Here is a 222,779-nt window from a genome sequence, read left to right as displayed (position 1 = left end):
GTGGTACCTCCAGGAATCGAACCAGGGACACATGGATTTTCAGTCCATTGCTCTACCAACTGAGCTAAGGTACCATTGCTTAAACTTCACTAATTACTTATGTTTATAAGGCGTTATGTGAACTTGTTTGCGGGTGCAAATATAGAACCATTTTTAAATTATCCAAAACAAAAGATAAAAAAAATCAATCACTATCTTTACGGCATAAACAAAAGGTAAATGCTTTTAGCGATAGATATAGGAAATACAAAAATTAAAGCTGCTGTTTTTGAGGGTACTGTACTCATTCATAAATATGTTTTTGATAAAGAACAAGTGTCAATAGAACTAGAAAATATTTTTAAAAAACATATAGGAATCAAAAAAAGCGTTGTTTCGTCGGTAGGGAATACCATTCCGGACCTGTTATCACAACTGGATAAAGGAAGTGATTTGTCTATCATCAACCATGATTCTTTTTTCCCTTTTATTAACGACTACGCAACGCCTGCAACTTTAGGTATAGACAGGATGGTGCTTTCCGCTGGGGCAGTATTACAATATCCGGGGCAGAACTGCCTTGTGATAGATGCCGGCACCTGCATTACTTATGATTTTGTAGATATCCAAAAACACTATAAAGGCGGTGCAATATCGCCGGGTTTACAGTTAAGGTATAATGCTATGCATAATTTTACGGCAAAACTTCCGTTGTTATATCCTGAAATGCCAAATGAATACATAGGTAATACAACTAAGGGTGCTATGCATTCGGGGGTAGTAAATGGCGTTCTGCATGAGATGAACGGGTTTGTGGAGCAGTATGTTGAACAATATCAGGAGTTAACAATAATATTAACGGGTGGAGATGCCGATTTTTTGGCTAAAAGATTAAAAAACACCATATTTGCCAATTCAAATTTCCTGCTGGAGAGTTTGAATCTTTTATATCTATATAACGATCAAAAATGATTAAAAAAATTATTGCAGGCTTGTGCCTGATTCTTTCAACCACTGCGTTTTCACAGGATAATAATGCGTCGCCTTATTCTTATTATGGTATTGGCGATGTTAAGTTTAAAGGAACTGTAGAAAACAGGTCTATGGGTGGTTTAAGTATTTTGCCCGACAGTATACACGTAAATCTGCAAAATCCTGCAATGTATAATTCTCTACTGCTTACAACTTACACTGTAGGCGTAAGTAATAAAAGCGTTAACTTTAAATCAGATTCAGGGAACGACAGCGCCGGCAGGGTAACATTCGATTACCTGGCTGTTGCGCTTCCATTTAAAAAAATAGGTGTGTCTTTCGGTTTGATGCCTTACACATCTGTAGGATACAGGATCCAGAATGATGTTACGCGCGATAATGTTGAATATCACAGGGAGTTTGAAGGCAGCGGTGGTATAAACCGTGCTTTTGCAGGTGTAGCCTATAAAATTACTCCAAAACTTAGTTTAGGTGCTAATCTTAATTATAATTTTGGAAATATACAGACAAAATCTATAGTTGGCGCTACCGGTGGAATTATACAGTATCCTACACGTGAGCTTAATGACGCTCATTACGGAGGGTTGTCATTTAATTTTGGAGCAAACTACCAAACAAAGATTTCAGAAAAGCTTGACTGGGTTACAAGTGCGACCTTTACGCCTGAGTCTACATTGAACAGTACAACTGAAAGAAATTTTGCAACTGTGCTTGTTTCCTCTTCAGGAGGTGAAACGATTGTAGACCAAATTGATTCGGGTAAGGTAGATAACGATACAAAAATGCCGTCTATGTTCACTTTTGGAACAGGTGTGGGCCAAATAAGAAAATGGTTTGCAGGTATAGAATACACTACACAAAGCAGTAACGCTTTTGGCAGCCGATTTAATTCGGTAACTGCAGCGAGTTTCAAATCTTCCCAAAAAATAAATTTAGGAGGATATTACATTCCTAATTATAACTCTTTTAATAGCTATTTAAGCAGGGTTACTTACAGAGGAGGTCTTAGGTATGAAAAAACAGGCCTTGAAGTAAATAACCAGTATATTGACGATATGGCCCTAACACTTGGTATGGGGCTTCCTTTAGGAGGATATATGGGTTCTAACATAAACATTGGCCTTGAGCTGGGTAGAAGAGGTACAACTAAAGCTAACCTTGTTCAGGAAAATTATGTAAACGTAATGATAAGCCTTTCACTTAATGACAGGTGGTTTATTAAAAGAAAATACGATTAATTTAAACTTTACGGGTTATGAAAACATTTCTGACACTTATTTTTTGCGCAGTTGGCCTAACGGTTTTTGCGCAGAAAGCTCCTAAATGCGAGGATAGCTATAAGGCATTTGAAGGTAAGTTTCTTGCCAAGGACTACAACGATGCTTATACTGTACTTAGCGACCTTAGGGTGAGGTGTCCTAAAGTGAATGAAAACCTTTTTGTTTATGGAGAAGCTATACTGAAATATAGGGTTGAAGTATCGCAGACTCCCGAAGATGCAAAAGCAAACGTAGCTGATCTTATAGCTCTTTATGGGGAGCAGTTGTCAAATTATCCAATGAGTGGTGCCGATGTAAAAAAAACTCAGCTTCAGATGGAGCACGGGCTTATTACTAAGCCGGACGCTTATAAAGCTTTTACTGCTTCTTTTAATACTAACAGAAACGCTTTTACTGATTATAAATCGTTACTGGCATATTACGACCTTGTTCTTGAGGATTTTAAATCAGGCAAAGGAATTAATGACGACCAGTATTTTCAAAAATATGCCGATATAAGCGCCCAGGTTGCTTATGCAGAAGATAATATAACCGCAAGGCAAAAGGATATCCTGAAAAAGAAAGAGACATCTACGCTGACTGACGAAGAAACACAATTTATTACCGATGCTCCGCTGACAATTGAAGCCTTAGGTAATGTGGCTGACGTGATCAGGAAACAAAGCAGGGACTACGTAACCTGCGAGAAGATGGAAGCATATTATGAAAAGAACTACGAAGCCCACAAAACAGATGTTGCATGGCTGTCTTCGTTAGCAGATGCAATGTTTGGCAAAAAATGCTATTCTTCCACCTTGTTAAAGAAAGCGGTTTTAGCAATTCATACTGTAAAACCTACCAAGGAAACGTCATTCCGTCTAGGTATACTTACCTTTAAAAATGGTGATAACAAAGAAGCTGTGAAATATTTTGAGCAGGCAATAATGTTGGAAACCAGTCAGGTAAAGAAATCTGACATATGCATGCAGATGGCTTCTCTAAGCCAGTCTGACAGGGCAGCTCAAAAACAATATCTTTTAAGAGCGGTTGAACTTGATCCTAAAGCAGGCCAGGCTTTCCTGAAACTTGCGCAAATGTATGCAACCGTTCAGCCTAATGATGAATGTAAGCTAACCGATTTTGATCGTAAAACGCTTAATTTCTTAGCTATAGATATGGCTAAGAAAGCGCAGGCCGCCGAACCAAGATATAAAATGGCTGCGGAGACCGCAATTGCCGGATATACTAAAAACCTCCCTACAAAACAAGAAGCAAAAGTTTTGAAAAAGAAAAAAGGTGATACCGTAACATTTGGCTGCTGGATAAATGAAACCGTTACGTTACCAAACCTGTAAGTCATGAGATTTTATAAAAGTATAGGAATAATATCTTTTGTAATAGTGCTGCTTTGTTCCTGCGAAAGTAATTTTAAGGATGTGCAGCGGATAAATACGGTTGTCTTTAGTCCCTCGGGCGAGACAGAGAATATAAACCTTAAATATACTGATTCGGGTAAAGTAAAGGCTATACTTGTTAGCCCGCTTATGCTTGATTTCTCTAATCTGGAATACGGTTTTAATGAATTCCCAAAAGGCGTGCATGTTACACTTTTTGACCAATCCAATAAAAAGACCTTTATAGTTGCTGATTATGCCATTACTTATGCAAAGACGGATATGATAGATTTGCAGGGCAACGTAAAGATAACAAGCGACGATGGTAAGAAGCTGGAAAGCGATCAGTTGTTTTATGACCAGAAGAACGAATGGTTTTATACCGAAAAAAGATTTAAATTTACCGACGAAAACGGAAGCTATTTTGAAGGCCCCGGTGTAGACTTTAGTAAAGACTTTAAAGTGTTTAATGCTCAGGGCAACACCGGTCTTATCAATAATGTTGACGAAAAATAAAACAGAATGAATTATTTAAAGATTGTATCGTATTTATATCTTGTTGTTGCAGCTTTTTTTGCTGTTGACGGTATTTTAAAGATACAAAAAGGCGAAGACTGTGTAATTAGCTTTTTATTTGCAGGGCTTGCGGTATTTATGTTTTTCTTCAGGATGAGGTTTGCTAAAAAATATCCTAATAACAGGAAAGATACATAATCCATCATGGAAACGGCGACGATAATAGTATGCTTACTTCTTTCGGCCTTTTTCTCAGGAATGGAAATTGCTTACATATCTTCTAATAAGGTATATCTCGAGGTAGAGAAAAAGCAGTCTACGCTAATTTCTAAAATACTCTCCCGCTTAACCGAAAAACCGGTTCAGTTCATAACATCAATGCTTGTAGGGAATACTATTGTGATGGTAGTATATTCTTATTTTATGAGTAATGCCATTATGAGATGGTTTTCTTCTCCGGGTTATGAAATCTACTTTTTATACAGAACTTTGCTGCAGATTGTAGTTGCGGCATTTGTACTTCTTGTAACCGCCGAATTTATTCCCAAAATATTTTTTCAGGTTTACGCTAATACGCTAATAAAGGTTTTTGCGCTGCCTGCTTATGTTTTCTATTACCTGTTCTACTGGATTTCAAAATTTGTTGTTTCTATATCAGATTTTATTCTTGTAAATGTCTTCAGGACTGAGGGCGACAGGCAGAAAGCTTTTTTCAGTAAAGGCGAGTTGGGTAACTACATAGCTGAACAGCTAAATGGCGCGGATATTCAGGAAGAGGTGGATTCTGAAATTCAGATATTCCAGAATGCGCTTGAATTTTCTGATGTTAAAGCGCGCGATATCATGACGCCCCGCACTGAGATTGCTGCAGTTGAAATTAATGAATCTGTTGAAGAGCTGAGGCAGCTGTTTATAGAAACAGATTATTCTAAAATTGTTATTTACCGGGATACACTGGATAATATAATAGGGTACGTCAATTCATTTGAGCTGTTTAAAAAACCTGCTGCAATACAATCGGTAATGATAAGTATTGAGCATGCGCCCGGCACTATATATGTGAAAGAGCTGCTTAATATACTTACCCGCAAGCGTAAGAGCATGGCTGTTGTTCTTGATGAGTATGGAGGTACATCTGGCATTGTGACCGTTGAAGATATTATCGAAGAACTTTTTGGAGAGATCGAGGATGAACATGATGATGAAGAGGAGCTTATTGAGGAGAGGCTCGAGGACGGGGCTTATCTTTTTTCGGCCCGTCTTGATGTAGAATACGTTAATGAAGAATATGGGCTGGCTATTCCGGAAAGTGATTCTTATGTAACGCTGGGTGGCTTTATAGTGCATAATGCTAGCCAAATACCAAAAACGGGAGAAAAACTGGTCTTTGAGAACTTCGAAATTTACATCGAGCAGGCTTCGAATAAAAAGATAGAGCTTGTAAAAATTCAGGCTTTAGGGAATAAATAAAAAAAAATGCAACTTCGTGCGAAAATATATCGTCACTGCTTTTATTATTAAACAGATAATTGTATTTTCGCCCACTGATATAAAATTTTAACAAACATAAAAATGGCGGTTTTATCAAAAATTAGGCAGCGTTCGTTGATTCTGATACTAGTTATAGGCTTTTGCTTACTGGCTTTTATAATAGGTGATATTGTAAACAGCGGTGGCTTTGGCGTTACACGAAACATTGGTAGCGTGAATGGTAAAGATATCCCAGTACAGGATTTTTTACAAAAAGTTAATGACGTTCAGGCAAGGCAGCAGGGTATTAGCCCTACACAGGCTGCAAATGCAGTTTGGAACCAGGAGGTTGACAACATTCTTTTTGAGGAAAGATTTGAGAAGGCCGGTATAAGGGTAGGTAAAGATCATATCTTTAATGTATATGCCCAGGATCCTCAGGTTGCTCAAAACCCTCAGTTCTTAAATGCACTTGGAAAATTTGATAAAGCTAAATTTACTGAGTTTTTAGTAGGTCTTAAGACATCTAACCCTGCGCAATGGCAAATGATCGAGAAGAATCAGGGCCTTGTTGAGAATTCAGCTAAAAAACAACTTTACCTTACAATGGTAAAAGCTGCTTTCTTTGCAACTGATGCAGATGGTAAAGCTAAATATGAAGCTGAAGCAAGCAAAGCGTCGTTTGATTATGTGTTTGTTCCTTACAGCACTATCAACGATGACCAGGTAAAAGTTTCTGATGAGGAACTTATTGCCTTCATGAAGAAAAATGAGAAAAAATACAAAGCAGAGGCTTCTCGTGACCTTGAATATGTATTAATTGAGAATAAGCCTTCTAAAGAAGACGAAGCTGAGATGAAGAAAAACATCAACGCTTTACTCGCTCCAAGTGTTAGTTACAACAAAACTACCGGGGTTAACGATACTATTTCTGGTTTTGCAAACGTTCCTGCAGCAACTATAGCAGAATTTGTAAATCAAAACTCAGACATTAAGTATGATACTACTTATGTTACTAAACAACAACTTCCTGTAGAGTTTGCAGAGCAGATATATAACCTTGGAAAAGGTCAGGTATTTGGTCCTTATATTGATAACGGATACTACAAGCTTACAAGAATGATGGATAAAAAAGGAAATGCTTCTGCAAAAGCAAGCCATATCCTTATTGCTTACAAAGGAGGTAAGGCTCCGGATCCATCTATTACAAGAACTAAAGAAGAGGCAAAAGCTAAAGCTGACGACCTTTTAAAACAAGTTAATGCTAATCCGGGTAATTTTGCAATGCTTGCAATGACTAATACTGATGACCCGGGATCGAAACAGACTGGTGGAGAATACGACAATATAGCACCTAACCAAATGGTTAAGCCATTCAACGATTTTGTATTCAACAATCCGATAGGAACTACAGGAGTAGTTGAAACAGAATTTGGTTACCACGTAATTAAAGTTACAGGTAAAAACGAAGCTGTTCAGCTTGCTACGGTAGCTCAAAAAATTGAGCCATCTGAAACGACTACAGATGAGATCTTTACTAAAGCTACTAAAATGGAAATGGATGCTGAAGAGAAACCATTTGCAGATCTTGCAAAAGGTCTAGGTCTTACAGTAACTCCTGCTAATAAAATCTTAGTTAACGATGAGGCTGTTGCAAGTTTAGGAAGCCAAAGAGCTATCGTTAAATGGGCTTACGCTAAAGATACTAACGTTGGTGATGTGAAGAAGTTTGACATCCCTCAGGGGCACGCAATCGTTACGCTTAAAAACATCAACGAGAAAGGCCTTCTTTCTATAGAAGAGGCAAAAGTTTCAGTTCTTCCTATCGTTCGTAACGAGAAAAAAGCAGAACTGGTAAGAAAGAAAATGGAAGGTGCAACCCTTGAGGCTGTGGCACAGAAAAGCGGTTCTTCTGTAGCGCTTGCAAGTGATACTACAATTGCGAACCCAATGATCGCTAATGTAGGTTCTGAGCCTAAAGTTATAGGTAAGGCATTTGGTCTTGCTGCAGGTAAAACTTCTGACCTTATTGATGGCCAAGCAGGTGTTTTCAAGATTAGGACTAAAACAATAGCTAAAGCGGCTGCATTACCTAACTATACTGCTTTCACTACCAGACTTAATGGTGAGGGAAGACAGCAAGTACAGGGAAGGCTCTCAATGGCTCTTAAGGACGCTGCAAAAATTGATGATAACAGATCTGAATTTAACTAATAGTTAAGTTCATTTAAGATAGATGAAACCGGCTTTGTGCCGGTTTTTTTATGAATTGTTGTTAGCTTAATGTAATGTCATGGTAAAAAATAAGCGTTTTATTGTTTCAATACGAAACAATAAGGTTAAATTTTTGTTATTTATTATGATATAGTATAGCTTTGCTGAAATAGCAATACTATTTTTGCGTTTAGTGCATTAATAGTGTGTAGCCAGGGTTTAAAATTGATACTATGCTTAAGGAGATAAACAAGTTTAGAAAAAGAATTATGATTGGGCTTACAAAAAATGTAGGCGCAACACGTATTGATACTACAGCTGGAACATCCATGAGTATGAAACGTATTCTTATTTCCAGGCCAAATCACAGGTTGGGCAACTTGCTGCTTATAACACCATTATTGCAAGAGATCAATTCGGTTTTTCCTGATTGTAAAATTGACCTGTTTGTAAAGGGGGGACTCGCGCCCATCCTGTTTGAAAATTATGATCAGGTAGACAGGACTATCATCCTTCCTAAGAAGCCTTTTAAAGAATTGTTCAAATATATAAACGTTTGGGTTTCGCTTAAAAGACACCGTTACGACCTGGTGATTAATCTTGACAGGGCCTCATCATCAGGAAGGCTGTCTACAAGCTTTGTTACGGCCAAGAATAAGTTTTTTGGGGAGTATATTGAAGAGCTGGCAGAAAAACATAGTGATTACAGGCATATGGCAAAAAACCCTGTATATAACTTTAGGTATTTTTTATCAAAGATGGGGGTTAAAAGTAATGCTGCAATTGTGCCAACGCTAAACCTTAAACTTACTGACGCCGAAATTAAAGACGGACAGATGTTACTGAATGAACTGGTGCCGGATTCTAAAAAGACAATCGCCCTTTTTACGTATGCTACCGGCAGTAAATGCTATACAGAAGACTGGTGGGGTAAATTTTACAAGAAGCTCGTAAATGCTTTCCCTGATTACGATTTTATCGAGATTTTACCTGTTGAGAATATCTCTAAGATAAATTTTAAAGCTCCTTCTTTTTATAGTAAAGATGTTAGGGAGATAGCTGCCGTGATTGCCAACACATCTGTTTTTGTTGGCGCTGACAGTGGTATTATGCATCTTGCAGTGTCTTCACAAACGCCAACTGTTGGCTTATTTTCGGTTACGGATCCTTCTAAATACGAGCCTTACGGTAATGGTAGCATTGCGATAGATACAAACAAACTAAATTACGACCAAAGCATTGCTGAGATAAGGAAGATCCTTGAAACAGGAGAGCTTGGTTTGGTGCAATATGCGTAATGTTTTATTCTAAAATCATTTCCCTGTAAGGTATTATCACTTCAAATCCCTTTGATGTAAAGTAGCTGCCCGGGTCTTCATTTGAAATAGCCATTATAAAGTCGCCACCCCATGCGCCAAGGCTTTTAATACATCCGTTAAAATCGGGAAAAACAAGATTTTTAACAGGCGGCAAGCCTAATATTTCGCTCATAATTGCCTCGTGTTCTGTAATGGATTGGGAAAAATCGGTAAATGTATTACTGCTGATTGCTCTTTCAGTAAGCTGATTGATTTTTGTTATTATGGGTGCAATGCTGTTTCTTCGTTCCCTATATGCCGCTATAGCCTGCCTGCTGTTTTGTTTTCTGTTGAGATATACAAAGTATAAATTGGAGATAAATCCGGGATCGAAAGTTATAGGTTGTGTTATTGGCTGGCCTTTATCTAGATGATAAAGGATGGGAGTGTTGTGCTGTGCACAGGCAATGTCGTAACCGCTGCTTCCAAAGGTCTTTGCCTGCAAAACAAACGCATCTATAGCAAACCATTGTGCAATATTGTTTATTAGTGTTGACGAAGTTCCTAAGCCCCAATGTTTTGGGAATGTAAGCCTTGTTTCAATTTTAAAACCGTTATAACTATCTAATACTTCAGGTTTTTCCAGCCATGCCCAATGCAGTATTTCAATCAGCTTATTGGTGATTTCGTCTCTGCTTTGGATGTTTTGTATAATATCATCAATTAGAAATGACGCTTCATACCATAAGCTTCCATCAGCATCAAAACTTTTCCAGTGAATATCGCCTTCAGTTCCATTTTCAATATCCAGGAACTGCCCGCCTTTTGTTGGTAGTGCAAAAGCTACAGCACCATCAAGCACAGTATATTCGCCGGTAATAAGTAGTTTTCCGTTACTGTAAAAAGTCTTCTTCAATTTTACTTGGATCAGTTGTTTGTAAATGTTTCAGATAGTCGGCAACCGCAGAATGGCTTACCGCATTTTTCTCAAAATGTTTTACCGCCATTTTTTTATGCACGTCATTTGCGCCAAGCTGGTTCAGGATATTCATAAGGTGCATTTTCATATGTCCTTGTTGAATTCCTGTAGTAGTTAACGAACGGAGCGCGGCAAAATTTTGCGCCAGCCCTGCTACGGCAACAATCTGCATCAGTTCTTTGGCTGAAGGTTTACCAAGCATTTCATGGCAGAATTTAACGAGAGGATGCAGTGTTGTAAGTCCGCCTACAGTTCCCAAAGCTAAAGGAACCTCCATCCAGAAAGTGAAAATACCGTCTTCAACTTTAGCGTGTGAAAGGCTGCTGTACTGGCTATTTCTTGAAGCATAGGCATGAACACCTGCTTCAACTGCCCTAAAATCGTTTCCTGTAGCAACAATTACGGCATCTATTCCGTTCATGATACCTTTATTGTGGGTAACTGCGCGAAACGGTTCTATCTCAGCAATCCTGACTGCTGTAATAAATTTATCTGTAAATTCCTTAGGACTTATGCTTGCATCTTCAATAAGATCTTCAACAGGGCAGGAAACTTCAGCTCTCACAACACAGTTAGGAACGTAGTTAGAGAGGATGCTCATTATTACCTGTATGTTCTTTTCATTTTCGGCGAATGCCTCATGGTTTAGTGCTTCTTCCTTCAAGATCTTAGAAAAGCGCTCAAGGCAGGAATTTATAAAGTTAGCCCCCATGCTGTCTTTAGTTTCAAAGGTAGCATGGAGCTGATAATAGTTTTCGATCTGGGTAGTTTTGTTTCTTAATTCAATATCAAGTATCCCGCCGCCACGTGCCTGCATATTTTTTGTAAGGTCCTGAGAGCCTTCGAAGAATTTTAGCTTTACACTATTGAAAAAAGTAGTAAGGTTATCAGGGTTTCCATTAAATAGAAAATGAACCTGGCCTATTTTTTCGGTGTCTATTACCGTTGCTTTAAACCCGCCGCGTTTTGCCCAGAATTTTGCAGCTTTTGCAGCAGCGGCTACCACAGAACTTTCTTCAACAGCCATAGGGATAGTGTATTTTTTGTCGTTAATGACAAAATTTGGCGCTACACCAAGGGGTAAATAAAAATTAGTTATGGTGTTTTCTATAAATTCATCATGCAGTTTTTGCAATGATTCATTTGTATTCCAGTAATTTTTTAGCAGGGTAACAGCTTCGTCTGGCGCCGCGAAGTATTCGTTGGCAATCCATTCTATCTTTTGTTCCTTTGTTAATTTAGAGAATCCAGCTATTGCTTTGCTCATTTTCAGTTGCTTAAAATAATAATGTGATGCAAAGATAAGCTTTAGGAAATGCATTTGCTAAAATTTATATACCACCCAATTAACCTCAAATTGCATTTAACAAAAAAAAGAACTCATTATTCATAAAAATTTACTAAAATTGGAGGTTTTTTATCATCTGCAAAATGAAATACATTAAAAGGTCACTTTTCTTATTAATACTGACGGTAATGCCGGCAGTAGCACAGCAAAAAATCACACTCGAACAGATATGGGGAGGCGCCTTCAGGACTCAGGCCATGGACGATCTTCAGGCTATGAAGAACACCAATCAATATACTGTTCTCAATGTTAACAGGGGCAACGGTGCCGGTACGGTAGATCTTTATGATTTTGCGACGCTTAATAAGGTGAATACGCTGATAAGCTCTAGAGATTTTAATGAGCTTGAAAATGGCATAGATAATTATGTGTTTAGCCCTGATGAAAAAAAGATACTTCTAGCCACAAATTCTGAACAGATTTTCAGGCATTCGTTTACGGCTGACTATTATATTTATGACATAGCTTCTAAATCGCTTACAAAACTTGCCGAAGGCAAAATACAGGAGCCTTCGTTTTCTGCAGATAACTCTAAAGTGGCATATTCTTTTGAAAATAATCTTTATGTATTTGATACTGCTTCTAAAAAAGCGGTTCAGGTTACAAAAGACGGTAAAAAAAATGCCGTAATAAACGGTATTACAGACTGGGTATATGAAGAAGAATTTTCGTTTGTAAAGGCTTATGAATGGAACAGTGCAGGGGATAAGATCGCTTTCATACGATTTGACGAAACTGATGTTCCTGAGTTCTCAATGGATTTATACAATCAGGGCTTATATCCTGCATCGTACACTTTTAAATATCCTAAAGCAGGCGAGAAAAATGCTATAGTATCGTTACATATATATGACGCAAAAGCGGGAACTACAAAAAAGATAAACCTTGGCAATTACTCTGATTTTTATATTCCGAGGATAAAATGGACAAACGAGGCACAAACCCTAAGCGCGCAGGTTTTAAACAGGCACCAGAATAATCTTGACCTTGTTTTTGTAGATGCTAACAGTGGTACCGCTAAAGTGGTGCTTAACGAAAAAGACAAGGCGTATGTTGATATTACCGACAATCTTACTTTTTTAAACGACAACAGCTTTATATGGACAAGCGAAAAAGATGGCTACAACCATATTTACCATTATGCTAAAAACGGAAAGCTTGTCAGCCAGGTTACAAAAGGGCCTTGGGAAATGACTTCTTACTATGGTTTTGATAGCAAGACGGGTAATATCTTTTACCAGTCTACAGAGAATGGTTCTATAAACCGCGACGTGTACAGGATAAGCCTTAATGGTAAGAACAAAGTGAGACTTACGCCAAATGAAGGGACTAACGTTGCTACCTTCAGTCCTAACTATGAATATTTCATTAATACCTATTCAAGTTCGATGAACCCCACGTCGTACACACTTCACAATGCTAAAGACGGAAAAAAGGTTAAGGATATAAAAAATAATGATGACCTTAAGAACAGGCTAACTGCTTTTGACCTTCCTGTTAAGGAGTTTATGGTAGTAAAGACCGAAAAAGGACAGGAACTCAATGCATGGATGATTAAACCGAAAGATTTTGACCCGAATAAAAAATATCCTGTATTCATGTATCAGTACAGTGGGCCGGGTTCTCAGCAGGTAAACAATGACTGGAATAACTCTGATGATTATTGGTTTATGATGCTTGCACAGCAGGGCTATATTGTGGCTTGCGTTGATGGCCGCGGAACCGGGTATAAAGGCGCTGATTTTAAAAAGGTGACTTATAAAGAATTGGGTAAATTTGAAGTAGAAGACCAGATTGATGCTGCAAAAACCATCGGCAAATATAGTTATGTGGATGCGTCGAGGATAGGTATCTTTGGCTGGAGCTATGGCGGCTTTATGTCGTCTAACTGTATCCTAAAAGGTAACGATGTGTTTAAGATGGCTATTGCGGTTGCACCTGTTACCAACTGGCGTTTTTATGATTCGGTATATACCGAAAGATATATGCAGACTCCGCAGGAGAATGCATCGGGATATGATGATAATTCACCGATAAACCATGTAAGCAAGCTAAAGGGCTCTTATTTGTTGATACACGGCACTGCCGATGATAATGTACATGTACAAAACACTATGAGGATGGTGGAGGCGCTTGTTCAGGCAAATAAGCAGTTTGACTGGGCTATTTATCCTGACAGGAACCACGGCATCTACGGTGGCAAGACAAGGCTTCAGCTGTACACAAAAATGACCAATTTTATTAAAGAGAAACTATAAAAAACAAATACGGATATTATGAGTGAAATTACTGCAAAAAAGGGACATCCTAAAGGCCTTTGGGTACTGTTTGGTACTGAAATGTGGGAGCGTTTCAATTTCTACGGAATGCGCGCGCTGCTTACGCTTTTCATTGTTAATTCATTATTGCTAAAAGAAGAGGATGCTTCTATAATTTATGGTGGTTTTTTGGGGTTATGTTATCTAACTCCAATGCTTGGTGGTTTTATAGCCGACAGGTTTTTGGGTAACCGTAATTGTATTATACTTGGAGGTACATTAATGGCAATTGGTCAGCTATTGTTGTTTTCAAGTGCCAGCATATTTTCAGATAACCTTGAGCTTGCCAAGATATTAATGTGGTCTGCATTGGGTATTATTATATTTGGTAACGGTTTCTTTAAACCGAATATCTCAAGTATGGTAGGAAGCCTTTATCCTAAAGAAGAAAAAAGCAAGCTTGATACTGCCTTCACTATTTTTTATATGGGTATAAACCTTGGTGCTTTCCTTGGCCAGCTGCTTTGCCCATTACTAGGCGATGTTAAAGATGCCGGTGGAATAAGGGACATTCACGCATTTAAATGGGGTTTCCTTGCAGCTTCAATCGCGATGCTTTTAGGTACGTTAGTTTTCTTCTTCCTTAAAGATAAATATGTTGTTAATCCGGCAGGAAGGCCAATCGGTGGGCTTCCGTCTAAAAATGACAGTTCAGATTTTGAAGAGGGAGAAGCACAGACTGCAAACTTTTCTACCAAATCATTACTGATTGCACTTGTTGCATTTTTTGCTCTGGGTTCTTTCTTTTACTATGTAGTAGGTCAAAATATCATTTATTCACTTATCTACGGGAGCGGCCTTACACTGGCAGGTTTAATCCTTTCGGATACTTCGCTGACTAAAATTGAAAGAGACAGGATATTAGTTATTTATATTGTTTCATTCTTCGTAATATTCTTTTGGGCTGCATTTGAGCAGGCAGGATCTTCGCTTACTTTTATAGCAGACAATCAGACCGACAGGAACTTTTTTGGCTGGAATATGCCTCCATCTATGGTGCAAATCTTTAACGGCCTTTTTGTTGTTGCATTTGCAGTTCCTTTCAGTATCCTTTGGGATAAATTAAGGGCTAAAGGCAAAGAGCCTATCTCTCCTGTAAAACAGTCTATAGGTCTTCTTCTAATAGCTGTAAGTTATTTTATAATTGCTTATAATGTGAAAGACCTTGGTAACAACGGACTTCTTGCAATCAAATGGCTTATATTATTATACCTTATCCAGACTTGTGCTGAGCTTTGCCTGTCGCCAATCGGGTTGTCATTGGTAGGTAAATTATCGCCAAAAAGATTTGCATCTCTACTGTATGGAGTATTCTTCCTTTCTAATGCATCTGGTTATGCATTGGCAGGTACGCTTGGATCTATACTTCCCGCAACAGGAGATAAATATGAGAAAGCTAAAAATCTTGGTATAGACCTACAGGGCGTACTTGATAAAACTCTGACGCCTACGGCGGAGCAATTAAAAGTATTAGCAGATAACCAGATCCCTGTAAGCTATCCATCATTTGCAGGATTTGAGATCCATAACCTTTTTGAATTTTTCATGGTATTTGTAGTATTGTGTGGTATCGCATCTGTAATACTGTTTTTACTTACACCTGTTCTTAAAAAAATGATGCATGGCGTTAAATAATACTGCAGCACAGTTGGAGCTGGAACAGATACAAAATTTTAAAGGCAAGTACCCAAAGCAATTGTGGTACTTGTTCTTTTCTGAGATGTGGGAGCGTTTTTGCTTTTATGGAATGCGTGGAGTACTTACCTATTTCATGATTACCCATCTTATATTAAAAGACGGAAGCCATATGGGCGAGGTTCAGGCAAATCTTCAGTATGGGGCAACCCAGGCTTTTGTATATGCCTTTACCTTTATAGGAGGACTTTTTGCAGATAAGATTCTTGGCTTCAGAAAATCGCTCTTCTGGGGTGGCATGCTTATGATAGTAGGCAGCGCAATCCTTGCCTTCGACCCTTTTCCTGAAAGCAATTTTTTCCTGGGAATAAGTTTTACGGTAATAGGGACAGGTTTCTTTAAACCAAATATCTCTACGATGGTAGGTTCGCTGTATAAAAATGGAGACAGCAGGAGGGATGCCGGATTTTCACTATTTTATTCGGGCATAAACATCGGTGCTTTGCTTGGCGGGTATGCATGTATCGCTATTGGTAAAGGGCAATTGTTTACAAGTTTTATTCCTGCAGAATATACATGGAATGTGGCTTTTGGACTTGCAGGTATCGTTATGGCTATTAGCCTTGTTACATTTATATTTACACAAAAGACACTGGGACCTATCGGCTTGCCGCCAATGCGTACGGGTACGGCTAAAATTCCACACGCTGAAGGTTTCGAAACCCTTACTCCGGACGCTGCCCATGTCGCTGTAGAAGTAAAAACAGGTAAGTCTAGGTATGAATATGCTGTTTATGCACTTACGTTGTTACTTATCCCTGTTATAATGACAATGGTGGCTAAAACAGAATATACAGACTATTTTATGTATATAATAGGCCCTGCTACGCTTGTGTACCTAGGCTACGAAATGACAAAACACACATGGGCAGAGAGTAAAAAGCTTATCGCCGCGTTAGTATTCATATTATTCTCTATAATATTCTGGGCGTTTTTTGAACAGAGTGGAGGATCATTGAGCATATTTGCTGCGAAGAATCTTAATAGCGAATTCCTGGGATTATGGACGCTTGATCCTAATGGCGTGAATAACGCAGCGAACTCTGTCTTCGTAATTATATTTGCGCCTATAGCCGGGTTGATCTGGGTACTTATGGCTGCCAAAAAGATAGAACCTAATACTGTGGTAAAGTTTGGGCTTGGATTTCTTTTTCTTGCCGCCGGATTTTATGGTCTTTACGCAACACGTTTCTTTGAGGTTGTGGCAGGATCAGGTATCGTTGGGCTTGACGTATTTGTGTTAGCCTATTTTGTAATTACTTTAGGCGAGCTATGCCTGTCGCCGATAGGACTTTCTATCATGACAAAATTGTCGCCTCAAAAACTGCAGGGAGTTATGATGGGTATGTGGTTCCTTGCCAGTGCTTATGGCCAGTATGCTGCGGGTATACTGGGAGCCGGCCTCTCTGAAGGAGGAGAAAATGACAGCCTCCCTCAAAAACTGGCTACTTTTACAGACGGTTACTACCAGCTGGCTATATATGCTTTGATAGCAGGTATAGTTTTAATTGTGATATCACCTCTTGTGCGTAAACTGATGCAGGAAGTAAAATAATGTTTAAAAAATAATTGATGCCTACACAAACTGCAAACCAGGATTTCTTTAAATCTAATGTTTTAGGGCACCCTGCCGGGCTGTTCGTTTTATTCTTTACCGAAATGTGGGAACGCTTTTCGTACTACGGTATGAGATCGCTACTAGTAATGTTTTTAACCGCTGCTATGATGGGAGACCATCCTGGCTGGGGCTGGTCAAGGGAAAATGCTATGGCGCTTTTTGGTTCTTATACGGCTTTAGTATACCTTTCTACAATGCTTGGCGGTTACTTTGCCGATAAGCTTATCGGTTACAGATGGGCGGTTATTGTAGGTGCTTTTTTAATGACACTTGGTCACGCCAGTATGGCTGTGGAAACGCCTTTCTTCATTTATCTTGGGTTAGGATTGCTTATTTTTGGTACCGGTTTCTTTAAACCAAACATGACATCCATAATCTCTGAAATGTATAAAGATACACCCGAGAAGAAAGATGGTGCATATACGATCTTCTATATGGGGGTTAATGCCGGTGCATTCTTTGGTATACTGCTTTGCGGATACCTTGGTGAAAAAGTAGGGTGGAGTATAGGTTTTGGGCTTGCCGGTATCTTCATGCTTTTTGGCCTTCTTCAATTCTACTTTTCACAAAATATCTTCGGGACTATTGGCTTAAAGCCAAAAATGGCTGATAATCTTGCATTGGCAAATTCTGATGCAATGGAAATTAATACAAATATTGCTGCTCAGGAGGATCTTCAAAAACCTGTAGATGACGATAAAAGAGTTCCGTTTACAGGATGGCAGCTGGGAGTAATTGCTGTAAGTATACTTCTTGGCCTGGTATGGGTAATCAATGATCCTGTATCTAAGATATCCGGTGGATCAATAAACTTTTTTCAGTTTGGAGAATACAACCTTTCTAATATTGCGATTCTTGTAGCTCTGATACTGTTTTTCTTTTTGTTGGTTTTCAGACTTACGCAATACTCGACAGTGACACGTCAAAAACTTATTGCAGTGACTTTCTTTGCAAGCTGCACATTTACCTTCTTTGCGATTTTTGAGCAGGCTCCGGGATCGCTTACCATTTTTGCACGCGATTACACAAACCGTGTCCTGACTGGCGGTGCAAGCTTAACATTTCTTATAATTAATACCCTAATTTCAGTAGGCCCTCTTGCAATTATCACGTGGGTACTGTTTCTATTGTTTAAACAAACATTTAAAAAGTATGCACTCGCTAATATATTGCTTAGTATAAGCTTTGTAATTATCTGGGCTATTACGGTATGGATGCTTATTAAAGATTTTTATTCTGCCGGTTACCTTAGCCTGTCAGATGGTTTTAGGGAGTCATTGATGATAGATGAAGTTACAACACCGCTTACCGAAATTCCTGCTTCTTGGTTTAACGTACTTAACTCTTTGTTCATCATCACGCTTGCCCCTTTATTCTCTAAGTGGTGGGAAAGTAAATATAATCCGCCGGCCACCGCAAAATTTGGTATTGGACTAATATTGTTAGGACTTGGCATGGGCTTTCTTGCTTACGGAGGTATGGACATTGCTCCAGGAGCTAAAACAGCTTCAGTAAGTATGTTTTGGCTTGTGTTTGTATATTTATTTCATACTATGGGCGAATTGTGTATTTCTCCGGTAGGGCTGTCTTATGTGAGTAAGCTTGTTCCCGGCAGGATGATCGCATTTATGTTTGGTGTTTGGTACCTGGCAATTGCTATCGGTAACAAGGTGGCAGGTATAATAGGAGAAAATTCTGCATCCATTGCCGAAGAGAAAGGTATTGGAGTGTTCTTTTTTATAATTACAATTGTTGCAATTGTTGTAGGGATTGTAGCTATACTCTCCGATAGATTCATAAAAAAACTAATGCACGGTGTACGGTAATTTCGGCACTGTTTTTGAAAGATCAACTGTAAATTTTAAATAGATATGAAAAAAATACTTTTAGCATTGTTTCTTACGTTAGGAGCAGTCACGGTGCAGGCTCAGGAAATAAAATGGATGACTATGGATGAAGCCCTTGTTGCCCAAAAGAAAAAAGCCAAGCCTATCTTTATGGATGTGTATACAGACTGGTGCGGTCCTTGTAAAATTCTTGACAAGGTTACCTTCCATGATGCTGAAGTTGTAAAATATATCAGCGATAATTATTATGCGGTTAAATTTAATGCCGAAGGAAATTCTGAAGTAAATTACCTTGGTAAAAAATACGCTAATCCGCAATATGATGCTAGTCGTAAAGGAAGAAATGCCATGCACCAGTTTGCAGCAAGTCTTAATTTAGAAGGTTATCCTTCAATGGTGATATTTGATGCTAAAACCAGTAAGGTTAAAGGTACTATAGTGGGGAATCATACTCCTCCACAGCTTTTAGAAGCTCTTAAAACAAAATAATCTTTTAGATTACATCCTATAGTCCCTTTTTGTCTTTTTGACGGAAAGGGATTTTTTTGATATGATGATATTGTTTCTTTTCATAAATTAGTCGTGTTATAATATTTAAAAATGAAAAAGATTTTTATAGTACTGCTTCTTGCCTTTAGCGGGTGGGGAATGCAGGCTCAGGATACCGCCGAATGGCATACGGACCTTAACAAAGCTATTACGGTCTCTAACAAAACGCACAAGCCATTGTTCCTGTTTTTTACAGGTAGTGACTGGTGTGGCTGGTGTATAAAGCTTCAAAAGGAAGTTTTTAAGACCCCTGAATTTACAAAATGGGCAAAAGATAATGTAGTGCTTGTGGAACTGGATTTTCCGAGGAGGACACAGCAATCTGAAGAACTAAAAGTACAGAATGCACAATTAAATAACTTCTTTAAAGTAAGGGGCTATCCTACGGTATGGATTACCGATGTTGTTAAAACAAATGATGGTAAAACTCAGTTTTCCCCAAGGGGAAGCACCGGTTATGTTGCTGGTGGTCCATCTGCATGGTTAGATGGAGCTAATAAGATTATGGTAAATAAAACCTAGATATATTTTATTGAATAGCATAGAATCCCTTTTCGGCTGTAGCATGAAAAGGGATTTTTAATTTTTGGCAGGTCGCGTTCCAACTTTGCAGGCTGCCTTTGTAATTGGTGCCGTCCGCTACGATTTGTTTTGGCTGTACATCGCTTATAAGGCGCTCTAAGTTTATTTTGGCTGATTGGGTAAGGATTATTATGTCAGGTCTGCTTTTATCTGAGTAAACGCAGTCTTTGTCGATAACTATAATTTTTTTGCCACTATGTAAGAGTACATTCTTAAGCGGAACTGTTTTGATGATTTCTGTAAAGCCTGCCTTTGCGTATGACATTATAAGTAGGCTTTTGTCAGCCAGGCTATCAGTGCTCATTACAGTAATTGACTTCTTGTCTTTTGAAGTGAGAATGGTACTCCTGTAATTATTGAATACGATCATTTCCTCACTTTTTCCTTCGTGCCAGGATGTGACAGCATATATGCCCTGAAAAACGATTATTGATGTCAGTAGGACTAAAGTTCTTTTAAAGTTCTTGTTATAAAGCCAAAACGCAAAAGATGTAACTACGATATATAAAACAATTGTAAGGAGCAGGGTAAACGAAATGTCTTTAATTACAAGGCTTTCGAAGGATGCAACCCATTTTATGAAGCCGTTCATTGTGTTTACCAAAAAGCCTAATGCCTTGCCAAAAAATAACGCAGCATCGATCCAGATAAAGTTAAGCATCAAAACAAATAACCCTAATAAAAGTATCACGTTTGATAGCGGTATGACGATAAGATTGGCTGCAAGAAACAGCAGTGGAAAACGGTTAAAATAATATAGGCTTAAAGGTAATACGCCCAACTGGGCTGCGAGTGAAACCAGCATAGTGTCGCTAAAATAATTTATAGCCGCGTATTTTGATGCCTTGAGGTTTTTGTAAAATGGTTGCAGCCATACGATAAAAAATACAGCAAGGTAGCTTAGCTGAAACCCTGCATCAAAAAGGAAATTGGGTTCTGCTATTAAAAGTACAAGCATGGATACTGCAAGTGAATTATAAACCGATGTATTGCGGTTAAGTTGCTGGCCAATGCTTATAAAACTAAACATTACTACCGATCGTACAACTGAGGCTGATAATCCGGTAATGAAAGCAAATCCCCAAAGCATAGATAATATGAGTAGTAAGCGAGTTAACTTACCTTTTTTCTTAAAACGGTTTAACGGCTTAAAAAGATACGTCAGCACATAAAAAAGCACAGCAAAATGCAGTCCGGAAATGGCAAGTATGTGCAATACTCCTGCATCGCGGTATGCATTATTGGTTTCGGTATCCATATCCTGGCGCTGGCCTAAAAGAAGTGCGTTGATTGTGTTTTGTACAGGAAGACTAAAATGATGCAGGGCAAAACTGTTTATTAGCTTTTCCCTTAATCTTCCAATATAGTAATCAAAACTATGGTCTGTCCCTACTCTGATAAAGTTGTTCCTAAGCTTTAACTGATGAAAAACATCCTGTTTTTGCATATAGGCAGCATAGTCAAACTGCGATGGATTGAGTGGTTTAGCTATAGGTAGGGGAGTAGCAGCAATTACAAAACGCTCGCCCGCGTAATGTATAATAGACAGAGAGTCTTTAGGCTGAATTAATAAAACCCGTCCGTTTACAGATTGTTGATTGATAGCTGTTACTTCAAAATAATATCGCTCGTTATAATCATTTGGTTTGAGCCTTTCCGTAATTACTCCTGTGAGTACGGAATTATCATTTATGAAATTAGAATAATGTAGCCTGCTGTTATCTGCCTTGTGCAACGACTGCGTAAGCATGCCGATACATATAGCGGTAACTATAATACAAATATCAGTATAAGGCTTGGGAAGTAATACCTTTTTAGATTGCCAGTAGTTTATAGCTAAAGAAGCTAAAGCAATAGTTGTCGTTATTCCCGAAATAAAAGGAGAAATGCCAGCGTAATATCCTATGAGTATCCCGATGGCAAAAAATAATGTAATTATAGCTATTGGGTATTTCAATACCTTCATACAGGCTACGATATTGAAATGTGCCTCATAAAATGTCTTATTCTGCTATGTACCTTCCTGCCTGGAAAAATGTCCTTGCATGGTAAGCTTCGTTCATAGAAGAGATAATAACACCAGAGCTTGTAGACGAGTGAATGAATAGAACTTCTCCTTCTTCTGTAACGTCTGTTACAAGGCCTACGTGGTTTATAGAACTCTTGTGGCGGTTGTTTTTAAAGAATAAAAGGTCGCCTTTTTTAACCTCTGTAAGTTTAACTTCTTTAGTCGCCTTTACCATTTCGTGAGAACTCCTTGGTAAAGTGATGTCAAATAATTTAAAGGTAGCATATACCATTCCTGAGCAGTCCATTCCGGCTTTGGTAGTTCCGCCACCGCGGTAACGCACACCTTTAAATTCGGAGATAGCATTATTTGCAGCCTGTTGTGCTATATAGCTTGCATCAGAATCAGAAGAGATTGAATATTCAGGATCTGTACTGTCGTTAAGTACAACAGTTTTAGATTTTTTTACAGGATTAGCTTTTACAGCAGGAGCGTCAGATTTGTTAGGTCCGCCCTTCATCACTTCTTTTTTAACCGGTTCGTAAGCAACGATATCTTTGTCTAATGAAGCAACTTCCTTCGTCACAGCTTTTTTATCAATTGCAGGAGCTTTTTGTTTCTCTGAGTATGAGTAAACTCCTTTTTTTTGGGCTTCTTTTTTAGTGGTGATTATTTGCGCTGATGCGTTTCCAGAAACGATCAAAAGCAAAAACAGGGTTATGGACAGTAGGTTTTTCAAATCTTATCTTTTATCAAATTCAACTATGTGTTTTTACAAATATAGACAATTTATTTTAATAGAATTTTGTGAAGTTATGTTAAATGTTTGATAATGAGCTCTGCTGTTTTTCTGCTGGCACCATCGCCGCCAAGTTTTTCTTCCAGTAAATCGTACTGTTTCAGGAGGTTTTCGCGATGTGATGGTGTTAAAATTTTTTGTAATTCAGCCCTTATGTTTTTTGTGTTAAAATCACTTTGAATTAATTCCTTAACAATTTCTTTATCTAAAATAAGGTTTACAAGCGAGATATATTTAAGTGTAATAATACGTTTTGCTATCTGGTACGATATCCAGTTTCCTTTATAGCAAACTACTTCAGGAACCTTAAATAATGCTGTTTCGAGCGTTGCTGTACCCGATGTTACCAATGCCGCATGTGCGATGCTCAAAAGATCATATGTTCTGTTTGAGATAAATTTCACATTGCTGCTTCCTAAAAACTGCTGGTAAAAAGAATATTCCTGCGACGGAGCTCCTGCAATTACAAATTGATAATGTGGGAAATCATTGACTACAGATAGCATTCCGCTCAACATTTTAGATATCTCCTGTTTACGGCTTCCCGGCAAAAGCGCTATGACAGGCCTGTGGTCAAGGTTGTGTTCGTTTCTGAATTCATCTTCGCTTGTTTGTTTGCGGTTATGTATGGCATCAATAAGCGGGTGGCCTACAAATTCAACGGCAAAGCCGTGCTTCTTTTCGTAGAACTCCTTTTCAAAAGGAAGGATTATGTACATATGGTCTACATCGCGCTTGATGGCTTTGATACGGCTTTCTTTCCATGCCCATATTTGCGGCGAAATATAGTAATGGGTCTTATAGTTTTCTTTTTTTGCCCATTCTGCAATTCGCATGTTAAAGCCGGGGTAATCTATAAATATCAGTACATCAGGCTGAAATGCAGCGATATCCTGCTTACAAAATTTTATATTATTAAGTATGGTTTTCAGGTTTTGTACTACTTCGGCAAAGCCCATAAAAGCCAGGTCACGGTAATGCTTAACCAGCGTACCGCCGGTTTGCTGCATAAGGTCACCACCCCAAAAACGGATATCTGCCTGAGGGTCCTGCTTAAAAAGTTCTTTCATCAGGTTTGCGCCATGCAGGTCGCCCGAAGCTTCTCCTGCAATAATGTAGTATTTCATGTGCCTGTTTATTTGTATGCCAAAAGTACTATTATTTATAAAGACAAAAAAACGCTCCTATAGGAGCGTTAGAGTTATGATTTTAATTTATTGTTACGTTCCCAATTCTCTTTAATTATCTCATAAACAAAATTCAGTTTCGTTTCTTCTCCGAAATAGGCTACTTCTTCTTCTGCAATTTTCTGTGCACCAATACGGCCGATGGCAATCTGAGAACGGGTATTATTGGAACCTATGTGAAAGTTTACTTTTGAAACAAACTGAAAGATATAATCGAGCATCAATGCTTTAACCGATTTATTTATGCCGTTGCCCCAACAGGATGTACCATAAAAGGTGTAGCCAATAAATATGCTGTTATCCGTTTCGTTGTAATCGTAGTAGCGTGTGCTTCCAATAGGGTTGCCGGTTATATTCTCTGCAATTTTAAAAGCACTTTTACTTTGTAATGCCCCATCAAAAAAAGTTTGAAAAACCTCTTTCTTCCAGCGATCCTTGTTAGGGTGCTGTTCCCATATTTTAGGATCTGAAGCGACATCATATAACGCTTCAAAGTCGTTTTCTTCCAGAGGATAAAGGATTACGCCTTCATTCTTAAGCGTTGGCTGAATATTGATCTCCATTTGCTAATCGTTAAGTTTCCAGCTGTTGAGTGTCTGCATTGCATGATGTGCTGTAAGGTCAAACTGTACTGGTACGACAGAAATGTATCCATTTTCCAGAGCCCATTCATCCGTATCTTCGCCTTTGTCAAGGTTAACAAATTTGCCGGTAAGCCAGTAGTAATCTTTGCCCATAGGGGTTTGGCGTTTATCAAAACGTTCCTGCCACATGGCTTTAGCCTGCCTGCATATTTTGATCCCCCTAATTTCTTTTTCCTTTAGTTTTGGAAAATTTACATTTAATATTACGCCTTCCGGAAGTCCGTTTTCTAAAACCTCTTCGGTTATTTTTTTAACCGAAGATTTTACCTGCTCGAAGTCGGCGTCCCAGTTGTAATCAAGCAATGAGAAACCAATGGCGGGTATGCCTTCTATGCCTGCTTCTACAGCGGCACTCATGGTTCCTGAATATATTACGTTGATTGATGAGTTGGAGCCGTGATTGATGCCCGATACACAAAGGTCAGGCTTGCGCTTTAATATTTCGCTTACGGCAAATTTAACACAGTCTACGGGAGTGCCGCTGCAGCTGTATTCCATTTCTACATCAGGGTCGATGTCAATTTTGTTTATAGATAATGTATTGTTTATGGTAATGGCATGTCCTGTGGCGGATTGCGGACTGTCGGGAGCAACAACGACAACGTCGCCCAGCTGTTTCATTACGCTTATCAATGCCCTTATGCCGGGTGCGGTAATACCGTCGTCGTTAGTGACCAGAATTAGAGGTTTTTTCTTCATTTGAGTAGAAAAATCAAAATAAGTATTGTACTTTTACGTTTGCTAAAATACGCAATTTTTAAGGTGATGCCGTTATTATGGGACTGCGCGAAGGAAATTTTTTAAGATGATGTACTTTGGCACACTTTTTAATATAAAAAGCTATACGACTATTTAAATGAATGCCATTTTAAACTATATGAAAAGAAATTATAAGATATTAGGGATCGTTGCCTTGCTGGCAATATTCCTGGCCAGCTTTAAGACTGTCTCATCTGAATTAGGTTTAAACAACTCGATCAATTCTATTCTTGGTATTGATAAGGTTGATGCAGATCCTGATAAGGATAAGCTGCTGCTGGAACTGATCACGTTTGTTATAGAAAAAGGGCATTATGATCCGGCTAAGATAGATGACGCTTTCTCTAAAGGAGTTTACAAAAGCTATCTTGAATCTATAGATCCGTCAAAACGATTTTTTGTACAATCAGACATTGACGAGTTTTCTAAATACGAAGACAAAATTGATGACATGATCCTTAATAAAGACCTTAGCTTCTTTGATCTTACCTATAACAGGCTTAAGCAGAGGATAAAAGAGTCTGAAGGCTTCTATAAAGATATTTTATCTAAACCGTTTGACTTTTCTAAAAATGAAGAGTTCAATACAGATTATGAAAAAATGCCTTATCCTAAAAATGATGATGAGCTGAGAGCCCGTTGGGAAAAACAGCTTAAGCTTTCTGTGCTTTCTACAGTTACAGACAAGCAAAAACTACAGGATACTCCGGCAGATAAAAAAGATAGCACAAAAGATGCAGCAAAGGTTTCTGATAAAAAAGCAGACGACGGCAAAAAGAAAACGTTTGCTGAGCTGGAAAAAGAAGCGCGCGAATCTACCTTAAAATCACTCGATGATTACTTTGGTGTGATTGATGACCTGAAACGTGAAGAATGGTTTAGTGTTTACTTAAATTCTATCGCAGAGCGTTTTGATCCGCACACTTTCTATTTTGCGCCTGATGATAAAGAGAAATTTGATACAAGCATGAGAGGTTCTCTTGAAGGTATCGGAGCAAGGCTTCAGAAAAAGGGTGATTATGTTGAGATATCTGAACTTATACCTGGCGGACCTGCATGGAGAGGTAAAGAACTTGAGCAGGGTGACCTTATCATGAAAGTAGCACAGGGTAAAGGAGATCCTGTAGATATTGCAGGCCTTCGCCTTGACGACACCGTGAAGAAAATCAAAGGCCCTAAAGGTACAGAGGTTAGGCTTACCGTTAAAAAAGTTGACGGTTCGCTTAAAGTTATCTCTATAGTTAGGGAAGTTGTAGAGATAGAAGAGACATATGCTAAATCAAGCATCGTTAAGAAAGATGGTAAGATCTATGGTGTTATCAACCTGCCTAAATTCTATATTGACTTTGAAAATAAAGATAATCGTGACGCTGCAAAAGACGTTGCTATCGAGGTTAAACGACTTAAAGAGCAGCATGTAGATGGTATCATCATGGACCTTAGGGACAATGGTGGAGGTTCTCTTAAAACTGTTGTAGACATGACTGGATTGTTTGTACAGCAGGGGCCTGTTGTTCAGGTAAAATCTGCGGGTAAACAAAAAGAAGTGCTGTCTGATACTGATTCTTCTGTATTGTATGATGGCCCGCTTGTGGTGCTTATCAATAATTTCTCTGCTTCGGCTTCAGAAATATTTGCAGCGGCAATCCAGGATTACAACAGGGGTATCATTATGGGTAGTAAACAAAGCTATGGTAAAGGTACTGTTCAAAACCTAATTGACCTTAATCAGTTTGTAAGAAACAATGCTCTTGGTGATCTTGGTGCGCTTAAAACAACTACACAGAAGTTTTACAGGATAAACGGAGGCTCTACACAAAGAGAAGGTGTATCGAGTGATATCGTGATGCCGGACAGGTATTCATACATAGAAATGGGCGAGCGCGATTCTGATAACGCAATGCCTTGGGATAAAATTGACCCGGCGCAATACAAGCCGATCAAAAATAACTTTAGCGATGCAATTGCAGCCAGCAAAAAAAGAATGGCAGGCAACGAGCAATTTAAGCTGATGGATGAAAATGCTAAATGGGTTTTTGCTAAGAAAGATGAGAATACCTACAGCCTGAACATTGACAAGTTTAAAGCTAAAGTTGTCGAGAGCGAAGTTGAAGCTAAAAAATTCAAAGCGCTTAACGATTATAAAAACAGCCTTGTTTTTGAAGGGCTTCCATATGAAAAAGCACTTCTTGCAAAAGATCCTGCCCTTGCAGAAAAGAAAGAGAGATGGTTTGAAAGCCTTTCTAAAGATATATATGTAGAGGAGGCAATCAATGTGCTTGGTGATATGCAAAATAAGACGGCAAAAGGAAATGCTGTTACAGTTAAAAAAGATAAAATGGTTAAAACGAGATAAGCCCTGATGGATAAAACCAATCATTCGCTTACAGGCTTAGCGCTCCAAAAATTCAGAAAGAATTTTTGGGGCGTTTTAAGTTTAGTATTCATTGTATTTTTAGTATTAGTGGCTGTGTTTGCCTATTTGCTCGCACCAGATAAGACCCAGAGTGCTAACTGGGGCGATCTCGCCATACATTCTAAACCGCCAGGATTTACAGTGAACATGCTTACTTTTCCGTCAGTGGAAGAATGCAAACTTTCAGATTATTTTGTTGGTAAAGCTTCAGGCCCTGAAAAAATACCCGTACTTAAATATAGCGTTGGCAAAGACAGTCTTACATATTACGAATACACCGATGAGCCTTCTCTTGCCATGGCCAGGACAATTCCTCTCTCTGTGTTTGGGAAAGGTGCAACGGCGCAATCGGTAAAAGAAAACAACATCTCACAGCAGCAATTTATTTTAGGAACCGACAGCCAGGGGCGTGACCTTTTAAGCCGACTGATAGTAGGCTCAAGGGTTTCGATTGCCATAGGTTTTGTCGCCGTCTTTATATCATTAGTTGTGGGGATATTCTTTGGTGCCATTGCAGGTTACTATGGTGGTAAGGTAGATGCTTTTGTAATGTGGCTGGTAAATATTATCTGGTCGATACCCACGCTGCTGTTGGTCATAGCCATAACACTTGCGCTAGGTAAAGGCTTTTGGCAGGTTTTTGTCGCAGTGGGCCTGACTATGTGGGTTGAGGTGGCAAGAGTCGTTAGGGGGCAGGTAATGAGTATTAAACAGATGCAGTTCGTAACTGCTGCCCGTGCATTAGGATACAGGAATTCCAGAATCATCTTCAACCATATACTGCCTAACAGTATGGCCCCGGTTATTGTTATATCGGCAGCCAACTTTGCTTCGGCTATACTTGTAGAAAGCGGACTTAGTTTTCTTGGCCTCGGGGCACAACCGCCTATCCCAAGCTGGGGTGGAATGATCAAAGACCATTATAATTATATAATCCTTGGTAAACCATATCTTGCAATGGCACCCGGTATTGCGATGTTATTATTGGTACTTGCCTTTATGATAGTGGGTAATGCGTTAAGGGATGCATTGGATGTGAAGAGTGAATAGATATGACAATTAATGATGAAATATTATTTAATCAATATGGGCAAAATCTTGTCGACGTTAGGTCATTTCAGCTAAAGTTTAATTATTTCAACCTTGATGAAAAGCGTAATTATTTGAAATATCTGTTGTTTTTAATTGGTCAGTCAAAATCTTTAGAATCAGATATTCCTACCGTAATTTTGAACAGTAAATTAAGGCCTACTTTTACTCCCTGTGTATTATTGAAGAAGGGAGTAAAATATCATAACCTGATGAATATTGTTGAACTTCCCGAAAATGAATTAGATAAGTCTTTAATATTATTTTTAAACTTATTTAGGATTGCTTATCAAAGAAGATTGGAAATTGAAAAGGCTGATGGAGATAAATGGTGGTATTCCGATTTGTCGGATGATGAAAATGTCCGGGTAATTATAAACCAACACTCATAATACTACCACTCATTAACCTTATTTGCATCCATTTTAATAAAAATGAACAGCAATATGGTAAAAGCCCATAAACTTGATCCTCCGTACGAGAAAAACGGAAGCGGTACACCAATGGTAGGGAATAGCTTTATAAGCATCGTGATATTTACAAAGAAGTGCATAAACAAAATGGATGCTACGCAGTAGCCATACGTCCGGCTGAATTTTGATTTTTGGCGCTCTGCCAGATATATAATCCGTAGCAATAAGGTTACAAATAAGCCTATAACGACTAAGCCGCCTATAAAGCCCCATTCTTCGCCTACTGTAGTAAAGATATAATCCGTGTGCTGCTCAGGTACAAATCCTCCTTTAGTCTGCGTGCCTTCAAGATATCCTTTTCCAAGCCATCCTCCCGAACCGATAGCAATCATACTTTGGTTTAGGTTATAGCCTTCTGCCTGTTGGTTTACGTCTTTGTCAAATAGGACATTGATACGGTCTTTCTGGTGATCCTCCAGTACGTTTTCGTACACAAAATCTACAGAATACACAAAACCTGCCACTGCAATAAATATAAGTGAAGACAGTATAGGGTTTCTGTGTGCTCTTCGGGTTACAAAAAATTGTGCCAGTATAAAAATCAAGGCGAGTATTACGATAAATAAAGGTTTCACGAGTAATGCCAAAAGGAAAAGTACAATTGCGATTGCACCGGTAGCTAAGTACCATCCTGGTAAGCCTTCACGGTAAAGAACCAGAAATAATGATGCAAATATCATGGCACTTCCAGCATCAGGCTGCATCATGATAAGAAATACTGGGAAACATATTATGCCGAAAGCTATAAGTTGATGATTTACGTTTTTTAAGTTTATCTGCACGTCGCTCAAAAACTTAGAGAGTACAAGTGCTGTGCCTATCTTGGCAAACTCAGAGGGCTGTAAACTGAAGCCCCCGAAAGAATACCAGTTGGTTTGTCCCTTAATGGTTTTACCGGCAACAAAAAGCCCTGCGAGCAGCACTATCCCCAGGCCATAAAAGATAAAGGCATACTTATCGTAAATCTTTGCATCTAAAGTTAGCAGCACAATGATAAGCGGAACGCTCAACACGATAAACATGATCTGTTTACCATAAATCTGGCCAATATCAAATATGGATGTCGTTTCCTTCGGCAGCGAAGCCGAATAGATTGTCATCCATCCTGCGATTACCAATAAAGTATATATCAGTATGGTAATCCAGTCAATATTGTTTGTTACGCTCTGGTTTTTCATTGGGATTGCCCGTTATGGCATATAGTTCTGGTTAATCTTAAACGGCTGGCCGCTTGTAACTTTTTCATATTCTGCTTTAAGTCCGTGGGTCATTATCCATTCTTCACGTGCTTTCTGCGATTGCGAAATTTCGCCTTTAAGATATTTTTCTATCATAAGGCTGGTAATAGGGCCTGCCCATCGTGCGCCCCAATAGCCGTTTTCCACGAATACTGCAATTGCGATTTTAGGATTTTCCCTAGGTGCAAATGCGACAAATATAGAGTGGTCGGTAAGTTGTGTCCTTACGCCATTTATTTTTGCAAAGTTTTCGGCAGTACCGGTCTTACCACATATCTCTATGCCTTCAACTTTAAGACGGCTTGCCGTACCATAATTATATACATCAAATAATCCGTCGATTACGGGTTTAAAATGCTGCTTGTCTATCGTTGTATAATGTTTGGTCGTAAATTTTTTGTCAATGGTATGTCCCTCGATTTTTTTGATTACATGGGGTGTATAATACCATCCCTGATTAGCAACAGCAGCCATCATATTAGCTAACTGTATCGGCGTCATATTAACCTCTCCCTGGCCGATAGAATTGGAGATGATAGTCGAGCTTCGCCATCCTCCGTTAGGATAATATCGTTTGTAATATTTTGCGTTAGGTACCCTTCCCGGTCTTCCCTGTGGCAGGTCGTAACCCATAAAATCGCCAAGGCCAAAACTCTTTATATGCGAACTCCAGGCATCTAAGCCATACTGCGGTTTAGGATATTTGTCAATCGTCAGTTTATAAACGTTAGCAAAATATGTATTGCAGGAATTATAGATGCCATTATTAAGCTGGTGCGGCCCAAAGCCATGGCATTTCATAAACGCGCCACGTCCATAAGAAAATCCGTGGTGGCACATGAAAGTAGTGTTCACGTCTATTACCTCTTCCTGAAGGCCAACAAGTCCTGTAAGTATCTTAAATGGCGATCCCGGAGGGTATTCTGCAAGAAGCCCGCGGTCAAACAGGGGCATAGCTATAGTGTCCCTGGCCATCAGGGTGTAATTTTTGCTGCGTTCGCGGCCTACTAACATTGCCGGGTTATAGTTTGGAGCAGTTACCAACGCAAGTATTTCGCCTGTAGAAGGTTCGATAGCGACAATACCGCCGCGTTTTTCAAACATAAGCTTTTCGCCATATTCCTGCAGCGCCATATCTATAGAAAGCGTAATGTCTTCTCCCTGTACCGCTATGGTATCATATATTCCGTCCTTAAATGAACCTATTTCCCTATTGAAGCGGTCTTTCTGGATATACTTAACACCTTTTGTGCCGCGTAGTATTTCTTCATATACCTCTTCAACACCTTGTTTCCCTATAAGGTCGCCACTTTTATAATAAGGATTCTTTTTTATAATAGGGTCATTTACCTGCTGTATGTAACCAAAAACGTTAGCCCCGGCAACCGTCTGATAGTCGCGAAGCGAACGCTTAACGATATCAAAGCCTTTAAATCGGCGTATCTTTTCCTGGAAAGCAGCAAATTCTCTTTTGTTTAACTGAGGTAAAAAAACTGAAGGAAGCCTTGGACTGTAAACGCGCGCTTTTTTAAGCCTTTCTATGAAGTATTCTTTACTGATGCCTAAAAGGGAGCAGACTTCCAGAGTGTCTACGCCTCCCGTCTCTTCCGGAGTAACCATAATGTCGTAAGAGGGCTGGTTAGCGACCATAAGTTTTCCGTTACGGTCATATATATAACCCCTTTCAGGATAATCGTATTTTATCTTGATGGCATTGTTGTCAGATTTTTTGATGTAAGAATCATCAAGTATCTGTAGGTAAAAAAGCCTTGCCACAATAATAAGGGTTGCGGCAATGATAATAATTGGCAGTAAGATCTTTCTCATTGTTTGCCAGGCTTAATTAAGTAGATTATTATTATACAGATTATAAGTGTAAATAGCGTTGTTAGCAATGTCCTCAATAAAACGTCGAGGATAAGGCTGAACCTGAATACCTCCAAAAGGTATAAAATTAAATGGTGGGTTACAACTGAAATCAGTATAAATGAAAATCTTTCGGGCGACAGCCTGTCGTTTATTTTTACAGTCTGGTATTCGTAACTGATACCAAATGAGAATTTAAAGAAAGTAGGGCGGAGGTAGGCAAGCACCACGCAGGCGACTGCGTGCGACCCTCCGGAATTAAGAAACATATCAAGTGTAATCCCTAATAAAAAAGATGAAAGCAGTAATCCAGCCTTATTTCCGTTTACCGGATACAACAGTATAAATAATATGTAGGGATATGGATTAAGGAACCCGAAAAGATCCAGCCTGCTGAAAACAACGACCTGAAGTAACAGCAGGATTATAAACCTGAATATGTTTAAGATAACACTACTGCTCATTAGTCTTTGTTGTTTCGTCTTCCAGTTTTATTATTTCGTCGCGGTCTTTATTTTCAATTATGTATACATGGCCCAGGCTAGTCATGTCGTTAAACAGCCTTATGTCAAGTGTGTAATAATTTGTTTTTTTATCAACGTATACTTTTTCGATGGTGCCGATAGGGATATTCTCAGGGAAGATTCTTGACTCTGCACCTGTAACTATAGTATCGCCTTTATTTACCGTGGCAAGCCTTGGTACATCGATTAGCTGGGCAAAACCTGTGTTCTTGCCATTCCACGTAAGTGTGCCAAAGTGGTTGTTCTTCTTAATTTTGGCATCCAGCCTGAATTTAAGGTTCAGGATACTGATTACGGTTGCATAGTTGCCCGATGTGTTTTCTATGATACCCGCAACGCCAAGACTGGTTACAACGCCCATATCAGGCTTAAGCCCCTGGTTGCGTCCGCTGTTTATAGTAAAATAGTTTTCGTGAACACCGTAAGAGTTACGAATGACCTTAGATTGTATAACGGCAAAATTACCTATTGCATCAGGTAAATCTACAGGAGGCCTATTTGCAGTGTCCTGAGTGTTGAAAAGCAGTTTTTTTAGGCGTGCGTTTTCGCCGGCCAGTGCCTCATTCTGTTCCTTAAGGCTCAGGTATTCATTTACATTGTTCACCTGCTGATATACATAGCCGGATATGGCGTTCGCCGACGTTACAGCTTGGCTCCTGTGATAGGAATGCGACTGTATGGTAAGCGTTAATGAAATGCCCAAAAGCAGCAAAAACAGTATTAAAATACTGTTTTTAAATATAAAATTAAATATTTGCTGCATCGATTAGCTGTCTTTATTTGATAAGTATGCTTCTGAATTTTTGTATGTTTTTTAGCGCCATGCCTGTTCCTCTTACAACGGCTCTAAGCGGATCTTCTGCAATATATACTGGAAGATCTGTTTTTTGTGAGATACGTTTGTCAAGGCCTCTTAACATAGATCCACCGCCTGCAAGGTATATACCCGTGTTGTAGATATCGGCTGCAAGCTCAGGAGGTGTCTGTGATAAGGTTTCCATAACAGCATCTTCAATACGCTGTATCGATTTGTCAAGCGCTTTAGCGATCTCGCGGTATGAAACGTCTACCTGCTTAGGTTTGCCTGTTAAAAGGTCACGTCCCTGTACCGACATATCTTCAGGAGGAGTTTCAAGGTCTTCTATGGCTGCCCCAATTGTAATCTTAATTTTTTCGGCAGTGCTTTCACCCACAAAAAGGTTGTGCTGGGTACGCATGTAGTATACGATGTCGTTTGTAAAAACGTCTCCTGCAATTTTAACCGATTTGTCGCATACGATACCGCCTAGGGCAATAACTGCAATCTCGGTAGTACCACCGCCTATATCTACGATCATGTTACCTTTAGGCTGCATGATGTCTACACCAATACCTATTGCCGCTGCCATTGGCTCATGAATAAGGTATACCTCTTTACCATTTACCCTTTCAGCAGATTCTTTTACCGCACGCATCTCAACCTCTGTAATACCTGATGGGATACAGATAACAAGACGAAGGGCAGGAGTAAAAAGTTTCTTTTTAAGGGCAGGGATGCTTTTGATGAACATGGTAAGCATCTTTTCAGACGCGTCAAAGTCAGCAATAACACCATCTTTAAGCGGACGTATGGTCTTTATGTTTTCATGTGTCTTACCCTGCATCATGTTTGCTTCCTTACCTACGGCGATTATCTTGCCGGAAATGCGGTCGCGCGCCACTATGGACGGGCTGTCTATAACGACTTTGTCGTTGTGTATGATTAGGGTATTTGCGGTACCAAGGTCGATGGCAATGTCCTCGGTCATGAAATCAAAAAATCCCATACTGGTTTAGTGTATTAAGGTTTTGGTAAAAAAAATATTTAAAGCTTACAAAAGTAATGAAATTAATGTTTGAAATGACGGGTTCCCGTAAATACCATTGCAACGTTGTTTTCGTTGCAGTAGTTGATACTAAGTTCGTCTTTTATTGAACCTCCGGGTTGTATAACCGCAGTGATTCCGGCGTTTTTAGCAAGTTCTACGCAATCCGGGAAAGGGAAAAATGCGTCGCTGGCCATAACCGCGCCGTTTAGGTCGAAGCTAAATGATACTGCTTTTTCTATAGCCTGCCTTAGGGCATCAACGCGGGAAGTCTGTCCTGTTCCTGATGCGTACAGCTGTTTGTTTTTTGCAAATACAATTGTGTTTGATTTTGTATGCTTGCAAATTTTAGAAGCAAAAAGCAAATCTTCAACTTCCTGAGTAGTAGGTGATGTTACAGTAACGGTAGTTAAGTGCTCTTTATTGTCGGTTATATTGTCTTTATCCTGAACAAGAAGTCCGTTAAGGCATGTACGAACCTGTTTAGCAGGAAGTTCAACGTCGTTCTGGATCAATAAAATTCTGTTTTTCTTTTCCTGAAGCACAGCAGCAGCGTCATCATCAAATCCCGGAGCAATAACTACTTCACAGAAAAGGCTGTTGATTTCATCGGCAGCAGCTTTGTCAATTTTTGCGTTAGAGATAAGTACACCTCCAAAAGCAGACGTTGGGTCTGCGGCAAGTGCATCAAGGTAAGCTTCTTTTACAGTGCTTCTTGTGGCAAGTCCGCAGGCGTTGTTATGCTTAAGGATTGCAAACGTAGGTCCGTCGTTTTTAAATTCGTTGATAAGGTTTACAGCAGCATCTACATCAAGAAGGTTGTTGTACGATAGCTCTTTACCGTGAAGTTTAGTAAACATCTTGTCAAAGTCGCCAAAGAAATAACCTTTTTGGTGCGGGTTTTCTCCGTAGCGAAGCACCTGTCCATTGCTAACACTCTCTTTGTAGAACGTTTCATCTTCATTAAAATAGTTGAAGATAGCCGTGTCATAGTGCGACGAAGTATGGAAAGCTTTAGTTGCAAAAAACTTACGCTCTGCAAGTGTAGTGCCACCATTGTTGTTAGTAATAACGTCAAGGAATGCTGCATATTCGTTTACCGAAGCAACGATTACCGTATCTTTAAAGTTTTTTGCGGCAGCACGGATAAGTGAAATACCGCCTATATCAATTTTTTCTATGATGTCAGCTTCAGAAGCACCCGAAGCTACAGTTTTTTCAAATGGGTAAAGGTCTACGATGACAACATCAATTTGCGGAATGTTGAACTCCTGCATCTGCTGCACATCGCTTTCGTTATCCTGACGGTTAAGAATTCCTCCAAAAACTTTTGGGTGAAGTGTCTTAACCCTTCCGCCAAGGATAGATGGGTATGAGGTTACATCTTCAACAGGTACTACCGGTATGCCCAGGTCTTTAATGAACGCTTCTGTACCGCCTGTAGAATAGAACGTTACGCCCTGCTCGTGCAGTTTTTTTACTATAGGTTCAAGACCTTCTTTGTCAAATACCGAAATTAGTGCCGATGAAATTTTTTTGATGCTCATTTTTGTGTGTATAAATAAAGTTGCAAAAGTAGTTATTGTACAGTTAACATTCAAAAGCTGTGAACACTAAATTTTGCAGAAAATGAAAATTTATTTCGATCAGGCTGTTATCATTTAAAAAAAATGTGGAATTTTACAGAAGTCAATCAAAATCAATCATGCTTTTATACCTGCGTTTACTTAGAGAAAGTCTTTCTTTTGCCCTGAATGCCCTAACTAACAACAAACTGCGTACGTTTTTGTCGCTGCTAGGTGTTACTATTGGTATTTTTTCCATAATAGCTGTACTGGCTGCCGTAGATTCCCTGGACAGAAAAATAAAGAAAGACATGAGCAGCGTGGATAAGAACACGATGTATCTTAAACGATTCTCTTTTGGGCCAAGCGATATACCACGATGGAAAAGAGAGCAATTTCCCGACGTGGCATATGATGAGTACCAATACCTTAAGGATAATACGCCTACAGTACAAGCGATGGCTTTCCAGATATTTACTAAAAGTGAAACTGCAAGGTATGAAGACAAATCGGCCAGCAATGTAAATGTTGTTCCCGTTTCCTATGAATTTACAGATATCCAAAGCCTTAAAATTGAGCACGGACGTTTTTATAACGAGTCAGAATCTAATTCGGGCACGGCGGTTGCAGTGATTGGCTATGAAATTGCACAGACACTTTTTGGTAACGATAATCCGCTTGAAAAGAAGGTCAGGATGTATGGCCAGAAATTTACTGTTATAGGGGTACTTGAAAAGCAGGGGCAGGGCATGTTTGGCGAAAATAATGATACAGCTATTATTATACCGGTAAACTTTATACGACATATGTATGGAGATAATAATTCTTTTATGACACCCATCATCATCATAAAGCCCAATCCCGGTGAAGACGGTGAAGCGGTAAAGGCAGAAATCACTCAAAAACTACGCAATTACAGGGGCATAAAAGCAGGGCAGATTGATAACTTCATTATTGATATACTTTCGGGCTTTACAGATCTTATTGATAATATAATAGGACAAATGAATGTTATCGGCTGGATTATCAGCTGTTTCTCACTTCTTGTTGGAGGTTTTGGTATTGCTAATATCATGTTTGTTTCTGTTAAAGAGCGTACAAACCTTATCGGTATACAAAAAGCTCTTGGTGCAAAAAACAGATTTATACTGTTCCAGTTTTTGTTTGAAGCTGTGATACTATCTTTAATAGGTGGTATTGTGGGAATGCTTATGGTTTGGGGTATTGCAACCGTATTAACTAATGCAATTGAGTTCGAATTTATCCTGGGCTTTTCTAACATTGTTATAGGAACCGGGCTTGCGGCATTCATTGGTTTGCTTTCTGGTATACTTCCGGCAATATCTGCATCTAAGTTAGATCCGGTTGAGGCAATACGAAGCGGGATGTAAAGCAAAAATGCGATACGTCTAAGCCCCCACTGTCAACGTACCGCATTTTAAATAATAAAAACATCCAAATACTGCGTTAATGTCTTTCATGGTTCAGCATGATTGTAAAAAGCAGTACACCAAAATAAAAACACTACGTGTTGAATTTCGAATACAAATCTAACCGCTTTTTCTCCTAAACAATAAATTTCACTATAGACAAAATACGGACAACTCTTGTTTTTAACGGGTTTTTAGACGGTTATGCGTCCATTTCAAAATGTGTCAAAAAATTGGGAAACCTATTTTGAAGTATTTAAAAGTATAGATTCAAGCTCCTGTTCGGTATCAATTTTCATTTTCTTTTTAACCCTATACTTTTTCTTCACAATACTTTCAGGTGAGACCTGCATTAGCATTGCCATGTCCTTATAAGGGAGATTTAATTTAAGCAGTGCACAAAAATAAAGATCATTTTTGGTAAGTACCGGAAACTGTTTTTTAAGATCTGTCTGAAAGTTAGAGTATGCTTCGTTAAAACGTTTCCTGAATAATTTCCAGTAATCATCGTCGCTTGTTAAAGATTGTAGCTGTGCCTTTATTTCGTTGATACACATTTTATCGGGGCTTTCGCCGCATTGTGCTACAAGCTTATTGATGTTTCCTTCAAGTGTAGCGAGAGATATCATTCCGGTAACAAGTTCCCTGCTTTTATATTCTAAATTTTTAATGTTCTCTTTATTTATGTTCCTGGTATTTTCATACTCTTTTATAAGCATGTCTTTACCGGTTTTTGCTTTTTCTAACTTCTGTTTGTTCTTCCAGCAGATTAGGACAAATGCCATAAAGGTTAGTATGAAAGTTACTGTTATACCTATTACAGGAATTAGCTTTATCATGTGCCTTTTTTCTAATTCGCCGGTAAGATTGGCGTTTTTGTTTTCAAGGCTTTTTCCTTTCTTAGACTGATATGTATTCTGATATTGTTGTTGCAGTTGTTGGGTAATAGTGTCGTTTGAGGATCTTTTTAGTGTGGCGTTTATTGCAAGTAAATTTTTGGCAGATGCCAATGCCTTGTCTTTCTTGTTACTGACTTTGTAAGTTACTGTCTTTTGTGTTTCAAAATGCATTCTTTCTGTCAGGTTGGTTTTTTGAAAGAATTCATCTTTGTCTACGAGCGCTATAATTTGAAGCGACTCTTCATATTTTTTTTGCCTGTTCAGCATGAAGATGTATTCTGAAGCTATAGAGATAGTTTTGAATGATTTTAGTTCTAAAGCCTTAGATAATGCATCCTCGTAATATACTTCTGAGGCAGAAAAATCCCCTTCTTCCATTTTTATCTTACCAAGTTTAGAATATGAAATGGCTAGAATCTCTCCGTCCTTAAAATTTTTAAGAATAGGTATTGCCTTGCTTATAGCGTTATATGCGTCTATATATTTGTGAAGCCGAATCATGCAGTCTCCGTAATTCAACAGGGCAGTGGAATAGCCTTTTAGATGTCCTTTTTCTTTAAACTGTTTAATGACATCTTTATAAAGGTCTGCTGCAAAAACAAGGTTTCCGGAATTTAAGTAGGTGTTTGCCAGTGAAAATTTTACAGTAATAATATCAAAGGTTTCGTTTGATTGCTCAAGCAGTGCGATTGCCTTTAAGAGATAGCTGATGGCTTTGTCACTTTTAACCATGAGGTTGTAGTTAGATGCCATTTCACCGTAAATTAAACCTACACCTTTAAGGTCATTGGCTGTCTCATATATTTTCTCGGCTTCATTTAATAATTTGAGGGCTTCGGCGTGATCTGCTTTTTTCTTGAAGGCCACAGCTTTGTTTCGCAGCATGCGTGCGTAGAGCATTGGTTTCTTTGCAAGATCAATAAAACCTTCAGCTTTTTCAAAATAATATAAGGCAGAATCAGGTTTACTCTTAAGGTTGTAATACGTCCCGTAGTATAGGTAAGTTCCGGCATACACAGTATCGTGAAGCTTGCCTTTGTAGTTAAGCAACTGTTTTATATAAATCCTGGCACTATCAGGCTTAGAATTTAATGTGTTCTTTATAAGGCGTTCTTTTTCCAGTACATCCATGCCGGGGGATTGTGCATAGGTAAACTGCAAAAACAAAAATATTACGCATAGTAATTTTTGTTTCATCGTTTAAAAAAGCATCTTTTTGTATCTGGGGCATGATGGAATGCTGTAGCAAAATAAGTTATAATATTTTCAAAATGCAATAGTTTGATGTGACAAATAAAGTCAGTGTTTGCAGGGTATTTCAGATCTCAGTTAAATGTTTCAGATTTTTTTTACAACATTTTTTTACTTTAAGATAGGGGATAAGCAAAAAAAATCCCCCTCATTTGAGGGGGATGATTTTTATCTTACGGGCTGGTTTAGTACAAGGTCCAGATATAAGTTTATTTTGTCTTTAAGTTCTTTACGCGGCGTAATGAAATCAAGGAAACCGTGCTCAAGTACAAATTCCGCAGTCTGAAAACCTTCAGGCAGATCTTTACCGGTAGTGTCTTTTACAACACGCGGGCCTGCAAAACCGATCAGAGCACCAGGCTCAGAAATGTTTACATCACCAAGCATTGCATAAGAAGCGGTTGTTCCACCTGTTGTAGGGTCTGTACATAGTGAGATGTACGGAATTTTAGCGTCAGCAAGCTGAGCTAGTTTTGCGGAAGTTTTAGCAAGCTGCATCAACGAGTAGGCAGCTTCCATCATCCTTGCGCCACCAGACTTGGAAATCATTACAAAAGGAATGTTGTTTTTAATAGAATAGTCAATAGCACGTGCTATTTTTTCTCCTACAACAGCTCCCATAGAACCTCCAATGAAAGCAAAATCCATACATGCTACTACAAGGTCGTTACCTTTAGATTTACCTACAGCTGTCCTTACGGCATCTTTAAGTTTAGTCTTTTCGGTAGCTTCCTTAATACGGTCACCGTATTTTTTAGTATCCACAAACTTAAGGGTATCCTTAGAAGTCATGTTTTTGTCAAACTCTGTAAACTCATTGTCATCAAAAAGGATATTGAAGTACTCTTTGCTGCCTATCCTTACGTGGTAGCCGTCTTCCGGGCTCACGTAAAAATTTTTGGCAAGTTCGTCAGCATCAACAATTTTACCGGTAGGAGATTTGTACCAAAGTCCTTTAGGTACGTCCTTCTTATCCTCGGTTGGTGTTGTTATCCCTTTTTCTGTTCTTTTAAACCAAGCCATCTTATTCAGTTAAAGTTATTACTGCAAGCAGTTATTATAGTGTGTTAACGTTGTTAAGGTCTTTAAAGGCCTGCTCAAGCCTTGCGTTGAAAGTAAGTTCACCTTCACGCATCCATTTTCTTGGATCGTAGTGTTTTTTGTTTGGAGACTCAGGTCCGTCCGGGCTTCCTATTTGTGTTTTTAGGTAGTCTACGTTTTTAACAACGTAATCACGGATACCTTCAGTAAATGCAAACTGAAGATCTGTATCTAAATTCATTTTTACAACACCGTAACCAATAGCTTCCCTGATCTCTTCAAGTGTAGATCCAGAACCTCCGTGGAATACAAAGTCAACAGGGTTGTGGCCTAAGTTGAATTTTTCCTGCACATACTCCTGAGAGTTTCTTAGGATTTTCGGAGTAAGTTTTACGTTACCCGGTTTGTAAACACCGTGTACGTTACCAAAAGCAGCTGCTACAGTAAAACGTGGCGATACTTTGCTAAGCTCTTCATAAGCATAAGCAACTTCTTCCGGCTGAGTATATAATTTTGAGCTGTCTACATCTGAGTTGTCAACACCATCTTCTTCACCGCCTGTAATACCAAGCTCGATTTCAAGTGTCATGCCCATTTTGCTCATTCTCTCTAAATATTTTTTAGAAATTTCCATATTCTCTTCAAGAGACTCTTCCGAAAGATCTATCATGTGTGAGCTGAATAATGGTTTTCCTGTTTCAGCAAAATGTTTTTCGCTTGCATCAAGAAGTCCGTCAATCCAGGGTAAAAGTTTTTTAGCACAGTGGTCAGTGTGAAGAATTACAGTAGCACCGTAAGCTTCTGCTAAAGTGTGTATGTGTTTTGCTCCCGCAATAGCACCAAGAATAGCTGCCCGCTCGTCTGCATTAGAAAGGCCTTTACCGGCATTGTAAATAGAACCACCGTTAGAGAACTGAATGATAACAGGTGCGTTAAGTTTTGCAGCAGTTTCCATTACACCGTTAATTGTGCTTGATCCTGTTACGTTAATTGCAGGAAGGGCAAAACCTTTCTCTTTAGCATATCTAAAGATTTCCTGTACCTGGTCTCCGGTAGCAACACCGGGCTTAATATTATGAGCCATTTTGTATTGAATTTTAGAATTGAATTGACAAAAATAATATTTTAAATTTAGAACGGATAATTAATTCCGACATTTAGAACTGATTTAGAAAGATTATACTCTTTAAACCAGCGATCATTCTCTTCACGCCCCGGATTATAGGTCTTAAATCCAAGGTCAAAGCGAACCACAAAGAAGTTAAAATCGTACCTGAATCCAATTCCCGTGCCTAAAGCAAGATCTTTAAAGGATTCCAGGCCGTTAAAAGTTTTTGATTTGTCTTTTTCTTCGTCAAAAACATTCCAGATATTACCCACATCGCCAAAAATGGCTCCGTTAAGCTTTCCGAATATGTTGAAACGAAGTTCGGCACTGTAGGCCAGCTTAAGATTCGCTTCGTTAAAGTCGTTTACACCTCCGCTGCTTCCGGGTCCAAGGCTGTAGGGCTGCCACCCTCGGTTGTCATTAGATCCCCCTGCAAAATAACTTCTTGTAAAAGGTATTGAGGTAGAGTTGCCGTATGGTATTGCAAGGCCAAAAAAGGCGCGCATGGCAAGTACTTTACCACGCCGAAGGTCCCAGTGTTTTATAAAGTCAAGTTCTCCTTTTAGATATTGAGAGTAAGCTACGTTAAATAGAGTGCGTCCTGTGTTGCTGCCGTTTGGATCAACAACTGTTCCTCCAATCAGTGAAAGCAATGCCCCTGCAGATTCTACCTTAGTCTTGAAGATAAAGAATGTATTATCATTTATATTTTCTCTGCTGGTAGTAGTATAGGTGTAGTTTGTGGCAAATATCAGGTTGTTTTCCGTAAGCCTCACACGTCGTTCTTCTATGCTTTCAATATTGTCTTTGTCGGTTTGAGAAACCTGTATAACGTCATTATTTACGTCATTTATAAAGAGCTCTGTTTTACCATTATCCCTGTCAAGATCTCCGTTAGTATTAAGGTACGATTCAGGAATCTGCGAACGGTAGGTGTCTGCTATTTCGTTTACCCTGTCGTAAGATGAGTCGTAAACACTAAAGTACTTAGAGGGGTTTATGTTTCTTATGTATTGTACGTTGAATAAATCCAGCCTTGCCGTGCGGTTTCTCTTTGGTGTCCAGTTGTAGCTCAGCACGCCTGTAAAATTCTCCTTATCAAGGCCAATGTTTTTCTGCCTGCTTGTACCAAGGCTCATTACGGTAGACGGCAGCATCTCCTTTGGGATCACCTTGTCTGTATTGAGCGGAAAGAATATTCGTGGCAGTGTAAGCTTCATGTCTGCTCCATATTCTAGGATATTAAAGAATGCCCTGTCTTTAATTGCGCCATCGCGTGACGAACCTATATTTCCGCGTGTGGAGATCTCAAGAGTTTCTGCTCCGCGGAATAAGTTACGGATGGTTACCCCTAAACTTCCTGAAATACCAAAATCCTGAATGTTAGAATGCGTAAAGTCGGCCGTAACATTAAAACGGAATTTTTTTCTTGGCGTAAGCGTAATATTGGTAATAAGCGACTGTCCTGTTGGGTCGTTAGGATCTTCTATATAACTTATGGAAGGCGAGTTGAATACCCTCAGGTTGCTTAAATAGCGCGAACTGCGCACCCTTCCTATGTCAGAATAGGTACTCCCCTGAGTTATAAAAATAGCGTCGGTTATGGCTTTTGGCCTGTAGTTTAGCTTTCCTGTACTATAAATATTAAAGTCTTTATATTTTGTACTATCAATTGATTGATCTGCACTTGTAGGATTTGTAGTGTAGATGTTTACCTTACTTATTTTGTATAACTTGAAAGGTCTTACCACGGTAGAGTCGCCGCGTCGCAATGATTCGTTGTCTACGACAAGTTCTACGTTAGCCTTGTAGTCATTATTTACAGTATCAACTACATAATTTACATTGTTCTGCTGAAAATAGTAGGCACCGTGATTCCTGAAGTAATTGGTAATCCTTTCCCTTTCGGCAGTAAAATTAGCTTCGTTGTACTGCTGGCCTTTTTTTATAACTGAATTTTTTTTTGTGGCGTTGTAAAGGCTGTCAAGTGCCGGGCTTTCTATAAAAGCGGCAATGCTGTCAAGCATGTATGGCTTTCCGGTAATAACGTCATAGTTAATAGCTGCTCTTTTGTCGCCAAGGGTGTCAATCTTAAATCCGGCACTTGCCCTGAAGAACCCCTGTTTGTAGTAGTAGGCAAAAAGTCTGTTCCTAGATTTCTTTGTCCTGTTTACATCAACGATTACAGGAGGTTCTCCAACTTTTTTAAGAAAATTGCTATACCCTGTAACTACAAATGAGTTGCCAAGGCGCTGTACCTGCTTTTCAGATAGCAGCGCTTTCATTCGTTCGTGCCTGCCAGGCTTTCTGTCAAGCCATGCATGGTACGAAGAATCAGCATTAGGTTTTGCAAGATTAAAAAGGTGAAGCCTTAGGTGATACCCTAAAATGTCGGTATTTGGTTCCTGATAAAGCAAATTTTTAACTTCATCATCGGTCTTTTTCTCTCCATTAACGGTTATATCGGCTTTTTCAAGCAGGTGCTTGCCATCAGGAACTCTTTTTACAAGAGAACATGAATATAAAATCAGGCCCGATAATATAATTAGTGCTATTTTTGTGGTTTTATTTCTCAAGACGGTATAGCCAAATAGTAATTCAAAAATACATTTTTTATGGTTAGTAAAAACCAAATTAAAACAATAACGGGCTTACAGCAAAAAAAATACAGGAAACAGCATAAATTGTTCTTTGCCGAAGGTATAAAGGTAGTGCAGGAATTGCTGAATTCCAATTTTGAATTACACCAGCTTTTTACAACTCAGGATATATTTAAGGCTGTTCCTGACAGCAAAACCGAATTTATTACCGAAGCTGAGCTTAAAAAGATAAGTGCCCTTGCTACACCTAATGCCTGCGTGGCAATATTTGTTATGCCGGAAGAAAAAACCGTGCCTGACAGCGGACTTATCGTAGCGCTTGACGATGTGCGCGATCCCGGCAACCTGGGGACAATAATTCGCTTATGTGACTGGTTCGGCATCAGCCATCTTGTGTGTTCAGAGCAATGTGTAGATGTTTATAATCCTAAAGTCGTGCAGGCTACAATGGGATCGTTAACCCGCGTAAATGTTGTGTATACTGGTCTTGATGAATACCTGCAAAAAACTGCGCTTCCTGTTTTTGGGACTTTTATGGATGGCGAAAACATTTACAGCGAATCGCTTCCTGAAAACGGGATAATTGTAATGGGTAATGAAGCTAACGGAATATCTCAGGCTGTTGAAAACAGGGTAGGTCATAAGATTGCCATTCCACGTTTTGGTGATCTTCAGCAAACAGAAAGCCTTAATGTAGCTACGGCTGCCGCCATCATCTTAAGCGAATTCCGTCGTGATTTTAGTGGAAAGTAAAGTTGATGAAAACGCCACGTGTTTTCATGGATTCTACGTTGCTTGTGTAAGGACTGTTAGGATCATTATCACGTATAAGCTCATCATTTAAGCTGAATATACCACGTATAGACGGTGAAAATTTAAAGTATTCAAAGTAAATATCTATACCTGCGCCGATTTCATAAAAATTTGTCCATTTTTTCATCCTGAACCTTTGGCCGGTAATGTTATCATCTTTTACGTTAAAGCCACTGGAAAGGTTAAGGGAACGTGACACCCCTCCAAGGATATAAGGCCTGATGTTACCTGTTCTCTTAGAAGAAAATTTAAGTAAAAGCGGAAAATGGATGTATGTAGATTTTACTTCTCTTTGCTGGTCGGCAAGGGTTCCCTCCACATTGTGAAACGTCAGGTCACGCTGCGTGTAATAAAGTCCCGGTTCAAATCTAAGGTCCAGGTATTCAAATAGACGAAGATTGCCCACAAGGCCCACATTAAAACCTGTAGTGCGTTTTACCTCAATATCAACCTTTGGGTCGTCAATATAATCCCATTTAAAATCATAGCTGTTAAAGCCCAAAAAATATCCCCAGTGAATTCTTTGCTTGTCAAAGTTTTCAAGGTTGATGATAGGCTTTTTGCTAAATATTTGCGTGCCAAACTGGGCATGGGAGCACAGTCCGGTAAAAAGCAGTAGGTATAAAAACAGTTTCTTCATCTTATTGTTTTGAAGCAGAGTAAATTGTTGCCACTCCAAAAGTCTGCGGCATATTCTTAACCTCTATAAACCCAATTTTTCGTAAAATATTGTTCAGCGCTTCACCATGTGGAAAAACGGATGCCGATTCGCTAAGGTAGGCATAAGCTGAACGGTCTTTAGAAAACATCCTGCCTATAAGCGGCAGCAGGTATTTGCTGTAAAAATTATATCCCTGTTTGTATGGGAATTTTGTAGGCACCGAAGTTTCAAGTATCACAAAAATACCGTTTGGCTTAAGCACGCGCAAAATTTCTGCAAGCCCTTTTTCAAGCGTTTCAAAGTTGCGTACACCAAAAGCTACTGTTATGGCATCAAAATAATTGTCTTCAAACGGAAGGTTCTCGCTATCGCCATATACCAGTTTTATTCTACTGTCAAGGCCTTTTTCGGCTACTTTTTTTCGGCCCACTTCCATCATGCCTTCAGAAATATCTGCGCCAATGATTTCCGTTGCACGTGTTTGCGCCAGCAATATAGCCAGGTCGCCGGTTCCTGTTGCGATATCAAGTATCGCCTGCGGGTTCTTCTCAGCAACAAGTTTTAGCACTTTTTTTCGCCATTTGATATCTATTCCAAAGGAAATTACACGGTTAAGGCCGTCATAATTACCAGAAATAGTATCAAACATTTGGGCAACCTGTTCTTTTTTGCCCAGGCCGGAATCTTTATAGGGAGTTACGTTTTGCGACATTACTTATATTTACGCAGCAAAGATAGAAATAGTTTTGTTAATAGGGGATTAGAAATGCTAATAGGCATAAACTTCTAAAGTATATGAGTTGTTACACTTTCCATATCACATAATTCGTAGACTCTTCCACACCGCTCCATTGCAGGATAAGGTTATTCTCTGTAAGCGAAATTATTTTTGCCTCTCTGGTTTCTGTTTCATAATAAACGGTAAGACTGTCTCCGTTTATAACATAGGGCATATCTCCATTTCCATCATAGTCTACAACATAAAATGATTTTTTTGAAAGCACAAAATCGGCATGAGGCCCTGATGGGTCGCTTACACATGTGTTGAAAAGTAATTCTGTATTTAGTGCTGTTTTGATGACCGGTTTTTCCGGGCGTTCAATTTTCGGTTTGGCCGCGTCGGTCACAGTATCAACGGTTGCTATTGTTTGGCTTTCTGTAGTAACAGGTTCGTCAATTTGTTTTTCTTCTTTTTTACATGAGATAAAAATTAAAGTAGTCAACAGAACAGTAGCCAAATATCTTTTCATTGTTTCATTGTATTAATTTTTGTCAAATTTGATGGCATAGTCCCTATAATTCACGCTGTGGTATATAGGCTTTTTATTTTTTACGGTAAGTTCGACAGATTCTTTTCTGATGTAGGCTTTATCAAATGCAATCGGTTGAACAATCTCATTCTTTGAGTTAATGATGCCAAATTTAGTGTTTCGTTTTGCGATAAATTCTCCTGAAACATAAATGTTGTCCAGGGCATCATATTCCGCAGGAACCAATATCTGGTTATCTATCGAAACAACTCCATATTTACCGTCTTTTAAAAATACCTGTTTATCCCATTTTTCGTAAATTGCGTCTGAGGCTTTAATGAAGCTGTCTGCATTTACGTTTTCTGTCTTACCTGTTTCTATATCCAGTAGTATTGGCTTGTTGTCTTTTGTGGCAAATACTTTTTGTTTCCATACCCTGTAAAAAGCATAGTCAAACGGAATGGTGTTTTTACCTGATAAGTTAAATATGCCATACTTCCCGTCGTTGTTTTCAGTTATAAAGTATTTCTTTTCATGAAGTTCTATATGCTTATAAATAGCTGGTATAATTTCATTACCTGATGCATCAATAATGCCCCAGTTTTTATCTTTAACTACATAAAGGTTGTGCTCTGTCGGAAATATGTATTCATATCTTAATGCTGTAATGGCTTTATGGCCGCGGGTATAAAGTCCCCATTTGCTACCCTTTTTCAGTGTTACAAGTTCCTCTCCGTATTCTGCATCTTTATAATCGCATGGAATAATAAAATTACCCGATTTATCGATAAAGCCATAAAGGCCCGTTTTTGTGTTGCGTATTTTAGCAATACCGCTTTTATAGATATCAAGGTTGTATCCTTTTAGTGCAGTAAAGAGTTGTTTTCCGTCGAGGCCTATCATCGTTACAGATTTGTCGGGCAGCACTACATACGCTGCCCCGTCGTAATAACGTTCCATATCAGTAAAATCAAAACCAGTAATCGCTTTTCCTTCTACGTCAAATACTGCGTAGCGCTTATTTTTTTCTACGATATACATGTCTTTGTTGGCATCGGTAATGTAGTTGTATTCTATTGGGATCTTCACATTGTTTGAAAAATCTACAGCACCCTTTTTGTTGTTTATACCAACAACTACTAATTTGCTGTCACATGCATTATAAACGTCGTCGTAGATAAAAGGAATGAGTATTTTTCCGCTCTTGTCTATGTAGCCGCGCTTCATTATACCCTTAACTTTCATCCCGGCTTCAATCGCGCCATTGCAGTTAATTTCGGTATAGTCAAATGTGGCGGGGGCGGTGATGCTGCAAAGAGAATCCATAACGCCCATTTTGCCATTTTGTTCCCTAAAGGTTACAATACCGTTTTTCGGATGGGAAATGTACTGGTATTTGCCTTTAAGATTTTCTTTGGCTGATTCAAAAGTCTGGGCTTTAGCTGAAAAGCTGATAATTATAAAAAGAAGAATAAGCTTAAAATTCATTTTGGTAACAGATGATGGTTTTACCAAATATAAGAAATTTAGCTCAGTTTTCTAAATAGGATTGCCGGCAATATGGGTGTTATAATATAATTCAACGTTTGAACCGAATCCCATTACAGCTATGCCTTTAAATATACCTGAAAAGTCATTTCATATGCGTGCTTTTCATCTTTTGGGTGAAATATAGCTTCACTCAGTTTCCATTTTGATTCGTCTATTTGTGGAAAATAAGCGTCCGCATCAGGAAATTCGGCGTGTACTCGGGTTATGTCAAGCTTATCGGCACGGCTAATGCTTTGGTTATAAATTTCGCCTCCGCCAATAACAAAAACCTCTTCGTCCTGCGGGCAGGCATTAAGAGCCTCATCAAGGCTTCCGGCAATAATGCAGCCATCAGCCTTATAGTCTGCCTGGCGTGTAATAATTACAGATGTACGGTTTGGCAGGGGAGAAGGAAAGCTCTCAAATGTCTTTCTTCCCATTATGATGTGATGCCCTGATGTTCGGGTTTTAAAATGTTTAAAATCATCAGGCAGGTGCCATATCATTTTGTTGTCTTTGCCCAGGGCATTGTTTTCGGCTACTGCCGCGATAAGTGTAATAGTCATTAGTCTAATGTGGTAGTGGTAGTATTGGATGTGTCGTTTTCCAGTTTTTTTTCCAGCTGGCCGATGCGGCGTTCCTGTCGGGCAACGAGTTTAGCGATCTGATCCTGTTCCCATTTTTTATTGATAAAGCTTTCGGTAACAAATACTTTTATAAAGTGCATTATAAAAATAAATGCCCATGCCGTTATTGCCCAAAGGTACCAGTCGTCTTCAGGATCTACATCGAGCATTTTATTGATAATGTAAAAGAAAAAACTGCTGACAAAGAATAATATAAAGTGAAAGTAAACGCGCTTTTTTTGTTTTACCCGTTTACGGGCATATTCAAATAATTCTTGTTGATTTGGTTCCATTTCTCAGTTTTTGGTAACTAAAGGTAGGGAAAAATATAAAAAAAGGATACAATTTATTAAAAGTTTAAGGTTGCCGGCAGGTTAAAGCTTGCCCTTACAGGAATTCCCCTGAAACTTCCCGGATTAAATTCGGGCAATTTTTTCAGTGCCCTCCTGTATTCTTCGGAAGCAGAAATATTGTAAGGGATAGACACTACATCTGAGATGGTTATATCGCCGTTTTTCTCTACTATAAATGTTGCCACAAGGCGTTGTTGTTTGGCTACCGGCTTTACTTCTTGTGTTCTGAATTTTCTCAACATAACCTTTGTTATTTTTTCTGAAGAGCATTTGTAGGCAAGTTCCTGATTGTCGTTTTCACACCCCTTGCATGCAGGCTGTATACCCAGTCGAATATATTTCGGCCGTATGCCTTTTTCTCTTAAGATATCATAGGTCGTAATTTCAAATTTATCAGTCTGCCCATTATATAGGTACGTATACGTTGATATATGGGCGCTTCTGTTTTCGTCCATGCCGTCATTTTTGGGCAGAAAAGGCGCAAGGTTGTCTATGTAGTTTTTAGGGCATTACGAAGCAGGCTGTCTTCGCACGCGACTTCAACGGTTTCTGCCATTACTTTGCCCTCTGCGTCAGAAAGGAATGCAAAAGATATTGGCATGTGATCGTAGGTGCTCGTTTTTTTTATATGCTGTGCAATTTCATCAGACATCAGGTTGTTGAGGTCAGCGCGTAATTTTTCTGAATAACAATCAGATTCAGGCCCTGCATTTTCACACTCTTTAAATGTTGCATAAGTTCTTTTGCCTGACTGTGCTGTGCCGGTAAAATTAACTATGATAATTATCGCGATGGCTAATAAAAAATTTCTATACATTTCCTATCTTATTTGATATGGGAAAAATAGTAAAAATTAGTCTATATTTATTGTAAATGGAATGACAAAAGATTGTACCGTAGGTATTCCTTTAATTAAAGCAGGTTCAATCTTAGGCAGCATTTTAAATTGTCTTGCCATCTCTCCCCTTAATTCCTCTGTCCCTTCCATTATCCTGGTCAGTACGATTTCCCCCGAAGCATTTACAGTAAAATATACGATTAGTTTATTTCTTGACGGGGATTCAGATCCCGGAATCTTAAAGTTTTTCAGTACTATGTTAGAGAGCGGGTTGTATAAACACGGAAATTTATTGTACACATCCTTTTTATATTTTTCTTTACAGTCCTTAAATTTTGCATCCTCATTATACTTAAGTAATTGAGGGGGTAATTTGTCGGTAAAAAAAGTTATGCCCGGCTGATATGTCTGCGTAGGCAGGTCGGGTACAAAATTTATATTATAAAGATGGGCGCTTTTCCTTATGGCCATTTTATCGCTCTTAGGGAAAAATGCCGGTAAACGGGATATGATATTGCGTATGGAAACATGCAGGGCATTGTTTGCGCAGATTATTTCTGTTTCAGAATTTATGACTTTTCCATTTTCATCAGTTATAAAAAGGATTGATACATAAAAACCGTCTTTTTCGGGTGAGTTTGCTATCTCCTGAGTGATTTCTGGAGTAATCAGGTTAGTGATTAGGTTCTTGAAAGTTTCCTCGGTGCATAATATTGGGTCTGCTTCTGTCATGCAATGCTTAAAAACAGCCTGTTCGCCTAATTTTACAGGAGGAAAGTTTTGGGCGTTAGAAATCATGCAAAAGGCAAAAGCAATTGCGGCTATGGTAAATTTCATAAGGTTTGTTTGTTAAACAGCTACAGCACCTTTAATGTGCGGATGCGGATCGTAGTTCTCTAAAGTGAAATCTTCAAATTTAAAGGCAAAGATGTTTTTTACTTCAGGATTAAGCTTTATTAGAGGAAGCGGCTTAGGATCGCGGCTTAACTGAAGTTCCAGCTGTTCCATGTGGTTGTTGTAAATATGTGCATCGCCAAAGGTGTGGATGAAATCGCCTGGCTGTAGTCCGCACACCTGGGCGATCATCATGGTCAATAAAGCATATGACGCGATATTAAAAGGTACACCTAAAAATATATCGGCACTGCGTTGGTATAGCTGGCACGATAATTTTCCTTCGGCAACATAAAACTGAAAGAATGCATGGCATGGAGGTAGTGCAACTTTACCGTTGGCCACATTCTCAGAAAATGATTTAGAAGTGTCAGGCAGTACGCTTGGATTCCATGCAGAAATAAGCATCCTGCGGCTGTTAGGGTTTGTTTTCAGTGTTTCGATAAGTTCGGTGATCTGATCTATTTCCTTATCGTCCCAGTTGCGCCACTGATGGCCATATACAGGGCCAAGGTTGCCATCTTCATCTGCCCATTCGTCCCATATTTTTACACCGTTATCATTAAGATAGCCGATGTTTGTATTCCCCTCAAGAAACCAAAGCAGTTCATATATGATTGATTTAAGGTGCAGTTTTTTTGTAGTGACTAAAGGAAATCCTTCGCTAAGGTCAAAACGCATCTGGTAGCCAAAAACGCTTTTTGTACCTGTACCGGTACGGTCGCCTTTTTGTACTCCGTTCTCTAAAACATGTTTTACTAAATCGTGATACTGCTTCATCTTTTCCTGTTTACTTGTGGACTTGTGGATTTGGTTATGTGTGACTTGTAGTGTCTAATAACCGAATTAAACAAATAGCCAAACTAACTCTCCCTCTTTGATATTTCGTCGCGTATTTTAGCGGCTTTTTCGTAGTCTTCGTTCTGAACGGCGCCGTCAAGCATCTCGTTAAGTTCCTGCAGGTTGTACGCAGAATAGCCTTCGCCTGATACAGTTTCCTGCCCGAAGGTCTGCGGTTCCGAAAGTACATCTTCAGGCTGCGTTGGGTTGCCTTCTGCGTCTGCTTCCGGATTCAACTTCAGGAAAATACCTGCTTTGTCAAGGATGTTCTTGTAGGTAAATATAGGAGCATTAAAACGAAGCGCCAATGCAATAGCATCAGACGTTCTTGCATCTATAATCTCTTCAATACGGTCTCTTTCGCATATAATGCTGGAAAAGAAAACCCCATCTACAAGTTTGTGTATGATTACCTGCTTTACTACGACATCAAACCTGTCAGCAAAGTTTTTAAACAGGTCGTGCGTAAGCGGCCTTGGCGGTTTAATTTCCTTTTCAAGGGCAATAGCTATGGACTGGGCTTCAAAAGCGCCAATAACTATGGGCAATTTGCGGTCACCATCCACTTCATTAAGGATAAGTGCATACGCCCCGTTTTGAGTCTGGCTGTATGAAATTCCTTTTATAGTAAGTTTTACTAAGCTCATAATTAGTCTTTCCTGTATAGAAAAAGGGCTATCCGAAAAAGATTAACTACCATTTTCGGATAGCCCTTTTAGAGGGCACAATTTAAAATAAAATTATGAGTTTTGCGCTTTAAAGGCTTTAATTTTTTCAGTCAACTTAGGAACAATATCAAAAGCATCGCCTACAACGCCGTAGTCTGCAACTTTAAAGAAAGGTGCATCAGCATCTGCATTGATGACTACTTTTACTTTAGATGAGTTGATACCGGCAATGTGCTGGATAGCTCCCGAAATACCTATAGCTATATAAAGGTTAGAAGCAACCGGTTTACCTGTTTGGCCAACGTGTTCGCTGTGAGGTCTCCATCCAAGATCTGAAACCGGTTTAGAACAAGCTGTAGCAGCACCAAGTGCACTCGCAAGGTCTTCAAGGATGTGCCAGTTTTCGGGACCTTTAAGTCCGCGTCCGCCAGATACAACGATCTCAGCATCGGCGATAGTTACTTTTCCTGTCACTTTTTCTGATGATTCTACTTTTACAGAGAAGTCAGCGTCGTTAAGCGACGGGGAGAATTCTTCTTCTGTTGCGCTTACAGCATTTTCAAATACACCGTAAGAGTTTTTGCCTATTGCAAGAACCTTTACATCAGTAGTTATTTCTGTTATGTTGAATGCTTTGTTAGAAAATGCATTTCTTTTAACCTGGAATGGAGAAAGGCTTAGTGGCTGTGCAACTACGTTAGAAGCGTAACCTGCTTCAAGTGCTACAGCTACAAGTGGGGCAATGTAAAGGCTGTCAGTTGTAGAGTTGAAAAGAACGATCTTTGAACTTTCTTTCTCTGCTGCCTGCTTAATTGCATCGGCGTATGCCTTTGCATTGAAAGCGGTAAGCTTGTCAGATTTTACATTAAGCACTTTATCAACGCCATATTTTCCAAGCTGTGCAGCAGCGTCAGATGCGTTAATTGTTAGTGCGGTAACTGTTGTTCCTGTTTCGCCTGCAATCTTTTTAGCGTAAGAAGCAAGCTCGAAAGTTGTTTTTTTGAATTTACCCTCGGCAAACTCAGCATATATTAATATTGACATATTTTCTAATTTTTAATTTACTAATGTATCAATGTGACAATTGCAATTAGATTAAGTGAATTGATGCATTGAATAATTAATTCATTCATTGTTACATTAAATTACTTTAGCTTCATTATGTAAAAGGCTTACAAGCTCGTCAAGATTGTCAGGGCTTATTAGTTTTACAGCCGATTTTGGAGCAGGTTTTTCAAACTTAACTGCTTTTGTAGTATTGTTAGCTGCCACAGGCTCAAGTATGGTAAGTACTTTTTGCCTTGCCATCATGATCCCCCTCATTACAGGTATCTTAAGGTCTTTTTCTTCTACAAGGCCTTTTTGTCCGCCTATAACTAACGGAAGTTTTGCGCTAAGTGTTTCTTTACCACCGTCAATTTCCCTTATTGCTTTAGCGTCGTTTCCGTTTACTTCAAGGTTAATGCATGAGTTTACAAAGTCAAAACCTAAAAGCCCTGCAAGCATACCCGGTACCATACCGCCGTTATAGTCTAAAGACTCTTTACCTGCAATTACAAGATCATAACCGCCATTCTTAACTACTTCGGCAAGTTGTTTTGCAACAAAAAAGCCATCGGCAGGGTTAGCATTAACGCGAATCGCTTCATCGGCACCTATAGCAAGAGCTTTTCTAAGTGTAGCTTCAGCTTCAGGACCGCCTACGTTTACTACTGTAACGTTTGCGCCAGCTTGTTCTTTAAACCATACTGCTCTTGTTAAACCAAATTCGTCATTAGGGTTGATTACAAACGAAACGCCGTTAGTGTCAAACTCGCTGTCGCCGTTTGTAAAGTTAATTTTTGCTGTGGTATCAGGCACGTGGCTGATGCAGACTAATATTTTCATTTTTATAAAGTTATAAAGTTGAGGTTTTTCCGTTACGAAAATAATAAATTTATCTAAATAAAAAACTATGCATGCATATTAAATGTAATTTTTTTAAAAATTTACGCTATTAAATTTATTAATCATAAAAATATAGCTTTAAAATACTGATTATTGCGAATAGTTGATATTTTAAAGACAAGTTACTAACAATGCATTAATTTAAAGATATAAGGGGATTAAATAATTTTAAATCTTTATTTTTGCCATTCATTTAATACGAATAAGAAGTTACATGAGAACGATACAGTTTAGAGAAGCTATTTGCGAAGCGATGAGCGAAGAGATGCGCCGCGACGAATCTATATATTTAATGGGTGAAGAAGTTGCCGAATATAACGGTGCTTACAAAGCCTCAAAAGGAATGCTTGATGAGTTTGGCCCTAAGAGGGTTATTGATACTCCAATTGCAGAGCTTGGTTTTGCAGGTATAGCAGTGGGTAGTGCCATGAATGGTAACAGGCCTATTGTGGAGTTTATGACCTTTAACTTTGCCCTTGTGGGTATTGACCAGATTATTAACAACGCAGCAAAGATGCGCCAGATGTCTGCAGGACAGTTTTCAATGCCAATGGTTTTCCGTGGCCCTTCAGGTTCAGCGGGTCAGCTTGGAGCTACGCACTCTCAGGCTTTTGAGAACTGGTATGCAAATACTCCGGGTCTTAAAGTAGTTGTACCATCTAATGTGTATGATGCAAAAGGTCTTCTTAAATCGGCTATCCGTGACAATGATCCTGTAATCTTTATGGAATCTGAACAGATGTATGGCGACAAAGGCGAAGTGCCAGAGGGAGAATACACTATTCCGTTAGGTGTTGCTGATATTAAACGTGAAGGAACAGATGTTACTATTGTAACTTTTGGAAAGATCATAAAAGAGGCATTCATTGCTGCAGACGAACTTGCTAAAGAAGGTATAAGCTGTGAAATTGTTGATTTAAGAACAGTTCGTCCTATGGACCATGATGCTATCCTTACTTCAGTTAAAAAAACGAACCGACTTGTTATACTTGAAGAGGCATGGCCATTTGCAAGTGTATCATCAGAGATAACTTACATTGTTCAGGAAAGGGCATTTGACTATCTTGATGCTCCTATCCAGAGAATAACTACAGCAGATACACCTGCTCCTTTCTCACCGGTGCTTTTAAAAGAGTGGCTTCCTAACGCGGGAGACGTTGTTAAAGCGGTGAAAAAAGTTATGTACAAATAAGAAAATAAACACTTATATTTGAAACTTCATCATACTATTTGATGAAGTTTTTTGTTTATAGCATATATGAAAATAAAATTACACTTTTTAGTTTGTACATTTTTGCTGCTTTCGGGTACATTAATGGCGCAGACTAAAGTCAGTGGTGTCGTTGTAGACGATACAAATGTATCTATACCTTATGCCAACGTTTACTTTAAAGGAACCAGTGAAGGTGTAATTACAGATGAAAACGGAAAGTTTTACCTTGAGTCCCAAAATACATATTCAGAAGTAGTTATTTCTTTTGTAGGCTTTGCGCCTAAAGAGGTAAAGCTTAACGGAACTGTAAATTATAACCTCACTGTAAAGCTAAGTGAAGCAAGGGAATTAAAAGAAGTAGTGCTTTATTCGGGCAAGACTTCAAAAAAGAATAACCCTGCCATAGATATCCTTCGAAAGATATGGGAGCGCCGCCGCAAGAACGGGCTTAAGATGTTTAAGCAGTATGAATATGATAAATACGAGAAGGTAGAGTTTGACATGAATACTATTGATAGTGCTTTCATGAAAAATAAGATATTCAAGGGTATGGAATTTATCTTTAATCATGTTGATACCTCTAATGTTACCGGTAAAACGTACCTGCCAATATTTATTAATGAGGCACTTAGTAATGTATATGGGGACAACGTAAATAACAGGAAGAAAGAGGTAACCCGTGCTAACAAGAATTCCGGATTTAGTAATAATCAACAGATACTTGCCTTTATAAAAGACCTTTATGTAGATTATGATATCTACGATAATTACCTTAAATTTTTTGACAAAGATTTTGTAAGCCCGCTTTCACGCACGGGTATAAATGTGTATAACTACGTTCTCGCAGATAGTACTTTTATAGAGAAGAAATGGTGTTATAACATTGTGTTCTATCCAAGGAGGAAAGCTGAGCTTACCTTTAAAGGAAATTTTTGGGTAAATGACACTACGTTCGCCATCAAAAAAATTGTAATGTCTGCCAGTAAATCGGCAAATATAAACTGGGTAAAAGATATTTACATTGAGCAGGAGTTTGATGTGGTAAACGATTCTGTGTTCCTGCTTAAGAGGGATCACATGATGTCTGACTTTGCACTAAATAAAAAAGAAGATTCTAAAGGTGTTTACGGTAAGAGAACCACCTTATTCAGGGATTATGTGTTTGACAAGAAAAAAGCGGACAATTTCTATACAGCAGACGTTAACCATAACGATGAATCAATTTACCAGAAAGATGATAATTACTGGGAAGAGAACCGGTTTGAAACCCTCAATAAAGATGAGCGGGGTGTTTATAAAATGCTTGACACTCTTAAGACCGTTAAAAAGTTTAAGCGGATATATAGCGTCGTCGCAACTTTGGGAAGCGGTTATTACCAGATAGGTAATTTTGACTACGGACCCATATTTTCAAGTTTCGGGTATAATGATGTTGAAGGTATACGTTTACGAACGGGTGGGCGTACCTATTTTGGACAAAATGATCCGTGGAGGGTGGAAGGTTATACGGCCTACGGATTTAAAGACAATAAATTCAAATACGGCATCTCCGGTAAATGGATGGTGAATAAAGAAAAAAGAATTATCCTTGCAGGGGGTAACAGGCGCGATGTAGAGCAGATAGGTGTGAGCCTTACTGCTACGAGTGACGTACTTGGCCGAAGCTTTGCCTCATCGTCACTTTTTTCCAGTGGCAGCAACAATAAGCTTACTAATGTAAACTTTACTACTTTCTCGGCAGAAATAGAGCCGGTAAAACATCTTGTATTGAGGGGCAGCCTTAATTACAGGACACTTCGATCTGCAGATCCGCAACAGTTCAGTATGGACTATTATATAGATCCATACGACCATTCTAAGGGCGTAAAAGGCAATCTTGACCAATATGAGTTTGGTGCGATGGTTGAATATACGCCGAAGCGAAAAACTGTAGGTTATGGAGTAGAGCGTACCGATGTTGACTTGAATTACGCTAAGTTATTCCTTAATTTCTCCCAGGGAATAAAAGGAACATTCGGCAGCGACTTTGAATATCAAAAAGTACAGTTTTATTACAGGCAGCCAATTTTGGTTGGCGGTTTTGGGCGATTATTCACAACTCTTGAGGCCGGAAAGATATTTGGCGATGTGCCGCTTGGGTTGATGGGTGTAGTACCGGGTAATCAGTCATATTTTATCATAGAGAATACGTATAACCTTATGAATTATTACGAGTTTGTAGCCGATGAATATGTGTCGCTGCATCTTGAGCATAATTTTAATGGAAGGCTATTTTCGCGGATTCCGGGGATAAGGAATCTGAATCTTAGGGAGATCATTGGTGTAAAAGGAGTTTATGGAACAGTGTCAGACGGGAATAGAAGGCTTAATGCGTCCAGCATCGAGTACCGCGCCCCTGAAGATGTGTATTGGGAATATCATGCAGGGATTGGCAATATCTTTAAGGTTTTCAGGATAGATTTTGCCTGGAGAGGCAGTTATCTTAACCTTCCTGATGCTAATAAATTTACTGTTAAAGGTGTTTTTGGATTCTATTTCTAAAAGTTAAAATTTTCCAAAAAAAGGTGTAACTTCGTTTCAATTATTTAACGACCACCAACCTTATGAAAAAATTATTTTCTTTACTGTTATTACTTACGGTTGCATTCTCCTGCATTAAGAAAGAGGAAGTTAAGTCTGTAGAAAAAAAAGGAGACCCTTTAGTTGCATCTGTGGGTGAGGAGAGTAATGGTAAGTATATTTTTACAGATTCAGATTCTCTTGTTTATAAATGGAATGTTTTTGTAAACAAGAAAATGAAGCCTCAGGATTCTATAATACTGAATGATTTTTCTATAATAAAATCAAAAACTAAAGGAGAGCGTACAGAAGACTGTTATCTTCTTGTGGCGAAAGACAGAGATCATAAAGTGTCTCTTGGTGCCATACTGAATGTAAAGGATAAAAAATTCTACACAAAACCTGAGGGAGCTTCAAGTCAGGATATATACGAAGTCATATTGTGTAATGGCGGTTGTAATGATGTTATTTGTAGTCCTGATGTGATTGTAGCGGGTGGTGTTAAACGTTTAATATGTTCAGCGTGCGATCAGTGTGTAAAAGTTTCGGGCAGTATCAAGTGATATTTTGTAGGGTTTTTTAACATATCGTTGGCGTAGCAAATTAATAATTAGCTATAAATTAGTTTTATAATAATCATCCAACTTAATCCTTTACGTATGAAAAGAAAAATTTTACAAAGCACCATATGCTTCCTTCTTATAGGTATGGCCTGGAGCTGTAGTAATGACAGTGATGTTGTAATGTCAGATGCTGGCAGCAGGGATATCAGGCAGAAAAATAAAAATGTATGGGAAGGTCAGATTGCAGAAGAAGTTGATGGACAGCTTATTCTCACTGCTGACAGGGATGAATTGATAGAGGCGTTTCAATCTATACTTTTAAGACAAAGTGATGGAGAAAATGTTGAAATAAACCAGATTACTCTTGTGCGTAAGTTTGCATCAAACAATTCTCAGGATAGTGCTGTGTTTTTGATTGGTGGAGGAAGGTCTCCGGGGGGAAGTACTGTTTCATCGGGGGTAATTCTTGTTGCCGGTGGAACGGGATCAGGTAAAATGTTTTTTAGTCCGGGACCGATTAACGCAGAAGGAGATCCAACCTCTGTAAGCTGTTGGGGCTGCGGAACCGGCTGTTTCCTTGAGTACTATAATATAGACGGACACAAAGTTCCTTACTGCAATTCAGCAGGATGTGGCCCGCTTTGCGACAGGATATTTGATTAATACGCTTAATAGATAAGTATACTGCATAGCCTCCATAAGGAGGCTTTTTTTATAAATCTTAATTGTAATATGGAGCACACCATTCCGCTATTAGTACAACTGGATACTAAATTTGCGGCAATTGCAGATTTATATGGTATGCCGGGGTTTGTTGGTAGAAAGCCAGGATTTGAAAGTCTGTGCCTTATGATACTTGAACAACAAGTCTCTTTGAATTCTGCAAAAGCATCGTTTGATAAGCTCAAAAATCTCATCGAAGAGTTTACACCTCAAAATAGTATAGAAATTACCGATCAGGAGTTTCGGCAATGTGGGGTAAGCCGCCAGAAAACAGCATACATCCGCAATCTTGCAGAGGCAATCTTAAATGGGAATATTTTTTTAGAAAGTTTTATTGAGAAAGATCATGATACGGTAAGAAAAGAGCTTGTTGCCTTAAAAGGAATCGGGAACTGGACGGCTGATATTTATCTGATGTTTTGTTTGCAAGCGCCGGATATTCTGCCTTTGGGCGATATAGGCATAATTTCGGCAATTAAAGATGTATGGGGATTTACAACCTTAGAAGAGATAAAGGGGCATTCAGAAAAATGGAAACCTTACCGTACTACAGCAGCTTTTTTTTTATGGCACTACTATCTTAAAAAGCGTAATAGGATATTTCCTCATTAAATTAATGTAAACCTGCATGATATATGGTGCTTTTAATGGGTAAAGCTTTGCATTACAGTAATTTTTATGCTACTTTTGCACCCGCTTAATTAGAAAAAAGACACTTAAAAGATGACAGCAGCAAAATTAAAAACGTTTGACGTACTTATAGAAATCCCTAAAGGGAGCAGGAACAAATATGAATATGATTTTCAATTAAAAAAAATACGTTACGACAGAATGCTGTTCTCGTCTATGATGTATCCTGCTGATTATGGTTTTGTACCGGAAACACTTGCGCTTGACGGAGATCCGCTTGATGTACTTGTTTTAGTTACTGAGCCTACTTTTCCTGGTTGTGTTATGGAAGTAAAACCAATTGGTGTTTTTCATATGGCTGACGAAAAAGGGCCGGATGAAAAAATTATCTGTGTACCTGTATCAGACCCAATCTGGAATAAATACAGTGACCTTAACGAGATAAACGGTCACCTTATAAAAGAGATCGAGCATTTCTTCCAGGTATATAAAGACCTTGAAAATAAAAAAGTTGATGTAGGAGGATGGGGAGATGCTGCAGAAGCACGCGAAATCATTGACCAGTGTGTAGACCGTTTTGAAGCTCTTGAAGACAAGCCGGAGGAACTATTCAGTATCAGATAGTTTTATTATAACATATTATTAAAAAAGGCAACATTCTGTTAAAGGATGTTGCTTTTTTTATTTTGGTTTTTGCTATATTTACAATATTAACAACAAACCAAAACCTTAATTATGAATTCAATAATGATTTACGTGCCAATATTTATGGCCGTTTTAGGATTGCTTTTTATGGCAGCCAAAAGATCATGGGTGCTTAAGCAGGATGCCGGCGACGGTAAGATGAAAGAGATTTCAGATTACATTTACGAAGGGGCGCTTGCATTTTTAAAAGCAGAATACAGGTTACTTACATTTTTTGTTATTATAGCAAGTGTGGCGCTTGCAGGCATAACATTTTTGCCGGGAGCAAAAACGCATTTGCTAATTGTTATTGCCTTTATATTTGGCGCTATATTTTCGGCTCTTGCTGGAAATATGGGAATGAAAATTGCCACAAAAACGAATGTGCGAACTACTCAGGCCGCACGGACTAGCCTTCCTCAGGCACTTAAAGTGTCATTTAGCGGAGGAACTGTAATGGGGCTTGGTGTTGCCGGTTTGGCTGTTTTAGGGCTTACCGGTTTTTTTATATTCTTTTTTCACTACTTCATGAATGGCGTGTGGACAACCGCCGCCGACATGACCATGGTGCTGGAAACGCTCGCAGGCTTTTCGCTTGGTGCTGAGTCTATTGCCCTATTTGCCCGTGTGGGTGGGGGAATCTATACTAAAGCCGCCGACGTGGGTGCCGACCTTGTGGGTAAAGTTGAAGCCGGTATTCCGGAGGATGATCCGCGTAACCCTGCAACTATTGCAGATAACGTGGGTGATAACGTAGGTGATGTTGCCGGTATGGGCGCCGACCTTTTTGGATCATACGTTGCAACAGTGCTTGCCGCAATGGTATTAGGTAATTATGTGCTAAGGGATATAATATTGGATAATCCTTCATTTACAGATGCTTTTGGCGGAATAGGCCCAATACTTTTACCTATGGCAATTGCAGGTTTTGGGATACTGTTCTCTATTATAGGAACTTTATTAGTTAAGATAAAAGATAACAATGCTAAAGAAGCACAGGTACAGGGAGCACTTAATGTGGGTAACTGGGTATCTATAGTGCTGGTTGCCATATCATGTTACTTTTTAGTTCAATACATGCTTCCTGAAACTATGATGATGCAGTTTTACGGAGAAGGCAGTATAGAAATATCATCATTACGTGTATTTGGTGCTACAATCGTAGGTCTTTTTGTAGGCGGTGTAATTTCATCGGTTACAGAATATTATACAGGGCTGGGTAAAAAACCTATACTCGCTATTGTACAGAAATCAAGTACCGGTGCGGGAACTAACATTATTGCGGGACTTGCAACGGGTATGATATCTACTTTCCCTACAGTGCTGCTGTTTGCCGGTGCTATATGGGGATCGTATGCATTGGCAGGATTTTATGGTGTGGCATTGGCCGCTTCAGCCATGATGGCTACTACAGCTATGCAGTTAGCTATTGATGCTTTCGGACCAATATCGGATAATGCCGGTGGTATCGCAGAGATGAGCGAGCTGCCTAAAGAAGTTCGTATGCGTACCGACATCTTAGATTCTGTGGGTAACACTACAGCAGCAACAGGAAAAGGATTTGCCATTGCTTCTGCTGCATTAACATCGCTGGCTTTGTTTGCGGCTTATGTAACTTTTACAGGAATAGACGGTATTAATATATTTAAAGCTCCAGTGCTTGCCATGCTGTTTATAGGTGGTATGATTCCGGTAGTGTTCTCTGCCCTGGCTATGAACTCTGTAGGTAAAGCTGCGATGGACATGGTATATGAAGTAAGAAGGCAGTTTCGTGAGATACCGGGTATCATGGAAGGTACAGGTAAACCCGAATATGGCAAATGTGTAGCGATATCTACCAAAGCTGCGTTGAGGGAGATGATGCTTCCGGGTGTGCTAACCATAGGTTTCCCTATTGCCATTGTATTATTAGGGATGCTTGTATATCCTGATAACAATCAGCTTGTCGCAGAAATGCTTGGCGGATACATGGCAGGTGTTACTGTATCGGGTGTACTTTGGGCTGTGTTCCAGAATAACGCAGGAGGTGCATGGGATAACGCTAAGAAATCTTTTGAAGCAGGTGTGATGATTAACGGCGAGATGACCTACAAAGGCTCAGACGCGCACAAAGCGGCTGTGACGGGCGATACAGTAGGCGATCCGTTTAAGGATACATCTGGGCCATCGATGAACATACTTATCAAACTTACGTGCCTTATAGGGCTTGTAATCGCTCCGATCTTAGGCAGCCATACAGATGATGCCGAAATACTAAATATTCAGGCTGCTACAGTTATTGAAAAGCCGGTGGTTACAGGACAGGAGTCAAGTACTGAGATTTCTATAGACAGACAAAAAAATAACGATGGAAAAATAACCGCTACAGTTACCATATCTACAAAAACAAACAGCGAAGAACTGAAAACAGAACAAAAAACCTTTGAAGGTACCGAAGCTGAAGTGAATGCTCAGATTGAAGCCCTTAAAAAGAAATAACCTAAGTTTATATAACCGAAAAGCCTCTGCATTACAGAGGCTTTTCTATTTATTTTATGTCGCTATCAGACTAAAACAGTCCGTTTACTTCGGCATTTATCCTGTTTATTATTTCGCCAAGATCTTCGGGGTTGTCTACAAAATTATTTTTGTCAACATCTATAATCAGTAATTTTCCCTTATCGTAGCCCTGAATCCATGCTTCATAACGTTCGTTAAGGCGGCTCAGGTAATCTATCGAGATACTGTTCTCATAATCCCGCCCGCGTTTATGTATCTGCTTTACCAGGTTAGGGATAGAGCTGCGAAGGTATATGAGCAGGTCTGGTGGGCCTACAAAGCTTTCCATCATGTCAAAAAGTGCTTTGTAGTTATTGTAGTCACGGTTTGCCATAAGCCCCATGGCATGGAGGTTAGGTGCAAATATGTGAGAATCCTCATAAATAGTCCTGTCCTGAATAATGTTTTTTCCGCTTTCGCGAATCTGCATCACCTGGCTGAAACGGGTATTAAGAAAGTATACCTGCAGGTTAAACGACCAGCGTTCCATCTGGTGGTAAAAATCATCAAGATAGGGGTTGTCAACCACATCTTCATAGTGCGGTTCCCATTTAAAGTGTTTGGCCAATAATCCGGTAAGGGTAGTCTTTCCTGCACCTATATTTCCTGCTACAGCTATATGCATTATTTGGGTAAGGTTATTTTATATGTGTTGATTTCAGAGTCTGTAAAAATAGACAAAATTTGGGCTGTATAATGAAAACTTTGGAAGCTTTTTTCAACTATCGCGATAGGTGTTTGAGTTTGCTTTTCAAGGTTATAAAAGTAAAGCGCATTGTCTTTTTTAATGATAAGTTCTTTAGAGGATACTATCTGTACCTGGTCGTAGGCAGGTGCAATGCCCAGTGCGCTGACGTTTCCGAAAAGATTTACGGCAAAGCATTTGTTGGCTGCATCTATCCAGTAAAAATAATTATAATCGTTCTGGTAATATTTTATATTGTCTGTAAATGGTGGTGTTATGGTCTTAAAGCTGTACTGGCCAAGGTCAAACAGGCCAAGCTGCTGGGTGTTGATGTCATACAGCCACAAGCGGTTTTGAGAGGCCAGCCCGGCAGCTTCGATAACAAGCGATTCAGGCAGATTGGAAAAATTAATACGTTTGGTTTCATTAAGCTGGTTGTCCAGCAAAACCACGGTGTTGAATTTTCGGTAAAACAGTACAAGCTGTAACGGATTTTGTATATCTACTTTATAAATCTCCCCAAGCGAAAGCGTACGATACTTTAGTTTTAGCCCGTCTTTCTCTTTTTTGAATTCGTTGTCAGCAATTGTGTATGTCCAACCAAAATTATCGGTGCCCAAATAACGCTGCGGAGCATTTTTTGAGTTGGACAGCAGCTTTACAGGAATTTCCAGGTCCTGTGCAGAAGCCAGCCCGAAGTATGATACTAATAAAAGGACAACCAGTTTTTTCATCTGCGGAAAATTACAAAAAATAAATGCTTCAGGATAATGCGCCTCTTTATTTCTATGATAAATGCGCTTAACATTATTTAACACTAAATAAAAGTACGTAACAGCCTGCCATGGTGTGATAATCTAATTTAGCATAAGATAATAATAACTAAAACTCCAATCATGAAAACGAAACTTATTACATTGTCAGTATGTCTCCTGACGCTATTTTGTGTGCAGGCGCAGGAATTTAAGGGAATAGCTACATACGAATCTAAAATGACATTACCCGAGTCTAAAGACAAGGAAGATATGCCAAAACTGGGCGATGAAATGGAGAAAATGCTGGAAGAAGCAATGAAAAATGCCCTGCAAAATACATATACCCTTACGTTTGATAAATCATCTTCAATTTTTGTAGAAGAGGAAAAATTAGAGGCTGCAAACCCTATGGTAAGTATAAAAATTGAAAGGGACGGAGAAGGTATATTGTACAAAAATGTCAAGGAAAATAAGCTCTTGGTAGAAACAATTTTTTACGATAAAGAATTTCTTATAAGCGACTCGCTAAGAAAATTTAAATGGAAACTTGAGCCTGAAACTAAGAAAATAGGCAGCTACACCTGCTACAAAGCGACAGCCGTTATAAAACCATCTAAACGGGATAAAGAAGATGAAAATATAAAACTAACCGGTGCAATAAATCGCGATACTAAAATAACAGCATGGTATGCGCCGGAAATTGCGGTGAGCCAGGGACCTGCTAATTTTTGGGGTCTGCCTGGGCTTATACTGGAAGCCAATGATGGAGTAAGCACTTACCTTTGCTCAAAGATAGTACTCAACCCTAAAGAGAAGACAGAAATTAAAATACCTAAAAAAGGTAAAAAAATAACTGCTTCCGAATTTGAAAAACTGGCCCTTAGAAAAGCTAAGGAGTTTGAAGATGCCAATGGCGGAAGCAATGTGCAGACCATAATGATAGGTGGGTAACGGATCATCATTAAAAATTAATGGATTTTCCGGTAACAAAATGGGCTGTTAATAGTCTTATTAAAAAGGACTAAATCTATACTCATGAAAAAAATACTTTTTATACTGACTGCTGTTTTATTTTCCGGACTTGCAGCTACTGCCCAGGATTTTCAGGGGATGGCTGTTTATGAATCTAAGACCAGCCTTGGCGATGATATGCCTAAGCTTGACAGCAAGGAGATTACCCCTGAGATGAAAAAAATGATAGAAAAGGGTATGAAGGCCATGTTTGAAAAGACTTTTGTACTGAATTTTGACAAAACGGCTTCTATATATGCTGAGGAGGAAAAGCTTGATGCCGGCGATGAAATGACCAAAGGTTTTAAAATGATGGGGTCTATGATGGGTGCGGGAGGCAAACAATATAAGAATATAAAAGACAAAACCATACTTCAGGAGAAGGAAATTTTTGGCAAGGAGTTTTTGATCAGTGATACCATAACGCAGATAAAATGGAAAATGGAAAGCGATACAAAAAAAATTGGTGCTTATACTTGTTACAAGGCTACAGCATCTGTACCTGTTGATAAATCAAATCTTATGAACTTCCGTCCTAAAAAAGGTGCTGAGGAGGAAATGAATAAAAAAACAGAAGACGAGAAGAAATCTACCAATTTTATGGATATGATAGAAGCTCCTAAAAATAAGATTATCACAGCGTGGTATACGCCTGAGATTCCTGTAAGCCAGGGGCCGGAGGAATATTACGGCCTGCCGGGACTTATACTTGAGGTTAGCGATGGCAAAACAATGCTGCTTTGCTCTAAAGTGGTTATTAACCCTAAAGAAAAAGCAGAAATTAAACCTCTTAAAAAAGGTGAAAAAGTTACCAAGGCACAATACTCTGAAATCATGATAAAAAAGATGCAGGAAATGCAGGAGATGTATGGCGGCGGTAAAGGTGGCTCTACAAGAATAAGGATAGGAGGATAATAATCGAACTTACTGTGTTTTCTGAATAATAGTATAGAAAGCCGGCATTTGGCTAAATGGCTGATGCCGGCTTTTGTATTGCATCTGCTTAGGCAGAAAATTAACTACACAAAAATCAATCAATACCACAAATGAAAAAATTACTTGCTGCAATTGTACTGCTGCTGTCTGCCGCAACATTTGCACAAACCGTACGTGTTCAGGGTACGCTTAAGGACTCAACCGGTATAGCTCTTGAGATGGCAAATGTAATGGCGGTAAACAAAGCGACCAATGCCTTGGATTCTTACGCTATTACCGATGACGCAGGACGCTATCAATTGGTTTTGGGTATCAATGGTACTTACATCATCAAGGCAAGTTACATTGGGTTTACGCCTTATGAGGTGACAATCATTACCGGAACTGAGAACATTGTGAAAAACATAGTGTTAAAGGAAGGTATAGAAATGAAAGAACTGGAAATAGTTCATGAAATGCCGGTAACCATTAAAGGAGATACTATTGTTTACAATTCGGATTCGTTTACTAACGGAACGGAACGCAAGCTGGGTGATGTGCTTAAAAAGCTTCCTGGGGTTATTGTAGATAAAGACGGCGGTGTTACCGTAGAAGGAAAATCGGTGTCCAAGCTTATGGTCGAGGGGAAAGATTTTTTTGACGGTGATACTAAACTCGGTGTGCAAAATATACCCGCCGATGCAGTAAGTAAAGTAGAAGTGCTTAGGAACTACAGCGAAGTAAGCCAACTGAGTGGTGTAGAAAATAACCAGGATAATGTTGCAATGAACATTAAACTTAAAGACGGTAAAAAGAACTTTTGGTTTGGAGATATGAGTGCCGGCGCGAGCATTGGCGAGGGTGAGCGATATATTGTAAACCCAAAGCTGTTTTACTACAACCCTAAATTCAGTTTTAATTTTATAGGAAACATAAATAACACCGGCGAACTGCCGCTTACAATGCAGGATTATTTCAAATTCAGTGGTGGTTTTAAAAGCCTTATGAAAAAAGGAGGAACAAACTTTAGCGTCGGCTCTAATGATCTTGGCGTTTCGTTGATGAGGAATGACAGGGCAAAATCCATTGAAACAAGATTTGGCGCAGCAAACTTTAGCTACAATCCTACAGCAGCGTGGTCACTGAGTGGTTTCCTTATTGGAAATTCTAATACCACCGAAATGGAAACCAAAAACAGGAACGTACTTCTTGATCCTGTAACGGGCAATCCGCAGACTATTCAGGATACCGAAGAAAACCTTGAGCAAAAGACTGATTTCGGGCTTCTTAAATTAAGTTCAAGCTATAAGCCAAACAAAAACTTCCAGTTTGATTATGATTTGTTTACGAAGCTCTCCAAACAAGAGGAGGCAAGCGGATTGCTCTCTACAGTTACACCGCAAACAGAGCAGAGCCAGAGCGTGTTTACTAATAAAGACCAAAAGCCATTTTCATTCAACCAGAATATAAATGCCTACTATACGCTTAACAGCAAGAATATTTTTGCTTTTGAAATGCAGCATTTGTATCAGGACGAAGATCCGTTGTATAATGCAAATCTGGGCAATAATCCGTTTCCGTCAGGAGCGGGTGGATTGCTTACAGGCTTAGAACTGCAGCCTGCAGGCCGATACGATATATCGCAAAAGCGTTTTATTAAAACCAATAAGCTGGATGCCAAGCTGGATTATTATTATACGCTAACGCCAAAAAGCAATATAAATGTAACGCTGGGTAATACGTATGCCTACCAAAATTTCAATTCGTCTATCTTTCAATTGTTAGATGACAGCTCTGTAAATAATCTTGGCGGCGATACCACTAACGATGTGAGTTATGTGTTTAACGACGCTTTTATTGCATTGCACTACCGGTTCTTACTGGGTAAATTTGAATTTAATCCCGGGGTTAGTATGCACAGCTACACTAATTATAACAGCCAGTTGGGCAGCAGGGTAAATAACAATTTTATGAGAGTGCTGCCGGATATGTATGCACAGTTCAATATCAAGAAATCAGAAAAGCTTACTTATAATTACTCCATGACGACCAGCTTTACTGATGTAGCCGATTTTGCACGCGGACTTGTACTTAATAGTTACCAGTCACTTTTTCAGGGAAACAGAAATTTACAGAACGGGTTGCAGCAAAACCATTCGCTGACATATTTTAAATACAATATGTTCAACTTTACGCAGATATACGGCACAGTAAACTATAGCCGAACCATGGATGCCATGAAGAGCCTTTCTGCATTTAACGGTATAAACCAGATAAGCACGATGGCAAATTCGCCTTATGCTGACGAATCGCTTACGGCATTTGCAGGTTATAACAGGAGTTTTGCACGTTTTTACAAGGCATCTGTAAATGCAAGGGTATCGTGGAGCAGGTATAATAACTTTAGGGCAAATGCTATTGGCGAAGATGCAACGATAGAAAATTCTATAAGGCAGATAAGTGAGCAGGTATCACAAAGTTATACGGCAAGCCTTGGTACAAACTTTAAGACACTGCCTAACCTTGAGTTGGGCTATTCGTATACGCTTAATGATTACACAAGCAGTAAGTTTTATAACCACAGCCCATTTGCAAAGTTGGATTATTACTTTTTTGATGCATTTACGGTTACTGCAAATTATGAATATACCCATTATTACAACGATACAAGGACATCAGATAACGAGTATGACTTTTTAAGTGCCGATGTGATGTATCGCGCAAAAGACAGTCACTGGGAGTTTAAAGTGGGCGGAACAAACCTGCTTAACACTACCTCTTTAAATAGTGACAGTTTTAATCAGTTGTCTACTTATACTTCGCGATACAGGGTACAGCCAAGATATTTGCTCTTAACCGTGAAATACAATTTATAGGTATTATCTTATTTTTAAAAAGCTGTCAGTCGACAGCTTTTTTTTGCTTTTAGTCTATTATGTGGAGAAATATAGCTTACTGAACTTTGTAATATTTATTTTTGCCGAAATTGTAAAATCAATGTAATGTATTGATTTTGAGTTAAAGTAGTTCATGGAGAGGCTTATAAAAAGTGTACCGGTAATTGTTATTGTAAGCCTGCTTGGATTCTTTTTCCAGAGTGGCGATGCTGAGTTTTCGCATGCCGAATCCTCAATACTCTGCGGTATGGTCGTTTTTATGTTTACCTCGCTAATGTATATTTTTATGCTGCGCCATAACAAGAAAATCATGCGTCCGGGCATCTACTTTGTATTTATGGTTGCTGCTGCGGTAGTTACCTACATAGTACTTTATGCAAGCCTCGAATATTTTTTACCTGACGCATTATCTAACTTGTATTTATAAACATATTTTATATAATAGGTTTCGGTATAGATTAAGACTATCTTTATAGCTAAATTATACATCATGGTAACAGACTTACAGTCTAAAAAAGCGAGTTTCAACACACTTGCGTTCCAAATAAGGGTTGACAATCTTGAATATTTTAGAGGTAAAACACTTTCAAAAGTATTTTCTATAACAACTTCAGAAGGTAAATCAGAACTTGTTTTTTCTAAAGTTGAAATTCCTATGGAGATCAAAGGGAAATTAAAAGAAGCATTTACAACCATCTTCGGATAGTAAACGGCATACAATAAAAAATGCCCCCGCTACTACAGCGGGGGCATTTTTGTATAAAGTATTTTAGGAATTAAATTCCGAATGCAGCTTTAACTTTATCTGTATAGTCAAGTTTTTCCCATGTAAACAATTCTACCGTTACCACTTTTTCTTCCCCGTTTGGAGATTTAAAAGTTTTAGTAACTGTTTCCGGCTTGCGGCCCATGTGCCCGTAAGCAGCAGTTTCACTGTAAATAGGATTTCTAAGCTTAAGGCGCTGCTCAATAAAGTAAGGGCGCATGTCAAATAATTCCTCTACTTTTTTAGCGATATCGCCATCTGTTATATTTAGTTTAGATGTGCCATATGTGTTAACGTAAATGTTTGTTGGTTTAGCAACACCAATTGCATAAGATACCTGTACAAGGATCTCATCTGCAACACCTGCGGCAACAAGGTTTTTAGCAATGTGGCGTGTAGCATAAGCAGCACTACGGTCTACTTTACTTGGATCTTTTCCTGAAAATGCACCACCACCATGAGCACCTTTACCACCATAAGTATCTACAATGATCTTTCTGCCTGTAAGGCCTGTATCACCATGAGGTCCACCGATAACAAATTTACCTGTTGGGTTAATGTGGTACTGTATTTCCTCGTTAAAAAGATACGCATACTGAGGGTTATTTTTGATAATTCTTGGTATAAGAATTCCTTTGATGTCTTTATTGATTTTAGCAAGCATTGCAGGTTCATCGTCAAAGTCATCGTGTTGTGTAGAAACAACAATAGCGTCTATGCGTACAGGCTTATTGTTATCGTCATACTCTAATGTAACCTGGCTTTTAGCATCCGGGCGAAGATAAGTGATCTCACTGTTCTCGCGGCGAAGTGCAGCAAGCTCCTGAAGCAGCTTGTGCGAAAGGTTAAGTGCCAATGGCATATAATCTTCGGTTTCGTTTGTAGCGTAGCCAAACATCATGCCCTGGTCTCCGGCACCCTGCTCTTCTTTGCTGGCCCTGTCTACACCCTGGTTAATGTCCTGAGACTGCTCGTGGATGGCACTAAGCACACCACAAGAATTAGCTTCAAACATATATTCGCTCTTGGTGTAGCCTATTTTGCGTATAACCTCACGGGCGATGTGCTGTACATCAAGATATATTTTAGATTTTACTTCTCCTGCAAGTATAACCTGTCCTGTAGTTACAAGAGTTTCGCAGGCAACTTTAGACTCAGGGTCAAAAGCAAGAAAATTATCTATCAGTGCATCTGAAATCTGGTCAGCAATTTTATCAGGATGTCCTTCACTCACTGATTCTGACGTAAATAAGTAGGCCATAGTATTCTCTATAAGTTTAGTAGAGTAAAGAGATCGCTGTGCAGCTAAAAGGAGGGAAGTCCTGGTTTAGCTTTTTTTTAATGAGGTTGCAATCAGTCAAATCTTTCCTCTCAATTTTATGGGGCAAAGGTATAAAACCTTATCCGAATAAAAAAAGGGCTGTTGGATTTAATTATTGCGCCGGTTTTCAAAAAAGCTTAAATACGTAGTATTTAATATACTGCCTTCGAAAACGTTATCTGTTAAAATATGAAATTTTGTTTGGTCATGTCAAAAATAGTCTCGAAGTTTGCCTTATCAATATCTGAATAAAAATGAGATCAAATATTTGTCATACGTGTTATTTTATGTGGAACATTTCCGCAGGGGTAACTGTTGACTAATTTTTAATCTGAAAAATTATATACATTGAAGCCCCTGCAAACAGCAGGGGCTTTTTTTATTATCACAATTCAAAATTCAAAAATGACGGCATTAACATCAAATACTTATAATTTCTATCACATATGTTTTATATGCATGTGGTGTATTGTTTATTGGTGTTACCAGAAGAGAATGACATAAATCTTAGTTTTCAGTTCAAGTGTCAAGGTCCTTTTGGTTTTCCCATCCAAAAGGACCTTTTTTATTTAATCATCTTTCAATAACAATAAAATTTACAGCCATGAATGCAAATATCATCAATGTTTTAGGTTACTCCGGTAACAACAGCCAGTTTGTCGTAAAGACATTAAATGCCAATCTTCGCATAAGCGAAAACGCTAAATATCCGGAATTAGAAGGGCCAAACCCTTACGAATATATCCTTGCGGGTTTTGCAGGGTGCATTAATGCCCTGGGCCAGCTTGTGGCTGCAGAACAGGGAATTACATTAAAATCGTTACAGATAGAAATTACAGGAAACCTGAATGAGCCAAAGCCAAAAGGAAAGAGCAGGCCGGGTTTCCAAAATATAGAAATCACACTCAAGCCGGCGGCGTCTGCTTCGCTGGAAGCTTTACAAAACTGGCTTAAGGAGGTTCAGCGCAGAAGTCCAGTTTATGATAACCTGGTTAACAATACTCCTGTAGATGTTACCCTTTTTAAGGAGTATTCATATAATTAACCTGCTGAAAGTAAAATTGAATAACGTTTTGTTATAAGTTGTTTTTTGTTTGTTTGTTAAGAGTTACGGCCTTTAGATGGGCTAAAGGCCGTTTCTTTTTTAAAATCCCATTAATCTCATGACCCAAAGAATCAATATAGTGCTTTTCGGAATCGGTAAGACCGGGAGTGCCCTCATAAACAAAGCGGTAAAGAGCCGCAAAGACCTTGCTATAGACGAACAAATAGAGTTGAGGTTTCCTGTAATAACCAACTCTACCGTAGCTTTCTTTGAGAAAGAAGGCCCAAAATATTCATGGGAAGCCAACTTTATACAGTTTGGTGTGCCCTTTAAGCTGGAGGATGTCGTTGACTATGTACACGCCAATAACCTTGACAACCTTGTTGCTGTAGATGCTACAGGAAGTGCTGACTTTGCAGCACAATATGCAGGGCTCTTAAAAAGCGGTTTTAATGTACTGTCTATTAATGATACATTAGGAACACTTAAGGACAGCCATGAAAATGAGATACTGCGTACCGCGCTTAACCGCGGGCTCGAATATAATTTTATTAAGCTGCCTAAAGGCAATGATAAGGCGGCAGCTAATGAGCTTTTTGAAGCCATACTGGCTATTGCGCAAAAAAGAAAGGCTGTTGCATAAGGCAGCCCTATGTGAATTTTAGATTGGTTTGGTTTGTAAAAAGACAGGTTTCCAGAGCCTGTCTTTTTTGTTTTTATACAATCTTAAAAACAAAAACCTTCGCTTTGCTCGGCAGATAATCAATTCCTGCTAAAACACCATCAGCATTTTCATTGGGTAAGGGTTCTAAAACTTTATCAGCCGGCAGTTTTAAAATAGCTTTTGCGATGTTTGCAGCTGTTGTTATACCATTCTTGTTATCGTTAAACGCTTTCTTGTCGTGTTTAACGCCATTTACGTGCCATGTTATACGTGCCGATTTTGTATTTACGTGTTTTTGCCTGCCAATGTGAACCTGAAGTTCATTGCTTTCATTACTTGGTTTTTCAACCCTTTTCCAATAATCCAGTATCTTACTGTTTTGCCATTTTCCTTCTTCTTCGGGATTTTCTATTTCACTTTCATTTCCAATAACAATTATATGAAATTGATTTCTGTCTTCAGAACGCGATTCATTTAAAAGAGATTTAAATGTTTTCATGGTATAGGGATTGTCTAATTAATTATCAAGCATACGTTGTGCGTGCGCATTTGGTACAAGTGTACGAATTAAGTGCCACATCATCATCCTGATAAACAAAATTTGCAAACCACAACTTTATGTTGTAGCTTTGCACTGTTCTTTAACACATTGATATGTTATCACGAAAGGCAGAGGGAATAGACCCGTTGAAGCCTTAGCAACCCTTTATATGTAAAGAAGGTGCTAAATTCTACCAAGCGTACGTGCGGATAGATAACACAAGTAATATGGCGCTACTGCAATATTCCACTCCCAATTTTTAGATGACATACAATAATTTTAGGCGGGCAGCCAAATGCTTTTCGGGCTCATAACCCGGAGATCAAATATTTATTTGATTATAGTTCGCTGTTCGCGTAGGATTACTGTTATAGGGCTAAATAATTTTAACCTAGTATATGTCAGGAATTCAACAAGCCATAAAAGAAAGGATACTCGTGCTCGACGGAGCCATGGGTACAATGCTGCAGCGCTATAATTTTTCTGAAGAAGATTTTCGCGGCGAACGTTTCAAAGATTTTCCGCATTCGCTTAAAGGCAATAACGACTTGCTGTCGCTTACCCAGCCAAAGGCTATTCGCGACGTGCATTACCAATATTTTGCGGCAGGTGCCGATATCGTAGAAACCAATACCTTCTCAGGTACCACCATTGGCATGGCCGATTATCACATGGAGCATTTGGTGTACGAACTCAATTATGAGTCGGCTCGCATTGCCCGTGAAGTTGCCGATGAATTTACCGCAAAAGAACCACACAAACCACGTTTCGTAGCCGGATCTATAGGTCCTACAAACCGTACAGCCAGTATGAGCCCCGATGTTAACGACCCGGGATACCGTGCCGTGACTTTTGATGACTTGCTTATTGCTTATAAAGAACAGGTAAAAGCATTGATTGCCGGCGGCTGTGACTTACTGTTGGTTGAAACCATTTTTGATACGCTTAATGCTAAAGCCGCCCTCTTTGCCATTGAAGAATTGAAGGACGAATTAGGCCTTGATATCCCTGTAATGGTAAGCGGTACGATAACCGATGCTTCGGGGCGCACGCTTTCCGGGCAAACGGTTGAGGCATTCCTAATCTCTATATCACATTTGCCGTTGTTAAGCGTAGGCTTTAACTGTGCATTGGGTGCAGATCAGTTAAAACCGTACCTGAAAAGACTGGCGCATAATACATCCTTCAGTATTTCGGCACACCCTAATGCCGGTTTGCCAAATGCCTTTGGGCAGTATGACCAGACGGCAGAAGAAATGCAGGTGCTTATTAAAGAATACCTTGATGATAACCTGATCAATATTATCGGTGGATGCTGCGGAACAACTCCGGAGCATATCCGATTAATTGCGGAAGTTTCCGCTCAATACGAACCCCGAAAAAGTGAGATTGCCGTATAAATGAAAGTGACTGAAAGATATCTCAAACTATCCGGTCTTGAACCGCTGATCGTTACACCAGAAAGTAATTTTGTAAATATAGGCGAACGTACTAATGTTACGGGTTCGCGAAAATTCCTCCGTCTTATTAAAGAAGAAAAGTATGAGGAAGCGCTGGACGTTGCCCGTGCCCAGGTAGATGGAGGTGCCCAGATCATCGATATAAATATGGACGAAGGGATGCTGGATGGCGTGCACGCCATGACTGTATTTCTTAACCTTATAGCATCCGAGCCTGATATTGCCCGTGTGCCTGTAATGATTGACAGCTCTAAATGGGAAATCATTGAAGCCGGACTTAAAGTTACGCAGGGTAAAAGTATTGTAAACTCTATAAGCCTTAAAGAAGGGGAGGAGAATTTTGTAAAATATGCTAAAAAAGTAAAACGTTATGGCGCTGCCGTAATTGTTATGGCTTTTGATGAGGTAGGGCAAGCAGATACTTATGAAAGACGTATAGAAATATGTAAACGTTCTTATGATATACTGGTTGATAAAGTAGGTTTTCCACCCGAAGACATAATTTTTGACCCTAATATATTTCCTGTAGCAACAGGTATGGAAGAGCATCGCAAAAATGCGCTCGACTTTTTCCTTGCCACAAAATGGATACGTACCAACCTGCCGCATGCCCACGTGAGTGGTGGCGTAAGTAATGTGTCTTTCTCTTTTCGTGGAAACGATAAAGTAAGGGAAGCCATGCACTCGGCGTTTTTATACCACGCTATCCAGCATGGTATGGATATGGGTATCGTAAACCCGGAAATGCTGGAGATTTATGACGAAATCCCTAAAGACCTCTTAGAACATGTTGAAGATGTACTTTTAGATCGTCGTGACGATGCTACAGAACGTCTATTGGACTTTGCAGAAAACGTGAAAGGCGACGTAAAAGCTATTGAAAAACAAGCTCAGGAATGGCGATCGTACCCTATACAGGAAAGGCTGACGCATGCTCTTGTAAAAGGGCTTGATGAATTTATTGAGCAGGATATTGAAGAAGCACGATTACAGGCTACTAAACCTATCGAGGTTATTGAAATTAACCTGATGACGGGTATGAATGTAGTGGGTGACCTGTTCGGCAGCGGAAAAATGTTCCTGCCACAAGTGGTAAAATCGGCCCGTGTAATGAAAAAAGCCGTGGCTTACCTATTGCCTTTTATAGAAGAGGGTAAGGGTAAAGGCTCATCTGCCGGAAAAGTATTAATGGCAACCGTAAAAGGTGATGTACACGATATTGGTAAAAACATTGTTGCAGTAGTTTTAGGCTGTAATAATTTTGAGATCATAGATCTTGGTGTTATGGTGCCTCCCGAAAGGATTATAGAGGTTGCCGTAAAAGAGCAGGTAGATATTATTGGCCTTAGCGGACTGATAACGCCATCACTTGATGAGATGGTGTACCTGGCAAAAGAAATGGATAAGCTAAATATCAGTATTCCTATTATGATAGGCGGGGCGACCACTTCGCGTGCGCATACCGCTGTAAAGATTGCTCCTGAATACAGGGAAACCGTTGTGCATGTAAACGATGCATCGCGTGCAGTTACTGTGGCAGGTAACCTGTTGAATACAAATACGAAAACAGAATACTCTAAAAACCTCAGGGAAGAGTATGACAAGCTTCGCGAAGGCTACCTTAACCGTTCGCGCGATAAGGATTTCCTGAGTATTGAAGATGCCCGTAGAAATAAATTAAAACTGGAATGGGATAGCTTTACGCCAGTGACCCCAAAATTTACCGGAATAGCAACCATAGAACCGAACCCATCTGAACTGGTCGATTTTATCGACTGGACCCCATTTTTCCAAACATGGGACCTGCATGGCAAGTTTCCGGCAATATTGGAAGATGAGGTTGTAGGAGAGCAGGCAAAAATTTTATTTGCCGATGCCAAAGCGATGCTGAAACAGATGCTTGAAGAAAACTGGCTTGAAGCCAAAGGTATATATGGTATTTTCCCTGCGCAGCAGGTAAATGATGACGACATTCAGCTGTATGACGAAAACGGTAAGCCAAATGTAAAATTCCTTACCCTTAGGCAGCAATCACAAAAAACAAAGGGTGCCCCTAATATTGCGCTTTCTGATTTTATCGCGCCAAAAGATACAGGTAAGACCGATTATATGGGCGCGTTCTGTGTAACCACAGGATTTGGTGTAGACGAAAAGGCAGCTGAGTTTGAAGCCGACCATGACGATTATAATTCGATAATGGTTAAGGCGCTGGCTGACCGTCTGGCTGAAGCATTCGCCGAATTCCTACACTTAAAAGTGCGTACGGAGATTTGGGGCTATGCATCTGATGAGGGCTTAAGCAATGACGAACTGATAAAGGAAAAGTATGAAGGTATACGCCCGGCTCCGGGATATCCTGCATGCCCGGACCACTTAGAGAAGAAAACCATCTGGCAATTGCTGGATGTAGATAATAAAATTGGCGTATCGCTTACAGAAAGTTTAGCGATGTGGCCGGCATCATCGGTATCGGGATATTATTTTGCCAATCCGCAGAGTAAGTATTTCGGACTTGGAAAAATTAAAGAAGACCAGGTTATAGATTATGCCAAACGAAGAAGTATAAGTACAGACGAAGCCACAAAATGGCTTAACCCGAATATCGCGGATTAGTTGTCGGTTGCTTGTTGCTTGTTGTCAGATAAAAGGCTTTAATAGTTTGAATTAATATAAAAAATGGATTATACAAAACTGGATGTTTGGTTAGAATCGAGAAAGTTGACCAATCTATTATATAATATATCTAAAGGATTTCAAAAAGAAGAAATGTATGGTTTAACAAACCAGATGCGAAGATGTGCAGTTTCAATTCCCTCCAATATTGCCGAGGGATGCGGAAGGCAAACATCAAATGATACAATACATTTTCTGCATATATCAAGAGGCTCATTATATGAATTAGAAACGCAATGTTTTTTGGCATTAGATCAAAATTATATTGATGAAACACAATCCAATAATATTTTTGAATTAATCCAGACTTGTAAAAGATTGTTGAATGGATTTATTAATTATTACAAAAAAGTTATAGAATGTACGAGAACAAATCCGACAACTGTCAACTGTCAACCATCAACTAATTAAAAATGAAAGTAACAGAACACATAGAGAATGCCAACGGCAAAACACTTTTTTCTTTTGAGATACTGCCTCCGCTAAAAGGGCAGAACATACAATCTATTTTTGACAGTATTGATCCGTTAATGGAGTTCAATCCGCCGTTTATAGATGTAACCTATCACAGGGAGGAGTACGAATATAAAGAATTGCCAAGCGGCCTTTTAGAGAAGAAAGTGGTTAAGAAACGCCCGGGTACTGTGGGTATCTGCTCAGCGATACAGAATAAATATCAGGTAGATGCTATTCCGCATATCCTTTGCGGCGGGTTTACTAAAGAGGATACTGAGAACTTCCTGATTGACCTCGACTTTTTGGGTATTCAGAATGTGGTTGCCTTAAGGGGCGATGCTGTAAAAAGTGAAATCTACTTCAAACCAGAAAAAGAAGGCAACCATTATGCAACCGAACTGGTTACGCAGATAGCAGACCTAAATAAAGGGATTTACCTGGATGCTGATCTTCAGAATACATCGGCTACAAACTTTTGTATTGGTGTGGCAGGCTATCCTGAAAAACACATGGAAGCGCCGAGCCTTGACAGCGACATTTATTTCCTTAAACAAAAGATAAGGAACGGGGCAACATACATTGTGACCCAGATGTTTTTTGACAATAAGAAATTCTTTGAATTTGTGGCAAAATGCCGTAAAGAGGGTATTACCGTACCAATCATTCCGGGATTAAAGCCGATATCGACTAAGAAACAGCTGAACCAGATTCCGCATCGCTTTAAGGTAGATTTACCGGATGACCTTATCATGTCGGTAGTGAAAGCAAAAGATAATGATGCTGTAAGGCAGGTGGGGATAGAATGGTGTACGGAACAGAGTAAGGAACTGGTAAAAGCAGGAATTCCTGTTTTGCATTACTACTCAATGGGCAAGCCTGATAACGTAAAGGCAATTGCTAAAGAAGTATTTTAACCGAGAGATTTTTTTGATTTGTTATAATTAGGTTCGAAGCCCCGCATTTGCGGGGCTTCTTTTATATTGAATGTGATTAATCACATTCTTCATTTTCGTTGGGAGGTGTAGTTGCAGGAGTGTTTTGCTCCTGCTCTTTCTCCTTATCTTTTTCCATTTCTTCAACCCACCAGGGTAAGGGCGTTCCGCACATGATTATAATTTTCTTTTATTAGGATTTTTTCGATGTGAGAAGAAAGATAAAATTTCTACAACCTCATCATTCAGGCGGTAATATAAGGTATTATGTTGCGCTACGATAGCTCTTCTAATACCGGTAGATTCTGACTTCTGAAAAATATATGGATTGGTCGATAATAAGTCTACTGTATTATTGAGTTTATTAGCGAAATTTTTCAAATCTCTCTTCGTCCAGTTTTCTTCAAGATATTCAATTGTATTGGATAATTCATTCATCGCATGATCTGTCCATAAAATTTTATAACCATTTGCCATAAATATCCCTGGCTTTTGAATGAGTATTTAATTTACCTGCATTAGCATCTGCAATCCCTTTTTCTATAGAAGCTTTTTCTGTATCGGAAATTGAATCCCACCAGTCTCTACTTTCTGTTTTTCTAAGATCAACTATTTTTTGTATAATAGATACGTCCTCAAGGGTTGACAACCATTGAATCAATTCTATTTTTTGATTTTGTATTTCTAGTTCGGCATTCATAATCGAAAACTTTTCTAATCAAATTTACTTAATCGAAACGGAATAATTAAAAGGTGATAAGTTAAAACTACTTCTTCTTCGTCATTTCCCTGAATACCGTTTCAAGGTTTTTGCTCTTAAGTGTAATTTGAAGTGTTCTCAGGCTGTTGGCCTGTGCAAAGTCAAATACCGCCGGGCGTGCATCTTTGTCTGAAGCAAAAGTAAGTTCCCACGTATTGCCTTTGGTGTTTTTAGCAGCGGTAAGGTCGGTTAGGCTCTGGATAAGCGCCTCTTCAACCGGTTTGTCAAATTCTACTTCTATAACCTGTGCTTCTTTGTTGTCTTTTACAAGGTTTTTCAGTTTCTTATCGGTAACAATCTTTCCGTTATTGATGATGATAACCCTGTCGCAAATCGCTTCTACTTCCTGCATGATATGTGTAGATAGAAAAACAGTCTTGTCTTTACCTATGTTTTTAATAAGTTCGCGAATCTCAACCAGCTGGTTAGGGTCAAGCCCCGTTGTAGGCTCATCCAGGATAAGTACTTCCGGATCGTGAAGTAAAGCTGCCGCAAGGCCTACACGCTGACGGTATCCTTTAGACAGTTCGCCTATTTTCTTGTGGGCTTCGGGTGTTAATCCCGTAAGGTTTATCATGGCTTCAATGCGCGATCTGTCTACTTTATAAACATCGGCATTAAAAGCAAGGTACTCACGTACATAAAGGTCAAGATATAAAGGATTGTGTTCAGGAAGGTAACCCACTGATTTTTGAACCGCTTTTTGCTGTGTTGCTACATCGTTACCATTTACAAGCGCGGTGCCTTCGTCAGCATTAAGGTAAGTGGTAAGTATTTTCATAAGAGTAGATTTTCCGGCACCGTTTGGCCCCAGGAAACCAACAATCTCTCCCTTGTTTACAGAAAATGAAACAGCATCCAGCGCTTTTTGTTCGCCGTAGCTTTTAGAAATATCCTTTACCTCGATTGACATACCCTTTGATTTTGAAACAAAAGTAGTAAGAAAACATTAATTTTGTAGTAGAATTAGAAAAATGGAAAATAATAGCGAAATGAGAACATGGCTTGACGAATTTAAACAGTCTAAGCCCTTAATTATAGCAGGTCCCTGTAGTGCAGAAACCGAAGAACAGGTAATGGATATTGCCCGTCAGCTTAAAGACTCCGGAGTGAGTATTTACCGTGCAGGCATCTGGAAACCAAGAACACGTCCTGGAGGATTTGAAGGTGTTGGGGCTATTGGCCTGAAATGGCTTCAGGCAGCAAAAGCAGAAACCGGATTGCCAATGGCAATTGAAGTTGCAAATGCCACACACGTAAAGCTGGCATTAGAACATGATATTGATGTGTTATGGATAGGGGCACGTACAACTGTAAACCCTTTTGCTGTACAGGAAATAGCAGATGCGTTAAAAGATACCAGTAAGATACTACTTATAAAAAATCCCGTAAACCCTGATTTGAGCCTTTGGCTTGGCGGAGTAGAAAGGCTTTATAATGCGGGGATAAAAAATCTTGGTGTAATACACAGGGGCTTCTCTACTTATGAAAAAACGAAATACCGAAACATACCGGAATGGCAGATAGCAATAGAACTTCATGAAAGGTTTCCGGATTTGCCCATAATTTGCGATCCATCCCATATCACCGGGCGCAGGGATATGATTCAGCAAGTAGCGCAACAGGCACTAAACCTTAATTATAACGGTCTTATGATTGAAACCCATAATGACCCTGACAAAGCATGGAGTGATGCTGCGCAACAGGTTACCCCAACCAGGCTTAAAGAAATAATTAACGGCTTGGTTGTGCGTAAAAAGACAGATGAAGATAGTGTTTTTAACGAAGAACTTGAAAAACTAAGACTTCGTATAGATGATTATGATTCTAAACTTATTCAGGTATTGGGACAAAGGATGCGCATTGCTGATGAAATCGGGCATCTTAAAAAAGACAATAACGTAGCTGTATTACAAACCCAGCGATGGAAACAAATACTGGAGCGTATGAAAGCTGAAGGGCTGCCGGAAAATTTAGGTGAAGACTTTATTCTTGATCTTTTCAGGGCTATACATCAGGAGAGTATAGCGCATCAGGAAAGGGTAATAGACAACTCATAGATAAATCCGCTTCATTACGAAGCGGATTTGTTTTTAAAATCTATAACATAGAAATCAATTAATTGGTGTTACATACCAAAAAGAGAATAGCTATCTTTGCGGCATGACAGGATTGGTTTATAAATCTACAGGAAGCTGGTATACTGTAAAATCAGAAAGCGGAACTTTTTACGAATGCCGTATAAAAGGTAAATTCCGCATCAAGGGAATCAAAAGTACAAACCCCGTTGCCGTAGGCGATGTGGTAGACTTTGATCTTGATGAAACCTCTGATGCTACAACAGGGCTTATCCATACTATCCACGAGCGTAAAAATTACATTATCCGTAAATCGGTAAATCTGTCTAAGCAGGTACATATAATCGCTTCAAACATAGATAAGCTGTTCCTGCTTGTTACCATAAATAATCCGCCCACTACTACAAGCTTTATAGACCGTTTTCTTGTAACTGCCGAAGCGTACGATATAGAAGCTATTTTAGTATTTAATAAGGTTGATACTTTTGACGATTCCATGCTGGATGAACAGTTGTATATGCAATATGTTTATAATAAAATAGGGTATAAATGTCTTAGGGTATCATCTTCAAGCTTAAAAGGTATAGATGAGCTTAAAGCGGAGATGAAGGATAATGTTAGTATGTTCTCGGGTCATTCGGGCGTAGGTAAATCTACACTTATCAATACGCTTCAGCCCGGACTTAACCTTAAGACAAAAGCAATATCAGAGCAGCACAGCCAGGGTCAGCACACTACTACTTTTGCAGAGATGTTTGAGCTTGATTTTGATGCTAAAATTATAGATACTCCCGGCATACGTGGTTTTGGTGTTGTAGATATGGCAAACGAGGAACTTGGCGATTACTTTCCTGAATTCTTTGCCCTCAAAGATCAATGTAAGTTTAACAACTGCCTGCATAAGGATGAGCCGCACTGTGCAGTAAAAGATGCGCTTGACAAAGATGAAATTTCATGGTCACGCTACCGAAGCTACCTGCAAATGCTGGAGGGCGACGAGGAACATTACCGTACAGATATATATGGAGACGGCAAAAATAACGACGCTGAATAATAATGAGAGCCGTAGTACAAAGAGTGAGTGAAGCTTCTGTAACTATAGAAGGTGTTGAGGTTGCCACTATACAGGCGGGACTTCTTATCCTTTTAGGTATTGAAGATGCCGACACTCAGGAGGATATCAATTGGCTTGTGCCAAAAATTGTAAAGCTCAGGATTTTTGGCGATGATGAAGGCCTTATGAACCGTTCTATAGAAGATATAGACGGCAATATCATTGTTGTAAGCCAGTTTACACTTTTTGCAGCTACAAAAAAAGGAAACCGTCCCTCATACATTCGGGCCGCCAGGCCGGAAAAAGCAATTCCACTTTATGAATTGTTTGTAAAACATCTTGAAAAAGAGTTAGGCAAACCTGTACAAACAGGGCAGTTTGGTGCAGATATGAAGGTCAGATTGTTAAATGACGGGCCGGTAACCATACTTATAGACACTAAAAGCAGAGAATAAGTTTTGAAATGTTAAAAAATCCGCTAATTTTGGCGAAACCAATTTTAACATGACTTTAAGATTTATACTACCCTTATTCCTGCTCGTCCAGACCCTGGCAGCCCAGGAATACAACCTTGCTGTTTTTACAATTCCCGAAACACTAAAAGAAAATGCCGACGCCGTAATAAGGCTCGAAAAGACTGATATCAATATCTTTTCGGCAAAATCAATGAAAATAAAAACAACAAGGATAACTACCGTTCTTAATGAAAATGGGAATGATAACGTTAATGCTGTTGAGTATTTTGATAAATCTACAGATGTAAGATCTATAGAGGCAATTGTATATGATGCAAACGGTCAGCAGCTAAAAAAACTAAAGCGTAAAGATTTTAAAGACGTATCGGTCTCTCAGGGTTCCATAGTTACAGACAACAGGATGTTACATCTTGATTATACTCCCATACAATATCCCTATACAATTGTATTCACATCAGAAACAGAAACCTCTAATACGGCATTTTTGCCAAGATGGAGTGCGAGCGAAGGAGATTATGCCAGCTTAGAAAAGAGCAGCATAAGTTATACGTATGTGCCGGGACTTGGCTTTAAGTACAAAGAATATAATTTTGATGCCATACCTGTAAAAAAAGAAGAAGCTGCGGGTTTGTTAACCTATACCGTAGAGAACATTCCTGCCATGAAGAGGGAAGACTATGCTCCGTCTTTTTTTAAAATGTCTACGCACGTAGTTTTTGGGCTTGAGAAATTTCACCTTGAAGGCGTAGACGGAACGGTCACGAACTGGGACGATTTTGGGAAATGGTACTATGCTAACCTTATAGCCGGTACCGATGAGCTTTCTGCCGAAACGGTTACCAAAATAAAAACTGTTGCAGGTACAGAAACTGATCCTTTAAAAAAAGCAAAGCTGGTTTATGAATATGTACAATCTAAAACAAGATACATAAGCATACAGCTGGGTATAGGCGGATGGAAGCCTATGCTTGCTAAAGATGTGGACAGGCTTGGCTATGGCGACTGTAAAGCGCTGAGTAATTATACGAGGGCATTGCTAAAGGCTGTAGATGTAGAATCATACTGTGCTGTTATATATGGAGATTCTGATAAACAGGATATAAAAGAAGATTTTGTATCCATGCAGGGTAATCACATGATTTTAGGTATCCCGAACAACGATAATATTATTTGGCTGGAATGTACGAGCCAGGTAGCGCCTTTTGGTTTTCAGGGCGATTTTACGGATGACAGGCTTGCCTTGCTGCTAAAGCCGACAGACAGCAAATTATACAGAACATCTGTGTATGGAAAAGAAATTAACCTTCAGGAGTCTAAAGGCAGTTACGCCATTACGGGGACCGGAGGCATTAATGGGAGTCTTACCATATCCAGCAAAGGTACACAGTATGATAGCAAGTATATGCTGGAGTCAAAATCTAAGGACGACCGCGATAAATATTATAAATCTGGCTTTAACACCATCGGTAATTTAAAGCTTAAAAAAGCGGAGATTAAGAATAACAAAGACAATCAGGAGCTTACAGAAGATATTGCGCTTGAAGCAGAAGGCTACTGCAGCAAATCTGGCGATAAGCTTATTTTTGCCCCTAATGCTTTTAACCAGTATAACAGGATACCACAACGCTACAGGACAAGGAAGAACCCGTTTGAAATTGCAAGGGGCTTTACTGATACAGACGAAATTACTATATCACTGCCAGAGGGATTTGCAATGGAATCTAAACCTGATGACGTTTCGATCAAAGAAAAATACGGGGAATATTCAGCAAAGTATGTTGCAGGAAATAATGGATCGCTCGTGTACAAAAGATCGTTGGTAATTAACCCCGGCTATTATGCCAGCACAGAGTATGAAAGCTACAGGCAGTTCAGGGAAAAAATTGCCCGTAATGACAATGCTAAAGTTGTCCTTGTAAAAAAATAACCAACCCAATACCTATCCAATCACCAGTAACTAATGAAACTCAACCAAATCCTGCTGATGCTGTTTTTTGTAATTACGGCAACGGCCCAAAATTTTGCTCCTCAAAAAGTAACTAAAGAGGAGCTGATGCAAAAATTGCATCCTAAGGATACTTCTGCACCGGCAGCTATTTTATTTAAAGTTGGTAAAAGTTATTTTCCAACACCGGTTAATCAATGGAATCTTGTTACAGAGGTAACAACCCGTATTAAAATATACAAAAAAGAAGGGTATGAATACGCAACAGCACAATTGGCGTATTATACAGGGGGAAGTAGCGTAAAGATCAATTTTTCTGATGCCTATACCTATAACCTTGTGGGTGGAGAAATCGTAAGGACTAAGCTTAAGAGTGATGGCGAGTTTACCGAAAAAGCAAATAAAGATTTTAGCAGGAAGAAAATAACATTGCCTAACGTTAAGGAAGGAAGTATAATAGAGTATACGTACACTTTAAGTACTCCATACTTTAATGTTATCAGGGACTGGTATTTTCAATATGAAATACCTGTAGATTATATAGAATACAACATTACCGTTCCGCAGTACTTTATTTATAACAGGTACATGGCAGGATATACTAAGGTAAATAAGGAAGATACAAAGATTATTTCGCCACCCGGAGCGACTTACAGGGCATTTTCTGATACTTTTTGGGCAAAAGATGTCAAAGCATTTAAAGACGAGGCGTATGTGAATAACCCCGAAAATTACATGGCTATATTAAAGCACGAGCTGGCTTCTTATAACAACGGCACAGAGAGCAAGAGTTATTCTACAGACTGGGCATCATTAGCAAAAACAATTTATGGCGCGGACGATTTTGGTAAAGAGTTGAATTACAATTCTTATTTTAAAGATGATATGGTACAGGTACTTGCCGGGGCTGTTACCGTTAACGACAAGATGAACAAGATTTTTTCGTTTGTAAAGTCGCGCATGAACTGGGACGGAGAAGAAAGCTATCATTGCGATAAAGGTGTAAAAAAGGCATATGAAGGTAAGAGCGGCAACGTAGCTGAAATAAACCTTATGCTCACGGCCATGCTGCGCGAGGCTGGCTTAAAGGCTAATCCGGTACTGGTGAGCACGCGCGATAACGGGATAGCACTGTATCCAAGCCATTCATCATATAACTATGTGATTACAGGCGTGGAGATAGACAACAAAATTGTATTGCTGGATGCCACAAGTAAATATACCCAGCCCGACGTACTGCCGCAAAGAGCTCTTAACTGGCAGGGAAGAATGATACGTAAAGACGGTTCTACTGTTGATATAGACCTGATGCAGAAAAAGAATTCTAAAGACGTTATTGCACTTACTGCAAATATGGATAAAGAAGGAAAGATAACCGGTAAATTAAGAGATCAGCGTTTTGATTATTATGCCTATGTTTTTAAGGAAAAATATGCAGAGATGAGCGAAGACAAATATGCCGAACGGTTAGAGAAAATTTACAACGGGCTTGAGCTGGGAACATATAAAAGAACGCTTGATAAAGAAACGTCAGCCCCGGTAACGGAAGAGTATGAGTTTGTGCATAACAACGTAGCCGATATAACAGGGGGCAGGATCTATTTTAATCCGCTGCTTTTTTTTGCTGAAAAAGAAAATCCGTTTAAGCAGGAAGAACGACAATTTCCTATAGATTTTGGACATCCGTGGCAGGATAAATACATGATCAACATTACACTGCCGGAGGGCTATATCGTAGAATCACTGCCTAAAGCAATGTCGATGACTATGGAAGAAAACATAGGAAGCTTTAAATATAATGTAGTGTCGCAAACTGCAAATACTGTTCAGGTAAGCATGACATTTGACCTGAACTATCCAAATGTGTCTCACGAATACTACAAGACGCTAAAGGATTTCTACCAGAAAATGATTGACAAGCAAAATGAAAAGGTGGTGCTAAGAAAGGCATAAATATGAAAAAGCATTTTTTTTTCATTTTAGTATTGTTGCAGTTCCTGCCTGCTTTTGCTCAGGTTTTTAAGTTGGGCGATGTATCGCTTAAGGAAGTGGAAGAAACGAAACATCCGTTTGATAAGTATGCTGATGCTGCCTACCTCTATAAAAAAGGCAAGACCTATTTTACAATAATCAACAGACAGATACTCATAGTTACTGAGGTTGCCGTGCGTATTAAGATATACACAAAAGCGGGATATGAATATGCAAATATGGAGATACCATATTATGCAGGAAGGGGGGCGCAAAAAGTAAGCTTTAGCGATGCCTGTACATATAACCTTGTAAATGGTGCTGTAGAAAAAACCAAACTAAGATCGGAAGGTAAATTTGAAGAAGAGATCGTTGATAATTTTAAGCTTAAAAAAATAACGCTGCCTAATGTAAAGGAGGGCAGTGTGATAGAATATAAGTATACGGTATCATCACCTTATTATTTCATTATAAGCGACTGGCATTTTCAGCATAAGATACCAACTAATGTTATAGAATATGAGCTTGCTATTCCAGAGTACTTAGGATATCATAAATATCTAAAAGGAAACATTAAAGTAAACTCTGCAAACCTGCCCAAACGCACGGGGCATGGTGGGTATTTTTATGAAAACCCAACATTTTATACCGCAAAAAATGTAAGGGCACTTAAAGACGAAGAGTATGTTAATAATATAGAAAATTACATGTCTGTGCTTAAACACGAACTTGCCACCATCCAGTTTCCCGGAGAGGTAAGCCAATTTTTTGCTTCAGACTGGCACACGCTTATTTCTAAGATATACGAAGATGAATCGTTTAGCAAAGAACTAAACCTTAAATCTTACTTTGAGGATGATATCAGGGCTTTGCTAAAAGATGTACCCCAGGAAAAAAAGATAGACACCATTTATAGTTTTGTAAGGGACAGAATGACTTACAACGATGTTGAAAGTGAATTTTGTGGCAAAGGTGTAAAAAAAGCATATAAAGATAAAAGCGGGAATTCGGCAGAAATAAACCTTATGCTAACTGCGATGCTTCGTTACGCGGGTATAAAGGCAAATCCTGTACTTGTCAGCACGAGAGATAATGGCGAGCCAACATTTCCATCTATTAAAGGCTTTAATTATGTGGTTTGCGCCGTAGAGGTTGATAAAGGGCAGGTACTGCTTGATGCCACATCTAAAAATCTTGTTCCGGGGTTGCTTCCCGTACGAGCATTAAACTGGGTAGGGAGGGTAATAGACGCCAAAGGGAATGTTTTTGAAATAGATATAATGCCCAAAAACAAGTCTATAGAATATATTACTGTAACAGGAAAAATTGATAGCGAAGGCAAAATAACAGGCAGGGCTAAGAATCAATACATAAACCACTCCGCTTATCTGTATCGCGAAGTATTTGGCAAAGAGCATAAGGAAAAATACATAGAAGAGCTGGAAAAACGACACCAGGGTATTGAAATCAACGAGTACTTTACCCTGAATATAAAAGACTTAAAGAAACCCGTTGGCGACGATTATACATTTGTGCATAACAGCCTGACCGATGTGATTGGAAATAAAATATTTTTAAGTCCCTTATTGTGCTTTACAGAGAAAGAGAATCCGTTCACTGCAGAGGAGCGCGAATACCCCATAGACTTTATCTTTCCGCACCAGGACAGGTATTTAATAAGTCTTACTATCCCCGATGGCTATGTTATTGAGACACTGCCGGCTCCAATAAACTATGTAATGGATGAAAATATTGGGTCGTTTAAATACAATTTAAAAAATGAGGGGAATGTAATACAGGTAAATGTTATGTTTGAAATTAATTTCCCGAATGTTTCTCAAAAGTATTATCCCGACTTAAAGGCGTTCTACGCGAAAGTTATAGAGAAACAAAATGAGAAAATAATACTTAGAAAAGCATAATACCAAAACACCACTTTGAGTGGTGTTTTTTGTTGCAGGGCATTATCCTAAAACCCGGATATAGTATGTTTGCACAGAATGTCATAATTTTACGAATCGATAAAAACACAAACAGATGGATATAAAGAACGCACAGGTAGAAGTTGATAACTGGATTAAGGAACACGGCGTGCGCTATTTTAACGAGCTTACCAATATGGCTCAGCTTACGGAAGAAGTAGGTGAAGTAGCCAGGATTATTGCCCGCCGTTATGGCGAACAGAGCGAAAAGGAAAGTGATAAGGCTAAAGACCTTGGAGAAGAACTGGCCGATGTGGTTTTTGTGGTATTATGCCTTGCTAATCAAACAGGTGTAAACCTGCAGGAGGCTTTTGATAAAAAAATGGATTACAAGAGCAAACGTGATCACGACAGGCACCATAACAACGAAAAGCTAAAATAACTATGAGGGAAAAGATTGCCCAGTTTTTTGGAGGCATTATTATTTACTCTGTTTTTGGGGTGCTTATGGTGTTGGTTTCAGGTAAAGGGCTTGCAGGGCAATGGCATTTTATATTATTCTGGACCATAGGTATGTCTTTAGTGCATGTTTTTGTAATGGAGCCTTTCAGGAAGAGAATGGCAAAAAAGAAAGCAGAAGCCGATAAAAGCAAAATAAATAAATGAATTTACATCTTACACTTCTCAAGTTATTACAACCTGTATCCGTACAAATTACAGGAAGTAAATCTGAGACCAACAGATTGCTTATCCTTCAGGCACTTTTTGACGCAATACAAATTGAAAACGCATCAGAGTCAGATGATAGTCAAGCCATGATTAAGGCACTATCTAACGATGACGAGGTTATAGATATCCATCACGCGGGTACTGCAATGCGTTTTCTTACAGCTTATTTTGCTGTTAAAGAAGGCAGGAACACAGTGCTGACAGGTTCACCCAGAATGAAGGAGCGCCCTATAGGTGTGCTGGTCGAGGCTTTGCAGGTATTGGGTGCCGATATGAAATATTTAGAAAATGACGGCTATCCGCCATTAAAAATAAAAGGGAAGAAGATAACAGCTAATGCGGTTACCATAAAGGCAAATGTAAGCAGTCAGTTTATTACAGCCTTACTGCTTATTGCAGCAAAGCTTGAAAACGGACTTGAAATTACCCTTGATGGGGAAGTAACCTCACGTCCATATCTCGAAATGACATTGTCTTTACTCCATGAAGTAGGTATCACAGCTATTTTTGAAGGGCAAACCATAAAGGTGCTGCCAATAGCCGGCAGTCTACAACAGTCAACCATAGTAGTGGAAAGCGACTGGAGTTCTGCTTCTTATTTTTATTCTATTGTTGCCATGTCGCCAATAGGTACGTCGGTCAGTTTGTCATCTTACAAACGAAACAGCCTGCAGGGGGATAGTTCTTTAGCAGAAATATATAAAAATATGGGCGTGCAGACAATGTTTCATGAAAATAGTATCACATTATCGAGGATAGAATGTCAATTGTCAACGGTCAACTGCGAGCTGAACAATACACCCGATATCGCCCAGACAATCGCAGTGACCTGTTTTGGTTTGGGACTGCCATGCCACCTCACAGGACTTCATACACTAAAAATAAAAGAAACAGACAGGCTTGAAGCCCTGAAAACCGAACTTGAAAAACTCGGGGCAAAACTTGCGGTTACAAAAGACAGCCTTACGTTAGAGGCTCATACGAAGTTTGGGGGCGGAAGTAAAGCTGTCTCCTTCTCCTATGGAGAGGGCCGGGGTGAGGTTACTGCTATCAACACTTATAACGACCATCGTATGGCGATGGCCTTTGCGCCGCTTGCTGTAAAAGTACCTATTGTTATTAACGATGCAGAGGTAGTTAGTAAATCATACCCTCTATTTTGGGATGATTTACAGCAGTTGGGTTTTGTGAAAACCATAATTTAAACACCTAAAACCCTGTTTTTGCTGGTACTTTTTTTTATTACAATAAATATATGGCAAAACACTTGACAACGCCTGTCTGGCGATAGTATATTTGCAGGCAATTAAAGCCGGAGGCAAATAAGCCGTAAAAGCTTAAAAATAAAAATAGAACATGAAATTATCTAACTTCAATTTCAACCTGCCTAAAGAACTTCTTGCTGAATTTCCTGCTGAAAACAGGGATGAGGCACGCCTTATGGTAATAGACAGAAAGACAAAAACCATAGAGCACAAGCTTTTTAAAGATGTACTTGATTATTTTGATGAAGGAGATGTGATGGTGCTTAACAATACTAAAGTTTTTCCTGCGAGGCTTTATGGCAACAAAGAAAAAACAGGAGCAAGAATTGAAGTTTTTCTTTTAAGGGAACTTAATTCTGAACAGCGCCTTTGGGATGTACTTGTAGATCCTGCACGTAAGATAAGGATAGGAAACAAACTATATTTTGGCGATGACGATTCTCTTGTAGCAGAGGTTATTGACAATACTACTTCACGAGGAAGAACGCTTCGTTTTCTCTATGACGGATCGTATGAAGAGTTTCGTAATAAGCTTACTGAGCTTGGCGAGACACCAATACCAAAATACATAAACCGTGAGGTTGTACCGGAAGATGCAGAGCGTTACCAAACTATATACGCTAAAGAAGAAGGAGCGGTTGCCGCACCAACTGCCGGACTTCACTTCTCTAAACACCTTCTTAAAAGGTTAGAGATTAAAGGTGTGGATTTTGCAGAAATTACACTTCACGTAGGTCTTGGAACATTTAACCCTGTTGAGGTAGAAGATCTTTCTAAGCACAAAATGGACTCGGAAGAGCTTATAATAACGCAGGAAGCTTGCGATATAGTAAATAAGGCCAAAGCAAAAAAGCATAAAATATGTGCCGTGGGTACTACAAGTATGCGCGCTATGGAAAGTTCAGTATCATCGGCTAAAACGCTTAATCCATACACAGGATGGACGAATAAATTTATCTTCCCTCCATACGATTTTAGTGTTGCAGATTGCATGATAACTAACTTCCATACACCAAAGTCAACATTACTAATGATGATTTCTGCATTTATGGGCCATGACCTTATGCGTAAGGCTTATGATGAAGCAATAAAAGAAGGTTACCGTTTTTATACTTACGGTGATGCAATGCTTATTTTATAATCTGCATTATGAATATACTTTAAGCGGCCATCGGCCGCTTTTTTTATGTTTGCATCTCATATCTTAAAATGTATACTATGTTTTTTTGTATCGGTTTTGTGATGTGGTAAAATTGAAATTTTTAACAAAAATTTTGTAGCTTGCCATGGTTAATCAAAGGATGCAGAAATTATCCTCAGGCTAACAGAACCAAACCAAAAATGATGCGTGCCAAACATCGTTTAACCAATTACAATCTATGAAAAGACTATTGCTTATTCTGCTCTTATTGGGCTTTTTGCCATTACAGGCACAGGAAAACTGGCCGGAGCCGTATGTGATAAATGCCGATTCGTTAATTTTTAGGCAGGGTGTACCAAGTAAAAACTGGCAGTATATTAACACAGGGGAGAATCTCCTTAAGTTAAAGGATATTGTAAAGCAGGAAAATATGCAAAAATTCGCATATTCTGCAACCGGAAATGTATCTAACGTTGGAGGTGTTTCGCATATTTGGACACGTTACAGGCTAAAGAATGGGTCGCCTACACCTCATATTATTACATTCGTAGCAAGTACACCAAATGAAAATGTTCATGTATTTAAAAATGGTAAGTGGGAGCATTTTGTAAGCGGAAATATGGTGCCATGGAGTAAACGAAATGGTATACGGCAAATTTCAGAAATAAAATATACTATCGGAGCAGGCGAAGAAATAAAGGTATACACAGATCTGGGTCAAATGACTTTTTTTACAGGTATATCTCCGGAGATTGGAGATTATCTTAAAGTGATAGATTATTATTATAAAGAAAAGCATAATTATGAAACAGATGATGTTTTGTCTTTTGGCTTTTTTGGTTTTATATTTTTTGCAGTAGTTTTTAACCTGTTTTTTTATTATGTAAACAGAGAAAGGGTTTATCTTGTTTATTCTTTCACATTATTATTTTCGGCACTCCTGCTCGCAGAAAATGTTTTTTCGTCATTGCTGTTTGATGAGTTAAGGACAGGCTATCCTGCATTTATGGCATTTACCATAATTGGGTTCATCGTGATGCTTATCCATACAGTGCGTTATTTTTTCAGGGTAAGCATACATTTTCCGGGATGGGATAAATTCCTGGTGTATTCTTCTATAACAATAGGGTTAGCAGGTGTGCTTATTTATATCGCCTACCAGCTTAATCTCATTATATTTTTATTTGTTATTATAGGTATCATGTCTTTGGTAACCATTGCCTTTGTCGTTGCGGCAATAGTAATGATCATATCTTTATTACGTAAAAACGATAAGGAAGCAAGGCTTTTTGTCATTGCAGCAATTCCATTTATGGTAAGCCCTATCATTGCTGTAATAGTACAAATGGACTGGGTAATTACAACGTTTGGTATGTGGACTATTCTGGTACTTTCATGGGGAATGTTCGCCCGTTTTAAATCACTGCAGATTGCCAATGCAAGAGCCGCACTGGAAAAAGAAGAAGAACGTACCCGTCTTATTGCACAGCAAAAAGAAGAGCTGCAAAGGGAGGTAAACGAACGTACGGCTGAACTGCGACAATCGCTGGAAGACCTTAAGCAGACACAAAACCAGCTTATACAATCGGAAAAAATGGCTTCGCTCGGAGAGCTTACTGCCGGTATTGCACACGAAATTCAAAACCCGTTGAATTTTGTAAACAACTTTAGTGATGTGAGCGTTGAGCTGATAGAAGAGATGGAGGAAGAATTGCAAAAAGGTGACACCCAAGAGGCGTTAGCTTTAGCAGGTGATATAAAACAAAACCTCGAAAAAATTGCCCACCACGGCCGCAGGGCAGATGGTATTGTAAAAGGTATGCTGCAGCACAGCAGGGCATCATCGGGGCAAAAAGAACCTACAGACATAAACACTCTTGCAGACGAATACCTTCGCCTTGCTTATCACGGGCTTCGTGCGAAAGACAAAAGCTTTAATGCCAAAATGGTGACAGAATTTGATGGAAACCTGCCAAAAGCTGCCATTATAGGGCAGGATGTAGGCCGTGTGTTACTGAATATGTTTACCAATGCATTCTATGCAACCCAGCAAAGGCAAAAAAAGGAGGGCAAGGATTTTATGCCCACCCTTTCTGTTACAACTTCGCAGGATGATAGCAATATAATTATAAAGATTAAAGATAATGGTACCGGTATTCCTGATGAAATAAAGGATAAGATATTGCAGCCGTTCTTTACGACCAAGCCGACAGGTGAGGGTACGGGACTGGGACTGTCGCTTAGTTATGACATTATCGTAAAAGGGCATGGCGGCAGCATAGATATAAATTCTGTTGAGGGAGAATTTTCGGAGTTTGTCATTACCCTTAAAAAGGATTGATAATAAGTAGTTGAAGTTTTTAAAATAGTATATTAGCGTTTGTCCTTTTTAAAAGGTAATTCGCTGTAATACCTGAACAATATGAAAATACTTGTAGTAGACGACGAGGCCGATGTGCAGTCGCTTTTTTTACAGCGTTTTAGAAAAGAAATAAAAAGCGGGGAAGTGGATTTTGATTTTGCCCTTTCGGGCGAAGAAGCACTGGAATACCTGCATGATAAACATAATGAAGTAGTTCTTATCCTGTCTGATATCAATATGCCAGGAATGAGCGGCATACAGCTGTTAGGTACGATACGAGAAAATTATCATCACCCGTCGCCTGTAGTGATGATGGTTACGGCCTATGGCGATGATGAAAACTATAACCAGGCTATGGACAATGGGGCTGATGATTTTTTGACAAAGCCCCTCGATTTTACACTTTTAAAAGAAAAATTAAAAAACTTACCACACCATGACTAAGATACTCGTCGTAGACGATGAAGCCGATTTAGAGATACTGGTAAAACAAAAGTTTCGTAAAAAGATACGCGAAAATATTTACGAATTTGTGTTTGCGCAAAATGGCGAAGAGGCGCTGGTTAAGATTAGCGAACACCCAGACCTTTCTGTAGTATTAAGCGATATCAATATGCCTGTAATGGATGGGCTTACACTTCTTACAAGGCTGGCAGAGGTTAACCCTGTGCTTAAAGCTGTAGTGGTTTCGGCTTATGGCGATATGCAGAATATCCGTACGGCGATGAATCGCGGCGCTTTTGACTTTGTGGTAAAGCCGGTCGACTTTGAAGACCTTGAGCTAACCATAGAAAAAACGGCTGTGTATGTAAAACAGATGCAGGATACGGTTAGAGCTATTAAGGAAAACAATATCCTTAAAATGTATGTAGACGAGAATGTGCTCAACTTTATGGCGCACAAGGAGTTTGAAAACTCGCTTCTTAAAAATGAAGTACTTGACGCTTCTGTTCTTTTTATTGACGTTTGCGGATTTACATCCATAACCGAAAGAGCTCCGGCCAATGAAGTCGTAAATCTGCTTAACAGTATTTTTGATAAGATTGTAGGTGAAGTAATAGGGCAGAACGGCCACGTTGATAAATTTATGGGCGATGCGGTTATGGCGGTATTTAGGGGTGATTTCCACATGGACCGCGCCATTGATGCAGCACTTGCAGTACGTTCTCAAATAGAAAAAGCTGCCGAGGTAAAACTTGGCGAAATTTTATATAAGCCTCAGGTTTCTATAGGTATAAACAGTGGGGAAATGGTATCAGGCAACATAGGATCGGCATCATTAAAGAGGCTTGACTATACCGTAATTGGCGATGTGGTAAACCTTGCACAGCGTTTGCAGAGCGCTGCAAAACCGGGTCAGATACTCATCACAGAAGAGGTGTACCTAAAAGCAAAAGAATCATTCAGCTGTAATCCTGTTGGCGATTTTACATTAAAGAATAAAGCCAACCCAATAGCTGCCTACGAGGTTATTGAATAAATAAAAAACTTTATGTTTTTTTAATTATTCCTTACTTTTACCGCACAACAAACAAACTACAATGGATTTTCAAAATACGCGCGAATACGCACAACAGCTTGATGCCAAAGACAAACTGGCTAAATACAGGGACGAGTTCCATTTTCCTCACGTAAACGGCAAACAGGTAATATATTTTACGGGCAATTCCCTTGGGCTTCAGCCTAAAAGGACTAAAGCTTATGTTGATGAAATTATGGACGACTGGGCTAAACTGGCAGTAGAAGGCCATTTTTATGCCGATAAGCCATGGTGGGACTATCATGAGCGCTTTGCTGCACCACTTAGTAAAGTGGTTGGCTCGTTACCATCTGAAGTTACGGTAATGAACACGCTTACAGTTAACCTTCACCTTATGATGGTTACCTTTTATAACCCAACGGCTAAAAGATTCAAGATCATCTGCGAGGAGAAGGCTTTTCCGAGTGATCAATACATGATACAGAGCCAGGTTAAATTCCACGGACTTGAACCTGAAGATACAATAGTAGAAATTAAGAGAAGGCCGGGAGAGCATAACATTCGTCTTGAAGACGTTCTTGAAAAGATTAACGAGGTAGGCGATGAGCTTGCTCTTGTGCTTATGGGTGGTGTAAATTACTACACAGGCCAGGTGTTTGACATGAAAACGATTACCGAAGCAGGCCAGGATGCCGGTGCTTATGTAGGCTGGGATCTTGCGCATGCCGCGGGAAATATAAAACTGGAACTGCACGACTGGAATGTGGATTTTGCGGCATGGTGCAGTTACAAATACATGAATTCAGGTCCGGGTAACGCTTCCGGTGCGTTTATACATGAAATGCATCATAACGATATGGATCTTAACCGTTTTGCAGGATGGTGGGGACAAAACAAAGAACGACGTTTCCTCATGGAGCCTAAGTTTGACCCAATCCGCGGGGCAAGCGGTTGGCAGGTAAGCTGCCTTCCTGTGTTATCTCTGGCGCCTTACCTGGCATCTGTAGAAATGTTTGATGAAGTAGGCATGCCGGCACTTATAGCGAAGCGTGACCATATTACAGCTTACCTTGAATTTATACTTCACGAAATTGATAAGGAAATAAACGGAAATTTTGAGGTTATAACACCATCTAACCCGTCAGAGAGGGCAAGCCAGATATCGGTATTCCTTCATGGAGAGGGAAGGTCATTGTTTGATTATCTTATGAAAAACGGCGTAATTACCGACTGGAGGGAGCCTAACGTTATACGCCTTGCGCCGGTACCTTTGTACTGTTCTTTTGAAGATATGTATGAGTTTGGCCAGGTTCTTAAACAAGGGATTTTATCACACAAAAAGTAAAGTCTTAGATATCAAGATCCTCACTGCTAAGTGAGGATTTTTTTTTTTGGAATAGCAATGGAAAACGACCGGATTAAAATTGTTCTTCTAAACCGCTCTTTCATTTTTTACGTATGTTAAAATTAGTTAATTTCGCGGCAAATAGTTAATTTTCAAATAATCCCCCAAAACATGAAAAGAATTTTACAAAATGCATTACCGTTTTTACTAATGCTCCCGCTTTTATTTACTTCATCATCATGCAGCCCTGACGGTGATAATGAACGTACAGCACTTGCCTCAATTGTAGATATCAGTTATAAGATTGTAGTAGACAGATCTGTTATATCAAAAATTACTTATAAAGACCCTACAGGACAAATGATTGCTGCAAATGAGCAGTACCAGTCATTGCTTACCTGGCAGAAAGCTCAATCTGTAGAAATGCCTTTTGAAGCCCTAATGAATGTAGATTTTACAGGGACAGCAAATACCGAGGTTCATTATGATCTTTACATTTACCTTGACGGCGTTCAGGCGCGCCATCAGGAAGGCGTGGTACCTGCCGAAGGCTCTGCATCTATCAGTTACGGTTTTTCGGTTACTAAATAATATAAAACAGCAGTGACAACTTTAGCTATTACCTTAACTGGAGTTGTCACTGGTTTGTTAATTAAGCTTCTCTTTTATAGTTTTCAGCTGATGGTTGTGCCTTATCGTATGGTATGCTAAAAAATGTATCAGTTCAAGTTTAGTGCTACCCTGCAACGGGTTATCTTTCTCGAGCGTTGGTACTTCATTGAAATTTGCATCTGATACCGCTTTCATTACCTTTTCTTTTGCCTGCTCAAGATCGGCTTTGAGCTTCTCTTTTTCAAAAGCTATGTTTTCAGGAACAAGATAGTCAGGAGATGTCATCTTTTTTTCATAATCCAGCAGGATGTTTTTGTACTCTGCTGCACGTTCGGCAGGATTTCTGTCGGCGAGCGGTGCCGGGGCATTAAATAGCTGGTCTATACCATCCTCTGATTTAAAAATGTGCCTGCACACCTGTGCGGCTGTCCAGCTGCCTTTAAAAGGAACGCTGTTTAATTTTTCTTCCGGAATAGAAGAAAGAATTACCAGTGTATCTCCTAAAGCGTTTTCCAATTGATTAATGATTTGTTGCGGCATAATTGTTCGTTTTGATTGATGATTGATTTTGTATTCGGGGCAAAATGAAACGTTATTCTTCAAGTACCGATACTATATTGCCAGCAGGATCTTTAAACCAGGCAATCTTAGGTCCGCCGTTTTCTCGTGAGATATTATCTTTATCCGTTTTGAGGCCAGGCAGGTCGTAGCTTTCAAAAACAACGCCTTTACTCTTAAGTCCCGCGACAGCTTTTTCTATATCTGCCACCGGGAAATTAAGCACTGTAAAGGTTGCCGGCTCATGATTAGTCTTTTCATAAAGCATAACAGGATTCCCTCCGTTAATATGCAGTTGCAGTATCATTCCCTCCATTGCTACTTTTGTTTCAAGGCCTAATATGCCATGATAAAATGCCTGTGCTTTTATGGTATCATCTACTGAATACCCACTGAATGCTTTACTATCTTTAAACATAGCTTTTATTTTTAAGTTTACTGCTGCTGCATTTTAGGGTTAAAGCTTACCATCCACTGGATGTCGAATTTATCGGTAAGCATGCCGTAGTAATCGCCCCAAAACATATCGTTCATGGGCATGGTTGCTTTTCCGCCGGTACTGAGTCCGTTATACACACGATCAGCTTCTTCACGGCTGCTTAGATGAACAGAGATAGACAAGTTTGTACCTGTTGTTACCTGCTCCATAGATTTTGGAACATCGGTGCCCATTATTACATTGTTTCCAATTGGCAGGGCTATGTGCATAATGCCGTCTTTTTCTGTTTCAGGCATATCTTCACAGCCGGGAGTATCGCCAAAACGCATCAGCATGGCAAATTCTCCGCCAAAAACACTTCGGTAAAAATTAAAGACTTCTTCGGTATTGCCGTTAAAGTTGAGATAAGGATTTAAAGCTGTCATAAGTATTTAGATTAATTGATTGTTTGTTTACCTGCTTTCCAATATCTTTTTAAGGTTGTTAAGGCTTACCGAAAGATCATTACCCAGCGCGCCCTGCATTAAAGAGGTCATAAGGTTAAGCGGGTAGGGGCTGCGGCCTGTCATTCCCCATGTAATTTTGGTACCGTGTTCACTATCGGCCTCGACAGCCATGTAGGTATGCCCTATAGTTTTAAAAGGCCTTACAAAGCGTATTTCTGTGGTAATGCGCTCGCCATCAGTCAGGCCTGTAATTTCATTTTCGCCTTCACCGGCTTTTTTATTACCGTTCCAGGCATATATAAAACCTATAGTGCCATCAGTCCCTGTAAATGTTTTTTTCATATTTGGGTCGGTCATAACCCATTTATTATAATAGTCCTGGTTCTTTATGTATTTTATATAGTCAAAAACAACATGTTTTGACCTGTTTATTATGGTATGCTTTTCTACCCTGTAATCTTTCGGGATAAATAGCGCAATGATAAGTGGCAGCAGTATAACTACTGCCAGAATGATGAGTATAGTAGTCATAAATTATCTGGTAGGGTTGTTACTGGTTTTTTTAAATAATGCTGCGTCAACAGAATATTTCCCGCTGCCAAGGATAAAGATTATCACGCTTAAAAAAAGATATACAAAAGGGAGCATCTTAACAGTAAACTCGTCTTTGCCGTGAGCAACAAAATAAGCAACAAGCATTGTAATGAATACCGGCACAACGGCAAAGCGTGTAAATAAGCCCAGAACAATTAATATACCGCAAACGAATTCTCCAAAAATGGTAAGTATTACTGATAGTTCATTGCCTATACCTATAGGGTCGCCAAACATTTGCACCATCTGATCATAGTTTGCAAGTTTTGGATAGCCGTGGTAAATAAACATTCCCCCAAAAACGAGCCGTAGTAAAAGGGTAGCAAAATCGGTGTTTAGCGAAACGGGGCTGGTAAGTGTTTTCATAAATTTGATTGTTTTGTTGATTATTACCTAATTAGGTTTTTGTTAAATTATTAACTGTTGTTTTATAAATATCTTTACTGTAAGGCTCTAATACAAAGTTAAGTTAAGAATTTTATTAATAAGCTGTGATAAAAAGTCAACCTAAGGGGGCGTTTAAGACAAAAAAAGTATATTTGTTATGCTTACTAATTTTACTGCTATGCAACTAGGGATATTACTGCTAAAAGACCATCGCCTGCTTAGTGCAGCGGCCGTACTTGATGTATTTGAAACCGCCAACCGCTTTTATAGCGAAGATGGCCAGGCAGAGCCTTTTACCATTGAGCTGCTTCAACTTGAAGGCCATGAAGATGTAGCATATCCCGGACGGGTTGCCAAACATCCCGGCAAAGATGATTTTTATGACCTTATCCTTGTGCCTTCTTTTACAGGAGATGCAATTGGAGAATCGTTAAAAGCAAACATGATGTGGATTCCCTGGCTGCAAAATCAGTACAAAGGAGGAGCTGCTGTAGCCAGTTTTTGTACCGGTGCATTTTTACTTGGTGCCTCGGGATTACTGGACAATAAGCCTGCCACCACTCATATTAATGCTGAAAGCGCTTTTGCAAAACTATTTCCTTTAGTGCAGCTTCAGGCGGAAGCTGTTGTCACCGAACAGGACAGGGTTTATACAAGCGGCGGGGCGACCAATACGTTTCATTTACTAATGCTGCTGCTCGAGATTTACTGCAGTAAAAAAATAGCCGTAAAGGCAGCTAAGAGCTTTTCGATTGACCTTGACCGAAACAGGCAGACGTATTTTGGCACATTTACGCCTGCCGAAGACCATGGTGACGACATCGTGAAACAGGCACAGGAAGAAATTCGTAAGCACTTTAGCACAGCTACTACTATTGAAGAACTTATTACTGATGTTCCTGCCAGCAGGCGTAACCTGGTGCGCCGTTTTAAGCAGGTTACCGGTATAACACCTATAGAATACCTTCAGAAAACACGTATAGAAGCAGCCAAGCAAATGCTGGAACAATCACGCCACAGCATACTGGAAGTTATGTTGGAATCAGGGTATAATGACCTGAAGACATTCCGCAGCCTGTTTAAGAAAAATGTAGGCATGACGCCAAAAATGTACCGTGAAAAATTTAGCGGGCAAATGGTTTAACAGATTATTCTATATTTAGATCGTTTGCTTATTCTATAAATCGGGCAATCTGATAATCCAACAATCCAACAGTCAAAAGATCTAAAATTCAAATCTAATTTTCAATCTTAAATTCCAGTCCGAGTCCGCGGTAGCTGTTTATAGCTATGGCCGCATCTTCGCTAAAGTACTTTCTCAGGCGGCTGATGAATACATCCATACTCCGGCCTGAAAAAAAATCGTCGCTACCCCAAATTTCGGTCAGTATCTCGTCACGTTTAATGATTCGGTTCCTGTTAGCAAACAGGTAATGTATAAGATGCGCTTCCTTTTCTGTAATGCGATAAAGGAGGTCTTTATGGCGTAATGAAAAATTAGCACTGTCAAAAGCATAGGCTCCGATTGCAATGCTCCCCGTCACAATTGTTGAAGGAGCATAAGAACGCTGCGAACGCTTTATAATGTTGTTAATGCGAAGTATTAGTTCATCAGCTTCAAAAGGTTTTACTACATAATCGTCGGCACCTAGTTTGAGGCCGCGTATCTTGTCTTCCTTCATTCCCTTTGCAGTGAGGAATACTATTGGGGTTTCAGGATTGTTTGCTATAATTTTTTCTGCAAGCGTAAAACCGTCCATGCGCGGCATCATAACATCAAACACACAAATGTCCGGCTTTGCTTGATCAAAAAGGCTAAGCCCTTCTATCCCGTCTTTAGCCCAGGTAACTGTAAATCCTGATATCTCAAGATACTGGCGCAATATGCTGGCGTAGTCAAAATCGTCTTCGGCTAATAGTATGTGCTTCATGGCTGGGGAATTAAAATAACAAATTCAGATCCGTCGCCTTCACCGCTGTTTACGGTAATGTTACCGTTATATGCTTTTACAACCTGCTGTACATAATATAAGCCAAGCCCAAGTCCTTTAGTAGTGTGAACGTTACCTTTCTGGACACGGTAAAATTTTTCAAATATAGCTTTCTGTTCTTTTTTGGGGATGCCCATGCCATTGTCTTTTACACTTACTATTGTGCCGTTGCCTTTTGTCGTAAGGGTTAACGTAATAACATTTGCATTGTATTTTACAGCATTGTCCAGCAGGTTTATAAGGATAGTTGAAAAGTGGAAGCGGTCTATATGCAGTGATGCTGCTGTATCTGTCTGCTTTATGACAACTCCGGGGTGCGACAGCTTAAAATCATTCAGTATTTCCTCAAGGCTGCTGTTTTGTAAAGGTTCTGCAGTAATAGGTGTTATCTCACCATTAGTGAGCGAAGCTTCACTAACCTGGGCAAACAACTTTTGCATCCGTATGTTCTGCCTGTCTATGATATCCAGCGAAAGGTTAAGATGCTCGGCGGTAAGTCCGTCATCTTTCTTGCGAAGGGTTTTTACGGCGATATCCATGGCAGCCAGCGGCGTTTGGAATTCGTGTGTTATATTGTTGATGAAATCGGTCTTTATCTCGGCAATTTTCTTTTGCGTGATAAGGTTTTTAATGGAAAGGTAAAAAAGGATGACTACAAAACTGAGGAGCAGGACAGAAAAAATGAGAAGGCCGATCATTTTGATGTATATCTGATGCTCCCAATTTGCAATGCTGTAATAACGCTGTGAAACAACCTCCAGCCCGTATCCTTGTAGGCTGTTAATGTCTGTGTCATCTGTTTTGTCACGCCAGGTAGACTGAGATGCAGCCGTTTCGTCTGCGTGAGCAGTATTGTTGCCGTATAAAACCATTTTGCCTTTAAAAAGCGTATCAGGTATTTTATTTCTATACACTACTACAGACTGCAAATAATTAATGTAGCTCACTTCATATTCTTCGAAGATTGCATTTTTATTAATGTATCCGCTCATTACTGCGGATAGCGAATCCGATACTTTTTTAATGAGGTTTTTATACTCTTCTTTTGTTCCCTTATGATCGTAATAGCCGTTGATAAAACTTTTAGTCTTACCCATCCAGCAGGCATTTAAGGTATCTAACTTACCCGTAGTCTCTATTTCAAGTAATTCTTCGGTAATGGCTGCATTAGCTTCTTTCGCTTTGAGCAGATAAGTATTGTAAATAAAGTAAGCCTGTATAATGGCAAGTGCCACAACAGTAAGGATGCATCCGGTAATAAGAAATGCTATTTTCCGCTTCATGGTTATTTATATATGCAAGGTACAAAACTATACTATTATTGTATTGAAAGTAGCGCTGCTACACGCATTAACCTGTCGTTAACCTAGCATTAACCGATAGATTTAAAACAATTGCAGAGATTTGCCTCATCATCATCGTCAAATCAATCATCATGAGTTTAATCAAAAAACGACTTTTATCATTCATCTTCATCGTAATTGGAGCGGCCTGTATGGCACAGGATCCGGTTGTATCGGGCAATGTGTACGACACCGCAAAGCAACCATTGGCATTTGCCGATGTTGTTTTTAAATCTGTACAGGATTCTACAGTTGTAAAAACGGCATTTACAGATGAAAGCGGGCATTTTGAAATTACAAATATACATCCCGGCAATTATATCCTTACAGTTAGTACTGTTGGTTTTGAAAATTATACTACATCACGTACTATTGTTGCAGATGTAGTGCTTCCTGATATTACGATGGTAACAGGTAGTAAAGAATTGGAAAATGTGGTTATTACCCAAAAAAGACCAATCGTAAAACGTAAAATTGACCGTCTGGAGTTTGAGGTGGAGAATTCAATTTTGTCTTCTTCAAACGCATGGGAAATAGTTAAGAAAACACCGGGTGTAAATGTGGTAGGCGACGGAATATCCATTCGCGGCAGCGGCGGCATACTCGTTACTATAAATGACAAAAAGGTATATCTTACAGGGACGGAACTTAAAAACCTGCTTGAAAACACTGATGGCGATAATATAAAATCGGTAGAAGTGATCACGACACCACCTGCTAAATATGAGGCGCAGGGCAGTGCGGTACTGAATATCAAAATGAAGAAAAATGTAAGCGGCGGTTACAAAGGCTCGCTATCAGGTGCTTATGTACAGTCTATGTACCCAAAGGGTGTAGTAGCGACCAACCATTATTTTAAAAATAAGAAACTTACCGTTTTTGGAGGTTATATGTTTGGCTCGGGTCATTATTATAGTGAAAGCAAGGGAGAAGTACGCTACTCTAACCCGGAAGATAACCAAATAACATCGATATGGAAGAGTAAAGAAAAGGCTAACTACAGGGCTACACAGCAAAACAGTTACAACATAAGCGCAGAATATGCCATAGATACGCTAAACACAGTATCGGCAGGATTTAACGGTTTTTCAAGCCTTAAGAGTACCGCCCTGATTGATACGCCTACGTCTATTTACAACGGTTCAGGCCAGCTCGACTCGCTGTACACTACACGCAACCGTAGAAATTATCCGGCAAAGAACAGCACGCTTACAGGATCGCTTGAACATAAATTTGACAGTAATAATAAAATAATAGTATCGTCTGATTATACGCAGCATTATATCAATCAGAATCAGGATATTGCTGCGCAGTTCTCGCTGCCAGATACCGCACCGCATGGCTTTCAGGATATTGGCAGTAACGATACCCGCAGGATAACGCTGTTTTCCGTTCAAGGAGATTATAACGGAAAAGCAGGAGAAACGACACTTGAAGCCGGGATGCGTTATGGTAATGTAAGCGCAAAGAACATCTTTGATTATGAAAATGCCATTAACGGTATACCATCAACAGTTTTAGATCTTTCAAACAGATTTTTGTATGACGAGGACATACTGGCCGGCTACATAGGAGCAGAACGCGAATTTGGAAAATGGGATTTTAAGGCAGGGCTTCGTGGGGAGCATACCAAACTGGAAGGAAATTCAGTTACAACGCAGGAAGTGAACAGGCAGGATTATTTTAAGCTTTTTCCATCGGCGTATGCTATGTACAAGGTTTCAGATAATCACCAGATAGGACTGTCGTATGGTAAGCGTATTGTAAGGCCGCAATACAGCGCACTCAATCCTTTCAGGTCCTACAACACGCCCTATTCATATTCTACAGGAGACCCAAGGTTACAGCCTGCAATTACACATAACTTTAGCCTCCAGTATACGCTAAAGCAAAAATATAATTTTGACCTTTTTTACCGCTACGAAAAAGATCCTGCATCTGAAGTGATCTATCAGGACTATGCAACAAGTACAGTTATAGCGAAATATACCAACATAAGGCGAAATGTGTCGTTGGGCCTCGAATTTAACACCAATATTCAGTTTTTTGAGTGGTGGGAGGCCGGCACTATGAGTACTATAGGCTATCAGGAAAATACATTTCAGGGAGCAGACGGCGGCATGCAGGTTATAAACCAATGGACTGTTTATGCAAGTGCCAACAGCCGTTTTACCTTAAATAAGAATAAGGACCTGCTGGCAGAATTTGATTTCTTCTATATGTCGCCCGCAGTGCAGGGTGCTTATAAACTGACGGATATATCCAGCCTGTCCATGTCGGTTAAAAAGGTATTCTTGAATAAAAATGCAGAGGCAGGTGTTTTACTGTCTGATATCTATAGGGGAGAAAGGCAAACCGTTACCACCCGTTACGGTAACCAGTACAGCACCTACAATAATTATGGCGATTCGCAGAGTTTCAGGGTGTTTTTCAGGTACCGTTTCGGTAACCAGAAACTGGGTGAAGGGAAGACCCGTGATACCACAGATGAGCAAAAACGTTTATAAACAATATCGTTTGCGTTAGTTGCCTGTACAGCCAATATCGGTATGTGCAGGCTTTTTTGTTAATTATAGTTGGTATATTTGCACTCAAATAAGTTCTTTACTTAATTTCTTTCAAACGGGAATGGTTTTCGGCGAAAGCCAAAATTAAAGAGGGAATCGTGTGCAAATCACGAACTGTCGCGCAACTGTAAGTGCCACACCACAGTTTTTACCAATTTTATGTTCACTGTACAGGGGTATGGGAAGGACGGTAAAAACGGCACAAGTCAGGAGACCTGCCATTACTTACTTGACAATGCTTTCGCGGTTTGAAGCAATTGGTTTCTATTTTGGCCGGGATACCTGCGCCTTACAGCAATCGTTACTTCTTAAGGCATTGTGAAATGAGCAAAAGGGCTTTTAACTGATGTATTAATTCTTTAAAAGCAAAATTATGTTCACAAACAGTTTGGGCTACCCCGAAAACGGTAAATGGCAGGAACCGGAAATTACTGCAAATAAAAAAACAAACAGGCTGCGGCTCAAGGTGTACCCCGAAAGAAACCTGAAGAGTTCAGTTTAAAACTGGCGCTGCGGTTAAAAAATAATTATTTGGGCACGATTATGGCACAAATAATTTTAGTTGATAATATAAGACAATATATGAGTTCCAAAATAAATGCAGCTATTACTGCAGTTGGGGGTTACGTACCGGATACGATACTTGATAATGCTACCCTTGAAAGAATGGTAGACACATCTGATGAATGGATTACTTCACGCACAGGCATAAAAGAACGAAGAATTTTAGGGGATGGTAAGGCAACGTCTGACATGGCGGCTTATGCCATACAAAACCTTCTTGAAAACACGGGGATTAACCCGGATGAGATAGAAGTTGTGATACTCGCAACCTCTACACCCGATCATAATCTGGCACCTACAGCGCCTCTTGCTGCCAGTAAGGCAGGATTAAAAAACGCCTGGGGCTTTGACTTTAATGCAGCTTGCAGCGGATTTCTTTATGCGCTGTCTGTAGCCGCATCATTTATAGAGAGCGGCAGGCATAAAAAGGTATTGCTTGTAGGGGCAGATAAAATGAGTGCCATAGTGAATTATGAAGATCGTAATACCTGCGTGCTTTTTGGCGATGGGGCGGGAGTAGTGCTTCTTGAACCTTCTACAGATAATGCTGCTGTTCTTGATACAGTATATAAATCAGATGGTAATGGGGTTCAGTTCCTTTCTGTTCCTGCAGGAGGATCTGCCGAGGGTACATCTATAGAAACTATAAACGGTAAGAGGCACTCTGTTATACAGGATGGGCGTACGGTGTTTAAAAATGCCATTAATGGCATGACAAGCACCAGTAAAGAACTTCTTGCAAAACTAAACCTTACTACAAACGATATTGATTGGGTAGTGCCGCATCAGGCCAACTTAAGGATCATAGATTCTGTAGGAGAGAACCTTGGCGTGGCAAAAGAGAAGGTAAAAGTAAACATCCAGCGCTACGGAAACACCACTGCGGCCACACTGCCACTTTGTTTGTGGGACTTCAATAACGATTTTAAACCGGGAGACAAACTATTGCTAACAGCGTTTGGAGCCGGTTTTACCTGGGGCAGTACCTGCATAGTGTGGGGAGAGCTCAGAAACAAAAAATAAAAACATGACATTAGAACAAAAGATTGACGCGGCAGAAACGCATATTTTTAAAGCAGTGTTTCCTAACACGACAAACCACTACGATACCCTTTTTGGGGGAGCAGCAATGCACTTAATGGATGAGGTTGCCTTTATAACGGCAACACGTTTCAGCAGGCAGAGGGTGGTTACGGTAAGCAGCGACCGTATTGACTTTAAAAAACCTATACCTGCAGGTACTTTTGCAGAACTTATAGGCAAAGTAACCCATATAGGTAATACAAGTATGAAAGTGCATGTTGAGATATATGTTGAAGACATGTATTCTACAAACAGGGAAAAAGCCATTACAGGAGAATTTACTTTTGTTGCTATCAATGAAAATAAAGAACCGGTAGCCATCAACAAATAAATTACTAAAACATTGTGCAGACAAAGCGGCCATCTTTTTGAGATGGCCGCTTTTATTTTATAAGAACTTTTGTATTTGTGTAAGAAAATATTAACATATGGGGCGCTATATTTGTAACCGAAATCAAATGATGTTTTACGATTCCTTCGGCTCTTTATTGGGTAGAGCCGTTTGGTTTGAATAAAATTAAAGTTTGTGTAGTAGTGTCCATCACGGACGTTGGTAAATTGGTTTGATAGTAACTGGTAATTACTGTCATATAGAACCCCGCAACAGCGGGGTTTTATATTTTTAAGGCGATAATAAACCAATTAAATCGTTACTTTTAAGCAGGCCGTTATAGTGTGATATAACTTTGTAATCTGCCGACAGAAATACCCATTCAGGATAGGAGCTTTTTGTATCGGTTAATGCCGTAGCCAAGCCATTAATGCCGCCTGTACCATTTGGGATAAACGAATATTCTTTTCCGTTAAAAACTATCTTTTCTTGTGATTCTGCATTAAATTCTATGTAATAATAGCTGTTGGCTAACAGCTTTTGGAGGTCTTTGTCTTTTTCAACCTGCCTGTCCTGAAGTCGGCAAACCCCACACCAATTAGTATGCATTTTTATAATGACAGGACGTGGTTCTTTAGCCATCTTTTGCGGAAGTTCAGTAAACGATACAACATAATTTTTTTGGGCGTAGCCAAAGCAAACGGTTGTGAGCAGTATTGATGTGAAGAATAGTTTTTTCATGATGATCCACTTCTTGCGTTCACTAAATTAAAACAAATTATAGCGCATCCCTAAATATACACGTCGTCCCTGCATTGATGCATAATTATAACTGGTGTCAAATGTATACCCGTTAGGGTTGTTTACCGGGTCGTCTGCATTTTTATTAAACGGGTCAAACGGGCGCATAAGCGGATCTTTAGGTACAAAATCGAATACGTTTTTCATACCGCAGTAAATCTCCAGGCCGTAATCAAATTTTTTGGTAAACTGAATATTTGCAGTGCAAAACCACGGCGAATACTCAGGCCTGTAATCGTTAGGTAATATAGGCAGGCGCATCGGTCCGTACCAGTTACCGGTAGCATCTATGCTATAGTTATTGCGAAAGCTGTAGGTTGCCACAAAGTTACCTGACCATTTAGGGGCGTGCAGCTGCTGCGTCCTCTCATCGCCAAAACCTTTGTCCTCGATCTGGAAAACATCCATGTAGGATATCCCGGCAAGTACTTTTAACGGAAAAGTAAATGTTACATCGGTATTCAGAGAAACACCCTGTGATATAGCATGGCCTTTCAGATTGTCATAAATAATTTTGGTGGGGTCGGTGTCAAAATCTCCCACAATCTTATTGGTAAAATAGGAGTAGAACCCGGTAATGTCAAAATTTATAAAAGCAAAATCGGTAGGTACTTTAAGAACATAGTTAAGGTTACCGTTAAAGGAACGTTCCGGTTTAAGCGCTTCGGTAATTACCACATCACGTGCGCCGGTAAGCGCAGCATGGTCTTCGGTAAAAAGGTTTACCACCCTGAAACCAGTACCAAAACTTGCCCGTACAATATTATTCTGGTTGGGTGAAAACTTATAGGCCACCCTTGGCGAATGCACGCCGCTGTGATTTTTGTCGTAATCAAAACGGTAGCCTCCCAGTACTTTGTGTTTTTCATTAAGCGTCCATTCATCCTGGATGAATATACCAGGGAGCGGTGTTTTTTGAGGTTCGTTGGTAGTGCCATCGGCATTTGCGGTTGCAGGAGTATTGTCGTCATAATGGGTATAGCGCATTGCTGCCCCTAAAAGAAAGTTATGGTCATTGCCAAACTGTTTGTCCCAATATGCCTGTATAAAACCTACCTGCTGCGTAGCCATATAGGGAGTAGTGCCGTAATATGAATTTTGGTCATGCCAGTTGTAAGAGAACTGTGTGAATATCCTTTCAGTTGTAGGGAGTTGGTAAAGGCCTATTACTTCGGCACGTTTGGTATAAATGCTTTCGCCATAAATACTGTCGCTACCACGAAATTTTTTATCCCAGTTCATCTCGCCACCCCAGCGGTCTTCATACACATAACGCGCTGCAAGACTAAACAGTCTGTTTTCTTTACGGTCAAAATTCCATTTGTTGAATATGGAGATGCGATCCTGCTGGGTAACATCGGTAAAATTGTCACCATTTTTATCGGCGCGCACGCCATACTTAAAATAGTTTACCCCCAGTAGCGAAGTAGCCGATCCCGCTTTTATCTTCACAGCCCCGTCAAGGCTTATTTCGCCCCAGCTGGTCATAAAATAATCGGCACTCACAACAGGTGCTTTGGTCGGGGTTTTGGTAATTACATTGATGATTCCACCCATGGCTTCAGACCCATATAGCGACGATGCAGGACCTTTAACCACTTCTATACGCTCTACAAGGCTGTTAGGGATTCCGCTAAGGCCATAAACTGTAGACAGTGCACTTACTATAGGCATACCATCAATAAGTATAAGTGTGTAGGGGCCTTCCATCCCGTTAATGTGAATATCTCCAGTGTTGCACACGTTACAGTTTAACTGTGGCATAACACCGTTGATCATGCCTACAGCTTCGAATAAGCTGGCGGTAGGATTCTTTTTAAAGAGTTTAGGTGTAATTATTTCTACAGGTATCGGGCTTTCAGTACGGCTTATTTCCTTCATTGTTCCGGTAACCACTACTTCGTCCATAACCTGGCTTTCATCAATAAGCGCTATGTTACTAACTGTTTCCGGTTTGTTTACCGTAATTTTTTTACGCTCGGTCCTTAATCCCACAGAACTGAATATAATCTCGTAACTGCCATACGGCAGATTCTTAATTTCATAATTTCCGTCGTTATCGGCAGCAAGAGATGTTCCCACCGGCATTATGATTATACTCACTGCCGAAACGGGTTCATTGTTCTGCGTTATTTTTCCTTTAATGTTTCCGTTTTGGGAGAACAGTGGCAACGTGGCAAATAACAGTACTATCTTAAAGTAGTTTTTCATTATCTAAATCTATAATTAGTATTGCAAAATTATAAATTTAGTCTAATCTAAAAATTATTTTTAAGTTTATTTTAATTTATTATTCGAAAACTCTAATTTTAATTTGACGTTGGATTAAAAAATAACATTTAAGAACCGGTATGGCGGATTTTATCGAAATAAAAAAAACCTTCATAATGAAGGTTTTAAAATTCTTACACTTTTTATCAATCAGCAAGGATATTCTCCTCCCGGACCTATTTTATGTCCGGTGAGTTTTAAAGTATATGTCATATCGGGGTTTAAAGAGTAATCCCATATCATATACCAATGATTGCCGCCGGCATCTATGCCTACACCCACATAGTCGCCCGGCTCGTTGCCAATTGACCTTCTTTTGCAGATAACTTTTAGTTTTACAGGCTTCCCGTAGGTTGCTTTGTCGTTTATGTCATCACCTATAACGTCATAGATTTCTCCAACCTGTGGCTCAATTATGTTTTCAAAGTAAGTTTCTTCCTCTATTACTTCAACTGTCGAACCAACTACGGGTTCTTCCTTTGTTTTATACACCCTTCCGTTCGTTTGAACATCAGACGGATTTGATGCTGTACCCTCTTCATTCGAGCATGATGTCAGGATAACCGTCAACGTTAGTGACAGGAGTAAAATAATTTTTTTCATTTCCTTAAGTTTTAATAATTAGTTAATTGGTGTCGAAATGTATTAAAAAACAATACGTTGGTGTAAGCGCAAACAAAATTTTAACAATGTTGTTTTGATGCATAAATAGCTGTGTTTTTTAAAAATGCTTAAATTATACTGAACTGTATTTAAAAATTGATAATAATATGATGTAATGGCATTTTATCTCGACGAAGAACAAATGGATTGTTTATTTTTACGATTCATGAAAGCGATTTAAGGAGTGGGTTCAAAAGGTGACTTTATAACGGTAAAACCAAACGACGATGTAGTAGCCAGGTATGTTGACTACTATTATTTTCATGTATCCCATGATGCAGCCTTTCATAAAAACTTTTTCTTTTACCCTAATTACAAACACGCCATTACTATTTACAAAGGATCAGACGTGAGCCTTACAGATGATGGGTCTTTAGTACTGCCTTCAAAAGAAGACGCCATTTCGTGCTTTTACTCTATAAATACCGCGACGAATTTTAAGGTACAGCTTAATGGTATTTTTAATAAAATTGGGATTGTGTTTAATCCTCTTGGGCTAAATCATTTTATTGAAGCCGGACTTGGTGACTTCTTTGACAGGGCTGTAAATAAGTTTGAATGTTTTAGCGATCCTTTTATACAGGCACTTGAAAAAGTATATTCTGAAACGGATACTGAAAAAAAAGCATTGCTCCTGGATTTGTTTTTTAAAGGTACTTACACCGGGTTTGAAGAACCTACAGTTAAAAAAGCAGTGCAGGAAATACTTAACACCAATGGTTCTGTAAAGGTTGAGGAGCTTTCTGAAATGCTCAATGTAAACCGTAAAACGCTGCTGAGGTTATTTAAAAAACATTTATGCTGTAGTGTAGAGGAATACAAGAAGATGGTTATGTTTCGCAATGCCCTTAACTACTCGCTTCAGGCTGGGCAGGAGGCTACTCTTACCGATGTTGCTCTGTACAGCCTGTATTATGACCAGGCACATTATATAAAGCACTTTAAATCGGTCACACAGCAATCTCCAAAAACATTGCTCTCAAAGCTTACTAAACTGGGTACCCAGGAGACGTACTGGAATTTTGAAGATTAATATACCGATGTCCCAATTTTACAATTTTTAACAGGTAAAGATTTAGATATTTGTATCATCAACCTTTAAACTGTATAATTATGAAACTTACACGCAATCATTTTAAAGTATTTGTTTTATCGCTTACTATATGCCTGCTTATTGGATATTTTGCAGATGTTTTGTTTGATGTGAAACTGTACCAATTTTTAATATTTGGTTCTATGATAACACTTTTTATAAATCATAAGCATATCGCTACTGCTCCTAAAAAACAATAAGTATGGTAAAGCTATTATTAATCGTTGCAGCGTTCATAGATACAGTACTGCAATTTGTCCAGTCGTTATTGTAACAGATACTATTACTTACCTTTTCAGGGAATACCGATATTATTGCATAGAGGGAGAGGCTTTTGCTTTAACATTTTTTGTTAAAGTATCAGCCTCTTTTTTTATAGGGCGTTTTAATCTGCTAAATTTGCATGAAAAACGATTTCGTACTAAGAAGCTGATATATTAACTTCTTCATCTGATGGACGAATTCAATTGGTCATTTTTTACATTTAGGTAAGATAACTGGCATGCAATTCGCGTAGTTTTGTTTCAATCAATACCATTCTTAAATATATGAAGATTAAATACCTGGTTTATACCCTTTTAATTGCAGGTGTGGGGGCACTTGTATTCTACAGGATATCTGAAAATAAAAAGCAGAAAACGGAAGCCTCAGGCGGAGGAGGCAGTAAAGACGGTAAGAAACCGCCTATGGCTGTAAACGGTGTAGTGGTAACTCCACAGGAGTTTGCAAATACACTGTCTCTATCAGGTTCTATTGATGCAGATGAACAAATTGAGGTACGTACAGAGGTATCAGGCATTGCCGAAAAGATATTCTTTACCGAAGGTGCCAAAGTAAGTAAAGGGCAGGTATTGGTTAAGATAAATGATATTGAGCTCAGGGCTCAGGCCGGACAGGCCAAAACCAGGCAGACACTCGCTGCCGAAAATGAAAGGCGTGCTAAACTCCTCTTACAAAAAGAAGCCATAAGCCAGGAAGAATATGATATTGCCAGCGCTGACTTTAAAACGGCTCAGGCACAAACACAGCTTATAAATGCCCAGATTGCAAAGACGTCTATCAGGGCGCCGTTTGCAGGGACTATTGGGTTACGTAATATTTCGCCGGGAACTTATGTAACGCCCGAAACACTTATTACTACCCTTGTGAGCAGTAACAAGATTAAAATTACTTTCTCCATTCCTGAAAAATACGCTGCGCAAATGAAGGTTGATTCAAGAATTAGCTTTACAGTAGCAGGAAGCGGAGAAAAATTTGAAGCTAAAGTTTATGCGCTCGAACCTGCTGTTGAGGTAAGCACGCGTACACTTAGGGTTAGGGCAATGGCCGATAACGCTAAAGGCAAATTGCTGCCGGGTACTTTTGCTAATGTGATCCTGCCGCTGGATATGGTTAAGGATGCCTTTGTAATACCTACAGAGGCTATCGTGCCGGTACAGGATGGTAAGAAAGTGTTTGTTTCTAAAAACGGACAGGCACAGGAAATTATGGTAGAGACAGGAACCCGTACCGATAAGGATATTGTAGTGCTTTCGGGACTTAAAGCCGGCGATACTGTTCTTACAACAGGTGTACTTACGCTTAAGAAGGAAACTCCGGTTAAGGTATCGGTAACACAAAAGGCGAAGTAACATGAGTTTATCTACGCTATCCATAAAACGCCCCGTACTTACTATTGTAATGAATGTAACGATTATCCTTTTCGGGATCATCGGTTACACATTCTTAGGGGTGAGGGAATTTCCGTCTATTGACCCCGCACAGATATCGGTGCGTACCAGCTATGCCGGAGCCAATGCTGATATTATTGAGTCGCAGATTACCGAACCGCTTGAAAAAGCTATCAACTCCATAGATGGTATACGTAACATTACATCTTCAAGTAACCAGGGTTCTAGTAACATTACCATTGAATTTGAATTAGAAAAAAACCTTGAGGAAGCTGCAAACGACGTTCGCGATAAAGTATCGCAGGCGCAGCGAAGCCTTCCGCAGGATATAGATGCACCTCCGGTAGTATCTAAGGCCGATGCCGATTCTGAACCTATCATCACGATGACAGTGCAGAGTGCTACGCGCGATCCGCTGGAACTGAGTGATTATGCCGAAAATGTTATTGCCGAAAGGCTGCAAACCATTCCTGGAGTCAGCAGTGTACAGATATGGGGTCAGAAACGTTATGCCATGAGGTTGTGGATTGATCCGATAAAGCTAAACTCTTATGGTGTTACCGTAGGCGATGTGAGCACCGCCCTTAATAGCCAGAATGTTGAGCTGCCTACGGGTAAACTTACAGGAGCCAATACAGAGCTCACAATTAAGACCATGGGTAACCTCTCTACTGCCGATGAGTTTAACAACATCATTATAAAAAATGATGGTGAAAAGATTGTTCGCTTCAGCGATGTAGGCCGTGCAGAGCTTGGTCCCGAAAATGTGGAGACCAAAATGACGAATGATGGGCAGCAACTTGTAGGCCTTGCCATTATTCCGCAACCAGGTACAAACTATGTAGAGATTGCCGATGCTTTTTATGCACAATATGAACAGCTTAAAAAAGAACTTCCGGGCGATTTAGTAACTAAGATCGTAATTGATAATACGGTATTCATCAAGAAATCAGTATTAGAGGTTGCCGAAACTCTTGCTATATCCATTGTTTTGGTAACGCTAATTATTTATCTTTTCTTTAGGGACTGGGGTATAGCGCTGCGTCCGTTACTGGATATTCCTGTATCGCTTATTGCTACTTTCTTTATAATGTACATTTTTGGATTCTCTATAAATGTACTTACGTTGCTGGCTATTGTTCTTGCAACAGGGCTTGTGGTAGACGATGGTATCGTAGTAACCGAAAACATATTCAAAAAGGTAGAGGAGGGCATGACCCCTATAGAAGCAGCTATGAAAGGGGCAAACGAAATTTTCTTTGCCGTTATATCCATCTCCATAACACTGGCGGCAGTATTCCTTCCGGTAATTTTTCTTGAAGGATTTGTGGGCAGGCTCTTCCGGGAATTTGGAGTGGTAATTGCCGCCGCGGTATTAATCTCGGCATTCGTATCGCTTACCCTTACGCCAATGCTTAACGCTTACCTTATAAAGGGAGTACATAAAAAATCGAAGTTTTACGATTTTACAGAGCCGTATTTTGTAAAGATGAATTCAGGATATGCAGATGCGCTTAAAGGATTCATGAAAAAGAAATGGGTTAGCTTCCCGATACTTATCGTTTGTATTGGGCTTATCGCATTCTTTTACTCAACCATACAAAAAGAAACAGCACCGTATGATGACCGAAGCTTTATAGGGATGAACATTACTGCTCCCGAAGGCGCATCGTATGAATACATGGATCGTTTCATGCAGGAAATAGAACAGCTTATTAAAGATTCTATTCCTGAGAAAGAGGCGAGCCTTGTTATTACCTCACCGGGATTTGGATCGTCATCGGTAAACAGCGGGCGTGTAAGGATTGCTTTAAAGGGATCTGAAGACAGGGAGCGTTCACAAAAAGAAATCGCTGCCGATCTTACCAAATGGACCAAACGTTACAGTGAGGCGAGGACATCAGTGTCTGAACAGCCTACTATTGCGGTAAACAGGCGGGGTGGTTTTCCTATACAGTATATTATTCAGGCGCCTAACTTTGAGAAGCTGCGCGAAAAGATTCCGCAGTTTATGGACGAGGTGAGTAAAGATCCTACTTTCTCCATGACCGATGTGAATCTTAAGTTCAATAAGCCGGAGATCAATGTAACCATAGACCGTGAAAAGGCGGAAAGCCTTGGTGTGTCGCTTCTTGATGTGGCACAAACGCTTCAGTTATCTTTGAGTGGCCAGCGTTTCGGTTACTTTATGATGAATGGTAAGCAGTATCAGGTTATGGGACAGTTTGAACTAAAAGATCGTTCTAAACCGCTTGACCTTACGTCAACATTCGTTAAAAATAAAGATGGCCAGCTTATTCAGCTGGATAACCTTGTGTCGGTAGACGAGAAAAGCAGCCCCCCGCAGTTGTACCACAATAACAGGTATATGTCGGCAACGGTGTCTGCGGGACTTGCACCGGGCATGAGTATGAGTGATGGTATAGACGCCATGGAACGTGCCAAAACTAAAGTACTTGATGACAGCTTTACTACCGACCTGGGCGGTGAATCCAGGGATTATGTAGAGAGCAGCTCTAATACGTTGTTTGCCTTCGGGTTGGCATTACTGCTTATTTATCTTATCCTTGCCGGACAGTTTGAAAGCTTCATCGATCCATTTATTATTATCCTTACGGTACCTATGGCAGTTGCTGGAGCTTTATTCTCTCTATGGCTGTTCGGGCAAACGTGGAATATTTTCAGCCAGATCGGTACGATCATGCTTATCGGGCTTGTAACAAAGAACGGTATCCTTATCGTAGAATTTGCCAACCAGCTGCGCGAAGAAGGAAAAGATAAATATGAGGCTATAATGGAATCTGCCGAATCGCGCCTTCGCCCTATATTAATGACAAGTTTGGCTATCGCCCTTGGTGCATTGCCTATTGCCATGTCGTTAGGTGCCGCATCCACGAGCCGCATAGGTATGGGGGTTGTAATTGTAGGCGGTACCGTGTTTTCGCTTGTACTTACTCTTTTCATCATCCCGGCAATCTACTTTATGTGGTCCCGACCAAAGAAACACCGCCCTGAATTTGATAATCTTGAAGACTAAAGCCAGTATGCACATGAGGTTTTATTTATATATAGCAGCGCTATTTTTTACTGTAACAGGCTATTCGCAGGAACTGCTTACCCCGGAGGAAGCCATAGCGCAGGCACTCCAAAATAACTATGACATTAAACTGTCTAAGAACGACCTTAAGATTGATGAGGCTAATGTAAGCCTTGCCAATGCAGGCTTGCTTCCTAACGTTTCGGGAACGTTCTCACAGAATAATAATATACAGTACTCCAAACAGACAAGGACTGACGGTACGGTACAGGAACTGAATAACGCCCGTAATAACAGTATGGCCTATGGTGTGAGCCTGGGTTGGACTGTTTTTGACGGTTTCAGGATGTTTGCCCGTTATGACCAGCTTCAGGAATTGCAAAAGCAGGGGGAAACTGAATTGAAACTTATGGTGCTTACACGCGTGAGCGACGTGCTTACTACCTACTATGACCTGGTGCAGCAGCAACAGACCCTTACGGCATTAGATACTGCCATAGTAATATCTAAACAAAGGGTGACTACTGCAGATAACCGTTTTAAGATTGGTAAGGCTGCAAAGCTTGAAGTGCTAAATGCACAGGTGGATTTGAATACAGACCAGACCAATTACCTTCGCCAGAGGGAATTATATGAAAATACCCAGACCTTTTTAAACGAGCTTATGGCCCGTGAACTTACCACAAGATTTAAGGTTATAGACTCTGTAGGTATAGATGATAAACTTACACTTGGCGACCTTATGGACCTTGCATCAGGGCAAAATCCACAGATACAGTTGGCGCTTATAAATAAACGGGTTGCAGAGCTCAACCTCAAGCAGGTAAAAGGGGCGAGGTATCCACAAGTTGCTGTATCTACCGGTTATTTGTTTAACAATAGCGAATCAAGCCTTGGGTTTGCCAAAGAAAATAATAGCCGTGGTCTTAATTATGGTATAACGGCGTCAATAAATATTTTTAACGGCTCGCTGCAAAACCGCCGTGAAAAAGTGGCTAAATTCCAGATAGAGAGTTCTCAGGTATTGCTGGAACAGCAGACACAGTCTATAAAATCGCAGCTTATATCGGCATACCAGACATATCTCACCAATCTTGACCTTGTTCAGCTTGAAGCCCGCAACGAGGATATCGCCAAGCAAAACCTTGATATTACGCTGGAGAAATACCGCATAGGTACAATCACCCAGCTGGAGGTAAGAACGGCACAGCTTAATTATGTAAATGCCCGTACACGAAATAACTCGGCACAGTTTCAGGCTAAAATATCTGAAGTAACCCTTAAGGAATTAGCGGGTAATATTACGTTTTAGAATTTTATTTTATGAAAGAAACGTTAGAACTTAGAGTAGATTATGATTATGCTCATTTGCTTTTTAAACCCGATGAAGGAAAAGATTTAGGAACGTCAGTAAAAATAATTGAATTGTCACCAAACGACTCAAGGTACAATCAAATCCCAATTATTGCAGAACAAATTAAAATTAAATGTGATAGGAGCTTTTTCTTTGGATGGAATATTAAACGTAAATACGATAATAAAGAATTAGATACTGCTAAATTATTACACTTAAAAATTAATAATGTATTTGAACCATCTGGTGAAGAATGCGGAACAATATATGATGAATCGGAGGCTTGTGGGGTGTGTGGTGCTAATAGAAAGCAAATAAATACTTTAATACTGAAAAAGGGGAGTATACCGAAAAAAGATATTTCACTAACCATAGGAGGAGAAATCGTGGTTTCCCGAAATTTTAAGAATTCTGTAGAGCGATATGGATTGAAAGGTTTTTTATTTACACCAGTTAAATTCCGAAAAGAAATAATTACAGATTATTACCAACTTGTTTCATTTAGTGAATTAGAATTATCTCATTCTGTTGTTGTAGGTATCAATCCGTTTGATTTATCGATAAGTAGTGGTAGTGAAATTTATAAATGTCCCAAAGGACATACTTTAGGGTTAAATCTTTTATCGGAGCCAAGTGTATACAATAATAAATCAATTATCGATTTTGATTTTTTTTTAAGTAAACAAAAGATAGGTGTAAAAAGAGGTTTATTAAGACCTAAACCGCTTTATTTTTGTTCGCAAAATTTTAGAAAAATGGTTTTGGAGGAAAGGCTGAAGGGATTTGATTTTGAAGTTACTAATATTGAAACTATATAAAAAGAGGCAGCTAACAGCTGCCTCTTTTGTTGTCTATTTTCTAGAATACTAATGTCTGCATAGAGCGTGGAAGCGCTTCCACTTCTACAGCCTTACCGTTTATCCAAAGGAAGTAGTTTACTTTCTCTTCGCCTTTGTTCATTACGATAACGGCAATTTTACCATCGGTGTTAACAAAAGCAGTTGCATCAATAGCGCTGCGGCTTGTTGAACACGCAATCCTTTTCGCACCCGGACGCACAAACTTAGAGAAGTGGCCGATGTAATAGTACTCGTTAGTGAAAATCAGTTCGCCTTTTTTAGTGTCAGCGTGGATAGGAGCATAGCAGAAGTTGCCAACATGGTTAGGGCCTCCTTTTTCGTCAAGAAGGACGTTCCAGTCTGTCCATGCAGTAGTACCGCTGTTAAAGTCGTTTATAAGGTTGTTACCATATAATTCGCCCAGTTTCCAGTCGCCTACATTATCCAGTTTGAACTGCTCTTTACAGCCTTCGGTAAAGATAAGGTTAGTTTCAGGGAATGTTTCATGAACCAGTTTAAGGTTGTTGAACATCTGTGCACCGCCATTCCATGTTTCGTACCAGTGGTATCCTACACCCCAAAGGTATTTGGCTGCTTCAGGATCGTTAAGCAATGTTGCTGCCCTTTGGAAAAGCATATCGCGGTTATGATCCCATCCTATGATCTTTTTATCAGCATAACCCGCTTTGTGCATGGTTGGGCCTAGAAAATTCTTAAGGAAATCACGTTCTTCTTCGCCTGTATAAATACAAGATTCCCATGTTTGTGTAGCCATTGGCTCATTCTGGATAGAAATACCCCAAATTGGGATGCCTTCTTTCTCATAAGCTGCAATGAATTTAGTGTAATAGTTTGCCCAGCTTTGGTAAAATTCAGGCTTAAGTTTACCGCCTTTAAGCATGTTGTTGCTGTCTTTCATGAAAGCCGGAGGGCTCCATGGCGAAGCATACAATGTAAGTTTGCCGCCAGCTGCTGCAATCGCTTTTTTGATAAGCGGGATACGGAACTTTCTGTCGTGTTCTACGTTAAATGTTTTTAGGTCTTTATCGCCTTCTTTTATATACGTATAGCTGCCACTTGAAAAGTCACTGCTGTGGATGGTAGTCCTGGCAAGTGTATAGCCGATACCTTTGTTTACGTCATAATAGGCATCAAGAAACTGCTGCTGTTTGTCTTTAGGCAGTTTTGCAAATACTTCAGACGAAGCATCTGTAATAGCGCCACCAAAACCTACAACCGACTGGAATGTATGTGTAGGGTCTACAAATACTGAAGTCTGTGTTTCAAGAGGCTGTTTCATTTCGCTGAAGGCAACAGTGCCTGCAGCAGGCGAAATTCTTAGGTCGGTATCCTTCGCAGTGGTGTACACTGTCACTTTTTTGCCATCTGTTGTAAATGGCTTTTTAGCTTGGGCAAACGCAAGGCTTCCAGAAACCAAAAGGATTAATAACGGAATTTTTTTCATGAATAGATGTTTTGGCCCGAAGGCCATTTTTGGATGTTTATTTGGGTATTTTGGAAATTAGAAAGAAGTAAGCTTCTTAAGGCTTGCAATGGTTGCCACAGGATCTTCTGCCCTAAATACATAGTTACCTGCAACAAGAACATCGGCACCGGCTTCAACCAGTTGTACTGCATTTTTATCGCTTACGCCGCCATCTATCTCAATAAGGGTAGAAGCGCCGTTACGGGTAATGATCTCTTTAAGCTGTTTTACTTTATCGTATGTCCTTTCAATGAAAGACTGCCCGCCAAAACCAGGGTTAACACTCATAAGGCAAACCACATCTACATCTTTAATCACGTCTTCAAGAAGCGATACATTAGTATGCGGGTTTACAGCAATACCGGCTTTCATGCCTTCTGCCTTTATAGCCTGAAGTGTGCGGTGCAGGTGCGTGCAGGCCTCAATATGAACTGTAAGGTTTGTTGCGCCAAGCTGTGCAAAAGTTTTAATGTACTGGTCAGGATTAACGATCATAAGGTGAACATCTATCGTTTTTTTTGCGTGGCGTGTTATCGCTTCAAGTACCGGCATGCCAAAAGAGATGTTAGGTACAAAAACGCCATCCATAATATCAATGTGGAACCAATCGGCTTCACTGTTGTTTATCATTTCGATATCGCGTTGCAGGTTGGCAAAATCTGCCGAAAGCACAGATGGTGCAATTAGGGTATTTTTCATTGTGGAATTTGTATGTTTAGGCAAAGATAGGCTTATACGATAAACAGGCAAAATGCCAATGTCATAAAATTACACACTAAAAAATTGTAATATTATATTTTTCAGCGATTATGAAGATTTTTTTGCTACACCTAATATCTCTTCCTGTTCTTTTGTAAGGTGCCATTTTTCCTGTAAATCGATATTCAGGAGGATTACCTTAATTTTCATATCAGGATAATCTTCCTTCAGGCTTTTGTACCATTTAAACGCAGTTTCGTTTGCCTCATGTACATCTTTATCGGCAAAAATACCCCACGATATAACAACATAAGCATCATACTTAACTTGTGTTTCATTAGGTACGGCCATGCAATCGAAATTCTCTGCAAAAGTATTTAGATGTTCTTTTTTATTATCTACAGGAGCTGTGTTTATTTTGTCGGCATTTTTTATAACCTGTCCGCAGTTTGTTCCTCTAAAGTTATTATTAACCCTGTAACCATCGCGATTAAAAAAGTGGGCTTCAGGAACCTGAAGATAACCATTGTTAGAAAACAGCCCGTAAGCATAAGCACTGTTAAGTGTTGCGAGGTCTTCCTTTTTATAGTCTACATTATTCCTGTCAAGAAATGCCAGCATAGATGCGTCTGTTTCTTTGTTAAGCTCAAAGTTTATTTTTCGGGTAATGGTGCAGGATGCTAAGCTAAAAATGCAGGCAAGGAGTAGTAGTTTTTTCATTGGTAAGAAGCTATTTACACAAAAATAATAATTCTTACAGTAAAAAGTAAATAGGCAGCACAATTTAATAAAACACTATTGCGTTATAGTCGTAAGATTTTCCGTATTTAATTAATTTGAGACTTAGTAACGCGGAAGGTTTAGACTAAAAAAAACTCCGGTAATCAGCCGGAGTTCAATCATCAATCAAAAAACGAACAGTTATTGAACTGTTTGTAATCTTAAATATTTTTGGTTGTTACATACAAAATCAGACTGCCAAAATACAAATTTTATTTAAAATATGAAATTTAGGCAGTCTATTTTTATATATACGCAGATTAACCTAAGTAGGTTTTAAGTATTTTACTTCTTGACGTGTGTTTTAACCTCCTGATTGCCTTTTCTTTAATCTGGCGAACACGCTCACGCGTAAGGTCAAAAGTTTCTCCAATTTCTTCCAGTGTCATAGGGTGCTGATCGCCTAAACCGAAGTAAAGCCTAACAACATCTGCCTCACGTGGCGTTAAAGTTTCAAGAGCACGCTCAATTTCTGTACGAAGTGACTCATGGATAAGCTCACGGTCAGGGTTTGGAGACTCACCAGAACGAAGTACATCGTACAGGTTAGAATCTTCACCTTCTACAAGAGGTGCATCCATTGAAAGGTGACGGCCGGAGTTTTTCATGCTCTCCTTAACGTCGTTCACAGTCATGTCAAGTTCTTTAGCGATTTCTTCTGCCGAAGGGGCACGCTCGTTACTTTGCTCAAGCAAAGCATACATTTTGTTGATCTTGTTTATAGATCCAATTTTATTAAGTGGCAAACGCACTATACGCGACTGCTCTGCAAGCGCCTGAAGTATAGACTGGCGAATCCACCATACAGCGTAGGAAATGAATTTAAAACCACGTGTTTCGTCAAAACGCTGTGCAGCTTTAATAAGTCCTAAGTTTCCTTCGTTAATAAGATCGGGAAGGGTTAAACCCTGATTTTGATATTGTTTTGCTACCGAAACCACGAAACGCAAATTGGCTTTCGTCAATTTCTCTAATGCTCTCTGGTCTCCGGCTTTAATACGTTGTGCTAACTCTACCTCCTCATCTGCAGTGATCAAGTCCACTTTTCCAATCTCCTGAAGGTATTTGTCTAATGAAGCAGTTTCCCTGTTGGTTACCTGCTTGGTAATTTTAAGTTGTCTCATGTAAAGATCCTGAGTTTTTTATGTAATGTATTAGTTATACGTAACAAGCAGGTAAAAAGTTACACGGAGAGAGGAAAAAAATTAAATTTTAACTAAAATAGGCTGTTTCTTATTCTCTCTCTGCATTATCCGTTCTCTTATAAGCTTGTGCGCCAGCAGTAAAACGTATACAGTATAAATAAATTGTGGTTTGTTATTTTTTTAACGAGCCACAATTTTTTACATAAGAATCTTATTTTTTATTTAACCAAATATCAAAATTATATTGCAGCCCGAGCCGGATGGTAAAGGCGTAAGGCTTACTGTCTTTATAGGTGTTAAAATAGTAATTCAAGACAGGTTCGGCATTTAGTTGTAAAGTCGGGCTTAAATTGTAATGCAGTCCAAGTCCCAGAGTACCTGTAAAACTAGTTTTAGCAGCTTCATTCCATTTGCCTAGGTGCATTGCGCCTTTTTCATTATAGGCAATGACTTCGTTTTTAGTCATCAGCAGCATGGTTCCGCCACCAAATATATTGATGCCAAATTTCCTGTCGGACAGATCATAGCCAATTTCCAGCGGTATTTCGAGATAATTTAGGTCGCGGTCAATGTTTATAATAGCCTGATAGTTATCGCCAAGATTACTGATTATTTGTCCACTGTTTGTACCAAAAGGCTGTTTGTAGTCAATCCAGTCGAAGTCTGCAGTTGGGATAAGCCCCGGATTTACCGCATCGCCTCCCATAACATAGTTTAGTTTAATATTGCCGGCAGATTGTTTAAGTTTATAGACTGAAAGCCCTGTGCGTATACTTAACTTATGATTTATTCTATAGCCAAGAAGTACGCCAAAACGGGCTGTCGAATTTGTGTTGATATTAGATGTTGTAGAGTCGGTTACAATTTTCCTGTCCGGGAAATTAAAAAACGATGGGCCTCCATAAGCAAAAACAGAAAACCTTTTGACAATTACCGGCGCCAGACTGTCTTTTTTGTTTTCGTCTTTTTTCTCTTCTTTGACTTCTTTAAGTGATTCTGTTTTAAGGCTGTCTGCTACTACAGTAACGCTGTCAGTAACGCCGTCGTTAGCGATACCTTTTATTTGTCTATTTGGCGTAATTTCTGAAGCCGCACCTTGATTGTCTAGTGCAGCCTCTGTAGTTCCGGCAGTTGTGTTGCTGCTTTGGGAGCGGATATTAACCGGTCTTCCACTAACAATTTCCTGCTGTTCTTCTGCCAATTGTTTATTATATAAGGTGTTTTTAGTTGGATTACCCGATTTGGTATTCCTTTTACCTGACGCTACAAAGGTTTTCGTTTTTGATGCATATGATGTTGTTGGATGTTTTTTTGATTTGTTTCCTGTTTCTGGAGTTTTAGTATTCTCCGTCAAGGCTGAACGGTCCAGGTATTTTGTAATTTGGCCGCGACCTGTTTGATTGCCTGCATTATTTTTATTTCTGCTGTTTTTTGATGATGATGACTTAGCACCTGCTGCTTGCCCGTAGGTTTTGGTGCTTTTTTTGTTTTTTAATGAGTTGGAGTTTATACTATCCTTAGATGTGCCGGCTTTTGTAACAGTTGCGTTTATTTTGTGACGATTAGATGAGCTATTTGTCGAAGAGTTTATAATTTCTCTTTTGTTAACAGGCGGCCTTTCAATACCTGTAGCCACAGGGCTATAGGCAGGGTCGTCGTGTTTACGGTTGTCCTGATTTATTTCCGCAGCATTGTTGTCGTTGCTAAAATAGGTTACGATTAAAACCATACACACAGTTGCCAGCAGGCTGAATATCGAAAACCAGAACAAAGGAAATTTTCTTTTTTTCTTTGTATCCAGATCCTTGCTGATACTATCCCATAACGCATCGCCGGGCTGCCTGTCAAGGCTGTCCAGTTTTTCGCGAAATGCTTTTCCTATGTCTTTTTTAACTTCCATGGTTTTGGATTGTATCAACGTTTTTTGTCGCCCGTATCTTGTTTTGTAAAATTGCTTTTGCCCGGTGCAGGTTAGATTTTGATGTGCTTTCTGATATCGAGAGCATCGTCGCGATCTCCTTGTGCGGATAATCGTCCAGTTCATAAAGGCAGAATATTATCCGGTACTGGTCGGGCAATTGCTGAACGAATTCAAGTATAATATCTGCCGAGATAGTCATCTCCTCAGTCCCAACATCAGTATCGCCGGTAAAATTATCTTTTAGCGGAACGACCTGCAAAGTTTTCTTATAGCTGTTGATGGCCTTATTTATGGTTATCCGTTTTATCCAGCCTTCAAAAGTACCTGCGCCACGGTACTTATGTATGGCTGCAAAAATTTCTATAAACGAATTATGAAGATTGTCCTCGGCTTCGGCATCATTACGGCAATACTTAAGGCACAGGGAAAAGAGTACCCCTTTGTAAAGATGGTACAATTCTTCCTGTGCCTTACGGTTGTTGTTCCTGCAGCCTTTTATGATATCTTCAAGATTCAAATTCTGGGTTTAATTGGTTAAAGCTAAGTATTTTCCGTTTAATTACTAAATGCGTAACGTATGTGGCAGTACGGCTGTCCATTCATTGTAATGGTCTGGCGTTCAGGATAACCGTTGTATTCTGCTATTCCCCAAAATACGGTGTCTGAGTGATAATACGGATTGCTGCCTAAAGTAATGTCCTGTAAATGATAGTTGCCAAGTAACGCTGCGGCTTTAAGTGAATTAGTTCTAAGCACTTCGTTATTAATTTCGATTGTCGATTTTTCAAGGTTAGCAGGCATTGTGTTAGTGTAATAGGAGAATGCTCCTATTTGTTCTATGGCTCCCGTAGTACCCTGTGCCGTTAAGGTAACCGGTTTGGTGTTGCCGCTAAAAACAAGAGAAGTAGCTTCGGTAATTATGTCATTTGAAAGAACGGTGTGCGATGCAATGCAGCCGTCATTATTAAGTGTAAATGTTCCAACTTCAATAAAAACATCGGATGGGTCACGGTATTCTACTAAAATAGAATTATTATTATAGGTATAGTGGTATTCACCATCGGGACCAAAATGTGCTGTCAGCCTTCCTTGCTCATCATAATTTATGTATTCACTCGCTATAGTTACATCTTCGATATTTTTAGTGTCAATTGTGTAATTGCTGCCGGTTACAGTGTGGATGTTGCGGGAAATAAAATTACCGCTGTTATCATACGTACTGTCGGCAACGATTACATTGTCTTCATAATACTTAACATTTCGCGTCTCAAAATTTTCATAAGCCGGATAGTAAGTCGTCGTCTTGTTGAGATGTAATGTAAATCCACCCGGATTAGTGTCTTCTGTATCATTATCTGTACAGGCAGTTAAAGCAGTTAAGGCAATCATTGCCACAAATAAATGTCTTTTCATAATAATTACTTTTTAGATTTATTGTTTAGTAATTAAAAATGAAAAAGGTTGCGTGCGGGTTTGACTTATTTTAAGAAAAATGTATAATCTTCCTGGTGATTATATTTTTTGAGGCTTTACATTCATTTCTAAGCACCAGTCTTTTACTTCTAAAGGTTTCCATTGCTTATTGTTATAGATGCTGTCAATATAATTAAATTGTGCAGGGCTTAAGAAGATAATTCTTCCGTCATTACCACCGTTTATCAGGTAGATGCGGTCTTCTTTATTTTGCAGCTGCAGTTCGTTATTAAGTATATCTGCAAATGTTTGTACTGCTTCGCCCCAACCGCTGCCGGTAAAATTTTTAAAGATAGTGTACCTAGTACCATTAATGGATATGAAATGGTTTAGCCAATTGTTTTTTGTATCCCATTCTTCAACATGGCTGCTAACTTCTGTCTTTAAACCAATTTTATCAAACGTTGGCTTTAATGCAGCAAGCATTTCTTTAAAACCGCCTGCTTCAAATAAGGCCTCGCTGTCGCAGGCGTATAACCTGTAGTCTCTTGGTGTTCCGGTTTCATCATCCCAAATCGTGACCAATTCGTTTGAAGGGTCGTATAAATTTGCCATGTTTACCTTTAAACTATCAAAATCTTTTGGGCTGGCATATTTAAAATATCCGAGTTTTTCAAGATGTGCTACAAACTCTTTACCGCTTATTTTTGGCGCAGTGGAAATAGAGGCAGTTTCTTTCTCTGGAATGCTTTTACTGTTGCAGGCAGTAATAGCTAAGTATAACATTGCTGTTGCTGTAATAATAAGTTTTCCCCGCATCATATTAAACTTTACTTAAATATTTTACTTAATACCCCAAATACACCTCTTATAAACGTGGCACTGGTTACGGTCTTAATGATCTGTTTCTCTATAGTGCTTCCTGTTGAAGGCGTTTGCCCTGGAGCAGCCTTGGCAGCTTTTTCTTCAGCTTTTTGCTGCTGTTTCTGTGTCTGCTGCGCTTCAATGGCTTCTACTTTTTTGCAGAGTATTTCGTAAGCACTTTCGCGGTCTATCGCCTCACTGTATTTTTTTACCAGTCTGGATGATGCATTTAATGTAGATATTTCATCTGCCGTTAAAATATCCATTCGGCTCATAGGCGCACGGAGCATCGTGGCCGCCAGCGGGGTAGGGTTACCCTTTTCGCTAAGGGCAGTCACCAGGGCCTCCCCTGTACCCAGTTGGGTTATTATCTCATCAGTCTTATAGAATTCGGTAATAGGGTAGTTTTCGGCAGCAAGTTTAATGGCTTTCCGGTCGGTGGCTGTAAAGGCGCGCAGTGCATGCTGCACTTTTAAACCTAATTGGCTCAACACGCCATTAGGCACATCGGCTGGGTTTTGGGTTACAAAAAAGATGCCCACACCTTTAGAGCGTATAAGTTTTACGATGGTCTCAATCTGGTCCAAGAGCGCTTTACTTGCCTCGTCAAATATCAGGTGGGCTTCATCTATGAAGATAACAAGCTCCGGTTGGTCGGCATCGCCTTTTTCGGGCATGGTATTGTAAATTTCTGCCAGCAGCGAAAGCATAAATGTAGAAAACAGCTTCGGCTTGTCCTGAATATCGGTCAGCCTTATAATGTTTACATAACCGCGTCCCTGGTCGTCAATACGCATTAGGTCTTTAACGTCAAACGACAGTTCGCCGAAGAAAAGGTCGGCATCCTGCTGTTCCAGTTCTATGATCTTACGGAGTATCGCCCCGCTTGACGAGGTAGATATCATGCCATATTCTTTCTCAATTTCAGCCTTGCCTTCATCAGTAATATATTGCAGTACTTTTTTAATGTCTTTAAGGTCCAGCAGCGGCATATTGTTGTCGTCACAATATTTGAATATCACGTTAACCACACCGGTCTGTGTGTCGTTAAGACCAAGCACGCGTGAAAACAGCACAGGGCCAAACTCCGAAACCGTAGAACGCAGCCTTACACCCTGCTGTTTTGAGAGCGACATAAGCTCTGCCGGAAACGCCTTAGCTTCATAAGGCAAACCAATTTTTGCATGCCTTTCGGTAATGAAGGGCTGAACTTCAGATGCTTTTGCAATACCGCTCAAATCGCCTTTTATATCCATCATCAAAACGGGAACGCCATTTTCAGAAAGCTGTTCCGCCAATACCTGAAGGGTTTTTGTTTTACCTGTACCGGTAGCCCCTGCTATGAGGCCGTGGCGGTTCATGGTTTTTAGCGGAATCTTAATGTAAGCGCCCTCTACAGGTTCTCCATCAAGCATTGCGGTGCCAAGGGTTATAAACGATCCTTTAGGCTGGTAGCCATTTGTTATAGTTTCTAAAAAGCGGGTTGTATCTGCCATTTTTCGATTGAATTGATGATCCTAATTTCGTGATAAATTCTGTACAGGCAATAGTTAGGGACAGAATTTTTAAAAAAGCAGCTCCACTTCGTTTTCCATTTTCTGAAGGTAGAAATCTATCTTTTGGCTGCCGCGGTTAAAGAACAGTTTCCTGTCACGCTTACCCGACTGATTCAATGATTTAGAGTTCTTAGACTGGTGCCTGAAAAATTCGAGTGCATTGTTGCAGGTGGCGGCATCGTTTGTTATAAAATAACCCAGCATGGTGTAGGGAACAAACAATGAATGCTTTTGTGGTGCCGACAGCAATACATTATTATTGAGTATCAGCAGCTCGTTATAATAGAGGTTAAAACGCGAGCCCTCTTTGCAGCAGCGGTCTTCGGCAGATTGCAGTATACTTTTAATATCGTCGCACAAAAGCCTGGCATTTGCCAATGATAGCAATCCAGACTGAAAAAAATAGTACACCTGCTGCAGGCTGCTGTTTATGGTCGTGTCGTTCCACACTTCATGCACTTCCACATTTTCATAAACAGCCTTCAGCTTTTGACTATGCTCGAGTAATGAGTGATCTACTGTGAAACTCTCAAAAGTATCCTGGTTTTGCGAACCTGCCAGCAGGTTAAGCCAAACGTATAATTTGAATTTTGAAAGCAGCGTGCCGCCGATGGTGTAGAACAGGGGGATATCCTTTGCCGAATAATACATTTTAGCCTCAGGGTAATTCAGGAAGCTGCTTATATTTTGTGCCGAATGCCGAAAATAGGCTTCCATATCTGCCATGGTGCGTATCTCGGCTGTTTTTTCTACGATTACCTTGCTACTATCGGTAAAAAGAAAATCCATAGACAAGTTGTAATGCCTGCATAAGGTGATAGTCTCTTCAATAGAAAACTTGCTTTTTTGCGACACGCGTCTGTGGGCAGCATCATAGCTGATGTTTAGCACCGAAGCGATCTCTTCTATCATTGAAATCGACTTTTCCAGCCTTTGTCGTATGGCTTTAAGCAAAATATCCTGATTATCCATATTTGCGATTTTCACAAATATAAGTTTTTTATTAATTCATTACCGCAAGCGTAATTGTTGTATTCGCAATAGTTTTGATTTGAATTTAAAACCAAACTATATGAAAAATGTACCACTTTTATTAATTGGCTTTCGCTTTGCGCTGGCTCCTGCAATGATATTGCTTACTTATTTCTATCACGATTCTGTGAGGATGTTATTGGTTATTCTTTTGCTATTGGGTATACTGTCTGACGTATTTGATGGAATCATTGCCCGTAAAACAGGAACATCCTCTGAAAAACTCCGGAGGATGGACAGCCAGACCGATCTTGTCTTTTGGCTGAGTGCAGGATGGTGCGCCTGGCTGCTTAACCCCGAAATTGTTATCAATAATAAATATGCTATAGCCATGATCTTTATTATGGAAGGGCTTACGTATGTGTTCAGTATCCTCAAGTTTGGCAAGGAAACCTGTACCCAGGCCATCCTTTCTAAAGTATGGGGCATTACACTCTTTATGGCATTTGTGTCTATCATTGGTTTTGGGCAGGCGGGCTGGGCATTTGCTTTGGCAATAGCTTTTGCGCTTATCTCTCATATAGATGTATACCTGATCATCCTGTTTTTGCCGAAATGGACTCACGATGTACCCAGCTGCTATCATGCATGGCTTATCAGGCAGGGCAAAAGCTTTAAAAAGAACAGCCTTTTTAACGGATAGCAATATGGTAGTTATGTGCAGGCTTTGGCAGCATTCGGTATTTTATTTTGATGCCTGTTATTTTGGAGCAAGGGTGTTTTATTGGGTGAGCATTAAGGTATGATTATTTTTGGAGATGCTGCTTCTAATCTTTGTATGTCATTTCAAATTTAGTTTTTCCAGTGCAATATAATCCCGCCTTTATGAATAAATACGAAGAGCATTTTTGACAAAATTTTAAAGAACCAAAAGCGTAACATTATTTTGTAATATGCTGTTTTTTAGAGTTTTGAATGATCCTAATTTTACGCACAAAAATCGCGTTTTGAGAACCAAAAGCGTAACATTAGAGAATGCCGTAGAAAGCAAAAACCCTGCTACTTTTCGGCAGCAGGGTTTTCAAAATTAACCTTATCAGAGCTTGTTAAGACTCCTGTGGCGCATCGCCATTATTGTCGTCTTTCGGAGTTTCATCATTCCTGCGCTCTTCCCTTGGGGCACGATCGCGAGAATTTCTGTCATCTCTTGAGTTTCCACGGTTGTTATCTCTTCCACCGCCTCTGTTAAAATCACGTGGCCCACGGTCATCCCTTGGTCCGCGGTCTTCGCGCTGAGGAGCATTCTCATCCCTTGGAGGGCGAGGTAAAAGTGCTTTCCTTGAAACTTTTTCTTTTCTTGTTTTAGGGTCGATACCAATGTATTTCACATCAAATACGTCGCCCATATTAACTACATCAGTTACGTTTTCTGTACGTTCCCATGCAAGTTCAGATACGTGAAGCAATACTTCGTTACCCGGAGCATCAAGATATTCTACTACTGCACCAAAGTCAAGCATTTTTATAACTTTTACGCTATACGACTCACCAACCTGTGGTTTGAAGATGATAGAGTCGATTTTTTTAAGTACCATATCGATACCTTCTGGGCTTGTACCAAGGATTTCAACTTCTCCCTGCTCGTCAACCTCGTTGATAACGATAGTCGTGCCTGAAGCTTTTTGAAGTTCCTGGATAACTTTTCCACCAGGGCCGATAAGGGCTCCGATGAATGCACCCGGAATAGTAACTTTAATGATTTTAGGAGCGTGGCGTTTAACTTCAGCTCTTGGCGTATCAATAACTTCAACAAGTTTTCCAAGGATATGAAGACGGCCATCACGAGCCTGCTCAAGAGCTTTCTCCATGATCTCATATTTAAGTCCTTCGATCTTGATATCCATCTGACAAGCAGTAATACCATCGGCAGTACCTGTAACTTTAAAGTCCATATCACCTAAGTGATCTTCATCACCAAGGATATCAGAAAGTACAGCCCAACGGCCTGTAGCATCATCAGAAATAAGGCCCATTGCGATACCAGATACCGGTTTAGTCATCTGGATACCTGCATCCATAAGTGCAAGCGTACCTGCACATACAGTAGCCATAGAAGATGAACCGTTAGATTCAAGTACTTCAGATACAACACGTACAGTATATGGAACCTCTGCAGGAATCATATTCTTAAGCGCACGTTGTGCAAGGTTACCGTGGCCAACTTCCCTACGAGAGGTACCTCTTAGCGGTTTAGCTTCGCCTGTAGAGAACGGAGGGAAATTGTAGTGAAGGTAAAATCTTTCCTCACCCTGTTCTGTAGGGCGGTCAATGATATTAGCCTCACGGGATGTACCAAGTGTTACCGTAGCAAGTGCCTGAGTTTCACCTCTTGTAAATAATGCAGAACCGTGTGTTGATGGAAGGTAATCTACCTCACACCAGATAGGGCGTATTTCGTTAGTTTTCCTACCATCAAGGCGAAGGCCAAGATCAAGGATAACGTTACGAACTGCTTCTTTATTAACTTTAGAAAGGTATTTGCTCACAAGGTCACCGTTTTCAAGTAACTCTTCTTCGCTAAATAATGCTTTAACTTCTTCTTTTACAGCTGCAAATTTCTCAGAACGCTCATGCTTGGCAGAACCTTCTTTAGCAATGTTAAAGTATTTGTCGTAAGCAAGCTCTTTTACTTTTGCAAGTACAGCATCGTCGCTTTTTTCTTCTTCGTACGTTCTTACTTCTTTTTTGCCTACAGCAGCCTGAAGCCTTTCCTGAGCAGCGATCTGTACTTTAATTGCTTCGTGTGCAAATTTAATTGCCTCGATCATTTCAAGTTCAGAGATCTCTTTCATTTCACCTTCAACCATCGCAATAGAGTCCATAGATGCGCCTATCATCATATCGATGTCAGACTGTTCAAGCTGGGCTTTGCTAGGGTTAATAATGAACTGGCCGTCTATACGTGCAACACGTACTTCAGAGATAAGTGTAGCAAAAGGAATGTCAGACAATGCCAGCGCTGCAGATGCTGCAAGACCTGCAAGTGCATCCGGCATAACGTTTTCGTCGTGAGACATAAGCTGTATCATTACCTGCGTTTCTGCATGGTAATCTTTAGGGAATAGCGGGCGTAAAACACGGTCTACAAGACGCATTGTTAATACTTCGCCATCACTAGGCCTTGCTTCACGCTTAAAAAAGCCACCAGGAAAACGTCCTGCAGCAGCAAATTTTTCGCGATAATCAAGTGTTAATGGTAAAAAGTCAATACCAGGGCTTGCTGTACGTGCAGATACTACAGTAGCAAGTAACATGGCATCGCCCATTCTTACTACAACAGAGCCGTCAGCCTGTTTAGCAAGTTTTCCTGTTTCGATCGAGATGCTTCGTCCATCTCCAAGATCGATGATTTCTGTTGTTACGTTAGGAATCATAAATTAATTCGTTTGATTAAACAATGGGTTGTTTAGTGTGTTGTTGTCGTGTAGTTGTTTAGCACCCAATGAAAAACCAAAAACTTTTTCTACGTTATTGTATAAAACAAAAAGAGGCGCGCGGGCACCTCTTCTCATTTCGATTATTTTCTGATGTTTAGTTCTTTGATAATCTCACGGTATCTGTTAATCTCTTTCTTCTTAAGGTAATCAAGAAGACTTCTTCTTTTACCTACCAGCATTACAAGAGAACGCTCAGTGTTAAAATCATGACGATTTTTCTTAAGGTGCTCAGTAAGGTGGTTAATTCTGAATGTGAATAACGCGATTTGTCCCTCAGCTGAACCAGTGTTCGTAGCTGATTTTCCGTGTTTTGCGAAGATTTCCGCTTTAACTTCTTTAGTTAAGTACATGCTAATATTATTTTAAATGATTATTATGTATGTCAGGGATATCCTGACGGGTGCAAAGGTAAACAATATTTTTTTACCTGCAACTTTTTGTTAGAGGCTTAGTTACTTAGGAATCTAGTGTCTTAGATTTAAGAGCCTAAGGGGCTTCTTAAAACAATTTTGCCACTTCCTCATTTACAAATTCGAGGAAACGCTCGTCCCTTTCGGTAAAGGCATCAAGCACTTCAGAATCTATGTCGATCTGACCTATGTTCTCGCCATTTACAAACAGTGGAACAACGATTTCTGATTTTACAGTAAGGCTGCACGCAATGTAATTGTCCTGTGCGGTAACATCAGGCACTACAAAATTCTGGTTAGAAACGGCAACCTGGCCGCAAATACCTTTTCCAAAAGGTATAACGGTATGGTCTGTAGGTTCGCCTACATAAGGGCCTAACACAAGTTCTTCCTTTTCGCCATTGCGAAAATAAAAGCCTACCCAGTCATAATAATCTATATTGTCGCTAAGTAGGTGGCAAAGCTGTAATAACTTTTCTTCTCTCAATAAAGAGTCGTGATTAAGTACATCTATAACTTTTGGCTGTAATTCTTCAAATGTCATGTCTCAAATAATTTTATGCAAAATTACTACAAAGCAGGTTTACTTATGTTTTTATTGGCTTAAAGTTATAAAATTCCCACATTTTGTTTTTTTACTCTGTTGATAGTTTACAGGTTGCAATAAAAAGTATACATTTGCCTTACTATGAAGTTCAATAAGCACATAAGCATACTGTTAACCTTCCTTATATTGGCATCCAATATGGGGTTTGCGCTTAATGTGCATTATTGCCATAATGAGATATCTTCGGTTTCATTAGCTTATAAACAAGATGCCCCGTGCGCCGCTGTTAAAGTAAAAAAAGAAACTAAAGGATGCTGCGCTGCTAAAGAAAGCGGTAAAAAATGTTGTAAAGACCATTTTGTTAAGCTTAAGAGTGACAAAGGCGATAATGTAATCGTTAAATCGCTTCAGCTTGACCTTAGTGCATTTTATACTGTTGAAGGATGGAAACCATCTCCGGCGTATGCCGATGCTGTTTTTTCTGCAAAAGAAACTCCTTCATTTTACTGCGAAGCTCATGCGCCGCCTCTCTTCAAACTCTATTGCCAGTATATTTTCTACGCCTGAGTTATGCATTCTTAATAGTTATTCCGTAACGGAATGATTTCATTATTAATGATATAACTTTTTTTATGCGCAAAATATTTTTATTGCTGCTGCTGTGCGTTTCATTCGCGCAGGCGCAGGAAACAATAAGCGGTAAAGTGCTCGATGAGCAGAACCTGCCGCTCCCGGGTGCCGGTGTAAACTGGCTCAATACCACGATAGCTGCATCTACGCTTCAGGATGGTACTTTCACAATACCATACTCAGCCGAAAACACAAAGCTTGTTATAAGCTACCTCGGATATGTGTCAGATACGCTTACCGTAACTTCACCGTCTGCTGTAATAAATCATAAGATGAAGCCTGCAAAAAGCAGTGAGCTTAATGAGGTAGTGGTGGAAAAAGAACGAAAAAGCCTTGAGCGCAGCCAGGTTAAAGCGGCAAACGTTTCTACAATGGGTAGTAAAGAGCTGCTTAAGGCTGCCTGCTGTAATATTGCTGAAAGCTTTGAAACCAACCCTTCTATAGATGTCAGCTTTTCCGATGCCCTTACAGGCAGCCGCCAGATAAAGATGCTGGGACTTACCAGTCCGTACCTTATGATAACCGAAGAGAATATCCCCGCTGTGCGCGGAGCATCTCAGGCTTTTGGATTATCATTTGTGCCGGGAACATGGGTAGAGAGCATCCAGATTACGAAAGGCGCAGGCCCTGTGGTTAACGGTTACGAAAGCATTTCTGGCCAGATTAACTACGAGCTGCTTAAACCTGTAAACGATATCCCTTTCTTCTTAAATGCCTACGGATCTACCGACAGCCGCTTTGAACTGAATACCCATTTCAATAAGAAGTTGTCTGACAAGTGGAGCAGCAGCCTGTTCCTGCATGGTAATACAAGGGTAAGCAAGAACGACATGAACAATGACGGTTTTCTTGACAATCCGTTAGGGAAACAGATAAACGTCATGAACCGCTGGCAATATACCGATGCCGAAAAAGGCTGGGTTAGCTTTATCAACTTCCGTTATATGCGTGATGAGAAGCAAACAGGTGAAATTGATTTTGATCCTGACACAGATAAATTCACAAACCATCACTGGGGGTCTGAGATCAATACCGATAAGCTGGATATATCTACAAAATTAGGCTATGTTTTTCCGGATATGCCATACCAGAGCATAGGTTTGCAAACTGCGTTTAACTGGCATAAGCAGGATTCTTATTTTGGATTCAGTACTTATGAGATCAATCAAAAAAGCTTTTATTCTAACCTGATATTCAATTCTATTATAACTAATACGCTTAACAAGTTCGCTACAGGTATTAATGTTACCTATGACAATTATGGCGAATATGTAAACGCATTGGATTATAGCAGGATAGATAATTCTGTAGGTGCGTTTTTTGAATATACCTATGATAATACAAATGATTTTAGCATAGTGCTGGGTGGTCGTTTTGATGTACATAACCGCCTGGGTGCTTTTGTAACCCCAAGGCTGCACCTGCGCTACAACCCGTGGGAAAAAGGCACGTTCAGACTTTCTGCCGGAAGAGGTAAGAGGGCTGCTAACATTTTTGCCGAGAACCAGTCGCTGTTCGGCAGCTCAAGGGCGCTTAACGTTATTAACGGTGGGGGCAAGGTGTATGGGCTTAATCCTGAAATTGCCTGGAACTATGGCGTGAGCTTTATCCAGAATTTTACAGTATTTGGTAAAAATACCGAGTTTGTGGTAGATTTCTACAGGACCGATTTTCAAAACCAGGCGGTTGTAGACCTGTTTGCATCGCCGCAGCAGGCTCTTTTTTATAACCTTGACGGGAAATCGTATGCAAACAGCCTTCAGGTTGAACTAAACTATGAGATTACGCATCATTTCAATATTCGTACTGCTTATAAATACTATGATATAAAAACGCAGTACACTACGGGTATGCAGGAAAGGCCGCTGCAGGCGAAGCATCGTTTCTTTACCAATCTGGCCTATGAAACGCATATTGTTGAAGGAGGAAGACAGTGGAAGTTTGACTTTACCTATAATCTTATGGGCAAACAACGTCTGCCTTATACAGGGAGCAATCCGGCAGTGGAACAGATGGGCAATTATTCGCCATCTTTCTCGTTAATGAATGCACAGATTACCAGAACGTTCTCAAGTGTGTTTGAAGCCTATGCAGGTGCCGAAAACCTGGGTAATTACCAACAGAAAAAAGCCATATTGGGCGCAAACGACCCCTTTGGCCAGTATTTTGATAGTTCTATTATATATGCCCCGGTTTTTGGGCAGATGTATTATGCAGGCATCCGATTTAAAATAAAATAATAACCTCACCCCAACCCTCTACGCGAGAGGGAGAAGACTAAATTAAAAAATAAGCGAAATGAAAAAATTAATGTTAGTACTGCTTGTAACCCTTTTAGGAATGTCGGTTCAGGCGCAGGATAAAAATGAAGTGAAAAAGAACAAGAACGCCAAGTATGAAATTTCTGTAAATGGAAATTGCGGTATCTGCAAAAAGAGGATAGAAACAGCGGCGTATAGTGTTAAGGGGGTAAAGTCGGCACAATGGCACCAGGACCACCATGATATGCACCTTATTCTTGATGAGAACAAATGCAGCATTGATGATGTTCACAAAGCAGTAGCAAAAGCGGGTCATGATACCGATAAGGTAAAGGCAGAAGATGATGTTTATGACAAGCTTCACGGCTGCTGCCAGTATGAAAGGCTCTAAAATGTAATAGTATCCCGAAAAGAAATTTTCGGGATTTTTTTTGAAAAATTTTATGCTTTGGAATGAAGTTTGTAAACTAAAAATCACATAACTTTGGTAAACCAAAAAAGAAATATGAAGTCAATCAGGAACATGATACAGGGTAATAAGGGTTTTACAGCCTTCTTATTCCTATTTGTATTTCTGAATGCAGGCTTTATAAAAGGTATTACCAGCAGCGTTTCGGCTAAATCTCAAAAAACCGAAACTGGCCGTCATGCATCTGCCTCTAAATTTGATCTTGTCTCGGCAGACGAAGACGATTCTGATTCAGGCTTTTTTGACCAGTTAAAAAAGGATATCGATTCAGACGATTCTGATTTTATCCTGTTTGCTAATTTTACCTCAAAACCATTTACTCAATTTCAGCGCAAGCATCAATTTGCCGATGAAAACCTGCGTCCTGAAATGTACAGGGAGTCACTTTATGACCTGTACTGTAACTGGAAATTTCATCTTGCCTAGTACAGGTATTATAATTTCCTGTATCGCCTAATTTCGTTACGAGATAATCTAAGACTTTCTGCTGCTGCATTAGCCGCCTGTGGCCATGCATTTAGCTTACTTTGTGCCTTTTGTTTTATGCCTGTTGATCTGGTTAGATAAACTGCAAGAGCAGGTGTGGAAATCATTTAGTAAATGCGCCGCAGATAATTATAATACCTTTTATAAATATAAAAATTGTGTTAATTGCCCGGAATACCGGTAAAAGCATCCTGCCTGTTTGCATAGCCGGTATTCCTTTTTTACAACATTATCGTGAGCCTCGCGACAAGAGGTTAGGTGCTGTGATGACGCGCAGCGCCGTGTGTTTTTCAATTAGATTTAGATTTGGTTATGTAAAAGCCCCGGGACATATTTGTACCGGGGCTTTGCTATTTATTATAATGTATATAATTATTGTATTGTCCTGACTTCAGATATAAGTTTGCCATCAGCGCTAAAGCCTTCTATCAGCACCTTTAAAGGTTTGTCGTACATGTTGGGCAGAGTAAGGTCAAATTCGCCTTTATCGTTAGTCATTATCGTAGGCTCCCAGTTTATGATACCAAAGTTTTCAAAACCCTTATCGGTAACTGAATTATAGGTCACGTTCTCAAATGGCATCATTTTTTCAAAACCATTTTTCACCATTATCTGTGGCGTTTTTCCTTTGCCATTTGGCCTTGCACCTTTTCTAAGATAGATTTTTATCATACCCATGTAATTTCTTACTGAAGGAACTATTTTTTGCGAATTCATATAGATTTCGTCTACTTCATCTAAATATATGTTCGTCAGCCAGGTTAAATCACCAATAAGCTGCACGTCGTCAATATAAATAATAGGTCCCGCCTGAGCTCCATTGATAGAATTTATTGTTCGGGACTGTATTTTTAAACCGTCTTTGGTGTCTACCCAAAAGTTTCCATATGTGCGTATGAAATTTACCAGGCTAAACGATGCATTATTATCCTTATCACCTATTTTATAACCATGAAGGTCACCATTCCCTGATGTATTTGCATACTTAAGGGAAGCTGTTTTGGCTTCCATTTTTACCTCATTAAGCTCAACGGCTTCACCGTAAATATTTGCCTTGGCCGGGTCTTCAGTCGTATTGGCAGCATAAAATTTTGGCGCAGGCTTATAAGGTTTATTGAATTTTTTATTTGAATTTAAAGTTTGTGGTACTGCTGACAGTTCTTTTGGGTCTGCACCTCTTTTTATTACGGTTAAGCTCACGTAAGAGGAATCCGGAATTACAAGATTGTCAAAGTAAAACTCACCTTTTTCATTAATATCTGTTATCTCGTCAATGCCTGTGATAGAGAATAGCCTTACTTTAGAAGTCTTTGCATTCTGCATTCCAGTAGCTCCTTTTAAAGCAATTCCCATATCAAAGCTATAAGTGTTTTTAGGCACATTGCCTATAATGTTTCTCCAGGTATACTTGCTTTTCTGCCCTGTAAGCAGTAGGTCAAGCTCATACATCTTAGCTTTAGTAATAGTAGAGAAATAGTGCCTTCCTGAAATTTTCTTTTGGTTTTCAAGATAGGGTAGCAGCATTAACGAACCATAGATATCATTAGTGTCATCAAAGCTAATGGTGTTCTCCGGAAGCACAGAGATACTAAGGTTCATGTTAGGGTAGTTTACTTTTCCCTTTAACTGTATTTTGTCATCTTTCTGTCCTGTCCTGCTAAGATTTGCGGCTAAGTTTTCTTTAGGGTATTTAAAGAACATTCGTTCTGCCAGCTGATTAAGATCGCTGTCCAGTATTCGTATTGTATTTGTACCATCGGCAATATCAGAGTTTGGTATAACAATAGTTTGCTCTGTTGTTTTACTGTCTATGTCAAGTTCCAGAACTGTAGCCTTATTGTCCTGGTGTATCAGCATATAAATTGGCCTGGCGCCAAAAGAATCCAGCGTAGCTTTATTAGACCGTACTTTTATAATCGTTTTGTCGGCAAATGCATAGCTGTTAACTTCTAATGCTACGCCTTTAAACTCCGGATTAGGTAGTGGTTTTTCGTGTTTATGGTCATTTACGGCCACGACAACTTTACAGCCCTGTGATATGCCGGGTGGAACTAAAAACTTTCCGTAACCCATTTTGTTTATTGGAATTTTCTGTATCAATTTTCCTGACTGGTCTTGTAATTCTGCCGACTCTACGTTAACAGGCTCCTGATTCAGGTCAGAAACTTGTATACTTAAATTGTTAGTAATTCCATTTACCATGGTTCCTCCCTCAGGAGCGAGTTTTATGTTTATTTTAGAAAGGTCTGCGTGTGCCAAAACATTGCCCGCACCTGTCTCAGTATTTATTATCCCCACTTCATAAACGGCTGATTCATCTTCGGTAAAGTTGTTCATCCAGTTGGTGTAAAACTGGATATAGTATCTTCCGGATTTAAATTTGCTGCCTAATTTGAAACTCCCGGAAAAACTCCCTATGTTTCCATATAGTAACTTTGTTTCCAGGATCTTACCGTCAGAATCAATCAGGGAGGCATATACATTTACAGTTGTAAAAAAAGGCACATTTTTTTTCCGGTGAAAAACATAACCTTTAAACCAGATGTTTTCATTAGACATGAAAAGGCTTTTGTCAAAATGGACATGGATATTTTCCCTTTCGAGCGAAAAGTAGTCGGTTACAGATTTAAGGATCTCTTCGTTTCGCCCCTGTTGGGCATAGGTAATAAAGGATAGTAACAGCGCACTGGCAGTCAAAAGGCAAAGAAAAATTTTCTTCATGGGTGAGATAATTGATTGGTAAAATTTTTCTTTCAAATTTTATGCCATAAAGTTACGGTTTTCTGTATATGTATTTTTTAAACAGGATAGATTCTGTAACAAATAAAAAAGGAGCACTTGACAAAGTGCTCCTTTAAGAGTTTTTGATATGGTGATGATTACATCATTCCCGGCATACCACCGCCCATTGGCATTCCGCCTCCGGCGTTGTCTTCTTTAATATCTATAAGGGCGCATTCTGTAGTAAGGATCATTCCGGCAACAGATGCGGCATTTTCAAGTGCTACACGCGTTACTTTTTTAGGATCAATGATACCTGCTGCAAGCATGTCAACATATTCGTCAGTTTTCGCATTATAACCAAAATCTCCTGTACCTTCAGCAACTTTAGCAACAACTACAGATCCTTCAAGGCCTGCGTTCTCAACAATAGTTCTTAGCGGAGCTTCAACAGCGCGTGAAACGATCTGTATACCTGTAGCTTCATCAGCATTTTCAGCATTGATTGAAGATAGTACAGCTTTCGCTCTAAGCAGAGCAACACCACCACCTGCAACGATACCTTCTTCAACAGCTGCTCTTGTAGCGTGAAGTGCGTCATCTACACGGTCTTTTTTCTCTTTCATCTCAACTTCAGATGCAGCGCCTACATAAAGTACAGCTACACCACCTGCAAGTTTTGCAAGCCTTTCCTGAAGTTTTTCCCTGTCATAATCAGATGTTGTAGTTTCCATCTGCGCTTTGATCTGGTTAACACGGTTTTTAATGTTATCCTGATCACCTGCTCCGTTAACGAGTGTAGTGTTATCTTTATCGATAGTTACTTTTTCACAAGTTCCAAGCATATCAAGTGTAGCGTTTTCAAGAGTGTAGCCTCTTTCTTCTGCAATTACGGTACCGCCTGTAAGGATTGCGATATCTTCAAGAAGCGCTTTTCTTCTGTCGCCAAAACCTGGGGCTTTAACGGCAGCAATTTTAAGCGCACCTCTTAGTTTATTAACTACAAGCGTAGCAAGCGCTTCTCCGTCTACATCTTCTGCAATGATAAGTAATGGCCTTCCAGACTGGGCAACTGGCTCAAGTACAGGAAGAAGGTCTTTCATTGAAGATACTTTTTTGTCGTATAGCAAAATGTATGGCCTGTCTAATTCAGCCTCCATTTTCTCAGAGTTAGTTACAAAGTAAGCTGATAAGTAACCCCTGTCAAACTGCATACCTTCTACAACATCAACATACGTATCTGTTCCTTTAGCTTCTTCAACAGTAATAACACCTTCTTTACCTACTTTACCAAAGGCAGTCGCTATAAGCTCACCGATAGTTTCGTCATTGTTAGCAGAGATAGAAGCAACCTGTTTGATTTTCTCAGTAGCGCTTCCTACTTCTTTTGATTGTTTTGCAAGATCGGCAACAATAGCTTCAACAGCTTTATCTATACCGCGCTTAAGGTCCATTGGGTTTGCGCCAGCAGCAACGTTTTTAAGGCCTTCTTTTACGATAGCCTGAGCAAGTACAGTAGCAGTTGTAGTACCGTCACCTGCAAGGTCATTTGTTTTAGAAGCAACTTCTTTAACCATCTGGGCACCCATGTTTTCAAGAGTGTCAGAAAGTTCAATTTCTTTAGCTACAGATACACCATCTTTAGTTACTGTTGGTCCGCCAAATGCTTTACTTATAATTACGTTACGTCCTTTAGGACCTAAGGTTACTTTTACAGCGTTTGCTAACGCATCTACACCGCGTTTCAGGCCGTCGCGTGCTTCTATATCAAATTTTATTTCTTTTGCCATTGTGAATTTTCGTTATATGTTGTTTAAATAATTAACCTCAATTAGATGATTGCAAAAATCTCTTCCTCTTTCATGATAAGGTAATCCTTGCCTTCAAATTTCAGTTCAGTACCTGCATATTTGCCATAAAGTACAGTGTCACCTACCTTTACTGTCATGTCATGGTCCTTAGTGCCATTGCCTACAGCTACTACAATACCTTTTTGAGGTTTCTCTTTAGCAGTGTCAGGAATAAAGATGCCTGATGCAGTTTGGGTTTCTGCTGCTACCGGCTCTATAAGTACACGGTCTGAAAGTGGTTTAATGTTTAAAGCCATATTAGTGTTATATTTTATTATTGTTATTAAAAATTGTCCGGTTTCAGTTTTTCAGAAATTGTGCCATTCATACGATGTCTGACAAAGTTTCAGTGTAAAAAAAATGCCGGCTTAAAAATGCCGGCATCTATGCTATCGTCATGTACGAAATAATTACTGTTGTGGTTGTGCCGCAGGAGCCGGTGTTGTTGCCGGAGCTGCTACAGGCTGTGCTGTTCCATTTACAGGAGCAGCCGGTGTTTGTGCTGCCGGAGCCGGAGCTGCAGGTACAGCAGACTCGTCAATAAAAGAGTTGCTGTCTCCCATTGCAGAGAAACTAAGGCTTGATAATAATATAAGGGCAACTAATATTGTAGCAAGTGTCCATGTACTCTTGTCTAAGAAATCAGTTGTTTTTTGAACGCCGCCCATCATCTGCGAACCTCCAATAGATGAAGAAAGACCTCCGCCTTTAGGGTTTTGAACCATAATTACCACTACAAGCAAAAAGCTTACTATTGTTATAAGTACCAGAAAAATTGAAAAGTTAAGCATCGTTCTTTAAATTGTTATTTTGTTGAATAATCTTTATATCTGAAATACGGTCTGCAAAGAAAACACTTTTTTCCGGATATTTCAAAATTAAAATTTCATATGCCTGTATGGCTTTGCTGTATTTTTTCTGTTCAAGGTAAACACGGGCAAGCGTTTCGGTCATTAGCATTGAGTTATCCTGTGTGCTTTTCTCAATGTTTGCGGGGCTTGGCGTGTTATTTCTTACAGGCGCTATCTTTGGGTTGGCCTCAATAAAACGGTCGATAATTTCCATTTTTTTGCTGAGAATATCCTCTTTTTCTACTTCATTTTCTGTTATTTCAGGCTCTTTTTTCTTTTCTTCATCCCTGTTTATAGGTGTAAGTTTAGAAAGCTGGAGCCATTCTGCAAATGAGTGTGTTTCGCTGCTGTTAAACTCCAGAGGCTTGCCTATGCTCAATTTTTCTTCGGTAGCTTCAATCGCCGGGGTGTCAGGTTCAGGCTGCGGTTTTTCAACAACAATTGGTTCTGTCCCGGCCTGTTCAGTATCCTGTGTTGCTTTTATTGAGTTTTTTATAGATTCTGCAAGTCTTTCAGATAACGCATTTTCTGTAGCAGTTCTTATGGCTTCCGTATCTTCCACAACTTGTATAGAACGCTTTAATGATTCTTCCAGTTTGTTTACAGGTTCTTCAACCGGTATTTCTTTAATTTCTTCCGCTTGGCTTTCTGCGATAACTTCACTGTCGTTTACATCGATAGACTGTAACGCGATTTCCTGCTGGGCAAACACCTCTTTTTCTATGGTCTGGAATTGTTCAGATGTAATAAAATCAAAAAGCAAAGCACGGTCTGTAGTATAGGCAGCCGTCTTTTTAAGTTCGGTATTATATCTGAAACTATCCTGATTATACAGCCCCTTTAAATAAACAGCGCGCGCGCTCTGCAGGAACGGAAATTCCGAAAGGATGTTTTCCAGTTCGGCCGTCTGCTTCTCATTTAAAGAGTAAGGCTTATTGAGCAGGTATGTAAAGTCTTTTGTGTTCAAATTAGTTGTCGGTTTATGGTTGTCAGTTTTTGGTTGTTAGTTGATGGCTGCAATAGGGCAGCCATCAACTAACAACCATCAGCAAAACACTACCATTTAGCCAGCGATTCGTTAAATATGTCCTGGGTTATCCTCTCAAAAATGTCATCCAGGGCAGTCGTAAGCACAGATCCGGTAGGAGAAGAAGTTCCTGCAAAATCATAATAAAAGCTGAAAGGTTTCTCAAAATCGTCTTCTTCTTTGTTCTTATTCGTAAACCTTACATTGATAGTAATGCTAAGCCTGTTTTGTGCTGCTCTCTGGTCGGCAGTGGCGGTCATTGGCGATATGCGATATTGTGTTATCTCGCCATCGTATACTAAGTCACCACCAGAATTGGTAATGCTCAGGTTAGTTTGGTTTTGTATCAGGTTTTGAAGCCTCTGAGTAAACTGGCGTTCTATTCCTGGTTCAACCACGTCGGCTTTATTCTGAAAATAGATTACCTGAAACGTTTTGGCGTCAATTTTTCCAGATCCTGTAAAATTGTAGCTTACATTGCATCCGCTTAAAGTTAGTAGGAGGCAAAAGCCTATAATGAATTTTAAATGTCTCATATATAGTTAACTTAAAGCTATAAATCGTATTGTTTAATTTTTCGGTATAATGTTCGTTCAGATATGCCAAGTTCGTCGGCAGCTGCCTTACGTTTTCCTTTGTTGCGTTCCAGGGCTTTTTTAATAAGCTCGATCTCTATTTCGTCAAGGCGAAGAGTCTCTTCTTCTTCAACGGTTTCTGCAAAAAGATAATGGCCATCGTCATCATCTTCCTCTTCCTCGATAACCGGAGGTTCAGGACGGGTAGCTTTTTGCGGCGTGAATACCTCTGTACGAGGCAGGTCTTCAAAATCTTCGATAGAAGAGCCGTTCTGGCCGTAAATTTTTTGTATCAGGCCTTTGTTAGATTCCTGGACTTTAGAAGTATTACCATTCTGCATCAGTTCCATGGTAAGTTTCTTCAGGTCGTTAAGGTCGCTTTTCATGTCAAATAACACCTTATATAATATCTCCCTTTCATTGGTAAAATCACTTTCAGGCTTTTTGTCCTTAATAACAGCCGGAAGGTTACTGCCTTCTTCAGGAAGATAGGAGCGGAGTGATGCCAATGTAATATTCCTGTTGGCTTCAAGAACGCTTATCTGCTCAGCAACATTGCGTAGCTGGCGTATATTTCCTCCCCAGCGGAATTTTTGCAGCAGCACAACAGCGTCATCATCCAGCTTAATAGGAGGCATTTTATATTTATGTGCAAAATCTGATGAAAATTTCCTGAAGAGTAAGTGAATGTCGTCTTTTCTGTCGCGCAATGGCGGAAGTGAAATTTCTACGGTACTTAATCTGTAATACAGGTCTTCCCTGAATTTGCCTTTTTCAATGGCGTCAAACATATTTACGTTTGTAGCGGCTACAATACGCACGTTAGTCTTTTGCACCTGAGACGACCCTACCTTTATAAATTCGCCGTTCTCAAGTACCCGTAACAGCCTAACCTGCGTGGTAAGAGGCAGTTCGCCTACTTCGTCAAGAAAGATAGTACCGCCGTCGGCTACTTCAAAATAGCCTTCACGGGTGGCAGTTGCACCTGTAAAAGCACCTTTTTCGTGTCCGAAAAGCTCACTGTCTATTGTTCCTTCAGGAATAGCACCACAGTTTACAGCAATATATTTACCATGCTTTCTGTGCGACAGGGCATGTATAATCTTAGGGATATTTTCTTTACCCACACCGCTTTCTCCGGTAACAAGCACCGAAATATCGGTAGGGGCAACCTGAATGGCTTTTTCTACAGCACGGTTAAGCTTAGGGTCATTCCCTATAATCTCGAACCGTTGTTTTATGGCTTGTACGCTTTCCATAGTTAATTAACTACTTTAATTTTGCTTTTTATCGAATTAAAAATTTCCTTCAACTCGCCTTCCTGCAGGGTGTCAAGTTGGGATCTGTCAATAATTGAAGCCTGCATTTTATTGAAATAGATAAGATGCCATTTTTTTGTGCTTTTTATTTTAACAAGATCTTCCCACTTACAGGCATTAAGAAAGTTTTCTCCTTCTGTTTTGAATTCAGTCTCGTTTATAGTAAAAACTAAATTAGTATAATATCTTGGATTTTTTTTGAAGCTTTTTTTTGAGCGATTCGCTAAATTGAAAAAAAGTGATACAACTACAATTATCATTGTTATCAATGGGATAAAACCCAGTTCATTCTCTGCTGGTTCTATTCCAGTCCAGTAAGCGGATGTCGCATTAAAGGTAAAAATGAAGAGTACTAATAAAAGATAATATTTTGTCCTGCCGGAATATAAAATATACATACTTACTTTAGTAAGTGTTTTCTCTGTAAGGCTTTGTTTTATGATTACTTCCTTAGTCATATGTTAGCTCATGATTTCACTATATCCAACCGCCTCGCCAATAAGCGTGGCAGATGTACATTCTGTAATCAGTACGTTTACAAAGTCACCCGGTTTGTAATCCCCTTTTGGGAAAACTACAACTGTATTTTGTGAGTTTCTTCCGCTCCAGTGTGCGTCAGAACGTCTAGATTCTTTTTCGATAAGTACTTCTACTGCCTGACCAATAAAACGCTGTGTGCGTTCCAATGCCATTTTTTGCTGAAGATTAATGATTTCAGTAAGCCTGCGGTTTTTTACATCATCAGGAATATCATCTTCCAGTTTACGTGCCGCAAGTGTTCCAGGCCTCTCGCTGTAGGCGAACATAAACCCGAAATCATATTTGCAGTGTTCCATCAGCGTAAGCGTATCCTGGTGGTCTTCCTCAGTTTCTGTAGGGAAACCGGCTATCATATCCTGCGAAAGAGAAATTTCAGGAATTATGCGGTAGATGTTATCTACTAGTTCCATATATTCTTCGCGGGTATGCTGGCGGTTCATTTCTTTTAACACTCGGGTACTTCCGCTTTGTACCGGTAAATGTATGTATTTACAAATGTTATGGTGTTTTGCCATAACCTCAATTACTTCAAGGTGCATATCCTGCGGGTTAGAGGTAGAGAACCTGAAACGCATTTTGGGATATGTTGCAGCGACCCTGTCTAATAGCTGAGCAAAATCTACGGCAGTAGCCTTTTGCATTTCAGATGCTTTTACATAATCTTTTTTCAATCCGCCGCCGTACCAAAGGTAACTGTCAACATTCTGGCCTAAAAGCGTGATCTCTTTAAAACCGCGACTATGCAGGTCGGCAATTTCTTCCATAATGCTTTCCGGCTCACGGCTGCGCTCACGTCCGCGGGTAAACGGTACTACGCAGAATGTACACATGTTGTCGCAACCACGGGTGATTGATACAAATGCGGTAACCCCGTTGCTGTTAAGGCGTACCGGAGAGATGTCTCCATAGGTTTCGTCTTTGGATAGGATAACGTTAATGGCATCGCGGCCTTCTTCAACCTCTTTTAAAAGGTTAGGCAGGTCTTTGTAGGCATCAGGGCCTATAACCATGTCTACTATTTTCTCTTCCTCCAGGAACTGGCTTTTAAGACGTTCGGCCATACAGCCCAAAACGCCCACCTTCATTCCCGGATTTATTTTTTTTACCGCGTTATATTTTTCAAGCCTTTTGCGTACGGTCTGCTCTGCCTTATCACGTATAGAGCAGGTGTTTACCAATACAAGATCGGCTTCCTCAATATTCTGGGTAGTGTTAAAACCTTCATTAGCAAGAATAGAAGCTACAATTTCGCTATCCGAAAAATTCATCTGGCAGCCATAACTCTCGATAAAGAGTTTTTTTGTATTTCCTTCTTTTTGTTCTAAAACAAGGCTTTGCCCTTGTTTGCTTTCTTCTATAATCTTTTCCATAATTCACTTCTGTAGTGCTTATTCAGGTGGCAAAGATAGTATTTAATTCAATATTATGACAAGATGACAGCTTTAGAAACAAAGTTTTCTGAATGTAATTTTAGATGTTTTACACCTTAATATATTGTGTGGATTTCATAAAAGTTGTTTTAAAAAAATGAGTAAAAAACCAATATTTAAAAAAATCATATACTTTTGCCACACAAAGAAAAGCAATATGGCAAAGAATTTAGTGATCGTTGAGTCGCCTGCAAAGGCAAAAACCATTGAAAAATTTCTGGGTGCGGGGTACCAGGTTGAGTCCAGTTATGGGCACATAGCCGACCTTCCGTCTAAAGAAATTGGGGTGGATGTAGAGAATGGCTTTAAGCCGAAATATGAGGTATCACCCGACAAAAAAGCATTGGTAAAGAAACTTAAGGATCTTTCTAAATCGGCCGATATGGTTTGGCTCGCGAGCGATGAAGACCGCGAGGGTGAGGCAATTGCGTGGCACCTGGCGGAAGAACTGAAACTTGATAAGTCGAAAACAAAACGTATTGTTTTTCATGAGATCACTAAGACTGCAATCCTTAAAGCGATTGATAACCCAAGGGATATCAATTACAATCTTGTTAACGCCCAGCAGGCACGTCGTGTATTAGACAGGCTTGTGGGGTACGAATTGTCTCCGGTACTTTGGAAAAAAGTAAAAAGCGGACTTTCAGCCGGACGTGTACAATCTGTTTCTGTTCGTTTAGTTGTAGAACGCGAACGCGAAATACAAAATTTTAAATCGGAAGCCTCATACAGCATCACTGCAGAGTTTGTAAACGAAGCAGGAAAATCGCTGAAAGCAAAACTTCCTAAAAACTTTGCTACAAAACAGGAAGCCCAGGATTTCTTAAATAAAAATATTGGTTCTATATATAAGGTGTCAGACCTTGAGACCAAACCGGCAAAAAAATCGCCTGCTGCACCATTTACGACGTCAACACTTCAGCAGGAAGCCGCAAGGAAATTATATTTCCCTGTAGGTGTTACGATGATGCTTGCGCAACGTTTGTATGAGGCCGGACTTATAACTTACATGAGGACTGATAGTGTTAACCTTTCGCAGGATGCAATGGCTGCTGCCGAGGCTGAGATCATCAGGTCATACGGTAAAGAATTTAGCAAGCCAAGAAATTTTGCAACCAAGAGCAAAGGTGCACAGGAGGCTCACGAGGCCATCCGTCCTACAGATATGTCGCGCCATGGTGTAAATATCGACCGTGACCAGGCTAGGTTGTATGATCTTATCTGGAAGAGAACGGTAGCATCTCAAATGAGTGATGCCCAGCTTGAGCGTACCAATGTGAAAATTGAAGCAAATAACCATAAAGAATTATTTACAGCTTCGGGCGAGGTGCTAATGTTTGAAGGTTTCCTTAAAGTGTACCTTGAAGGAAGTGATGACGAAGATGTAGAGCAAGAAGGTATGCTGCCTGCATTAAGGGTAAATGAAAAACTTACTAATAATTATATTACCGCTACAGAGCGTTTTTCAAGACCACCTGCACGATATACCGAGGCTGCTCTGGTTAAAAAGCTTGAGGAGCTTGGAATAGGCCGTCCGTCTACATATGCGCCAACAATTTCTACCATCATCAGTAGGAATTATGTTGAGAAAGGTAGTTTTGAAGGGCAGGAGAGAAGGTACAAACAGATGATTTTAAAAGCAGGTGCTGTATCAGAACAGGAACTGCATGAAAATGTAGGCTCTGATAAAGGTAAACTTGTGCCTACAGATATCGGGATCATCGTTAACGATTTCCTTGTTAACCATTTTGAAACGATCCTTGATTATAACTTTACCGCTAAGGTAGAGCAGGATTTTGATGAGATTGCTTCCGGCAACGAGGACTGGACAAAGATGATGGGCGATTTCTATGGCCATTTTCATCCGACAGTTCAGGATGTTGAGAAAAATGCTGAAAGAGAATCCGGTGAGCGTATTTTAGGTACAGATCCTAAAACAGGCAAACCGGTAAGTGTCCGTTTGGGTAAATTCGGCCCGATGGCACAAATAGGCGATGCCGATGATGAAAACAAACAATTTGCAAGTCTTCTTCAGGAGCAGAACATAGGAACGATAACATTAGGTGAAGTTCTCGGATTGTTCCTTCTGCCTAAAAACCTTGGAACTCATGACGGGGAAGAGGTAGAGGTTAATAATGGACGTTTTGGTCCATATGTACGTTTTGGGAAAGCATTTATATCGCTTCCAAAAGGCGAGGACCCGCTCGATGTTACACTTGAAAGGGCAAAAGAGCTGATTCAGGAAAAACAACAGGCAGATGCGCCTATTGGTACATATAAGAATGAACCTGTTCAAAAAGGGGTGGGCCGTTTTGGTCCGTTCATTAAATGGAATGGCATATTCATCAATGTAAGTAAAAAATATAATTTTGACAAGCTTACGCAATCAGACCTTAATGAGCTGATAGAGGACAAGCTTCAGAAAGATATCGATAAGGTTATCCATAACTGGGAAGACGAAGGGATCCGTGTGGAGAAAGCACGCTGGGGACGTTCGGTTATCCTTAAGGGAAAAACTAAGATCGAACTTAATAAAGACGTAGATGCATCTAAAATGACTCTGGATCAGGTTAAGGCTCTGATTGAAGAAAAAGCGCCGGCCAAAAAAACTGCCGCTAAGAAAACAACGGCTAAAAAGGCACCTGCTAAGAAAACTACAGCTAAAAAGAAATAATATAGATGGTATTTGATTTTTTACAGCCGATAGACGCCGGGTTGGCAGAGTTTATTGCCGGAGGGTCTGCACAGGCGCTCGGGCATAAAACCGATTTTCATACTGACGGGCATTTTCCTGATCTGGAAACTGCTGCAATCGCGGTTATAGGTGTTTTAGATAACAGAGGGTCTTTCGATAAAAAGGAGCACCATATTCATCTTAATTATATCCGAAAAGAGTTTTATAGCCTTTTTCCGGGTAACTGGGATAAAACAGTTGCAGATTTGGGTAATATACCAGCGGGAGAATCGCAGCAGGATACTTACTTTGCGCTTAAAAGCATTGTAGCAGAACTTGTTAAAGCAAGTGTGCTGCCAATTGTTATAGGTGGTTCTCAGGACTTATCGTATGCCCTTTACCGTGCTTATGATAAGCTGGAGCAGATGGTTAATTTTGTAGCCATCGACAGTAAGTTTGATTTTGGTAGCCAGGAGGATGAGCTTTCTGCTACGTCTTACCTTACAAGAATGATTTTAGACGAACCGAATAATCTGTTTAATTATAGTAACCTGGGTTACCAGACGTATTACAACTCCCAGGAAGAGATTGATCTTGTGGAAAAGTTGTATTTTGACGCTTTCAGGTTAGGAGAAGTGAGCGGAAATCCTGCAATTGCAGAACCTGTTTTTAGAGATGCAGATATTGTAAGTGTTGATATGACGGCAGTTAAGTCCAGTGATTCGGGAAATATTGTTAAATTTATACCAAATGGTTTTGATGGCAAAGAAATTTGTACATTAGCACGCTATGCCGGGATAAGTGACAAGGTAACTTCGCTGGGGATTTTTAACCACGATGATTCACGTCAGGAAGCGGCATTGATTGCACAGGTAATGTGGTACTTTATAGAGGGTGTGCATTATCGTTCTAACGAATATCCTTTTGGTAGTAAAGAGAATTATATTAAATATATTGTTCCCGCAGAAGATGAAGAACTCATCTTTTATAAAAGCGATAAAACGGACAGATGGTGGATTGAAGTGCCATATTCGTTAAACTTTAACAATAAACTAAAAAGGAATACGTTATTACCGTGTAATCATCAGGATTATTTAGCTGCGACAGATGGTGAGTACCCTGAAAGATTATGGAAAGCACAAAGAAAAAACATTATTTAACAGTTTTGTTAGAAAAATGACGTGTTTTGAGAGAAGTATTCAATAGTTTACTTTTTGTTTAGGTTTTTTTAGTAAAAAAATTGTTTTTTTGAAAATAAATAAATAGGTTTACGCCCTTAAAAATAGAATTACATTAATAACCCAATTTTATGAAGAAGTTCATTGCATTAACAGCAACTTTATCATTTTTAATCAGCTGTGGTTCCAGTGACCGAGGGGAACTGGTAGGAGTTAAAGGCAGAAAGTGGAGGCCTGAAAAACCTTATGGTATGGCTTTGATTCCGGGTGGTGCTTACATCATGGGTAAGTCTGACGACGACTTAGCTAATGTGCAGGATGCTCCTACAAAAACGGTAACTGTTCGTTCTTTTTACATGGACGAAACGGAAATTACCAATAGTGAGTACCGACAGTTTGTTCAGTGGGTTAAAGATTCTACAATCAGAACCAGGCTGGCTATCCTTGCAGATGAGCAGGGGCAGAAACCGGGTTCAGGAGGTATTGGAGAATTTGCGTTCAAAGATCAGGAAGCTACCGAAGATCAGTCTGCTTATGATAAATATATGTATGAGAATTACTATAGCATAGGTACAGATGATGATATCTACGCAGGTAGAAAGCTTAATCACAAGGCTAAGCTTATCACTGATCCGCAAAAATATCCGGATGAGTACTATGTAGAGGTTATGGATTCTATGTATCTGCCTGAGTCAGAATCATACAATGGTCAAAGAACTATTGATGTTTCTAAATTAGTATTCAGCTATTCATGGATGGATATCTCTGCTGCTGCTAAAGATAAGTCTACAAAAAACTCTAGGGCTAAGAGAAGTAAATACATGAAACATGAAAAAGTAGAGGTGTATCCTGATACTACAGTGTGGATTAAAGACTTTGCTTACTCATATAATGAGCCAATGCATAATGATTATTTCTGGCATGAGGCTTACGGAGAATATCCTGTTGTAGGTGTTACATGGCAAAAAGCTAAAGCTTTCTGTGCTTGGAGAACGCTTAACAAGAATACATACCAAAAAGCTAAAAGAAAACAGCAGATCAACTCTTTCCGTTTGCCAACTGAAGCTGAGTGGGAATTTGCTGCAAGAGGTGGTCTTCAATCGGCTACATTCCCTTGGGGTGGTCCTTATGCTAAAAATGACAGAGGTTGTTTCTTAGCTAACTTTAAGCCAAACAGAGGTGATTATGCTGCTGACGGTGCTCTTTATACTGTAGAGGCTAACTCTTTTGATCCTAACGATCATAACCTTTACAATATGGCCGGTAACGTTTCTGAATGGACAGATTCTTCTTATGATGCATCTTCTTACGAATATGTTTCTACGATGAACCCTAACGTTCCTGACCAGGCTAACAAACGTAAAGTTATACGTGGCGGATCTTGGAAAGACGTTGCTTACTTCCTACAGGTTAGTACAAGGGATTGGGAATATGCTGACTCTGCAAGAAGCTACATCGGATTCAGGACAGTACAGGATTTTATGGGAACTCAAAACACAGGGAATAACTAATCTATTATAGTAACCAACTCGAATTTTTGAATATTTAAAATTAATTAACTTAACTAAAAACTAAAAATTATTTTATTATGGCACTACCTAAAAGAGTTATGAACATGGCTTATGGTCTTGGAGCGGCAGTTGTAATCGTTGGAGCTCTATTCAAACTTATGCACTGGCCTGGAGCAAGTGCGATGCTTATCGTGGGTCTTGGCGCTGAGGCGTTCATCTTCGCAATCTCTGCTTTTGATGCACCGGACACAGAACTTGACTGGTCTTTAGTTTACCCTGAGCTTGCTGGTGGTGATGCTAAGAAAAAAGAGGTTAAAAAAGAAAACCCAACTGAAGCACAAGGTTTACTTTCTCAGAAACTTGACAACCTATTGAAAGAAGCTAAAATTGATGGCGCTCTTATGGAAAGCCTTGGAAGCAGCATCAAAAACTTTGAATCTGCTGCTAAAGGAATCGCTCCTACAGTTGACTCTATCGCTTCTCAGAAAAAATACAGTGAAGAAATGTCTACGGCTGCAGCACAAATGGAGTCTCTGAACAGCCTTTACAAAGTACAGTTAGAAAGCGCTTCTCGTAACGCTGAAGCTAACAAAGAAATCGCAGATAACGCGGCTAAACTTAAACAGGAAATGCAGAGCATGACTCAAAACATTGCTTCTCTAAACAATGTTTACGGTGGTATGCTTTCTGCAATGGGTAACAGAGCTTAATAATTAGTTACTATATAATTTTAACACTAAAACAAAAGAACTAATTAGAAATGGCAGGAGGAAAATTAACCCCTAGGCAAAAGATGATTAACCTGATGTATCTGGTTTTCATCGCAATGTTGGCCCTTAACATGTCAAAAGAAGTATTATCTGCTTTTGGCTTGATGAACGAACAATTTGAGTCTTCTAATGTAGAGGCTACAAAGAGTAACAAAGATCTTTATGATGCTTTAGCTCTTAAAGCAAGCGAAGCTTCTGCTCAATATGGAGCTGCTAAGAAGATTGCAGATAAAATAAAAACTGTTTCTGCGGACTTTAACGCTTACATCGAATCTCTTAAAGGAGATATTACTAAAGACATTGAAAGAGAAAATGGTAAATTACCATACGAAGCAATGGATAAAGGTGATAAAATCGATGAGCAGTGGTTTGAAGGAGATGGTTATTCTAAAAAAGGAAAAGAAATCGTAGCTGCTTTTGATAAATATAAAGCTGATATTAAAGCTGCTTTTGGAAATGAGGCGAACAAATACCGTGGTATTATTGCTGAAGTTGACAAGAAGTTTAGTACTGCTGATATCAAAGATGGTGAGGGTGTAACTAAAAAATATTTAGATTACCACTATAAAGGTTTCCCTTCAATTGCGTCTTTAACAAAACTTTCTGCTCTGCAGAATAATGTTAAGACTATTGAGGCAAATGTTTATAACATTGCTTTAGGTAAAGCTGCTCTTGATGCTACATCTATGAACAAATATAAAGCTATTGTTGTAACTGATAAATCGGCATTTTTTTCAGGTGAGGCTGTTACAGGTAGAGTTGTTCTTGGTCGTTATGATGATGCTACTGTTCCTACAAGGGTTTCAGTTTCAGGAGGTAGTGTTACTATGGAAAGTGGCCAGGCTAAATTTAAAGTTAATGCTGGTGGAGTAGGAGAGCAAAATATCAAAGGTGAATTCGTTTTCATGGAAAATGAAAAAGAAGTTAAAATTCCTATCGAAGGTAATTATGTTGTTGTTCCTAAGCCTAATGAAGCTACTATATCTGCAGATAAAATGAACTCTGTTTACCGTGGTGTTGAAAACCCAATGACTGTTTCGTTTGCAGGTGTTTCTGATAACAATGTGACAGCTTCTGCTACAGGTAACTTTAGAAAAGGTACAGGATCTGGAAAATATAACTGGAATGTTACTGGTGTTTCTGGTACTACAGCGGTAATCTCTGTTGTTGGTAAGCTTCCTGACGGTAGTTCAGTGACATCTAAGAAAACATTTAACGTACGTGGAATTCCTGCTCCGGTACCGGAACTAAGAGGTAAACGTAATTCGATGAAAGGTAACAAGAATGACCTTGCTTCGTCTACAGTTAATGTTGCGTTCCCTGACTTCGTGTTTGAAGTACAAACTAGTGTTTCTTCGTTTGAGGTATACGTGCCTGGAGCAGGAACGATGGTTTGCCAGGGTAACAGATTTAGCCCTCAGGCTTTAGCTGCTATAGCTAAGACATCAAGAGGTCAGGTGGTAGTAATCAGCTCAATCGAAACTAAAATCGTTGGAGCTAACGGATACTTACCTCCAAAATCAGGATCTTTCACTTGGGAGATACAATAATTTGATTTAAAAGAACGTTTTTCTTTTACAGTATAAAATTAAAATAATGAATAGCAGAAATTTTTTATTAGCGGCTTTGTTTTTTGCTGGTGTGACTACGTCTTTCGCACAGTCTAACCTGCTAAATGCTAAAACGCCGGATGAAATAGGTAAAAAAACCGCAGAGCAGGACTCATTAGATAATGATAAGCCTCTACCATACGGTTATGTGGGAGATAGGGATGTTTTGCTTGCCAGAAAAGTTTGGGAGGTAATCGATCTTGACCAGAGAATCAACTTTCCTATGTATTTTCCTACTGAGGATAATATAGGAGGCGATAGAAGGTCACTATTCAGTGTTTTAATTACTGCTATCAAAGATGGACAGTTAACTGAAGTATATGATGACTCTTACTTTAACCTGAAAAAGACAGGCGACGACATCCAACAGGTTTTCTTCTTCAAGGAACTTAACGACTATGGTCGTGAGATCATGAACCAGAACCCCGGGAAAACCGAAGCTGATCTTAAGGCAAAAGGTAAATTAACAGATGAGCATTATACAACATCTGAGCTGACCGGAGACGATGTTACCAAGTATAAAATTGTTGGTACATGGTACTTTGACAAGAGACAAGGTGAGATGAAATACAGGATTCTTGGAATTTGCCCAATGGCGGTTGATGCCCTTACTAAATTAAGGCAGGGGTCTGAAGCTGAGCCAATCGAGCTTTTCTGGGTTTTTTATCCTGGAGCCAGGGACGTGCTTCATAAAGCAAAAGCATTTAACGAGAGAAACTCTGCAATGCCTATTACTTTTGACCACTTACTTAACTCAAGACGTTTTACTGCTACAATTGTCAAAGAAGAAAACGTTTATGGAGACAGACTTATAGAGGATTATATGAGAGATAATTCACAAATGCAATTGCTTGAGGCAGAACGTATCAAAGATAAGATACGTAACTTTGAGCAGGATATGTGGAACTACTAAGAACTATATCTTCAAAATATCAAAAACTCTTACCCTTGTGGTAAGAGTTTTTTTATTTTTACATCATGAAAGATTTCATCATAATTGGAGCCGGACTTGCAGGGATTAGTTTTGCTGAAACGGCTATTCTTAATGACAAGTCATTTGTAGTCATTAACGATAATTCGCAAAATTCATCGCGTGTCGCCGCGGGTCTTTATAATCCGGTTGTACTTAAAAGGTTTAGCCTGCCGCAGGATGCTGCGATACATCTTGACTATATGGTTCCTTTTTATAAGCGTATTGAAGAACGTCTTTCGGTAAAGTTTGATTTTCAGCTGCCCGTTTACAGGAAGTTTGCTTCTGTTGAAGAGCAGAATAATTGGTTCCAGGCCGCCGACAAACCTGCGCTTGAACCATTTCTTTTTCCGGAAATAATTCATTCAGAATATAATGGGCTGCCAGCGCCATTTGGCTATGGTAAAGTATTGCATACAGGATACGTAGACACGCAGGTTCTGTTAGATAGTTATCATAGTTATCTTAAAGGCTTAGAGCAGGATTGTTTTTTAGAAACTGCATTCAGCTACGACGAGCTTTTTGTACACGAAGACTACGTTTCATATAAAGGTATTGTGGCGCGCGATATAATATTTGCTGAAGGGTTTGGTATCCATGCAAATCCGTTTTTTAAATATTTGCCGCTGGACGGTACAAAAGGGGAGCTTTTGCTAATTAAGGCTCCGGGATTAAATTTAGATGTAGCGGTTAATGCCAGCATTTTTATTCTCCCGGTTAAGAAAGATATTTTCAAGGTAGGTGCTACTTACGAATGGTACGATAAAACTGCTGTTCCTACTGAGGCTGGAAAACAGGAGCTGGTTGAAAAACTTAATGAACTCATCAATTGTGACTATGAAATTCTTGAGCATTTAGCTGGCATTCGTCCAACGGTGAAGGATAGAAAACCTTTAATAGGTACCCATCCTTTACATAAGCGGGTACATTTGCTGAACGGTTTGGGCACGAGGGGTGTTATGCTCGGCCCTTCAATGGCGAAGGAATTATACGAATCAATCAGTTCTGGTGAACCGGTAAGGCGTGAGGTGGGCTTACAGCGCTTTAAGGCTTCTTAAGTTCTCTCCAGTTTTTATCATAGCTTACAAACAAATTTATCCAGATGTTCCGGGATATTCGCATGATGTAAGGCATTGGTATAACCAGTGATGCAATAATTACGATAAAAGCGGTTTTTAGGCTGGTCTTAAATACCGAAAATGAGATTATAAATGCTGCTATGCTAATGGCTACGCCAAGGCCGTAACTAACATACATAGCACCAAAATAAAAGGAAGGTTCAATTTTATAAAGCTGTCCGCAGTGGCTGCATCGTTCATGCATTTTATAGATTTTAGCCAGATTGAACGGGTTTTTATCTAAATACATACTTTCTTCATGGCATCGGGGACAGGTTCCTGTTAAAATGCTATATAGTTTGGATCCTTTTTTTAACATTTGCAAAAAATTTGGTACACACAAATTTACGATTTTAATAAGACATAAGAATAATGCTTAATATACATAATTTATCAGTTTCTTTCGGTGGGACATATTTGTTTGAGGAAGTTACTTTCAGGCTTGGTGCCGGAGACAGAGTGGGCCTTGTAGGCAAAAATGGTGCAGGAAAATCTACCATGCTAAAAATACTTTCTGGAGAACAGCAGTATGATTCAGGCGTCATTGCAACTGAGAAGGAAATTAAGCTTGGGTTTCTTAAACAGGATATTGATTTCATTAAAGGGCGCACGGTTTTGGAAGAAGCCTATCAGGCTTTTGAAGAAATAAAGAGGGCTGAAGCAAAAATCGACAAGATCAATCACCAATTGGTTACCCGTACCGATTATGAAAGCGAAGAGTATTCTCAGCTTATTGAAGATCTAAGTGATGTAACACATCATTATGAAATACTGGGTGGTTATAACTACGTGGGCGATACCGAAAAGATATTACTTGGGCTTGGTTTTAAACGTGAGGATTTTGATAAGGAAACAGATACTTTCTCCGGAGGATGGCGTATGCGTATCGAATTGGCTAAACTGCTGCTTCAGTACAATGATGTGCTATTGCTGGATGAGCCTACCAACCACCTCGATATTGAAAGTATAATTTGGCTTGAATCGTTCTTAAGGAACTACCCTGGTGTAGTTGTTATAGTATCTCACGATAAAATGTTCCTTGATAACGTAACTAACAGAACCATTGAAATATCTTTAGGGAAGGCGTATGACTTTAATAAACCATATTCGCAGTATCTGGAACTAAGGCAGGAACTTAGGGAAAAGCAGTTGGCTACCCAAAAGAACCAAGAGAAAAAGATTGAGCAGACCGAAAAGCTTATCGAAAAATTCAGGGCTAAGGCATCAAAGGCGTCGATGGCGCAATCGCTTATCAAAAAGCTTGATAAGGTAGAGCGTATTGAAGTTGATGAAGACGATAACTCTGTAATGAATATTTCGTTTCCGGTATCTGTTACGCCTGGACGTGTTGTAGTGGAAGCTGAAGATGTTACCAAGAAATATGGCGATAAAACCATTTTAAAGGATATTGACCTGCTAGTAGAGCGCGGAAGCAAGATTGCCTTCGTTGGACAAAACGGACAGGGGAAATCTACTTTTATCAAGGCGATTACGAAAGATATTGATTACGAAGGGACCATAAAATTGGGCCATAATGTACAGTTAGGCTATTTTGCACAGAATCAGGCAGAATACCTTGACGGCGAAATTACATTGCTTCAGACTATGGAGGATGCAGCTACTGATATTAACCGATCTAAAGTGCGTGATATGCTTGGATCTTTTCTTTTCAGGGGAGATGATGTTGAGAAGAAAGTAAAAGTACTTTCGGGTGGAGAACGTAACCGCCTTGCGCTTTGTAAGCTGTTGCTACAGCCTATAAATGTGCTTGTGATGGATGAACCTACAAATCACCTTGACATTAAGTCTAAGAATGTTTTAAAGGCTGCCCTGCAAAAATTTGAAGGCACGCTCCTTCTTGTGTCTCACGATAGGGATTTCCTTCAGGGTATGAGTAATATTGTTTACGAATTTAAAGACCAGAAAATAAGGGAATACCTTGGCGATATAAACTTTTACCTGGAGCAGCGCAATATGCAGAATATGCGTGAGGTAGAGAAAAAAGATGTAGTTGTAAAAGAAACTCCGAAAGAAAAAAAGCAGCTTTCCTATGAAGATCAGAAAAAAAGCAAATCGCTGCAAAACAGGCTTAGTAAAGTAGAGAGCCAGATAAAAGAGGTAGAGAAACAAATACAGCATGATGATAAACTGCTGGCCGGGAATTATGAAAAGTTAATGGCCGATGCGGCGTTCTTTACCGCTTATGAAAATAAGAAGAAAGAACTTGACAACCTTATGAAGGAATGGGAGAATGTTCAGGAAGAAATAGATAACGCATAAAAAATGCCCGCAATTGCGGGCATTTTTAGTATTAATTAGATTTGAATTCCATTTCTGTCTTTTTCTTGGAAATGGTAACATTATTTTTGGCCTCGCCATTTTTGTTTTTTACGCTGATTCCGTCGCTGCCTACGCTTACCGATGTTCCGTCTTGTTCTACCGGAGGCGGTGGCGGAGTTGCCGGAGGCGTCTGCGTCATGGGTTTAGGAGCAGGGGGCGGTGCAGGATCTTCTACCGGTGGCGGTGGAGGAGGTACTGGCTCTTCTTTCTTTTTGCAGGAAGCCATAAGCAGTATGGCTAAGCCTGACATTACAATTAGTTTCTTCATGTGTATAATGTTACCTGGTTTATGCTTAAAGGTACTTCATTTGCAGCGTATTGCCTCTTCAAATAACTAAAATTTAAGAAATTAGCCCTATGCGTTTTGAGTGTTCAATGGCGTCGCTGCTGTCTTTAAAGTAACAGGCTGCAACACCCATGGATTCCATGTTTTTAATGGCGGCCAATGCTTTTCCTTTTTTATGGTGCCCGGTTTGCCTTATATACACCGCCTTTACTGTCAGCGGAAATATCTTGCATACGTCTTCATACAAAAAGGGGTCATGCTGCGAATCGTCGCCGAGAAGCGTGTATTGCAAATGTGGATAAAACTCCAGTATATGCTTTATTTTGTCAAATTTGTGATCGTGGCTTCCACGCCCTGTAAAAAAGAAATCCATGAGGCTGGTCTTTATATCTTTTAAGAGAAGAACGGCTCTGGGAAGCTGGTGTTTTTCGGTAAACTTTACAATGAATTTATAGAGATTCCATTCGCTGCTGGACACATAAAAAAAGGCATTCATCTCATCTTTTTTATTGCGCCCTGCCGTGCTTAAAGCTTGGTAGTGCGGTACTACGTCTTCAAATATTTTTCGGTCATTTATATTTTTCCAAAGCAGGATATACAGTTTTTTAAAGGCATTACGCGTATGCGATACCAAAAAAGTATCGTCAATATCAGATATGAATCCAAGATTGCCTTCGTAGGGCCTTATGAATGTTCCTTTTTCGCGGATCTCTTCCCCTTCATGGAATGTGCTTACGTGGTAATCATTCCAGCCGTGGCCAAAGTTTTCTTTTTCCTTCAGCGGGATGCAAAACTTGAAATAACCGTCGTCAAGGGTTTTTGTGTGAATTTTTATTCCATTAAGTTCAAGGTATACAGCGGCGTTTGGGATGGTCTTTATCCTGAACATCCGTATAATGGATTTGGCATTTTTAAAACGTTTCTTTTCAAACTCATAACTGCTGACAGTATTTGGTTTAAAAACGTGTCCAAAAACGATCAGTTCTCCTTCATTGGCATATCCGCGATATAGTTTTAAGATGGGCTTCATGAAAATTTATAAATTTGATAAGAGTTTCGTAGTTCAATTTATCTAAATTTAATAAAAAAACTGAGATGACTCCCTTAAAGAAATGTTTATTGGTTGTTAATCCTATTTCCGGGGGTAATGATAAGGCCGAATTAGTAAGTGCTGTTGAAGCGTTTGCCAAAGAGCAGAATGTAGAGCTTATCGTTTTTGAAACTACCGGAGAGGATGACGAAGAAGTAATTAGCGAACTTTGTGAGAAGAATAAAGCAGAAAGAGTTCTGGTGGCCGGAGGTGACGGCACTATAAAAATGGTAGCTGAAGCCATTGGACACCACAACGTAATTATAGGTGTTTTGCCGGCAGGTTCTGCTAACGGGCTATCTGTGGATCTTGAGTTGTCAAACGATCTTCAGGAGAACCTTGTAATTGCCTTTGGCGATAAGTACATGGATATGGATATGGTGTGCATCAATGACAAAAAGAGCCTGCACTTAAGCGATATTGGTGTTAATGCCGAGCTTATACATAATTATGAAAATGGTACTATTCGCGGAAAGCTGGGCTACATGCTGCAGGCAATCAATACGCTGACTGATCTTGATACTCCTTTTAATGCGGTTATTGAGGCTAACGGAGATATAATTGAAACCGAAGCGCGAATGGTGGTTATCGCGAATACCCAGCGCTATGGTACCGGCGTGACTATTAATCCGATAGGTGTCATGGATGACGGCAAATTTGAGATCGTTATACTTAAAAGCCTTGATGTGTTTCTTATTGGTAAGATACTGGCAGGTAACATGCCTATAGACAGTGCCGAGCACATTGAGATAATTTCTACCGATAAAGCTGTTATCACAACAAATAAGCCGGTTTCTTTCCAGATTGATGGCGAATCATGCGGTATGGAGCAAAAGCTGATTGTAAACATACTGCACAGGCAGATGCGTGTTGCAATACCTTAATTATTTAAAGGGGCTGCGTGCTTTCCATTCAATTTTTGGGTCAAAATATGGGAATAGCCTTGCCATAAAAATATTCAGCAATGGATTTGTGTGTTTGATCATTCCATAAACTTCTTCGGCATGTGCGCCAACAGAACTTTTTATTTCCATTGCAGACCGGGCGAAAATGACGTGCTTGAACTTTTTCTTAATGGCATAGCTAACCATATCATACAGCATATTCAGATAGAGCATTTTTTCTTTTTGAATGGTGTCATCGTACCCTAAAAAATAAGTGTCCATATCGCATCCGTTGCGGATAAGCGTACTGAAGCCAATAAGCTTATCGTCGTAAAAATAACCGTAGAACAGAAAATCGTCCTTTAGACTTAGCTTGAAAATTTCAAAGTGATTTCTGGGCAGATGAAATGTGCTGAAGGATGCATTGGCTGCAACAGTCATATACAGCTCATGAATCCTTTCTCCCTGTTGTCTGATTTCGGCCTCAGAAAGTTTCCTTTTTTCAACACCTTCTGCTTTTTTGCGGGCACGGTTGTATTGGGTTCGGTACTTGGTATTAATGTCAGCCAGGTAGTCGTCAATAGAATCCCAGTTGTTTTGTATGTCAAAAATCATATTAGGCTGGGTGCAAAACTGGTAATACCCTTTGTATCCCGCAGCTTTAAAATCGGGGAGTTCGACGGTATTAAAATCTTTAATAGCCAGGAGGCTAATGTAAATGCATTTTTTCCTGTAGTTTCTCTTCAATGTTTCTAATGCTTCCCTGAAAAGATGTAATGCCTCAGTTTCGGTAATGCCATTATTCAAAAGATATGCATTTTGGCCTGTTAGTGTATTATTGCCAATAACAATAATGTGCGATGAGAACTTTTTAAAGAGATAATCTTTCAGGCAAAAGCGCTGTTTTTCTTTCACAAAGGTATTAACGCGCCTTAGGTTAATGTACTGAGCTAATGCAATGCCGCAAAGGTGTTTGTCTTTAAAAAGGCCTATAAAATGGCATCGCATATTTTCAGGCGCTGCCTGTTCTAAAATAGCCAGGTAACTTCGCGACAGGAAAATATTTTTTTCGGCAATAGTATCCCAGTCTTCGTGAAGTGTGCCGGAATCAGTATATAATTTAAAAGAAAAGTTTGGCATGTGTATATAAACGATAAATCTCCCGCAGGAGATTTATCATGAGATGATTTAGTTTTCCCAGGCACAGATTATACCGCCCATAATAGTAAGGCATACAATAAAATAGCCTCCATTAATAAGTATGTATTTCCAGCTTTTTCTTTCAAATAACGCATTGATTCCTATTAATGGCAGCGCAAGAAATAGTCCTGTCATAAAACCGTGAAGCATACCATGTTTAAAAGTCCTGTAAGCTGTTCCGTAATCGGCCGTGAATGCCGTGTAAGATGGTAACGCTTTTGACGGATTTCCCCCTGTTATACCCAGCGCGCCGTACTGGTGTATTACAAGGAATTGCAGGATCATTCCTATCATGAAAGCAAAAAGAACGGTAAGTCCAAATACCTTTAGCATATTAGCGCCTTTGGCTTTTTCTTCGGTCATTCCTGTTTCGTTCATCCAGATGGTGCCGAAAACTTTAGGATTGTACCAGATGAAACCTATGGGCAGGGTTGATAATGCGGCCACGAGTATGGTCAGGAAGTTTGGTGTCATAGTTTGTTGTTGTTAGTGTTTGGTACAGCAAATGTATATTTTTTTTGAGAACTGTATAACACAATATCTTATTTAGAATCAGTTGGAAAGTAATTGATGAAATTAAATAACGGCCTGGTTTTTAAATAATTAAGTTCGCTGTCGTTGCTGTATGCCTCCCGCTCAAAGCTGATGTTGTGGTAAGCCTTCTGCTTGTCTTTATATCTGGCTAACAGCATAAAGTATTCTGTAACATAGCAGATGTAGAAAGGGATAATGAGCATCTCCAACTGCTGGCGCAAATGGATGCGTTCATGGTTTATGAGCTTATAGTTAGTCTTCATCCTTTTATCGCGTAAAATGATAAAAGGGAAAAGCGCCATGGCTGTGTATCCTTTCGGAATTAAATATTTAGATGCAATTACTATCATTAAATGTAAAGTTCATAAATTTGCGCGTATGAACGGGCAAAATTCTGAAAATAAATTGATAGAAGGTGAAGATTATTATCTTACACCTGAAGGTTACAAGGTATTTACCGAAAAATATCATTTAAAACGCGGATACTGCTGTAAGAACGGCTGCCGCCATTGCGCATACGGATACGACAAAAAAACAGGAACATTTAAAAAATAGTTCGCAGTCTCAGTAATGCACTGAGCAAGACTATAAACTGCGACTGCGACTGAAAACTTAAAATATGACATTCCAACAGCAAATACAGGAAGGAATCCCTTCTGTTTTACCACAACCAAAACCGTATGAAACGGACATAAACCACGCACCTAAACGTAAAGAGATCTTGTCTGCCGATGAAAAGAAGCTGGCATTGCGCAATGCGCTCCGCTATTTTGAGGCTAAGGATCACGCCGAGTTGGTTAAAGAATTTAGCGAAGAGCTTGAAAAATATGGGCGTATTTACATGTACCGCCTTCGTCCTGACTACAGGATGTATGCAAGGCCTATCGAAGAATATCCCGGAAAATCAAACCAGGCAAAAGCAATCATGCTCATGATTCAGAATAACCTGGATTATGCAGTGGCACAGCATCCGCACGAACTTATTACTTATGGTGGTAACGGCGCGGTGTTCTCTAACTGGGCGCAGTACAGGCTTACCATGAAGTACCTTAGCGAAATGACCGACGAGCAAACACTTGTTATGTATTCAGGCCACCCTATGGGATTATTTCCATCGCATAAGGAAGCGCCAAGGGTAGTGGTTACTAACGGTATGGTGATCCCTAACTATTCTAAACCGGATGATTGGGAAAAATTCAATGCGCTGGGTGTATCGCAATACGGACAGATGACTGCCGGTAGTTACATGTACATTGGCCCTCAGGGAATCGTTCACGGTACAACAATTACAGTACTGAACGGCGGAAGAAAGATTGCTAAAAACGGCGAAGGGCTGGAAGGTAAAGTATTTGTGACTTCAGGCCTTGGTGGTATGAGTGGTGCACAGCCAAAGGCGGGTAATATTGCCGGCTGTATCACGGTGTGTGCAGAGGTTAATCCTAAAGCGGTAAACACGCGCCATTCTCAGGGGTGGGTAGATGAAGTGATAACTGATATTGACACTCTTGTACAACGTGTAAAAGAGGCGAAAGCCAATAAAGAAATAGTTTCCATAGCTTACCAGGGCAACGTGGTAGAGGTATGGGAAGCTTTTGATAAACAAAACATTTATGTAGACCTGGGGAGCGACCAGACCTCGCTTCATAATCCATGGGCGGGAGGTTATTATCCGGTAGGTATAACATTAGAAGAGTCTAACAAAATGATGGCAGAGAACCCTGAACTTTTCAAAGAGAAAGTACAGGAATCACTGCGCAGGCAGGCAGATGCCATTAATAAACACACGGCTAAAGGAACGTATTTCTTTGACTATGGCAATGCCTTTCTTCTTGAGGCATCTCGTGCCGGAGCAGATATCATGGCAGCTAACGGCATTGATTTTAAATACCCAAGCTACGTTCAGGATATCATGGGGCCTATGTGCTTTGATTACGGATTTGGGCCATTCCGCTGGGTATGTGCTTCAGGAAAACCGGAAGATTTAGCGAAAACTGATGCTATCGCGGCATCTGTATTAGAAGAAATGGCAAAAACAGCACCTGTTGAAATTAAGCAGCAGATGCAGGATAACATAAAATGGATTAAGGGTGCCCAGGAGAATAAACTTGTTGTAGGTTCTCAAGCACGCATATTATATGCCGATGCACAGGGCAGGATAAACATTGCAAATGCTTTTAATAAAGCAATCGCGGATGGCGAAATAGGTGCTATTGTACTTGGCCGTGATCACCACGATGTATCGGGTACCGATTCTCCTTACCGTGAAACATCTAATATTTATGATGGTTCGCGCTTCACTGCAGATATGGCTATCCATAACGTTATTGGCGACAGCTTTAGAGGGGCAACCTGGGTAAGCATCCATAATGGCGGCGGCGTGGGCTGGGGAGAAGTGATCAATGGCGGATTTGGTATGGTTCTTGATGGTTCACCAGAGGCGGCAAGACGTTTAGAATCAATGCTTTTCTGGGATGTTAACAACGGTATTGCAAGACGCAGCTGGGCGAGGAATGAAGAAGCTGTTTTTGCTATAAAAAGAGCTATGGAAATTCAGCCGCTGCTTAAGGTAACGCTGCCTAATAGTGTAGACGACGCTTTGCTGGGCTGATAATTGAGAAGGTTAATTTTCAGCGGCCAACTTTGCTATGAACCATTAACTTTTAAAAATTATGAAGACTGTAAAATTGCTATCGTTACTTTTTATTACCGCTATTGCGGCTTCGTGCAGTTCTGTTAGGGTTAATTCGGATTATGATGATAATGCCGATTTCAGCCAGTATAAGACCTACGGGTTTTTAGATAAAGCCATTGAAAAAGCGGAAATATCTGATCTTGATAAGAAAAGGATACTCAATGCGATTGATGCCGAATTTCAGAAAAAGGGATTTACAAAGAGTGAAAACCCTTCGCTGTTAGTGAATATTTTTACTAAAGCCAACAAAGAAGTCAACGTAAACCAATGGGGTTACGGAGGCGGCTGGGGCTGGGGCGGCGGTTATGGCTGGGGTTGGGGTGGTCCCGGTTTCTGGGGAGGTAACTATACCTCTGTAAATACATCTACCGAAGGAACGCTCTTTATTGACCTTATTGATTCTAACAAAAAAGAATTGGTTTGGCAGGGAGTAGGATCCGGAGTATTGACGCTGGACCGCGACAAGAAACAACAACGCATCAATGAATTTGTTTCAGAGATCATGAAACAGTTCCCTCCACAAAAGAAAAAATAAGTTTTAAATAGAAGATATAAAGCCTGTTAGAAATAGCAGGCTTTCTTTTTTTAAAAAATAATTAACAGGAAATATAATAATTCCTATAACAGTTGAGTTATATAGTTACTGTTTTAATCAATTGTTATTTCAATTATTACTTTGTTTCTGTTAGCCACGGTCAAAAAGCCGTGGCTTTGCTTTTTATGCTTGCTGTATTTTTAACGCTTGGTATACATTCACAGTAATTAAAATATATATTTTACGTTTTATTATTGTTAAGTGAGAATTTCGTAATTTTACCTTGTAAATTTTGTTTTGTACACTATGGATGCACCTATTGAAAGCAACCCGCTTATAGACAAATTGCCAACACATTTAAGGCAGTTTATAAAACCTCAGGATTATTCTGACTATACGCCAATAAATCAGGCAGTATGGCGCTATGTTATGCGTAAAAATGTTGACTACCTGAGCAGGGTGGCTCACAGCTCTTATCTTGAAGGACTTAAAAAGACGGGTATTGAGGTAGATAACATTCCGAGTATGTACGGGATGAACAGGATACTACAGGAAATAGGCTGGGCTGCCGTAGCGGTAGATGGATTTATTCCGCCAAATGCATTTATGGAATTCCAGGCGTATAATGTATTGGTTATCGCTTCAGATATTCGCCAGCTAGAGCACATAGAATATACTCCGGCTCCGGATATTATCCATGAAGGAGCAGGACACGCGCCGATTATTGCCAACCCGGAGTATGCAGAATATTTAAGGCGTTTTGGCGAAATAGGCTGTAAAGCAATTTCATCTGCAAGAGATTATGAAATTTATGAAGCTATCAGGCTACTATCGATATTAAAAGAAGCGGAAGGCACTCCACAGGATGAAATTGACGCAATTGAAAAGCGCGTAGAGGAACTTCAGAATGATGTTGCAGAACCTTCTGAAATGGCGCTTATCCGAAACCTGCACTGGTGGACGGTTGAGTATGGCCTAATTGGAACTGTTGAAGATCCTAAAATATATGGCGCAGGACTGCTGTCGTCTATTGGTGAGAGCGCATGGTGCATGACCGATAATGTTAAGAAAGTTCCTTATGATATTGAGGCTGCTTACCAGGGTTTTGACATTACTAAGCCTCAGCCGCAACTTTATGTAACGCCCGATTTTGCACATCTCAGCCTTGTGCTGGAAGAGTTTGCTAATAAAATGGCGCTTCGCACGGGCGGACTTAGCAGCGTAGAAAAACTTATTAAATCTAAGGCGCTGGGCACTATAGAGCTTAGTACCGGAATACAGATTTCAGGTGTATTTACAAATGTTATTGAGAACGAGGGTAAGCCTGTTTACATTCAGTCTACAGGTAAAACGGCGTTATCTTACAGGGAAAAAGAACTTGTAGGCCACGGAACATCATATCATGCCGAAGGTTTTGGCAGCCCGGTAGGGAAGCTAAAGGGCATTAACCTTTCGGTGGAGGACATGAGTCCGCGTGACCTTATGGCGTATGATATATATGAAGGCAAGCGCGTAACCCTTGAGTTTGAAGGTAATATTACCGTAAGAGGAGAAATCATAACAGGTACAAGGAATATTCAGGGTAAAATTATCCTGATAAGCTTTAAAGATTGCACTGTTACGCATAACGACGCGGTATTATTTCAGCCGGAATGGGGTATTTATGATATGGCAGTGGGTAAAAAAGTAGTATCTGCTTTTTCAGGACCTGCCGATGTGAGGAGTTTTGACCTTATAACGCATGTGCCGTCAAGCAAAACCATTAAAGCCAAAAGATCTGCCGAAAGGGAAGAACTTGAAGGACTTTATCAAAACGTGAGAAGTATCCGTGAGGGGAAGCATGCCGATGCAGATCTTGCTGCAACCTTTACATCGCTTAAAGAAAAACATACAAATGACTGGCTGCTCTCTGTAGAGATTGCAGAACTGGCTCATAGTGATAATAATCAGGCATTATTACAGGATGTTATGCTGCATCTTGATACAGTTAAAAAGAGCCGCCCTGAAGTAGCACATCTTATTGAAGGCGGACTTGAACTTATTTTTGAAAAGGAAAGAGTGAACTAATTGCTATCTGGCTTCAAAATTTAAATAATTGTTAACAGCGGTAATTCTTACATTTATTACTCTTACATTTATTTAAATTTTGAAGCCTTATTTTATGTCTGAATTTCTGGATGAATTCTTGTCTCTGGATCTCCCATTGCCGTTTCTAATCTTTATGGGAATCTTCAGTTTGGGGCTGGCAATTTTTCATACCGTTATATTTACGGCTTTATATAATGTCAACCTTCGCCCTAAGTGGCTTTTCTTTGTCCTTAATCCCTTAATTTTAATTGTTTCTTATTTTATAATTCCCGGTCTCGCGGCGTTGTCGCTTTTAGTAATGGCAGCTTCCATTTTCTTGCTGGCTATAATTGGAATGATACGTTCGGCTATAATTGGGGATCCTGAAACCAAACGCTATAATAGCCTTAAGCCTAAAAAACCGCTTTGGAAAAAAATCGTCATAGGTGTCGGGGTTGTCGTTTTTTGCATAATATTCATCTCTTCAGGCGCTTATGCCTTTATTATAATTTTTGCAATAGCATTTTTAGGCAGCCTGATGCCAAGCTCTAAAAACCGCTTTAAAAAATACCAGGGCATATTACCTACCTCAAAGATAAGATCTCTTGCTATGGGGCTTGTGGAGGTGGAGGGTAAGGTAGCAACCGATCAGCCTCTATTGGCGCGTATAGAAAAGACAGAATGCATAGGATACAAATATGTGATTGAAGATATATCTACCGATAAGGATGGCAAATCAAGCTATTCAGAAATATTTTCGGAGACTGTATGCAACCCTTTTTATATTACTGATGAAACCGGAACTATAAAAGTAAACCCCGAAAAGATTGAGTTTATATGGATAGACCTCGACGGACGTTATTCAACGGGTTCAAAGCGGTATTCGCAATATCTGCTTAAGCAGAACGACCATATGCTGATAATAGCCAAAGCATCGTTGGAAGAAAATAATGTTCCTGTCCTGGTGCATGAAGATATCAAAAATGTATTTGGTATTGCGCCGTTTGATAAAGTAAACGATTACAATACATATAAGCCGCTGCTTAATTCGTTTGTGTTCTTTTCGGTAGCATTAGCGCTTTTTGTAGCGTTGATTCTTGTTTCTCCTGTTATAATACGCGGTAATGAAGTGATTGTAAATTTGAGCACTTTCGATTTTAAACTGGACGGACTCTTTAATTTTTTAGATTAACAATATATGAATCCACTATTATCATTAGTAATTATCATCCTCGTTGTCGTGGGGGTTATAAGTGTTATTGTCTCGGCGTACAATAAGCTTGTTATGCTTAAATTTAATGTGAGCAAGGCATTCGCCAATATAGATGTGTTGCTAAAACAGCGTGCCGACGAGATTCCGAATCTTATTAAGGTGGTTAAAGAATATAGCAGCTATGAATCGGGGGTTCTGGAGAAACTTACTGAAGTCCGCACCCGTTTTCTCAATACAAAAGATACCAATGAGAAGATTGTGCTTGCTAACGAGATGGACAAAGCGGTAAAATCGATTTTTGCAGTATCTGAGAATTACCCCGACTTAAAAGCGGCGCTAAGCTTTACCCAATTGCAGACAAGGGTTTCTGAACTTGAAAATGCGATTGCCGACAGGCGTGAGTTTTTTAATGAAAGCGTTACTATGTATAATATTGGGATAACGGAGTTTCCGCCGGTTGTACTTGCCAAATTATTAGGCTACAAAGAGAAAACACTGCTGGAGATATCAGAACAGGAAAAACAATACAATGGAGTTCAGTTTTAAATTTTACGAGTTTCTGGGTGCCATAGAACATGAACCTGAAATCATGGTTATTTGGGCCGCTTTTGGCGTTCCTGCGCTTATGTTTGCATTGGCACTGCCGCTCTATATTTTAAGAAAATTTGGGGTAGAAAAAAGTATAAAGCCGGTTGTCAATGTGGTTTATCTTTCACTTGGCATATCATGGATACTTGGATTTGTAACTATGATTATATTGCTTTTTTCAAATGTAACCGGGATAAGGATGTTTATAATATGGGCAATGATGTTCTTAACCTACCTGTTCTTTTGCATCTTTAATCGCAGGCAGCTTATGAAAGGTGTTGAGCATATCAATAAAAAAAGCCAGGGTTCTAAAGCTTAATGTCAAGGTCTTTAGTGATTACATTGCCGTTATATTCCAGTTTCCAACCCATCGTGTTGGTTAAGATAAGAATTTTAGACAGCTCACTTATAAGGCGGTTCTGAGCATTGTTTTTTAAAGTAGACTTTTCGATTTTTTTAGCCAGGTTCTTTTTAACCGTAGCATTAATTTTGTTGTAATCGTCGCCGGTAAATTCATTAAACCCGTTTTGTTTTACATCATAGAATTTAAGGTCGGGACTTATCTTAATCTCTTCTTTAGGGATGTTTTTTATAGTGATGGTCTTGTTGGGTTCGTCAATATCATACTGAATCTGGCTCAGGTCATAGCTTACAGTAACATCTGCGTTAACAATTACAAGTGCTTTTTTCTCAACAGATATCATATCCAGAAAATACTTTTGCTGGTCTTTATAGGTCAGTACTTCAGAGAAGTGTCCTTCGGTAACTACAAGCTTGCCAACGTTGCGTATCTGTTCCTGAATCAATGCGGTTTCTTCAATTTCTGTTGTATTGTCTTTTTTAAATTCGCAGTAGCGGAATGCTAGAAATATAAGGGCAGCTACAGCTATTACTATAATGATTTTACGAAGCATCTTTTTATTTTAAATGTAAGGAGAAAATATAAAACAGCTTGTTATAGTTGACTTAAAATAGCTTTCTGCTTTAGAAACTAATTTGCGGAAAGTCTTTTTGCAGGGCGTCAATCCTGCTATTTAACTTCTCAACAAAACTTTTGTGCTGAGGTGTGTCGGGGTTAAAAGGGCGGTGTTGGAGGCTTTTTTGAATCGTGTCTACGAGTTTCATGGTATCCTGTGCTTCATTAGTGATATAAGCCTCTGTAAAGCGTTCCCAAATGTAATTTATTGCAGTGGCCGATGGATGTATCATATCTTCGGCATAGAAGCGGTAATCCCTCAGTTCATCCATTATTATTTCGTAAGACGGAAAATAATTCGTTGATTGTGGTTTGTTTTTTATGACTTCAAGTAATGCACTAACCAAATTAGATTTACTCCAAAGGTTCTCTGTAAAGCCATCTTTTAAATGGCGTACAGGTGATACTGTAAAAATGATATGTGCATCTGGGTTAGCCTTTGTAATGCTTGCTATGATATTTTCAAGGCTTTGCCTGATCGTGTCTACAGAAAGCAATTCTTTTGTAAATTCTTTTTGAGGCACTTTATGGCAGTTGGCTACAAGGTTCCCGGTTTGTGTGTAACGGTATACCCAGGCAGTACCCAGCGTTATAATGATGTGGGTAGCCTGTTTTAATTTAGCGCTCGCCAATGCACAAGCGTTGTTGAGGTTATTTAGCAATACGTTTTTATCAGGACTGCTCAGGTCAGAATGTGCATCAAAACAGTGCCATAAACCGTTATGTTCAAAGATGTCGGCTTCTGTAAATTGTTTGTTGTTAACCGCAAAACCGATAAATTTTTCCAATGCCAGCGGATGAAACAATATCCCGAAAGGGTTTGTAGTATTACTAAATTTAAAATAGTCCAGCTTCTGCCCAATGTTTACTGCAAAACATGACCCCAATGATACAATTTTCGAAGTGTAATCAATGGGATTATTGCTTTTTGCTATAGGTATCTGGGTGCTGAATTGCATGATCTGAATTTTAATGTAAACTTAAAAAAGAAAACCCGGATACAAAATATCCGGGTTCTTAAATATAAATCTAATAAAGATTATTCGTAGATGTACTGGGTAGTAGTATTACTTTGAGGATTGCCTACACTTGTTTCAACCTGGGTTAAAGGAAAGTTATCACCATTATAAGTATACGTTGTTGTAGTTTCAACTACCGCCTGAGTAGATCCCTGTGGTGTATATGATTGCGAAATTACATTTTGTATACCATGTTTCTTGCCGCCATCTGTTCCTGCAAAACCAATTTTATCATAGCCGGTAATACCTTTTAGAGGATAATTTTTTCCGTCATAAGTATAAGAGTAGGTGTCTATGTAAGTAACCGTTCCATTTGGTGAAAACATTTTATTAATGTAAGTATCATCAGTAATGGTTCCTTCAGCAGATTTCTCAGTGAAGCTGTTTAGATCAAAATCTTCACTATCATATTCAGTGAATGATATAGAACCATTAGAATTGTGTACATAGGTAGTCTTGGTATTGTATGAGTCTTCATAATCCAGTTCATAGTAAGTTACAAGCTGGTTTTGTGAGTTGTATTGGTAAATATATTTCCATATAATTTCATTAGATGGCCCTGTAAAGGTTTCCTCAGTTATAAGGTCGCCAGTATAGGTAATAATGTTTTTTGTGCCATCAGAACTGTTTATCTGAACAAGTTTGTTACCATTGTAGATTAGGGTTGACGTAAGTGTGCCTTCCATATCTGTTTCGATTACTTTTGTAAGCTTAACATTTGTCTGCGTGCTGTTAGAATCATCATCAGAACATGATACCATAAATAAGGCAATAGCTGCCATTGCAAAAATTTTCTTCATTGCGTTTGAAATTAATTTGTTAATAATTGGTGCACAAATGTAGTAATTTTCTAACGTAAATTATTAACGTAAAAAGGGATTGCATAACTTTATTTTTTAAAGTTATGCAATCCCTTAGCTATGAGGTTGTAAAATAAATACTACTTTATAAAATTCTCTGCTGCAGCCAGTGCTTCATTAATTCCTGCTGCGTTTTTACCACCTGCTGTAGCAAAGAACGGCTGTCCGCCGCCACCGCCCTGGATAAATTTACCCAGCTCGCGTACTACCTGGCCTGCATTAAGGCTTTTTTCAGCTACAAGCTCTTTAGAGATGTAGCAGGTAAGCATTGGTTTTCCTTCTTCGGCAGTTGCCAGTACAAGGAACAGGTTAGTGCCGAGTGTTCCCAGCTCATAAGCAAGATCCTTAGCGCCATTAGCATCAAGGTCTACTTGTTTTGCAAGAAACTGAACACCGTTTATTTCTTTAAGCTCTGCAGCCAGTTCACCTTTAAGGTTTTTTGCTTTTTCGCGAAGCAGTGTTTCAAGCTGTTTTTTGAGCTTTGTATTTTCGTCCTGAAGCGATACTACAGCTTTAAGCGTATCCTGCGGATTCTTAAGTGCTGCATTAATTTCTTCAAGGTCTTTTTCCTGTGTTGAAAAGTAAGCTTTAACAGCTTGATTGGTAATCGCTTCGATCCTGCGTATACCCGCTGCAACAGCGCCTTCACTCACAATTTTAAAGTACCATATATCGGCAGTGTTCCTTACGTGAATACCACCGCAAAGCTCCATGCTTTCGCCAAATTTGATTGCGCGTACATTATCGCCGTATTTCTCCCCGAATAGTGCCATAGCACCTTCTTCAACTGCCTGCTTAAACGGAATACTCCTGCGCTCAACAAGTGGCAGGTGCTCCTGGATCCTTGCGTTTACAAAATCTTCCACCTGCTTAAGTTCCTCATCAGTAACCTTTGCAAAGTGCGAGAAGTCAAAACGAAGGTAGTTAGGGCTTACCAGCGATCCTTTTTGCTCAACGTGAGTGCCAAGGATGCTTCTTAGTGCTTGGTGTAGTAAGTGGGTTGCCGAGTGGTTGCCTGCCGAATCGCTTCTTAGCTTCTCGTTCACTTTAGCGGTAAATGTACCGTTTACGTTTTCAGGAAGCTTTTTAGCGATGTGCAATATAAGGTTGTTCTCTTTTTTAGTGTCAAGTATCTCAATAGTCTCATTAGCCGATACAAGTGATCCTTTATCGCCTACCTGTCCACCGCCTTCAGGGTAGAAAGGGGTATCGTTAAGTACAATCTGATATAAGATACCGTCTTTTTTAGAGTCTATTTTACGGTAACGGGTAATTTTAACCTCATTTTCTGTCTGGTCGTAACCAACGAATGTCTCTGTGTTGCCTTCGGCCAAAAGTACCCAGTCATCAGTCGCTACTTCAGAAGCAGCACGTGAACGGGTTTTTTGTTTCTGAAGTTCAGCATCAAAATCAGCTTTGTTGTACTCCAGTCCTTTTTCTTTAAGGATAAGGGCCGTAAGGTCTTCCGGAAAACCAAAAGTGTCATACAGTTCAAAAGCTTTAGCGCCTGCAACTTCTTTGCCTTCAGTCTGAGCAATAACATTGTCAAGCAATTGAAGTCCCTGGTCAAGCGTCCTTAAGAACGAAGCCTCTTCTTCTTTGATTACATTGGTAACCAATGATTGTTGGGATTTGATCTCCGGGAAAAATTCGCCCATTTGGGCAGCAAGAACAGCAACAAGCTCATTGATGAACGGGTCTTTCTTGTCAAGGAAGGTAAATCCGTAACGGATAGCCCTTCTTAAAATTCTCCTGATAACATAACCTGCACCGGTGTTAGACGGCAGCTGGCCATCTGCAATAGCAAAGGCTACGGCGCGAACGTGATCGGCAATAACGCGTATCGCTATGTTTGTTTTTTCTTCGGCATCGTTAGCCGCCTTAATAGTATATTTAGCCCCGGTCAGGGTTTCAATTTTTTCGATAAGCGGCGTGAAAACATCGGTGTCGTAGTTAGACGTTACATTTTGCAGCACCATGCAAAGGCGCTCAAAGCCCATTCCTGTATCAACGTGCTGTGCAGGTAGTTTTTCAAGAGAACCATCGGCTTTACGGTTAAACTCCATAAATACGTTGTTCCATATCTCTACAACCTGCGGATGGTCATTGTTAACCAATGATTTGCCCGATACAAGCGCTTTCTCTTCGGCAGAACGGATATCAACGTGAATTTCAGAACACGGCCCGCACGGACCCTGGTCGCCCATCTCCCAAAAGTTATCTTTCTTGTTGCCAAGAATAATACGGTCTTCGTCAATAAGGCCTTTCCATATGTCATACGCCTCTTGGTCAAACGGAACGTTCTCTTCAGGGCTTCCCTCAAAAACACTCACGTAAAGAATGTCTTTTGGTATTTTGTATACTTCAGTCAGCAGTTCCCATGCCCAGTTGATGGCTTCTTTTTTAAAGTAGTCGCCAAAACTCCAGTTGCCAAGCATCTCAAACATGGTGTGGTGGTAAGTGTCAAAACCTACATCCTCCAAATCATTATGCTTACCCGAAACGCGGAGGCATTTTTGGGTATCGGCAATACGTTTGCTCTTAGGCGTGCCGTTGCCAAGGAAAAATTCCTTGAACTGTGCCATGCCCGAGTTGTTAAACATAAGCGTTGGGTCGTCTTTGGTAACAATAGGTGCAGAAGGCACGATAAGGTGGCCTTTTTCTTTAAAGAAGTCTAAGAATTGTTTCCTTATATCCTGGGATTTCATATATGAACTGAAATTTTATTTATGGTTTATTAACAGGCGCAAACCGAAAAAGTAGCGGTAAAACCGTAACATTTACTACATTTGTTCGTCTAGTCAGATATACACCTGCGGGCAATTTCTGTAAGGTGCAAAAATAGAATAATTTAGAACATGGCGAAGGTAAAATATTATTACGACGCAGAAAACTTAGCATACAGGATATTAAAGCCTAAAAAAGGAAGAAATTTAGGCGTAATCCTTCTGTTCCTCGTGGCTTCTGGGCTGTTCGGTTTCCTGTGTTTTGTAGCCCTGCTTAATACCCCATTTTTTGAAACACCAAAAGATAAGCTTCAGGCAAGGGAGATAGAGAACATGAAGATCCGCTACGAGATACTTAACCATAAAATGGATCAGGTTGATGAAGTGCTTGCCAATATAGAAGACCGCGACAATAACCTGTACCGCGCTTATTTTAATGCATCGCCCATTCCGGATGAACAGCGCAAAGCGGGTTTTGGAGGTGTGAACCGATATAAGGACATGGAAGGTTATGACAATAGTGAGCTGGTTATAGGTACAACCAAACGGCTTGATGTAATCTCTAAAGAACTTGTAGTACAATCTAAATCGCTTGATGAGATTGCAAAGCTTGCAAAAGACAAAGAAAAGCTGCTTGCTGCCATTCCTGCTATACAGCCTGTAAAGAACGAAGACCTGCGCCAGATGGCATCGGGTTTTGGGTATAGGAGCGACCCGTTTACCAAGATACGTAAGTTTCATGCCGGTATGGACTTTTCGTCGCGTACAGGTACGCCAATCTATGCCACAGGTGATGGTGTGGTTGTAGCCGCCGATAATAAGTTGTCAGGTTACGGAAACCGCGTCGTGATACGCCACGGTTTTGGTTACGAAACCTTGTACGGCCACATGAGCCGCTTTAAGGCAAAGGCCGGACAGAAAGTAAAAAGGGGAGATGTTATAGGCTATGTAGGTAGTACAGGCCGAAGCGAAGCACCCCATTTGCATTATGAAGTGCATAAAAATGGCGAAGTGGTTAACCCGCTTAACTTCTATTACGGAAACATTTCTGCAAAAGAATACATTTTAATTTCTAAATTAGCTAACCAGGAAAACCAATCGCTTGACTAATGCATTTAGAACTGCCAGAAAAAAGATATTACAGCATAGGAGAACTTGCAAAGGCATTTAATGTAAATGCCTCACTTATCCGTTTTTGGGATAAGGAGTTTGACGTGCTTAAACCTAAAAAGAATGCGAAAGGGAACCGTATGTTTACACCCGAGGATGTAAAGAACCTGCAGCTTATCTACCATCTGGTAAAAGAACGCGGCTTTACGCTGGATGGTGCAAAGGTGCACCTGAAGGAAGGGCAGAAAAAAACATTGGATAAATTTGAAATTATCAGTAAATTAGAAACTATTAAAACCAATTTGATAAATCTTAAAAACGAACTTTAAAACCAGACACAAATGAAAAAATGGCTAATACCGGTAGGTATAATTGTAGTATTGATTGTTATTATAGGTTTTTGGGCTGTAGGCATCCAGAATAATGCGCTTACAAAAAACCAGGGAGTTGCTAAGTCATGGGGGGATGTTAATACCTCTTACCAAAGAAGGAATGACCTTATAGGTAACCTTGTAAAAACAGTAGAAGGCGCTGCAAATTTTGAGAAAGGAACGCTTACAGCTGTTACAGAAGCAAGAGCTAAAGCTACGTCGGTTCAGATAGACCCGAGCAATATAACTCCTGAACAACTTGCTGAATTCAACAAAGCGCAAAGCGGTGTTTCTTCAGCTTTATCAAGATTATTGGTATCAGTTGAGAACTATCCTACCCTTAAAACAAATGAAAACTTTCTTAAACTTCAGGATGAGCTGGCTTCTACAGAAAATACCATCCAGACGGCAAGGGTACGTTTCAATGAAAAAGTTGAAGAATATAATAACTATGTACTTAGGTTCCCTAACTCAATGTTCTTGGGCAAGTACAAAGAGAAAGCTTATTTTGATGCGGCAGAAGGCGCAGATAAACCGGTTGATGTAAATTTCAATATCAAATAAGACATGCCAAAAGCAAACGACTTTTTAACCCCTAAAGACGAAGAAGTTATTGTCGCTGCGATACAGCAGGCAGAAAAAAATACTTCTGGCGAGATTAGGGTACATATAGAAAATCATGCTGAAAAACCTCCTCTCGAAAGAGCTCAGGAGGTTTTTTTTGAACTTGATATGGATAAGACAACAGCCCGTAACGGTGTGTTGTTTTATGTAGGCGTGGCCGATCATACTTTTGCCATTATTGGCGATGAAGGTATTGATAAGGTGGTTGAGGCAGATTTTTGGGATTGTACCAGAGATGTTGTTATCAGCCATTTTAAAGGCAACCGTTTTGCCCAGGGACTTTCGGAAGGAATACTTAGGGCGGGCGAAAGGCTTAAAACCTACTTTCCGTACAGCGATGATGATAAAAATGAACTGCCCGATACAATATCTAAAGGCTGATGAAAAAAATATTCAAGAAAAATTTATGGCTGCTGCTTGTAAGCGTTTTGTTTGTGCAAAACAGCTTTGGGCAATTTGATATACCTAAAAAACCCGACCTTCAAACCAGCGTATATGATTATGCAGGCATTTTAGATGCTTCACAAAAATTGGCACTGGAAGAGAAGCTTATCAGGTATTCTGATTCAACCTCTACGCAAATCGTGATCATTACGGTAAAAACCATTAATGGCGAAAGTATTGGGTTACTTACTCCTAAATGGGCGCATGAATGGGGCATAGGGCAGGCAAATAAAGATAATGGCGTGCTTATACTCCTTGCTGAAAAAGAAAGGGAAATATGGATATCTCCCGGTTACGGTGTAGAAGACAAGCTCTCGGCAGGTATTGTAGGGCAGATGACACGTGATGTTATAATTCCCGAATTTAAAGCAGGAAGCTACTATAATGGGCTTGATGCCGGTACTGATGCTATTTTCAAACTGCTGACCGGAAAATATAAAGAAGAACGCACCAACCTGCGAAAAGATGGTGACGGAGGGGGTGGGGGCATTATATTCTTTGTAATCGTGTTCATCATCATTATTATAATTCTTGCCAAAAGAGGCGGTGGAGGTGGCAGAGGCGGCCGTGGGGGATTTGGTTCTACATTAACCGATATCCTTATCCTAAGCAGCCTTGGCCGTAGTAGCGGAGGCAGTGGCTTTGGCGGCGGTTTCGGTGGAGGAAGCTCCGGCGGAGGCGGATTTGGTGGTGGTTTCGGAGGCGGTGGCTTTAGCGGCGGCGGATCCGGAGGAAGCTGGTAATCTTACTATCATTATAAAAACAAAGCGGCTGCATTTAATTGCAGCCGCTTTGTTTTTTAAAATTGCCAAAAACGGTTTTGCGAGTCTCCGTTTTTATCATTTTTCTTAGTACCAAATTTATCAAGCTTTAAGCTTAGCGAGAACATCACATATCGTTTTAGTACTGTATTCTGCATATCTGTAACCGATGATGGAGATATGTAGCGCTGTGTGCCAAGATTTTGGTTAAGGATATCATATACTTTTACTTTCACCATTACCTTGCTGCCAAGAATATTATAGCCTAGACTGGTGTTCCATAAAAAGAAATCCTTTTTATATCCAGCGCCTAGGTTAGAATTGTAAGTATAAGTAAAATCGTTTCCGAATACGATATTCTTTGGCCAGTAACTAGTAGTCTGCAAGCCTACTTTATGTACAAACCTGGACTGCATGTTGGTATTGAAATTATTATATCGTGTTTCGTTATATTCAAAACTATAAATAGGGCTAACGTTCAGCAATTCTCCGTAATCATAACTTAGGCCTACTTTGGGTGTTATGGAGTAGCTTTTAGCGTCATATGCCTGTCCATTTGTAATTCCTTTGTCAAAACTGTATGTACCATTTATACTTGTATTGATTTTGTATTTGTGGGCTCCCTCAGTTTTAATTTGCCTGTTCCAGTTGGCGCCTGCCCATAAATTATGAGTTCCTGTAAAATTGCCGTACTGTGTTGTTTGTTTGGCACTGGCATCAATGTCTGTAAATGAGCCTACTTTGTTTTCATCGTAAGAGAAATTTCCATAAATAGAATATCCACTCATAGTTGCATAATCATATTTATATAAGCTTCCGTAAATAGAATGCGACTTATTAGGGCTAAGGTTTTCATTGCCTATAGTAGTGTATAGAGGGTTGCTCAAATCCTGAATAGGCAGGATCTCATTTGGAGACGGCATTTCTGCATCATAACTATAATTAAGATAAAGGTTATGTGCTTTACCTAATTTAATACTCGCATTTGCATTTGCCCATGGCAGCATATAGTTTCGGTTAACAGTATAATCTGTACCCATATAAGAGCCAAAGTTATTATTGTTGATCAGCACTGTACCCAAGGAAGCACCAAAGCTGAACCTTTTTTTATCAACGCTGAAACCAGCATAAGGAGTTATTCTTGTGGTAAAGCCTTTTGTATAGCTTGTAAGTTCATTGTATATGTCAGAAAAATTGTCTGTTATGTCGTTAAATCTGTACCCTTTACGGTTTTGTACACTGGTTTCGGCACTGTAAGTGGCACCAGTGGTAATACGTAAAGAATCATGAATAGGTTCAGAAAAATTGATGTTCCCCCTGTAATAATCCCTGCTCTGCCTGTTTTTAACCAGCTGGTTACGTATATCAGACCGCGTATCGCCCTCGTTAGGGTCATCATAAAAGAAAGTAGAGGAGTTGGTGTAACCGTCTTCGTCTTCTTTCTTAGTTTCAGAACTGAATTCAAGACTTACCGAACGGCCTCTTTTATTCAGTATTTTAGTTACGGTAAGCTCAGAATTGAACGTATTGGCATCACTTTCACTATAGTTGGTTCCGTTGCTTTCATTCAGTAATTTATCATCCTGGTTTCTTGTACTGCTTAAAGATCTTGAAGATGATTTACCAGTAGATTTAGAGAATTTAGGTGCGAGGTATACAGTTGTGGTAGAATCGACCTTAATTTCAAATTCAGAGCCAAAGTTATGAGCCTCCCGAAAGCTTTCGCTTTTAGACGAAGATTCACTTATTATGCTTCTGTTTGCCTGGGTGCCGGGAGTGGTATTTGTGTTGTCCGGTAAAAACCTTTCCGATCTCGATTTGCTGTCATTGTCGGTATCAGCGCTGGTATAAAAATAATTGATGTTAGGGTCAAATCCTTTAAACCACTGGTCGCCATAGGTAAGGCCAAAAATATTAGTACGTGTAATACCCCTGCCACCGCCAAAATAGGTACCATTGATACCAAAACCCCCATCGCCACTTACCCACAGACTGTTGCTTCTGCCGCCGCTCATACTGTCAAACACCTCATTCATGGTAAATCCGGTAGTGTTTATATTGTTAGAAGAAGCAAGAAAACTTATCTTACGGTTGCCTTTAAAATAGTTTACAAGGGCATTGGCTTCATAGCGTTTGTCGCTGCCATAACCCCCCATAAAACGGCTAAACATACCCTTGTTCTTGTCTTCGTCTATGGTAAGGTTAATGCTGGCATTGTTGCCTGTAGCATCTTTACCTGTATATTCTTCTTCTTTTGTTTTCTTATCGGTAACCTGTACTTTATTGATGATTTCGGCTGGTAAGTTCTCAAGAGCAATTTTACCATCTTTATCAAAAAAGGGTTTTCCGTTCACCAATACCTGGGTCACTTCTTTGCCGTTTACCTTTATCTTTCCGTCATCATCAACTGTTACACCAGGTAGCTGCTCCAATAATGTTTTTACGTTGGCATCCGGGCGTACTTTAAAAGATGCGGCATCAAACTCAAGGGTGTCTTTCTTGACACGGATAGGGGGAATCTCATTTTCTATGACCAGTTCATTAAGTTCTGTAGAAATGTCGGCGAGTTTTATAGTGCCAAAATCACGGTCTGCTTCAAGAGATTCTGCCTGTTCCTTATGGTCGGCAAGGCCTACATAAGATACTTTAAGAAAAAAAGGCTTTGTAAGCTTACGTGATTTAAGCTCCCAGTTTCCTTTTCGGTCCGTTATAGTATAGTTTACGATTGAGGAATCTTTAGACGACGTAATGTAAACAGTAGCCGATTCCAGCGGGAAGTTATCCTTGTCAGTTATCTTTCCTTTTAAAACGATAGATTGCCCAAAGGCAGTGCTGATACATAGAAATACCAGCAGCGTAAAGAAATTGCGCATTGGTTAGTTAGTTTGGTTTAAGTAAGGTTTTGCCTATATAAACCACTAATTAACTTATTTAGTATGATTATTAGTGTTAAAAATATTTTTTATTTTAATTTCTTCGTCCGCGGCCCATGCCTCCCGAAGGACCCATCGGCCTGTCGCGTTGCCTGTCACGATTCTTACCACCGCCAAATTCACCAAATTTGTAGGTGAGCGAAAACATTACATACATCTTAAGCACTGTATTTTCCTGGTCTACAATAGATGTAGCATCTATCGTTCTGGATGTACCGAGATTTTGATTAAGCACGTCGTATACTTTAACTTTAAACAAAAGTTCATCTTTTAAAAAGTTGTAGCCAATGCTTGTGTTCCACAAGTAAAAATCTTTTTTAAAGTTTCCTGTTATGTTAGAATTGTAGGTATAGCCAAAATCGTTACCAAAAACAACATGTTTTGGCCAGTAACTGGTCGTTTGCAGGCTTAATCTGTGTACATAATTAGACCTTGAGCTTACTGTGTAGTTGTTATAGTTGTATTGGTTATAGGTAAAGTTGTAATTAGGGTTTATAGTTAATAGTTCACCATACTCATAGGTAAAGGATAAAGACGGATTTAGGCGTACAGATTTACTGTCGTATAACTGCGTATTTAAAAAGCCTTTATCTATAGAATAACCAGCACTCAGACCCAGCACTACCCTGTACAGGTTCGCGTCTCTTTTTATGTCCTTGTTCCAATACGTATAGAAATTACTGCTCATAGCACCTGATACATTACGATATGAAATAGTGTTTTCACCGCTGCTGTTTGTAGATGTATAGGAAACAATCCTGTCCTGAAAAAAAGTTGTGTTTGCAATGATGCTGAGACCGCTGCGGGAAGCCGTGTTATAATTTCTATAACTTGCCCGCACAGTATGGGTACCTGTCGTTTTAAGATCAGGGTTACCTATAAATGTATTTAGAGGATTAGACCTGTCAGGAATGGTTATTACCTGATTTGCCTGCGGATATCCCGCGGCATAGTTATATCCCGCCGATATCGATTTGCCTTTATCAACCCTGTAATAAAGACCTGCATTTGCAGCGGGGACGATATATTTTCTATCAAAAATGTAGTTCCTGTCAACAAAGAAGGCATTGTTATTAAATGAAGTAATATCTGTACCGAAGCTTGCATTAAAGTTGATTTTGCTTTTGTTCGTCCTTATGCCAACCCTCGGTGAAACCGTACCTGTATTAGATGTATAATAGTTAGAAAGAGAATCATTGTATGCCGTGTACCCGCCTGATACCGCATCAAAATCGTAAGTATCCCTGTTCTGTACCGATTTGTTTTTGGTGTAACTTGCTGACAGGTCTAAGGCCAGCGAATCTGTAACAGGTTCAGAATATTCAAAACCCAACGAATAGCTGTCGGCAGAATCATTATTGTATATTATCTGGTCGCGGTCTTCTGTTTCAACTACTGTGTCTGCACCGGGATATTTGTATTTTTTTGTGTTTGATCTGTTCAGGTTGCTTTCGTCGTCTGTACCATTAGAGTTGCTCAATGTTACGCTTATGCCCCGTCCTTTTTTTGAATTTAATGCTTTATAGTAATTCAGCTCGTTGCTAAATGTTTTACTGTCAGATTCAGATTCAGATGATGCGGTGCTTTCGTTCATAAGGCGGTCATCTATGAGTCTTTCAGAATAGCTGTTAGATGACGTAGAAGTCTTAGAATTAGCTACCGAAAATTTTGGAGTTACACGAAGTGTGGCAGTAGAATCTATTTTTAGTTTAAAGTCGGTATTAAAATCATGCGATATCCTGTCGGCTTCAGAGCGTGAAGTTGAGTTTGTCCTGTAGCTCTTGTCTATATTAGTTCCGGGATTATCAGGGTCGTCGCCCTCCGGCAGGAAATTGGTTGAATTTGTCCTGTTGTTGTTCTCTGTATTGCTGTTCTTAAGCGAGTAACTTGCAGATGCGTCAAACCCTTTAAACCATTCATCGGCATAATTCAGCCCTGCCAGGTCAGATTTTGTAATCCCCCGGCCACCTCCCGAAAAAGCGCTTAGCGTACTGTTTCTGCCGCTGCCCATGCTGTCAAACAACTCATTCATTGAAAAGCCTGACGAGTTGATATTGTTAGACGAAGCCAGTACGCTTATCTTCATTTTGTTTTTAAAATAATTTACAAATGCACTGCTTTCATACCGCTTGTCACTTCCGTAACCGCCCATAAGTTTACCAAAGTAACCCTTATTGCGGTCTTTTTTTATAGTAAGGTTAATACTGGAATTATCGCCGCTTGCTTTTTGTCCGGCAAGTTCTTCTTTTCTTGTTTTGGTATCGCTTACCTGAACCTTGTCTATAATTTCTGCCGGAAGGTTTTTTATGGCAATTTGACCGTTGGTGTCAAAAAAAGGTTTGCCGTTAACAAGGATCTGATTAACTTCCTTACCATTTACGGTTATTTTTCCATCGGCGTCTATATTTACTCCGGGAAGCTGTTTAAGAAGCGCCTCAACAGTAGCATCAGGCCTGACTTTAAACGATGAGGCGTTAAATTCAAGAGTGTCTTTTTTAATACGGATTGGCGGAATTTCAGATTCTATAACTACCTCGCCCAATTCTGTAGATTTGTCGTCGAGTTTTATACTGCCAAAATCCTGGTCTTTCGCTAAAAGTGGATATTCTTTTTTATAGTTGCCAAGCCCTAAGTAGGACACTTTAATGAAAACAGGTGCTTCGATTTTCTTTGTTTTAATTTCCCATGTACCGCCTTTTCCTGTAATGGTGTAATCTATGATAGCTGAATCTTTTACTGTAGTAAGATAAACGGTAGCGGCTTCAAGCGGAAATTCCTGGTTATCGGTGACTTTTCCTTTTAAAACTATAGTTTGGCTAAAGCCTGAAAGGTAGCATAAAAAAAACAGAAGGAAGGCGAGTATTCTATGCATTGCGGTAAATTGAGTAAGGTTATTCTTTATAAACAGCTAATTAACCATATTAGTATAGTTTGTGCAAAAATATAAACCTAACAAAATGTTAAAAATGATGAAATCAGCGAGTGTAAAAAAATACCCCCGAAATTTCGGGGGTAGTATACTATTTCTGACGGAAGTAAATGTCAATTGGTACGCCTGAGAAGTTATATATCTCACGCATCTTGTTTTCGAGAAAACGTTTGTAAGGCTCCTTAACATATTGAGGCAGGTTGCAGAAAAATACAAACTGCGGCGTAGGGGTAGGAAGCTGCATACAGAACTTAATTTTTACATACTTACCTTTAAGTGCCGGTGGCGGCATATTTTCAATAATAGGCAGCATCGTCTCGTTAAGCTTAGAGGTAGATATACGTTGTTTCCTGTTCTCAAATATTTCAACAGATGTTTCAAGCGCTTTTAGTAAACGCTGTTTTGTTAGTGCCGAAACGAAAAGAATAGGCACATCGGTAAACGGCTGAAGCTCTTCGCGTATTTTGCGCTCATAATCACGTGTAGACATGGTATCTTTTTCTACAAGGTCCCATTTGTTTACAAGGATTACAACACCTTTACGGTTCTTTTCAGCAAGCCAGAAGATACTCTGGTCCTGGCCTTCAAAACCACGGGTAGCATCAATCACAAGGATACAGATATCACTGTGCTCAATCGCTCTTACAGAACGCATTACTGAGTAAAACTCAAGGTCTTCCTTGACCTTTGCCTTACGGCGGATACCTGCAGTATCTACAAGGTTAAATTCAAAACCAAATCGGTTATATTTTGTGTCGATGGCATCACGTGTTGTACCTGCAATATCGGTAACAATATAACGGTCTTCGCCGATAAGCGCATTGATAAATGAAGATTTACCTGCATTAGGACGGCCTACAACGGCAAAACGAGGCAGCTGAACTTCGTTTTCATCAGGTGCAACAGCTTCCGGAAGAAGTTTAACAAGAGCGTCAAGAAGCTCACCTGTACCAGATCCGCTCATACCTGCAAGGGTATAATATTCTCCAAGTCCAAGATTGTAAAACTCTACTGCGTCTTTTTCACGCATTGAGTTATCAACTTTATTTACAGCAAGAAGAACAGGTTTAGTAACTTTTCTAAGTAGTTTAGCCACTTCATCATCCATGGGGGTAATGCCTTCCTCAACGTCTACCATGAAGATAATAACGTCAGACTCATCTATGGCAAGCTCTACCTGGCGGCGTATTTCGGCTTCAAAAACGTCTTCAGATCCTTTTATATAACCACCTGTATCTATAACAGAGAATTCTTTTCCATTCCATTCGCTCTTACCATAGTTCCTGTCGCGCGTTACACCGCTAACAGAATCTACTATAGCTTCCCTTCGCTGTATCAGTCGGTTAAAAAAAGTAGACTTACCTACATTTGGCCTTCCTACAATAGCTACTATATTATTCATTCCTATTTTTTAATTTTTTGCAAAAGTACGTATAAAGTTGCAGAGTTGCTAAGTCGCTGAGTAACTAAGTTTCTTAGGCACGACAATAACCCGAAACATGTAAACTTAAACTTTAAACAAAAGTTTATTTTTGGTCGTATCCAAACCTGCGTAGCTGGTAGGCATTGCTTCTCCAGTTTTTGTTTACCTTAACAAACATCTGGATGTGTATTTTTTTACCAAAGAATTTTTCAAGATCCATCCTGGCTTCCATGCCTACTTGTTTAAGTGCGGCACCTTTATGGCCAATGATGATTCCCTTTTGTGTTTCGCGCTCTACCATGATTACAGCACTAATGCGGATTATATTGTCGTCTTCAAGAAACTCTTCAGTCTCAATCTCTACTGCATACGGTATTTCTTTGTCATAGTGTAAAAGGATTTTTTCACGTATGGTTTCGTTTACAAAGAAACGTTCCGGTTTATCGGTAAGGGCGTCTTTAGGATAGTATGCAGGAGATTCCGGCAATAGTTCCAGAATACGTGCAAATACCTCTTTTACGTTAAAGTTTTCAAGGGCAGATATAGGATACAGCTCGGCATTTGGTACTTTTTCTTTCCAAAGCTGTACCTGCTCCTCAAGCTGCTCCTGAGACGATTTGTCTATTTTGTTAAGTAACAGCAATACCGGAATTTTGGCATTTACTATCTTGTTGAAAAAAGCTTCATCCTTAAGTTCTTTCTCTCCGGTCTCCACCATATAGATAAGAACATCGGCATCTTCAAAAGCCGATTTCACGAAGTCCATCATGCTCGACTGAAGTTCGTATGCCGGTTTAATAATACCCGGTGTATCAGAAAGTACTACCTGAAAGTCTTCACCATTCACTATGCCTAATATACGGTGGCGTGTGGTTTGGGCCTTAGAAGTAATGATCGACAGGCGCTCGCCTACAAATGCATTCATAAGGGTAGATTTACCCACATTTGGGTTACCTATAATATTTACAAAGCCTGCTTTGTGTGACATAAAAAAAATAATTAAGCTGCAAAGGTAGGCATATCAGCGCAATACTAGAAATAAAGCGGTAAATAAAAGATTTTTGATTGTTTTCCTTGCAGTTGTCAGTATTCGTTGTATATTTGCACTCGAAACAGCGCGGGATAGAGCAGTAGGCAGCTCGTCGGGCTCATAACCCGAAGGTCACAGGTTCGAGTCCTGTTCCCGCTACTAAGAAAAGCTTCAGAGAAATCTGGGGCTTTTTTTTTGTTTATAGCGTTCAGGAAATGTAAAAAGGGCAGAAAACTTGTTTTTCTGCCCTTTTTACGCTTTTATAATTATTCACTATGCCCGGAATAATTTAATTCGACATCATTACCGGACGTTCTTCGTATTTTAATTTGGCGATTGACTCGCCGCTACGATTTATTAACAGTTTTTCACCATCAATTTCCACTACGAAATTTCCATTATAACCGGGGCCAACGCTGTTATATTTATTTTCAATAATAATATTACCTTTTCTGTCTATTAATCCCCATAAGTCTGTGGTGTAATGCGCACCCGAAGAAGTAGATCTTTTGCCATAAGCTGCAAAATCATCATAAAACGGCATCATAATCCCTGTAAATTTAAAATCGATAACTGTTTTGCCGCTTTGGTCAATGAAGCCCCATTTTCCCTCCTTTAATACAGGTGCAAGCCCTTCTGAAAAATCGTTTGCTTCATCGTAGATTAAAGGAATTTTTATTTCCCCATTAGCATTGGCAAAACCATATCTGTTATCCTTTTCCAATAGTATCAATCCTTCACTAAGCCTGCCAATGTTTTTATATTCGGCAGGAAATAGGATTTTACCATATTTGTCAGCTACTCCCTCTTTACCGTCTTTAGTCAGGTATACCAATCCATCTTTCCATGGAAAAACAAAATCATATTCGGGATTTATAAGCACATTGCCTTTTAAATCCATAAGGCCCATTTTTGCCTTTTCATCTTTCTTAAAGGCAAATGAAAAGCCATTAAACAATTCATTAATGTAGCTGTATTCAAAAGGAATAATTGTTTTTCCTTTCGTATCAATCAGTCCTGTTTTTCCGTTTTTTTTAGCTTCAGCATATCCGTGGTTAAATTCTGTAATAGACTCAAATTTATTTGGGATGATTACCTCACCTTTTTTGTTAATAGCGCCTTCTAATCCATCTTTTTTAAATATCGCCAAACCATTATTAAAGTTCTCATATTGCAAGCTTTCATATTGTGGTGTTACTATATATTGTCCTTTTTTATTAATGAGACCGTATTTTTCATTAAGCAAAACAATCGCAACGCCATTTTTCATCTCTGAAGCCCAGTTGTATTGATAAGGGATAATAATCTTTCCTTTAGTATTTATAAAACCATAAATCCCATTTTTTTGAACCTTGAACATATTGTCTGAAAATTCGCCAACATATTCAAAAACATCATTCGAGATTGGTTTCCCTGCTGCATTAAAAATAATTAATTTTTCTTCTTCGCCGGAAAGATAGTATTCAAAATCTTTGTTTTGGGCTGTTATTGAGTTGGTGAGAAATAGTATTGCCGGAAGAACTATTTGGTAAATCGCTTTTTTCATTGTTCAGTGTACGGGTCGGAATTTAAGTTATTTCGGACAAATGTAACAATAATTAGGATTGACAGGATGCATCTCTCCAGCGAATATCGCGGGAAAGAGCAGGCGATGAGATATAAAAACATATAAAAGACGTATTCGTTGCCTCAGGCGCAGGTTTGGTGCATCGCCGCGATAAACTACTATATAATAGCTAACCGAAAATTACAATTTAATAATATAGTGTATATGTCAATAAAAGTTGTATCTTTGCACCGAACATCGCGGGATAGAGCAGTAGGCAGCTCGTCGGGCTCATAACCCGAAGGTCACAGGTTCGAGTCCTGTTCCCGCTACTAAGGAAAGCTTCAGAGAAATCTGGAGCTTTTTTGTTATATTTACTTTTGTACAGTTTGAAAAAATTAAGCTATGAATTTAATTGAAAAAGAACAGCTTGTTAAACTTAAAAAGATTGATGGTAAGGGTTTTTTTAAGAGAAACCCATTTCAACTATTTGGTTCGGAAGAACATCAATATCAATTAAATTATCCTTTATCCGAAAAAGAAATTTTAAACTTTGAAAAAACAAACCAAATTCAGCTTCCTATAGAGTATAGGAACTTTATAAAAGATATAGGAAATGGAGGAGCAGGTCCTGTTTATGGAATATTCAGATTACAAGATTGGGATTTAGAACTTGATATAGAAAACAAGAATTTTCTAAATGAAAAATTTCCTCATACAGAAAAATGGAATCTAATTTTTCCTGAGAATCAAAATGATGAATATGATTCTGAAAGTGATGCGTTTGTCGCCTGGGAATCAGAGTGTTTTAGCGAAAGACATATTTATGGTAGTATTAGAATTTGTCATTTTGGTTGTGCAATTTATTATGTTTTAGTTGTTTCAGGCGTAGAAAAAGGGAATATTTGGGTTGATGCGAGAGCGACTGACGAAGGCATATATCCAGTTACAAGCGAAACTAAATCAAGGTATAATTTTGCTGAGTGGTATAATGAGTGGATTGCCGACAGCTTGAAAAAGCTTGGAAAATAAAGGAAATTATAAAGTAACGAAAGTACTTTATAAGTGGTATACTTGGCTTTTTACTAGCCAAAACTGAATCTCAAAATGTTAGCCTTTTCTATTTCCGAATGTTTACTAAAAGCTATCTCAAGTTTATATTTTAGCTATAACAGCTTAATTATCTGATATTTTGCAATTAGAGTTTGCCGCTTAAATCTAAATCACTACTTTTGCCGCCGCTAACAAAGGCACATTTTACCGAAGGCATCTATGAATATGAAGAAAATTGTTGAGTACAGGAAGTTACTTGACGTTACAAAAGCAGCAACACTAAAAGAGCTTAAAACAATTTACAGGAACAGTATGAAAGACTGCCATCCTGATACATGTACTACTGATGAGGAGCGTCTTGCTGCCGAAGTTAAGAGTAAAGAAATTATTGAAGCATACCACTTTTTAGTGAGTGTAGCTCCGGAAACTGCTGAAAAAAATGCGGTTGAGTATGCTAAAACAACTTCTGCATCTGGTATCCTTGATTTTTATATGGAAAACCAGGCTTTGTATATCAACTTTGTTGATGGAAGCTGCTATGAGTACTTTGGTGTGCCAAAACAGGTTTATATCAAAATGGTTAATGCTGATTCTCAGGCACGTTTTGCACGCCGCCACATTTACGGTACGTATCTTTACAGAAGCGCAAGTAAAATTGTAGCTAACGCTGAGTAATTTAAAATATACTGGCTTTCGCCTAACTAAAAACTCCCGCTTAAAGGCGGGAGTTTTTTTATTGTTTTGCGTAGGTATAAGTTTTAGAGCTTGCAGGATAGTGCAGTATCAGCTTGTCGTCTTTTATTATCAAATAAATGTTGGCCGATGTTCCGTCGTCAAACTTTGCGCTTATTACCTGATAATCTTTTTCGTCAGAGATTGTAAAAGGCCCGGCTTTTACTACATCATATATAACCGACATAAAATTATTACCTTCAATTTCAACATAAGCGATCTGAAGATTTTCAGCGTAGCCCTCCATGTCAAGAAGCAGCTGTTTGTTGAGTTCGCCCAGGCTTTTGCCAGATTCTGTTACCGTGGCTTTGCGGCTGGCAACATCAAGGCTTGCATTTAATGTAGCATAGGTTACGAGTTTCCACTTTCCCTGTAAATCTTTAAGCGTTGCATTTTGAGACCATAGCGGAGCAAAGAAAATAAGGGTTATTATGGTAAGAAATAGCTTTTTCATATTTGGGTATCAAACGTATTTTACAAAAATAGAAAAAGCCTTTTACTATGAAAAGGCTTTAGGTATAGTTTTTAAAACTTGAATTATGCTTTAACAAAAACAAGTTCCAAAGTCTGGCCCTGTCCTGATTTAGAAATATGCAGTTTTTTTTCTTTTATCCAAACTGTTGTGTCAGATGTTGAAGCATCGCTCCATGTTGCGGACATTATCTGGTTTGTTCCTTCCTCTTTTAAAGTGTAAGTGCCGGTTTTTTCTTTCCCTGCCATATTTTGTTTTACAGTATTGCCTGTAAAGCTCGCCGAAGAATTTTTTAGCTGTTCGGCTGCTTGCTTCATGCCGGCGTCAAGCTGCGCCGCTACATCCGGTGTTAATTGGGCTTTTTGCTCTTCTGGGATAACAACCGCACCCGTAACAAGGTCTATAGTAATTCCGCTCATGTTTACAGAGGTAAGTTTCCAGTTTCCCTGAAGATCTTTGTCTGAAATTTTTTGTGCAGACGCCGCTGTAAATGCACAAAGCGCTACGAATAGATAGATTAGTTTTTTCATAATTTAGTTTATAGGCTGGTAAATGTATTTTATTTTTTTTTACGATGGCAGAAGTTTAACAGTTATTAATAGTCGTTACTATATAGCTTTTGGTTCAAAGTGTTATCTAGTAGTTGGTTAAGTGTGCAGGTTGTCGATAAATTCACGAAAAGGCGAATGCAATAAAACTGTTAAGAAATTATTAACGTAATTTGATATAGAGACAAGCATTATAGTAACATTTTACATAAAACCTTATAACCTTATGCGTTACACATCTATTTATTCAAAATTTAGATATATTTGGATATATGAAAACAAACGGCGATATAATACTTATTGAAGACGATGCAGACGACAGGGAAATCCTGATTGAAGCATTTGATCAGGTTATGACCGAAAATAACTATGATAACCGTTTGGTTGTTATAGAAGACAGTTCTGTTGTAATAAACTACCTGAAGAGCACGAAGACAGAGCCATTTTTGCTTTTGTCTGACATTAACATGCCAAAAATAGACGGGTTTACTTTAAAAGACCAGATTAGTAATGATCCTGAGTTAAGCATTTTGAGTGCGCCCTACCTATTTCTTACCACATCAGATACCGTAGACTACATTACGAGAGCCTACCAGGCGTCAGTCCAGGGATATTTTGCAAAACCGGTAACCTTTTCGGGTTATAAAAAACTAATAAGCGATATCTTATCGTATTGGAAACTTAACAGGATATAGCACCTTACTCATGCTATAATCTCATATACAACATACACTGCATCCCGACTACTTACTGTTGCCGGGATTTTTTTGTTTTTGACCCTTACTGTTTTTTTTAATTGGATGAAATAACTATCTTCATCCTGAAAAATTGTAAGTATGATAAAGCAATACCTTTTTTTATTTCTAATGCTGTTTTGCTGTTCTGTAATGTTCGCACAGGCGGGTCCGGGGTCTAATCCAATTGACGATGCACTTAGGGAATGCAGGGCAGACAAGGAGAATCAAAATCCGGAAGGTAGTATTCAGTGCGAATATGCCGCAAGGATAGCGTGGGAGAAAGAAGTTGAAAAGCATTATAAAAAACTGCTTGAAATTTTAACTGCCGACGAAAAAAAGGGATTACGCATATCGCAAAAAGACTGGCTTAATTACAGGGATAACGAAATGCTTTTTGCAAGCACTTTTTATAAAAACATGAAGAGCGATTCGTGGCTTGTAATTCAGGCGGTGAGGCTTACATCTATACAACGTACCAGGGCTTTGGAGCTTCAGGAATACTACGATATGAAAATGCTCGATCAGGATTAAAAATTTTTACGGCAGGCTGTAACGAAGTATATAAGGGTTCGTCTAATTACTTAACGCCCTTTGTGGCAGTATAAAATTTTTAAACCAACACTAAACCAATTTTTAAGATGCAGGCACACGAAATTGATTACCAGATTCACGGTGAAGAAATGCAGTATGTAGAGATAGAGCTTGATCCGCAGGAAGCAGTTGTTGCAGAGGCAGGAAGCTTTATGATGATGGATAATGGTATCCAGATGGATACTATTTTTGGCGATGGCTCAAACCAGAATGAAGGAATAATGGGTAAGCTTTTCTCGGCGGGTAAGCGTATGCTTACCGGAGAAAATCTTTTTATGACGGTGTTTTTAAACCAGGATAAATTTAAGCGCAGGGTAAGTTTTGCGTCGCCATATCCGGGTAAAATAGTGCCTATAGACCTTGGCCGCTTTGGCGGAAAATTCATCTGCCAGAAAGATTCTTTTCTTTGCGCAGCAAAAGGTGTAACCGTAGGCATAGAGTTCTCAAGGAAATTAGGCCGCGGACTCTTTGGCGGCGAAGGGTTCATCATGCAGAAGCTGGAAGGAGATGGCCTGGCATTTGTACATGCAGGCGGAACATTGGCCCGTAAAGAACTTATGGAGGGCGATGTACTTAAAGTTGATACAGGATGTATCGTGGGCTTTTCGCAAACCGTAGATTATGATGTAGAATTCATTGGCGGTATCAAGAATACTATTTTTGGTGGCGAGGGACTATTCTATGCAACACTTCGCGGGCCAGGAACAGTATATGTACAATCGCTGCCTTTCAGTAGGCTGGCCGGCAGGATATATGCTGCAGCGCCACAAGGCGGAGGTCAGCAAAGGGGAGAAGGAAGCATTTTAGGCGGACTTGGCAACCTGCTTGATGGCGATAACAGATTTTAATATTTTTTCAGATATACTGGAAAGGGCTTCGTGCCCTTTTTTGTTTTGTATATTTGGGTTGAAACTAACAGGTAGGGTAAACTCCGCTTGTATTGTTTCATACTCGGCATAACAATTGCTATTAGTTTTCGTTTTTAAACAGTAAAGAATAATATAGATGAAAATAAGAATATTGCTTTCGGCATCATTGTTCCTGATGCTTTTTTCGGTAAAGGGGCTGGCACAGGATAAAAACTGTGATGTTAAACAACTGCAGGCTGAAACCTATGATTTTGCACTTAAAAACCTCGATTCGATAAAGAAATACGTAAAAAGCAGCGAGATTACCGTGGCATTTGAAATGACAGAAACCGGGGTAGTAAAAAATATTGACTACTATCTTGCCTATGGTGCTAAAGAACAGAAAAAGGTAAAGGTGTGGAAAGGCCTTGAGGCTTTTGTGAAAGAAACATTTTCACGCTGCCCGGAATCTCATTTTTATAATGGACGTGAACAGGTGGTAAAGGCAGATTTTGCGATACCATTAGTTAAAGAAGATATTGCTAAGGCTAAAAAAAACCTTGAAGGATCAGATGGATATACCGCGCCTGGCACCGGACTTACAGATGTGCCTAAAAACAGTAAATATACCATCGAGGTTAAAAGCCTTACTGTAGGTAAAAAAACAAATGAGGCGCTTGTAAAAGACGGCACGCTTGACTATGACAGGTCTAAAATGATACGCCTCTCTGAAATATTTCATATAGCATTTGATGTTGTAAAACCGGATGGCAGCAAAACAACCTATGTAAAGTATAAACTGTATGAGCGCGTAGACAATAAAGGCAGGATAATTACATCTGAGCAATGGAGGCCTGTAGTCAATGGAAAGGTAAACCTTTCGGTTAAAGGTATCCGCGATACGCATCCCGGAGTACAGCATATTAAGGTAGGTGAGGAATTTGATTTTGATATCCTAGTCACTTTTAAAAAGTAATATAAAATATAAGTATAACAAAAAATCCCGATTACGCAGCAATCGGGATTTTTTTATATCTGCCTGCATGGGTTTAAAATACAATCGGTATCTTTGAGCTTTGGCTTTAGGGGTATTCTGAAAAGAATTGAGAGAGTCCCTTTGAACCTGATCCGGTTTACACCGGCGTAGGGAAAAGCGCAGGAAAACTATATATTTTCCTCAACTCCTTTTGGGAGGCTCTATTGCCATATTTTATTAAATTATAAAACAAAATATGAAAGAGTTTCTTTGGAATTCCGTCCTTTCCGTACGGAAAAATGCACCCCTTGTACATAATATTACCAACTATGTGGTTATGAATACCACAGCTAATGCGCTGCTTGCTGTTGGCGCTTCGCCCATTATGGCGCACGCCCATCCCGAAGTGGAGGATATGGTTAGCATCTGTGGCGCTTTAGTTATAAACATTGGTACGCTCGATGAATATTGGGTAGCCAGTATGCTCAAAGCTGCTGCCAAAGCCCATCAGCTTGGTAAACCCTGGGTTCTCGACCCGGTGGGTGCAGGAGCAACAGCCTACCGCAATGAAACTGTTGCTCAGCTATTAGCATACAAGCCTATTGTAATAAAGGGTAATGCATCTGAAATTATGGCGTTGGCCAAAGTTAGCCAGTCAGTAACAAAAGGCGTTGACAGTGTACATCAAAGTACAGAGGCAATAGATGCAGCCCGAATGCTTAACGAAACGATAGGAAGCGTTGTTTGTGTATCTGGCGCCACAGATGTTATTGTTTCAGGCGATAAAACAATCATGATACACAACGGGCATGCCATGATGCAGCAGGTTACAGGATTGGGATGCACGGCATCTGCACTCTCAGGAGCATTTGCGGCAATTGGAGAAGACAGGCTTCAAAGCACTGCTGCTGCTATGGCAATGCTAGGCATAGCTGGAGAAATGGCACAACGAAAATCAACAGGGCCGGGAAGCCTTCAGCTACATATTCTTGATATGCTGTATTCTCTTACCGAAGAAGAATTTAACGATACCCTTAAAATAGAATATCATGGCTAAGCCGTTCTTAAGCAGGCTTTACCTGGTTGTAAGTGAAGAGGCATGTGTAGGCAGGGATATTCTCTGGGTTATAAAACAGGCTATTAAAGGCGGTGTAGATATGGTACAGCTCAGGGAGAAATATTTAAATACCCATCAATTTACTGAAGTTGCTCTAAGACTTAAAGAAATGCTTGATGGTTATTCCGTACCACTTATCATTAACGATAATGTTGAGGTTGCCATACAATCAGGAGCATACGGAATTCATGTAGGTAACACTGATATGGCTCCGTTTAAGGTAAATAAATTATGGCCGCAATGCAATATGCTGGGCTATTCTGTTGAATATATTGAACAGCTTAATAACGAACAGGTTCAGTATGCCGATTATCTTGGGATAAGCCCTGTTTTTAGCACCCCTACAAAAACAGATACGGTAACCGAATGGGGGCTTGACGGCATCCGCCAAATACGAAACCTTACTGATAAATCTCTCGTGGCTATAGGTAATATGAACAGCAATAATGCTTTTGATATTATCAGTGCAGGTGCCGACTGTCTTGCTGTTGTATCGGCTATTTGTACTGCTAATAATCCTGCAAAAGCTGCCGAGGCGATAAGAAATCAAATTGAAAAAGCCTTATGAAAAAGATGTATACCTACCCATCGTTACTAACCGTTGCAGGTACCGATCCAACAGGCGGAGCGGGCATACAAGCCGACCTTAAAACCTTTGCGGCACTTGGTTGTTATGGCATGAGCGTTGTAACCGCACTGGTGGCACAAAATACCTGCGGCGTGCGCGAAATACACAGCATTCCTCCAGATTTTGTGAGGGCACAATTATTGGCTGTACTGGAAGATATAAGGCCTGATGCTATTAAAATTGGAATGGTACACAGTGTAGAGCTTGTCAACGTAATTGCAGATGTACTGAAAGAATATCAGGATATACCCGTGATTTTTGATCCCGTAATGATTTCCACCAGCGGGCACAGGCTTATTGAAAAGGATACTATCGAGGCCATTAAAACAAAGTTGTTTCCATTGGCAGCACTGATTACCCCAAACATGGATGAAGCATCGCTTTTAGCAGGGATGCAGGTAAAAACCCTTCAAGATATGCAAACTGCCACAGTGGCAATTATGGATATGAAACCCGGAGCCTTGCTTTTAAAAGGAGGCCACCTTCAATCTGATATCATTACATCTATTCTGGTTAACCAAGTGGGTTTTATAAAAACTTTTGAATCACAAAAAATAATAACCAATAACATGCATGGTTCTGGCTGTACATTATCTTCTGCCATAGCTTCATTTATGGCAAGGGGATACTCGCTGGAAGATGCTGTTGCCAATGCACAGGAGTATGTACACAACGCAATCCTATACGCTGCCGATGCAGTATGCGGAAAAGGCAACGGCCCGCTAAACCACTCGTATAACCCACAAAAAATGATTAAGAATGAAATGGTCTGAAAAAGCATGGGCAGCAGCCCTGCCCATATATAATGAAATTACTACAATGCCTTTTATTAAAGAGTTGGCGAATGGCACTCTGGATGTAGAAAAATTTAAATATTACCTTCAGCAGGATGCACACTACCTTGAATATTTTGCGAGAGCGCTGGCTATAATAGCTGCCAAAACTCGTGACGTGGACACCATGCTTGATTTTATACGGTTTTCTGAAGGGGCAATTGTAGTGGAGAGGCTTTGCATGACTCCTATTTTAAAGAGTATAATATTGACGTGAGAGCCGAAATGTCTCCTGCTTGCCATCATTATGTGCATTATCTTCAGAGTACAGTTTACACGGCAGATAATGCAGTAGGAATAGCGGCTGTATTGCCCTGTTTTTGGATTTACAAGAAAGTAGGCGATTATATTTTAAGCATACAAGACAAAAACGATAACAAATACCAAAACTGGATTGATACGTATGCAGGAGACGAGTTTGGGCTTTTGGTAGACCGTGCCATTGCAATTTGCGATGAAGCGGCTGAAAGCAGCACTAAAGGCCAGCAGGAATTAATGACCGAAGCTTTTATTGCTGCGAGCCGCCTGGAATATCTTTTTTGGGATAGCGCTTACAGGCTGGAGCAATGGAAGCAGTAAGGTTTTTGGTTTGAGTGTAAGGTGTTTGCTGTCAGATGTTTTGGTAAAATATTTTTCTTCTTTTTATAGTTTGGCACAGATTGTGCATTAATAATAATACCATAAAATAATAAGAAGAATTGAGTTAGTTAGTTAATAATAAAAAGGGCAGTAAAGCCCTTTTTGTTTTTCTATTCACTTGTAAATGTTGACATCGGCAGCCATGCACTATTAAAAACATCGGCCGTTGCTGTATTGCGCCATGCGTAGCGCACTTTTACGGGGTTCCTAACTTCTTTTGATGTTACTACAATGCTTTCCTTTTCTATTTTGGCTGAAGCCTGATAAAATCTGCCATCTCTACCCGCAACTTCAAATTGTGCAGAGGTCTTTCCTTTAAATCGAAGTCCTGCCGCATTGCTAAAATAAATCGTTAGCTTATTACCCTTTGTCGATACAGACTTATATAAAGGTCCGTTTACAATACCTTTATTTAGCGTATAAACATCACTTAAAACGAGATTTGCCAAACGTTCGCCTACAGGCCGCTTGTTGCGTGGGTGAATATCTTCTGTTGTACTTATATCGTTTATGGAAATCATTCCGGTTTTAGGTAACTGTGTGGTGACTTTGCGTTGGGCATCTCTTATTACAGCAGCGTGATAATCGCCACCATCATATTTATAGGGTGCTATTTGTACTAAGTAGAATGGAAAGTCATCTTTCCATTCGGTACGCCACGCCTTAATAAGGCCCCCAAGTGTTTTATCGTACACATCAGAACCTACATTAGCTTCGCCCTGATACCATAATACTCCGGCAATCTTGTAACCCACAAAAGGATATATCATCGCATTATAGGTTCGCCCTGCTTCTACAGGGCTCCATGGCACCGGATCAACCTTGGCTGCTGCCTCTGCAATTACAGGATCTTTTTTTACGTACAGTTCAGGAATCCATACTTCGGCAGGTGAGCCGCCCCAGCTTGAATTTATTATACCAATCGGTATATTTTTTAATTCCTTTTGAAGGCGTTCTGCAAAGAAATAACCAATAGCGCTAAAATATTTCATTGTTTGTGGAGTGCATGCACTCCAATTGCCAGGTACATTCATCTGGGGATAATGAGACGAAAGTTTAGGTGCAGTAAAAAACCTGATGTTAGGATAGTTTGCCTTTGCTATTTCTTCTTCGGCGTTGTCTATGCCCTGGCTCGCTGTCCACTCCATATTAGACTGGCCCGAGCAAAACCATACTTCGCCCGACATTACATTTTTTATAGTCAGTTCGTTATACCCTTTAAAGTTTATGATGAATGGCCCTCCTGCATCGGGCGTCTTTATAAGCACTTCCCAGTAGGCATCTACAGTGGGCTTGGCTTTATACTCCTGCGTTGTCCACGACGGTTTTATGGTAATATCTTCAAAGGGGCTGGCCCAACCCCAAATTTTTACTTCGCTGTTTCGCTGCAATACCATATTATCTGATATAAAATTTGGAAGCGATACGTTGGCAAAAGCCAAATTGCTAATTAAAAGCAATATGAATATTGAACAGATCTTTTTCATTTATAATGATGTAAGCGGTAAATATATAATCTTTTAGTCAAATTGACTGTTAGTGTATTTTTTGTTTTTTTAGAAGCAATGGAAAGCAGGCGAAAAATAATAATTTGGGTTTTTAGATTCTAATAGTATCCTGTCAAACTCACATACCTTGATTATGCTTAACCTGCCTTTAACAATAACTCTCAAATTAAGGTTAATTGTTGTAAAACAATAGGTTATGTTCTATGTGGGTGGTATCTTTAAAATAAACAATCTAAAACAACAATTATGAAAAAGTTATTTTTAACGCTGGGAGCCGTATTGGTTTTTGGTATTGCTTCAGCACAAACAGATACAGCACGTACTAAAGTTAATAACAAGACTACGCAGACACAAAGAAGGGCTACAGATACCCGTACGTCAGATCAAAAAAGGGTAGATGCCCAAAAGAATATTAATGACTTGGAGAAAAATACGAACAGGATTAGCACACCAGCGACTCCCCAGCCATCAATTAATACTAACTCGTCTGCAACGCCACAGTTAACGCCCCCTGTGTCGCCCCCGCCGCCAGGAGCGCCGGTAAATCCCGGAGCACCGGTGCCGGCAACACCCACAACACCAGTAAATCCTGGTACACCCGTTCCTACAACACCAAGACAATAATCGCGAAAGCTCCTTACATTGTAAGGAGCTTTTTTTTAAGCTCTAACGTAGTGTTAAAAGAAGTGCGGATGAGCATATCATTTCTTATTTTTAGTACTCAAATCAATTATTAGCTAAGCCTTATGAAAAAGACTTCCTATATGACCAAACCGGAAAAGAAACAAAGTAATGTAACCGATCTTGAACGGATCATATCTGTGCTTGGGGGTGCCTATCTGCTATATGATGCATTAAAAAAAGGAAAGCGAAGCATACCGGAGATAGGAGCTGCCGGTTATATGATTTACAGGGGCGTTAGCGGTTACTGTTTTGCAGGAGACGTAAGCAAGAAGCTTTTCAGTAAGCCTGAGAAACCTAAAGGCTCAAATATAAATATCCATGTAAGGATGGTGGTAGACCGTCCTGCAAATGAAATATATAATTTCTGGAGGCATCTGGGTAATCTTCCATTGTTTATGGAGCATCTTGAAGGCGTGACAGTACTGGGCGATACGCTTTCTGAATGGAAAGCTAAACTGCCGGGTGGAGTGGGCTCTGTAACCTGGAAAGCAGAAATAGTATATGACGAGCCGTTCAGATATATAGGCTGGACATCGCTGCCTGGATCGGTAATTAAAAATTCAGGTAAGGTAACTTTTAAGGATGCGGGAGAATTAGGTACGCTGGTTCATGTTGTCTTTTCTTATGAAGCGCCGTTTGGAGCAGCAGGTGAGGAGATAGCAAGACTTATTAATCCTGTATTTGAAAAAGCCATCCGTAAGGATATATTGGCATTTAAACGCTATATGGAAACAGGTACACCGCAGAAACTGCAGCAGGAAACGGTTACGATATATTCGTAATCACTATTTGCTCCACGATATTTTTTTAATATAATCTTCGGCCTGCAAGCTGTCTACAATATCAAGAAGACGGCTGCTGGCCGATTTTTGTAATGTAACATCTATAACAAGTTCTTTTTTGCGCCTTTCGATAGAAAAGTTGGCAAAATCAAGATCCTTATCCTCTAACAAGCGGTTGATTATTTTTCGTGGATTAACGTCGCCTTTTGCATGTATAGCCAGCGATTTTTGATGGAATTTATTGGAAATCCTTTTTTGGATAGGGTGAAGTCCCCATAAGATAATAATAGAAAAAACGGTAGCAGCGCTCGCTGCAAAGTACATTCCGCCACCTGTAGCCATTCCTATTCCTGAAACGGTCCATAAGCCGGAAGCAGTTGTAAGCCCCAATACCGTAGCAGGTTTCCTGAAAAGTATTGTTCCTGCTCCGATAAAGCCTATCCCGCTTACAATTTGTGCCGCCACACGCGATGGATCGAGTTCTGCGTAATCCCTGCCCACAATATCATTGAATCCGAAGGAAGATACTAGCATAATTAGTGCTGAACCCATGCATACCATCATGTGGGTTCTCATGCCTGCAGCCCAATCTTTGCGCTCACGCTCCAATCCTATAGCCGCCCCAAAAAGAGCTGCCAATACTAAGCGGAGTGATATTTCGGTCCACGGTAAATCCATTATAAAAAAATGTAGGTTTACATAGCATCAATATAGCCGCAGAGCAGTTCTCCTGTGCGGCTTACGGTTTGTTTAATAATTTCTTCCGGGCTGCCCTCAAATACTTCGCGGTGAGCACAGTATTTATTATCAGGCAATTTTATATGGATAAACATAGTGCCAACAGGCTTTTCAGGTGTCTCGCTTCCACCTGTTGAGGTAAGCCCTGTTACAGCAATGGCAATATCACATTTAAAATACCTGTTCAGCCTTTCAGCCAGTAATCGTGTAACTTCCGCTGATTCCGGCGAAAATTCGTCAATCACATTTTTTGGGATAGCAAAAAGTTCTTCTTTAGTACTTACGTCATAGCACACAATGCCTCCTAAAAATATTTCACCAGATTCAGGGACCAAAGCAAATTCAGATGCCAGCCATCCTGCCGTAGCGCTTTCCGCTACAGCTATTTTAAGTTTTTTCTCAGCGATACGGCTGCTGCACAATGTGATTTTTTCTGAAGCCATATATAAGTGAGCTAAAAGTTAATCTGTAGAAAATTCTCCAGCATCATAGCCTTCCGGCTCGCCGGGACTGAATTTTTCGGTATCCTGCTGTTTTCCCGATTCTTTTTCCTTTGCCGGGTTTTCCTTAGTATTCTTCTCCTTATCAGCCTCTTTGGTTTTATCTGCTGTCATAAATTTGAGTTTATGCAGCTGACATGGCTTTTTCTACTGCTGCTGTAGCACTAACATTATTGTTAGACAATGATGTGTCTGCCGTATTATTTGCTGTATTGGCAAGATCTGATAAATTAATACTTGTGCCAAAGAATGATTTGCTTATAGACTCTCTAACTGCTTTCATAATTATATTTAATTTGCTTTTTGTGCTTCTCTTGTTGTTACCCTTGAATTGTTACCGGTGCTTCCCGTGCCTGTACCAGATCCTGTACCTGCATCGCCGCTGCTGCGTATTGGTTTTCCGTCTTTGCCAACGGCGCTTTTAGCATCGCTGTTTTCAACCATATCAGTTATTGCCTGCTGCCTTGCTTCTTCTTTTTTAGTGTTATTAGCAGTAGAAGCAGAGGTCGAAGTGTTTCCGGCGAGTGTAGTTGTTTTAGTAGTTCCTGACGCGTTGCCAGTTTTGCCCGACCCTGAAGTTGAAGAGGCATTTATAGCTGCTGACGAGGTAGAACCGTCATTTATAGCACCCGAATTGTCTCCGGATGAGATAGTGTCATCTGCTGAAGATGATTCGTAAGTTTCATCTATGGTAGTATTTTCTTCGGTATTTTCAGTTTTTCTGCTGCAGCTGTCACACGATGAAAAAATATTCATCCCTCCGATAAACAGGCCGGCAAAAAATAATTGTTTTATTATTGCTTGCTTTTTCATGGTAATAGGTATTAAAGTTTCTTAGGATGAATTTACTTAATAAAAGAGCGTCGATATGCTAACAAAATTCTAATTGGGAATAATATAACATTTGTAAAAGCGCTATATTTTTTCGCTGTTATGGGGCTCATCCTGGCACAGCAGTTTCATAATGAGAATAATGCCGCAGAGCGAGCCAGCAATACTATTGGCAAGTATTATAGGAAGGTCATTACGGATAGCTCCATAAATAACCCAGATTACCATCCCTAGAAAAAGCATGGAATACGTAGGGGCCGACAGACTCTTTACCTCCCGGGTTCTTATCACTTTTACGGCCTGTGGAATATTAGCGATAGTAGTAAAAAATGCTGCACTAAGGCCTATTATTTCAATGTAATCCATTTTGATTGATTTTGTTATATATACTTGTCTTTAACATGGCGGCTTATATAGGTGCTGAGACCTGCTCCTTCGACTGCGAGTTTCTTCATCTTTTCGATGTTGCGCTTTCCGGCACTGGCATAAGTATACAGGTACACGGAATCGTGCCCAAACTGCACACGTACGCTTTCATCTTTTATTTCATAAGCTGTAACCCCTGAGTTGCCTGATATGTTTTTGTAATGTTCCATAGCTTTATAAAGTTAGCCATCCTTAATTTACCCGTAGTAAGTTTAACTCTTGATTAACTGGTAATTAACAGCTTATTAGTGTTTTACGCAGTAACTTGTGCGGGTAACACGAAACAGTTTTAATTAACACGAGCAATTATGAAAAAGATATTTTTTACCATGGCGGCTGTGCTTACAATTAGCATAGCTTCCGCACAAACAGATCCTAAACAGGTGCCACAGCCACCGCAAACGCCTTCTACACCGCTGCCTCCGGCAAAGACGGACATGAAGGCAAAGCCGGTTCAGGATGTGCAGATTCAAAAGGATGCTGTAAACAAGCAGCCTAAAACAGCCGGAGAAATCCAGCCGCGTAAAGATGAGCTTAAAACCCAGGACCATATAAAAGGAACTACTACGGTTAAAAGCGATACGGTAAAAGCCGTTAAAATGAAACCGGGAAGAAAACAATAAAATAGAGAAGGGGCTTAATGCCCCTTAATTATTGAGTAAAATTTTGTCATGAAACCATGTTGTTAAAGATGGTTGTCTGTAATAGTGATGTTCTTTCCGTCCCCGTGCGTATACTTCCTGTTTACTAAATGGCTTTCGTGATGAGGATACGTGCCAGAGTGTGAAGGACAGGTTGTCTTAGGGAAAGATGCGAGTTCCTCCGGATTGATGATTGCCGGATCTTCATACGGAAAAGTGAAATTGTATGAAGTGTTCATGTTGTCAGGATAACCGCCCAGGTCTCCAAGATCGTGGCGGTCAATTGTGTAATTTGCCATAATCGCTTGATTATAGCTTAAAGGTAATAAATTATTTAATCAGATAATTCGTTTGTGTGTTAAGATTCGTTTCCAAATAATTATCTTTTAATAGTTTAAATAGCAATAAAGCAAAAAGAGCCGTTAGGCTCTTTTTTTTACATAAACCCGTCGGTCTCCGGATTGTTGTCTGTACGTATTATATTCCTGCCTTCCCTAACAGGTGTCCTTTTGTTTACAAGATGGCTTTCGCTTTCAATTTCTACATCTTTAGCATCTGCAATCTTTGTTTTTTTAGGGAAAGAAGCAAGCTCCTGAGGATTTGTAATCGCCGGATCTTCATACGGAAGATCAAAATCCTTTTTCATATTGTTGTTATGATTACGAAAATCATTACTGTTTGCATCGTTGTTCATGATATATAATTTTAATGATTAATAGTGTTTATCCGCCTACGATTTCGCCGCCATTAATATGGATAACCTGTCCGGTAATATAAGTAGCCTCTTCTGAAGCCAGGAAAACATAAGCAGGGCCAACTTCGCTGGGCTGTCCGGCACGTTTCATAGGCGTGTCCTGTCCAAATTTTGCTACCTCGTCCGGCTCAAAAGTTGCAGGAATCAATGGGGTCCATATCGGCCCGGGTGCAACGGCATTTACCCGTATTTGCTTTTTAGCCAGCGTTGCCGACAGGGAGCGTGTAAAAGATACTATTGCTCCTTTTGTGCTGCTGTAATCTACCAGGTGAAAACTGCCCCTGTAGGCTGTAACCGAAGCTGTATTTATAATGCTGTCTCCTTTATTGAGGTGTTTCATCGCTTCGCGGGTTATATAAAAGAACGAAAGTATGTTGGTTTCAAATGTTTCTTTAAGCTGGTCGGCCGTAATATCTTCAAACTTTTTTTGGGGAAATTGCACCGCTGCGTTGTTAACTACGATATTTAGCCCTCCAAGATTTTCGATAGCTTCATTTACTGCCTGCGTACAAAAAATTTCATCTTTAAGGTCGCCGCATATCAGCCTGCAGTTTACACCCTCTTTTTCTACCAATTCCTTGGTTTCTGTTGCATCTTTATGTTCGTTGTAATATACAATGGCAACGTCAGCTCCTTCGCGTGCAAAGTGTACGGCTACGCTTCTGCCTATGCCGCTATCGCCTCCTGTAATAATCGCCTTTTTGCCTTTTAGCCTGCCGCTTCCCTTGTAGCTGTCTTTAATTATTTCAGGCTCAGGGTTCATTTTATATTCATACCCCGGCTGGCTCTGGCTTTGCTCAGGAAAATATTCAGGTTTATCCATTGTATTCTTTTAATTAAATTTCTTTGTCTGCTGCTTCAATATTTATATGCGATTCTGCGATGACTGAGAGTGCCAGATCTGCTTCTTTTTCTTCAGATAAAGTCTGTTCCAGCAGCAGTACAACTTCTTCCTCTCTAAGCGCAATGGCATACGCACGCATTGTGCCATAACAGGCAATCTCATAGTGTTTAATTTTTTGCAATGCTGCTATAAGTGCTGCATCACTAACCACGCCTTGTTTTACATCTACGTAAACCATATTCACTTCGTCTATAAAACACTGCAGTGCATCATATGCTATCGCTTCTTCCGGTACGCCTATAAGGTAAAATATTTTTTCAAGCCTTCTTAAATGGCCCGATGTTGTGCCTTCCAGTTTGTGCAATAATTTCTGGAGATCGGTGGAATAAGCATGTGCTGTTATATCCTTGAGCATAAACATCATGATGTCTTCAGCCCACAGTAACTCCTTTAGTTGTTTTTCAAACAATCCTCTTAGTTCTCCGTACTCGTCAAAATTATGTTTTGCTGTGTTCTGGATCATGGCTTTATCATTGTGAATTATAAAGTTAGTTATGGTTTGTAACAGTATGTCATAAAGCAATTATAATTAACGCTTGATTAACAACACATAAGGGGTTTGCAGATGGTCGTAAAAAATAATCTCTTCAACGTTTTTAAAACAACTTTTTTTAACATCTGAAAGTTGAAACGTATGTTTGCTTAAGAACAGAACGAGAAGTTGAGTATGAAAAAGATTTTGTTGCTGACAATGCTAATGCTGGGGGCGTTAGCTTGTTCGGTAGAAGAGGAAACGGTACAAACTGCACAGCAGGCAGATGTATTTTATGCAAAGGCAAATACGGATAATGAGCAGGCATTTGCAGCGGCAACCCTGCCTAACTGTTTTACAAAATTCAGTGCAGACGTTTATGTAGATGTATCCGGTGGGTTTGGAAACCCTGTAGTAGTCTTTGTTCCTGTAATAACAGGTAATGTTGCCATTAATGCCAAATTTTGGGTCAGGGTGGAAGTACAACCACTTTCAGATTGCGATGATTTGAATAGCAATACAGGTGCACTGCTTACTTTTGGGCCATCTGTACCGGTGCAAAATGTAAATTCATCACCGCCTTCTGTTTCTGTGGCACCCGGGAGCATGCCTTTGTGTTATAAATGGAGGTTTGTGTTTGAGGGAGTGGGCTCAGGCGGAAAGATTACATGTACAAATGCCAGCAGATGGCAGGAGTCACCATTGTTTTAAATATTTTTGATTTTTAATAGTAGGAGAAAACCATCGGCTTATGCTGATGGTTTTTTTGTTGGAGTAAAAAGTATCTTAAATCTGACGTTCCGTATCCAAATGCTTTATACTTTTACAAAAAATCAATTTTATGAATCGTCTTCACTTACTATATGCCTTATTTCTTTTCTTATGTATTTCATGCGGAAGCAATAGCCAGGAATTAAAAGAGCTGGGTAAAACCGACCTTAAAGAAATATCGTCGCTCGAATTTTTACCTCATTCTAAAACAGTTTGGGCGCTGGAAGACAGCGGTAACAAAAATAAAATTTACAGGATAGGAAAAACCGGAAAAACCGAACATGAAATAATTATCACAAATGTCGTAAATACCGATTGGGAAGAGCTTGCATCAGATCCTCAGGGTAATCTTTACATAGGCGATTTTGGGAACAATGATAACAACAGGAGAGACCTCGCTATTTACAAGATCAACAAAGAAGACCTTACTAAGAAAACAGCTGCCGCGTCTGCCAAGGTTGAATTCTACTATCCAGAGCAGACTGCCTTTCCGCCAAAAAAATCAAATTATATGTTCGACTGCGAGGCTTTTTTTGAATACAAAGGCGACTTTTACCTGTTTACAAAAAACAGGAGTGCAAAGTTTGACGGTACATTCTATGTGTATAAAGTACCTAACAAAGCAGGAAATCATAAGGCACAATTGTTAGGCAGCCTTACTACCTGTAATATTTATAAAAGATGTGCTGTTACAGCGGCTGATATAAGCCCAGACGGAACCAAAGCAGCAATTCTTACAGGAGACAAGGTTTTTTTGCTGACTAATTTTAAAAATGGCAATTTTGCTAAAGGTAATTTTACAATGTATGACCTTGGGCACATTTCCCAAAAAGAAGGATTGACCTTTACAGATGATAATACACTCCTAATTGCCGACGAAAAAGACAAAAAATCGGGAGGCAGGCTTTATGAGGTGAAACTTTCGGCCTTAAAGGCCAAATGAGAAACCAACTGATATACGCCCGCCGTCTTCACCCTGAAAATAGGCTACCCTCGCTGTCAAGGCATCTACAGCGTTAAGCCACACGGCTCCGCCGTAACTCTTATGCCACTTTCTTGAGCTGTCGTTATCTACCCAAACACGCCCGTAATCAAAACCTGCTGTAACACCAAATTTCATTGGCAGAAAACTTGTTTTCCAGTTGGCAAGGGCGAGTCTTAAGTCACTGCTGTGGTAAAACGACTGTTTACCCGTAAACCGCTCACGCCTGTAACCTCTCAGGTCAGTATCGCCACCAAGCGTTGCTGCCTGATAGAACTCATAGTTGTCATTAAGCAATACTTTTCCTTTTACCGTTGTAGAGAATATAAAGCTGTCATCGTGGGTTATTTTGTGCACGATATTAAGCGAACTTTCCAGATAAGGAAAGTTTTGTTTTATCTCGTCAAGGCTTGTTTTCCACATACCGGTAATATAAAAGCCTAAACCAAGTGCCGGTAGCGATTTATTATCATAGCTGTTAAAACTATATTTTGCGGCAACGCCGGCAAACTGCCTATGCTCAAACAACGATTCTTTTATAGACCCGATTTCAGATATGTAACGGTTAGGGCTATGATCTACCTCTATGGTTTCAAAAGGCAGCTGAAGCTCCAGCCTGCTGCCGTTCCTGCCCTCTTTAAAAAACATTGGCGTTACCCTGAAAACCTGAAGTTTTACTCTGTTGTAATCCATGCTCAGGTCGTCGTCAAAGTTTGGTGTTTCGTTACCGTAGCCAAAATAGTTAATACTGAAGTTAGGGCTAGTATACCATACGTCAAGCCCAAAGTTCCATTTGCTGGCAATGTTCATAAACCTGCCCGAATAGCCAAGTTCAAAACCATCGGTAGCAAAAAAGTAATTTGCCCTTAGTGCATGCTTTTGAGAATACGGCCTGCGGTTAAAATTGTTTATGGTATAATTTACGACTGCCCCTGCTTTTACGCCATCATCCGGATTATAGCCTATTGAAGGATATCCTGCCCAAATGTTATATTGCGGTTTTTCGTAGTCGTAGCTATTCGTTTCGTAGTCATCGGTAAGCAGTAATCGTGCTTTATTGTCTGTATTATAGGTATTCTGTTTGCTCTTAAAATCATATATCTTTACTTTTTTACCGTTTTCAACAGTGTAAGTGTCGTGATTTTGTCCACCAAGCAAGCGCAAGGTAATCGCATTGTCAGGCTCGCCTTTAACTTCAAAAAAATCGTCGTCATCAAGGCCATAGATCCATATTTCCTTTGTTTGTTTCTTGTTGTACATCTTATCAAGCGTCAGGACTTCAGCACCGTCTTTACTTTTGCTGTACATCTTTACTTCGGTTTGGCCATCAGGCATTCGGGTAATAACAAATCTTTCTACCTTATCGGTACCTGTAATTAAGACTGTCTTAAGCAATACTTCGTGATATTCTTTTGCATAATCAGCTAGATGTTCCCTGCGCTTTTTAAGCGTAGCCTTAATGCTTTCAGATGTTTCATCTTGTACTTCTATCGGCAATTTTGCAAAAGCACTATCAATACTTTCGTCTGTAAGCTCGTTCTGCAGCTTTTTAGCCTGTTCAAGCCAAACAGTTTCGTCCGACGTTGTAATTAATGCCAAATCCTGTGCGTAGGGCTCACGGTTAAACCATTTTACATTACTTATATCATCTTTAAAACTCTGCATATGTCTAAGCGGAGGGATGTTCATCAGTATAGATAGCAGTGCACCGTCATACTTAGCGAACGCCTGATCCCTGTCACGCGGGATAGGGCGGTAAAGCACTCGTCCTTTTTCGTTAAAACGTGCCCAGCGCCATTGGTCAGAATGCCTGTCCCAGTCGCCTATCAGCATATCAAAAAGGCGTGCTTTTATATAGGTTTTCTCGTCAACGCTGTATTTTTTGTCTTTCTGCAGATTTGCCAGCACATCATCGGTACCCTCAATATCATCGGCATTACCAAAACTTTCTAGCGCTTTAAATTCCGATGTAGGGCGTTCTTCCACCATGTACAGCTCATCGCCAAAATCTTTGTTATTACTGCCCAAAGCGTTTTGTTTCGGAATGTAATAAAGTTCAGGATTAGTATGGTAGATACCTGCGGTTTCTGCAAGGTCGTCAAGAATAAATGGTGTGTAAGGGTGAGATGTAGTATAAAAGTCTAGAAGAAAGTCTTCTACATACGTTTCGTCAAATGAATCACCTATGTAACGTGTTTTGAATGCAACCGCCTGAAGAAAGCGGGTGGCGCTCTTTTTAAGGCCGCGCATTACAAACTCCCTGCCTTGCTTATCAAGAAGGCGAAGAGATTTAGACTGGTGTCCGCCACCAGCCCTGCCAGGTGTGAGGCCGCCGTGGAGCGTGTCGAGTGAAGCCACTTTAACCTCTATTGGAGTACTGTAGTATTTGCGATAATGATTTCCCATTAAAAAGCGGTAAGTGCCGCCCTTTTTGGTCATATCTTCGGTATATATAGATGCTTTTGTTATCGGCTCAAAGTTATCGGCATAAGCAGCAAAAACCCTGTCATGCTTTTCATGTATCCTCGTTTCAAACAGCTTGGTTTCCTGTTTGTCCTTAACTGCATAATAAGCTACTTTGCTGCTTCCGTCGTTGTAAATATCAAGTATCGCATAACCGTTTGCACCGTAAGAGAAGTCCGTTGGCCTGATAGCTCTTGCCGCTTCTTCGTTTGATCCTGATCCGCTTATTATCTGGTAAATGTTGTCTTTGGCAATGTATTGCAGGTTATGGTCATGTCCCGATACCACTACTACATTGTCTTTATCCTGGATAAGTGTTTTTATCCTGCCGATAAGTGTGGCATAAATTCGGCTTTGGTTATCCTGTGTGCTTGCTCCCGATGTTTTTCGCAATACGTTTATAAAAGTTCCCAGTACCGGCAGCGGTATTTTATATTTAAGCGGAAACAGTTGTTTCTCTGCCGAAAACTGCCCGCCATGCGTACCGTTGCTCATTAATGGATGGTGAATGGCAAGTACAATGGCTTTATCCTGATTTTTGTTCAGCAGGCCTTCAAGTTCGGTAAAAAGGTCTTCGCGGGTTTTAATGGAGCAATCATCGTTTATGGTAGGGTAGGCATCCCAGTCTTCAATAAACCACTGGCTGTCTATCGTTACAAGCAGCGTATTATCACCCAGTTTTATATCGTTGATGGCACAGCCTTTGCCGGGCAGATATGACTTTTTATCCTTAAGTCCGTTTTTTACAAAATCCTCCTGTTCAATAAGGCCTTTAAATCCGTAATACCAGTCATGGTTACCGGGAATAAATATGGTTTGTCCCTCAAAGCTTTTAGCAAGATCCATCTGTACAGTAAGCGATGCCTCTGCTTCTTTTCGCTTTTCTGTTTCCTCTTTTGGCGGCATTCCCAACGGGTAAATGTTATCGCCAAGGTATAGCAACGACGTATTTTTACCAGCTTTTATGAGTTTTTCGTTTACAATAGCCAATAATTGCTTAGAATTTTCGTGTGTGGCATAGCCGGCATCACCTATTAAATAAAGCGTATGGGCTGGCGTATCAGTAATGGTATCGGTAACCAGAGGCGTTAAAGAAGCCTTTTTGCCATACTGGGGTTTACGAGTAGCACACGAATTTAATAGTAAGGCAATAAAAAGACACAACGTAAGTTTTATATTTGCTTTTACTATTATGTTACGCCAAAAGAATTTCATAATTTGGTGGTGTTAAATTCCTGCTTATGAACATTATTCAAAAAGCCGAAAATTATGTTTTTGGTTTATTCAAAGATAAGTTATCTCCCGATTATATTTACCACAATTTTAACCATACTTTACGGGTGGTTAAGAATGTTCAGGATATTGCAAGGGCAGAAGGAATAAACGATCAGGATATAGAGCCGATGGTGCTTGCCGCCTGGTTTCATGATGCAGCCTATATAGATGGACCGCTTAACCACGAAGAGCGCAGCAGTATCATGGCTGTTGAGTTTCTTACAGCAAATGGCTATCCTGTCGGAAAGGCAAATCTGGTAGCTGATCTAATAAAAGTCACAAGACTGGGAAGTACACCTGAAACCCGTGATGAAAAAATAATGAGGGATGCCGACTGCTCTCATTTTGCCGACGAAAATTATTGCGATCTTTCCCAGCTATTGCGTGAGGAATGGAGGCTTACACAGGGTAAAATTTTCACCGAGCTGGAATGGGCATTAATAAACAGGAACGTGCTTGTTCATGAACACCGTTTTTATTCTGAATTTGGTAAAGAGAAACTACAGCCCTTAAAAGAAGCTAATATTGCGAGGCTTCAAAATATCATTTCAAAATTGTATGTTGAAGAAAGCAAAAGTGGTCTGGAAGCCGATAAAAAGGAAAAGAAAGACAAGCAGAAAAAAGAAAAAGTTGCTAAGCCTGAACGTGGTATAGATACCATGTTTCGCGTTACGCTTAGCAACCATACAAGGCTTAGCGATATAGCCGACAGTAAGGCAAACATATTGCTGTCTGTAAATGCAATTATAATATCGGTATCTTTAAGTACGCTTATACCCAAGCTTGACAGTCCTAGCAATGCGCATCTTGTATTGCCAACTTTTGTCCTGATGGTATTCAGTGTAACCTCCATCATCTTTGCGATACTATCTACCAGGCCAAAGGTAACCAGCGGCACATTTACCAGAAAAGATATTGAAGACAGAAAAGTCAACCTCCTTTTCTTTGGTAATTTTTACAAGATGCCGCTCCAGGAGTATGAATGGGCTATGAACGAAATGATGAAGGATGGCGATTATCTGTACGGTTCGATGATAAAAGACCTTTACTTTCTTGGCTTAGTACTTAATAGAAAATACAAACTTTTAAGAATTACTTATACGATCTTCATGATAGGGATAATAACATCGGTCCTGGCTTTTGTTTTTGCCTTCAAAATGATGTTATAACGTTACTTATAAAATAAAAAACGGCAGCTTACCGGCTGCCGTTTTTGTGTACTATTGTTTTATTTTTTTTCTGAAAATTCTTTTATAAGATCATCATAGCTCAAGGCTTCATTAGGCCTTTGGCTGTTATTGTACAGGATGTCAACACGAAGTGCTTTAAGGCCTGTTACTCCCTGAAGATCTTCCACTTCAAAGTTCTCTACTACGCCATCCAGCATATTGTTATGCTGTAGGTATTGTATGTATCTTCTGTATTCCATCTCCTCTTGTTTTTGAGAATATACGATGGTAAGCTTGCCTTTTTCGGTTATACGTTTTGTAGTGCCTTTAATGTAAGCTTTATCTATACGTTTTTTAACCACTTCATATCGGGCATTGTAAGTGCCGTCTACATCAAAACGTTTTTCATCCATCCTGAACCGTATAGATATAGGTGAACTGAATACCAGTATAAGCGATGTAACATCAAGGTCATAAGGAAGCGTTGGTCGAATCCTGTAATACTCGCTTTCCATCTCGCACATGGCCTGCATCTGCCATAATCTCAGGTTGCTAAGGTATAGCGGGCTATAATTTGACTTTGGCGATATCGACGCGCCTATGTACAGATTGTGTTCCACACCGTCGGTTTTAAAACGCTCATAATAATGAGGGAAAAAAGCCTGTGCTTCAACCTGCTTCTGGTCAAGGATCGCAGCCATTTGTTTGTTGATAAGCGACAGTGTTTCGTCAAAATCCTTACGGCAGTCGTAAACCATTTTTACTTTGGAGTCCAACGTCTTAAAGTAATCTTCTATCTTATCGTGAACCTCTGTATTGGCTGTGTCAAAATGCTCAAGTATAGGGTGTATTTCTGTCGCGATGTAACTCTGAACTATAGATTCGGTATCAGCTTTTAAAGAGTTCTTAAGCTCATTCTCCATGTTTTCAAGTTCGTACACATGCTGCTGTATAAGCGGCAGTTTTTCCTGCTTGTGGATAAAACGGAATACCGAAAGCAATTTTTCTATCTGCCTGATGAGGTCTTTTTCTATAGAATCGTTACGGGCGGTAGAAGAACCTTTGATATCAATCTGTCCGTAAAGCGGATAAACTTCTTTAAATACAATTTCCTTATACGATAACTCTTTGTCAGGATCAGCAATATGTTTTAGAGCCTCATCCCTGAATTTCCAATATACACTATTGTGAATGGCGGTGTACTCATTCTGGATAATTGCGTCAATCTCATTCTGAAGTTCAGAATAATTACGGTCTATGGTATCAGTAAGGTAAGGCAGTATATAGTCCAGCTTAACGGCATTAATACTGTTAAGCTCCCTTGCTTTAGAGGATACTACTTCAAAAAAGCCCAGCAGCCTGTCGTTTTTAACGATAGGGGCAAGTATAATACTGCGTATATCCTGCGATAATAAATGCTCAGCAAAACGTGCATCAAGTTCTTTATTGGCAAGAAACTCCTCAACATCAGATATGATGAAGTTTTTCTTTCCGCCAAACATGGTGTCCAGTGTCTGGTTGCAAAAAACCTCGCTGCATTCCATTTCGTCACAGTCAAACAGCACATGGCTTCTAATGCCTTTGAAAGGCGGTGCTTTAAAGCTGTTGTCTTCATTATTTACCTCTGTAAACCCAATGTGAATATCAGGGATATTAAAGATAGAACGGAAGATATCTTCCAGTTGTTCCTTTATAACCTCTTTCTTGGTATCACTGTTGTTTATAAGCAGCAGGTTGCTCTTAAGGTTAGAGATCGCAATTTCGCTGGTTGCATCAAAAAGTGAAACAATACCAAATCCTTTAACGATCCAGCTTCCGGGAGGGAATTTATCCTTCCATAAAGAGAGGTCGTCAAAATTGTTCATTAAGAGGGTAATGTCTTCCGGTGTTATTGTTTTAGCCTTTTCAGTTGGAATTATTTCAAGAAAATCGGCATTATACAAAATGCGGTAATGCTTCATTACGCCATCTTCATCCGGGATGTCATAAAACAACGGCCTGCTGAAGTCAAACTTCTGGCCATAGTAGCTGTTTAATATAAGGCAGCAGCTAAAGATGTAAAATTCATGTTCTTCAAAATTGCGTATAGACATGCCAAATTCCGATCCTGCATTTTTCAGGATCTTTTCAAAGCGTTCAGTACGGTTAAAAGTAAAATTAAAGAAAGGTATTGTAGCTGCCTTTATTTCGTTTTTTTGCAGGGCCGTCGGAAAAAGATCGGCCATCAGGTTTTTTATAAGGTTTTGGTGCTTATCCAGTTCCCTCAGATCTGTAATACCATCTCTAAGTTCAGGGAAAGGCTCAGTATGTTTCAGTAATGCTTTAGCATATTCAGAACGGTAGTCTACATCAGAGTCAGCAATCTTCTCCAGTGTTTCCAGCACTTTGTGGAAAGAAATGCTCGCTACGAGCGGACTATATTTTTCATTTTCCCAATCCATTTTCATATTCAAAAAAATATTGTACAAAGGTACGCAATTTTGAGATTAGATGTATTTTTCGGTTAATTTCTTGTTATAGATTAAGATATTGGAGAGTAGTAGATTAGCAAACCCAGTTTGGTGTGCATGATATTTTATGTTTACTTTGCAGTATCAGTACTATTTTAATGAATGAGCATATCCCAATAGATTTTCCGCGAGGCATAAAACTTACCGTAAAAAGGGAAGATCTGCTGCATCCCCACATATCAGGAAATAAGTTCAGAAAACTCAAATACAATATACTTGAAGCTCAAAAACTGGGCAAAAAAGCGGTACTTACTTTTGGCGGAGCCTATTCAAATCATATTGCGGCCACGGCAGCTGCCGGAAAAGAATATGGTTTTGCGACGATTGGCGTGATAAGGGGGGAAGAACTGGTTAATAAAATTGGTGATAACCCAACTTTAACTTTTGCACAGCAATGTGGCATGATGCTTAAATTTGTAACAAGGGACGAATATAGGTTAAAGTCAGATTCTCAGTTTGTTAAATCACTTGAAACTGAGTTTGGTGATTTTTATCTCGTGCCCGAGGGCGGCACAAATGAGCTGGCCGTGAAAGGCTGCGAGGAGATTTTAGTTGCAGAAGACGAAAAATTTACTCATATTGCCTGTTCAGTGGGTACAGGAGGCACAATATCGGGACTTATAAAATCGGCTCAACCGCAGCAGAAAGTGCTAGGTTTTCCTGCGCTGAAAGGTGAAGGACTGGCTGATGATATTTGTAAATTTGCTCCGCCCGGAAACTGGGAGCTGATAACAGCGTATCATTTTGGTGGATATGGAAAAATAACCGAAGAGCTTATTGTATTTATCAATGATTTTTATGATAATACCGGTATTCCTTTAGACCCTGTGTATACGGGAAAGCTGTTTTTTGGCGTTATAGATTTAATACATAACGGCCATTTTGCTGATAATGCAAACATACTGCTTATTCATACTGGCGGATTACAGGGCATTACAGGAATGAATGCCGAATTAAAAAGAAAAAAACTACCTATAATAAAAACCTGAGAAAATGTTGAAAAAAATTCTGGCTTTAATTGTGCTGAGCTCGTTTTTGCTTAGTTGCGGAACATCAAAATCGCGCGTAAAAACATCTAAGAACGGTACGGCAAGAACCACGAGAACAAGTAGAAATTCAAAACCGTCAATCAGGACTACGGTAGATTCCAAAACCGGCACTGCTTCTTCTTCGGGAAGGACGGAAACGCTGGAGTCTACGTCAAAAACTGTAGTATATGCTGAAGTTGTAAAAGCATACATAGAGCAATTTAAAGAAACGGCAAAAGATAACATGAAACGTCATGGCATCCCTGCGAGTATTACGCTTGCTCAGGGAATATTAGAGTCGGGTGCAGGCAGGGGAACCCTTTGCCAGTCGGCTAATAACCATTTTGGTATTAAATGCCACAACGACTGGACGGGACCTAAGGTATACCACGATGACGACTCTGAACAAGAGTGTTTCAGGAAGTATAGCGACCCTGCTGATTCATATAATGATCATTCATTATTCCTTACAACACGTAGCAGGTATGCTGCATTATTCAAACTTGATAAAGACGATTATGAAGGATGGGCTCACGGGCTTAAGGCTGCGGGTTATGCTACAGATCCTAAATATCCGGCTAAACTGATAGGCCTTATCCAGAACTATGACCTTGCAAAATATGATGCAGAGGTGCTGAATAAAAAATATACCGCCCCAACACCTAAGCCTCAAACACAGGCAAGTGCACCTGTTGCATCTGTTCCGGCACCTGTAAAACAACAGCCTGCCTATGGTACATATACTGTAGAAAAAGGAGATACATTATACTCAATATCTAAAAAACACAATCTTACCGTAGACGAACTGATGAAGCTTAACGGCATGTCAGGTAATTCACTATCTATCGGTCAGGTGTTAAAAATAAAATAATTTAATATTTATGTTATATCAACGTAGCAGCCAGTTGTTTGCAGAAGCAGAACAGGTAATACCAGGCGGCGTAAATTCTCCTGTACGTGCCTTTAAGGCAGTAGGGGGTACGCCTATTTTTGCTAAAGAAGCAAAAGGCGCATATATATATGATGAAGACGGCAATAAATTCATAGACTATATCAATTCATGGGGGCCAATGATACTGGGGCACGCTTATGAGCCGGTAGTTAATGCTGTTATAGAGAGAGCAAAAAAAGGAACATCTTTTGGGATGCCTACAGCCCTTGAAACAGAGATAGCCAAACTGGCCGTTTCTATGGTGCCAAATATTGATAAGATACGTTTTGTAAATTCGGGAACAGAGGCTTGTATGAGTGCCATACGCCTTGCCCGCGGTTATACAAAAAGAGATAAGATAATTAAATTTGCAGGATGCTACCACGGACATTCTGACTCGTTCCTTATTCAGGCAGGAAGCGGGGCGGTTACTTTTGGCGCACCCAACAGCCCTGGAGTAACACAGGGCACAGCAAAAGATACCTTGTTAGCTGTATATAATGACATCCAGAATGTAACAGAATTGTTTACTGCTAACCAGGGAGAGATTGCAGCGATAATAATTGAGCCTGTAGCGGGTAATATGGGCTGCATACCTCCGTCGGCAGGATTTTTAGAGGGTTTAAGAAATCTTTGCGATGCAAACGGGTCTTTGCTTATTTTTGATGAGGTTATGACGGGATTCCGTCTTGCTAAAGGTGGTGCACAGGAACTGTTTGATATTAAGGCCGATATTGTTTGTTTTGGTAAGGTAATCGGTGGCGGACTTCCGGTAGGTGCATTTGCGGCCCGTAACGAAATCATGAATTATCTTGCGCCACTCGGGCCGGTATATCAGGCAGGAACGTTATCAGGAAATCCACTTGCAATGGCCGCCGGGCTGGAAGTGCTTAAAGCTATTGATGGGGATGCAGAATTGTTTAAAAGGCTTGAAGATAAAACGGCCTACCTTGAAAAAGGAATCCGTGAGAAGCTTGATGCTGAAAATATTGTTTATACTATAAACAGGACAGGTTCTATGATTTCAGTTCACTTTGATGCTGCTCCGGTAACTGATTTTAAATCGGCTGCAAAAGGAGATAATGAAACCTTTAAAAAATTCTTTCACGGCCTTCTAGAAAAAGGTGTTTATATAGCACCATCAGCTTACGAAACGTGGTTTATTACTGATGCGCTTACATACGGCGATCTGGATGACACTATAACTGCGATAGGTAAAGTTGCAGATACATTATAAAACAAAAATCCCGGCCTTGGCCGGGATTTTTTTATGTTTTGTCTCGTCCTGAAAAAAGTTGACTAATAAATGTCAACGATATGGAAAAACATGATGTTAGGGTAAAAGTAATTACC

The 222,779-nt window shown here is 39.7% G+C and carries 209 protein-coding genes, 3 tRNA genes and 3 riboswitches; of the genes, 111 read left to right on the top strand and 101 right to left on the bottom strand.

Annotation, left to right across the window (positions count from 1 at the left end; translation table 11 throughout):
* Position 1 precedes the first annotated feature (1 nt).
* Positions 2–74: transfer RNA gene (locus R1T16_RS11055), tRNA-Phe, on the bottom strand.
* 145 nt (positions 75–219) lie between these two features.
* Between R1T16_RS11055 and R1T16_RS11050 the strand changes: the two genes are divergently transcribed.
* The 8 genes from R1T16_RS11050 to R1T16_RS11015 all read left to right on the top strand — a co-directional run bounded on the left by R1T16_RS11050 (position 220) and on the right by R1T16_RS11015 (position 9,123).
* A complete protein-coding gene (locus R1T16_RS11050; RefSeq protein WP_317501165.1) occupies positions 220–951 on the top strand; it encodes a type III pantothenate kinase in 732 nt (243 codons plus the stop codon).
* On the top strand, positions 948–2,210 hold the full coding sequence (locus R1T16_RS11045) for a hypothetical protein (protein WP_317501164.1): 1,263 nt from the start codon (positions 948–950) through the stop codon (positions 2,208–2,210). The genes R1T16_RS11050 and R1T16_RS11045 overlap by 4 nt, the downstream gene beginning before the upstream one ends.
* A gap of 17 nt (positions 2,211–2,227) precedes the next feature.
* Positions 2,228–3,586 (top strand): hypothetical protein, encoded by a 1,359-nt coding sequence (locus R1T16_RS11040; RefSeq protein ID WP_317501163.1) that lies wholly within the window; start codon positions 2,228–2,230, stop codon positions 3,584–3,586.
* Between the two features lie 3 nt (positions 3,587–3,589).
* A complete protein-coding gene (lptC, locus tag R1T16_RS11035; protein ID WP_317501162.1) occupies positions 3,590–4,141 on the top strand; it encodes an LPS export ABC transporter periplasmic protein LptC in 552 nt (183 codons plus the stop codon).
* Between the two features lie 6 nt (positions 4,142–4,147).
* The gene (locus R1T16_RS11030; RefSeq protein ID WP_317501161.1) at positions 4,148–4,339 is read left to right on the top strand and encodes a hypothetical protein; all 192 of its coding nucleotides are present in this window, start codon (positions 4,148–4,150) and stop codon (positions 4,337–4,339) included.
* A gap of 6 nt (positions 4,340–4,345) precedes the next feature.
* Positions 4,346–5,611 (top strand): hemolysin family protein, encoded by a 1,266-nt coding sequence (locus tag R1T16_RS11025; RefSeq protein ID WP_317501160.1) that lies wholly within the window; start codon positions 4,346–4,348, stop codon positions 5,609–5,611.
* A gap of 102 nt (positions 5,612–5,713) precedes the next feature.
* The gene (locus tag R1T16_RS11020) at positions 5,714–7,825 is read left to right on the top strand and encodes a peptidylprolyl isomerase (RefSeq protein ID WP_317501159.1); all 2,112 of its coding nucleotides are present in this window, start codon (positions 5,714–5,716) and stop codon (positions 7,823–7,825) included.
* Between the two features lie 233 nt (positions 7,826–8,058).
* Positions 8,059–9,123 carry a glycosyltransferase family 9 protein gene (locus tag R1T16_RS11015; protein WP_317501158.1) on the top strand — a complete coding sequence of 355 codons (1,065 nt, stop codon included), beginning with the start codon at positions 8,059–8,061 and terminating at the stop codon, positions 9,121–9,123.
* A 4-nt stretch (positions 9,124–9,127) separates the two neighbouring features.
* Here the strand turns inward: R1T16_RS11015 and R1T16_RS11010 are convergent, their stop codons facing one another.
* Together R1T16_RS11010 and R1T16_RS11005 are read right to left on the bottom strand one after the other, a co-directional pair.
* Positions 9,128–10,039, bottom strand: coding sequence for a GYDIA family GHMP kinase (locus R1T16_RS11010; protein ID WP_317501157.1), 912 nt, complete (start codon positions 10,037–10,039; stop codon positions 9,128–9,130).
* A complete protein-coding gene (locus R1T16_RS11005) occupies positions 10,017–11,369 on the bottom strand; it encodes a hydroxymethylglutaryl-CoA reductase, degradative (RefSeq protein WP_317501156.1) in 1,353 nt (450 codons plus the stop codon). The genes R1T16_RS11010 and R1T16_RS11005 overlap by 23 nt, the downstream gene beginning before the upstream one ends.
* A gap of 164 nt (positions 11,370–11,533) precedes the next feature.
* Here R1T16_RS11005 and R1T16_RS11000 point away from each other — a divergent pair, with 164 nt between their 5' ends.
* From R1T16_RS11000 to R1T16_RS10975, 6 genes are all read left to right on the top strand, one after another.
* Entirely contained in the window at positions 11,534–13,708 is a 2,175-nt protein-coding gene (locus tag R1T16_RS11000; RefSeq protein ID WP_317501155.1) for a S9 family peptidase, read from the top strand.
* Between the two features lie 18 nt (positions 13,709–13,726).
* Complete coding sequence (locus R1T16_RS10995) at positions 13,727–15,403, top strand: peptide MFS transporter (RefSeq protein WP_317501154.1); 1,677 nt, start codon at positions 13,727–13,729, stop codon at positions 15,401–15,403.
* Entirely contained in the window at positions 15,390–17,018 is a 1,629-nt protein-coding gene (locus tag R1T16_RS10990) for a peptide MFS transporter (RefSeq protein ID WP_317501153.1), read from the top strand. The genes R1T16_RS10995 and R1T16_RS10990 overlap by 14 nt, the downstream gene beginning before the upstream one ends.
* A 17-nt stretch (positions 17,019–17,035) precedes the next feature.
* Complete coding sequence (locus R1T16_RS10985; protein ID WP_317501152.1) at positions 17,036–18,907, top strand: peptide MFS transporter; 1,872 nt, start codon at positions 17,036–17,038, stop codon at positions 18,905–18,907.
* A 45-nt stretch (positions 18,908–18,952) separates the two neighbouring features.
* The gene (locus R1T16_RS10980; RefSeq protein WP_317501151.1) at positions 18,953–19,417 is read left to right on the top strand and encodes a thioredoxin family protein; all 465 of its coding nucleotides are present in this window, start codon (positions 18,953–18,955) and stop codon (positions 19,415–19,417) included.
* Positions 19,418–19,528: 111 nt separating this feature from the next.
* Positions 19,529–19,999, top strand: coding sequence for a thioredoxin family protein (locus R1T16_RS10975; RefSeq protein ID WP_317501150.1), 471 nt, complete (start codon positions 19,529–19,531; stop codon positions 19,997–19,999).
* A gap of 7 nt (positions 20,000–20,006) precedes the next feature.
* Here R1T16_RS10975 and R1T16_RS10970 read toward each other — a convergent pair whose 3' ends face one another.
* The 5 genes from R1T16_RS10970 to surE form a co-directional block, all read right to left on the bottom strand.
* Positions 20,007–22,025, bottom strand: a complete 2,019-nt coding sequence (locus R1T16_RS10970) for a ComEC/Rec2 family competence protein (RefSeq protein WP_317501149.1) — start codon at positions 22,023–22,025, stop codon at positions 20,007–20,009.
* A gap of 37 nt (positions 22,026–22,062) precedes the next feature.
* Complete coding sequence (locus R1T16_RS10965) at positions 22,063–22,806, bottom strand: C40 family peptidase (RefSeq protein ID WP_317501148.1); 744 nt, start codon at positions 22,804–22,806, stop codon at positions 22,063–22,065.
* Between the two features lie 74 nt (positions 22,807–22,880).
* Positions 22,881–23,993: a lipid-A-disaccharide synthase gene (gene lpxB, locus R1T16_RS10960; RefSeq protein WP_317501147.1), complete on the bottom strand. Its 1,113-nt coding sequence runs from the start codon at positions 23,991–23,993 to the stop codon at positions 22,881–22,883.
* Between the two features lie 74 nt (positions 23,994–24,067).
* A complete protein-coding gene (locus tag R1T16_RS10955; RefSeq protein ID WP_317501146.1) occupies positions 24,068–24,616 on the bottom strand; it encodes a GNAT family N-acetyltransferase in 549 nt (182 codons plus the stop codon).
* Between the two features lie 3 nt (positions 24,617–24,619).
* Complete coding sequence (gene surE, locus R1T16_RS10950) at positions 24,620–25,396, bottom strand: 5'/3'-nucleotidase SurE (protein WP_317501145.1); 777 nt, start codon at positions 25,394–25,396, stop codon at positions 24,620–24,622.
* 157 nt (positions 25,397–25,553) lie between these two features.
* Here surE and R1T16_RS10945 point away from each other — a divergent pair, with 157 nt between their 5' ends.
* The 3 genes from R1T16_RS10945 to R1T16_RS10935 are packed head-to-tail and all read left to right on the top strand — an operon-like array spanning position 25,554 to position 29,353.
* Positions 25,554–27,812 (top strand): carboxy terminal-processing peptidase, encoded by a 2,259-nt coding sequence (locus tag R1T16_RS10945; protein WP_317501144.1) that lies wholly within the window; start codon positions 25,554–25,556, stop codon positions 27,810–27,812.
* A 6-nt stretch (positions 27,813–27,818) separates the two neighbouring features.
* A complete protein-coding gene (locus R1T16_RS10940; protein WP_317501143.1) occupies positions 27,819–28,922 on the top strand; it encodes an ABC transporter permease in 1,104 nt (367 codons plus the stop codon).
* 2 nt (positions 28,923–28,924) lie between these two features.
* Complete coding sequence (locus R1T16_RS10935) at positions 28,925–29,353, top strand: DUF5958 family protein (RefSeq protein WP_317501142.1); 429 nt, start codon at positions 28,925–28,927, stop codon at positions 29,351–29,353.
* Positions 29,354–29,355: 2 nt separating this feature from the next.
* Here the strand turns inward: R1T16_RS10935 and rodA are convergent, their stop codons facing one another.
* The 6 genes from rodA to purH all read right to left on the bottom strand — a co-directional run bounded on the left by rodA (position 29,356) and on the right by purH (position 36,453).
* Positions 29,356–30,612 carry a rod shape-determining protein RodA gene (gene rodA, locus R1T16_RS10930; RefSeq protein ID WP_317501141.1) on the bottom strand — a complete coding sequence of 419 codons (1,257 nt, stop codon included), beginning with the start codon at positions 30,610–30,612 and terminating at the stop codon, positions 29,356–29,358.
* A 12-nt stretch (positions 30,613–30,624) separates the two neighbouring features.
* Positions 30,625–32,499 (bottom strand): penicillin-binding protein 2, encoded by a 1,875-nt coding sequence (mrdA, locus tag R1T16_RS10925; RefSeq protein WP_317501140.1) that lies wholly within the window; start codon positions 32,497–32,499, stop codon positions 30,625–30,627.
* Entirely contained in the window at positions 32,496–33,002 is a 507-nt protein-coding gene (locus tag R1T16_RS10920; RefSeq protein ID WP_317501139.1) for a rod shape-determining protein MreD, read from the bottom strand. The genes mrdA and R1T16_RS10920 overlap by 4 nt, the downstream gene beginning before the upstream one ends.
* Positions 32,992–33,825 (bottom strand): rod shape-determining protein MreC, encoded by an 834-nt coding sequence (mreC, locus tag R1T16_RS10915; RefSeq protein WP_317501138.1) that lies wholly within the window; start codon positions 33,823–33,825, stop codon positions 32,992–32,994. The genes R1T16_RS10920 and mreC overlap by 11 nt, the downstream gene beginning before the upstream one ends.
* A gap of 13 nt (positions 33,826–33,838) precedes the next feature.
* Positions 33,839–34,867 carry a rod shape-determining protein gene (locus R1T16_RS10910; RefSeq protein WP_057670143.1) on the bottom strand — a complete coding sequence of 343 codons (1,029 nt, stop codon included), beginning with the start codon at positions 34,865–34,867 and terminating at the stop codon, positions 33,839–33,841.
* A 62-nt stretch (positions 34,868–34,929) separates the two neighbouring features.
* Positions 34,930–36,453, bottom strand: a complete 1,524-nt coding sequence (gene purH, locus R1T16_RS10905; RefSeq protein ID WP_317501137.1) for a bifunctional phosphoribosylaminoimidazolecarboxamide formyltransferase/IMP cyclohydrolase — start codon at positions 36,451–36,453, stop codon at positions 34,930–34,932.
* 158 nt (positions 36,454–36,611) lie between these two features.
* Here purH and R1T16_RS10900 point away from each other — a divergent pair, with 158 nt between their 5' ends.
* Positions 36,612–37,862 carry an ABC transporter permease gene (locus R1T16_RS10900; protein ID WP_317501136.1) on the top strand — a complete coding sequence of 417 codons (1,251 nt, stop codon included), beginning with the start codon at positions 36,612–36,614 and terminating at the stop codon, positions 37,860–37,862.
* Positions 37,863–38,143: 281 nt separating this feature from the next.
* Here the strand turns inward: R1T16_RS10900 and R1T16_RS10895 are convergent, their stop codons facing one another.
* The 4 genes from R1T16_RS10895 to R1T16_RS10880 all read right to left on the bottom strand — a co-directional run bounded on the left by R1T16_RS10895 (position 38,144) and on the right by R1T16_RS10880 (position 44,776).
* The gene (locus tag R1T16_RS10895) at positions 38,144–39,997 is read right to left on the bottom strand and encodes a tetratricopeptide repeat protein (protein WP_317501135.1); all 1,854 of its coding nucleotides are present in this window, start codon (positions 39,995–39,997) and stop codon (positions 38,144–38,146) included.
* 222 nt (positions 39,998–40,219) lie between these two features.
* On the bottom strand, positions 40,220–41,074 hold the full coding sequence (gene accD, locus R1T16_RS10890) for an acetyl-CoA carboxylase, carboxyltransferase subunit beta (RefSeq protein ID WP_317501134.1): 855 nt from the start codon (positions 41,072–41,074) through the stop codon (positions 40,220–40,222).
* Positions 41,075–41,108: 34 nt separating this feature from the next.
* On the bottom strand, positions 41,109–42,176 hold the full coding sequence (gene fbaA / locus R1T16_RS10885) for a class II fructose-bisphosphate aldolase (protein WP_317501133.1): 1,068 nt from the start codon (positions 42,174–42,176) through the stop codon (positions 41,109–41,111).
* A 47-nt stretch (positions 42,177–42,223) separates the two neighbouring features.
* Positions 42,224–44,776 carry a BamA/TamA family outer membrane protein gene (locus tag R1T16_RS10880; RefSeq protein WP_317501132.1) on the bottom strand — a complete coding sequence of 851 codons (2,553 nt, stop codon included), beginning with the start codon at positions 44,774–44,776 and terminating at the stop codon, positions 42,224–42,226.
* 39 nt (positions 44,777–44,815) lie between these two features.
* Here R1T16_RS10880 and R1T16_RS10875 point away from each other — a divergent pair, with 39 nt between their 5' ends.
* The gene (locus R1T16_RS10875; protein WP_317501131.1) at positions 44,816–45,553 is read left to right on the top strand and encodes an RNA methyltransferase; all 738 of its coding nucleotides are present in this window, start codon (positions 44,816–44,818) and stop codon (positions 45,551–45,553) included.
* Here the strand turns inward: R1T16_RS10875 and R1T16_RS10870 are convergent.
* The 13 genes from R1T16_RS10870 to R1T16_RS10810 all read right to left on the bottom strand — a co-directional run bounded on the left by R1T16_RS10870 (position 45,540) and on the right by R1T16_RS10810 (position 55,160).
* A complete protein-coding gene (locus R1T16_RS10870) occupies positions 45,540–46,253 on the bottom strand; it encodes a porin family protein (RefSeq protein WP_317501130.1) in 714 nt (237 codons plus the stop codon). The genes R1T16_RS10875 and R1T16_RS10870 overlap by 14 nt on opposite strands.
* A 1-nt stretch (position 46,254) precedes the next feature.
* A complete protein-coding gene (ubiE, locus tag R1T16_RS10865; protein ID WP_317501129.1) occupies positions 46,255–46,986 on the bottom strand; it encodes a bifunctional demethylmenaquinone methyltransferase/2-methoxy-6-polyprenyl-1,4-benzoquinol methylase UbiE in 732 nt (243 codons plus the stop codon).
* Between the two features lie 91 nt (positions 46,987–47,077).
* A complete protein-coding gene (locus R1T16_RS10860) occupies positions 47,078–47,524 on the bottom strand; it encodes a hypothetical protein (RefSeq protein WP_317501128.1) in 447 nt (148 codons plus the stop codon).
* A 12-nt stretch (positions 47,525–47,536) separates the two neighbouring features.
* Entirely contained in the window at positions 47,537–49,012 is a 1,476-nt protein-coding gene (locus tag R1T16_RS10855; RefSeq protein ID WP_317501127.1) for a WG repeat-containing protein, read from the bottom strand.
* A gap of 119 nt (positions 49,013–49,131) precedes the next feature.
* Positions 49,132–49,620, bottom strand: a complete 489-nt coding sequence (locus R1T16_RS10850; RefSeq protein WP_317501126.1) for a dihydrofolate reductase — start codon at positions 49,618–49,620, stop codon at positions 49,132–49,134.
* Positions 49,620–49,973, bottom strand: coding sequence for a 2TM domain-containing protein (locus tag R1T16_RS10845; protein ID WP_317501125.1), 354 nt, complete (start codon positions 49,971–49,973; stop codon positions 49,620–49,622). The genes R1T16_RS10850 and R1T16_RS10845 overlap by 1 nt, the downstream gene beginning before the upstream one ends.
* Before the next feature lie 56 nt (positions 49,974–50,029).
* Positions 50,030–50,488: a hypothetical protein gene (locus R1T16_RS10840; RefSeq protein WP_317501124.1), complete on the bottom strand. Its 459-nt coding sequence runs from the start codon at positions 50,486–50,488 to the stop codon at positions 50,030–50,032.
* Positions 50,489–50,523: 35 nt separating this feature from the next.
* On the bottom strand, positions 50,524–50,850 hold the full coding sequence (locus R1T16_RS10835; RefSeq protein ID WP_317501123.1) for a hypothetical protein: 327 nt from the start codon (positions 50,848–50,850) through the stop codon (positions 50,524–50,526).
* Positions 50,851–50,886: 36 nt separating this feature from the next.
* Positions 50,887–51,708, bottom strand: a complete 822-nt coding sequence (locus tag R1T16_RS10830; RefSeq protein ID WP_317501122.1) for a hypothetical protein — start codon at positions 51,706–51,708, stop codon at positions 50,887–50,889.
* A gap of 12 nt (positions 51,709–51,720) precedes the next feature.
* Positions 51,721–52,545 (bottom strand): thymidylate synthase, encoded by an 825-nt coding sequence (locus tag R1T16_RS10825; protein WP_317501121.1) that lies wholly within the window; start codon positions 52,543–52,545, stop codon positions 51,721–51,723.
* Between the two features lie 83 nt (positions 52,546–52,628).
* Positions 52,629–53,252, bottom strand: coding sequence for a bifunctional nuclease family protein (locus tag R1T16_RS10820; protein ID WP_317501120.1), 624 nt, complete (start codon positions 53,250–53,252; stop codon positions 52,629–52,631).
* A 93-nt stretch (positions 53,253–53,345) separates the two neighbouring features.
* Complete coding sequence (locus R1T16_RS10815; RefSeq protein ID WP_317501119.1) at positions 53,346–54,317, bottom strand: electron transfer flavoprotein subunit alpha/FixB family protein; 972 nt, start codon at positions 54,315–54,317, stop codon at positions 53,346–53,348.
* A gap of 96 nt (positions 54,318–54,413) precedes the next feature.
* Complete coding sequence (locus tag R1T16_RS10810; protein ID WP_317501118.1) at positions 54,414–55,160, bottom strand: electron transfer flavoprotein subunit beta/FixA family protein; 747 nt, start codon at positions 55,158–55,160, stop codon at positions 54,414–54,416.
* A gap of 274 nt (positions 55,161–55,434) precedes the next feature.
* On the opposite strand from R1T16_RS10810, the gene R1T16_RS10805 reads away from it, so the two are divergent.
* The 7 genes from R1T16_RS10805 to R1T16_RS10775 all read left to right on the top strand — a co-directional run bounded on the left by R1T16_RS10805 (position 55,435) and on the right by R1T16_RS10775 (position 64,070).
* A complete protein-coding gene (locus R1T16_RS10805; RefSeq protein ID WP_317501117.1) occupies positions 55,435–56,412 on the top strand; it encodes a pyruvate dehydrogenase complex E1 component subunit beta in 978 nt (325 codons plus the stop codon).
* A 66-nt stretch (positions 56,413–56,478) separates the two neighbouring features.
* Positions 56,479–58,974: a DUF5686 and carboxypeptidase-like regulatory domain-containing protein gene (locus R1T16_RS10800; protein WP_317501116.1), complete on the top strand. Its 2,496-nt coding sequence runs from the start codon at positions 56,479–56,481 to the stop codon at positions 58,972–58,974.
* Positions 58,975–59,036: 62 nt separating this feature from the next.
* Entirely contained in the window at positions 59,037–59,555 is a 519-nt protein-coding gene (locus tag R1T16_RS10795; protein ID WP_317501115.1) for a hypothetical protein, read from the top strand.
* Between the two features lie 96 nt (positions 59,556–59,651).
* Positions 59,652–60,218: a hypothetical protein gene (locus R1T16_RS10790; RefSeq protein ID WP_317501114.1), complete on the top strand. Its 567-nt coding sequence runs from the start codon at positions 59,652–59,654 to the stop codon at positions 60,216–60,218.
* A 69-nt stretch (positions 60,219–60,287) separates the two neighbouring features.
* Positions 60,288–60,890, top strand: coding sequence for a DNA-3-methyladenine glycosylase 2 family protein (locus tag R1T16_RS10785; RefSeq protein WP_317501113.1), 603 nt, complete (start codon positions 60,288–60,290; stop codon positions 60,888–60,890).
* 111 nt (positions 60,891–61,001) lie between these two features.
* Entirely contained in the window at positions 61,002–61,532 is a 531-nt protein-coding gene (locus R1T16_RS10780) for an inorganic diphosphatase (protein ID WP_317501112.1), read from the top strand.
* Between the two features lie 111 nt (positions 61,533–61,643).
* Entirely contained in the window at positions 61,644–64,070 is a 2,427-nt protein-coding gene (locus tag R1T16_RS10775) for a sodium-translocating pyrophosphatase (RefSeq protein WP_317501111.1), read from the top strand.
* Between the two features lie 70 nt (positions 64,071–64,140).
* Here R1T16_RS10775 and R1T16_RS10770 read toward each other — a convergent pair whose 3' ends face one another.
* Both R1T16_RS10770 and R1T16_RS10765 read right to left on the bottom strand, forming a co-directional pair.
* Entirely contained in the window at positions 64,141–64,755 is a 615-nt protein-coding gene (locus tag R1T16_RS10770) for a deoxynucleoside kinase (RefSeq protein WP_317501110.1), read from the bottom strand.
* Positions 64,755–65,549, bottom strand: coding sequence for a hypothetical protein (locus R1T16_RS10765; protein WP_317501109.1), 795 nt, complete (start codon positions 65,547–65,549; stop codon positions 64,755–64,757). Before R1T16_RS10765 ends, R1T16_RS10770 begins: the two co-directional genes overlap by 1 nt.
* Before the next feature lie 162 nt (positions 65,550–65,711).
* Here R1T16_RS10765 and R1T16_RS10760 point away from each other — a divergent pair, with 162 nt between their 5' ends.
* From R1T16_RS10760 to R1T16_RS10740, 5 genes are all read left to right on the top strand, one after another.
* Positions 65,712–66,521, top strand: a complete 810-nt coding sequence (locus R1T16_RS10760; RefSeq protein ID WP_317501108.1) for a GLPGLI family protein — start codon at positions 65,712–65,714, stop codon at positions 66,519–66,521.
* Between the two features lie 84 nt (positions 66,522–66,605).
* On the top strand, positions 66,606–67,496 hold the full coding sequence (locus R1T16_RS10755; RefSeq protein ID WP_317501107.1) for a GLPGLI family protein: 891 nt from the start codon (positions 66,606–66,608) through the stop codon (positions 67,494–67,496).
* A 131-nt stretch (positions 67,497–67,627) separates the two neighbouring features.
* Positions 67,628–70,372, top strand: coding sequence for a TonB-dependent receptor (locus R1T16_RS10750; protein WP_317501106.1), 2,745 nt, complete (start codon positions 67,628–67,630; stop codon positions 70,370–70,372).
* Positions 70,373–70,526: 154 nt separating this feature from the next.
* A complete protein-coding gene (locus R1T16_RS10745) occupies positions 70,527–70,820 on the top strand; it encodes a hypothetical protein (RefSeq protein ID WP_317501105.1) in 294 nt (97 codons plus the stop codon).
* Positions 70,821–70,883: 63 nt separating this feature from the next.
* Positions 70,884–71,099: a hypothetical protein gene (locus R1T16_RS10740; RefSeq protein WP_317501104.1), complete on the top strand. Its 216-nt coding sequence runs from the start codon at positions 70,884–70,886 to the stop codon at positions 71,097–71,099.
* Between the two features lie 70 nt (positions 71,100–71,169).
* Here the strand turns inward: R1T16_RS10740 and metK are convergent, their stop codons facing one another.
* Positions 71,170–72,420: a methionine adenosyltransferase gene (gene metK / locus R1T16_RS10735; protein WP_317501103.1), complete on the bottom strand. Its 1,251-nt coding sequence runs from the start codon at positions 72,418–72,420 to the stop codon at positions 71,170–71,172.
* 664 nt (positions 72,421–73,084) lie between these two features.
* On the opposite strand from metK, the gene R1T16_RS10730 reads away from it, so the two are divergent.
* A complete protein-coding gene (locus R1T16_RS10730; protein ID WP_317501102.1) occupies positions 73,085–73,525 on the top strand; it encodes an OsmC family protein in 441 nt (146 codons plus the stop codon).
* A 118-nt stretch (positions 73,526–73,643) separates the two neighbouring features.
* A complete protein-coding gene (locus tag R1T16_RS10725) occupies positions 73,644–74,168 on the top strand; it encodes a hypothetical protein (RefSeq protein WP_317501101.1) in 525 nt (174 codons plus the stop codon).
* A gap of 73 nt (positions 74,169–74,241) precedes the next feature.
* Here R1T16_RS10725 and R1T16_RS10720 read toward each other — a convergent pair whose 3' ends face one another.
* The gene (locus tag R1T16_RS10720) at positions 74,242–74,688 is read right to left on the bottom strand and encodes a DUF6367 family protein (protein ID WP_317501100.1); all 447 of its coding nucleotides are present in this window, start codon (positions 74,686–74,688) and stop codon (positions 74,242–74,244) included.
* A gap of 155 nt (positions 74,689–74,843) precedes the next feature.
* A riboswitch (SAM riboswitch) is annotated at positions 74,844–74,950 on the top strand.
* A gap of 178 nt (positions 74,951–75,128) precedes the next feature.
* Here R1T16_RS10720 and R1T16_RS10715 point away from each other — a divergent pair.
* From R1T16_RS10715 to metF, 4 genes are all read left to right on the top strand, one after another.
* Positions 75,129–76,130: a homocysteine S-methyltransferase family protein gene (locus R1T16_RS10715; protein ID WP_317501099.1), complete on the top strand. Its 1,002-nt coding sequence runs from the start codon at positions 75,129–75,131 to the stop codon at positions 76,128–76,130.
* A complete protein-coding gene (metH, locus tag R1T16_RS10710; RefSeq protein WP_317501098.1) occupies positions 76,131–78,803 on the top strand; it encodes a methionine synthase in 2,673 nt (890 codons plus the stop codon).
* A gap of 63 nt (positions 78,804–78,866) precedes the next feature.
* A complete protein-coding gene (locus R1T16_RS10705; protein ID WP_317501097.1) occupies positions 78,867–79,274 on the top strand; it encodes a four helix bundle protein in 408 nt (135 codons plus the stop codon).
* A gap of 2 nt (positions 79,275–79,276) precedes the next feature.
* The gene (gene metF / locus R1T16_RS10700; RefSeq protein WP_317501096.1) at positions 79,277–80,233 is read left to right on the top strand and encodes a methylenetetrahydrofolate reductase [NAD(P)H]; all 957 of its coding nucleotides are present in this window, start codon (positions 79,277–79,279) and stop codon (positions 80,231–80,233) included.
* A gap of 195 nt (positions 80,234–80,428) precedes the next feature.
* Here metF and R1T16_RS10695 read toward each other — a convergent pair whose 3' ends face one another.
* The 3 genes from R1T16_RS10695 to gldA form a co-directional block, all read right to left on the bottom strand.
* Positions 80,429–80,728, bottom strand: coding sequence for a type II toxin-antitoxin system RelE/ParE family toxin (locus R1T16_RS10695; RefSeq protein ID WP_317501095.1), 300 nt, complete (start codon positions 80,726–80,728; stop codon positions 80,429–80,431).
* On the bottom strand, positions 80,712–80,951 hold the full coding sequence (locus tag R1T16_RS10690; RefSeq protein WP_317501094.1) for a hypothetical protein: 240 nt from the start codon (positions 80,949–80,951) through the stop codon (positions 80,712–80,714). Before R1T16_RS10690 ends, R1T16_RS10695 begins: the two co-directional genes overlap by 17 nt.
* A gap of 67 nt (positions 80,952–81,018) precedes the next feature.
* Complete coding sequence (gene gldA / locus R1T16_RS10685; protein ID WP_317501093.1) at positions 81,019–81,924, bottom strand: gliding motility-associated ABC transporter ATP-binding subunit GldA; 906 nt, start codon at positions 81,922–81,924, stop codon at positions 81,019–81,021.
* Between the two features lie 61 nt (positions 81,925–81,985).
* Here gldA and R1T16_RS10680 point away from each other — a divergent pair, with 61 nt between their 5' ends.
* The 15 genes from R1T16_RS10680 to R1T16_RS10610 all read left to right on the top strand — a co-directional run bounded on the left by R1T16_RS10680 (position 81,986) and on the right by R1T16_RS10610 (position 99,370).
* Positions 81,986–83,071 carry a bifunctional 3-deoxy-7-phosphoheptulonate synthase/chorismate mutase type II gene (locus tag R1T16_RS10680; RefSeq protein ID WP_317501092.1) on the top strand — a complete coding sequence of 362 codons (1,086 nt, stop codon included), beginning with the start codon at positions 81,986–81,988 and terminating at the stop codon, positions 83,069–83,071.
* A 103-nt stretch (positions 83,072–83,174) separates the two neighbouring features.
* The gene (rsgA, locus tag R1T16_RS10675; RefSeq protein WP_317501091.1) at positions 83,175–84,143 is read left to right on the top strand and encodes a ribosome small subunit-dependent GTPase A; all 969 of its coding nucleotides are present in this window, start codon (positions 83,175–83,177) and stop codon (positions 84,141–84,143) included.
* A gap of 2 nt (positions 84,144–84,145) precedes the next feature.
* Positions 84,146–84,598 carry a D-aminoacyl-tRNA deacylase gene (gene dtd / locus R1T16_RS10670; RefSeq protein ID WP_317501090.1) on the top strand — a complete coding sequence of 151 codons (453 nt, stop codon included), beginning with the start codon at positions 84,146–84,148 and terminating at the stop codon, positions 84,596–84,598.
* A 49-nt stretch (positions 84,599–84,647) separates the two neighbouring features.
* On the top strand, positions 84,648–86,546 hold the full coding sequence (locus R1T16_RS10665; RefSeq protein WP_317501089.1) for a DUF3857 domain-containing protein: 1,899 nt from the start codon (positions 84,648–84,650) through the stop codon (positions 86,544–86,546).
* A 33-nt stretch (positions 86,547–86,579) separates the two neighbouring features.
* The gene (locus R1T16_RS10660) at positions 86,580–88,517 is read left to right on the top strand and encodes a DUF3857 domain-containing protein (RefSeq protein WP_317501088.1); all 1,938 of its coding nucleotides are present in this window, start codon (positions 86,580–86,582) and stop codon (positions 88,515–88,517) included.
* A 2-nt stretch (positions 88,518–88,519) separates the two neighbouring features.
* Positions 88,520–90,457: a DUF3857 domain-containing protein gene (locus R1T16_RS10655; protein WP_317501087.1), complete on the top strand. Its 1,938-nt coding sequence runs from the start codon at positions 88,520–88,522 to the stop codon at positions 90,455–90,457.
* 115 nt (positions 90,458–90,572) lie between these two features.
* The gene (locus tag R1T16_RS10650) at positions 90,573–90,899 is read left to right on the top strand and encodes a nucleotide pyrophosphohydrolase (protein ID WP_317501086.1); all 327 of its coding nucleotides are present in this window, start codon (positions 90,573–90,575) and stop codon (positions 90,897–90,899) included.
* 2 nt (positions 90,900–90,901) lie between these two features.
* Positions 90,902–91,123: a hypothetical protein gene (locus R1T16_RS10645; RefSeq protein ID WP_317501085.1), complete on the top strand. Its 222-nt coding sequence runs from the start codon at positions 90,902–90,904 to the stop codon at positions 91,121–91,123.
* Positions 91,120–92,391: a 3-phosphoshikimate 1-carboxyvinyltransferase gene (locus R1T16_RS10640; RefSeq protein ID WP_317501084.1), complete on the top strand. Its 1,272-nt coding sequence runs from the start codon at positions 91,120–91,122 to the stop codon at positions 92,389–92,391. The genes R1T16_RS10645 and R1T16_RS10640 overlap by 4 nt, the downstream gene beginning before the upstream one ends.
* 151 nt (positions 92,392–92,542) lie before the next feature.
* Positions 92,543–93,592, top strand: a complete 1,050-nt coding sequence (queA, locus tag R1T16_RS10635) for a tRNA preQ1(34) S-adenosylmethionine ribosyltransferase-isomerase QueA (protein WP_317501083.1) — start codon at positions 92,543–92,545, stop codon at positions 93,590–93,592.
* A 238-nt stretch (positions 93,593–93,830) separates the two neighbouring features.
* Positions 93,831–95,933: an ATP-binding protein gene (locus R1T16_RS10630; RefSeq protein WP_317501082.1), complete on the top strand. Its 2,103-nt coding sequence runs from the start codon at positions 93,831–93,833 to the stop codon at positions 95,931–95,933.
* Positions 95,934–96,014: 81 nt separating this feature from the next.
* Positions 96,015–96,398, top strand: a complete 384-nt coding sequence (locus R1T16_RS10625; RefSeq protein ID WP_317501081.1) for a response regulator — start codon at positions 96,015–96,017, stop codon at positions 96,396–96,398.
* On the top strand, positions 96,391–97,434 hold the full coding sequence (locus tag R1T16_RS10620) for an adenylate/guanylate cyclase domain-containing protein (RefSeq protein ID WP_317501080.1): 1,044 nt from the start codon (positions 96,391–96,393) through the stop codon (positions 97,432–97,434). The genes R1T16_RS10625 and R1T16_RS10620 overlap by 8 nt, the downstream gene beginning before the upstream one ends.
* 61 nt (positions 97,435–97,495) lie before the next feature.
* Positions 97,496–98,779 carry a kynureninase gene (gene kynU, locus R1T16_RS10615; RefSeq protein ID WP_317501079.1) on the top strand — a complete coding sequence of 428 codons (1,284 nt, stop codon included), beginning with the start codon at positions 97,496–97,498 and terminating at the stop codon, positions 98,777–98,779.
* Positions 98,780–98,950: 171 nt separating this feature from the next.
* Positions 98,951–99,370: a hypothetical protein gene (locus R1T16_RS10610; RefSeq protein WP_317501078.1), complete on the top strand. Its 420-nt coding sequence runs from the start codon at positions 98,951–98,953 to the stop codon at positions 99,368–99,370.
* A 57-nt stretch (positions 99,371–99,427) separates the two neighbouring features.
* Here the strand turns inward: R1T16_RS10610 and R1T16_RS10605 are convergent, their stop codons facing one another.
* From R1T16_RS10605 to R1T16_RS10585, 5 genes are read right to left on the bottom strand one after another with little or no spacing between them, the layout of a single operon-like run.
* Positions 99,428–99,931, bottom strand: a complete 504-nt coding sequence (locus tag R1T16_RS10605; protein WP_317501077.1) for a DinB family protein — start codon at positions 99,929–99,931, stop codon at positions 99,428–99,430.
* Positions 99,932–99,983: 52 nt separating this feature from the next.
* Positions 99,984–100,367, bottom strand: a complete 384-nt coding sequence (locus R1T16_RS10600) for a VOC family protein (protein ID WP_317501076.1) — start codon at positions 100,365–100,367, stop codon at positions 99,984–99,986.
* A gap of 17 nt (positions 100,368–100,384) precedes the next feature.
* A complete protein-coding gene (locus R1T16_RS10595) occupies positions 100,385–100,813 on the bottom strand; it encodes a VOC family protein (protein WP_317501075.1) in 429 nt (142 codons plus the stop codon).
* Positions 100,814–100,840: 27 nt separating this feature from the next.
* The gene (locus R1T16_RS10590; protein WP_317501074.1) at positions 100,841–101,365 is read right to left on the bottom strand and encodes an SRPBCC family protein; all 525 of its coding nucleotides are present in this window, start codon (positions 101,363–101,365) and stop codon (positions 100,841–100,843) included.
* Between the two features lie 3 nt (positions 101,366–101,368).
* Entirely contained in the window at positions 101,369–101,794 is a 426-nt protein-coding gene (locus tag R1T16_RS10585) for a DoxX family protein (RefSeq protein ID WP_317501073.1), read from the bottom strand.
* Between the two features lie 199 nt (positions 101,795–101,993).
* Between R1T16_RS10585 and R1T16_RS10580 the strand changes: the two genes are divergently transcribed.
* Entirely contained in the window at positions 101,994–102,959 is a 966-nt protein-coding gene (locus tag R1T16_RS10580; protein WP_317501072.1) for a GlxA family transcriptional regulator, read from the top strand.
* Positions 102,960–103,053: 94 nt separating this feature from the next.
* On the opposite strand, the gene R1T16_RS10575 is transcribed toward R1T16_RS10580, so the two are convergent.
* Positions 103,054–103,746 (bottom strand): response regulator transcription factor, encoded by a 693-nt coding sequence (locus tag R1T16_RS10575; RefSeq protein ID WP_317501071.1) that lies wholly within the window; start codon positions 103,744–103,746, stop codon positions 103,054–103,056.
* Positions 103,743–105,089 (bottom strand): HAMP domain-containing sensor histidine kinase, encoded by a 1,347-nt coding sequence (locus R1T16_RS10570; protein WP_317501070.1) that lies wholly within the window; start codon positions 105,087–105,089, stop codon positions 103,743–103,745. The genes R1T16_RS10575 and R1T16_RS10570 overlap by 4 nt, the downstream gene beginning before the upstream one ends.
* A gap of 152 nt (positions 105,090–105,241) precedes the next feature.
* On the opposite strand from R1T16_RS10570, the gene R1T16_RS10565 reads away from it, so the two are divergent.
* From R1T16_RS10565 to R1T16_RS10550, 4 genes are all read left to right on the top strand, one after another.
* Positions 105,242–107,656 carry an outer membrane beta-barrel family protein gene (locus R1T16_RS10565; RefSeq protein WP_317501069.1) on the top strand — a complete coding sequence of 805 codons (2,415 nt, stop codon included), beginning with the start codon at positions 105,242–105,244 and terminating at the stop codon, positions 107,654–107,656.
* A gap of 105 nt (positions 107,657–107,761) precedes the next feature.
* Positions 107,762–107,954: riboswitch (cobalamin riboswitch) on the top strand.
* A gap of 135 nt (positions 107,955–108,089) precedes the next feature.
* Complete coding sequence (locus R1T16_RS10560; RefSeq protein ID WP_317501068.1) at positions 108,090–108,218, top strand: hypothetical protein; 129 nt, start codon at positions 108,090–108,092, stop codon at positions 108,216–108,218.
* Positions 108,219–108,298: 80 nt separating this feature from the next.
* Complete coding sequence (locus R1T16_RS10555; protein ID WP_317501067.1) at positions 108,299–109,303, top strand: beta-ketoacyl-ACP synthase III; 1,005 nt, start codon at positions 108,299–108,301, stop codon at positions 109,301–109,303.
* 4 nt (positions 109,304–109,307) lie between these two features.
* Complete coding sequence (locus R1T16_RS10550; protein ID WP_317501066.1) at positions 109,308–109,694, top strand: acyl-CoA thioesterase; 387 nt, start codon at positions 109,308–109,310, stop codon at positions 109,692–109,694.
* 291 nt (positions 109,695–109,985) lie between these two features.
* On the opposite strand, the gene R1T16_RS10545 is transcribed toward R1T16_RS10550, so the two are convergent.
* The 3 genes from R1T16_RS10545 to R1T16_RS10535 form a co-directional block, all read right to left on the bottom strand.
* Positions 109,986–110,435 (bottom strand): thioredoxin family protein, encoded by a 450-nt coding sequence (locus R1T16_RS10545; protein WP_317501065.1) that lies wholly within the window; start codon positions 110,433–110,435, stop codon positions 109,986–109,988.
* A 27-nt stretch (positions 110,436–110,462) separates the two neighbouring features.
* Positions 110,463–112,706, bottom strand: coding sequence for a TonB-dependent receptor (locus R1T16_RS10540; protein WP_317501064.1), 2,244 nt, complete (start codon positions 112,704–112,706; stop codon positions 110,463–110,465).
* 210 nt (positions 112,707–112,916) lie between these two features.
* Positions 112,917–113,336, bottom strand: a complete 420-nt coding sequence (locus R1T16_RS10535; protein ID WP_317501063.1) for a hypothetical protein — start codon at positions 113,334–113,336, stop codon at positions 112,917–112,919.
* Between the two features lie 277 nt (positions 113,337–113,613).
* On the opposite strand from R1T16_RS10535, the gene R1T16_RS10530 reads away from it, so the two are divergent.
* The 6 genes from R1T16_RS10530 (at position 113,614) to R1T16_RS10505 (ending at position 121,401) form a co-directional block, all read left to right on the top strand.
* Positions 113,614–114,462, top strand: a complete 849-nt coding sequence (locus tag R1T16_RS10530; RefSeq protein WP_317501062.1) for a helix-turn-helix domain-containing protein — start codon at positions 113,614–113,616, stop codon at positions 114,460–114,462.
* A gap of 80 nt (positions 114,463–114,542) precedes the next feature.
* Complete coding sequence (locus R1T16_RS10525) at positions 114,543–114,722, top strand: hypothetical protein (protein ID WP_317501061.1); 180 nt, start codon at positions 114,543–114,545, stop codon at positions 114,720–114,722.
* Positions 114,723–115,070: 348 nt separating this feature from the next.
* Complete coding sequence (locus tag R1T16_RS10520) at positions 115,071–116,153, top strand: efflux RND transporter periplasmic adaptor subunit (RefSeq protein WP_317501060.1); 1,083 nt, start codon at positions 115,071–115,073, stop codon at positions 116,151–116,153.
* Between the two features lies 1 nt (position 116,154).
* Complete coding sequence (locus tag R1T16_RS10515; RefSeq protein ID WP_317501059.1) at positions 116,155–119,229, top strand: efflux RND transporter permease subunit; 3,075 nt, start codon at positions 116,155–116,157, stop codon at positions 119,227–119,229.
* Positions 119,230–119,242: 13 nt separating this feature from the next.
* Positions 119,243–120,541 (top strand): TolC family protein, encoded by a 1,299-nt coding sequence (locus tag R1T16_RS10510; RefSeq protein WP_317501058.1) that lies wholly within the window; start codon positions 119,243–119,245, stop codon positions 120,539–120,541.
* 11 nt (positions 120,542–120,552) lie between these two features.
* Positions 120,553–121,401 (top strand): hypothetical protein, encoded by an 849-nt coding sequence (locus tag R1T16_RS10505; RefSeq protein WP_317501057.1) that lies wholly within the window; start codon positions 120,553–120,555, stop codon positions 121,399–121,401.
* A gap of 40 nt (positions 121,402–121,441) precedes the next feature.
* Here R1T16_RS10505 and R1T16_RS10500 read toward each other — a convergent pair whose 3' ends face one another.
* The 10 genes from R1T16_RS10500 to R1T16_RS10455 form a co-directional block, all read right to left on the bottom strand.
* Entirely contained in the window at positions 121,442–122,887 is a 1,446-nt protein-coding gene (locus tag R1T16_RS10500; RefSeq protein WP_317501056.1) for a glycoside hydrolase family 30 protein, read from the bottom strand.
* Between the two features lie 57 nt (positions 122,888–122,944).
* Positions 122,945–123,607, bottom strand: a complete 663-nt coding sequence (rpe, locus tag R1T16_RS10495; protein WP_317501055.1) for a ribulose-phosphate 3-epimerase — start codon at positions 123,605–123,607, stop codon at positions 122,945–122,947.
* Between the two features lie 108 nt (positions 123,608–123,715).
* Entirely contained in the window at positions 123,716–124,327 is a 612-nt protein-coding gene (locus R1T16_RS10490) for a hypothetical protein (RefSeq protein ID WP_317501054.1), read from the bottom strand.
* Positions 124,328–124,647: 320 nt separating this feature from the next.
* Positions 124,648–125,511, bottom strand: a complete 864-nt coding sequence (locus R1T16_RS10485) for an RNA polymerase sigma factor RpoD/SigA (protein WP_020212501.1) — start codon at positions 125,509–125,511, stop codon at positions 124,648–124,650.
* 232 nt (positions 125,512–125,743) lie between these two features.
* Positions 125,744–127,432 (bottom strand): outer membrane beta-barrel protein, encoded by a 1,689-nt coding sequence (locus tag R1T16_RS10480; RefSeq protein ID WP_317501053.1) that lies wholly within the window; start codon positions 127,430–127,432, stop codon positions 125,744–125,746.
* Complete coding sequence (locus R1T16_RS10475; RefSeq protein ID WP_317501052.1) at positions 127,422–127,970, bottom strand: sigma-70 family RNA polymerase sigma factor; 549 nt, start codon at positions 127,968–127,970, stop codon at positions 127,422–127,424. Before R1T16_RS10475 ends, R1T16_RS10480 begins: the two co-directional genes overlap by 11 nt.
* 38 nt (positions 127,971–128,008) lie before the next feature.
* On the bottom strand, positions 128,009–128,866 hold the full coding sequence (locus R1T16_RS10470; protein ID WP_317501051.1) for a hypothetical protein: 858 nt from the start codon (positions 128,864–128,866) through the stop codon (positions 128,009–128,011).
* 99 nt (positions 128,867–128,965) lie between these two features.
* The gene (locus R1T16_RS10465) at positions 128,966–129,652 is read right to left on the bottom strand and encodes a hypothetical protein (protein WP_317501050.1); all 687 of its coding nucleotides are present in this window, start codon (positions 129,650–129,652) and stop codon (positions 128,966–128,968) included.
* A 44-nt stretch (positions 129,653–129,696) separates the two neighbouring features.
* Entirely contained in the window at positions 129,697–131,226 is a 1,530-nt protein-coding gene (locus R1T16_RS10460) for a helicase HerA-like domain-containing protein (protein ID WP_317501049.1), read from the bottom strand.
* Positions 131,227–131,295: 69 nt separating this feature from the next.
* On the bottom strand, positions 131,296–132,273 hold the full coding sequence (locus R1T16_RS10455) for a hypothetical protein (protein WP_317501048.1): 978 nt from the start codon (positions 132,271–132,273) through the stop codon (positions 131,296–131,298).
* An 85-nt stretch (positions 132,274–132,358) separates the two neighbouring features.
* On the opposite strand from R1T16_RS10455, the gene R1T16_RS10450 reads away from it, so the two are divergent.
* On the top strand, positions 132,359–132,961 hold the full coding sequence (locus R1T16_RS10450; RefSeq protein WP_317501047.1) for a CDP-alcohol phosphatidyltransferase family protein: 603 nt from the start codon (positions 132,359–132,361) through the stop codon (positions 132,959–132,961).
* A gap of 403 nt (positions 132,962–133,364) precedes the next feature.
* Here the strand turns inward: R1T16_RS10450 and R1T16_RS10445 are convergent, their stop codons facing one another.
* The 3 genes from R1T16_RS10445 to R1T16_RS10435 form a co-directional block, all read right to left on the bottom strand.
* Positions 133,365–135,692 carry a polyribonucleotide nucleotidyltransferase gene (locus tag R1T16_RS10445; RefSeq protein ID WP_317501046.1) on the bottom strand — a complete coding sequence of 776 codons (2,328 nt, stop codon included), beginning with the start codon at positions 135,690–135,692 and terminating at the stop codon, positions 133,365–133,367.
* Positions 135,693–135,835: 143 nt separating this feature from the next.
* Positions 135,836–136,105 carry a 30S ribosomal protein S15 gene (rpsO, locus tag R1T16_RS10440; RefSeq protein ID WP_317501045.1) on the bottom strand — a complete coding sequence of 90 codons (270 nt, stop codon included), beginning with the start codon at positions 136,103–136,105 and terminating at the stop codon, positions 135,836–135,838.
* A gap of 148 nt (positions 136,106–136,253) precedes the next feature.
* On the bottom strand, positions 136,254–136,709 hold the full coding sequence (locus R1T16_RS10435) for a GAF domain-containing protein (protein WP_317501044.1): 456 nt from the start codon (positions 136,707–136,709) through the stop codon (positions 136,254–136,256).
* Positions 136,710–136,853: 144 nt separating this feature from the next.
* Between R1T16_RS10435 and R1T16_RS10430 the strand changes: the two genes are divergently transcribed.
* From R1T16_RS10430 to R1T16_RS10415, 4 genes are all read left to right on the top strand, one after another.
* Positions 136,854–137,279, top strand: coding sequence for an HYC_CC_PP family protein (locus R1T16_RS10430; RefSeq protein WP_317501043.1), 426 nt, complete (start codon positions 136,854–136,856; stop codon positions 137,277–137,279).
* Positions 137,280–137,344: 65 nt separating this feature from the next.
* On the top strand, positions 137,345–139,582 hold the full coding sequence (locus R1T16_RS10425; protein WP_317501042.1) for a TonB-dependent receptor: 2,238 nt from the start codon (positions 137,345–137,347) through the stop codon (positions 139,580–139,582).
* 58 nt (positions 139,583–139,640) lie between these two features.
* Entirely contained in the window at positions 139,641–139,994 is a 354-nt protein-coding gene (locus R1T16_RS10420; protein ID WP_317501041.1) for a metal transporter, read from the top strand.
* A gap of 114 nt (positions 139,995–140,108) precedes the next feature.
* On the top strand, positions 140,109–140,498 hold the full coding sequence (locus R1T16_RS10415) for a hypothetical protein (RefSeq protein WP_317501040.1): 390 nt from the start codon (positions 140,109–140,111) through the stop codon (positions 140,496–140,498).
* Between the two features lie 432 nt (positions 140,499–140,930).
* Here R1T16_RS10415 and R1T16_RS10410 read toward each other — a convergent pair whose 3' ends face one another.
* From R1T16_RS10410 to miaB, 9 genes are all read right to left on the bottom strand, one after another.
* Positions 140,931–143,279, bottom strand: coding sequence for a hypothetical protein (locus tag R1T16_RS10410; RefSeq protein WP_317501039.1), 2,349 nt, complete (start codon positions 143,277–143,279; stop codon positions 140,931–140,933).
* Positions 143,280–143,437: 158 nt separating this feature from the next.
* Positions 143,438–145,069: a chaperonin GroEL gene (groL, locus tag R1T16_RS10405; RefSeq protein ID WP_317501038.1), complete on the bottom strand. Its 1,632-nt coding sequence runs from the start codon at positions 145,067–145,069 to the stop codon at positions 143,438–143,440.
* A 41-nt stretch (positions 145,070–145,110) separates the two neighbouring features.
* Positions 145,111–145,386: a co-chaperone GroES gene (groES, locus tag R1T16_RS10400; protein WP_057670056.1), complete on the bottom strand. Its 276-nt coding sequence runs from the start codon at positions 145,384–145,386 to the stop codon at positions 145,111–145,113.
* A gap of 153 nt (positions 145,387–145,539) precedes the next feature.
* On the bottom strand, positions 145,540–145,920 hold the full coding sequence (secG, locus tag R1T16_RS10395; protein ID WP_317501037.1) for a preprotein translocase subunit SecG: 381 nt from the start codon (positions 145,918–145,920) through the stop codon (positions 145,540–145,542).
* Positions 145,913–146,947 carry a tetratricopeptide repeat protein gene (locus R1T16_RS10390; RefSeq protein WP_317501036.1) on the bottom strand — a complete coding sequence of 345 codons (1,035 nt, stop codon included), beginning with the start codon at positions 146,945–146,947 and terminating at the stop codon, positions 145,913–145,915. Before R1T16_RS10390 ends, secG begins: the two co-directional genes overlap by 8 nt.
* Before the next feature lie 89 nt (positions 146,948–147,036).
* On the bottom strand, positions 147,037–147,543 hold the full coding sequence (locus R1T16_RS10385; protein WP_317501035.1) for an LptE family protein: 507 nt from the start codon (positions 147,541–147,543) through the stop codon (positions 147,037–147,039).
* A gap of 17 nt (positions 147,544–147,560) precedes the next feature.
* Entirely contained in the window at positions 147,561–148,841 is a 1,281-nt protein-coding gene (locus R1T16_RS10380) for a sigma-54 dependent transcriptional regulator (protein WP_317501034.1), read from the bottom strand.
* Positions 148,842–148,843: 2 nt separating this feature from the next.
* Positions 148,844–149,359 (bottom strand): YcxB family protein, encoded by a 516-nt coding sequence (locus R1T16_RS10375; RefSeq protein WP_317501033.1) that lies wholly within the window; start codon positions 149,357–149,359, stop codon positions 148,844–148,846.
* Positions 149,360–149,362: 3 nt separating this feature from the next.
* Positions 149,363–150,811 carry a tRNA (N6-isopentenyl adenosine(37)-C2)-methylthiotransferase MiaB gene (gene miaB / locus R1T16_RS10370; RefSeq protein WP_317501032.1) on the bottom strand — a complete coding sequence of 483 codons (1,449 nt, stop codon included), beginning with the start codon at positions 150,809–150,811 and terminating at the stop codon, positions 149,363–149,365.
* A gap of 217 nt (positions 150,812–151,028) precedes the next feature.
* Between miaB and topA the strand changes: the two genes are divergently transcribed.
* From topA to R1T16_RS10335, 7 genes are all read left to right on the top strand, one after another.
* Positions 151,029–153,545, top strand: coding sequence for a type I DNA topoisomerase (gene topA, locus R1T16_RS10365; protein WP_317501031.1), 2,517 nt, complete (start codon positions 151,029–151,031; stop codon positions 153,543–153,545).
* Positions 153,546–153,550: 5 nt separating this feature from the next.
* Entirely contained in the window at positions 153,551–154,705 is a 1,155-nt protein-coding gene (locus R1T16_RS10360) for a formimidoylglutamase (protein ID WP_317501030.1), read from the top strand.
* A 149-nt stretch (positions 154,706–154,854) separates the two neighbouring features.
* A complete protein-coding gene (gldK, locus tag R1T16_RS10355) occupies positions 154,855–156,234 on the top strand; it encodes a gliding motility lipoprotein GldK (protein ID WP_317501029.1) in 1,380 nt (459 codons plus the stop codon).
* A gap of 77 nt (positions 156,235–156,311) precedes the next feature.
* Positions 156,312–156,944: a gliding motility protein GldL gene (gene gldL / locus R1T16_RS10350; protein ID WP_411162029.1), complete on the top strand. Its 633-nt coding sequence runs from the start codon at positions 156,312–156,314 to the stop codon at positions 156,942–156,944.
* Between the two features lie 50 nt (positions 156,945–156,994).
* Positions 156,995–158,554: a gliding motility protein GldM gene (gene gldM / locus R1T16_RS10345; protein WP_317501028.1), complete on the top strand. Its 1,560-nt coding sequence runs from the start codon at positions 156,995–156,997 to the stop codon at positions 158,552–158,554.
* Between the two features lie 46 nt (positions 158,555–158,600).
* A complete protein-coding gene (gldN, locus tag R1T16_RS10340) occupies positions 158,601–159,527 on the top strand; it encodes a gliding motility protein GldN (RefSeq protein WP_317501027.1) in 927 nt (308 codons plus the stop codon).
* A 65-nt stretch (positions 159,528–159,592) separates the two neighbouring features.
* Positions 159,593–160,642: an FAD-binding oxidoreductase gene (locus R1T16_RS10335; RefSeq protein WP_317501026.1), complete on the top strand. Its 1,050-nt coding sequence runs from the start codon at positions 159,593–159,595 to the stop codon at positions 160,640–160,642.
* Here the strand turns inward: R1T16_RS10335 and R1T16_RS10330 are convergent.
* On the bottom strand, positions 160,629–161,021 hold the full coding sequence (locus R1T16_RS10330) for a DUF983 domain-containing protein (protein WP_317501025.1): 393 nt from the start codon (positions 161,019–161,021) through the stop codon (positions 160,629–160,631). The genes R1T16_RS10335 and R1T16_RS10330 overlap by 14 nt on opposite strands.
* Positions 161,022–161,074: 53 nt before the next feature.
* On the opposite strand from R1T16_RS10330, the gene R1T16_RS10325 reads away from it, so the two are divergent.
* Complete coding sequence (locus R1T16_RS10325) at positions 161,075–162,982, top strand: ABC-F family ATP-binding cassette domain-containing protein (protein ID WP_317501024.1); 1,908 nt, start codon at positions 161,075–161,077, stop codon at positions 162,980–162,982.
* A gap of 31 nt (positions 162,983–163,013) precedes the next feature.
* Here R1T16_RS10325 and R1T16_RS10320 read toward each other — a convergent pair whose 3' ends face one another.
* Together R1T16_RS10320 and R1T16_RS10315 are read right to left on the bottom strand one after the other, a co-directional pair.
* Positions 163,014–163,310 carry a hypothetical protein gene (locus R1T16_RS10320; RefSeq protein WP_317501023.1) on the bottom strand — a complete coding sequence of 99 codons (297 nt, stop codon included), beginning with the start codon at positions 163,308–163,310 and terminating at the stop codon, positions 163,014–163,016.
* A gap of 73 nt (positions 163,311–163,383) precedes the next feature.
* A complete protein-coding gene (locus tag R1T16_RS10315; RefSeq protein ID WP_317501022.1) occupies positions 163,384–164,358 on the bottom strand; it encodes an App1 family protein in 975 nt (324 codons plus the stop codon).
* A 65-nt stretch (positions 164,359–164,423) separates the two neighbouring features.
* Here R1T16_RS10315 and R1T16_RS10310 point away from each other — a divergent pair, with 65 nt between their 5' ends.
* Complete coding sequence (locus tag R1T16_RS10310) at positions 164,424–165,302, top strand: diacylglycerol/lipid kinase family protein (protein ID WP_317501021.1); 879 nt, start codon at positions 164,424–164,426, stop codon at positions 165,300–165,302.
* Here R1T16_RS10310 and R1T16_RS10305 read toward each other — a convergent pair whose 3' ends face one another.
* From R1T16_RS10305 to R1T16_RS10295, 3 genes are all read right to left on the bottom strand, one after another.
* Positions 165,303–166,442, bottom strand: a complete 1,140-nt coding sequence (locus R1T16_RS10305; protein ID WP_317501020.1) for a GNAT family N-acetyltransferase — start codon at positions 166,440–166,442, stop codon at positions 165,303–165,305.
* 48 nt (positions 166,443–166,490) lie between these two features.
* On the bottom strand, positions 166,491–166,976 hold the full coding sequence (locus tag R1T16_RS10300; protein WP_317501019.1) for a DUF1761 domain-containing protein: 486 nt from the start codon (positions 166,974–166,976) through the stop codon (positions 166,491–166,493).
* 68 nt (positions 166,977–167,044) lie between these two features.
* Positions 167,045–167,386 (bottom strand): hypothetical protein, encoded by a 342-nt coding sequence (locus tag R1T16_RS10295; RefSeq protein WP_317501018.1) that lies wholly within the window; start codon positions 167,384–167,386, stop codon positions 167,045–167,047.
* A 28-nt stretch (positions 167,387–167,414) separates the two neighbouring features.
* Between R1T16_RS10295 and R1T16_RS10290 the strand changes: the two genes are divergently transcribed.
* The 7 genes from R1T16_RS10290 to R1T16_RS10260 all read left to right on the top strand — a co-directional run bounded on the left by R1T16_RS10290 (position 167,415) and on the right by R1T16_RS10260 (position 174,450).
* The gene (locus R1T16_RS10290; protein ID WP_317501017.1) at positions 167,415–167,591 is read left to right on the top strand and encodes a DUF5522 domain-containing protein; all 177 of its coding nucleotides are present in this window, start codon (positions 167,415–167,417) and stop codon (positions 167,589–167,591) included.
* A 64-nt stretch (positions 167,592–167,655) separates the two neighbouring features.
* Positions 167,656–169,644 (top strand): urocanate hydratase, encoded by a 1,989-nt coding sequence (locus R1T16_RS10285; RefSeq protein WP_317501016.1) that lies wholly within the window; start codon positions 167,656–167,658, stop codon positions 169,642–169,644.
* 61 nt (positions 169,645–169,705) lie between these two features.
* Positions 169,706–170,263 carry a DUF4136 domain-containing protein gene (locus R1T16_RS10280; protein ID WP_317501015.1) on the top strand — a complete coding sequence of 186 codons (558 nt, stop codon included), beginning with the start codon at positions 169,706–169,708 and terminating at the stop codon, positions 170,261–170,263.
* Between the two features lie 306 nt (positions 170,264–170,569).
* Entirely contained in the window at positions 170,570–172,330 is a 1,761-nt protein-coding gene (locus R1T16_RS10275; RefSeq protein WP_317501014.1) for an aromatic amino acid hydroxylase, read from the top strand.
* A gap of 94 nt (positions 172,331–172,424) precedes the next feature.
* Positions 172,425–173,522 (top strand): hypothetical protein, encoded by a 1,098-nt coding sequence (locus R1T16_RS10270; RefSeq protein ID WP_317501013.1) that lies wholly within the window; start codon positions 172,425–172,427, stop codon positions 173,520–173,522.
* Between the two features lie 6 nt (positions 173,523–173,528).
* A complete protein-coding gene (locus R1T16_RS10265; protein WP_317501012.1) occupies positions 173,529–174,089 on the top strand; it encodes a LemA family protein in 561 nt (186 codons plus the stop codon).
* Positions 174,073–174,450 (top strand): hypothetical protein, encoded by a 378-nt coding sequence (locus R1T16_RS10260; RefSeq protein WP_317501011.1) that lies wholly within the window; start codon positions 174,073–174,075, stop codon positions 174,448–174,450. Before R1T16_RS10265 ends, R1T16_RS10260 begins: the two co-directional genes overlap by 17 nt.
* Here R1T16_RS10260 and R1T16_RS10255 read toward each other — a convergent pair.
* The 4 genes from R1T16_RS10255 to alaS form a co-directional block, all read right to left on the bottom strand.
* The gene (locus R1T16_RS10255) at positions 174,440–175,045 is read right to left on the bottom strand and encodes a DUF4230 domain-containing protein (protein WP_317501010.1); all 606 of its coding nucleotides are present in this window, start codon (positions 175,043–175,045) and stop codon (positions 174,440–174,442) included. The two genes, R1T16_RS10260 and R1T16_RS10255, sit on opposite strands and share 11 nt — an antisense overlap.
* Before the next feature lie 70 nt (positions 175,046–175,115).
* Complete coding sequence (locus R1T16_RS10250; protein WP_317501009.1) at positions 175,116–176,066, bottom strand: GSCFA domain-containing protein; 951 nt, start codon at positions 176,064–176,066, stop codon at positions 175,116–175,118.
* Positions 176,067–176,146: 80 nt separating this feature from the next.
* Positions 176,147–176,926 carry a hypothetical protein gene (locus R1T16_RS10245; protein WP_317501008.1) on the bottom strand — a complete coding sequence of 260 codons (780 nt, stop codon included), beginning with the start codon at positions 176,924–176,926 and terminating at the stop codon, positions 176,147–176,149.
* A 140-nt stretch (positions 176,927–177,066) separates the two neighbouring features.
* Entirely contained in the window at positions 177,067–179,694 is a 2,628-nt protein-coding gene (gene alaS / locus R1T16_RS10240) for an alanine--tRNA ligase (RefSeq protein WP_317501007.1), read from the bottom strand.
* A gap of 150 nt (positions 179,695–179,844) precedes the next feature.
* Between alaS and R1T16_RS10235 the strand changes: the two genes are divergently transcribed.
* From R1T16_RS10235 to R1T16_RS10215, 5 genes are read left to right on the top strand one after another with little or no spacing between them, the layout of a single operon-like run.
* Positions 179,845–180,822 carry a M23 family metallopeptidase gene (locus tag R1T16_RS10235; RefSeq protein WP_317501006.1) on the top strand — a complete coding sequence of 326 codons (978 nt, stop codon included), beginning with the start codon at positions 179,845–179,847 and terminating at the stop codon, positions 180,820–180,822.
* A complete protein-coding gene (locus R1T16_RS10230; protein WP_317501005.1) occupies positions 180,822–181,151 on the top strand; it encodes a MerR family transcriptional regulator in 330 nt (109 codons plus the stop codon). The genes R1T16_RS10235 and R1T16_RS10230 overlap by 1 nt, the downstream gene beginning before the upstream one ends.
* 12 nt (positions 181,152–181,163) lie before the next feature.
* On the top strand, positions 181,164–181,757 hold the full coding sequence (locus tag R1T16_RS10225) for a LemA family protein (RefSeq protein ID WP_317501004.1): 594 nt from the start codon (positions 181,164–181,166) through the stop codon (positions 181,755–181,757).
* A 3-nt stretch (positions 181,758–181,760) separates the two neighbouring features.
* A complete protein-coding gene (locus R1T16_RS10220; protein ID WP_317501003.1) occupies positions 181,761–182,198 on the top strand; it encodes a TPM domain-containing protein in 438 nt (145 codons plus the stop codon).
* Entirely contained in the window at positions 182,198–183,004 is an 807-nt protein-coding gene (locus R1T16_RS10215; RefSeq protein ID WP_411162028.1) for a TPM domain-containing protein, read from the top strand. The genes R1T16_RS10220 and R1T16_RS10215 overlap by 1 nt, the downstream gene beginning before the upstream one ends.
* A 56-nt stretch (positions 183,005–183,060) precedes the next feature.
* Here R1T16_RS10215 and R1T16_RS10210 read toward each other — a convergent pair whose 3' ends face one another.
* The 4 genes from R1T16_RS10210 to era all read right to left on the bottom strand — a co-directional run bounded on the left by R1T16_RS10210 (position 183,061) and on the right by era (position 191,295).
* The gene (locus tag R1T16_RS10210) at positions 183,061–185,895 is read right to left on the bottom strand and encodes an outer membrane beta-barrel protein (protein ID WP_317501002.1); all 2,835 of its coding nucleotides are present in this window, start codon (positions 185,893–185,895) and stop codon (positions 183,061–183,063) included.
* Positions 185,896–185,989: 94 nt separating this feature from the next.
* A complete protein-coding gene (locus R1T16_RS10205) occupies positions 185,990–188,827 on the bottom strand; it encodes an outer membrane beta-barrel protein (protein WP_317501001.1) in 2,838 nt (945 codons plus the stop codon).
* Positions 188,828–188,975: 148 nt separating this feature from the next.
* Positions 188,976–190,286: a ribosome biogenesis GTPase Der gene (der, locus tag R1T16_RS10200; protein ID WP_317501000.1), complete on the bottom strand. Its 1,311-nt coding sequence runs from the start codon at positions 190,284–190,286 to the stop codon at positions 188,976–188,978.
* Positions 190,287–190,410: 124 nt separating this feature from the next.
* The gene (gene era / locus R1T16_RS10195) at positions 190,411–191,295 is read right to left on the bottom strand and encodes a GTPase Era (RefSeq protein WP_317500999.1); all 885 of its coding nucleotides are present in this window, start codon (positions 191,293–191,295) and stop codon (positions 190,411–190,413) included.
* A gap of 128 nt (positions 191,296–191,423) precedes the next feature.
* Between era and R1T16_RS10190 the strand changes: the two genes are divergently transcribed.
* Positions 191,424–191,496, top strand: a tRNA-Met gene (locus R1T16_RS10190).
* 130 nt (positions 191,497–191,626) lie between these two features.
* Here the strand turns inward: R1T16_RS10190 and R1T16_RS10185 are convergent.
* Positions 191,627–192,883, bottom strand: coding sequence for a WG repeat-containing protein (locus R1T16_RS10185; RefSeq protein WP_317500998.1), 1,257 nt, complete (start codon positions 192,881–192,883; stop codon positions 191,627–191,629).
* Positions 192,884–193,142: 259 nt separating this feature from the next.
* On the opposite strand from R1T16_RS10185, the gene R1T16_RS10180 reads away from it, so the two are divergent.
* The 3 genes from R1T16_RS10180 (at position 193,143) to R1T16_RS10170 (ending at position 194,611) form a co-directional block, all read left to right on the top strand.
* Positions 193,143–193,215 (top strand) — tRNA-Met (locus R1T16_RS10180).
* Positions 193,216–193,288: 73 nt separating this feature from the next.
* Positions 193,289–193,915: an SMI1/KNR4 family protein gene (locus R1T16_RS10175; protein WP_317500997.1), complete on the top strand. Its 627-nt coding sequence runs from the start codon at positions 193,289–193,291 to the stop codon at positions 193,913–193,915.
* Positions 193,916–194,161: 246 nt separating this feature from the next.
* On the top strand, positions 194,162–194,611 hold the full coding sequence (locus R1T16_RS10170) for a KTSC domain-containing protein (protein ID WP_317501166.1): 450 nt from the start codon (positions 194,162–194,164) through the stop codon (positions 194,609–194,611).
* A gap of 58 nt (positions 194,612–194,669) precedes the next feature.
* Here the strand turns inward: R1T16_RS10170 and R1T16_RS10165 are convergent, their stop codons facing one another.
* Together R1T16_RS10165 and R1T16_RS10160 are read right to left on the bottom strand one after the other, a co-directional pair.
* On the bottom strand, positions 194,670–195,122 hold the full coding sequence (locus R1T16_RS10165; protein ID WP_317500996.1) for a hypothetical protein: 453 nt from the start codon (positions 195,120–195,122) through the stop codon (positions 194,670–194,672).
* Between the two features lie 83 nt (positions 195,123–195,205).
* Positions 195,206–195,670, bottom strand: a complete 465-nt coding sequence (locus tag R1T16_RS10160; RefSeq protein WP_317500995.1) for a hypothetical protein — start codon at positions 195,668–195,670, stop codon at positions 195,206–195,208.
* Between the two features lie 290 nt (positions 195,671–195,960).
* Here R1T16_RS10160 and R1T16_RS10155 point away from each other — a divergent pair, with 290 nt between their 5' ends.
* From R1T16_RS10155 to R1T16_RS10115, 9 genes are all read left to right on the top strand, one after another.
* Positions 195,961–196,383 carry a response regulator gene (locus R1T16_RS10155; RefSeq protein ID WP_317500994.1) on the top strand — a complete coding sequence of 141 codons (423 nt, stop codon included), beginning with the start codon at positions 195,961–195,963 and terminating at the stop codon, positions 196,381–196,383.
* Positions 196,384–196,524: 141 nt separating this feature from the next.
* Positions 196,525–196,956, top strand: coding sequence for a lysozyme inhibitor LprI family protein (locus R1T16_RS10150; protein WP_317500993.1), 432 nt, complete (start codon positions 196,525–196,527; stop codon positions 196,954–196,956).
* Positions 196,957–197,063: 107 nt separating this feature from the next.
* Positions 197,064–197,864: a TIGR00266 family protein gene (locus R1T16_RS10145; RefSeq protein WP_317500992.1), complete on the top strand. Its 801-nt coding sequence runs from the start codon at positions 197,064–197,066 to the stop codon at positions 197,862–197,864.
* A gap of 157 nt (positions 197,865–198,021) precedes the next feature.
* The gene (locus R1T16_RS10140; protein ID WP_317500991.1) at positions 198,022–198,840 is read left to right on the top strand and encodes a hypothetical protein; all 819 of its coding nucleotides are present in this window, start codon (positions 198,022–198,024) and stop codon (positions 198,838–198,840) included.
* 98 nt (positions 198,841–198,938) lie between these two features.
* A riboswitch (TPP riboswitch) is annotated at positions 198,939–199,031 on the top strand.
* A gap of 65 nt (positions 199,032–199,096) precedes the next feature.
* Positions 199,097–199,897, top strand: coding sequence for a hydroxyethylthiazole kinase (gene thiM, locus R1T16_RS10135; protein ID WP_317500990.1), 801 nt, complete (start codon positions 199,097–199,099; stop codon positions 199,895–199,897).
* Entirely contained in the window at positions 199,890–200,525 is a 636-nt protein-coding gene (gene thiE / locus R1T16_RS10130; protein WP_317500989.1) for a thiamine phosphate synthase, read from the top strand. Before thiM ends, thiE begins: the two co-directional genes overlap by 8 nt.
* Positions 200,522–201,358, top strand: coding sequence for a bifunctional hydroxymethylpyrimidine kinase/phosphomethylpyrimidine kinase (thiD, locus tag R1T16_RS10125; protein ID WP_317500988.1), 837 nt, complete (start codon positions 200,522–200,524; stop codon positions 201,356–201,358). The genes thiE and thiD overlap by 4 nt, the downstream gene beginning before the upstream one ends.
* Entirely contained in the window at positions 201,345–201,635 is a 291-nt protein-coding gene (locus R1T16_RS10120; RefSeq protein WP_317500987.1) for a hypothetical protein, read from the top strand. The genes thiD and R1T16_RS10120 overlap by 14 nt, the downstream gene beginning before the upstream one ends.
* Positions 201,632–201,997: a hypothetical protein gene (locus tag R1T16_RS10115; RefSeq protein ID WP_317500986.1), complete on the top strand. Its 366-nt coding sequence runs from the start codon at positions 201,632–201,634 to the stop codon at positions 201,995–201,997. The genes R1T16_RS10120 and R1T16_RS10115 overlap by 4 nt, the downstream gene beginning before the upstream one ends.
* Positions 201,998–202,167: 170 nt before the next feature.
* Here the strand turns inward: R1T16_RS10115 and R1T16_RS10110 are convergent, their stop codons facing one another.
* On the bottom strand, positions 202,168–203,544 hold the full coding sequence (locus R1T16_RS10110; protein WP_317500985.1) for a sialate O-acetylesterase: 1,377 nt from the start codon (positions 203,542–203,544) through the stop codon (positions 202,168–202,170).
* Between the two features lie 267 nt (positions 203,545–203,811).
* On the opposite strand from R1T16_RS10110, the gene R1T16_RS10105 reads away from it, so the two are divergent.
* Both R1T16_RS10105 and R1T16_RS10100 read left to right on the top strand, forming a co-directional pair.
* On the top strand, positions 203,812–204,189 hold the full coding sequence (locus R1T16_RS10105; protein WP_317500984.1) for a hypothetical protein: 378 nt from the start codon (positions 203,812–203,814) through the stop codon (positions 204,187–204,189).
* Between the two features lie 122 nt (positions 204,190–204,311).
* Positions 204,312–205,031, top strand: coding sequence for an SRPBCC family protein (locus R1T16_RS10100; protein WP_317500983.1), 720 nt, complete (start codon positions 204,312–204,314; stop codon positions 205,029–205,031).
* A 3-nt stretch (positions 205,032–205,034) separates the two neighbouring features.
* On the opposite strand, the gene R1T16_RS10095 is transcribed toward R1T16_RS10100, so the two are convergent.
* From R1T16_RS10095 to R1T16_RS10065, 7 genes are all read right to left on the bottom strand, one after another.
* Positions 205,035–205,709, bottom strand: a complete 675-nt coding sequence (locus tag R1T16_RS10095; protein WP_317500982.1) for an MgtC/SapB family protein — start codon at positions 205,707–205,709, stop codon at positions 205,035–205,037.
* A gap of 17 nt (positions 205,710–205,726) precedes the next feature.
* Positions 205,727–206,212 carry a CinA family protein gene (locus tag R1T16_RS10090; protein WP_317500981.1) on the bottom strand — a complete coding sequence of 162 codons (486 nt, stop codon included), beginning with the start codon at positions 206,210–206,212 and terminating at the stop codon, positions 205,727–205,729.
* An 18-nt stretch (positions 206,213–206,230) separates the two neighbouring features.
* On the bottom strand, positions 206,231–206,383 hold the full coding sequence (locus R1T16_RS10085; protein ID WP_317500980.1) for a hypothetical protein: 153 nt from the start codon (positions 206,381–206,383) through the stop codon (positions 206,231–206,233).
* 10 nt (positions 206,384–206,393) lie between these two features.
* The gene (locus R1T16_RS10080; protein WP_317500979.1) at positions 206,394–206,552 is read right to left on the bottom strand and encodes a hypothetical protein; all 159 of its coding nucleotides are present in this window, start codon (positions 206,550–206,552) and stop codon (positions 206,394–206,396) included.
* Positions 206,553–206,560: 8 nt separating this feature from the next.
* Positions 206,561–207,082 carry a hypothetical protein gene (locus R1T16_RS10075; RefSeq protein WP_317500978.1) on the bottom strand — a complete coding sequence of 174 codons (522 nt, stop codon included), beginning with the start codon at positions 207,080–207,082 and terminating at the stop codon, positions 206,561–206,563.
* A 102-nt stretch (positions 207,083–207,184) separates the two neighbouring features.
* Complete coding sequence (locus R1T16_RS10070; RefSeq protein ID WP_317500977.1) at positions 207,185–207,466, bottom strand: SemiSWEET transporter; 282 nt, start codon at positions 207,464–207,466, stop codon at positions 207,185–207,187.
* A gap of 14 nt (positions 207,467–207,480) precedes the next feature.
* Entirely contained in the window at positions 207,481–207,696 is a 216-nt protein-coding gene (locus R1T16_RS10065; RefSeq protein WP_317500976.1) for a hypothetical protein, read from the bottom strand.
* Between the two features lie 138 nt (positions 207,697–207,834).
* On the opposite strand from R1T16_RS10065, the gene R1T16_RS10060 reads away from it, so the two are divergent.
* Positions 207,835–208,149: a hypothetical protein gene (locus tag R1T16_RS10060; protein ID WP_317500975.1), complete on the top strand. Its 315-nt coding sequence runs from the start codon at positions 207,835–207,837 to the stop codon at positions 208,147–208,149.
* 62 nt (positions 208,150–208,211) lie between these two features.
* Here the strand turns inward: R1T16_RS10060 and R1T16_RS10055 are convergent, their stop codons facing one another.
* The 4 genes from R1T16_RS10055 to R1T16_RS10040 all read right to left on the bottom strand — a co-directional run bounded on the left by R1T16_RS10055 (position 208,212) and on the right by R1T16_RS10040 (position 210,288).
* Complete coding sequence (locus R1T16_RS10055; protein WP_317500974.1) at positions 208,212–208,466, bottom strand: hypothetical protein; 255 nt, start codon at positions 208,464–208,466, stop codon at positions 208,212–208,214.
* A 137-nt stretch (positions 208,467–208,603) separates the two neighbouring features.
* Positions 208,604–208,861 (bottom strand): hypothetical protein, encoded by a 258-nt coding sequence (locus tag R1T16_RS10050; RefSeq protein ID WP_317500973.1) that lies wholly within the window; start codon positions 208,859–208,861, stop codon positions 208,604–208,606.
* Between the two features lie 28 nt (positions 208,862–208,889).
* Entirely contained in the window at positions 208,890–209,744 is an 855-nt protein-coding gene (locus tag R1T16_RS10045) for an SDR family oxidoreductase (protein ID WP_317500972.1), read from the bottom strand.
* A gap of 13 nt (positions 209,745–209,757) precedes the next feature.
* Entirely contained in the window at positions 209,758–210,288 is a 531-nt protein-coding gene (locus R1T16_RS10040; protein ID WP_317500971.1) for a ferritin-like domain-containing protein, read from the bottom strand.
* A 204-nt stretch (positions 210,289–210,492) separates the two neighbouring features.
* On the opposite strand from R1T16_RS10040, the gene R1T16_RS10035 reads away from it, so the two are divergent.
* Together R1T16_RS10035 and R1T16_RS10030 are read left to right on the top strand one after the other, a co-directional pair.
* Positions 210,493–211,008, top strand: coding sequence for a hypothetical protein (locus tag R1T16_RS10035; protein WP_317500970.1), 516 nt, complete (start codon positions 210,493–210,495; stop codon positions 211,006–211,008).
* Positions 211,009–211,138: 130 nt separating this feature from the next.
* Positions 211,139–212,011 carry a hypothetical protein gene (locus tag R1T16_RS10030; protein ID WP_317500969.1) on the top strand — a complete coding sequence of 291 codons (873 nt, stop codon included), beginning with the start codon at positions 211,139–211,141 and terminating at the stop codon, positions 212,009–212,011.
* Here R1T16_RS10030 and R1T16_RS10025 read toward each other — a convergent pair.
* Positions 211,997–215,728 carry a metallophosphoesterase gene (locus tag R1T16_RS10025; protein WP_317500968.1) on the bottom strand — a complete coding sequence of 1,244 codons (3,732 nt, stop codon included), beginning with the start codon at positions 215,726–215,728 and terminating at the stop codon, positions 211,997–211,999. The genes R1T16_RS10030 and R1T16_RS10025 overlap by 15 nt on opposite strands.
* Before the next feature lie 26 nt (positions 215,729–215,754).
* On the opposite strand from R1T16_RS10025, the gene R1T16_RS10020 reads away from it, so the two are divergent.
* The gene (locus R1T16_RS10020; protein ID WP_317500967.1) at positions 215,755–216,957 is read left to right on the top strand and encodes a Pycsar system effector family protein; all 1,203 of its coding nucleotides are present in this window, start codon (positions 215,755–215,757) and stop codon (positions 216,955–216,957) included.
* 59 nt (positions 216,958–217,016) lie between these two features.
* Here R1T16_RS10020 and R1T16_RS10015 read toward each other — a convergent pair whose 3' ends face one another.
* Positions 217,017–219,404: a GAF domain-containing protein gene (locus R1T16_RS10015; protein WP_317500966.1), complete on the bottom strand. Its 2,388-nt coding sequence runs from the start codon at positions 219,402–219,404 to the stop codon at positions 217,017–217,019.
* A gap of 161 nt (positions 219,405–219,565) precedes the next feature.
* Between R1T16_RS10015 and R1T16_RS10010 the strand changes: the two genes are divergently transcribed.
* Genes R1T16_RS10010 through hemL form a run of 3 tightly spaced genes read left to right on the top strand, consistent with a single transcriptional unit; the run spans position 219,566 to position 222,663 of the window.
* Positions 219,566–220,456, top strand: a complete 891-nt coding sequence (locus tag R1T16_RS10010) for a 1-aminocyclopropane-1-carboxylate deaminase/D-cysteine desulfhydrase (protein ID WP_317500965.1) — start codon at positions 219,566–219,568, stop codon at positions 220,454–220,456.
* Positions 220,457–220,460: 4 nt separating this feature from the next.
* Positions 220,461–221,366: a glucosaminidase domain-containing protein gene (locus R1T16_RS10005; RefSeq protein WP_317500964.1), complete on the top strand. Its 906-nt coding sequence runs from the start codon at positions 220,461–220,463 to the stop codon at positions 221,364–221,366.
* A gap of 10 nt (positions 221,367–221,376) precedes the next feature.
* Positions 221,377–222,663 (top strand): glutamate-1-semialdehyde 2,1-aminomutase, encoded by a 1,287-nt coding sequence (hemL, locus tag R1T16_RS10000; protein WP_317500963.1) that lies wholly within the window; start codon positions 221,377–221,379, stop codon positions 222,661–222,663.
* The last annotated feature ends 116 nt before the right edge of the window (positions 222,664–222,779 follow it).

This window comes from Flavobacterium sp. DG1-102-2, from assembly GCF_033042555.1.
GTDB lineage: Bacteria > Bacteroidota > Bacteroidia > Flavobacteriales > Flavobacteriaceae > Flavobacterium.
The sequence above is the reverse complement of the archived record's forward strand: the minus strand, read 5'-3'. Positions and strand labels throughout refer to the sequence as shown.

Bases quoted from the DNA above. Each gene is read 5' to 3' on its own strand.
- R1T16_RS10330 (WP_317501025.1), bottom strand. From the start codon at position 161,021: ATGTTAAAAAAAGGATCCAAACTATATAGCATTTTAACAGGAACCTGT.
- purH (WP_317501137.1), bottom strand. From the start codon at position 36,453: ATGAGCATCAAAAAAATTTCATCGGCACTAATTTCGGTATTTGACAAA.
- R1T16_RS10895 (WP_317501135.1), bottom strand. From the start codon at position 39,997: ATGAAACAAAAATTACTATGCGTAATATTTTTGTTTTTGCAGTTTACC.
- R1T16_RS10665 (WP_317501089.1), top strand. From the start codon at position 84,648: ATGACTTTAAGATTTATACTACCCTTATTCCTGCTCGTCCAGACCCTG.
- R1T16_RS10555 (WP_317501067.1), top strand. From the start codon at position 108,299: ATGAGTTCCAAAATAAATGCAGCTATTACTGCAGTTGGGGGTTACGTA.
- R1T16_RS10075 (WP_317500978.1), bottom strand. From the start codon at position 207,082: ATGAAAAAGCAAGCAATAATAAAACAATTATTTTTTGCCGGCCTGTTT.
- R1T16_RS10805 (WP_317501117.1), top strand. From the start codon at position 55,435: ATGAGAACGATACAGTTTAGAGAAGCTATTTGCGAAGCGATGAGCGAA.
- R1T16_RS10920 (WP_317501139.1), bottom strand. From the start codon at position 33,002: ATGAGCAGTAGTGTTATCTTAAACATATTCAGGTTTATAATCCTGCTG.
- R1T16_RS10750 (WP_317501106.1), top strand. From the start codon at position 67,628: ATGAAAAAATTACTTGCTGCAATTGTACTGCTGCTGTCTGCCGCAACA.
- R1T16_RS11040 (WP_317501163.1), top strand. From the start codon at position 2,228: ATGAAAACATTTCTGACACTTATTTTTTGCGCAGTTGGCCTAACGGTT.
- queA (WP_317501083.1), top strand. From the start codon at position 92,543: ATGAAATTATCTAACTTCAATTTCAACCTGCCTAAAGAACTTCTTGCT.
- groL (WP_317501038.1), bottom strand. From the start codon at position 145,069: ATGGCAAAAGAAATAAAATTTGATATAGAAGCACGCGACGGCCTGAAA.
- thiD (WP_317500988.1), top strand. From the start codon at position 200,522: ATGAAAAAGATGTATACCTACCCATCGTTACTAACCGTTGCAGGTACC.
- R1T16_RS10760 (WP_317501108.1), top strand. From the start codon at position 65,712: ATGAAAACGAAACTTATTACATTGTCAGTATGTCTCCTGACGCTATTT.
- R1T16_RS10595 (WP_317501075.1), bottom strand. From the start codon at position 100,813: ATGACAGCTTTAAATCCTTATCTCAACTTTAACGGCAATACCGAAGAA.
- rpsO (WP_317501045.1), bottom strand. From the start codon at position 136,105: ATGTACTTAACTAAAGAAGTTAAAGCGGAAATCTTCGCAAAACACGGA.
- R1T16_RS10600 (WP_317501076.1), bottom strand. From the start codon at position 100,367: ATGTTTAAAGATAGTAAAGCATTCAGTGGGTATTCAGTAGATGATACC.
- R1T16_RS10875 (WP_317501131.1), top strand. From the start codon at position 44,816: ATGGTTAGTAAAAACCAAATTAAAACAATAACGGGCTTACAGCAAAAA.
- R1T16_RS10410 (WP_317501039.1), bottom strand. From the start codon at position 143,279: ATGAAGAAAATTTTTCTTTGCCTTTTGACTGCCAGTGCGCTGTTACTA.
- R1T16_RS10040 (WP_317500971.1), bottom strand. From the start codon at position 210,288: ATGATCCAGAACACAGCAAAACATAATTTTGACGAGTACGGAGAACTA.
- R1T16_RS11030 (WP_317501161.1), top strand. From the start codon at position 4,148: ATGAATTATTTAAAGATTGTATCGTATTTATATCTTGTTGTTGCAGCT.
- R1T16_RS10020 (WP_317500967.1), top strand. From the start codon at position 215,755: ATGAACATTATTCAAAAAGCCGAAAATTATGTTTTTGGTTTATTCAAA.
- R1T16_RS10150 (WP_317500993.1), top strand. From the start codon at position 196,525: ATGATAAAGCAATACCTTTTTTTATTTCTAATGCTGTTTTGCTGTTCT.
- R1T16_RS10690 (WP_317501094.1), bottom strand. From the start codon at position 80,951: ATGAATGCCGAACTAGAAATACAAAATCAAAAAATAGAATTGATTCAA.
- rsgA (WP_317501091.1), top strand. From the start codon at position 83,175: ATGACAGGATTGGTTTATAAATCTACAGGAAGCTGGTATACTGTAAAA.
- R1T16_RS10465 (WP_317501050.1), bottom strand. From the start codon at position 129,652: ATGTTATACTTAGCTATTACTGCCTGCAACAGTAAAAGCATTCCAGAG.
- R1T16_RS10680 (WP_317501092.1), top strand. From the start codon at position 81,986: ATGGAAAATAATAGCGAAATGAGAACATGGCTTGACGAATTTAAACAG.
- R1T16_RS10640 (WP_317501084.1), top strand. From the start codon at position 91,120: ATGAATTTACATCTTACACTTCTCAAGTTATTACAACCTGTATCCGTA.
- R1T16_RS10630 (WP_317501082.1), top strand. From the start codon at position 93,831: ATGAAAAGACTATTGCTTATTCTGCTCTTATTGGGCTTTTTGCCATTA.
- R1T16_RS10170 (WP_317501166.1), top strand. From the start codon at position 194,162: ATGAAGAAAATTGTTGAGTACAGGAAGTTACTTGACGTTACAAAAGCA.
- R1T16_RS10160 (WP_317500995.1), bottom strand. From the start codon at position 195,670: ATGAAAAAACTAATCTATCTATTCGTAGCGCTTTGTGCATTTACAGCG.
- R1T16_RS10855 (WP_317501127.1), bottom strand. From the start codon at position 49,012: ATGAATTTTAAGCTTATTCTTCTTTTTATAATTATCAGCTTTTCAGCT.
- R1T16_RS10740 (WP_317501104.1), top strand. From the start codon at position 70,884: ATGGTAACAGACTTACAGTCTAAAAAAGCGAGTTTCAACACACTTGCG.
- R1T16_RS10520 (WP_317501060.1), top strand. From the start codon at position 115,071: ATGAAGATTAAATACCTGGTTTATACCCTTTTAATTGCAGGTGTGGGG.
- R1T16_RS10620 (WP_317501080.1), top strand. From the start codon at position 96,391: ATGACTAAGATACTCGTCGTAGACGATGAAGCCGATTTAGAGATACTG.
- R1T16_RS10220 (WP_317501003.1), top strand. From the start codon at position 181,761: ATGCCAAAAGCAAACGACTTTTTAACCCCTAAAGACGAAGAAGTTATT.
- R1T16_RS10035 (WP_317500970.1), top strand. From the start codon at position 210,493: ATGAAAAAGATTTTGTTGCTGACAATGCTAATGCTGGGGGCGTTAGCT.
- miaB (WP_317501032.1), bottom strand. From the start codon at position 150,811: ATGGAAAAGATTATAGAAGAAAGCAAACAAGGGCAAAGCCTTGTTTTA.
- R1T16_RS10285 (WP_317501016.1), top strand. From the start codon at position 167,656: ATGACATTCCAACAGCAAATACAGGAAGGAATCCCTTCTGTTTTACCA.
- R1T16_RS10375 (WP_317501033.1), bottom strand. From the start codon at position 149,359: ATGACTAAGGAAGTAATCATAAAACAAAGCCTTACAGAGAAAACACTT.
- R1T16_RS10900 (WP_317501136.1), top strand. From the start codon at position 36,612: ATGCTTTTATACCTGCGTTTACTTAGAGAAAGTCTTTCTTTTGCCCTG.
- R1T16_RS10590 (WP_317501074.1), bottom strand. From the start codon at position 101,365: ATGACTACTATACTCATCATTCTGGCAGTAGTTATACTGCTGCCACTT.
- R1T16_RS10490 (WP_317501054.1), bottom strand. From the start codon at position 124,327: ATGAAAAAACTACTACTCCTTGCCTGCATTTTTAGCTTAGCATCCTGC.
- R1T16_RS10715 (WP_317501099.1), top strand. From the start codon at position 75,129: ATGTCAGGAATTCAACAAGCCATAAAAGAAAGGATACTCGTGCTCGAC.
- R1T16_RS10060 (WP_317500975.1), top strand. From the start codon at position 207,835: ATGAAAAAGATATTTTTTACCATGGCGGCTGTGCTTACAATTAGCATA.
- ubiE (WP_317501129.1), bottom strand. From the start codon at position 46,986: ATGTCGCAAAACGTAACTCCCTATAAAGATTCCGGCCTGGGCAAAAAA.
- metH (WP_317501098.1), top strand. From the start codon at position 76,131: ATGAAAGTGACTGAAAGATATCTCAAACTATCCGGTCTTGAACCGCTG.
- R1T16_RS11045 (WP_317501164.1), top strand. From the start codon at position 948: ATGATTAAAAAAATTATTGCAGGCTTGTGCCTGATTCTTTCAACCACT.
- topA (WP_317501031.1), top strand. From the start codon at position 151,029: ATGGCAAAGAATTTAGTGATCGTTGAGTCGCCTGCAAAGGCAAAAACC.
- R1T16_RS10995 (WP_317501154.1), top strand. From the start codon at position 13,727: ATGAGTGAAATTACTGCAAAAAAGGGACATCCTAAAGGCCTTTGGGTA.
- R1T16_RS10485 (WP_020212501.1), bottom strand. From the start codon at position 125,511: ATGAGACAACTTAAAATTACCAAGCAGGTAACCAACAGGGAAACTGCT.
- R1T16_RS10295 (WP_317501018.1), bottom strand. From the start codon at position 167,386: ATGATAGTAATTGCATCTAAATATTTAATTCCGAAAGGATACACAGCC.
- R1T16_RS10575 (WP_317501071.1), bottom strand. From the start codon at position 103,746: ATGAAGCACATACTATTAGCCGAAGACGATTTTGACTACGCCAGCATA.
- R1T16_RS10645 (WP_317501085.1), top strand. From the start codon at position 90,902: ATGAGGGAAAAGATTGCCCAGTTTTTTGGAGGCATTATTATTTACTCT.
- R1T16_RS10380 (WP_317501034.1), bottom strand. From the start codon at position 148,841: ATGGAAAGCGTACAAGCCATAAAACAACGGTTCGAGATTATAGGGAAT.
- lptC (WP_317501162.1), top strand. From the start codon at position 3,590: ATGAGATTTTATAAAAGTATAGGAATAATATCTTTTGTAATAGTGCTG.
- R1T16_RS10110 (WP_317500985.1), bottom strand. From the start codon at position 203,544: ATGAAAAAGATCTGTTCAATATTCATATTGCTTTTAATTAGCAATTTG.
- R1T16_RS10420 (WP_317501041.1), top strand. From the start codon at position 139,641: ATGAAAAAATTAATGTTAGTACTGCTTGTAACCCTTTTAGGAATGTCG.
- R1T16_RS10205 (WP_317501001.1), bottom strand. From the start codon at position 188,827: ATGCATAGAATACTCGCCTTCCTTCTGTTTTTTTTATGCTACCTTTCA.
- secG (WP_317501037.1), bottom strand. From the start codon at position 145,920: ATGCTTAACTTTTCAATTTTTCTGGTACTTATAACAATAGTAAGCTTT.
- alaS (WP_317501007.1), bottom strand. From the start codon at position 179,694: ATGAAATCCCAGGATATAAGGAAACAATTCTTAGACTTCTTTAAAGAA.
- R1T16_RS10945 (WP_317501144.1), top strand. From the start codon at position 25,554: ATGAATGCCATTTTAAACTATATGAAAAGAAATTATAAGATATTAGGG.
- R1T16_RS10255 (WP_317501010.1), bottom strand. From the start codon at position 175,045: ATGCTTCGTAAAATCATTATAGTAATAGCTGTAGCTGCCCTTATATTT.
- R1T16_RS10015 (WP_317500966.1), bottom strand. From the start codon at position 219,404: ATGAAAATGGATTGGGAAAATGAAAAATATAGTCCGCTCGTAGCGAGC.
- R1T16_RS10435 (WP_317501044.1), bottom strand. From the start codon at position 136,709: ATGACATTTGAAGAATTACAGCCAAAAGTTATAGATGTACTTAATCAC.
- R1T16_RS10445 (WP_317501046.1), bottom strand. From the start codon at position 135,692: ATGATTCCTAACGTAACAACAGAAATCATCGATCTTGGAGATGGACGA.
- R1T16_RS10560 (WP_317501068.1), top strand. From the start codon at position 108,090: ATGTTCACAAACAGTTTGGGCTACCCCGAAAACGGTAAATGGCAGGAA.
- R1T16_RS10210 (WP_317501002.1), bottom strand. From the start codon at position 185,895: ATGCGCAATTTCTTTACGCTGCTGGTATTTCTATGTATCAGCACTGCC.
- R1T16_RS10830 (WP_317501122.1), bottom strand. From the start codon at position 51,708: ATGAAATTTACCATAGCCGCAATTGCTTTTGCCTTTTGCATGATTTCT.
- R1T16_RS10785 (WP_317501113.1), top strand. From the start codon at position 60,288: ATGGAGCACACCATTCCGCTATTAGTACAACTGGATACTAAATTTGCG.
- R1T16_RS10660 (WP_317501088.1), top strand. From the start codon at position 86,580: ATGAAACTCAACCAAATCCTGCTGATGCTGTTTTTTGTAATTACGGCA.
- R1T16_RS10250 (WP_317501009.1), bottom strand. From the start codon at position 176,066: ATGCAATTCAGCACCCAGATACCTATAGCAAAAAGCAATAATCCCATT.
- R1T16_RS10510 (WP_317501058.1), top strand. From the start codon at position 119,243: ATGAGGTTTTATTTATATATAGCAGCGCTATTTTTTACTGTAACAGGC.
- R1T16_RS10975 (WP_317501150.1), top strand. From the start codon at position 19,529: ATGAAAAAGATTTTTATAGTACTGCTTCTTGCCTTTAGCGGGTGGGGA.
- R1T16_RS10870 (WP_317501130.1), bottom strand. From the start codon at position 46,253: ATGAAGAAACTGTTTTTATACCTACTGCTTTTTACCGGACTGTGCTCC.
- R1T16_RS10385 (WP_317501035.1), bottom strand. From the start codon at position 147,543: ATGAGACATTTAAAATTCATTATAGGCTTTTGCCTCCTACTAACTTTA.
- R1T16_RS10570 (WP_317501070.1), bottom strand. From the start codon at position 105,089: ATGAAGCGGAAAATAGCATTTCTTATTACCGGATGCATCCTTACTGTT.
- gldM (WP_317501028.1), top strand. From the start codon at position 156,995: ATGGCAGGAGGAAAATTAACCCCTAGGCAAAAGATGATTAACCTGATG.
- R1T16_RS10470 (WP_317501051.1), bottom strand. From the start codon at position 128,866: ATGAAAAGACATTTATTTGTGGCAATGATTGCCTTAACTGCTTTAACT.
- R1T16_RS10655 (WP_317501087.1), top strand. From the start codon at position 88,520: ATGAAAAAGCATTTTTTTTTCATTTTAGTATTGTTGCAGTTCCTGCCT.
- R1T16_RS10810 (WP_317501118.1), bottom strand. From the start codon at position 55,160: ATGAAAATATTAGTCTGCATCAGCCACGTGCCTGATACCACAGCAAAA.
- R1T16_RS10990 (WP_317501153.1), top strand. From the start codon at position 15,390: ATGGCGTTAAATAATACTGCAGCACAGTTGGAGCTGGAACAGATACAA.
- R1T16_RS10120 (WP_317500987.1), top strand. From the start codon at position 201,345: ATGAAATGGTCTGAAAAAGCATGGGCAGCAGCCCTGCCCATATATAAT.
- surE (WP_317501145.1), bottom strand. From the start codon at position 25,396: ATGAAGAAAAAACCTCTAATTCTGGTCACTAACGACGACGGTATTACC.
- R1T16_RS11015 (WP_317501158.1), top strand. From the start codon at position 8,059: ATGCTTAAGGAGATAAACAAGTTTAGAAAAAGAATTATGATTGGGCTT.
- R1T16_RS10480 (WP_317501053.1), bottom strand. From the start codon at position 127,432: ATGGAAGTTAAAAAAGACATAGGAAAAGCATTTCGCGAAAAACTGGAC.
- R1T16_RS10225 (WP_317501004.1), top strand. From the start codon at position 181,164: ATGAAAAAATGGCTAATACCGGTAGGTATAATTGTAGTATTGATTGTT.
- hemL (WP_317500963.1), top strand. From the start codon at position 221,377: ATGTTATATCAACGTAGCAGCCAGTTGTTTGCAGAAGCAGAACAGGTA.
- R1T16_RS10300 (WP_317501019.1), bottom strand. From the start codon at position 166,976: ATGACACCAAACTTCCTGACCATACTCGTGGCCGCATTATCAACCCTG.
- R1T16_RS10755 (WP_317501107.1), top strand. From the start codon at position 66,606: ATGAAAAAAATACTTTTTATACTGACTGCTGTTTTATTTTCCGGACTT.
- mreC (WP_317501138.1), bottom strand. From the start codon at position 33,825: ATGCAGCAAATATTTAATTTTATATTTAAAAACAGTATTTTAATACTG.
- R1T16_RS10055 (WP_317500974.1), bottom strand. From the start codon at position 208,466: ATGGCAAATTACACAATTGACCGCCACGATCTTGGAGACCTGGGCGGT.
- R1T16_RS10325 (WP_317501024.1), top strand. From the start codon at position 161,075: ATGCTTAATATACATAATTTATCAGTTTCTTTCGGTGGGACATATTTG.
- R1T16_RS10425 (WP_317501042.1), top strand. From the start codon at position 137,345: ATGCGCAAAATATTTTTATTGCTGCTGCTGTGCGTTTCATTCGCGCAG.
- accD (WP_317501134.1), bottom strand. From the start codon at position 41,074: ATGGCTTGGTTTAAAAGAACAGAAAAAGGGATAACAACACCAACCGAG.
- R1T16_RS10280 (WP_317501015.1), top strand. From the start codon at position 169,706: ATGAAGACTGTAAAATTGCTATCGTTACTTTTTATTACCGCTATTGCG.
- R1T16_RS10650 (WP_317501086.1), top strand. From the start codon at position 90,573: ATGGATATAAAGAACGCACAGGTAGAAGTTGATAACTGGATTAAGGAA.
- R1T16_RS11050 (WP_317501165.1), top strand. From the start codon at position 220: ATGCTTTTAGCGATAGATATAGGAAATACAAAAATTAAAGCTGCTGTT.
- R1T16_RS10850 (WP_317501126.1), bottom strand. From the start codon at position 49,620: ATGACTATTACACTTATCGCGGCAGTAGCCGAAAACAATGCCCTGGGC.
- R1T16_RS10105 (WP_317500984.1), top strand. From the start codon at position 203,812: ATGAAAAAGTTATTTTTAACGCTGGGAGCCGTATTGGTTTTTGGTATT.
- R1T16_RS10335 (WP_317501026.1), top strand. From the start codon at position 159,593: ATGAAAGATTTCATCATAATTGGAGCCGGACTTGCAGGGATTAGTTTT.
- R1T16_RS10140 (WP_317500991.1), top strand. From the start codon at position 198,022: ATGAAAATAAGAATATTGCTTTCGGCATCATTGTTCCTGATGCTTTTT.
- R1T16_RS10800 (WP_317501116.1), top strand. From the start codon at position 56,479: ATGAAAATAAAATTACACTTTTTAGTTTGTACATTTTTGCTGCTTTCG.
- R1T16_RS10745 (WP_317501105.1), top strand. From the start codon at position 70,527: ATGGAGAGGCTTATAAAAAGTGTACCGGTAATTGTTATTGTAAGCCTG.
- R1T16_RS10010 (WP_317500965.1), top strand. From the start codon at position 219,566: ATGAATGAGCATATCCCAATAGATTTTCCGCGAGGCATAAAACTTACC.
- R1T16_RS10730 (WP_317501102.1), top strand. From the start codon at position 73,085: ATGAATGCAAATATCATCAATGTTTTAGGTTACTCCGGTAACAACAGC.
- R1T16_RS10540 (WP_317501064.1), bottom strand. From the start codon at position 112,706: ATGAAAAACTACTTTAAGATAGTACTGTTATTTGCCACGTTGCCACTG.
- R1T16_RS10045 (WP_317500972.1), bottom strand. From the start codon at position 209,744: ATGGATAAACCTGAATATTTTCCTGAGCAAAGCCAGAGCCAGCCGGGG.
- gldN (WP_317501027.1), top strand. From the start codon at position 158,601: ATGAATAGCAGAAATTTTTTATTAGCGGCTTTGTTTTTTGCTGGTGTG.
- rpe (WP_317501055.1), bottom strand. From the start codon at position 123,607: ATGAAAAATACCCTAATTGCACCATCTGTGCTTTCGGCAGATTTTGCC.
- R1T16_RS10025 (WP_317500968.1), bottom strand. From the start codon at position 215,728: ATGAAATTCTTTTGGCGTAACATAATAGTAAAAGCAAATATAAAACTT.
- R1T16_RS10030 (WP_317500969.1), top strand. From the start codon at position 211,139: ATGAATCGTCTTCACTTACTATATGCCTTATTTCTTTTCTTATGTATT.
- R1T16_RS10415 (WP_317501040.1), top strand. From the start codon at position 140,109: ATGAAGTCAATCAGGAACATGATACAGGGTAATAAGGGTTTTACAGCC.
- R1T16_RS10230 (WP_317501005.1), top strand. From the start codon at position 180,822: ATGCATTTAGAACTGCCAGAAAAAAGATATTACAGCATAGGAGAACTT.
- R1T16_RS10725 (WP_317501101.1), top strand. From the start codon at position 73,644: ATGACCCAAAGAATCAATATAGTGCTTTTCGGAATCGGTAAGACCGGG.
- thiM (WP_317500990.1), top strand. From the start codon at position 199,097: ATGAAAGAGTTTCTTTGGAATTCCGTCCTTTCCGTACGGAAAAATGCA.
- R1T16_RS10430 (WP_317501043.1), top strand. From the start codon at position 136,854: ATGAAGTTCAATAAGCACATAAGCATACTGTTAACCTTCCTTATATTG.
- R1T16_RS10080 (WP_317500979.1), bottom strand. From the start codon at position 206,552: ATGAAAGCAGTTAGAGAGTCTATAAGCAAATCATTCTTTGGCACAAGT.
- R1T16_RS10360 (WP_317501030.1), top strand. From the start codon at position 153,551: ATGGTATTTGATTTTTTACAGCCGATAGACGCCGGGTTGGCAGAGTTT.
- R1T16_RS10605 (WP_317501077.1), bottom strand. From the start codon at position 99,931: ATGCCGCAACAAATCATTAATCAATTGGAAAACGCTTTAGGAGATACA.
- R1T16_RS10145 (WP_317500992.1), top strand. From the start codon at position 197,064: ATGCAGGCACACGAAATTGATTACCAGATTCACGGTGAAGAAATGCAG.
- era (WP_317500999.1), bottom strand. From the start codon at position 191,295: ATGTCACACAAAGCAGGCTTTGTAAATATTATAGGTAACCCAAATGTG.
- R1T16_RS10245 (WP_317501008.1), bottom strand. From the start codon at position 176,926: ATGAAGAAAATTTTTGCAATGGCAGCTATTGCCTTATTTATGGTATCA.
- R1T16_RS10515 (WP_317501059.1), top strand. From the start codon at position 116,155: ATGAGTTTATCTACGCTATCCATAAAACGCCCCGTACTTACTATTGTA.
- R1T16_RS10505 (WP_317501057.1), top strand. From the start codon at position 120,553: ATGAAAGAAACGTTAGAACTTAGAGTAGATTATGATTATGCTCATTTG.
- gldA (WP_317501093.1), bottom strand. From the start codon at position 81,924: ATGTCAATCGAGGTAAAGGATATTTCTAAAAGCTACGGCGAACAAAAA.
- R1T16_RS10625 (WP_317501081.1), top strand. From the start codon at position 96,015: ATGAAAATACTTGTAGTAGACGACGAGGCCGATGTGCAGTCGCTTTTT.
- R1T16_RS11020 (WP_317501159.1), top strand. From the start codon at position 5,714: ATGGCGGTTTTATCAAAAATTAGGCAGCGTTCGTTGATTCTGATACTA.
- R1T16_RS10985 (WP_317501152.1), top strand. From the start codon at position 17,036: ATGCCTACACAAACTGCAAACCAGGATTTCTTTAAATCTAATGTTTTA.
- rodA (WP_317501141.1), bottom strand. From the start codon at position 30,612: ATGAAAAACCAGAGCGTAACAAACAATATTGACTGGATTACCATACTG.
- R1T16_RS10050 (WP_317500973.1), bottom strand. From the start codon at position 208,861: ATGAACAACGATGCAAACAGTAATGATTTTCGTAATCATAACAACAAT.
- R1T16_RS10525 (WP_317501061.1), top strand. From the start codon at position 114,543: ATGAAACTTACACGCAATCATTTTAAAGTATTTGTTTTATCGCTTACT.
- R1T16_RS10775 (WP_317501111.1), top strand. From the start codon at position 61,644: ATGAATTCAATAATGATTTACGTGCCAATATTTATGGCCGTTTTAGGA.
- R1T16_RS11000 (WP_317501155.1), top strand. From the start codon at position 11,534: ATGAAATACATTAAAAGGTCACTTTTCTTATTAATACTGACGGTAATG.
- R1T16_RS10825 (WP_317501121.1), bottom strand. From the start codon at position 52,545: ATGAAGCAGTATCACGATTTAGTAAAACATGTTTTAGAGAACGGAGTA.
- R1T16_RS10545 (WP_317501065.1), bottom strand. From the start codon at position 110,435: ATGAAAAAACTATTCTTCACATCAATACTGCTCACAACCGTTTGCTTT.
- R1T16_RS10070 (WP_317500977.1), bottom strand. From the start codon at position 207,466: ATGGATTACATTGAAATAATAGGCCTTAGTGCAGCATTTTTTACTACT.
- R1T16_RS10005 (WP_317500964.1), top strand. From the start codon at position 220,461: ATGTTGAAAAAAATTCTGGCTTTAATTGTGCTGAGCTCGTTTTTGCTT.
- gldK (WP_317501029.1), top strand. From the start codon at position 154,855: ATGAAGAAGTTCATTGCATTAACAGCAACTTTATCATTTTTAATCAGC.
- R1T16_RS10165 (WP_317500996.1), bottom strand. From the start codon at position 195,122: ATGAAAAAGCTATTTCTTACCATAATAACCCTTATTTTCTTTGCTCCG.
- R1T16_RS10835 (WP_317501123.1), bottom strand. From the start codon at position 50,850: ATGTATAGAAATTTTTTATTAGCCATCGCGATAATTATCATAGTTAAT.
- R1T16_RS10315 (WP_317501022.1), bottom strand. From the start codon at position 164,358: ATGAAGCCCATCTTAAAACTATATCGCGGATATGCCAATGAAGGAGAA.
- R1T16_RS10820 (WP_317501120.1), bottom strand. From the start codon at position 53,252: ATGAGCTTAGTAAAACTTACTATAAAAGGAATTTCATACAGCCAGACT.
- R1T16_RS10085 (WP_317500980.1), bottom strand. From the start codon at position 206,383: ATGACAGCAGATAAAACCAAAGAGGCTGATAAGGAGAAGAATACTAAG.
- R1T16_RS10585 (WP_317501073.1), bottom strand. From the start codon at position 101,794: ATGAAAACACTTACCAGCCCCGTTTCGCTAAACACCGATTTTGCTACC.
- R1T16_RS10155 (WP_317500994.1), top strand. From the start codon at position 195,961: ATGAAAACAAACGGCGATATAATACTTATTGAAGACGATGCAGACGAC.
- R1T16_RS10460 (WP_317501049.1), bottom strand. From the start codon at position 131,226: ATGGCAGATACAACCCGCTTTTTAGAAACTATAACAAATGGCTACCAG.
- thiE (WP_317500989.1), top strand. From the start codon at position 199,890: ATGGCTAAGCCGTTCTTAAGCAGGCTTTACCTGGTTGTAAGTGAAGAG.
- groES (WP_057670056.1), bottom strand. From the start codon at position 145,386: ATGGCTTTAAACATTAAACCACTTTCAGACCGTGTACTTATAGAGCCG.
- R1T16_RS10310 (WP_317501021.1), top strand. From the start codon at position 164,424: ATGACTCCCTTAAAGAAATGTTTATTGGTTGTTAATCCTATTTCCGGG.
- dtd (WP_317501090.1), top strand. From the start codon at position 84,146: ATGAGAGCCGTAGTACAAAGAGTGAGTGAAGCTTCTGTAACTATAGAA.
- R1T16_RS10795 (WP_317501115.1), top strand. From the start codon at position 59,037: ATGAAAAAATTATTTTCTTTACTGTTATTACTTACGGTTGCATTCTCC.
- R1T16_RS10935 (WP_317501142.1), top strand. From the start codon at position 28,925: ATGACAATTAATGATGAAATATTATTTAATCAATATGGGCAAAATCTT.
- R1T16_RS10450 (WP_317501047.1), top strand. From the start codon at position 132,359: ATGAAAAATGTACCACTTTTATTAATTGGCTTTCGCTTTGCGCTGGCT.
- R1T16_RS10290 (WP_317501017.1), top strand. From the start codon at position 167,415: ATGAACGGGCAAAATTCTGAAAATAAATTGATAGAAGGTGAAGATTAT.
- metK (WP_317501103.1), bottom strand. From the start codon at position 72,420: ATGGCCTACTTATTTACGTCAGAATCAGTGAGTGAAGGACATCCTGAT.
- R1T16_RS10695 (WP_317501095.1), bottom strand. From the start codon at position 80,728: ATGGCAAATGGTTATAAAATTTTATGGACAGATCATGCGATGAATGAA.
- R1T16_RS10270 (WP_317501013.1), top strand. From the start codon at position 172,425: ATGTCTGAATTTCTGGATGAATTCTTGTCTCTGGATCTCCCATTGCCG.
- R1T16_RS11025 (WP_317501160.1), top strand. From the start codon at position 4,346: ATGGAAACGGCGACGATAATAGTATGCTTACTTCTTTCGGCCTTTTTC.
- R1T16_RS11005 (WP_317501156.1), bottom strand. From the start codon at position 11,369: ATGAGCAAAGCAATAGCTGGATTCTCTAAATTAACAAAGGAACAAAAG.
- R1T16_RS10940 (WP_317501143.1), top strand. From the start codon at position 27,819: ATGGATAAAACCAATCATTCGCTTACAGGCTTAGCGCTCCAAAAATTC.
- R1T16_RS10550 (WP_317501066.1), top strand. From the start codon at position 109,308: ATGACATTAGAACAAAAGATTGACGCGGCAGAAACGCATATTTTTAAA.
- R1T16_RS10095 (WP_317500982.1), bottom strand. From the start codon at position 205,709: ATGGATTTACCGTGGACCGAAATATCACTCCGCTTAGTATTGGCAGCT.
- R1T16_RS10580 (WP_317501072.1), top strand. From the start codon at position 101,994: ATGCAACTAGGGATATTACTGCTAAAAGACCATCGCCTGCTTAGTGCA.
- R1T16_RS10065 (WP_317500976.1), bottom strand. From the start codon at position 207,696: ATGGAACATTACAAAAACATATCAGGCAACTCAGGGGTTACAGCTTAT.
- R1T16_RS10780 (WP_317501112.1), top strand. From the start codon at position 61,002: ATGACAGCAGCAAAATTAAAAACGTTTGACGTACTTATAGAAATCCCT.
- R1T16_RS10235 (WP_317501006.1), top strand. From the start codon at position 179,845: ATGGCGAAGGTAAAATATTATTACGACGCAGAAAACTTAGCATACAGG.
- R1T16_RS10610 (WP_317501078.1), top strand. From the start codon at position 98,951: ATGAAAAGAATTTTACAAAATGCATTACCGTTTTTACTAATGCTCCCG.
- R1T16_RS10970 (WP_317501149.1), bottom strand. From the start codon at position 22,025: ATGAAGGTATTGAAATACCCAATAGCTATAATTACATTATTTTTTGCC.
- R1T16_RS10090 (WP_317500981.1), bottom strand. From the start codon at position 206,212: ATGGCTTCAGAAAAAATCACATTGTGCAGCAGCCGTATCGCTGAGAAA.
- R1T16_RS10100 (WP_317500983.1), top strand. From the start codon at position 204,312: ATGAAAAAGACTTCCTATATGACCAAACCGGAAAAGAAACAAAGTAAT.
- kynU (WP_317501079.1), top strand. From the start codon at position 97,496: ATGGATTTTCAAAATACGCGCGAATACGCACAACAGCTTGATGCCAAA.
- R1T16_RS10845 (WP_317501125.1), bottom strand. From the start codon at position 49,973: ATGGAACCAAATCAACAAGAATTATTTGAATATGCCCGTAAACGGGTA.
- R1T16_RS10215 (WP_411162028.1), top strand. From the start codon at position 182,198: ATGAAAAAAATATTCAAGAAAAATTTATGGCTGCTGCTTGTAAGCGTT.
- R1T16_RS10840 (WP_317501124.1), bottom strand. From the start codon at position 50,488: ATGGACGAAAACAGAAGCGCCCATATATCAACGTATACGTACCTATAT.
- lpxB (WP_317501147.1), bottom strand. From the start codon at position 23,993: ATGAAATACTACATTATTGCAGGAGAAGCTTCGGGCGACCTGCATGGC.
- R1T16_RS10790 (WP_317501114.1), top strand. From the start codon at position 59,652: ATGAAAAGAAAAATTTTACAAAGCACCATATGCTTCCTTCTTATAGGT.
- R1T16_RS10260 (WP_317501011.1), top strand. From the start codon at position 174,073: ATGGAGTTCAGTTTTAAATTTTACGAGTTTCTGGGTGCCATAGAACAT.
- R1T16_RS10765 (WP_317501109.1), bottom strand. From the start codon at position 65,549: ATGAAAAAACTGGTTGTCCTTTTATTAGTATCATACTTCGGGCTGGCT.
- R1T16_RS10275 (WP_317501014.1), top strand. From the start codon at position 170,570: ATGGATGCACCTATTGAAAGCAACCCGCTTATAGACAAATTGCCAACA.
- R1T16_RS10565 (WP_317501069.1), top strand. From the start codon at position 105,242: ATGAGTTTAATCAAAAAACGACTTTTATCATTCATCTTCATCGTAATT.
- gldL (WP_411162029.1), top strand. From the start codon at position 156,312: ATGGCACTACCTAAAAGAGTTATGAACATGGCTTATGGTCTTGGAGCG.
- R1T16_RS10770 (WP_317501110.1), bottom strand. From the start codon at position 64,755: ATGCATATAGCTGTAGCAGGAAATATAGGTGCAGGAAAGACTACCCTT.
- R1T16_RS10185 (WP_317500998.1), bottom strand. From the start codon at position 192,883: ATGAAAAAAGCGATTTACCAAATAGTTCTTCCGGCAATACTATTTCTC.
- R1T16_RS10955 (WP_317501146.1), bottom strand. From the start codon at position 24,616: ATGGAGATCAATATTCAGCCAACGCTTAAGAATGAAGGCGTAATCCTT.
- metF (WP_317501096.1), top strand. From the start codon at position 79,277: ATGAAAGTAACAGAACACATAGAGAATGCCAACGGCAAAACACTTTTT.
- R1T16_RS10305 (WP_317501020.1), bottom strand. From the start codon at position 166,442: ATGCCAAACTTTTCTTTTAAATTATATACTGATTCCGGCACACTTCAC.
- R1T16_RS10980 (WP_317501151.1), top strand. From the start codon at position 18,953: ATGAAAAAAATACTTTTAGCATTGTTTCTTACGTTAGGAGCAGTCACG.
- R1T16_RS10705 (WP_317501097.1), top strand. From the start codon at position 78,867: ATGGATTATACAAAACTGGATGTTTGGTTAGAATCGAGAAAGTTGACC.
- R1T16_RS10500 (WP_317501056.1), bottom strand. From the start codon at position 122,887: ATGAAAAAAATTCCGTTATTAATCCTTTTGGTTTCTGGAAGCCTTGCG.
- R1T16_RS10720 (WP_317501100.1), bottom strand. From the start codon at position 74,688: ATGAAAACATTTAAATCTCTTTTAAATGAATCGCGTTCTGAAGACAGA.
- R1T16_RS10860 (WP_317501128.1), bottom strand. From the start codon at position 47,524: ATGAAAAGATATTTGGCTACTGTTCTGTTGACTACTTTAATTTTTATC.
- R1T16_RS10320 (WP_317501023.1), bottom strand. From the start codon at position 163,310: ATGAAGAAACTAATTGTAATGTCAGGCTTAGCCATACTGCTTATGGCT.
- R1T16_RS10175 (WP_317500997.1), top strand. From the start codon at position 193,289: ATGAATTTAATTGAAAAAGAACAGCTTGTTAAACTTAAAAAGATTGAT.
- R1T16_RS10815 (WP_317501119.1), bottom strand. From the start codon at position 54,317: ATGTCAATATTAATATATGCTGAGTTTGCCGAGGGTAAATTCAAAAAA.
- R1T16_RS10265 (WP_317501012.1), top strand. From the start codon at position 173,529: ATGAATCCACTATTATCATTAGTAATTATCATCCTCGTTGTCGTGGGG.
- der (WP_317501000.1), bottom strand. From the start codon at position 190,286: ATGAATAATATAGTAGCTATTGTAGGAAGGCCAAATGTAGGTAAGTCT.
- fbaA (WP_317501133.1), bottom strand. From the start codon at position 42,176: ATGGCTCATAATATTAAGCCCGGTGTTGCTACCGGAGACCAGGTACAG.
- R1T16_RS10910 (WP_057670143.1), bottom strand. From the start codon at position 34,867: ATGGGATTTTTTGATTTCATGACCGAGGACATTGCCATCGACCTTGGT.
- mrdA (WP_317501140.1), bottom strand. From the start codon at position 32,499: ATGAGAAAGATCTTACTGCCAATTATTATCATTGCCGCAACCCTTATT.